The organism is Paenibacillus amylolyticus (assembly GCF_003719335.1).
Lineage (GTDB): Bacteria > Bacillota > Bacilli > Paenibacillales > Paenibacillaceae > Paenibacillus > Paenibacillus amylolyticus_D.
This window is the reverse complement of the sequence record NZ_RIAS01000008.1, coordinates 57,672-288,357: the sequence shown is the minus strand read 5'-3', so window position 1 is coordinate 288,357 and position 230,686 is coordinate 57,672. Positions and strand designations below refer to the sequence as shown.

At 45.9% G+C, this 230,686-nt stretch carries 235 protein-coding genes, 2 tRNA genes, 2 pseudogenes and 1 riboswitch (2 of these 240 only partly in view); of the genes and pseudogenes, 200 read left to right on the top strand and 39 right to left on the bottom strand.

Translation table 11 applies throughout. The features are described from left to right. The 4 genes from EC604_RS16585 to EC604_RS16570 all read left to right on the top strand — a co-directional run. A protein-coding gene (locus EC604_RS16585; protein WP_123065218.1) for a lipase family protein crosses the window boundary here: on the top strand, nucleotides 1–85 show its end. 1,364 nt of this gene lie to the left of the window's left edge; 85 of the gene's 1,449 nt are visible here — the last part of the coding sequence; the start codon falls outside the window, past its left edge; its stop codon occupies nucleotides 83–85. A gap of 33 nt (nucleotides 86–118) precedes the next feature. After that, nucleotides 119–394: a WXG100 family type VII secretion target gene (locus EC604_RS16580; RefSeq protein ID WP_123065217.1), complete on the top strand. Its 276-nt coding sequence runs from the start codon at nucleotides 119–121 to the stop codon at nucleotides 392–394. A gap of 669 nt (nucleotides 395–1,063) precedes the next feature. After that, nucleotides 1,064–1,669, top strand: a complete 606-nt coding sequence (locus tag EC604_RS16575; RefSeq protein ID WP_123065216.1) for a matrixin family metalloprotease — start codon at nucleotides 1,064–1,066, stop codon at nucleotides 1,667–1,669. A 17-nt stretch (nucleotides 1,670–1,686) separates the two neighbouring features. Continuing rightward, on the top strand, nucleotides 1,687–2,271 hold the full coding sequence (locus EC604_RS16570) for a hypothetical protein (protein WP_123065215.1): 585 nt from the start codon (nucleotides 1,687–1,689) through the stop codon (nucleotides 2,269–2,271). 119 nt (nucleotides 2,272–2,390) lie between these two features. On the opposite strand, the gene EC604_RS16565 is transcribed toward EC604_RS16570, so the two are convergent. Beyond that, nucleotides 2,391–4,070: an ABC transporter substrate-binding protein gene (locus tag EC604_RS16565; RefSeq protein WP_123065214.1), complete on the bottom strand. Its 1,680-nt coding sequence runs from the start codon at nucleotides 4,068–4,070 to the stop codon at nucleotides 2,391–2,393. A 308-nt stretch (nucleotides 4,071–4,378) separates the two neighbouring features. After that, on the bottom strand, nucleotides 4,379–5,986 hold the full coding sequence (locus EC604_RS16560) for a response regulator transcription factor (protein ID WP_123065213.1): 1,608 nt from the start codon (nucleotides 5,984–5,986) through the stop codon (nucleotides 4,379–4,381). A gap of 362 nt (nucleotides 5,987–6,348) precedes the next feature. Between EC604_RS16560 and EC604_RS16555 the strand changes: the two genes are divergently transcribed. Beyond that, nucleotides 6,349–7,287 (top strand): alpha/beta hydrolase, encoded by a 939-nt coding sequence (locus tag EC604_RS16555; protein ID WP_123065212.1) that lies wholly within the window; start codon nucleotides 6,349–6,351, stop codon nucleotides 7,285–7,287. Nucleotides 7,288–7,431: 144 nt separating this feature from the next. Here the strand turns inward: EC604_RS16555 and EC604_RS16550 are convergent, their stop codons facing one another. Further along, entirely contained in the window at nucleotides 7,432–9,243 is a 1,812-nt protein-coding gene (locus EC604_RS16550) for a sensor histidine kinase (protein ID WP_123065211.1), read from the bottom strand. Between the two features lie 496 nt (nucleotides 9,244–9,739). Here EC604_RS16550 and EC604_RS16545 point away from each other — a divergent pair, with 496 nt between their 5' ends. The 5 genes from EC604_RS16545 to EC604_RS16520 all read left to right on the top strand — a co-directional run bounded on the left by EC604_RS16545 (nucleotide 9,740) and on the right by EC604_RS16520 (nucleotide 13,796). Next, entirely contained in the window at nucleotides 9,740–10,597 is an 858-nt protein-coding gene (locus EC604_RS16545; protein ID WP_186812220.1) for an ABC transporter permease, read from the top strand. Nucleotides 10,598–10,616: 19 nt separating this feature from the next. After that, a complete protein-coding gene (locus EC604_RS16540) occupies nucleotides 10,617–11,489 on the top strand; it encodes a carbohydrate ABC transporter permease (protein WP_123065210.1) in 873 nt (290 codons plus the stop codon). Nucleotides 11,490–12,287: 798 nt separating this feature from the next. Then, nucleotides 12,288–12,935 carry a hypothetical protein gene (locus EC604_RS16530; protein WP_123065208.1) on the top strand — a complete coding sequence of 216 codons (648 nt, stop codon included), beginning with the start codon at nucleotides 12,288–12,290 and terminating at the stop codon, nucleotides 12,933–12,935. 68 nt (nucleotides 12,936–13,003) lie between these two features. Beyond that, nucleotides 13,004–13,471: a GNAT family N-acetyltransferase gene (locus EC604_RS16525; protein WP_123065207.1), complete on the top strand. Its 468-nt coding sequence runs from the start codon at nucleotides 13,004–13,006 to the stop codon at nucleotides 13,469–13,471. Between the two features lie 19 nt (nucleotides 13,472–13,490). Continuing rightward, a complete protein-coding gene (locus tag EC604_RS16520) occupies nucleotides 13,491–13,796 on the top strand; it encodes a hypothetical protein (RefSeq protein WP_123065206.1) in 306 nt (101 codons plus the stop codon). Nucleotides 13,797–14,120: 324 nt separating this feature from the next. On the opposite strand, the gene EC604_RS16515 is transcribed toward EC604_RS16520, so the two are convergent. Beyond that, a complete protein-coding gene (locus tag EC604_RS16515) occupies nucleotides 14,121–15,422 on the bottom strand; it encodes a DNA recombination protein RmuC (RefSeq protein WP_123065205.1) in 1,302 nt (433 codons plus the stop codon). Between the two features lie 421 nt (nucleotides 15,423–15,843). On the opposite strand from EC604_RS16515, the gene EC604_RS16510 reads away from it, so the two are divergent. Beyond that, complete coding sequence (locus EC604_RS16510) at nucleotides 15,844–16,485, top strand: FusB/FusC family EF-G-binding protein (protein ID WP_123065204.1); 642 nt, start codon at nucleotides 15,844–15,846, stop codon at nucleotides 16,483–16,485. A 253-nt stretch (nucleotides 16,486–16,738) separates the two neighbouring features. Here EC604_RS16510 and EC604_RS16505 read toward each other — a convergent pair whose 3' ends face one another. Continuing rightward, nucleotides 16,739–17,335, bottom strand: a complete 597-nt coding sequence (locus EC604_RS16505) for an NAD(P)H oxidoreductase (RefSeq protein WP_123065203.1) — start codon at nucleotides 17,333–17,335, stop codon at nucleotides 16,739–16,741. Between the two features lie 246 nt (nucleotides 17,336–17,581). Between EC604_RS16505 and EC604_RS16500 the strand changes: the two genes are divergently transcribed. The 12 genes and pseudogenes from EC604_RS16500 (at nucleotide 17,582) to EC604_RS16445 (ending at nucleotide 24,999) form a co-directional block, all read left to right on the top strand. Further along, nucleotides 17,582–17,971 carry a winged helix-turn-helix transcriptional regulator gene (locus tag EC604_RS16500; protein WP_123065202.1) on the top strand — a complete coding sequence of 130 codons (390 nt, stop codon included), beginning with the start codon at nucleotides 17,582–17,584 and terminating at the stop codon, nucleotides 17,969–17,971. A 20-nt stretch (nucleotides 17,972–17,991) separates the two neighbouring features. Then, nucleotides 17,992–18,618 carry an NUDIX hydrolase gene (locus EC604_RS30560; RefSeq protein WP_240036939.1) on the top strand — a complete coding sequence of 209 codons (627 nt, stop codon included), beginning with the start codon at nucleotides 17,992–17,994 and terminating at the stop codon, nucleotides 18,616–18,618. Nucleotides 18,619–18,739: 121 nt separating this feature from the next. Then, complete coding sequence (locus tag EC604_RS16490; RefSeq protein WP_161556962.1) at nucleotides 18,740–19,072, top strand: hypothetical protein; 333 nt, start codon at nucleotides 18,740–18,742, stop codon at nucleotides 19,070–19,072. Between the two features lie 57 nt (nucleotides 19,073–19,129). After that, nucleotides 19,130–19,993, top strand: coding sequence for a DUF4085 family protein (locus EC604_RS16485; protein ID WP_123065200.1), 864 nt, complete (start codon nucleotides 19,130–19,132; stop codon nucleotides 19,991–19,993). Between the two features lie 13 nt (nucleotides 19,994–20,006). Then, complete coding sequence (locus tag EC604_RS16480; RefSeq protein ID WP_123065199.1) at nucleotides 20,007–20,537, top strand: hypothetical protein; 531 nt, start codon at nucleotides 20,007–20,009, stop codon at nucleotides 20,535–20,537. A 109-nt stretch (nucleotides 20,538–20,646) separates the two neighbouring features. Beyond that, on the top strand, nucleotides 20,647–20,859 hold the full coding sequence (locus EC604_RS16475; RefSeq protein WP_123065198.1) for a hypothetical protein: 213 nt from the start codon (nucleotides 20,647–20,649) through the stop codon (nucleotides 20,857–20,859). 74 nt (nucleotides 20,860–20,933) lie between these two features. Further along, nucleotides 20,934–21,473 carry an HAD-IIIA family hydrolase gene (locus EC604_RS16470; protein ID WP_123065197.1) on the top strand — a complete coding sequence of 180 codons (540 nt, stop codon included), beginning with the start codon at nucleotides 20,934–20,936 and terminating at the stop codon, nucleotides 21,471–21,473. A gap of 26 nt (nucleotides 21,474–21,499) precedes the next feature. After that, the gene (locus tag EC604_RS16465) at nucleotides 21,500–21,820 is read left to right on the top strand and encodes a hypothetical protein (protein ID WP_123065196.1); all 321 of its coding nucleotides are present in this window, start codon (nucleotides 21,500–21,502) and stop codon (nucleotides 21,818–21,820) included. 24 nt (nucleotides 21,821–21,844) lie between these two features. Next, nucleotides 21,845–21,922 (top strand): annotated as a pseudogene (locus tag EC604_RS31055) (hypothetical protein); the annotation flags it as partial. Between the two features lie 19 nt (nucleotides 21,923–21,941). Continuing rightward, nucleotides 21,942–22,808 (top strand): phosphotransferase, encoded by an 867-nt coding sequence (locus tag EC604_RS16455; RefSeq protein WP_123065195.1) that lies wholly within the window; start codon nucleotides 21,942–21,944, stop codon nucleotides 22,806–22,808. 577 nt (nucleotides 22,809–23,385) lie between these two features. Continuing rightward, a complete protein-coding gene (locus EC604_RS16450) occupies nucleotides 23,386–24,237 on the top strand; it encodes a hypothetical protein (RefSeq protein ID WP_123065194.1) in 852 nt (283 codons plus the stop codon). Nucleotides 24,238–24,618: 381 nt separating this feature from the next. Further along, complete coding sequence (locus EC604_RS16445; protein WP_123065193.1) at nucleotides 24,619–24,999, top strand: VOC family protein; 381 nt, start codon at nucleotides 24,619–24,621, stop codon at nucleotides 24,997–24,999. A gap of 240 nt (nucleotides 25,000–25,239) precedes the next feature. Here the strand turns inward: EC604_RS16445 and EC604_RS16440 are convergent, their stop codons facing one another. After that, the gene (locus EC604_RS16440) at nucleotides 25,240–26,223 is read right to left on the bottom strand and encodes a cation diffusion facilitator family transporter (protein WP_123065192.1); all 984 of its coding nucleotides are present in this window, start codon (nucleotides 26,221–26,223) and stop codon (nucleotides 25,240–25,242) included. 306 nt (nucleotides 26,224–26,529) lie between these two features. Between EC604_RS16440 and EC604_RS16435 the strand changes: the two genes are divergently transcribed. The 7 genes from EC604_RS16435 to EC604_RS16405 all read left to right on the top strand — a co-directional run bounded on the left by EC604_RS16435 (nucleotide 26,530) and on the right by EC604_RS16405 (nucleotide 31,910). Continuing rightward, nucleotides 26,530–27,207, top strand: coding sequence for a response regulator transcription factor (locus EC604_RS16435; RefSeq protein WP_123065191.1), 678 nt, complete (start codon nucleotides 26,530–26,532; stop codon nucleotides 27,205–27,207). Next, complete coding sequence (locus EC604_RS16430; RefSeq protein ID WP_123065190.1) at nucleotides 27,204–28,592, top strand: sensor histidine kinase; 1,389 nt, start codon at nucleotides 27,204–27,206, stop codon at nucleotides 28,590–28,592. Before EC604_RS16435 ends, EC604_RS16430 begins: the two co-directional genes overlap by 4 nt. Before the next feature lie 66 nt (nucleotides 28,593–28,658). Then, nucleotides 28,659–29,771 (top strand): ABC transporter permease, encoded by a 1,113-nt coding sequence (locus tag EC604_RS16425; RefSeq protein WP_123065189.1) that lies wholly within the window; start codon nucleotides 28,659–28,661, stop codon nucleotides 29,769–29,771. Next, nucleotides 29,768–30,445 (top strand): ABC transporter ATP-binding protein, encoded by a 678-nt coding sequence (locus tag EC604_RS16420; RefSeq protein WP_123065188.1) that lies wholly within the window; start codon nucleotides 29,768–29,770, stop codon nucleotides 30,443–30,445. The genes EC604_RS16425 and EC604_RS16420 overlap by 4 nt, the downstream gene beginning before the upstream one ends. 209 nt (nucleotides 30,446–30,654) lie before the next feature. After that, nucleotides 30,655–31,194, top strand: a complete 540-nt coding sequence (locus tag EC604_RS16415; protein ID WP_123065187.1) for an NUDIX hydrolase — start codon at nucleotides 30,655–30,657, stop codon at nucleotides 31,192–31,194. Beyond that, on the top strand, nucleotides 31,091–31,306 hold the full coding sequence (locus EC604_RS30555; protein WP_240036951.1) for a DUF4275 family protein: 216 nt from the start codon (nucleotides 31,091–31,093) through the stop codon (nucleotides 31,304–31,306). The genes EC604_RS16415 and EC604_RS30555 overlap by 104 nt, the downstream gene beginning before the upstream one ends. 16 nt (nucleotides 31,307–31,322) lie before the next feature. After that, nucleotides 31,323–31,910, top strand: coding sequence for a DUF4304 domain-containing protein (locus EC604_RS16405; protein ID WP_240036938.1), 588 nt, complete (start codon nucleotides 31,323–31,325; stop codon nucleotides 31,908–31,910). A gap of 14 nt (nucleotides 31,911–31,924) precedes the next feature. Here the strand turns inward: EC604_RS16405 and EC604_RS16400 are convergent, their stop codons facing one another. Next, nucleotides 31,925–32,752 carry a DUF2785 domain-containing protein gene (locus EC604_RS16400; protein ID WP_123065185.1) on the bottom strand — a complete coding sequence of 276 codons (828 nt, stop codon included), beginning with the start codon at nucleotides 32,750–32,752 and terminating at the stop codon, nucleotides 31,925–31,927. 85 nt (nucleotides 32,753–32,837) lie between these two features. Between EC604_RS16400 and EC604_RS16395 the strand changes: the two genes are divergently transcribed. Beyond that, nucleotides 32,838–33,131: an RNA polymerase alpha subunit C-terminal domain-containing protein gene (locus tag EC604_RS16395; protein WP_123065184.1), complete on the top strand. Its 294-nt coding sequence runs from the start codon at nucleotides 32,838–32,840 to the stop codon at nucleotides 33,129–33,131. Between the two features lie 48 nt (nucleotides 33,132–33,179). On the opposite strand, the gene EC604_RS16390 is transcribed toward EC604_RS16395, so the two are convergent. After that, nucleotides 33,180–34,124, bottom strand: coding sequence for a hypothetical protein (locus EC604_RS16390; RefSeq protein ID WP_123065183.1), 945 nt, complete (start codon nucleotides 34,122–34,124; stop codon nucleotides 33,180–33,182). A 307-nt stretch (nucleotides 34,125–34,431) separates the two neighbouring features. On the opposite strand from EC604_RS16390, the gene EC604_RS16385 reads away from it, so the two are divergent. The 38 genes and pseudogenes from EC604_RS16385 to EC604_RS16210 all read left to right on the top strand — a co-directional run bounded on the left by EC604_RS16385 (nucleotide 34,432) and on the right by EC604_RS16210 (nucleotide 58,628). After that, nucleotides 34,432–34,953, top strand: a complete 522-nt coding sequence (locus EC604_RS16385) for a DUF2569 domain-containing protein (RefSeq protein ID WP_123065182.1) — start codon at nucleotides 34,432–34,434, stop codon at nucleotides 34,951–34,953. A 31-nt stretch (nucleotides 34,954–34,984) separates the two neighbouring features. Beyond that, nucleotides 34,985–35,602, top strand: coding sequence for a histidine phosphatase family protein (locus EC604_RS16380; protein WP_123065181.1), 618 nt, complete (start codon nucleotides 34,985–34,987; stop codon nucleotides 35,600–35,602). Nucleotides 35,603–35,645: 43 nt separating this feature from the next. Beyond that, nucleotides 35,646–36,305, top strand: coding sequence for a pyridoxine/pyridoxamine 5'-phosphate oxidase (locus EC604_RS16375; protein WP_240036937.1), 660 nt, complete (start codon nucleotides 35,646–35,648; stop codon nucleotides 36,303–36,305). A 163-nt stretch (nucleotides 36,306–36,468) separates the two neighbouring features. Next, complete coding sequence (locus EC604_RS16370; RefSeq protein ID WP_123065179.1) at nucleotides 36,469–37,419, top strand: radical SAM protein; 951 nt, start codon at nucleotides 36,469–36,471, stop codon at nucleotides 37,417–37,419. Nucleotides 37,420–37,586: 167 nt separating this feature from the next. Continuing rightward, nucleotides 37,587–38,609, top strand: coding sequence for a phosphodiester glycosidase family protein (locus tag EC604_RS16365; protein WP_123065178.1), 1,023 nt, complete (start codon nucleotides 37,587–37,589; stop codon nucleotides 38,607–38,609). Nucleotide 38,610: 1 nt separating this feature from the next. Next, nucleotides 38,611–39,624 carry a bifunctional glycosyltransferase family 2/GtrA family protein gene (locus EC604_RS16360; RefSeq protein ID WP_123065177.1) on the top strand — a complete coding sequence of 338 codons (1,014 nt, stop codon included), beginning with the start codon at nucleotides 38,611–38,613 and terminating at the stop codon, nucleotides 39,622–39,624. A 206-nt stretch (nucleotides 39,625–39,830) separates the two neighbouring features. Beyond that, nucleotides 39,831–40,544, top strand: a complete 714-nt coding sequence (locus EC604_RS16355) for an AAA family ATPase (RefSeq protein ID WP_123065176.1) — start codon at nucleotides 39,831–39,833, stop codon at nucleotides 40,542–40,544. A 63-nt stretch (nucleotides 40,545–40,607) separates the two neighbouring features. Beyond that, complete coding sequence (locus tag EC604_RS16350) at nucleotides 40,608–41,096, top strand: cysteine hydrolase family protein (RefSeq protein WP_123065175.1); 489 nt, start codon at nucleotides 40,608–40,610, stop codon at nucleotides 41,094–41,096. A 69-nt stretch (nucleotides 41,097–41,165) separates the two neighbouring features. Continuing rightward, the gene (locus EC604_RS16345) at nucleotides 41,166–41,396 is read left to right on the top strand and encodes a hypothetical protein (RefSeq protein ID WP_123065174.1); all 231 of its coding nucleotides are present in this window, start codon (nucleotides 41,166–41,168) and stop codon (nucleotides 41,394–41,396) included. A 66-nt stretch (nucleotides 41,397–41,462) separates the two neighbouring features. Further along, nucleotides 41,463–42,092, top strand: a complete 630-nt coding sequence (locus tag EC604_RS16340; protein WP_123065173.1) for a hypothetical protein — start codon at nucleotides 41,463–41,465, stop codon at nucleotides 42,090–42,092. Between the two features lie 24 nt (nucleotides 42,093–42,116). Beyond that, the gene (locus EC604_RS16335) at nucleotides 42,117–42,599 is read left to right on the top strand and encodes a GNAT family N-acetyltransferase (protein ID WP_123065172.1); all 483 of its coding nucleotides are present in this window, start codon (nucleotides 42,117–42,119) and stop codon (nucleotides 42,597–42,599) included. A 75-nt stretch (nucleotides 42,600–42,674) separates the two neighbouring features. Further along, nucleotides 42,675–43,184, top strand: a complete 510-nt coding sequence (locus EC604_RS16330) for a hypothetical protein (RefSeq protein WP_123065171.1) — start codon at nucleotides 42,675–42,677, stop codon at nucleotides 43,182–43,184. 192 nt (nucleotides 43,185–43,376) lie between these two features. Continuing rightward, the gene (locus EC604_RS16325) at nucleotides 43,377–43,781 is read left to right on the top strand and encodes a hypothetical protein (protein ID WP_192895120.1); all 405 of its coding nucleotides are present in this window, start codon (nucleotides 43,377–43,379) and stop codon (nucleotides 43,779–43,781) included. A gap of 20 nt (nucleotides 43,782–43,801) precedes the next feature. Next, a complete protein-coding gene (locus tag EC604_RS16320) occupies nucleotides 43,802–44,152 on the top strand; it encodes an immunity protein Imm33 domain-containing protein (protein WP_123065170.1) in 351 nt (116 codons plus the stop codon). A 63-nt stretch (nucleotides 44,153–44,215) separates the two neighbouring features. Beyond that, the gene (locus EC604_RS29945; RefSeq protein WP_161556960.1) at nucleotides 44,216–44,383 is read left to right on the top strand and encodes a hypothetical protein; all 168 of its coding nucleotides are present in this window, start codon (nucleotides 44,216–44,218) and stop codon (nucleotides 44,381–44,383) included. Between the two features lie 234 nt (nucleotides 44,384–44,617). Continuing rightward, the gene (locus tag EC604_RS16315) at nucleotides 44,618–45,127 is read left to right on the top strand and encodes a hypothetical protein (RefSeq protein WP_123065169.1); all 510 of its coding nucleotides are present in this window, start codon (nucleotides 44,618–44,620) and stop codon (nucleotides 45,125–45,127) included. A 29-nt stretch (nucleotides 45,128–45,156) separates the two neighbouring features. Next, the gene (locus tag EC604_RS16310) at nucleotides 45,157–45,411 is read left to right on the top strand and encodes a DUF7660 family protein (protein WP_123065168.1); all 255 of its coding nucleotides are present in this window, start codon (nucleotides 45,157–45,159) and stop codon (nucleotides 45,409–45,411) included. Between the two features lie 45 nt (nucleotides 45,412–45,456). Further along, nucleotides 45,457–45,960 carry an NUDIX hydrolase gene (locus tag EC604_RS30550; RefSeq protein WP_240036936.1) on the top strand — a complete coding sequence of 168 codons (504 nt, stop codon included), beginning with the start codon at nucleotides 45,457–45,459 and terminating at the stop codon, nucleotides 45,958–45,960. 48 nt (nucleotides 45,961–46,008) lie between these two features. Then, nucleotides 46,009–46,281: a GNAT family N-acetyltransferase gene (locus tag EC604_RS30545; RefSeq protein ID WP_240036935.1), complete on the top strand. Its 273-nt coding sequence runs from the start codon at nucleotides 46,009–46,011 to the stop codon at nucleotides 46,279–46,281. Nucleotides 46,282–46,462: 181 nt separating this feature from the next. Next, nucleotides 46,463–46,855 carry a helix-turn-helix domain-containing protein gene (locus EC604_RS16300; RefSeq protein WP_123065167.1) on the top strand — a complete coding sequence of 131 codons (393 nt, stop codon included), beginning with the start codon at nucleotides 46,463–46,465 and terminating at the stop codon, nucleotides 46,853–46,855. 81 nt (nucleotides 46,856–46,936) lie between these two features. Next, nucleotides 46,937–47,494, top strand: coding sequence for a GNAT family N-acetyltransferase (locus EC604_RS16295; protein ID WP_123065166.1), 558 nt, complete (start codon nucleotides 46,937–46,939; stop codon nucleotides 47,492–47,494). Between the two features lie 40 nt (nucleotides 47,495–47,534). Then, nucleotides 47,535–48,179 carry a Type 1 glutamine amidotransferase-like domain-containing protein gene (locus EC604_RS16290; protein WP_161556959.1) on the top strand — a complete coding sequence of 215 codons (645 nt, stop codon included), beginning with the start codon at nucleotides 47,535–47,537 and terminating at the stop codon, nucleotides 48,177–48,179. An 18-nt stretch (nucleotides 48,180–48,197) separates the two neighbouring features. Beyond that, on the top strand, nucleotides 48,198–49,091 hold the full coding sequence (locus EC604_RS16285) for a PhzF family phenazine biosynthesis isomerase (protein ID WP_123065164.1): 894 nt from the start codon (nucleotides 48,198–48,200) through the stop codon (nucleotides 49,089–49,091). 26 nt (nucleotides 49,092–49,117) lie between these two features. Beyond that, complete coding sequence (locus EC604_RS16280) at nucleotides 49,118–49,669, top strand: nucleotidyltransferase domain-containing protein (protein ID WP_123065163.1); 552 nt, start codon at nucleotides 49,118–49,120, stop codon at nucleotides 49,667–49,669. Between the two features lie 31 nt (nucleotides 49,670–49,700). Further along, a complete protein-coding gene (locus tag EC604_RS16275) occupies nucleotides 49,701–49,973 on the top strand; it encodes a hypothetical protein (RefSeq protein ID WP_123065162.1) in 273 nt (90 codons plus the stop codon). A 21-nt stretch (nucleotides 49,974–49,994) separates the two neighbouring features. After that, nucleotides 49,995–50,306: pseudogene (locus EC604_RS31050) on the top strand (GNAT family N-acetyltransferase); the annotation flags it as partial. Between the two features lie 32 nt (nucleotides 50,307–50,338). Continuing rightward, nucleotides 50,339–50,935 carry an HD domain-containing protein gene (locus EC604_RS16265; RefSeq protein WP_123065160.1) on the top strand — a complete coding sequence of 199 codons (597 nt, stop codon included), beginning with the start codon at nucleotides 50,339–50,341 and terminating at the stop codon, nucleotides 50,933–50,935. 45 nt (nucleotides 50,936–50,980) lie between these two features. Next, nucleotides 50,981–51,433: an NUDIX hydrolase gene (locus EC604_RS16260; RefSeq protein WP_123065159.1), complete on the top strand. Its 453-nt coding sequence runs from the start codon at nucleotides 50,981–50,983 to the stop codon at nucleotides 51,431–51,433. A 98-nt stretch (nucleotides 51,434–51,531) separates the two neighbouring features. Next, on the top strand, nucleotides 51,532–52,320 hold the full coding sequence (locus EC604_RS16255; RefSeq protein WP_123065158.1) for a hypothetical protein: 789 nt from the start codon (nucleotides 51,532–51,534) through the stop codon (nucleotides 52,318–52,320). A 51-nt stretch (nucleotides 52,321–52,371) separates the two neighbouring features. After that, nucleotides 52,372–53,040, top strand: coding sequence for a zinc dependent phospholipase C family protein (locus EC604_RS16250; RefSeq protein ID WP_161556958.1), 669 nt, complete (start codon nucleotides 52,372–52,374; stop codon nucleotides 53,038–53,040). Continuing rightward, nucleotides 53,037–53,486 carry a hypothetical protein gene (locus tag EC604_RS16245; RefSeq protein ID WP_123065156.1) on the top strand — a complete coding sequence of 150 codons (450 nt, stop codon included), beginning with the start codon at nucleotides 53,037–53,039 and terminating at the stop codon, nucleotides 53,484–53,486. The genes EC604_RS16250 and EC604_RS16245 overlap by 4 nt, the downstream gene beginning before the upstream one ends. Before the next feature lie 61 nt (nucleotides 53,487–53,547). After that, the gene (locus tag EC604_RS16240; protein ID WP_240036934.1) at nucleotides 53,548–54,108 is read left to right on the top strand and encodes a GNAT family N-acetyltransferase; all 561 of its coding nucleotides are present in this window, start codon (nucleotides 53,548–53,550) and stop codon (nucleotides 54,106–54,108) included. A gap of 142 nt (nucleotides 54,109–54,250) precedes the next feature. Next, nucleotides 54,251–54,790: a PH domain-containing protein gene (locus tag EC604_RS16235; protein ID WP_123065154.1), complete on the top strand. Its 540-nt coding sequence runs from the start codon at nucleotides 54,251–54,253 to the stop codon at nucleotides 54,788–54,790. Continuing rightward, entirely contained in the window at nucleotides 54,787–56,442 is a 1,656-nt protein-coding gene (locus tag EC604_RS16230) for a PH domain-containing protein (protein WP_240036933.1), read from the top strand. Before EC604_RS16235 ends, EC604_RS16230 begins: the two co-directional genes overlap by 4 nt. A gap of 22 nt (nucleotides 56,443–56,464) precedes the next feature. Next, nucleotides 56,465–56,827, top strand: coding sequence for a DUF3139 domain-containing protein (locus tag EC604_RS16225; RefSeq protein ID WP_123065153.1), 363 nt, complete (start codon nucleotides 56,465–56,467; stop codon nucleotides 56,825–56,827). Between the two features lie 21 nt (nucleotides 56,828–56,848). Beyond that, nucleotides 56,849–57,634, top strand: a complete 786-nt coding sequence (locus EC604_RS16220; RefSeq protein ID WP_123065152.1) for a Cof-type HAD-IIB family hydrolase — start codon at nucleotides 56,849–56,851, stop codon at nucleotides 57,632–57,634. Nucleotides 57,635–57,749: 115 nt separating this feature from the next. Next, on the top strand, nucleotides 57,750–57,920 hold the full coding sequence (locus EC604_RS16215; RefSeq protein WP_123065151.1) for a YHYH domain-containing protein: 171 nt from the start codon (nucleotides 57,750–57,752) through the stop codon (nucleotides 57,918–57,920). Between the two features lie 45 nt (nucleotides 57,921–57,965). Continuing rightward, nucleotides 57,966–58,628 carry an HAD family hydrolase gene (locus EC604_RS16210; protein ID WP_123065150.1) on the top strand — a complete coding sequence of 221 codons (663 nt, stop codon included), beginning with the start codon at nucleotides 57,966–57,968 and terminating at the stop codon, nucleotides 58,626–58,628. Between the two features lie 6 nt (nucleotides 58,629–58,634). On the opposite strand, the gene EC604_RS16205 is transcribed toward EC604_RS16210, so the two are convergent. After that, nucleotides 58,635–59,792, bottom strand: a complete 1,158-nt coding sequence (locus EC604_RS16205) for a glycosyltransferase family 4 protein (RefSeq protein WP_123065149.1) — start codon at nucleotides 59,790–59,792, stop codon at nucleotides 58,635–58,637. 179 nt (nucleotides 59,793–59,971) lie between these two features. Here EC604_RS16205 and EC604_RS16200 point away from each other — a divergent pair, with 179 nt between their 5' ends. Both EC604_RS16200 and EC604_RS16195 read left to right on the top strand, forming a co-directional pair. Further along, a complete protein-coding gene (locus tag EC604_RS16200) occupies nucleotides 59,972–60,541 on the top strand; it encodes a DMP19 family protein (protein WP_123065148.1) in 570 nt (189 codons plus the stop codon). A 19-nt stretch (nucleotides 60,542–60,560) separates the two neighbouring features. Continuing rightward, on the top strand, nucleotides 60,561–60,842 hold the full coding sequence (locus EC604_RS16195) for a hypothetical protein (RefSeq protein WP_123065147.1): 282 nt from the start codon (nucleotides 60,561–60,563) through the stop codon (nucleotides 60,840–60,842). Nucleotides 60,843–60,915: 73 nt separating this feature from the next. Here the strand turns inward: EC604_RS16195 and EC604_RS16190 are convergent, their stop codons facing one another. Then, the gene (locus tag EC604_RS16190; RefSeq protein WP_123065146.1) at nucleotides 60,916–61,689 is read right to left on the bottom strand and encodes a sporulation protein; all 774 of its coding nucleotides are present in this window, start codon (nucleotides 61,687–61,689) and stop codon (nucleotides 60,916–60,918) included. Nucleotides 61,690–61,879: 190 nt separating this feature from the next. On the opposite strand from EC604_RS16190, the gene EC604_RS16185 reads away from it, so the two are divergent. From EC604_RS16185 to EC604_RS16130, 12 genes are all read left to right on the top strand, one after another. Beyond that, nucleotides 61,880–62,422: a GNAT family N-acetyltransferase gene (locus EC604_RS16185; protein ID WP_123065145.1), complete on the top strand. Its 543-nt coding sequence runs from the start codon at nucleotides 61,880–61,882 to the stop codon at nucleotides 62,420–62,422. A 69-nt stretch (nucleotides 62,423–62,491) separates the two neighbouring features. Beyond that, entirely contained in the window at nucleotides 62,492–63,016 is a 525-nt protein-coding gene (locus EC604_RS16180; protein WP_123065144.1) for a YfiT family bacillithiol transferase, read from the top strand. Between the two features lie 72 nt (nucleotides 63,017–63,088). Further along, nucleotides 63,089–63,598: a GNAT family N-acetyltransferase gene (locus EC604_RS16175; protein ID WP_123065143.1), complete on the top strand. Its 510-nt coding sequence runs from the start codon at nucleotides 63,089–63,091 to the stop codon at nucleotides 63,596–63,598. 168 nt (nucleotides 63,599–63,766) lie between these two features. Then, entirely contained in the window at nucleotides 63,767–64,150 is a 384-nt protein-coding gene (locus tag EC604_RS16170) for a VOC family protein (protein WP_123065142.1), read from the top strand. Nucleotides 64,151–64,414: 264 nt separating this feature from the next. Continuing rightward, entirely contained in the window at nucleotides 64,415–65,140 is a 726-nt protein-coding gene (locus EC604_RS16165; RefSeq protein ID WP_123065141.1) for a class I SAM-dependent methyltransferase, read from the top strand. A 75-nt stretch (nucleotides 65,141–65,215) separates the two neighbouring features. Next, the gene (locus tag EC604_RS16160) at nucleotides 65,216–65,929 is read left to right on the top strand and encodes an SDR family NAD(P)-dependent oxidoreductase (RefSeq protein ID WP_123065140.1); all 714 of its coding nucleotides are present in this window, start codon (nucleotides 65,216–65,218) and stop codon (nucleotides 65,927–65,929) included. A 267-nt stretch (nucleotides 65,930–66,196) separates the two neighbouring features. After that, a complete protein-coding gene (locus EC604_RS16155) occupies nucleotides 66,197–68,866 on the top strand; it encodes a LuxR C-terminal-related transcriptional regulator (RefSeq protein ID WP_161556957.1) in 2,670 nt (889 codons plus the stop codon). Between the two features lie 133 nt (nucleotides 68,867–68,999). Further along, nucleotides 69,000–71,090: an S-layer homology domain-containing protein gene (locus EC604_RS16150; protein WP_123065138.1), complete on the top strand. Its 2,091-nt coding sequence runs from the start codon at nucleotides 69,000–69,002 to the stop codon at nucleotides 71,088–71,090. Between the two features lie 184 nt (nucleotides 71,091–71,274). After that, a complete protein-coding gene (locus EC604_RS16145) occupies nucleotides 71,275–71,727 on the top strand; it encodes a GNAT family N-acetyltransferase (protein ID WP_123065137.1) in 453 nt (150 codons plus the stop codon). Beyond that, nucleotides 71,724–72,173, top strand: a complete 450-nt coding sequence (locus tag EC604_RS16140) for a GNAT family N-acetyltransferase (protein ID WP_123065136.1) — start codon at nucleotides 71,724–71,726, stop codon at nucleotides 72,171–72,173. The genes EC604_RS16145 and EC604_RS16140 overlap by 4 nt, the downstream gene beginning before the upstream one ends. Before the next feature lie 200 nt (nucleotides 72,174–72,373). After that, on the top strand, nucleotides 72,374–73,594 hold the full coding sequence (locus tag EC604_RS16135) for an RtcB family protein (RefSeq protein WP_123065135.1): 1,221 nt from the start codon (nucleotides 72,374–72,376) through the stop codon (nucleotides 73,592–73,594). Nucleotides 73,595–73,671: 77 nt separating this feature from the next. After that, the gene (locus EC604_RS16130; protein ID WP_123065134.1) at nucleotides 73,672–74,850 is read left to right on the top strand and encodes a DUF4272 domain-containing protein; all 1,179 of its coding nucleotides are present in this window, start codon (nucleotides 73,672–73,674) and stop codon (nucleotides 74,848–74,850) included. Between the two features lie 70 nt (nucleotides 74,851–74,920). Here the strand turns inward: EC604_RS16130 and EC604_RS16125 are convergent, their stop codons facing one another. Beyond that, nucleotides 74,921–75,196, bottom strand: coding sequence for a hypothetical protein (locus tag EC604_RS16125; RefSeq protein WP_123065133.1), 276 nt, complete (start codon nucleotides 75,194–75,196; stop codon nucleotides 74,921–74,923). Between the two features lie 374 nt (nucleotides 75,197–75,570). Here EC604_RS16125 and EC604_RS16120 point away from each other — a divergent pair, with 374 nt between their 5' ends. Next, nucleotides 75,571–75,930: a hypothetical protein gene (locus tag EC604_RS16120; protein ID WP_240036932.1), complete on the top strand. Its 360-nt coding sequence runs from the start codon at nucleotides 75,571–75,573 to the stop codon at nucleotides 75,928–75,930. A gap of 264 nt (nucleotides 75,931–76,194) precedes the next feature. Here the strand turns inward: EC604_RS16120 and EC604_RS16115 are convergent, their stop codons facing one another. The 3 genes from EC604_RS16115 to EC604_RS16105 form a co-directional block, all read right to left on the bottom strand. Next, the gene (locus EC604_RS16115; RefSeq protein WP_123065131.1) at nucleotides 76,195–77,307 is read right to left on the bottom strand and encodes an MFS transporter; all 1,113 of its coding nucleotides are present in this window, start codon (nucleotides 77,305–77,307) and stop codon (nucleotides 76,195–76,197) included. An 89-nt stretch (nucleotides 77,308–77,396) separates the two neighbouring features. Beyond that, nucleotides 77,397–77,933, bottom strand: a complete 537-nt coding sequence (locus EC604_RS16110) for a TetR/AcrR family transcriptional regulator (RefSeq protein WP_240036930.1) — start codon at nucleotides 77,931–77,933, stop codon at nucleotides 77,397–77,399. A gap of 81 nt (nucleotides 77,934–78,014) precedes the next feature. Next, entirely contained in the window at nucleotides 78,015–78,785 is a 771-nt protein-coding gene (locus tag EC604_RS16105; protein WP_123065130.1) for a DeoR/GlpR family DNA-binding transcription regulator, read from the bottom strand. 398 nt (nucleotides 78,786–79,183) lie between these two features. Between EC604_RS16105 and EC604_RS16100 the strand changes: the two genes are divergently transcribed. From EC604_RS16100 to EC604_RS16080, 5 genes are all read left to right on the top strand, one after another. Then, nucleotides 79,184–80,143: a metallophosphoesterase family protein gene (locus EC604_RS16100; RefSeq protein WP_123065129.1), complete on the top strand. Its 960-nt coding sequence runs from the start codon at nucleotides 79,184–79,186 to the stop codon at nucleotides 80,141–80,143. A gap of 77 nt (nucleotides 80,144–80,220) precedes the next feature. Then, a complete protein-coding gene (locus EC604_RS16095; protein ID WP_123065128.1) occupies nucleotides 80,221–81,078 on the top strand; it encodes an EamA family transporter in 858 nt (285 codons plus the stop codon). Nucleotides 81,079–81,227: 149 nt separating this feature from the next. Next, nucleotides 81,228–82,073, top strand: a complete 846-nt coding sequence (locus tag EC604_RS16090) for an AraC family transcriptional regulator (protein WP_123065127.1) — start codon at nucleotides 81,228–81,230, stop codon at nucleotides 82,071–82,073. A 308-nt stretch (nucleotides 82,074–82,381) separates the two neighbouring features. Continuing rightward, nucleotides 82,382–82,933, top strand: a complete 552-nt coding sequence (locus EC604_RS16085) for a nucleotidyltransferase family protein (protein WP_240036928.1) — start codon at nucleotides 82,382–82,384, stop codon at nucleotides 82,931–82,933. A 24-nt stretch (nucleotides 82,934–82,957) separates the two neighbouring features. Further along, nucleotides 82,958–83,713: a YdcF family protein gene (locus EC604_RS16080; RefSeq protein WP_205127935.1), complete on the top strand. Its 756-nt coding sequence runs from the start codon at nucleotides 82,958–82,960 to the stop codon at nucleotides 83,711–83,713. 102 nt (nucleotides 83,714–83,815) lie between these two features. On the opposite strand, the gene EC604_RS16075 is transcribed toward EC604_RS16080, so the two are convergent. Both EC604_RS16075 and EC604_RS16070 read right to left on the bottom strand, forming a co-directional pair. Beyond that, the gene (locus EC604_RS16075; protein WP_123065126.1) at nucleotides 83,816–85,006 is read right to left on the bottom strand and encodes a M56 family metallopeptidase; all 1,191 of its coding nucleotides are present in this window, start codon (nucleotides 85,004–85,006) and stop codon (nucleotides 83,816–83,818) included. Between the two features lie 9 nt (nucleotides 85,007–85,015). After that, nucleotides 85,016–85,390 (bottom strand): BlaI/MecI/CopY family transcriptional regulator, encoded by a 375-nt coding sequence (locus EC604_RS16070; RefSeq protein ID WP_123065125.1) that lies wholly within the window; start codon nucleotides 85,388–85,390, stop codon nucleotides 85,016–85,018. A gap of 227 nt (nucleotides 85,391–85,617) precedes the next feature. Between EC604_RS16070 and EC604_RS16065 the strand changes: the two genes are divergently transcribed. From EC604_RS16065 to EC604_RS15995, 17 genes are all read left to right on the top strand, one after another. After that, nucleotides 85,618–86,148, top strand: coding sequence for a hypothetical protein (locus tag EC604_RS16065; protein ID WP_123065124.1), 531 nt, complete (start codon nucleotides 85,618–85,620; stop codon nucleotides 86,146–86,148). Between the two features lie 161 nt (nucleotides 86,149–86,309). Then, on the top strand, nucleotides 86,310–87,203 hold the full coding sequence (locus tag EC604_RS16060) for a TIGR01777 family oxidoreductase (RefSeq protein ID WP_123065123.1): 894 nt from the start codon (nucleotides 86,310–86,312) through the stop codon (nucleotides 87,201–87,203). 243 nt (nucleotides 87,204–87,446) lie between these two features. Continuing rightward, the gene (locus EC604_RS16055) at nucleotides 87,447–88,448 is read left to right on the top strand and encodes a beta-ketoacyl-ACP synthase III (RefSeq protein WP_123065122.1); all 1,002 of its coding nucleotides are present in this window, start codon (nucleotides 87,447–87,449) and stop codon (nucleotides 88,446–88,448) included. Further along, a complete protein-coding gene (locus EC604_RS16050) occupies nucleotides 88,438–89,784 on the top strand; it encodes an ATP-grasp domain-containing protein (protein ID WP_240036926.1) in 1,347 nt (448 codons plus the stop codon). The genes EC604_RS16055 and EC604_RS16050 overlap by 11 nt, the downstream gene beginning before the upstream one ends. Then, nucleotides 89,781–90,776: an NAD-dependent epimerase/dehydratase family protein gene (locus tag EC604_RS16045; RefSeq protein WP_123065121.1), complete on the top strand. Its 996-nt coding sequence runs from the start codon at nucleotides 89,781–89,783 to the stop codon at nucleotides 90,774–90,776. Before EC604_RS16050 ends, EC604_RS16045 begins: the two co-directional genes overlap by 4 nt. Continuing rightward, entirely contained in the window at nucleotides 90,770–91,654 is an 885-nt protein-coding gene (locus EC604_RS16040; RefSeq protein ID WP_123065120.1) for an MBL fold metallo-hydrolase, read from the top strand. Before EC604_RS16045 ends, EC604_RS16040 begins: the two co-directional genes overlap by 7 nt. Further along, on the top strand, nucleotides 91,651–92,970 hold the full coding sequence (locus EC604_RS16035) for a F390 synthetase-related protein (protein ID WP_123065119.1): 1,320 nt from the start codon (nucleotides 91,651–91,653) through the stop codon (nucleotides 92,968–92,970). Before EC604_RS16040 ends, EC604_RS16035 begins: the two co-directional genes overlap by 4 nt. A 42-nt stretch (nucleotides 92,971–93,012) precedes the next feature. Then, a complete protein-coding gene (locus EC604_RS16030; RefSeq protein WP_123065118.1) occupies nucleotides 93,013–94,002 on the top strand; it encodes an SDR family oxidoreductase in 990 nt (329 codons plus the stop codon). Between the two features lie 77 nt (nucleotides 94,003–94,079). Continuing rightward, the gene (locus EC604_RS30180) at nucleotides 94,080–94,232 is read left to right on the top strand and encodes a hypothetical protein (protein ID WP_192895119.1); all 153 of its coding nucleotides are present in this window, start codon (nucleotides 94,080–94,082) and stop codon (nucleotides 94,230–94,232) included. A 103-nt stretch (nucleotides 94,233–94,335) separates the two neighbouring features. Further along, complete coding sequence (locus EC604_RS16025; protein WP_123065117.1) at nucleotides 94,336–94,890, top strand: GNAT family N-acetyltransferase; 555 nt, start codon at nucleotides 94,336–94,338, stop codon at nucleotides 94,888–94,890. A gap of 24 nt (nucleotides 94,891–94,914) precedes the next feature. Beyond that, nucleotides 94,915–95,793, top strand: coding sequence for a serine/threonine protein kinase (locus tag EC604_RS30175; RefSeq protein ID WP_192895118.1), 879 nt, complete (start codon nucleotides 94,915–94,917; stop codon nucleotides 95,791–95,793). A 70-nt stretch (nucleotides 95,794–95,863) separates the two neighbouring features. After that, entirely contained in the window at nucleotides 95,864–96,232 is a 369-nt protein-coding gene (locus tag EC604_RS16015) for a hypothetical protein (RefSeq protein ID WP_123065116.1), read from the top strand. Nucleotides 96,233–96,245: 13 nt separating this feature from the next. Further along, nucleotides 96,246–96,401: a hypothetical protein gene (locus EC604_RS29940; RefSeq protein WP_161556956.1), complete on the top strand. Its 156-nt coding sequence runs from the start codon at nucleotides 96,246–96,248 to the stop codon at nucleotides 96,399–96,401. Continuing rightward, entirely contained in the window at nucleotides 96,398–96,850 is a 453-nt protein-coding gene (locus tag EC604_RS16010; protein ID WP_123065115.1) for a hypothetical protein, read from the top strand. The genes EC604_RS29940 and EC604_RS16010 overlap by 4 nt, the downstream gene beginning before the upstream one ends. Before the next feature lie 11 nt (nucleotides 96,851–96,861). Then, on the top strand, nucleotides 96,862–97,260 hold the full coding sequence (locus EC604_RS16005; protein WP_123065114.1) for a hypothetical protein: 399 nt from the start codon (nucleotides 96,862–96,864) through the stop codon (nucleotides 97,258–97,260). A gap of 82 nt (nucleotides 97,261–97,342) precedes the next feature. Next, nucleotides 97,343–98,140, top strand: coding sequence for a glutamate racemase (murI, locus tag EC604_RS16000; protein WP_123065113.1), 798 nt, complete (start codon nucleotides 97,343–97,345; stop codon nucleotides 98,138–98,140). Between the two features lie 24 nt (nucleotides 98,141–98,164). Beyond that, nucleotides 98,165–98,740, top strand: a complete 576-nt coding sequence (locus tag EC604_RS15995) for a histidine phosphatase family protein (protein ID WP_123065112.1) — start codon at nucleotides 98,165–98,167, stop codon at nucleotides 98,738–98,740. A 71-nt stretch (nucleotides 98,741–98,811) separates the two neighbouring features. On the opposite strand, the gene EC604_RS15990 is transcribed toward EC604_RS15995, so the two are convergent. Together EC604_RS15990 and coaA are read right to left on the bottom strand one after the other, a co-directional pair. Beyond that, nucleotides 98,812–99,174 (bottom strand): DUF423 domain-containing protein, encoded by a 363-nt coding sequence (locus EC604_RS15990; RefSeq protein ID WP_123065111.1) that lies wholly within the window; start codon nucleotides 99,172–99,174, stop codon nucleotides 98,812–98,814. Nucleotides 99,175–99,271: 97 nt separating this feature from the next. Then, entirely contained in the window at nucleotides 99,272–100,201 is a 930-nt protein-coding gene (gene coaA / locus EC604_RS15985) for a type I pantothenate kinase (RefSeq protein WP_123065110.1), read from the bottom strand. A gap of 226 nt (nucleotides 100,202–100,427) precedes the next feature. On the opposite strand from coaA, the gene EC604_RS15980 reads away from it, so the two are divergent. From EC604_RS15980 to odhB, 8 genes are all read left to right on the top strand, one after another. Continuing rightward, a complete protein-coding gene (locus EC604_RS15980) occupies nucleotides 100,428–101,216 on the top strand; it encodes a DUF3891 family protein (RefSeq protein ID WP_123065109.1) in 789 nt (262 codons plus the stop codon). A 163-nt stretch (nucleotides 101,217–101,379) separates the two neighbouring features. Further along, on the top strand, nucleotides 101,380–101,868 hold the full coding sequence (locus tag EC604_RS15975; protein WP_123065108.1) for an 8-oxo-dGTP diphosphatase: 489 nt from the start codon (nucleotides 101,380–101,382) through the stop codon (nucleotides 101,866–101,868). A gap of 61 nt (nucleotides 101,869–101,929) precedes the next feature. Further along, the gene (locus EC604_RS15970) at nucleotides 101,930–102,298 is read left to right on the top strand and encodes a YybH family protein (RefSeq protein ID WP_123065107.1); all 369 of its coding nucleotides are present in this window, start codon (nucleotides 101,930–101,932) and stop codon (nucleotides 102,296–102,298) included. 86 nt (nucleotides 102,299–102,384) lie between these two features. Further along, the gene (locus EC604_RS15965; RefSeq protein WP_123065106.1) at nucleotides 102,385–102,819 is read left to right on the top strand and encodes a GNAT family N-acetyltransferase; all 435 of its coding nucleotides are present in this window, start codon (nucleotides 102,385–102,387) and stop codon (nucleotides 102,817–102,819) included. A 153-nt stretch (nucleotides 102,820–102,972) separates the two neighbouring features. Beyond that, entirely contained in the window at nucleotides 102,973–103,458 is a 486-nt protein-coding gene (locus EC604_RS15960) for a GNAT family N-acetyltransferase (RefSeq protein ID WP_123065105.1), read from the top strand. A 60-nt stretch (nucleotides 103,459–103,518) separates the two neighbouring features. Beyond that, nucleotides 103,519–103,959, top strand: coding sequence for an NUDIX domain-containing protein (locus tag EC604_RS15955; protein ID WP_123065104.1), 441 nt, complete (start codon nucleotides 103,519–103,521; stop codon nucleotides 103,957–103,959). Nucleotides 103,960–104,587: 628 nt separating this feature from the next. Beyond that, complete coding sequence (locus tag EC604_RS15950) at nucleotides 104,588–107,461, top strand: 2-oxoglutarate dehydrogenase E1 component (RefSeq protein WP_123065103.1); 2,874 nt, start codon at nucleotides 104,588–104,590, stop codon at nucleotides 107,459–107,461. Between the two features lie 5 nt (nucleotides 107,462–107,466). After that, nucleotides 107,467–108,744, top strand: a complete 1,278-nt coding sequence (gene odhB / locus EC604_RS15945; RefSeq protein WP_123065102.1) for a 2-oxoglutarate dehydrogenase complex dihydrolipoyllysine-residue succinyltransferase — start codon at nucleotides 107,467–107,469, stop codon at nucleotides 108,742–108,744. 153 nt (nucleotides 108,745–108,897) lie between these two features. Here odhB and EC604_RS15940 read toward each other — a convergent pair whose 3' ends face one another. The 4 genes from EC604_RS15940 to EC604_RS15925 form a co-directional block, all read right to left on the bottom strand. Next, a complete protein-coding gene (locus EC604_RS15940) occupies nucleotides 108,898–109,917 on the bottom strand; it encodes an alpha/beta fold hydrolase (protein WP_123065101.1) in 1,020 nt (339 codons plus the stop codon). 41 nt (nucleotides 109,918–109,958) lie between these two features. Next, complete coding sequence (locus EC604_RS15935; protein WP_123065100.1) at nucleotides 109,959–110,939, bottom strand: type I phosphomannose isomerase catalytic subunit; 981 nt, start codon at nucleotides 110,937–110,939, stop codon at nucleotides 109,959–109,961. 205 nt (nucleotides 110,940–111,144) lie between these two features. Beyond that, nucleotides 111,145–111,729 carry a class I SAM-dependent methyltransferase gene (locus tag EC604_RS15930; protein WP_123065099.1) on the bottom strand — a complete coding sequence of 195 codons (585 nt, stop codon included), beginning with the start codon at nucleotides 111,727–111,729 and terminating at the stop codon, nucleotides 111,145–111,147. Further along, complete coding sequence (locus EC604_RS15925) at nucleotides 111,730–112,683, bottom strand: TIGR01212 family radical SAM protein (RefSeq protein ID WP_123065098.1); 954 nt, start codon at nucleotides 112,681–112,683, stop codon at nucleotides 111,730–111,732. A 314-nt stretch (nucleotides 112,684–112,997) separates the two neighbouring features. Between EC604_RS15925 and EC604_RS15920 the strand changes: the two genes are divergently transcribed. Both EC604_RS15920 and trmB read left to right on the top strand, forming a co-directional pair. Beyond that, a complete protein-coding gene (locus EC604_RS15920) occupies nucleotides 112,998–113,198 on the top strand; it encodes a hypothetical protein (RefSeq protein ID WP_090922175.1) in 201 nt (66 codons plus the stop codon). A 151-nt stretch (nucleotides 113,199–113,349) separates the two neighbouring features. Next, on the top strand, nucleotides 113,350–114,105 hold the full coding sequence (trmB, locus tag EC604_RS15915; protein WP_123065097.1) for a tRNA (guanosine(46)-N7)-methyltransferase TrmB: 756 nt from the start codon (nucleotides 113,350–113,352) through the stop codon (nucleotides 114,103–114,105). A 71-nt stretch (nucleotides 114,106–114,176) separates the two neighbouring features. Here the strand turns inward: trmB and EC604_RS15910 are convergent, their stop codons facing one another. After that, the gene (locus tag EC604_RS15910; protein WP_123065096.1) at nucleotides 114,177–116,435 is read right to left on the bottom strand and encodes an AraC family transcriptional regulator; all 2,259 of its coding nucleotides are present in this window, start codon (nucleotides 116,433–116,435) and stop codon (nucleotides 114,177–114,179) included. A 481-nt stretch (nucleotides 116,436–116,916) separates the two neighbouring features. Between EC604_RS15910 and EC604_RS15905 the strand changes: the two genes are divergently transcribed. The 3 genes from EC604_RS15905 (at nucleotide 116,917) to EC604_RS15895 (ending at nucleotide 120,446) form a co-directional block, all read left to right on the top strand. Further along, on the top strand, nucleotides 116,917–117,822 hold the full coding sequence (locus EC604_RS15905; RefSeq protein WP_090922181.1) for an ABC transporter permease: 906 nt from the start codon (nucleotides 116,917–116,919) through the stop codon (nucleotides 117,820–117,822). A 36-nt stretch (nucleotides 117,823–117,858) separates the two neighbouring features. After that, a complete protein-coding gene (locus EC604_RS15900; protein ID WP_240036924.1) occupies nucleotides 117,859–118,794 on the top strand; it encodes a carbohydrate ABC transporter permease in 936 nt (311 codons plus the stop codon). A 98-nt stretch (nucleotides 118,795–118,892) separates the two neighbouring features. Continuing rightward, nucleotides 118,893–120,446, top strand: a complete 1,554-nt coding sequence (locus EC604_RS15895; RefSeq protein ID WP_429351248.1) for an ABC transporter substrate-binding protein — start codon at nucleotides 118,893–118,895, stop codon at nucleotides 120,444–120,446. 111 nt (nucleotides 120,447–120,557) lie between these two features. Here EC604_RS15895 and EC604_RS15890 read toward each other — a convergent pair whose 3' ends face one another. Beyond that, nucleotides 120,558–121,709, bottom strand: a complete 1,152-nt coding sequence (locus EC604_RS15890; RefSeq protein ID WP_123065094.1) for an MGDG synthase family glycosyltransferase — start codon at nucleotides 121,707–121,709, stop codon at nucleotides 120,558–120,560. A gap of 50 nt (nucleotides 121,710–121,759) precedes the next feature. Then, the gene (locus EC604_RS15885) at nucleotides 121,760–122,287 is read right to left on the bottom strand and encodes a phosphatase PAP2 family protein (RefSeq protein WP_123065093.1); all 528 of its coding nucleotides are present in this window, start codon (nucleotides 122,285–122,287) and stop codon (nucleotides 121,760–121,762) included. Nucleotides 122,288–122,995: 708 nt separating this feature from the next. Here EC604_RS15885 and EC604_RS15880 point away from each other — a divergent pair. The 9 genes from EC604_RS15880 (at nucleotide 122,996) to EC604_RS15840 (ending at nucleotide 131,704) form a co-directional block, all read left to right on the top strand. Next, entirely contained in the window at nucleotides 122,996–124,234 is a 1,239-nt protein-coding gene (locus EC604_RS15880) for a glycosyltransferase family 2 protein (RefSeq protein ID WP_123065092.1), read from the top strand. A gap of 347 nt (nucleotides 124,235–124,581) precedes the next feature. Then, on the top strand, nucleotides 124,582–125,076 hold the full coding sequence (infC, locus tag EC604_RS15875; protein WP_123065091.1) for a translation initiation factor IF-3: 495 nt from the start codon (nucleotides 124,582–124,584) through the stop codon (nucleotides 125,074–125,076). 24 nt (nucleotides 125,077–125,100) lie between these two features. Next, nucleotides 125,101–125,304: a 50S ribosomal protein L35 gene (gene rpmI, locus EC604_RS15870; RefSeq protein ID WP_017689665.1), complete on the top strand. Its 204-nt coding sequence runs from the start codon at nucleotides 125,101–125,103 to the stop codon at nucleotides 125,302–125,304. An 88-nt stretch (nucleotides 125,305–125,392) separates the two neighbouring features. After that, a complete protein-coding gene (gene rplT, locus EC604_RS15865; RefSeq protein WP_123065090.1) occupies nucleotides 125,393–125,752 on the top strand; it encodes a 50S ribosomal protein L20 in 360 nt (119 codons plus the stop codon). Between the two features lie 574 nt (nucleotides 125,753–126,326). Then, nucleotides 126,327–127,367, top strand: a complete 1,041-nt coding sequence (locus tag EC604_RS15860) for a BMP family lipoprotein (RefSeq protein ID WP_123065089.1) — start codon at nucleotides 126,327–126,329, stop codon at nucleotides 127,365–127,367. Nucleotides 127,368–127,566: 199 nt separating this feature from the next. Beyond that, nucleotides 127,567–129,105, top strand: a complete 1,539-nt coding sequence (locus EC604_RS15855) for an ABC transporter ATP-binding protein (protein WP_123065088.1) — start codon at nucleotides 127,567–127,569, stop codon at nucleotides 129,103–129,105. Continuing rightward, on the top strand, nucleotides 129,098–130,177 hold the full coding sequence (locus tag EC604_RS15850; protein WP_123065087.1) for an ABC transporter permease: 1,080 nt from the start codon (nucleotides 129,098–129,100) through the stop codon (nucleotides 130,175–130,177). Before EC604_RS15855 ends, EC604_RS15850 begins: the two co-directional genes overlap by 8 nt. After that, entirely contained in the window at nucleotides 130,178–131,140 is a 963-nt protein-coding gene (locus tag EC604_RS15845; RefSeq protein ID WP_123065086.1) for an ABC transporter permease, read from the top strand. A 189-nt stretch (nucleotides 131,141–131,329) separates the two neighbouring features. After that, complete coding sequence (locus tag EC604_RS15840; protein ID WP_123065085.1) at nucleotides 131,330–131,704, top strand: hypothetical protein; 375 nt, start codon at nucleotides 131,330–131,332, stop codon at nucleotides 131,702–131,704. A gap of 6 nt (nucleotides 131,705–131,710) precedes the next feature. Here EC604_RS15840 and EC604_RS15835 read toward each other — a convergent pair whose 3' ends face one another. Further along, nucleotides 131,711–132,154 carry a GNAT family N-acetyltransferase gene (locus EC604_RS15835; protein WP_429351331.1) on the bottom strand — a complete coding sequence of 148 codons (444 nt, stop codon included), beginning with the start codon at nucleotides 132,152–132,154 and terminating at the stop codon, nucleotides 131,711–131,713. Between the two features lie 600 nt (nucleotides 132,155–132,754). Here EC604_RS15835 and ilvB point away from each other — a divergent pair. From ilvB to EC604_RS15815, 4 genes are all read left to right on the top strand, one after another. Next, complete coding sequence (gene ilvB, locus EC604_RS15830) at nucleotides 132,755–134,506, top strand: biosynthetic-type acetolactate synthase large subunit (protein ID WP_090922207.1); 1,752 nt, start codon at nucleotides 132,755–132,757, stop codon at nucleotides 134,504–134,506. Continuing rightward, nucleotides 134,503–134,985: an acetolactate synthase small subunit gene (ilvN, locus tag EC604_RS15825; RefSeq protein WP_123065083.1), complete on the top strand. Its 483-nt coding sequence runs from the start codon at nucleotides 134,503–134,505 to the stop codon at nucleotides 134,983–134,985. Before ilvB ends, ilvN begins: the two co-directional genes overlap by 4 nt. A gap of 327 nt (nucleotides 134,986–135,312) precedes the next feature. Continuing rightward, nucleotides 135,313–136,305, top strand: a complete 993-nt coding sequence (ilvC, locus tag EC604_RS15820; RefSeq protein ID WP_090922211.1) for a ketol-acid reductoisomerase — start codon at nucleotides 135,313–135,315, stop codon at nucleotides 136,303–136,305. Between the two features lie 140 nt (nucleotides 136,306–136,445). Then, nucleotides 136,446–137,987: a 2-isopropylmalate synthase gene (locus EC604_RS15815; RefSeq protein ID WP_123065082.1), complete on the top strand. Its 1,542-nt coding sequence runs from the start codon at nucleotides 136,446–136,448 to the stop codon at nucleotides 137,985–137,987. A 210-nt stretch (nucleotides 137,988–138,197) separates the two neighbouring features. Here EC604_RS15815 and EC604_RS15810 read toward each other — a convergent pair whose 3' ends face one another. Continuing rightward, nucleotides 138,198–139,178: an aldo/keto reductase gene (locus EC604_RS15810; protein ID WP_123065081.1), complete on the bottom strand. Its 981-nt coding sequence runs from the start codon at nucleotides 139,176–139,178 to the stop codon at nucleotides 138,198–138,200. Between the two features lie 251 nt (nucleotides 139,179–139,429). Here EC604_RS15810 and leuB point away from each other — a divergent pair, with 251 nt between their 5' ends. The 15 genes from leuB to EC604_RS15735 all read left to right on the top strand — a co-directional run bounded on the left by leuB (nucleotide 139,430) and on the right by EC604_RS15735 (nucleotide 160,344). Continuing rightward, nucleotides 139,430–140,515, top strand: a complete 1,086-nt coding sequence (leuB, locus tag EC604_RS15805) for a 3-isopropylmalate dehydrogenase (protein WP_123065080.1) — start codon at nucleotides 139,430–139,432, stop codon at nucleotides 140,513–140,515. 367 nt (nucleotides 140,516–140,882) lie between these two features. After that, nucleotides 140,883–141,422: a peroxiredoxin gene (locus tag EC604_RS15800; RefSeq protein WP_062320195.1), complete on the top strand. Its 540-nt coding sequence runs from the start codon at nucleotides 140,883–140,885 to the stop codon at nucleotides 141,420–141,422. A 356-nt stretch (nucleotides 141,423–141,778) separates the two neighbouring features. Continuing rightward, nucleotides 141,779–142,195 carry a hypothetical protein gene (locus EC604_RS15795; RefSeq protein WP_090922221.1) on the top strand — a complete coding sequence of 139 codons (417 nt, stop codon included), beginning with the start codon at nucleotides 141,779–141,781 and terminating at the stop codon, nucleotides 142,193–142,195. Between the two features lie 464 nt (nucleotides 142,196–142,659). Further along, nucleotides 142,660–143,766: an ATP-binding protein gene (locus tag EC604_RS15790; RefSeq protein WP_123065079.1), complete on the top strand. Its 1,107-nt coding sequence runs from the start codon at nucleotides 142,660–142,662 to the stop codon at nucleotides 143,764–143,766. 119 nt (nucleotides 143,767–143,885) lie between these two features. Next, on the top strand, nucleotides 143,886–144,851 hold the full coding sequence (locus EC604_RS15785) for an AAA family ATPase (protein WP_123065232.1): 966 nt from the start codon (nucleotides 143,886–143,888) through the stop codon (nucleotides 144,849–144,851). Nucleotides 144,852–144,855: 4 nt separating this feature from the next. Further along, nucleotides 144,856–145,971: a DUF58 domain-containing protein gene (locus EC604_RS15780; protein ID WP_123065078.1), complete on the top strand. Its 1,116-nt coding sequence runs from the start codon at nucleotides 144,856–144,858 to the stop codon at nucleotides 145,969–145,971. Then, complete coding sequence (locus tag EC604_RS15775; RefSeq protein WP_123065077.1) at nucleotides 145,968–147,287, top strand: hypothetical protein; 1,320 nt, start codon at nucleotides 145,968–145,970, stop codon at nucleotides 147,285–147,287. The genes EC604_RS15780 and EC604_RS15775 overlap by 4 nt, the downstream gene beginning before the upstream one ends. Nucleotides 147,288–147,370: 83 nt before the next feature. Then, complete coding sequence (locus EC604_RS15770) at nucleotides 147,371–148,327, top strand: aldolase catalytic domain-containing protein (protein ID WP_123065076.1); 957 nt, start codon at nucleotides 147,371–147,373, stop codon at nucleotides 148,325–148,327. A gap of 310 nt (nucleotides 148,328–148,637) precedes the next feature. Then, nucleotides 148,638–150,764 (top strand): bifunctional diguanylate cyclase/phosphodiesterase, encoded by a 2,127-nt coding sequence (locus EC604_RS15765; RefSeq protein ID WP_240036921.1) that lies wholly within the window; start codon nucleotides 148,638–148,640, stop codon nucleotides 150,762–150,764. A gap of 142 nt (nucleotides 150,765–150,906) precedes the next feature. Further along, a tRNA-Pro gene (locus tag EC604_RS15760) sits at nucleotides 150,907–150,980 on the top strand. Between the two features lie 11 nt (nucleotides 150,981–150,991). Further along, nucleotides 150,992–151,062, top strand: a tRNA-Gly gene (locus tag EC604_RS15755). Between the two features lie 450 nt (nucleotides 151,063–151,512). Continuing rightward, nucleotides 151,513–153,414 (top strand): ribosomal protection-like ABC-F family protein, encoded by a 1,902-nt coding sequence (gene abc-f, locus EC604_RS15750; RefSeq protein ID WP_123065075.1) that lies wholly within the window; start codon nucleotides 151,513–151,515, stop codon nucleotides 153,412–153,414. Nucleotides 153,415–153,833: 419 nt separating this feature from the next. Further along, a complete protein-coding gene (gene pheS / locus EC604_RS15745; RefSeq protein WP_123065074.1) occupies nucleotides 153,834–154,868 on the top strand; it encodes a phenylalanine--tRNA ligase subunit alpha in 1,035 nt (344 codons plus the stop codon). A 58-nt stretch (nucleotides 154,869–154,926) separates the two neighbouring features. Further along, nucleotides 154,927–157,380, top strand: a complete 2,454-nt coding sequence (gene pheT / locus EC604_RS15740) for a phenylalanine--tRNA ligase subunit beta (protein WP_123065073.1) — start codon at nucleotides 154,927–154,929, stop codon at nucleotides 157,378–157,380. 138 nt (nucleotides 157,381–157,518) lie between these two features. Then, complete coding sequence (locus EC604_RS15735) at nucleotides 157,519–160,344, top strand: hypothetical protein (RefSeq protein WP_123065072.1); 2,826 nt, start codon at nucleotides 157,519–157,521, stop codon at nucleotides 160,342–160,344. Nucleotides 160,345–160,449: 105 nt separating this feature from the next. On the opposite strand, the gene EC604_RS15730 is transcribed toward EC604_RS15735, so the two are convergent. Together EC604_RS15730 and EC604_RS15725 are read right to left on the bottom strand one after the other, a co-directional pair. Beyond that, nucleotides 160,450–160,821, bottom strand: a complete 372-nt coding sequence (locus tag EC604_RS15730) for a cytochrome C oxidase subunit II (RefSeq protein WP_123065071.1) — start codon at nucleotides 160,819–160,821, stop codon at nucleotides 160,450–160,452. A 222-nt stretch (nucleotides 160,822–161,043) separates the two neighbouring features. Then, the gene (locus EC604_RS15725) at nucleotides 161,044–161,403 is read right to left on the bottom strand and encodes a phage holin family protein (RefSeq protein WP_123065070.1); all 360 of its coding nucleotides are present in this window, start codon (nucleotides 161,401–161,403) and stop codon (nucleotides 161,044–161,046) included. A gap of 194 nt (nucleotides 161,404–161,597) precedes the next feature. Between EC604_RS15725 and EC604_RS15720 the strand changes: the two genes are divergently transcribed. The 4 genes from EC604_RS15720 to EC604_RS15705 all read left to right on the top strand — a co-directional run bounded on the left by EC604_RS15720 (nucleotide 161,598) and on the right by EC604_RS15705 (nucleotide 166,486). After that, the gene (locus EC604_RS15720; RefSeq protein WP_123065069.1) at nucleotides 161,598–163,964 is read left to right on the top strand and encodes an endonuclease MutS2; all 2,367 of its coding nucleotides are present in this window, start codon (nucleotides 161,598–161,600) and stop codon (nucleotides 163,962–163,964) included. A gap of 112 nt (nucleotides 163,965–164,076) precedes the next feature. Beyond that, entirely contained in the window at nucleotides 164,077–164,454 is a 378-nt protein-coding gene (locus tag EC604_RS15715; protein ID WP_123065230.1) for a DUF350 domain-containing protein, read from the top strand. A 125-nt stretch (nucleotides 164,455–164,579) separates the two neighbouring features. Next, nucleotides 164,580–165,146 (top strand): hypothetical protein, encoded by a 567-nt coding sequence (locus EC604_RS15710; RefSeq protein WP_123065229.1) that lies wholly within the window; start codon nucleotides 164,580–164,582, stop codon nucleotides 165,144–165,146. 131 nt (nucleotides 165,147–165,277) lie between these two features. Continuing rightward, entirely contained in the window at nucleotides 165,278–166,486 is a 1,209-nt protein-coding gene (locus EC604_RS15705) for an MFS transporter (protein WP_123065068.1), read from the top strand. A 115-nt stretch (nucleotides 166,487–166,601) separates the two neighbouring features. Here EC604_RS15705 and EC604_RS15700 read toward each other — a convergent pair whose 3' ends face one another. Further along, nucleotides 166,602–167,822, bottom strand: coding sequence for an NAD(P)/FAD-dependent oxidoreductase (locus EC604_RS15700; protein ID WP_123065067.1), 1,221 nt, complete (start codon nucleotides 167,820–167,822; stop codon nucleotides 166,602–166,604). A 95-nt stretch (nucleotides 167,823–167,917) separates the two neighbouring features. Here EC604_RS15700 and EC604_RS15695 point away from each other — a divergent pair, with 95 nt between their 5' ends. The 15 genes from EC604_RS15695 to EC604_RS15625 all read left to right on the top strand — a co-directional run bounded on the left by EC604_RS15695 (nucleotide 167,918) and on the right by EC604_RS15625 (nucleotide 179,884). Next, entirely contained in the window at nucleotides 167,918–168,151 is a 234-nt protein-coding gene (locus EC604_RS15695) for a hypothetical protein (RefSeq protein ID WP_123065066.1), read from the top strand. A gap of 54 nt (nucleotides 168,152–168,205) precedes the next feature. Then, nucleotides 168,206–168,589 carry a spore coat protein gene (locus EC604_RS15690; protein WP_123065065.1) on the top strand — a complete coding sequence of 128 codons (384 nt, stop codon included), beginning with the start codon at nucleotides 168,206–168,208 and terminating at the stop codon, nucleotides 168,587–168,589. A gap of 156 nt (nucleotides 168,590–168,745) precedes the next feature. Next, nucleotides 168,746–169,246: an Lrp/AsnC family transcriptional regulator gene (locus EC604_RS15685; protein ID WP_123065064.1), complete on the top strand. Its 501-nt coding sequence runs from the start codon at nucleotides 168,746–168,748 to the stop codon at nucleotides 169,244–169,246. Nucleotides 169,247–169,259: 13 nt separating this feature from the next. Then, nucleotides 169,260–170,468: an aminotransferase class I/II-fold pyridoxal phosphate-dependent enzyme gene (locus EC604_RS15680; protein ID WP_123065063.1), complete on the top strand. Its 1,209-nt coding sequence runs from the start codon at nucleotides 169,260–169,262 to the stop codon at nucleotides 170,466–170,468. Nucleotides 170,469–170,562: 94 nt separating this feature from the next. Beyond that, a complete protein-coding gene (locus EC604_RS15675) occupies nucleotides 170,563–170,877 on the top strand; it encodes an aspartyl-phosphate phosphatase Spo0E family protein (protein ID WP_192895117.1) in 315 nt (104 codons plus the stop codon). Between the two features lie 187 nt (nucleotides 170,878–171,064). After that, nucleotides 171,065–171,616: a hypothetical protein gene (locus EC604_RS15670; protein WP_123065061.1), complete on the top strand. Its 552-nt coding sequence runs from the start codon at nucleotides 171,065–171,067 to the stop codon at nucleotides 171,614–171,616. A 36-nt stretch (nucleotides 171,617–171,652) separates the two neighbouring features. Further along, nucleotides 171,653–172,189: a bifunctional adenosylcobinamide kinase/adenosylcobinamide-phosphate guanylyltransferase gene (locus tag EC604_RS15665; RefSeq protein WP_161556954.1), complete on the top strand. Its 537-nt coding sequence runs from the start codon at nucleotides 171,653–171,655 to the stop codon at nucleotides 172,187–172,189. Nucleotides 172,190–172,267: 78 nt separating this feature from the next. Then, the gene (locus tag EC604_RS15660; protein ID WP_123065059.1) at nucleotides 172,268–172,843 is read left to right on the top strand and encodes a cob(I)yrinic acid a,c-diamide adenosyltransferase; all 576 of its coding nucleotides are present in this window, start codon (nucleotides 172,268–172,270) and stop codon (nucleotides 172,841–172,843) included. Beyond that, nucleotides 172,840–173,826, top strand: coding sequence for an RluA family pseudouridine synthase (locus EC604_RS15655; protein WP_123065058.1), 987 nt, complete (start codon nucleotides 172,840–172,842; stop codon nucleotides 173,824–173,826). The genes EC604_RS15660 and EC604_RS15655 overlap by 4 nt, the downstream gene beginning before the upstream one ends. A gap of 618 nt (nucleotides 173,827–174,444) precedes the next feature. Beyond that, nucleotides 174,445–174,810, top strand: a complete 366-nt coding sequence (locus EC604_RS15650; RefSeq protein ID WP_123065057.1) for an arsenate reductase family protein — start codon at nucleotides 174,445–174,447, stop codon at nucleotides 174,808–174,810. Between the two features lie 204 nt (nucleotides 174,811–175,014). Then, nucleotides 175,015–175,908 carry a 5'-3' exonuclease gene (locus EC604_RS15645; RefSeq protein ID WP_123065056.1) on the top strand — a complete coding sequence of 298 codons (894 nt, stop codon included), beginning with the start codon at nucleotides 175,015–175,017 and terminating at the stop codon, nucleotides 175,906–175,908. Nucleotides 175,909–175,919: 11 nt separating this feature from the next. After that, nucleotides 175,920–177,020, top strand: a complete 1,101-nt coding sequence (locus tag EC604_RS15640) for a phosphodiester glycosidase family protein (RefSeq protein WP_240036917.1) — start codon at nucleotides 175,920–175,922, stop codon at nucleotides 177,018–177,020. 27 nt (nucleotides 177,021–177,047) lie between these two features. Then, entirely contained in the window at nucleotides 177,048–177,734 is a 687-nt protein-coding gene (locus tag EC604_RS15635) for an MOSC domain-containing protein (protein ID WP_123065054.1), read from the top strand. 77 nt (nucleotides 177,735–177,811) lie between these two features. Next, nucleotides 177,812–178,690 (top strand): ROK family protein, encoded by an 879-nt coding sequence (locus tag EC604_RS15630; protein WP_123065053.1) that lies wholly within the window; start codon nucleotides 177,812–177,814, stop codon nucleotides 178,688–178,690. A 192-nt stretch (nucleotides 178,691–178,882) separates the two neighbouring features. Beyond that, entirely contained in the window at nucleotides 178,883–179,884 is a 1,002-nt protein-coding gene (locus tag EC604_RS15625; RefSeq protein ID WP_123065052.1) for an HRDC domain-containing protein, read from the top strand. A 107-nt stretch (nucleotides 179,885–179,991) separates the two neighbouring features. Here the strand turns inward: EC604_RS15625 and corA are convergent, their stop codons facing one another. Further along, on the bottom strand, nucleotides 179,992–180,927 hold the full coding sequence (gene corA / locus EC604_RS15620; RefSeq protein WP_123065051.1) for a magnesium/cobalt transporter CorA: 936 nt from the start codon (nucleotides 180,925–180,927) through the stop codon (nucleotides 179,992–179,994). A gap of 457 nt (nucleotides 180,928–181,384) precedes the next feature. Beyond that, nucleotides 181,385–181,509: riboswitch (SAM riboswitch) on the top strand. A 126-nt stretch (nucleotides 181,510–181,635) separates the two neighbouring features. Here corA and metA point away from each other — a divergent pair. From metA to EC604_RS15590, 6 genes are all read left to right on the top strand, one after another. Continuing rightward, nucleotides 181,636–182,553, top strand: coding sequence for a homoserine O-acetyltransferase MetA (metA, locus tag EC604_RS15615; protein ID WP_123065050.1), 918 nt, complete (start codon nucleotides 181,636–181,638; stop codon nucleotides 182,551–182,553). 24 nt (nucleotides 182,554–182,577) lie between these two features. Continuing rightward, nucleotides 182,578–183,762, top strand: a complete 1,185-nt coding sequence (locus EC604_RS15610) for a PLP-dependent transferase (RefSeq protein ID WP_123065049.1) — start codon at nucleotides 182,578–182,580, stop codon at nucleotides 183,760–183,762. Continuing rightward, a complete protein-coding gene (locus EC604_RS15605; protein WP_123065048.1) occupies nucleotides 183,759–184,940 on the top strand; it encodes a trans-sulfuration enzyme family protein in 1,182 nt (393 codons plus the stop codon). Before EC604_RS15610 ends, EC604_RS15605 begins: the two co-directional genes overlap by 4 nt. Before the next feature lie 241 nt (nucleotides 184,941–185,181). Next, nucleotides 185,182–186,318, top strand: coding sequence for a cyclic dehypoxanthinyl futalosine synthase (gene mqnC / locus EC604_RS15600; RefSeq protein WP_123065047.1), 1,137 nt, complete (start codon nucleotides 185,182–185,184; stop codon nucleotides 186,316–186,318). 306 nt (nucleotides 186,319–186,624) lie between these two features. Then, on the top strand, nucleotides 186,625–187,557 hold the full coding sequence (locus tag EC604_RS15595; RefSeq protein WP_123065046.1) for an aldo/keto reductase: 933 nt from the start codon (nucleotides 186,625–186,627) through the stop codon (nucleotides 187,555–187,557). Between the two features lie 38 nt (nucleotides 187,558–187,595). Beyond that, entirely contained in the window at nucleotides 187,596–188,609 is a 1,014-nt protein-coding gene (locus EC604_RS15590) for a zinc-binding alcohol dehydrogenase family protein (RefSeq protein ID WP_123065045.1), read from the top strand. Nucleotides 188,610–188,732: 123 nt separating this feature from the next. Here EC604_RS15590 and EC604_RS15585 read toward each other — a convergent pair whose 3' ends face one another. From EC604_RS15585 to EC604_RS15570, 4 genes are all read right to left on the bottom strand, one after another. Beyond that, entirely contained in the window at nucleotides 188,733–189,638 is a 906-nt protein-coding gene (locus EC604_RS15585; RefSeq protein WP_161556953.1) for a YitT family protein, read from the bottom strand. Nucleotides 189,639–189,759: 121 nt separating this feature from the next. Next, on the bottom strand, nucleotides 189,760–190,998 hold the full coding sequence (locus EC604_RS15580; RefSeq protein WP_123065043.1) for a cation:proton antiporter: 1,239 nt from the start codon (nucleotides 190,996–190,998) through the stop codon (nucleotides 189,760–189,762). A 4-nt stretch (nucleotides 190,999–191,002) separates the two neighbouring features. Further along, complete coding sequence (locus EC604_RS15575) at nucleotides 191,003–191,497, bottom strand: cation:proton antiporter regulatory subunit (RefSeq protein WP_090919862.1); 495 nt, start codon at nucleotides 191,495–191,497, stop codon at nucleotides 191,003–191,005. Between the two features lie 337 nt (nucleotides 191,498–191,834). After that, nucleotides 191,835–192,236 (bottom strand): hypothetical protein, encoded by a 402-nt coding sequence (locus EC604_RS15570; RefSeq protein WP_151458082.1) that lies wholly within the window; start codon nucleotides 192,234–192,236, stop codon nucleotides 191,835–191,837. Between the two features lie 233 nt (nucleotides 192,237–192,469). On the opposite strand from EC604_RS15570, the gene EC604_RS15565 reads away from it, so the two are divergent. The 16 genes from EC604_RS15565 to EC604_RS15490 all read left to right on the top strand — a co-directional run bounded on the left by EC604_RS15565 (nucleotide 192,470) and on the right by EC604_RS15490 (nucleotide 210,764). Further along, nucleotides 192,470–193,414, top strand: coding sequence for a putative sporulation protein YtxC (locus EC604_RS15565; protein ID WP_123065041.1), 945 nt, complete (start codon nucleotides 192,470–192,472; stop codon nucleotides 193,412–193,414). A gap of 407 nt (nucleotides 193,415–193,821) precedes the next feature. Next, nucleotides 193,822–195,759, top strand: coding sequence for a threonine--tRNA ligase (thrS, locus tag EC604_RS15560; protein ID WP_123065040.1), 1,938 nt, complete (start codon nucleotides 193,822–193,824; stop codon nucleotides 195,757–195,759). Nucleotides 195,760–196,225: 466 nt separating this feature from the next. Then, entirely contained in the window at nucleotides 196,226–196,729 is a 504-nt protein-coding gene (locus EC604_RS31045; protein ID WP_429351332.1) for a 3D domain-containing protein, read from the top strand. 112 nt (nucleotides 196,730–196,841) lie between these two features. Then, the gene (locus tag EC604_RS15550; RefSeq protein ID WP_090919874.1) at nucleotides 196,842–197,051 is read left to right on the top strand and encodes a hypothetical protein; all 210 of its coding nucleotides are present in this window, start codon (nucleotides 196,842–196,844) and stop codon (nucleotides 197,049–197,051) included. Between the two features lie 259 nt (nucleotides 197,052–197,310). Beyond that, nucleotides 197,311–198,360, top strand: a complete 1,050-nt coding sequence (liaF, locus tag EC604_RS15545; RefSeq protein ID WP_123065039.1) for a cell wall-active antibiotics response protein LiaF — start codon at nucleotides 197,311–197,313, stop codon at nucleotides 198,358–198,360. Nucleotides 198,361–198,363: 3 nt separating this feature from the next. After that, nucleotides 198,364–199,401 (top strand): sensor histidine kinase, encoded by a 1,038-nt coding sequence (locus tag EC604_RS15540; protein WP_123065038.1) that lies wholly within the window; start codon nucleotides 198,364–198,366, stop codon nucleotides 199,399–199,401. Then, nucleotides 199,398–200,054 (top strand): response regulator, encoded by a 657-nt coding sequence (locus tag EC604_RS15535; protein ID WP_123065037.1) that lies wholly within the window; start codon nucleotides 199,398–199,400, stop codon nucleotides 200,052–200,054. The genes EC604_RS15540 and EC604_RS15535 overlap by 4 nt, the downstream gene beginning before the upstream one ends. Nucleotides 200,055–200,209: 155 nt before the next feature. Further along, nucleotides 200,210–201,856, top strand: coding sequence for a S1C family serine protease (locus EC604_RS15530; RefSeq protein ID WP_123065036.1), 1,647 nt, complete (start codon nucleotides 200,210–200,212; stop codon nucleotides 201,854–201,856). Between the two features lie 172 nt (nucleotides 201,857–202,028). Then, nucleotides 202,029–202,718, top strand: a complete 690-nt coding sequence (locus tag EC604_RS15525; protein WP_123065035.1) for a response regulator transcription factor — start codon at nucleotides 202,029–202,031, stop codon at nucleotides 202,716–202,718. Between the two features lies 1 nt (nucleotide 202,719). Further along, nucleotides 202,720–204,180, top strand: a complete 1,461-nt coding sequence (locus EC604_RS15520; RefSeq protein ID WP_123065034.1) for a sensor histidine kinase — start codon at nucleotides 202,720–202,722, stop codon at nucleotides 204,178–204,180. Between the two features lie 68 nt (nucleotides 204,181–204,248). Then, nucleotides 204,249–205,202 (top strand): 4-hydroxy-3-methylbut-2-enyl diphosphate reductase, encoded by a 954-nt coding sequence (locus EC604_RS15515; RefSeq protein WP_123065227.1) that lies wholly within the window; start codon nucleotides 204,249–204,251, stop codon nucleotides 205,200–205,202. A gap of 291 nt (nucleotides 205,203–205,493) precedes the next feature. Further along, on the top strand, nucleotides 205,494–206,558 hold the full coding sequence (gene aroF, locus EC604_RS15510; RefSeq protein ID WP_123065033.1) for a 3-deoxy-7-phosphoheptulonate synthase: 1,065 nt from the start codon (nucleotides 205,494–205,496) through the stop codon (nucleotides 206,556–206,558). Between the two features lie 413 nt (nucleotides 206,559–206,971). Then, complete coding sequence (glnA, locus tag EC604_RS15505) at nucleotides 206,972–208,396, top strand: type I glutamate--ammonia ligase (protein WP_090919896.1); 1,425 nt, start codon at nucleotides 206,972–206,974, stop codon at nucleotides 208,394–208,396. Between the two features lie 237 nt (nucleotides 208,397–208,633). Next, nucleotides 208,634–209,722, top strand: coding sequence for a 3-phosphoserine/phosphohydroxythreonine transaminase (serC, locus tag EC604_RS15500; RefSeq protein WP_123065032.1), 1,089 nt, complete (start codon nucleotides 208,634–208,636; stop codon nucleotides 209,720–209,722). Nucleotides 209,723–209,884: 162 nt separating this feature from the next. Next, nucleotides 209,885–210,349, top strand: coding sequence for a tRNA (uridine(34)/cytosine(34)/5-carboxymethylaminomethyluridine(34)-2'-O)-methyltransferase TrmL (gene trmL, locus EC604_RS15495; protein ID WP_123065031.1), 465 nt, complete (start codon nucleotides 209,885–209,887; stop codon nucleotides 210,347–210,349). Nucleotides 210,350–210,518: 169 nt separating this feature from the next. Further along, nucleotides 210,519–210,764 (top strand): AbrB/MazE/SpoVT family DNA-binding domain-containing protein, encoded by a 246-nt coding sequence (locus EC604_RS15490; RefSeq protein WP_090919903.1) that lies wholly within the window; start codon nucleotides 210,519–210,521, stop codon nucleotides 210,762–210,764. 134 nt (nucleotides 210,765–210,898) lie between these two features. Here the strand turns inward: EC604_RS15490 and EC604_RS15485 are convergent, their stop codons facing one another. Then, entirely contained in the window at nucleotides 210,899–211,819 is a 921-nt protein-coding gene (locus EC604_RS15485) for a serine hydrolase domain-containing protein (protein ID WP_123065030.1), read from the bottom strand. Between the two features lie 484 nt (nucleotides 211,820–212,303). Here EC604_RS15485 and EC604_RS15480 point away from each other — a divergent pair, with 484 nt between their 5' ends. The 6 genes from EC604_RS15480 to EC604_RS15455 all read left to right on the top strand — a co-directional run bounded on the left by EC604_RS15480 (nucleotide 212,304) and on the right by EC604_RS15455 (nucleotide 220,037). Then, nucleotides 212,304–213,068: an alpha/beta hydrolase gene (locus tag EC604_RS15480; protein ID WP_123065029.1), complete on the top strand. Its 765-nt coding sequence runs from the start codon at nucleotides 212,304–212,306 to the stop codon at nucleotides 213,066–213,068. An 11-nt stretch (nucleotides 213,069–213,079) separates the two neighbouring features. After that, nucleotides 213,080–214,039, top strand: coding sequence for an ABC transporter permease (locus tag EC604_RS15475; protein WP_123065028.1), 960 nt, complete (start codon nucleotides 213,080–213,082; stop codon nucleotides 214,037–214,039). Between the two features lie 18 nt (nucleotides 214,040–214,057). After that, on the top strand, nucleotides 214,058–214,957 hold the full coding sequence (locus EC604_RS15470) for a carbohydrate ABC transporter permease (protein ID WP_123065027.1): 900 nt from the start codon (nucleotides 214,058–214,060) through the stop codon (nucleotides 214,955–214,957). 57 nt (nucleotides 214,958–215,014) lie between these two features. Then, a complete protein-coding gene (locus EC604_RS15465; RefSeq protein ID WP_123065026.1) occupies nucleotides 215,015–216,616 on the top strand; it encodes an extracellular solute-binding protein in 1,602 nt (533 codons plus the stop codon). Nucleotides 216,617–216,750: 134 nt separating this feature from the next. Next, nucleotides 216,751–218,916, top strand: a complete 2,166-nt coding sequence (bglX, locus tag EC604_RS15460) for a beta-glucosidase BglX (RefSeq protein ID WP_123065025.1) — start codon at nucleotides 216,751–216,753, stop codon at nucleotides 218,914–218,916. Between the two features lie 98 nt (nucleotides 218,917–219,014). After that, the gene (locus EC604_RS15455; protein ID WP_123065024.1) at nucleotides 219,015–220,037 is read left to right on the top strand and encodes a LacI family DNA-binding transcriptional regulator; all 1,023 of its coding nucleotides are present in this window, start codon (nucleotides 219,015–219,017) and stop codon (nucleotides 220,035–220,037) included. A 339-nt stretch (nucleotides 220,038–220,376) separates the two neighbouring features. Here EC604_RS15455 and EC604_RS15450 read toward each other — a convergent pair whose 3' ends face one another. Then, a complete protein-coding gene (locus EC604_RS15450; RefSeq protein ID WP_123065023.1) occupies nucleotides 220,377–221,441 on the bottom strand; it encodes a phosphodiester glycosidase family protein in 1,065 nt (354 codons plus the stop codon). Continuing rightward, nucleotides 221,438–221,848, bottom strand: coding sequence for a hypothetical protein (locus EC604_RS15445; RefSeq protein ID WP_123065022.1), 411 nt, complete (start codon nucleotides 221,846–221,848; stop codon nucleotides 221,438–221,440). Before EC604_RS15445 ends, EC604_RS15450 begins: the two co-directional genes overlap by 4 nt. 442 nt (nucleotides 221,849–222,290) lie before the next feature. Between EC604_RS15445 and EC604_RS15440 the strand changes: the two genes are divergently transcribed. The 3 genes from EC604_RS15440 (at nucleotide 222,291) to EC604_RS15430 (ending at nucleotide 225,165) form a co-directional block, all read left to right on the top strand. Beyond that, the gene (locus tag EC604_RS15440; RefSeq protein ID WP_123065021.1) at nucleotides 222,291–222,947 is read left to right on the top strand and encodes a response regulator transcription factor; all 657 of its coding nucleotides are present in this window, start codon (nucleotides 222,291–222,293) and stop codon (nucleotides 222,945–222,947) included. Nucleotides 222,948–223,126: 179 nt separating this feature from the next. After that, nucleotides 223,127–224,350 carry a PLP-dependent aminotransferase family protein gene (locus EC604_RS15435; RefSeq protein WP_123065020.1) on the top strand — a complete coding sequence of 408 codons (1,224 nt, stop codon included), beginning with the start codon at nucleotides 223,127–223,129 and terminating at the stop codon, nucleotides 224,348–224,350. Between the two features lie 122 nt (nucleotides 224,351–224,472). Then, nucleotides 224,473–225,165: an FMN-dependent NADH-azoreductase gene (locus EC604_RS15430; RefSeq protein WP_429351263.1), complete on the top strand. Its 693-nt coding sequence runs from the start codon at nucleotides 224,473–224,475 to the stop codon at nucleotides 225,163–225,165. 165 nt (nucleotides 225,166–225,330) lie between these two features. Here EC604_RS15430 and EC604_RS15425 read toward each other — a convergent pair whose 3' ends face one another. Continuing rightward, nucleotides 225,331–226,206 (bottom strand): DUF2161 domain-containing phosphodiesterase, encoded by an 876-nt coding sequence (locus EC604_RS15425; protein ID WP_123065019.1) that lies wholly within the window; start codon nucleotides 226,204–226,206, stop codon nucleotides 225,331–225,333. Nucleotides 226,207–226,567: 361 nt separating this feature from the next. On the opposite strand from EC604_RS15425, the gene EC604_RS15420 reads away from it, so the two are divergent. The 3 genes from EC604_RS15420 to EC604_RS15410 form a co-directional block, all read left to right on the top strand. Beyond that, the gene (locus EC604_RS15420; RefSeq protein WP_123065018.1) at nucleotides 226,568–228,463 is read left to right on the top strand and encodes a PrkA family serine protein kinase; all 1,896 of its coding nucleotides are present in this window, start codon (nucleotides 226,568–226,570) and stop codon (nucleotides 228,461–228,463) included. A 240-nt stretch (nucleotides 228,464–228,703) separates the two neighbouring features. Beyond that, nucleotides 228,704–229,699 carry a globin-coupled sensor protein gene (locus EC604_RS15415; RefSeq protein ID WP_123065017.1) on the top strand — a complete coding sequence of 332 codons (996 nt, stop codon included), beginning with the start codon at nucleotides 228,704–228,706 and terminating at the stop codon, nucleotides 229,697–229,699. Between the two features lie 140 nt (nucleotides 229,700–229,839). After that, nucleotides 229,840–230,686, top strand: partial view of a LacI family DNA-binding transcriptional regulator gene (locus tag EC604_RS15410; protein ID WP_123065016.1) — the 5' portion only. The gene runs 185 nt beyond the window's last position; only the first 847 of its 1,032 coding nucleotides appear in the window; its start codon is at nucleotides 229,840–229,842; its stop codon lies beyond the right edge, outside the window.

Here is a 230,686-nt window from a genome sequence, read left to right as displayed (position 1 = left end):
TCGGTGGTACCAAGAATCTATTACAGACATCGCAGATTATATTGAGCAGAAAAGACAGGATTTTGTTCTCGCAGATCAATCATAGTGTATCTTTAGCGAACGTGTAGGAGGTGTACATATGGGAAGAATATCTGTTTCTTTGTCAGACTTGAGAAGAGCAGTTCAAAAGTGTGAACAGTTGCAGCAGCACTTGATTCGGCAAGAGCAGCAGATGCAAAATATATATAGAAAGTTGGAAGAATGGAAGGGAGAATCCGCAGTAAAGATGTCTGAAAAAATGTCGAGATTCTTTGAAGGGAGTACATCTAAATTAGCAGAGCTAGAAGCACACCAAGAAAGATTAAAACAGTATATCAGGAAAATGGAAGAGGCCGACTATGGATATCAACGGTAAGTCTAATCCCCATAGTATAGCGAACCCATAAGTCATGGGGAAGCGCCCCCGGTCTACACTTAAAAACCCGAGCCGAAGCGTAAATAACTCGCTTCGGCTCGGGTTTTTAATGCTTTACTTTTTCCAAAAACAAAATCTTACTTCCCACTTACCGACTTGAACCAATCATTTGCTTCTTGGGAGATCTGGTCGCCGCCGTTGGATTTCCAGTTGACCGGTTGGCCATGGATGGATTGAACGCATCGCTTGGCAGCTTGACGTATACGATTTTGTCGAAGGTTTCAGGTTAAGACTAAAGGAGTGGGGAATTTTAGACACAAAATAGACATAAATAAAAGCAAACATTTTCCATATATGTTACGTTTATACAGTTAGAGGGATCAACATTTAATTATCGCGATAAAGATGATTGTATTCGTTAAATGACAGTGCAGATTTAAATTGTAATCAGAGGGATTTGCATGCTCTCTTTTACAATACATATGCTTGCTAAATTTTTAGAGTGAAGGTGGATTCAATACAGCTCGAAAGTTCTATTTTTATAGAGATAGAACCTTTGAGACTCGTTCCTTACAAGGGGGAATAGCGTAGTTTATTTCATAAATAAACTGTAGTGTTTTATGTATTTCAAACAAATGCTGAACAAATTTTTGCGGAGAGGTGATCATTTTGAAAAAACGTTGGATGGCAATGTTAACATGTGTAATGGCAGCATTCCTTATTACAGCATCTGTAAAGGCAGCAAGCTCAGATTATTATAGTGGATCATGGGATACAAGTACAACCAGTTTAGGTATAGCAGTGGGATCGAGCATGTCCACACACTTAAGTTCGTTTCAAAGCTGGTATACCGGATGGAATGGTGTGTCCTCCAAAGTAGGCTTGGCAAAGCCTTATGAACAATCAAGTCTAGATCAAACACCACACTATGCAAGAATCAATATTATCGGAAAGAATCTTGGTGCTACAGGTAACTGGGCTCAAGCTTGCAATTATAAATATAGTGTTATATGGGGTTACTCGTGTGATTGGAGCGGATCTTGGAAAGACTCCATTATTGAATTCAATACCAACTCGGATTCAAAAACGAAAGTAGGCTATTCGTTTCATAGTGCTAATTTAAAGAAAAAAATATTCCTGCATGAACTGGGACACTCATTAGGACTTAAGCATCCAGATACTACTTCTAGCGCCATTATGAAACAAGGGGATAATGGATACTATGTTGTACAGACCTATGATAAGTCCAATATAAAAGAGAAATATGGAAATTAAACTTTGGAGGTGTTGACATGAAAAAGTGGATAATGGCAGGAGCTATAGCTGTAATGGGGGTTAGTATTTTCTTTGGATACAAGCATCTAAATGCACAAGAACTACGTCCAGATGCAGATTATCACAATTACTCTCTTTCTGAGATCGAATCATTAGCTACTGTCATTGTTGAGGCGGACTGGGAAGAGGAGACGAATTCAATCGTTAAATTAGATCAAAAGGATAAATATCCATTAGAGACACGTACATTTTCAAATATAAAAGTGAAGAAAGTATATAAAGGTGAAGTGAAGGAGGGGCAGGAACTAAACGTAGTTGAGTACTATGCCAAATGGAGAGATGTGGCAGGCGCATATGTAAAATATCCGAATGAATTGTATCAACCTCTAAAGTCGGATAAAAACTACCTCCTGTTCTTATATCAAAGTCCAGAGGAACCTTCAGGTTCTTATGAGATCATCGGCAACCATCAGGGTAAATATGTTTACCCGGAAACTCAAAGTAACATGAGTATTCAATCCACAAGTGATCTGGATATTGCTGAAAAAGATGAACATTATTCTGCCTTGTATAACGAGGTTAGTGAAAAGTATTTTAAGTAGCTATTTGAATTACAGAAAGGAGCGATCCCGATATCTACACTTAAAACCCCGAGCCGAAGCGTGAATAACTCGCTTTGGCTCGGGGTTTAAGGCTTTACTTTTCCCAAAACAAAATCTTCTTACTTCCCACTTACCGACTTGAACCAATCATTTACCTCTTGGGTGATCTGGTCGCCGCCGTTGGATTTCCAGTTGGTTACGAATTGATCGAATGCATCGATCGGCAGTTTGCCGTAGATAATTTTGTTGAAGGTTTCGAGCTCGGACTGACGGAGCAGGTTCCACTTGGATACCATGGTTGGTGTGGCTGCGCCCGTGAAATAGTTTTGTTTGCGGATGTCGATCTGGGACATCACGACTTTACCGGCGTACCAGTTTTCCGGTTTACGGAATTCAGCCATTTGTTTCTCGTAAGGTGTCTCAGCTTTCTCGCCGTTAGCGAGTTTCACGAGTGTTTTCATGTACAGATCCGGAATACGCGCCGGGCCGGTCAGGAACGGGAATTCGTTGGAGAAGTCTTTGATCTTCTCTTTGTCACTGGTCGGTTTACCGTCTACGATATCCCAATCGTACCCTTTCGCAAAGCCGTACTCATACGGGCTGCCTGCTTTCGGGTTCGCGAGGTTTTCCAGCAGATAGTTGTAGTACAGGAAGATCGCTTCAGGGTGCTTCGCGTCTTTGTTGATCATGATACTTGCGTTGACACCAGAGTTCTGCCATTTCGTACCGATCTTGCCGTCTGGACCAGCCGGAACAGGGTAGGCTTTGTATTTCGCGCCAGGTACGTTCTTCAGCAGGTCTGGAGCAGGCCAGTCCGGTACCCAGTTTGCGCCGGGCAGAATGCCGGCTTTGCCAGCCGTCCAGCTTTCGGCGGATTTACCTTCGTCCCATAGTGCGGAGTCGGCGTGGATATAACCCTTTTCCATCCATTCAGCCAACTTGGCAAGGGCTTGTTTTGCACCCGGGTTCACGGAGCCGTACTCCAGGTTGCCGTTAGCGTCTTTGTTCCATTGTTCTTCAATCGTGCCGTATGCACCGAACAACCAGTCGAGTCCACCCATCCAGGTGTTGGTGTTATTTTTGAGCGAGATCGCCAGCGGGAATACTTTGTCTGGAGACAGACCGTCGGGGTTCTCGTTTTTGAATTTGTCCATGATGTTCTCAAGGTCTGCGATGGTTTTTGGCGCTTCCAGGTTCAGCTTCTCCATCCAGTCTTCGCGGAGCCAGAGCAGGGTATCGTCGTTATCCGTGTACTCCATGATTGGCATGTTGTACTTTTTGCCGTCCTTGGTGAACGGATACCACAGCTCAGGATGCGCTGCTGCGTGCTCTTTCAGAATCGGGCTTGCATACTTCTCGAACAGCTCGTCAATGGCGATGAATTGACCGGAGTCGATCAGTTGATTCGTTAATACCGCGTTCGTTGGCACGGTTACGAAATCAGGCAGCTTCTCGCCGGACGCAATTGCCAGCTGCAGCTTTTGTCTGTATTGATCGTCAGTGGCCGGATACCACGTATCTTTGTGCTTCATGCCCAGCGTTTCGAGCATCCAACGGTCATGTACGTTGTTCTCTTTGGTATCGCCATGAGCGTATTTTTTCGGCATCAGCACGGAGCTGAATTCGATGGGCGGGTCGTATTTTCCTTTGGCAAACGCTGCTTCCGCTTCCGCAGAGCCGACAGCCTCTTGTGTATCATTCGTGCCTTTCTCACTGGCTGACCCGCCACTGCCGCATGCAGTGATGGTGATGAGTGCGATGACCATGAGCAAGGACCACCATGTTTTGAATTTGATCATTGTTCAATCCCCCTACGATGTATGATCTTTACAAATGCGTGTTCAAAAAGGCCGGTTTTCAGTACCGAGAAGATGGGATGAAGCTAGAAATGGAGTAGCGGAGCGTAGATAGAGCTACGTGAGCAACGGACATTTCGGCTGAATCCCATATTCGATGTTGATGATGCCGTGAGGCATTCTTCGTAATCAAAAGCGGACTTTTTGAACAACCTCTACAAGTGTAACTGTACCAAGTAGAGCGGGAGCGCATCTATATGAGTTTGTTAGTTTCGATAGGACTCTCTTAGTGAAAGTGTAAAAACTTTGGTTTAATGCTGATCGCGGTACTCTTGCGGTGTCACGCCGAATTGACGTTTGAACACTTTGATAAAATACGCCGGGTCCATATAGCCGATCTCCAGGCTGATCTCATATACTTTCTTCGTGGTCGTGACCAGCTTGTGGCAGGCCCGATCCATTCGCAGGCGGGCGATATATTCACTGATGCCTTCGCCGGTCTCGATTTTATAAATTTTGGACAGATGCGTGGGATGCAGGTTCACATGATCTGCAAGCACACGTAAAGACACGTCTAGATGCAGGTTTTTATCCGTAAACTCCTGTATCTTCTTCACGTATTCCGACCGGGTATCCTTGACCTCGTTGGATGTGCCTTCCTTGAGCTTGGCGAGTACGCCGAGCGACCATTTACGCAGTTTGCCGATGGTGGAGAAGACTTCGCCGCTTTGCAGCTGATCGATCTCACTGCCCATGAGACCTGCCAGGGTGAGCTTGTTCCGATGAGCGAGGTTCGTGAAAGCAGCGGTGATGAGAAATCCGGCCTCCATACAGTGTTCCCATGATTCCGACCATTTCTCGTCCAGTTCGGCGCAGACGGCATGTATTTTGTCTTCGGCGGCATCCCATTGGCCGCTTTCCAGCAGCTGAATGAAGGTGGGCGGTGTGTACAGCACGTCCAGCGGACCTTGTGCCGCTGGTGCTTCGACATCGGTCACCCGCATGACGAATTCACGCTCGTCCCCGACGATCTGGCGGAAGTAGGCGGAAGCCTGACGGAAGCGATCGTAGATCTGTTCCGGGAAGGTGAACCACTCGGTCATGACAATGGAGAGGGAGCCTTTCAGAAACTGTTTGACTTTGGATTGAAGCTGGATCGAAAGCTTCTCCAGAATGGTTTCTTTTCCAATATCGCCGCTTCGTTCCTTCAATTGCAGTAAAAATACGACATACCCGTGCTCTTCCTTCACACCCCACACGTGCATAAACTCACCCATAATCTCCTCCGCCATGTTGATGATGGCATATTCGATCAGGGTCTGATCATGACTGTCGTAGTGGCCGAACTCATTATCCATGCGTACCAGCATCAGCGCGGCATCTCCGGTGTGGAAGGGCAGGTCATAGTTGTCCAGTTTACGTTCCCATTCGCTGGCGGAGAACCGATGTCCCTGTAAGGCTTCCAAAAGAAGGCGTCCACGCAAATGCGGCAAATTCTCGCGCAAAGTAAACTGCGTCCGTGATAGGGAGCTGACAAGCGCCCATTCATTGTTTAGTTGGTCGATGGCTTTCTGCACGGCGCCGATCAGTTCGTCATCTGTTGGCGGTTTGAGCAGGTAGTCCACGGCTTCGTATTGGATGGCTTTCTTGGCATAATCAAATTCGGAGTAACCGGATAAGAGGATGCATTTTATTTTTTTGTCCCGGATGCGGATGCGTTCTATGAGTTCTATGCCTGTCATTTCCGGCATCTGGATGTCCGAGATCACGATATCAATCGGATGGGTTTCAATGAGTTGCAGGGCTTCGCGAGCGGAGTATGCCCGGTGAACCTGTTCGATCCCGAGCGTATGCCAAGGTTTGGTCATGGACAGGTTATCGACCCAGTGTGCTTCGTCGTCTACGATGATCATTTGCATGTTGCTTTGTCTCCTTGCTTGAGGGTTTACACGCTTCTAAGCTGACATGTGTTGCAAGCAGTATATCACACCACCATCCGCTTCTCTATGGAAACAGTTCCGTGCACATATGCCTTTGAAAAAAAGGAATGAATAATCAATATTTAAGAATAGTAATCCGATATATAGGGTGAAACTGCAATTGCTAAACTCCTCCTTAGAGAAGTAGGATGAATATGTAGGCTGGTCACCCACCTATGGAAACCGTGCAGCAAATGAGGAACTACAGAAATACATAAAGAAAAAGATGACAACGACGACGAAGAAGAAAAAGAAAAAGAAAATGAAAAAGAAGAGAAAACGTATCATTACGGGGGGATTTTGTGAGTACGGCAAATCATTTTAAGTTTAAATCGGACGAAGGAACTCGTATCCATGTGTATAACTGGCTACCTGCGAGTGATACTCAGGTCAAAGGCGTTGTACAGATCTGTCACGGGATGGCGGAGACGGCTGCCCGGTATGAGCGATTCGCAACTGCACTTAACCAAAATGGATATATCGTCTACATTCACGACCAGCGGGGGCATGGCAAGACGGCAGAGGTTCTGGAGAACGTAGGGTATTTGGCAGACAGCGACGGATTCGAGTGGATGGTGCATGATCTGTATAAACTGACTGGCATCATTAAGAAGAAGTATCCTGAACTCCCTCTATTTCTGATGGGTCATAGCATGGGTTCTTTCGTAACGCAGCGTTATCTAATGCTCTATGGCGAAGAGCTGGAGGGGGTTATCTTGTCGGGTTCTACGCTGCATGTGCGCTTTATTCTTCATGCGGCTGCGCTGTTAACCAAAGAAGAGATTCGGCGCCGTGGCAGACGTGTACCGAGCCACCGGATGAACAAGCTGTCCTTCGGCAGTTACAACGATGCGTTCAAGCCCGTCCGCACCGAGTTTGACTGGCTTAGCCGTGATGCGGAAGAGGTGGATAAATATATACGTGATCCGTTCTGCGGAACGGTGTTTACGACAGGATTTTTCGCAGACTTTTTCAGCGGACTCAAGAAGCTTGGGATCAAAAACAATCTGAACTTGGTGCGCAAAGACCTGCCAATTCATATCTTCGCTGGAGACAAGGACCCGGTAGGAAGCTTTGGCAAAGGCATTCTCCGACTGTACAACGCCTATAAACAGCAGGGCATCGACAACGTGACCTACAAGCTGTATCCGGGTGGGCGGCATGAGATGCTGAACGAAACCAACCGGGACGAGGTCACCGCTGATATTGTGACTTGGTTGGATAAGCAGATGAATAGATGAGCAAAAAGGTTTAGAAGTAGTCGCAGATAGAAAACGAAAGCAAAAAGATAGCAAAAACGCCTTTACCATCGCCATAATGAGCGGTTGGAAGGCGTTTTTTTGATCCACTCCTGAAGTATTTACGCTAGGTTAATCTATCTTTATCTATCCGCCTGAGTCGTTCCCACGTTCCTTGCTAACTTCTTCGCTCGGGATTTCCCAGACAATTTCGGTGCGGAAGCCGCCGAGTGGAGATGGGCCGAACAGGAGATAGGAATGACTGCCAAAAGTATGGATCATACGTTGATACGTATTCCATAGGCCGCAGCCGACCTCATCTTGCAGTGGCTCCAGCATCTCCTGATTCAACGCTTCATACTGCTCCGGCGTAAGGCCGGGGCCGTCGTCATCGATATAGATTTTGCCAAAGCCATTCGCACTTTCCCCGGTAATTCGAATCTCCCCCGATGTATAAGACTTTCCAATCCCATGGATCACCGAGTTTTCAACCATCGGCTGCAGCATTAGTCTTGGTACCGACTGGGCAAGCATATGCTCCGGAATATCAATGTGATATTCGATGCGGCCGTTGCGAAGCTTCTGGATATCCAGATAGTTGATCAGCAGCTGTATTTCTTCCTGCAGCGAAGAGGTTTCCCGTTCCATCCGGGTGGTGTAGCGATAGTATGCACTCAGGTTATGCGCCATGGATACGACGGCTTGCTCGTCCTTCATCTGTGCCATGTTGATAATGTAACCTAGACAGTTATATAGAAAATGCGGGTTAATCTGTGCCTGGAGCTGTTTCAGCGTAGCTTCTCTAGCTCGTATTTTTTCCTGAAAGACATTTTCAATCAGATCCTGAATCTGGTGAGACATGTCGTTGAAACGGTGGAACAAGAATGAAAACTCATTCTGGTTATTGCTGTGCAAACGCACGGAGTAATCACCTTGCTGCACGCGGCGCAAACCTTTGATCAGTTTCTGGATGGGGTACTGCACATTGCGATACAGAAGGATGGACGCCGATATACCCACAACAAGCAGCAAAATCATGCAGACATAAAACAGATTTTGACTCAGCGAGATCGGCTGCAAAATCTGATACAGGGGCACGACATCGACCAGATGCCAGTCCAAATATGTGGATTTGACGGTGCTGACGAGATAGTTTTTGCCACCCAGTTCAACCACATCCTGTGTTGTATCTTCGAGCGAGTGAGTTTCCAGATAACGGATTAGTTCGCCTGATAACTGCTTGTCAGCGGTGCGGTTCAGGATCGGGGCGTTGCCTTTGTGGTACAAGATCGGATCGCCCTGGCCGCCTGCTTTGTATGTGTCGAGCATATTCTGAATGTTCTCGTAGCTGAAGCTGGCTTCAATGACCAGATTACTGCCTGTGAGCATACCTGGTTGTGCTAATGAATCCGTATAGAACCAGTAAAAGGATTGCATGGCGTCTTTCGCGTCAGTGGAATGATCCCCGTAGGTCCATTGTCCGCTCATGTTTTTTTTCAAATACGCCTCATCATAACCTGTATCGCGGGTGTAGTTCGCTATAACCTCTTTGTTCTGCTGGGAGTACACCGCATAGCGGGTAGGCCAGAGATCGGTTACGCCGGTCTGGAGTGTCATTTTCTCCTGAATGATATACCTCGTCTGCATCTGGTCATACTTATCCTGCCACAGATTCAGACCGTTGAAGGCACGCACGTTCGGATCACGCGAGAGAATCAGGCTGAAATCCATCATCTGATTGATGCGCGAATCGATCTGACTGGACAGGAACGTGAGCTGCTTGGTGTTCGATACCTGCAGTTCTTTGCTTACGACGTCATATGTGACGTTGTTCGAGTAGGTGTACATGATCAGAATCGGGATGAACAGAATGATGATTAACAGATTGATTTTGGCGAAAAGGCTGAAGCGGGATCGGATTCCTTTTTGAAAAACGTTAAAGCGCTCCCATGTATACATAAAAAGTCTCCTCTATATTCACATACTGACTATATTGCTAAGCTTTTTTCTCACACGTTAACAGAGAGGGCAGAAAAAACCGGAAAAGCAACGCGGTCGCTTACAAGCTTTCTGCAAGAAAGCTGCATCGGAAGCATACGCTTATCAACGGATTTTCCCTATGAAGAAGGGAATCAAAAAAATCTGGGATAACAGCTACCCTCAAGGTTATTCTGTCCTCGGAGTGGCTCGTGTAAATAATACTTTTAGTTCACCACTATAGATCAAACTAACAAAACACTATCGACCCTAACAATGTTATATAGTCAGACCTCGGAATGGCTTGATACTATTTATATCAGAGAAGCCCAAGACACACAAAAACTTTTTTTGGGAACAGGAGAAGGTTCATATGGAGGCTAAAATGGAGGGTCAACGGCTCCCGCAGACGAATGCGGGAAACAAGCTGGAACAGAAGAGAAAAAAACGCTACAAACAGCCGTGGGTGCTGCACTTCATGGTGCTGCCAGCGGCCATTATGGTCTTTATTTTTTCATATATTCCGATGTCGGGTATTCTAATGGCCTTTCAGGATTACAAGCCCGCGTTGGGCTTCAGTGGTTCGGAGTGGGTGGGGTTGAAGCATTTCGAGTATATGTGGACCAATGATTATTTTCTGCAAATTACGTGGAACACACTATTCTTTGCCTGCTCGAAGATCATCATGAACTTGATTATTCCGTTTATCTTTGCGCTATTGCTCAATGAGGTACGGAAGATGGCATTGAAACGTACGATCCAAACATTAGTGTATCTGCCACACTTCTTGTCCTGGGTAACGCTGTCCGGTATTCTGATCGACATTCTGGCACAGACGGGCATATTAAATCAGTTTCTGGTGTCCGTGTTTGGCATCAAACCGATTTTCTTCCTCGGGGATGGCAACTGGTTCCGGTTCACCGTCATTATCAGTGATGTATGGAAAGAGTTTGGTTTTAACACGATCATCTTCCTTGCAGCACTGGCGGGCATCAACCCGGCCCTGTATGAAGCGGCTGAAGTGGATGGGGCGGGGCGCTGGAAACAGACGATGTATATCACTATTCCGGCACTCATTCCAATCGGGATCGTTATTGCCACGCTGGCGCTGGGCAACGTGCTGAACGCAAACTTTGACCAAATCTTCAACTTGTACAGTCCATTGATCTATCAGCAAGCGGATATCATCGATACGTTTGTGTATCGCGAAGGTCTGCTGAGCGGACAGTTCAGCTTTGCAACTGCGGTCAATCTGTTCAAATCGGTCATCAGTCTGATCCTCATCGTGATCTCGTACCGACTGGCGTACCGTTTTGCCGGATACCGAATTTTCTGAGAAAGGATGATGATGAACCATGTATCATAAAACGTTACCTTATCGCATTTTCAGCATCTTCAACAATGTGTTTCTGACCATCCTTTCGGTGCTCTGCTTGCTGCCTCTGTATCACTTGCTGATGGTATCCCTCAGCTCGTCCGCCCCTGCAAATGCAGGGCTCGTGACATTCTGGCCGATCGGGTTTACGTTCGAAGCGTACGCCAAGACGTTTGATAACTCCAACTTCTTGTCCTCGCTCTGGGTTTCGGTGGAGCGGACGGTGCTGGGCACCGGGCTTGCACTCATCGTCAATACGCTTGCGGCGTATGCTCTGTCGAAGGAGACGCGTGTGTTCCGCGCTCGGAATATTTATCTGTGGTATTTTGTCATCACGATGCTGTTCAGTGGGGGGCTTATTCCGGGGTATATCCTCATTCTGAAACTGGGCCTGATGAACACGCTGTGGGCACTGATCCTGCCAGGGCTGGTGGCGGTGTTCAACATCATTCTGCTGCTGAATTTCTTCCGCACGGTTCCGAAAGATCTGGAGGAGGCCGCATTTATCGATGGCGCAGGTCATTTCCAGTCGTTTATCAAAATTTATCTGCCCGTGTCCGTGCCGGTTATCGCTACCGTGTCCTTGTTCATGATGGTGGGGCACTGGAATGCATATTTTGACGGGATTATCTACATCCGTGATTCGGAAAAGCTACCCTTGGCGACATTTATGCAGACAATCATCGTACAGGGCGACATGACCAAGATGGACCCGCAAGCGATTGCGAACCTGTCCCAGCGGACCATCCGGGCGTCGCAAATTTTTATCAGCGCACTGCCGATCTTGCTCGTGTATCCGTTCCTGCAACGTTACTTTGTAAGCGGAATTGTGGTAGGGGCTGTGAAGGAGTAGGACGTATGATCGGAGTGTCGATGGATTGCCTGGTGTAAATCTTTTTAGTTCAATCTGTATACCATTGTGAAAAGAAAGCTGCCAAACTGGGGAAGGCCAGGGAGGCGGCTTCTTTTTTTTTGTAGTTTTTTACATATAAGCGTTAAGCTCCAGTTGTGAGTAATCACAGAGAAGCGTACGATTTTCTAGAACTTTGATGTTTGTTACGATTCAAAAGAAATTCCCTTATGAAAATGTAAATGATCACTAGGATGTTCAACAATAACAGACCTAAGTATCCATCCGTAAATTGAGTTCTCTCAATCCATTTGTTCACCAGTTCTCCAGAAAGAGCTTGCTTCGCTAAATAGTTATTAATATCGTTCGAATGAATTTCATCGATGTAAATGAGTGGGAACTCCATGCTATTGGGGGAGAAGGCTAGTGGTGGATAGAATTCAACCCATTTCTGACCTGTCCATCGATCATACTTATACTTGAAATCTGCGCTGGGTTCAGATTCAAGATTGTCCCATCTCATAAAGCCGAATGCGAGTAGAATACACAGTGTAAAAATGCTGATGATTATCTTTTTATTTTTCAAATGATCACATCCTTTTTGGCGCGAACTATATGTACTTCAACTATTGAAACCCAATCGATGCTAACGGCACTGTACCCGTTTTTTATTTTACCATTCCTTCCAGTTCTCTGGAAGGACATTCTCTCATTGTTAACTAAATCTCTCTAGTTACCTTAATTTGAATAAAATGGTACGATGGGAAAATAAAAATGAATATGAGAGGAGGAAAGCTCATTATGATGACGGATTCGAATTCCTGGTCTGTATGTATATCAAGCGATGTTAAGTTGAACTTTCTGGTCTATGTCGCCAGAGCGTATGGCATTTGCAATACGTATTTCCATGAGCACGGTACATGGCCTGACAGACAGGTTATTTTAGCAGATGAGTTACATCAGGAGTTTGAGACACAATGGCAAGATTTCTGGAAGGGCAGCATTCAACAAAAAGCGGAAGCAAAGATCCGGCAAACAGCTGTATCCAATTTTCGATCACAGGCCCAAGTGAAGTTTGCACACCTTAACCATAACTATGTATCTCCTTTTGTGCTTAGTCCGCCCCATTTTGAAGCCATCGAACATCAGGGACTGAGGGATGCTTTGATCGCACAATGGCCATGCTTCATCCAGTGGTGGAACATGCCCGCAGGCGGACAAGCTGCCATGCATTACTGGGAAGGTAAACCGGATGTTATACGATATGTTCGGGAGTTTGAGATGGAAGCGGGCAGGCGAATTCAACCGTTTCATTTAAATGTGGATTTAATCTATAACGGTCCAACTAAGCCTATTGAGGTTACGGATGAATACGTTATTATGCCGATCAGAACGGATTATTTAATGAAGAAGGACTGGTGGATCGAGCGATTTAGAGAGAAGTACTGAGTTGAGCATATATAAGCGCATGTATGGGGTAGCATCTACAATTCACTCTACGAGCAGGGAGAAAAGAAATGGAATTCAGAAAAATCACTTGGGATAATTTTATTGAATGTATTGAACTCAAGGTTTCTCCGGATCAGCAGCAATTCATCTCTTCGAATCAGCATGCACTTGCAGAAGCGTACATCGCCTCGGATGAAGGGCAGATCATTATTACCTTTGCAGTATACAAGCAAGAACGAATGGTTGGTTTTATTTCAATGTATTATGACGATGGGGATGGAAATTTCGAATATAGCAGCTATGGCATTTTCAAAATGATGATTGACCATCGTTACCAAGGGCAGGGATACGGTAGAGAAATGGTAGAGCAAGCGATTGCGTATGCACGTTCAGCCCCGCGTGGGGAAGCCAAAGTGGTAGAGCTAACGTATAAACCAGAAAATGTGCCTGCTAAGAGAATCTATGACTCGCTTGGTTTTCAACTTACCGGTGAAGAGTTGTCCTGCGGTGAGGTGCAGGCAGTGTTAACGCTGTAGTGGATGGAGAGAGACCGATATGAGAGAACTTGCACCTGACGAGTATTCAACTATATTGCCTTTGCTGGAGACGATTCGAAATAAAGCCGTATTTGCCCTTTCGGTGATCGACGGTATACAGCAGGGAAGCGTATATGTAAATGAAGGAAACCGAATCACCTCGGCATTTATTACAAGTAGTGGTGGTTTCTACAGTGTGGCTGGGGATGAAACGAACGATGCTTTTGCTCAAGATGTCATTCAGTATATGAATGATGAATCGAATCATCCTGATTTTTTTTGCATTGGGTGTCTATACCCAGGCTTGGGAGAAAAAGATAAATGACTATCGTATTCAGCATTCCCAGAAAATCTCGCGTTCATATTATCGTTTTAATCAAGACCGTTTTATAAAGTCGTATGGGGAATTTGATAAAAAGCTGGAAAAGCTCTTTGAGTATTACCCGTTAGACCTCGATATCGCTACAAAATACAGAGAACATTTTTACCCATACTATAAGCTCGTATGGCCATCAGCCGAGAAGTTCTGTGCCCATGGAATCGGGAACATTCGATGTATTGGTATCATGCATGATAGGTTTAATTAAAAAAGAGGCGATGTTATCCCATATGTTCTGAGAGACATCGCCGATTTTCATATTCACGTTGTTTATTCTATGATAGCTTCTAAAAGGTTTTGAGATGACCCCGCACTAGGAAGTTCTTGAACGTTCCTTAACTTGCGCTCAATAGCGCGGGTTCGAACTGAAGCTTGATCAATATGGTTACTAGCCTCTTGTAATTTTTTCTGCGTTTTATCCAGAATATCTCCAAACTTTCCGAACTCTGTCTTAACCCCACTAAGTACCTGCCAGACTTCACTAGAACTTTTTTGGATTGCAAGCGTTTGAAAGCCCAACTGCAGACTGTTCAAAACAGCAGTCAACGTAGTAGGACCTGCGATAACGACTCGGTATTCTCTCTGAATGCTATCCCATAGTCCAGGCTTGCGCAGAACTTCGGCAAAGAGTCCCTCAATAGGCAGAAACATAATGGCAAAATCCGTTGTGTTCGGTGGATCGATGTATTTATCTCTAATAGTTTTAGCTTCATTTTTAATTTTGGTATCCAGAAATTTGGTGTTTTCGCTGATGGCTTGGCTGTTACCTTCCTCATAAGCATCCAGAAGTCGATGATAATCTTCAACAGGGAACTTGGAATCAATAGGTAGGTGTATAAATTGATTTTTATTATTCTTGTCAGGAATCTTAACTGCAAACTCTACACGATCGTTGCTTCCTTTTTTAGTAATTACATTTTTATCGTACTGCTCTACCGTTAGGGTCTGATCTAATAAATTTTCTAATTGTAGCTCGCCTAGTGTACCTCTTGTTTTGACATTGGTCAAAACTTTCTTTAAGTCTCCCACACCATTAGCGAGAGTCTGCATCTCTCCAAGGCCTTTATGTACAAGTTCTAATCGTTCACTAACCAGTTTAAAAGAGTCGCCCAGTCTTTGTTCCAAAGTCGCATGTAGTTTTTCATCGACCGTTGCTCTCATTTGTTCAAGTTTTTGGTTATTATCCTGCTGTAAGTGTATTAATTTCTCTTCAACGGTTCCACGAATACGTTCCAGCTTTGATTCGTTCATTGCGGTCATGTCTGACAGATTTTTAGAAAAACTATCCAGTAGGTTCTTTTGCTGGGATGCAACCTCACCAATACTGTTAATTAGAGCTTGATTCATGCTTAGTATTGAACTGGAAAGTTCTTCACGATTCATTTTAGCTGTCGCATTTGCTTCCTGACGATTCTGCGTTGCCTGTTCCATCAACAACCTTCGTATATCTTCTTTTGTTTTATCTAACTCCATTCTAAGTTCATTTTGCTCGTTTCCGTGCTGTTTTCTCAGGTAAAGAGCGACAATTCCTAACAAGATGATTACGTTTAAAGCTACAATGGCAACTTGCATACAATTCTCCTTCTTTCTTTCGTTTTGACTTGATTAGACGTCCTAATTCCCTCTATCTTTTTCGTCATTTTATGCACAAATCCTTTTTTGTTAAAATGAATTCGAGAGTAACTCATTCTTGGATAAATCATAATCATTTGTGCATTTGTGAGTAAACGATGACTCTTATTGTAGTCAGCCGCCTGTCCTGCTATAATTCCCGTATATCGACTGTATTGGGGGTTATGACGTGGCAATATGGACTGTGCCGGATTGCTCGTTCGCTAGAAAGCCTTACGCAAAGCCTGAATAGGGGCGGACTTTGTGTAGGGCGCGACAAGAGTGAGATTGATCGCCCCCTGAGCGTATATCAACATGATGGTTCAACCCGCAGGCTTTGCACCTTATTTGCTTAACTACACTAAATAAGGGGCTGAAGGCCATGCAAACACCATTTATTCATAATCATCAATATAACTACATTTATAAACAAGCCGAATTTCTATTAAAAACGCTGCGCTCGGTCGTGGACCCCAAAGTATTGGATACGGTCCGCTACACCGTCAGTACGAATGCCGTTGGCATCTTCGAGAATCTGACGCTGGAACAAAAGCAGCTCCTGGAGCAGCTATCCACGTATAATACGCCACATGACGTGCAGCAATATTTGAATCAGCTTGAGGCATATCTGATTCCATACCCAGAGGTCACAGCCAAGCAGATTCAGAAGCTGTTTCCAAAGGCAAAGAAGCTCAAGCTGCCTGATCTGGAATCCATTGATTACGCACACACCACGTACCTGAGATGGATCGATATTGCGACAAGCCGATTGTTCGTTGTGTACCCGCACGAGGGGAAGTTCCTCGGGATTGAGGGACGCATTACACCCACGAACAAGAAGGGATACTGCATGTTTTGTCATCGCCATCAGGAGCTTGGATTTTACAACGTGAAGACCAAGGCACAATCGGCGGACAATTTTGCATCCGTTGCTCAGTATGTGTGTATGGATGACAAAGCTTGCAACGAGAGCATTACGGATATTAGCATGCTGGAGAAATTCTTGCTTGTGGCTACCAAATAACGCTGGAGAGTCGGGTGCGATATAGCGAAACCAAAGCAGTATCGTAAAGCAGGACAAAACACAGGTTGTAAAATAGCATAAAACACAGGAAAGGTCGCTCGGTTGAGCGGCCTTTTTGATGTGTAATGACGGAGTTTTACTTACCATAACCGCTCATGGAATGCGGAAGCGGGTGATTTATTTTTCCAAAGGCGGAGCGGCAGGTGAGGTGTTTATTTTTTCAATCGTGAATAGCACGGAAGCACTTAAGCATTTATGTTGTTACTTGCTCGGCAGACGTGCTGGCATAGTTAACGCCCAACTCATACGCCTGATTCAGCAGTTCCTCATAGTGCTCCGGCGGTGCTTCTACTGTATTGTACAGAAACTCCACCTTTGAATTAGTCACGCCACAGTAATCGGCAATACCGACATTAAGCAGGTTTTGGATCGAATCACCGTAGCTCCTTTTGTTCATCTGTTCTTCGGTTACACCAGCCAGGGCGATCCACAAAATTTGCTGATGATGCAGTTTGTTCGAACCATAGGCAAAACTGTTGTTCATGACACGGTCGATGTAGCCTTTCAGCATCGCTGGCAGATGCCACCACCACAGAGGGAAAACAAAAGCAATTGCATCGTGTTTCTTGAGCCGTGTAATTTCCGTTTCAATCTGAGGGGAGAATCGCTGATTATCTTGTGTATAATCTGGTTCATCTCCTGCTCGCAGGATCGGATCAAAACCAATCTCGTGCAAATCCACGATTTCAGCTTGATGGCCTGCTTCTGTCAGACCTTGAACGAAACGATCGGTGACCTGAAAGGTCAGAGAATCTTTGCGCGAATGAGATACCACCACTAAGACGTTCATTATCAATCACAACCTTTCTGGAGCTTGGTTTGGTAGCCATAGCTCCTCTGCTGATGCTATTATAAACAGAGTTGAAAACTTCTGGAAGTACGCACTTTGATGTTCTATAGGGAGATGAAAGTACCCTAGGAACATGAAATTTGAAGGAAAAACTTAAATGCACCTTAATGGAAATGTCGTGGTATAAGAATCATGATATAAAGACCGTGATATGAGGCTCAGAGAGATAACGGAGGGGAGATCGAGATGGAACAAGGCAAGACGAATGGTGAAGTACTCAAAAAATATAGAGTTGGCGTGGAAGCCGCGCTGGAAGTGATGGGTGGCAAGTGGAAGCCGCTCATTATTTATCACTTGTTTACGGGTCGCAAACGCAGTTCGGAACTGCGGCGTCTGATCCCCGACATTACGCAGAAAATGCTGACAACACAGCTGAGAGGGCTGGAAAAGGATGAGATCGTGCAGCGTCATGTGTACTCTGAAGTTCCTCCCCGTGTGGAGTATGAGTTGACGGCGTATGGATATGGACTTAAGCCTGCTTTGGATCTTCTGTGTTATTGGGGGGAAGATCATCTGGATAAGGTTTACGGCGATAAGTCAAAGGTGCTGGAAAAATTTAAATCCATAGAGACCTGAAGGACAGGAGGGAGCAGCAGGTGGGACATACGCGACACGCTGGAGGTATAACCCGAACGAATCAAGCCGATCAATTAAGCCATTCTGACCAAAACTCGCAAGCCATCAAGGATACACTAGTTAATCATTCCACTAAGGATACTCCGGCAAACTCAACTGATCTAACCAATCCACTCAAACAGACCGTGCCGATCCGCTGTGAAGGGGTTGCTGTGGTACTTCTGAAAAAATATTTAGATGAATACCATGTCCTGATGTTGAAGCGGGCTGGTCGTATGTTACATGAGGAATGGTGTTATATCGGAGGCGGGATTGAACAAGGGGAAAAGGCATGGGAAGCCGCTCTTCGAGAGGTTCGTGAAGAAACAGGCATCATAGATGTGTGTTTATATACGTCTAATCAGTTTGAACAGTTCTATTCACAGGCAGAGGATTATATCTATATGGCCCCCGTATTTGTAGGTTATGTGCACGAGGATCAGTCTGTCCAGTTGAATCATGAGCGTAGCGATTACCGATGGATGACGTTTGACGAAGCCAAACAAAACGCAGCATTGCCCGGAATAGATGATATTCTGGATTTTGTAGAAAAGCATTTTGCCAGAAAAGTTCCTTCTAGGTGGATGCGAGTTACTGAAGATAGATAGATTAGGAGGGATAACGATCACATTCAAGACGATTTATCCAAGAGCTGTATTGAACCTCGTATGTATGTTGATCATTGAGATGTTGTTTTTTAGAAATGCTTTTTACGGTGAAAATGGAGTTATGAAATACATCGCCATCTTTATTTTCGTGTTTATCCTCGGTTTTATCATTTTTTTAATCCGGCGTATATTCTTCACCAAACCGAGTATTACGCTGGAAAGCGATCATGTGATCTCTACCAAACTACAGAAATACGACGCCTCTCAGATTGAGTGTATCTATATGAATTACAGACGAATCGGGTTTAAACGCTATGGCAAACGAATTGTGCCGATGGATTTATGCTTTTATTTCAAGAGGGATCAAGAAACCGCAGGCGTAGAAGCTGTCCGTGAATGGGCTGCGCGCAACAACAAAGAGATAAAACACAAGTTTTTTCAAACCTTGGCGTAAACGAGTACGTCTGTAATATAAGAGCACGTCGAGATTGGAGAATCTGGAGGAGTAGCTATGAAATATTTAACAAAAGAGTGGTACGAGACATGCCAGCAGACAGGGCTTCATTTTGGTCTGCGAGTACATAAAGAAGCGGCATCGTTAGACGAGGGCCTTTTCCAGAGGCTGTACAAACGGAAGGAAAACGAACATGTTAAGCAGGAGCGTGAGATTTATGATACCGATCCTCGATTCATGCTGGAGCACGATGGTCAGGTGCTGACCCGTGCAGACAAGGCTTTTAGCGGGGAAGAAGTCACAGAGGACGATCAGATCGTGTACCACATGCCGCCGGAAGAGCGAGCGCATATCGAGAAGCTGATTGCCGAATATGATGTCCGTCCTGCTTTTGATGTGAAGCGATGTAAAGAAAAGTATAAAGAAGCGATGGAGTGGAACTCCCAATATCATGCGGAGAAATTACCACCTGACATCGTGAACCAGATTGCAGACATCCGTGTGTTTGCACTGGGGTATTGCACGAGACAAGTCTTGCGGCAGCTTAAGAAAAAGAGTGCAGAGAGTACCCAAGAGATGGAACGTATTGGACAAGCTTATAGGGAAGCGATGTTGAACCAGAATATTGCGGATGAAATTAAAAGGCGGGTGCAGTTTCATGATTGTGAGGTGACGGAGCTGTTGGCCGCGGACGATCTTGTTATTCGTTTGGATAACCGTGGCGGCTTCACTGAAATGAATAAACTCACGTTGATTGCGCCTGAAATTCTTAAGCAAGAAGGTGAGATTGTGGGTAGTCACTGGTTGTACCAAGAGCTGTATCGGATCGATCAGGGGTACGAGTTACATGTTCTTTTGGATGGAGAACCTATGCCTGAATTGATTGTACGTTGTTCTGATATCATCGCCGAGATCGAGTGAGGGGGAAGAGGTTATGAATGAGATATCTTTGCCGTCATCAGCAGAACATCCCATCGAACCTCTGCGAATGACCAATACTGCTGCCTCGGTTTTTATTGAAATACTGGTTCTTAGTGGTTCTCATCTTGCCGAGACAAACCGGGAAAAAGAGTTTGTGATTTGGCTAGCACAGAGGGATCAGAATATAGTAGGACGGGGAACGGTAGGATTTGAACTAAACGAGATGCCATGGCTAGAGAAGGATGCAGCCCTGATGAAACAGTTTATGGTGAATGTGATTCATGGGGCGGTGAACAAAAGCGGGTGGCATATCTTGGATTATGAACCCGGTGAGGAGTGGTGCCATAACACACTTCAACTTTTCCTAACGATGATTCAGGCGTTCAAAGCAGAGGATATCGATGAACAGTCATATCTGGATTGGATTTCTTCAGATGATGAGGATGAATACGAACCAACTGTTCCTGTAGGCCATCCAAAATGTAATCAGCATGGCGTTTACCTTTCTTGCCTCGGCTGTATTATTTGTAACTCTAGCATGTAAACAAGAGAGCATCCCTGTTCACACGAAGGTATAGCAATAACTTGGAGCGAGTAGATCATGCTTTTGTCAGGCACATAAGTTTATAGACAGCAAGGAGATGTACATTGCTATGGAGTTGTTTACAGCGTTAATCGCCGTTTTTATATGTATCATTATCGTGCTTATCGTTGCAGCGGTTGTACGTTATGCTGTGGATTCGTCCAAAACATCAAGAAAACTTGATCTGCTGATGAAGGAAGTACACGACCTGAGAACAGAAGTCAGAAGGCTACAACACACGAAACAGCAGGACAGCAAACATATCATTGATGAAAAAGTGTAGAAGCGGCAAAATCCTGTATGTAAAAGAACATCGGGCTTAACCAAAATAATTCTGATCGGGAGTGGACAAAACTCATGACTTCAAATCAAAACGTTCAGGCTGTTTTTATCGATAGAGATGGCACGATCGGAGGTACGGGGCATTTTATTCATCCGAGAGATTTTGAGTTATATCCAACTGCACAGGAAGCGATTATGCTCTTAAAGCAAAACGGAATGAAGGTATTCGCATTCACGAATCAACACAGAATTGCGCGCGGACAAGCTACGGTTCAGGAATTTGAGGCGCAATTTCAGGAGTATGGTTTCGATCAGGCCTATATTTGCTCTCATGAGGAAGAATGCGGCTGTCGAAAACCCAAACCAGGGATGTTGCATGAGGCCGCAGCGCAGCATGGTTTGGATCTAACGAGGTGCATCGTTGTTGGCGATGTAGGCGAGACGGATATGCTGGCTGCTCATGCTGTAGGAGCGACCAAAATTATCGTAAGAACAGGGTGGGGCGAATCCTCGTTAACGAAATTCAGAGATAAGTGGGCAGAGACAGAACCGGATTATATTGCCGCAGATATTTTGGAGGCAGTACATTGGATTATTGGCAATACGGATGAGTAGAAGTTCAGTGTATAAGGAGTGATGGGATGATTGCAAGAACATGGCATGGAGCAGTACCACTGGAGAATAAGGAAGCTTTTCTGGAATATGAGTACGAAACAGGTGTGAAAGATACACTTGCCGTTAATGGGAACCGAGGAGCATATCTTAAAGTTGTCGATCAGGGAGCATACGCACATTTTTTCCTGTGTACCATGTGGGAGGATATGGAGTCCATGATGGCATTTGCGGGGCCTGAGCCTACCATTGCTGTGACATATCCGAAGGATGAGGAGCTTGGTTTGATCTCTGATCCAATCGTGATTATACAGGAAGTGACGAGCGCAGGTAGTCCGTTCGAAAATTAAAAGAGAACTACATTACATTTAGGGGAGTTAAAGGAAAAAAATATTATTTCGGAGTATGAATTCGACCAAAAGAAAGAGAAGTTGCTTGCAAAAATCAGATGAAATACAGGAGAAAGATATGATGAACATCAAACCAAGCATTGAGGAGATCAACGAGCTCTTTCAAAAATATAGCATTAACGAACAGATCATGGAAGTAAAGCAGTTGTCGGGAACGACAGCAGGACGGGTGTTCAGGCTTCGTGCGAGTTCGGGCCAGCAATATATTTTAAAATGGGATGATCCGGAGCAGATTCAGATTACATGTGAGTTTTTGGAGGCTTACAGTGATGTGAGACTGCTGCCAAAGGTTCTTTTTATCGATTCGGACAATACCTATTTTGCATACAGCTATTTGGAAGGCGAGACTCACTACAATCGGGGATCTAAGAGAGTTTGGTTAACCTTCATGGTAAAAGAGTTGTTTAATACATATGTGCATATAGCAGATGCTGAGTTCTGGGGAAGAACGGAGTATGCACGTGAGACATGGAAGGAATTCAATCAGATTAGTATCGATGAGGCGAGAGAAAATCTGGGTGACGTGCTTGGATTGGAAGATTACCATTTGGTTCAATCTACCGTGAATCGTCTGTTTCAGAAGGATGAGGCTGCGAGGTTTCTTTTGCATGGGGATGCGGGTGTTCATAATGTTGTGTTCAAGGAAAAAGAACTGATCGGGGTGATCGATCCGTCTCCGATGGTGGGTCCGGTTCTCTATGACTTTCTCTATGCTTTTTGTTCCTCACCCGATGACCTCGACCCGGCATTGTTATGGGAGATATTCGAGCATCTTGAACAGGTGGATATGGATAAGTCCAGATTGATGGAAGAAGCAATGGTTCATCTATACTGCCGGATTGGGCTAAGCAACAAACATCATCCGCAGGACTTGCCTGAGTATCTCGAAGCGTGGGATTTGTGGAAACGACTGTGTGAGAAACACTAGTAACGAAGTTAAGATGAAATTATGATATCATGAAACATTTGTATCAAGATTTCAGTTGTACAAGAACAGGGACGTGCTTCTATGGTGGATGAGTTGTTTTTCCTGAAAGCACTGGTTACTGATCGGATTGTTGCGGCTAGAGTGCTGGCGGAATAAATGGGGTCGTGGAAATGTTTCGATGAATATAATAAGAGAGCTCTGGCTTAAAGTCGGGGCTCTTGTCATTTTTCAGTATTCAACAAAAGAATCTATATGCACGTATACCGTTTGTCGCCGGACTTAAGCAGTACTCCAATTCTAACGATCCCCACGAAGCTTATTTGCCCTGAAATAAGGGGGTCCGAATTCTAACGATCCCCAGGAAGCTTATTTCATCCAAAAACCTGAAAAATACACTGGATTAGAGCAAAATCAGCTAAATAGCGTCTCTGTGGATCGTTAGAAAATAAAAAGCAGCGAGACAGGCCAAATAAGGCTTCTGCTGATCGTTAGCGTTTTAGTTGAGTAAGGAAACTAGGAACATCGTTCCATTCAACAATCCAAACAGTCAATGATGTATTACGGAGGAGGAAGTGTAATGACGAGCACTTATAAGATTCCTGAATTGTTGCAATATATGATGGATTGGGAGCAGGAGATTAAGCACGAAGTACCTTATCTGGAGACACCCACGGGTTATTTTCTACAATTCGATCCTTATGATCACGGGGGTTATTTGTGTTCTCCCGCTGATGCGATCGTGTTTGCCAATACAGGCATGGATGGCATTCATTATTCATTTTTGACGGACTTTGGATATGCTTCTGATCTAAGTTTAGCGCCTGTAATTCGTGTAGACCCCATGAATTCTGGTAATTATGCGAAGATTGTGGCCAGCAATATACGGGAATTTTTTGCGCTGGTTTTCTCAGGTCATGAGGGACTGCTTCTGAATGAGTTTGCATCAAAACAAGAATACTTGAACTACATTAGAGAGCAAGAAGATAGAGCAAGTGAAGGTCACAGTGAATACTTCGATAGGAAACGCTGGGATCTTGAAAAAAACAAGGTTCGGGACTTGGCTATGCAGCGATTTGATCTTCAGCCCATCCCGGACGGATACTCTTATATTCAGGAATCACGGCAGATCAGACGCGGTGAAGTCATTATCGATACACTAGATGGCCTTGGAGTTGTGCTGGGGAAAGATTTAGTGAGTGATCATAAGAGAGCGGAGCCTCATCCGTGGCATGAGAAAGAAATTCCATACGATCAGGAGCAGCAGTTAAAGTCCTATATATCGAGCGCAGATCAGGTGGGGCTGTTTAGTTTAATCCGGGACAGTCAGGCCCAAGGGTTCGATGATCCTGATGTATACCGAGCGATGAAAGATCGGCTCGTTTCATTCGGTCTGACGATGGAAGCGCAAAAGCTGATGCACTACAGGTGAATTACGTTGGAAACCAAGGAGGAAAGGAAATGCGTGAAACTTGGTTTACACCTTATCTAAGCTACATGGGATTTGGGCTTGTTGCTTTGACGGTCATGGGGACGTGAAGCAATTGATCCAGAAGAATATATGAAACAGATTAGAAATCTAAAGAGAAGTATGATCATTAACATCTCTTATCTCCTTATCTTGCTGTGTCAACTAGGCTATGTGATTTTATATTGGGATGAGATTGATATTTAGGCGGTTATAGTTAACTGGATACATAGCAATGTGATCTACGGCAAAACAGACTAGACTTAATGATATTATATCTATAAAATGGAAGTGTAAAACGAAACCTAGTTTCATCAAATGAAACTTAGTGGGGGGATGAATAACATGAACTTTCAATTCAATGGCATTGATCATGTACAGCTGGCTGCTCCTGAAGGTTGCGAGAAGGAAGCCAGACATTTCTTCAATCAAATCCTGGGCTGGACAGAAATCCCAAAGCCTGCACTGTTGCAGAAACGCGGCGGTGTGTGGTTTCAATGCGGTGATCATCAGGTTCATATCGGTGTGCAGCATGATTTTGTACCTGCTTCCAAAGCTCATCCCGCCTTTCATGTACAGAACCTGGAGCAGTTGCGTGAACACTTGCATTTGAATCGTATCCAAGTCTTAGATGATGAAGCAAGAGCAGATGAGGGAGTACGGCGCTTTTATCTGAATGATCCTTTTGGGAATCGGTTGGAGTTTCTCGAATTCATTGCAGTATAAACAGCAGCATAAACCGAACGGCACAGAGCAGGCTTTAGTGCCAATGCCGATGTTAATGATAGTTCCAGTGCTAGTGCCAAAGTGATCACTAATACCAACGCTATGCTGATACTGTGCCAATGCTGCTCCAACGTATCGCTGATGCTAACGTTGCAACAGCAAAAAAACAGGGCGTCCCTTAACGGGAATCGTCCTGTTTTGTCTTATCCCTATAAACGGAGTGTCCGCACCTGCAATAAATTAATGATGGTGATTCGCATGAGCATCGGGTGCGTCACCTTTTACGGTGCAAAGCACCGAGGTGTCGTGAAGATGCTTTTCCGACTCGACCTGCAAAGTGACATGTTTGATTTCTTTGTGCTCCAGCAGATGTTCGATCTTCTGTACAAGCACCTCGGATGCATATACATCCATCGTTCCATCCACCACGATATGGGCGGTCAGTGCATTCAGGTTGCTGGTGATTGACCAGACGTGCACATCGTGAACACCTTTGACGCCATCGACTTGCTGGATCGTCTGCACCAGATCGTTCACATCGACGTTGGCGGGTGTGCCTTCCATCAAAATGTGCAAAGAAGATTTGGTAACATAAAATCCACTGCGCAGTACCAGTACGGCCACGATGACACTTGCTAACGGATCAGCCCAGCCCCAGCCGAAGAACATCATTAGCAAAGCGGCGGCAATTGCACCGATTGAACCAAGCATGTCACTGATTACGTGAAGATAAGCACCGCGCATGTTCAGGTTGCCCTCCGTATCACTGCCGCGCATCATAATCCAGGCGACCAGAATGTTCACGAGTAATCCGATTGTACTGATGATCAGCATGCCCATCGTTGCCACTTCAGGCGGGTTGATAAAGCGGCCAATGGCCTCGTAAAAAATGTAAAGCGCAATAGCAATTAACGTGACACCGTTTAGTGTGGCCGCTAAAATCTCGAAACGTCTGTACCCGTAGGTTTTACCCGTATTGACCGCTTTTTCCCCGAAAGTGAATGCCAGTAAGGCAATCCCAAGGGCAATGGAGTCCGAGAGCATGTGACCCGCGTCGGAGATAAGTGCCAGACTGTTCGTAATGAATCCCCCGAAGGCTTCTACGATCATGTAGAAGGTAATGATAATGAAGGAAAAGAGCAGTACTTTTTTGTTATTCGTGCCGTGCGCGTGATTGTGTCCATGGTCGTGGGTATGATTGTGCCCATTTTGTTGTCCTGACATTGTAATCCTCTCCTTTGGAACGATCCTCTGTTATGTATGTTGCAAGATCATATCGCGTTACGTGTTGCATGTGGTTATGTTGCTGAACAAGTCAGTAATCCGCTATATTTCCTTAATATGAACATATGAGCAATTACTCATATGTTGTAAACTTATTATAATTCGACCTCATAGTAGTGTCAACCAGATTTGCGAAAATATAAACATAGATCGACACAAACAGCTATACTGGCAACTGCACTGGCTAATGGCTTTGTTTTTGTGCTACCATCGGGGCAGGATCACTATAGAAGGGCGGACAAGGAGATGAAACATCTGCTGCTGGCAGACGATGATGCTAATATTCGTGCGCTGTTGCGCCATGTCATGACGAAGGAGGGATACCGAGTACATGAAGCACAGGATGGTGTGGAGGCGGTAAAAATGATACAGGGGACCCCCATCGATCTCGCGATCCTGGATGTTATGATGCCGGGCATGGACGGACTTGAACTGTGTGATTACATACGTCAGCATTACGACATTCCTATTATATTGCTGACCGCAAGGGATCAGCTGGCAGACAAGAAAGAAGGATATTTGCGTGGCACGGATGAGTATGTGACCAAACCATTCGAACCTGAGGAACTGGTGTACCGGGTCAAAGCGTTGTTTCGACGATATCACCGAACTTCCAGCGATATGATTCGCATGAACCGGATCGTGATTGACCGTAACAATGTGGAAGTGAGCGATGGACAATCGATTCTTTTTTTACCAATGAAGGAGTTTGAACTCCTCTCACAACTTGCGCAGTTTCCGGGGCGTCTGTTCTCGCGGGATGAACTCATTCGGCTCGTCTGGGGGGCGGATTATGAAGGGGATGACCGAACGGTCGACGTACATATCAAGAGATTGCGTGACCGCTTTGCGGACTATACAGATGATTTTGTAATTCAGACGGTGCGTGGCATTGGATACAAGATCGAGGTGAAAGTGCATTGAGATCGTTATACGTTCGGATATTTCTCATTACGGTGGCGGTGATTATCGTCAGCAGTGTGCTCGGATTCTTTTTCTCAAATATCTACTACCATGCGAAGCTTAAAGACTTTAACGATGAGAAGCTGGTCGGTATCGCCATGGACATGAAAAAGTTTGCCGAAGAGCAGCCTGATCCGGGTACGGTACAGCAATATCTTCACAATGCAGCGGCATTAGGATACGAGATTTATGTCACCGATGGTCAAGGCGATGATCAATTTTACGGCCGTGAATTTCGCGAAAAAGAGTTGGACAGGCAGGCTGTTCGCCTAGTGCTGGGCGGAGATGTGTATCATGGCGTGGCCGAGTTTCCGAGTCAACCATTTATTACCGGATTTTTCGATAATCAATTAAGCAATACGGTGGGGGTTCCGCTGCAGGTGGGGGATACTCGCCATGCCATGTTCATGCGTCCCGATGTTATTTTGCAATTTGGAGAACTGCGGATTTTCTTTGCGCTCATTGGGGCATTGACGGTTGGTATCAGTGTCCTGATCTTCTTGTTTAGCACGCGTTATCTGGTGAATCCGATTGAACGGCTGTCCGAAGCGACAAAACGCATTGCCCAAGGCAATTATAACCTGAAATTAAATACAGCAAGGCGTGACGAGATCGGGCAACTGGCCCAGCATTTTATGACGATGAGTCGAGAATTGGAACGGGTGGATCAGGCGAGGCAACAGTTTGTGTCGAACGTGTCCCATGAGATCCAGTCACCGTTAACCTCCATTCAAGGATTTGCCCAATTGGTGGCGGATCGGGAATTACCAGAGCAAGAACGAGCGCATTATGCATCCATCATTGAAAAAGAGAGCCGGCATCTCTCGTTGCTCAGTAAACAATTGTTACTCTTGTCATCCTTGGAACAGGGTCATGAAGATATGACCGAAACCCAAACTACCTTCTCGCTGAGAGGCCAATTCCGTCAGGCGGTTCAAGTGTTGCAATGGCAATTGGAGGAGAAAGAGTTATCTCTGCGCATGTCTGTACCGGAATCCATAAAGATTACAGGCAATGAAGTGTTGCTGATGCAGGTTTGGATGAACTTGCTTGGTAATGCGGTGCAGCATCTGCCGAAAGGTCGGAGCATTGAGATTCGAGCAGAGCAAATGGATAAAGCGTGTGTCGTGTATATTCAGGATACTGGAGACGGAATTGCAGCCGAGCATCTGCCGTTTCTGTTTGACCGTTTCTATCGGGCGGATCATGCACGAGAACGTTCTTCCGGTGGGACTGGCCTTGGACTGGCCATTGTACAGAAGATTATCCGCATTCATCACGGCGCGATAGAGGTATCCAGCTCAGCGGAAGGTACGCTCTTTACCGTAACGCTTCCGCAGATGTAATCTGTTATTCATTTTCCGTTCATTTTCACCTCCTATACTTGGGTTATCAAGAGGAGGTCAGAGCATATGTACTTGGCTATACGGGAAATGAGGTTTGCAAAAGGACGATACGCCTTGATTGCCACCATCATGGTGCTGGTATCGTTTCTGGTGCTGTTTGTAACCGGACTTGCACAGGGGCTGTCATATGATAATGCGGCTTCAATTAAAAATATGGCAGCAACCCATTTTGTACTCGAACAGGACTCTAATCATCGTTTTACGCGTTCACAGGTAGGCCAGCAGGAGCTGGACGAGGCACGTGCTGTTGTCGGACAGGACAATGCCGAGCCGCTAGGTGTTCGAATGACTACGGTCAGTCCAGCGGAGGATACCCAAAAGATCGATGTCACTTTATTCATGGTAAACCCGGGCAGCTGGCTGGCGTCAACCGTTACTGACGGCAAAGCGATCACTGCTCAGTCCGCAGGACAGGTTGTAGTGGATCAGAAGCTGGCGAAATCCGGTGTCACGATCGGCACTGTGCTGGTGGATCAAGCCTCAGGAACAGAGTGGACAGTGAGTGGTTTTGTACAAAATGAATCGTTCAGCCACGCCCCGGTGGTGTTTCTGAACGAGCAGGAATGGCTTGCGTTGCAAGCTGGGTCACGTGCTGGAGCGGTTAGCACACCAGAATACAACGCTATTGCTGTCAAAGGTGCGGATGATCAGGTGAGCAGCTTAAGTGCTGCTTTGCCCAAGACCGAGATTATTACCAAATCAGATGCCGTATCTGCCATCCCTGGTTACAAGGAGGAACAGGGCTCATTATTGATGATGATAGCTTTCCTGTACGTCATCTCGGCATTTGTACTGGCGGTATTTTTCTACGTCATTACGATTCAGAAGACCAGTCAATTTGGCATTTTAAAAGCGATTGGCACACGAAACGGTTATCTGGCAGGCAGTGTGTCGCTGCAAGTATTGCTATTGTCCGTGGGTAGTCTGGTGATTAGCGTGTTGCTTGTCCGGCTGTTTGAATCTGTTCTTCCAGCATCCATGCCATTTCAATTAGGAGCATCCACGCTAGCTTTAACTTGTGCGTTATTTATCCTGATGTCAATGGCGGGTTCGTTATTCTCGGTGTGGAAAGTCACTAAAATTGATGCGCTTGATGCGATTGGGAGGACGGCAGCATGAGAAACCGACTGGAGTTACAAGGTGTCACACGGACATTTGATGACGGCGGCAGTCCGCGCACCATTCTGGATGAGCTTGATCTGCAGGTGGCAGAAGGGGAGCTGGTCGCGGTGATGGGCCCATCGGGTTCGGGGAAAAGCACGTTCCTGTCGATTGCAGGTGCACTGCTTGAACCCACGGACGGGGAAGTATTGCTGGACGGAACTTCCATTATGGGCAAAAATAAAACGGACATCTCGGATGTACGGCTGCGCCAGCTTGGATTTATTTTTCAAAGTGCGAATCTGATTCCGTACCTGAAGGTGGAGGAGCAGTTATTCGTGGTTGCGAAGCTTGCAGGCATGGACAAAAGCAAAGCCGAGCGCCGTACAGGGGAACTGCTGGAGACGGTGGGCCTGTCTCACCGGCGCAAAGCTTACACCGACAAGCTGTCCGGCGGGGAACGCCAGCGCGTTGCCATTGCGCGAGCGTTAATGAATGATCCGGCTGTGCTGCTGGCGGATGAACCGACGGCCAGCCTGGATGCGGAGCGCGGGCTGGATATTGTAAGCACAATTGCACGGCTCGTGAAGGAGCAGGGCAAGAGTGCGGTGATGGTTACGCATGATGAGCGGATTTTGCCGCTCTGTAGCCGGGTTCTTTTTTTGGAAAAAGGGAAGCTGGTCCAGCACTAAGAGACGTTTGGGTAAATGATTTGAAGAGATAGATGGCTAAATTAATACTATTGGATGCGTGAAAGGAAGGTCATATGTTCCCGATGGGAGGTGGCCTTCTTTTTGCGGTTTCGATTATAATTGGAAGCGTATGGAGCGTATGCACTTGATAAGGATCATTACATAACATCAGGACATCAGGAAATGGAATTGGAGAGGATTGGGTAGTGATGAGCAGCATAAATACAGAACAATTTCCGGCACTAAGCGCGCCGATCCACTGGGGAATTGTAGAGGCTGAGTTCCGGCTTGGCGAGCAAATAGACAAGACACTGGTAAGTAATGTGAGCATTATTCCGTTTGTCGGAGAACAGTGTGTTGTGTTTCAATTGGATAACGGACTGTGGGAGTTGCCTGGAGGAACGTTGGAAGCAGGCGAGCATTATATGCGGGGATTAAAACGTGAACTGATGGAAGAACTAGGCGCAGAGCTGCGGAGCTACCAAGTTTTTGGGCAGTTTCATTGCACTTCTCGTGCTCTGGAACCGTATCGACCTTACATTCCGCATCCACATTTCGTTAGAGTCATTGGATACGGTGATGTGGAATTGGTTGGTGAACCGCTTAATCCCGAAGATGGGGAGCAGGTGGTGTCGGTTGAGGTGGTTGGTATCGCTGAAGCGGTACGGCGTTTCCGGGAACAGAACCGGCAGGATATTGCCGAGATGTACGCACTGGCTTATTTGCTGCGAAAAGCAGATAAAGGCTGATTTTGATGAGCAACAGGATATCTATATCTTTGACAAGGCATTCACATGGACGTATGTGCATACGCATGAATCGATGTGCGGGCCGTATTTTTATAAAATCGATCAGGCATAGAGGGGAGGGAGTTTCGTTGCAGGAGCTGTTTAAAGAGATGATCAAAAATGAAGTAAAACCTTTGTTTTCCCGTCACGGTTATACCAAAAAAGGTCTGAATTTTCGAAGAGTCGAAGGTGGTCTTATTTACGGATTCAACATTCAAAAGTCCCAAGGCAATACAGCCAATCACGTTCGCTTCTATATTAACTGCATGATTCATTCCAAGGAGCTGGCGGAGCTGCAGTCTATGGTATCAGGCGGTAAAACGATGGAGGAGCAGGCTCATCTCATCTGCAGGATTGAAGAGATTGTCCCATCTGCTCCAGACCGCTACTCGTTGACACCTGACACCGACCTGGTCACCTTTTCAAAAGAACTGCTCTCCCATCTGGAAGAAGCCATGGAATATATGCGGAACATAACCAGCGCCAGGGATATTGTGGAGTATTATATGAAAAGAACCGCACTGCATTTAAGCGAAGAAACCTTCCATTTCCTGCTGCAAAATGGTGATACGACGACTGCTCAGATATATCTACAACAACTGCACGCTGAATATGGAGTCGAAAATCGCTGGGCGATCTTTGAGAAGAAGTATGCAGCTATTTTTGCAGCGTATTGACTTTAACACATCCTTCAGGATGAATAGTAGACCGGTTCTACTTTATATAACGTTTCCTCAATCGTTGGACATAAGTCAGCATCATACACTCCATGAAATTTGATTCTGAAATAAAGACTTTTCAGAAAGTTTTTAATGTTATTTTTTTGCCTGAAGGCAGGCAAAAATTCGGATTCATTCTCCACGGTACCAAAACGTTGAATCCATTGTTGAATGTATGTCTGAGTAAGGAGGTTTCTATCCAGAATACACATGACTGGTTTCACCATTCGTTCGTCTTCGCCATCAGAGTAGACCCGTTCGCTGATCGTCATTTTCTCGTACACCAGATCCAGCATCGTTGATAAATCAGCCTCATCTAATTCATTGTATTGAGCCAAATCTTCCAAAACATCAGCAGCATGAGCAACAGCGTGTGCCCACCCTTTGGTCTCATCATATCCGCGGTAATCCTTTTCTTCTCGTACATTGTGAAAGACCATGTCCTTAATCTGATGAATACGCTCACTTGACAGAAAAGGCGATGCTGCGTGTCTCGTGAAAAGAAGAGGGATAACCAGCATCGAAAAAGAACGTGTGAATACGGAATCGGTATGGGCTTCACCCAATTGATAAAGCAGATGGTTATGATCTAAAACGGTGGTTAAAATGTGTTCTAATTCGTATGTAGTCAGAGGAAGGCTAGGAATCCAGTGAGATAAGGTGGTATAGATCAATTCATCACGCAATTGTGCGTCTACCGTACCGATATTATGTAACATTTCTTGTATCAAGTCGAAGGCATCTGCGGGTGCTTGATATTGATTTTCTTGTATGTACATCAGTTTATCTTTAAAATTCATTTAAACACACTCCTGCGAATCAGATTTCATTCTTGTAAACTTATGTATCAAAGGTATTATACAATCTTTAAGGGGGAAAACCCATATGACAACTGCTAAAGGAACACGGCGAACATGTGAGAAGGGACATACTTTTGTTAAAAAAAGTGATTGTCCGACTTGCCCCAAGTGTGAGGCGGAACGGAAACCAACAGAGGGATTTATGAGTCTGCTGTCTGCTCCGGTAAGACGTGCACTTGAAACAGAAGGAATAACGACTTTACCGAAACTTGCCGAGTATACGGAGAAGGAGATTCTAAAGCTGCATGGGATCGGGCCTTCATCTATGCCCATATTGCGTAAATCGCTGGAGGAAGAGGGATTGTCTTTTAAGGCATGATCTTAAGCTTTTTTTGATCGTTTTCCTCATTCCTCAGCTCATGTGAAGCTACTCTATAACAGATAACAGTTCTTCCATCTTTACTTGGTAGAGCAAGTTCCCCTCGCTCAGCAGCAGGTGATCTTGGCGAAAATCCTGTCGTGCCTGTTGAAAAGGGCGTTTTTTTTCGTTCAGTAATTTGAACTTCGTTCCCTTGGTAAGGCTACCAGGCTTCTGCATTTTCTTGAAAATAAATGTTCCATGCTTCCCGTACCCGGCATCAAAGAGGAAGTGATATCCATCCGTACAGAAACCGGAGGAACCTGATATATTCGGATTCAGGAAGTTCACTTGAGTAGATTCAGGTTTGAATCCTCCCGAAATACAGCCAAGTGTAAATTCAGTATAATAGTAGAACCATACTTCTTCTTCGTTCACCACATTGAGCGCATAACAGTCGGCAATATCGGCGCTGTTATTTTTATAGAGTACATTCCCGTATGCGTCCCAAGCTAGCAATCCACTCTCTCCAACGGGCTGATCCCAGCCATAGTTGCCAAAAATACCTTCATCGAAGTAACTGGTCCAGATCGTTCCACGCTCCGTCACCTGTACACTCTGAATCCCGTCTCCGAGCAAAAATTCACGAATCGTTGTGCCTTCCATGTCACACACTTTGGCATTCAGATCATATTGATTGTTTCCGTAATAGGTGCAGCGCGCACCAACGAGCAGCAGATGTTCTTGTAAGGGCTGTACGTAATGATAGTGATATTGTTGTCCACCGATGACGACTTCCTGAACATATTCATCCGATACAATCAGCACTTTGTACGTGTATGACTCCTTTAGTTTGGTTTGCACAAACATACCTTGTTTTCGTTCAGGGATTTGATTAATAAGTAGTATATATGCAAGGCCATCGTGTCCCCACTGCACGGAGACGATTTCGAAACCCTCGGTATAACTGGAAATATCGGCAAAAGGCAGTAACGTTAATTTTGGATCAGGCATGGCTAAATCCTCCTTCAATAATATAAACAATCATAAGCATCATCTTCGACTGCTGTTGTTATGTTGAATTATGACATGTACAGACTGGACGGAACATGGTGAAAGTATAACGATTCCGAAAAAGGAGCTGAGAAAATCATAGGTATGCCTCTTTTCTCTCATGTAGTACAATAAGGAAGCTATGTCAATTTTTATAGGGAGATAGATAGCTTTCAAGCGTGAAATAGGAAGGAAACCTATAGAGTATTTATACATATGGAATCGGATAGCGGCGGTTAAAACAATATGAGAGAAGGACGTGTCAGAAATGCAGCAAGAACCTCTACAAGAACCATTTCAAGAATCAATGAGAGAACACCGCCCACTTGGTGTGTCTGGGCTCGGAGGCTGGCTGATCCTTATCCAGATTGGGTTGTGGTTCACACTAATTATGCTCCTGGTACAGATCAACCAATCTATGTTAACCATATTCAACACAGAGACATGGGAGGTTTTAACTGCTAAGGATTCAGGCTTGTATCACCCGCTTTGGGCTCCAGTAATTATTTTTGAAACTGTTTTCAACCTAATGTTTCTGGTATTTACAGTGTACGTCATTGTTGCTTTCTATCGGAAAAAAGCAATCCTTCCACGTCTGATGATTATTTTTTACAGTCTCAGCCTCGGAGTTGGAATTGTGGATTATCTGCTGCTTTATCAGATTCCGATAGCAAGAGAACTCGAAGACGGAAGTTCAGTACGGGACATTGCAAGATCCGCCATTGCTTGTGCGATCTGGATCCCGTATTTTATCAAGTCTGAACGTGTTCAGAATACATTTGTTCGTTAAATGATGAGACATTGAAAGGTGACGGTACACATTGAAGATTTTTCTGGTTCGACATGGTGCAGATGAAGAAGGCTACCGCGGCGGTTGGAGCCAAAGGGGACTCACCGAAGCAGGTATTATTCAGTCCAGAGCTTTAGGAACGTATCTGTATGAACATGCAGAGCAATATGACATTCAAACGCTTATCAGTAGTGATCTTCCCCGAGCGATGCAAACCAGCAACTCGATTGAAGAGTCATTGGGTATTCGAGGTATATACACACCCGATTGGCGTGAGATGAATAATGGTGATATGGCGGGTATGCTCCATGCGGAAGCAGAGGAAAAGTACCCCGGGATCTATTTTAATACGCTCAAGATGGACACTGTTTTTCCGGGTGGAGAAAGTCCGACACAATTTTATGCAAGGATACGAAATGCATTCGAGAATCTTTGTATTCAACTCGAAGAAAAGCGAATCCAATCGAATGTTTTGCTGGTGACCCACGGTGGGGTGATTAATATCCTTTATTATGTGCTCGCTAACAGGGAATGGAGTAATACGTCCAGTTTTTATCCCATCGACAACACGAGTATTCACACGATTCAGAACATGGAGAAAGGCTGGAGCATATTGGACACGAACAGGATTCCTCATTTAAGATCGTAAAGTAACAGAACTTCAAGGCACAAGGATGAGAAGGAGGTAGGGAATGATGAGCGGACAAGCGGGAGAGCTACTGCATCAATTAAAGTCTTTATCTGGACCATTTCCGCCCTGGAATTTAGAACAATTGCCTAGCCAGCCGGGAAAGTTGTTTTTGGAATGGCTGAAAATCGCGGTGGAAAGCAACGTAAAGGAACCTCATGCCATGACCCTTTCTACAGTAGATCAACAGGGTTATCCAGATGCGAGAGTGTTAATTTTAAAAAACATCATCGAGGACACGTTCTATTTTGCTTCCAGTTCGAAAAGTCGAAAAGGCCAGCAGTTGAAAGATAACCCTAAGGCGGCACTTACCTTGTACTGGCCTTCATTGGGCAGACAGATTCGGATTAAGGGGATTGCACAGGATGAGGGAGACGAGGCAGGAGCTAATGACTTCCGTAAACGTAAACCTGGAGCAAGAGCGGTAGCCATGACGGAGCGTCAGAGTCAGCTGTTGGTTGAGGAGGATGCGTTAAATCGTTCCATTGAAGTTCAGAAGAAACGCCTTCAGGAGGACCCTGATTTTGTTGCGCCTCATTGGCGGTTATACGCTGTGAATGCACAAGAAGTGGAGTTTTGGCAGGGGGATACAGATCGGAAACATATTCGTGTTCAGTATACATGGCAAGACGAACAGTGGCACAAGAACAGATTATGGCCTTGAATTTAAGGCTTATTGGAAGAATTGTTAAGGCTTTCTGGATTTTGCACGGTCTTTACCACCGGAACGTATACAATGTCATAGCGCCCTTGGAATATCTTTCGCTATAATCTTCAGGTTATCAGGACGTGGAGCTTAAACTGAAAGGTAATCAGGGGGAGGGCATATGACGATCAAAAACAAATACAAAGCACTTGAACTGGAAACTCCTGGCGTCTATGAGCTGGAGGGGCTAGAGGTAGGGGTAACTTCCAATTGCAATTATAAATGCGACTACTGCTGCGCCTACAATCGAGACGATGGGGAGTGCATTAGTAGCGCAGAGGTCATCCGCATTATTGGGGAGCTTCCTCATCTCAAGCGGGTACGTTTGTCAGGTGGTGAAGTCACCCTCAAGTACCAGGACTGTCTGGAGATTGTCACGTACTGTGCTGCACAGGGCATCGATACACAACTGAACACCAATGCCAGTCTGCTTACAGAGGAAAGAATCATGGCGTTACGGGATGCCGGGTTGTCGAACATCCATATCTCTTTTAATTATACGGATGCAGAGTCTTATGCTGCTTACTACCGTGTGCATCCACGCATGTATGAGAGACTTGAGCATAACATTCGTTTGTGCACGGAGCTGGGAATGGAGACGGTACTTGAAACGCTGCTGTTCAAAGGCAATCAGGACCACATGCAGGCAATTAGCAATAAAGTCTACGATTTGGGTGTGCGCATTCACGAGATTCAGAATAGTATCAAGATGCCACACACCGACTGGAGCCAGATTGTATCGAAAGAGTCGTTGGTTCGATCGGTCACGGCGTTAATCGAAAATAAAAAGCCGGATACCACGCTCTATTTTACGTGTATGGATCGATTCGCCGAACAATTGAATCTGCGTGAACAGCCAGGTGTATATTTCTCGAACTGTGTGGATGGCACGAAACAATTACACTTGCATGGTAACGGGGACATTCTGATCTGTGAACTGTGTCATCCGGTGGTGATTGGTAACATTTATAGTGGCACGTCGCTGAAAGACATCTATAAGCAGCAGCCCGCTGCACTAACGGACTTTCTGGAAAAGCGCCCTTGCCCGGCATATGATGCTTTATTTGCATAGCTCAATTCTACTTTGAGGTCTTCTGATTTCCTTTAACGGAAACGGAAGGCCTTTTTGTATTTTTAATATAAACGATGTTCACCTTGTCTCTTCGTTTCAGATTCATTTAAGTTACCGGCCCTAATATGGCACTATAACGATAATGAATCTGGAGAGGTGAACGATACATGATCCAACTCTTTCAAAAAACAAACCGGAAAGATCAACATAGCATGTCCGTTTCCCGCAAAAAACGCAGGTGGCTTACGATTACCCTGGTGGCTGTAATTGTGATAGGCAGCATCCTGTACAGCCTGGCTGACCGATATTTGATTCGGCATGTACAGGTGGTTGTGGCTGATGATAACACGGCAGCTACTCATACAACGCCGAATGCTGTATCCGAGGGAACCGCAGGTACAAATTCTACTACGACTGCAACGGATGTACATGCAACGTCAGATGACTGGAATTACAGCAGTGATGATCTAAAGATTCAGATCCAGAAAATGCAGACAGGCTCCGGCTCGGATCAAATTACGTATTATGTGGCTGATGTACAGGCGAAGGACGCGAGCAGTTTACGAACTGCACTGGCGGACAATAGCTTTGGTACCAATATCACAGAGGACACATCAGAGATTGCCGAAGCAAACAATGCGATTTTTGCGATAAACGGTGACTATTACGGATTCCGTGATGATGGTGTCATTATTCGTAATGGCGTTTTGTATCGGGACAGCCCGACAAGGGATGCGCTAGCCCTGTTTAATGACGGGACGATCCGAACGTACAATGAAAATGATATTTCTTCTGCTGAACTGCTGGCAGAAGGGGTAACCAATACGTTATCCTTTGGCCCGATTCTGGTGCAGAAAGGTGAAATTACCAGTGATTTCAGCCGTGTGAAAATCGACAATAACTTTGGCAACCGCTCCATTCAGGATGCGAATCCTCGAACGGCTATCGGCATGATTGCGCCGAACCACTATGTGTTCGTTGTGGTCGATGGCAGACAGGATGACAGCCGGGGCATGACGCTGGCTGAACTTGCCCAGACGATGAAAGACCTGGGTGCAACCGAAGCGTATAACCTGGACGGCGGTGGTTCATCCACCATGTATTTCATGGGCAGAGTGGTGAACAATCCGTTGGGACGTAATCGGGAGCGTGGCGTAAGTGACATTCTGTATTTGACGGAGGGACAATAATATGACCATCCTTATTCCATCCTATGAACCTGACGTTCGTTTATTGAATCTGGTTATGCAATTGCAGACGTTTAAGCTTGGGCCAATTGTCATCGTGGATGATGGCAGCGGGGATGCATACCGCGGAATTTTCAAGACAGCTGAGGCATATGGCTGTACAGTGCTCACTCACGAAGTCAATCTGGGTAAAGGGAGGGCGCTGAAAACGGGCTTTCAGTATATTAGAGAGCATGGCCCGCAAGGCGGAGTTGTATGTGCAGACAGTGACGGGCAACATCTGCCACATGATATTCGCAGCATCGTTGAGACACTGCTTGCTCAGACAAACCCTGGCATTGTGTTAGGTAGCCGTCGCTTTACAGGAAAGGTGCCAGCCCGCAGCCGTTTCGGTAACCGTGTTACCCGTGCTGTATTTTCGCTGACAACAGGCATTAAGGTGTATGACACGCAGACGGGACTTCGTGGTTTTCCATATGCGATGCTGGACTGGCTGTGCCAAATTCCGGGTGAACGGTTTGAGTATGAGATGAATATGCTGCTAACCGCACATAAGGAAGGGTATGCAATTACAGAAGAATTCATTGATACGGTCTATCTGGACCACAATGAGTCATCCCATTTCCGTCCTTTAGCAGACTCGTTTCGCATATATATGCCCATTCTGATGTTCAGTACTTCGTCTGTCATATCTGCCCTGATTGATTTTGGATTATTATTTATCGTACAGTATTTTACACACAATCTGTTCCTGTCCGTGGTAGCAGCAAGGCTCTGTAGCTCTATGTTCAACTACACCATCAATCGCAAATATGTATTCTCCGCAGGTCGGAGCGCCAAGATCCGGCAGTCGTTACCGAAATATTTCTCGCTTGTAATGCTCGTGTTGCTGCTAAACTATGGATTGTTATATTTCTATAATGAACAACTAATCATCCCGCTGTTGGCGGCTAAAATTCTAACGGAAATTTCAATCTTTGTGTTTAGCTATTGGGCACAGCGCAGGTTTGTTTATTAATCCGTCTGAGGATCATGCGCTTCCGTTTAGCTCTCAACTGTGGTGCCCTGCTCGATAACAAGTGTGGCCAGCCACATGGATAAGCAATATAAAGAGTGAGCCAACGGGCTCGCTCTTTTTCAGTTGAAGCGGTTTCCAAAATATTGGAGTATAGGGTACGATGGAAATAGAGGTTAAGTGAATGAACCTAATGCAGGAGGTGGATCATGTATCTTCGAAGTGTTGAATTAATGTCAGACAAGATTGAGCAGCCTGGGGAATATCCCTTTAATATCCCATCGATTCGTTCCTTGGAGCGGCTGACGTTAAGCAATAACGTTACGTTTTTTGTTGGTGAAAATGGATCTGGAAAATCAACATTGCTGGAAGGCATCGCTCATCAATGTGAATTCAACACCGCTGGGGGCGGGCGGAATAATGTATTTGAAACACATGCATCAGAGTCCTCCCTAGGAGATTATCTAAGACTCGCCTGGTTGCCTAAGATGGCAAACGGTTTTTTCTTGCGATCTGAATCCTTCTATCAGTTTGCATCACATGTCGATGAGATGCCGGAATCGCTACGATATTATGGTGGGCGTTCGCTGCATGAGCAATCCCATGGGGAGTCTTTTCTTAACTTGTTCATTAACCGTTTCAGTTCAAAGGGGATTTATCTGCTTGATGAGCCAGAGGCTGCGTTGTCTCCAGCCCGGCAGCTTTCGTTGCTGAGAATTCTTCATGACTTGTCGAGTACTTCGCAATTTATCATTGCTACACATTCGCCCATTTTGCTCGGGTACCCCGGGGCGGAAATTTTAAGTTTTGACGAAGGACATATTCACGAGATTAGGTATGAGGATACAGATCATTATCAGATCACTCGCAGCTTTCTGGAGAACCGGGATCGAATGCTGAATGAATTGTTTAGGGATGATTAGCCTGATCCATTGACAGGACGGGATAGTAAATATAAAACGTTAGACATTAAAGGGAGAGATTAGATGAAAACAGGATTGATTATTGTGGATATGCAAGAGAGCATTGTGCGTCAAAAGATGGATCAGAAGGCCATAGACCATGCCTGCGAATATATTAATCACGTCGCGAACGTGCTTCGCTCCAATGACCATGTGGTCGTCCATGTTCAGGATGTGGAAGGCATGGAGGGAGCAGAACCCGAACAGTATCAGGTCATTCCCGAGATTGATGTGGATGGGGAAGATATTATCGTAACAAAAGAGAGTTCCAATGCATTCTGGCAGACCAATCTCGAGCAGACGCTCAAGGATTTAGGCGTTGGACTGCTCATTGTATCCGGCTTTGCCGCAGAAGAATGTGTCCTGTTCACATACAATGGTGCCATGGAGCGTGGCTTTAGACCTGTATTGCTACAGAATGGCATTCTCAGCACATTTCCGGATGCCGTAACCTCAGCCTATAGGGATCGTAACGTGATTTCGTACCCGGTGGTCGATTATTTGATCCGATAACGGATGTCGTAAGCAAAGCTTACTTTTCGTCTAGGAGAAGATTTAGTATTTTTAAAGGGGGCGAAGAGGATGGACCAGTACGACAATGTTTTCCTGTTACTTCTCTCTTTCATCGGTCTGATCTGGACGGTAAAGGGCATAAAGAAAAAGTTGCGGCTGATGGTGTTTTTCGGAGTCATTCTGATGTTGGCACCTGTGCTTGTGATTACGGGCAGGATGGTTTGGTTACCGCTTGTAAGCTCGGTTGCTCTTGTTTCTTCTTTGATTGTGCGGAAAGACGTGAACAGGACAAAACTTTGAAAGAGGGGGAGCCGTGCTGCTTCGTCATTGAAATCATAACATCTCAGGATAAAAGGAGGGCTTCGCTTGCCTTGGCCAATGGTTCATTTTGCAATTGCAGCCGAAATCAGTTCGGCCCCATCTCCGTCTCTATTGCTGGGGAGTTTAGCACCGGATTCCATTCATGTGAGAACGAACATACGCAGTGAAAAGGCAAAAACTCACCTGATGGTTGTAGAACATGAATTTCCTACAGATGCCGATTATCAGCAGGTGATTGAATCTAACAGACATGGGATGAAGAAAGACCCTCAATTTTCGCAATACTTATGCGGTTACATTGCTCATATATACACTGATCGTGAGTGGACTTATCAGATTTATCCATCATACGAAGCTGACCCGAATGGACGAATCGTGTACACCCATGATGTGAAAAAGCTAGAGTTCAGAATCCTCCGAGAATATGCTGATGCTTCCCGATGGTTAGATCAGCTGAACACAGCAAAGGCATATGAATTTGGTGGTCTGACAGCACAGGAGGTGTACGAATATAGGGAAGAAAAGCTGGATTTTTTTATGAATAGGGACAACGAGCCTGTAGATGATTTAATTATAGTAACGATGGACTCTATATCCTCATTTATTCAGAAAACCGCTTCCGATTTAAGTACGCTGTTCCAAGAATGGCATGTATACGAACATTTGCAATCATAGTGAGACAGGAAGTGGGGCAACAGGATGGGACAAGGTATTCATTTGGCACAATATGAAGAACGATATTATCAGGATTTAACCGGGTTTACGCTAAAAAATGAACAAGTTCACTTCACGGCGTTGCCTGCCGAGGTGATCGAAGAGGCTATGATGAATCCGGACAAAGATCCGGTTGTTATTTTACATCAGGCTGTGCCTGTAGGGTTCTTTGTTTTACATAAAGGGTCAGAATACGTGGAGCCTGCGGAATCGGATCACAAAATACTCATTCGTGCGCTGTCGATCTCGGAGCAATATCAAGGGAAAGGTTATGCACTGGATGCCATGAAGCAACTGCCTGATTGGGTACGTAAGTTTCACCCAGAAGTTGACGAAATCATTCTCGCTGTGAATGAGGCAAATAAGGCTGCATATCAGTTGTATGTAAAATCTGGTTTTCTCGACCTTGGGTTGATCCGAATGGGCAGCCGCGGTATTCAGCATATTTTGCACTACACCATGAGGTAGGGAGGCAACATAAATGGACATCAACATGAAGCTCGAACCACATACAAGTAAACAGTGAATAGAGAGGAGCTTGTAATGAAGGCTGAGATCAGAAAAGAAGATTTAAATTCCCAAAAACTAAGCTGGCTGTGTATTGAACCGATGCTGCTTTCCGTCCGCGGACAGAGTATGGAAGCCAAAAAAGAGGTATACCTGCGGCTAATCGAAGGGCAACAAGCGCTATACCTGTTTTACTCCTATCACAATCACACCAAAAGTCTGGCAGAGTTTTATTGGTTCTCGGCGTATAACATCATTGATTTGCGTAGCTGGAGCGGGATCAGGAAAGGCATGCAATTTTTTGATTTGAATGAGATGGTGGATGTACTGGATGATATTGAAGCACTTATAACGGATGCCAAAAAATCCGAAGAAACGTGGCACGAAGTATCGCCAACCGATTTGGAGCATAATCCTCATTTGCTTCAGCAGACGGAGCTGTTATACGCAGCATATCAGCAAGCTTCGCAACAAGCGATCATGACAATGAATGAGTGGGTTCGGCAGCATCAAGACTTGGTTTTAGAGGTTAAGGAAGAAGATTGAAAAGTTCTAAAAGTGCGTGAAACTACTCGATATGGAACATCGTTATTTCTTCTACAGGTAACGTTGCCGGAGGCATGGGCATCATTTGGTTGTTTTTCAAAGAGATGTTGGAGTTGATTACACCTTGGTTCCCGGGATTGCAAAAAAGCGGAAGAATTAAACGACATTCTGAAGTAAGTCAGGTGAACAGAGATGAATGAAGATGAATTGTTGCAATTATACGGAGTGGAGCCTGGCAAGAATCAGCGGGAATCCATTCGTAAGCTGCTTCAACAAGAGATGGAGAACCAGGAAACAGAGGATCATGAGGTGTTGAAACTGATGTGTGTTATGTTGTTTGCTCTCGGTAGCGTAGAGGACACAGAGCTGATCTGGGAGGCCAAACGAAAAAATCAGGACACGGGTAGTTATATTGATGTGCAGCTGCTTTGTGGTGCAGGCTTTGAAGAAACCATAGCTTATTTGGAAAAAAAGGGCGGCAAACAAGCGCATGAACAGCTGCTATATCTTAGGCAGTGCGAGCCTTATAATTTTGTGGATTTTTCCATAGATCAATGGTTATCTGGATACAAAGCGTATTACGGCAACGGCATTTGAAACCAAGGGGGAGAGCGATTGTGAAACAGGAGAACGCTATACACGTGCAGGAGCAACTTTGTGAGAAATACCATGCAGACTATGTTCCGAGCGAACCCCACCTGAAAGTAGGGATTTCCTGGAACGTGAAGGAGAAACGTGAACCCATTCACGGGATGCGAATTCAGCCAGAAGGCGATACGACAGGCTGGTACATCTGGGCCGAGGAATACTCGTCAGCCGATGACTTCTTCGTCCCTCTGCACGTTACACATATCGATGAATGGGATTCGAAAATTAGTCGATATCTCGGACTTGCTCCGGGATGGAGGTTCCTGATTGCCGAAGATTATGAGGATGTATGGTATGATGAAGGGTTGCTTAACAGATAAGAAAGAGGTATTAGATTTGAGTTTAACACGATGTGAAGATTTTACGAAATGAGGCCAGCAAAGATGGTAATTCAGCATAGAAAAACTAGAACTAGAAGCAGAAGATTACAGATTAGCGTTGCTTTGGTGGCTCTGGTGGTTGGAATTTTGGCACTAACGAATCCAAATGAAAAAGATTTTGAGGCATGGCTTGAAAGTGAGTATGGAGGATGGGAAGGAGCTCCGAGTTAAGGGTACAGGGATATTCAATAGGTTTGTAAATAAATAATGGAGCTAGCGCGCTTGCATCTGGCATGGATAGATCCATGCAGGCAGCGTGTTTTTTTATGATGGAGGGATGTGGCCTTGAAGTTGACTTATTTCGTTCGTTCGCAAATCCCACATTATGGGTTATGATGTACCTGGGAGAAGATTTTTACAGCGACAGGAATTCATGGGTTGAAAACGAACTGGGAGTGAAGTGGAATGATCCGAAAGTTTGCCTTGATCCTCGGTGTTATGTTGTTGCTTGTAACGGCTTGTCAGAGTAAAACAGAGCCTGAGGATACACAGCAACCAGATGTCTCGGTAAGTACGAATGACGAATTATCCGTGGATGAAGATGAATCAGCAGTCTCTACGCCACAAGATGAAGTTGCCCCGCCCGAATATGTGGATGAGAGCAAGTATTCCGGTGATGAGCTGGAAATTGTCAAACTAATGAATACGCGTATGCGTTACTTATATGAACAAGATGAAAAGGGATATATGAGCCTCTTTGCGCCGGAATCTCCGATCTCTGGCATGCCGAATTATACGTTTCGCAAAATCATTTCCATGGGTGGCATTACGATTACGGAACAAAAAAAGCTCTATCAAGGTGTTGTAATCATTACGGAATTGGAAGACGACATCGAGTCCAGCTCCACCATGGTGTTTTGGAAATGGAAAGCAGATGGTGAGCATGCGAAATGGATCATTGCGGACATCGATTAACAAGTACAACATGAAAGAAGGTACAGAACGTGGTGCAGAAGACTTTATTTGAACTTGTGAATGAGGTGCAGGATGAAGCAAGTTTTATTGCTTTCCTAAGTGCTCTAAGTAAGGATCGACAAACCTGTCCCGGTGAATGGCAGCATGATTCGATAGAATCATTTTTGGAAGCGTCAGCCGATTGGGGGCAGGAATCCATTCACGGATTAACGCATTATGTGAAGCCTGATAACTCTTGGAAGCGATGTGCTCAGATCATGTATATGGGCAAAATTTATGAGTAATAGTTTCGTGTTTGTAAGCGGATTTCAAAATGGGTTTGCTGAAGGATGGGCGGTTCGATGACTGATGCGGTGAACAGAAACATTTCGTATATGCAGGACAACAGTCGATTTAACTTTCGAGTAGCCGGTATCGTACTGGATGCGGACAGAGTTCTTTTACACCAGGCGAAGCAGGATGATTTCTGGAACTTGCCTGGCGGGCGAGTGGAGATGAATGAATCAACGGAGGATGCGATTCGACGCGAGATGATGGAGGAGCTTAGCGTGTCTATTCAGGTAGAGAAGCTGGCATTTGTGTGCGAAGACTTTTATGAGTACGATGGCAAGGAGATGCATGAGATCGGATTCTATTATGTGATTTCTTTGCCCGAAGGCCATTCCTTTTATGATGAACCCGAGTTCAATGGTTTGGAGCGCGATGGCGAATTAACGTTCCGCTGGTTTCCGATCCAAGAGACAGAGCAGATGGAGATTTACCCTGTTTTTTTGCGAAAAGAACTTGTTAATCTTCGTGATGCGAGCAGCATTAGACACTTTATTCAGAGATAGAGGGGTAGCGAGTGGATATTACATTTATTCGTCATGGTCACGCGGTTCATGGATATTGAGCCTTGCCGTAATGTGGAGGAAGCCGAGGAGATGATCCAGTTTCATATCGGTGACTCGGGCTGCAGATATGGAGTTTTTAATAAAATAACCCATCAATTGATCGGCACAGCAGGTTATCACTGTTGGAATCCGAACGTACCATCCAGCGCAGAGATCGGGTTTGATCTAGCCCCTTCTTATTGGGGACAGGGGCTGATGCGAGAAGCATTAACGGCCTTGATTCCTATGGGATGGAACATCATGAAACTGGGATTGGATTGAAGCAACTGTGGAGCAAAAAAATATTCAATCACAGCGGCTACTCGGGAAATTAAACTTTATCAAGTCGGATGAACTGAAGGACGGCCTTTTTTATTACACGTTACATAGGGAATCTATCACATTTGACTAAGCTAGTCTGATGCACTTAAAAGGCTCGACTGACATCGAGTAGGAGGTTTGCATGAAGTCTATTTCTCTTTCATTTTCGATACTTTTAGCCAGTTTTATTTTAGGAGTGTCATTTATTGTTGGCTCTGTACTGCTCATGAATCAGGACAAAGATCAAAGTAATGGAACTCTGAATCAGACAGCGGAACAGCAGACGCTCTTGCCTGACAAGGTTTTGTTAACATTGAACGAAACCGCTGCCTATCTAGGAATGAACGAAGATCAGGTGATGAGTATTATTAAAACAGAGCAGAGCAGTCTGAATGCATTTCACCACTTTGAGGGGAAGATGTTTCCCTTTATCAAAGTCCAGGATCAATTTTACGTAAGTCGGGCTGAGCTGGATTTGTGGATACAGGATGCATCAAGCAACCATCGTAGATACATTAATGGGGAATTACAATAGTTATGTCATGTAGCGTTATTCATATCTTCTGATCATCTGCGTATATATCGTTATTTTTAGAGAGGAGATATAAACACTAACATGGAAATCATAGGACAACAGATTCGGATTACTAGTTTAACCGAGCAGGATATGGATTTTATGAGCAAACTGGAATGTGATGCGAGCTTATGGACTTTTGAAGAAACCGTTGAAACGAAGGTAGGGGACGCAAAGGAGAAGTACCGCAGTCATTTCCCGGTGGAAGGCGAGACGCCGTACGCATATGATTTTGTCATCCGCCGCTTGAACGATCCTCATGAGACACCAGTGGGTATGGTTCAGATGTGGAGTTACGTTGATTTTCGCAAAAGCTGGGAGATCGGTTTCGCGGTGTTGCCTGAATATTCAGGAAAAGGATACGGAAGCGAGTCGATCCGCTTATTACTGCAATTTGCATTTAACGAGTTACAAGCACACAAAGTCGTAGGTATGTGTAATGCCGAAAATGTAAGATCAGCGGCTTTGATGCAGCATGTAGGCATGACAAGAGAAGCCGTTTTCAAGGAAGAGTTATGGTGGCAGGGTAAGTGGACAGATCAGTGTTTTTTCTCCATTTTGGATAGAGAGTTTAAGCATGAAATGGACGTAAGGCGGTAGTAAACTAAGACAAGCCTAAATACCAGAGGGGGTTAATCTAGTGGCAAGGCGTAAACTGGTTTTGCTCAGCGATTTGTATTTTGAATCCAATGATGAACTGAATGAGAGAATTCGAAGCTTGTTCCTGCACCAAAAGCCTTCAATCGGTTACATCCCTTCCTGTTCTGATCCACAGCGAATTTATGTCGAGCATACTCGGCGTTTTTATCGTCAGTTTGGGATTGAAGATGTGCAGTATTATGATCTCGATACCGAGTATGAGGAAAGCATGCTGGACTCCCTTTTCGAATGTGATGCGATTCATTTATCTGGCGGAAATACGTTTTATTTTTTAAGTTTGCTACAGCAACGAAATATGCTTGAACAGCTACGTTCCTATATCAGTGACGGTGGTATTTTGATTGGGGTTAGCGCGGGCAGTATCCTGATGACACCTACGATTCAAATAGCTGGATACGGTGAGGATGCAGACGAGAATCATACCGGTTTGACAGATTTAGAAGCCCTTGCTCTTGTAGATTTCGAGTTTGCACCCCATTGGGATCGTTCGGAAGAAATGATGCAACCGTTCAGAGAATATGCTCAAAACCATCAAACCAAGGTATATGCGTGTCCGGATGGTGGGGCTGTTGTTGTTGAAAATGAATCACTTGAATTATACGGCGGGGCAACTCCTGCTTTGTAAAGAGAGGATGAAGAGTTGATGCGTGCTATCCAAGTGCACCACTATGAAGCTTTTTCAAGCATTCCAGGCAAAGGCAACCCGGCGGGCGTTGTTTTTGAAGCAGATCATCTGAGCGAAATTGCAATGCAACAGATTGCTCATGCCGTTGGTTTTAATGAGACGGTATTTGTATTGAAGTCTAGAGCGGCCGATGTTCGGTTGCGTTATTTCACTCCGGGCCACGAGATTAATCTGTGTGGTCATGCGACCATGGCGGCGATGTATGGGCTTAAGGCACGTGATGTATTAAAAGGAAAAGATTCCATTACGATTGAAACAAACGTAGGTGTATTGCCAATTCAGTTTGAGCAACAAGGTGACACCTGGTTGATGGAGATGAAGCAGGACCAGCCACGGTTTGTTCCCTTTCAAGGGAATGTTGAGAAACTGGCTAAGGCAATTCATCTGACAACGGATGATCTGGACATGACCATGCCTATCGTATACGGAAGTACAGGTGCGTGGACGTTATTAATCCCGATTCGTCGTTTAGATGTATTTGTTAAAATGAAACCGTATTCTTCTCAGTTCCCGGACATTTTGTCTGAAAATCCCAAGTCATCCTTACATCCCTTCTGCTTCGAAACCCGCGATGCAGATGCTCTGATGCATGCAAGGCATTTCTCTTCGCCATACTCAGGCACAACGGAAGACCCTGTCACAGGCACCGCATCAGGGGTGATGGGTGCCTATTATTTGACGTATGTGAATCAGGAGATTCACGAAGTTGATTTTATCGTAGAACAGGGGCATGAGATTAATAGAGATGGCAAGGTTCAGGTGAACGTACGCCGGGAGCAAGAGGGAATGGATGTCCGAATCAAGGGGACGGCTGTTTACGTTCGGGAGATGAAAGTGGACATAGACAGTTGAAGTGATGACAGAAGGAGAGAGTCGCTATGGACGAAAAGTCCGTATTGAGCAGAGTCATCGATATATTAAAGGAAGAGTTAACCGACGCGTTAACAGGAGTGTATTTGCATGGCTCCATGGCGATGGGATGTTTTCATCCGCTACAGAGTGATATCGATATTTTAGTTGTATGCAGAGAGAAACGCTCTTCTGAGACTTATCGCGGAATCGCCGACCAACTGATACGAATAGAAGATGAAATGCATCTTTCGAAAGGGTTTGAGATTAGTTTTGTACTAGAGTCAGCTATAACAGAAGGTCGATACCCTACGCCATTTGAGTTTCATTATTCTGCTTATCACCGGGAGAAGTACAGAAATAATCCTGATTATCTCTGTGGTGGTGATGATGACCCGAATGTTGTTGCACATATGGCGGTTATCTATGAAAGAGGTATCGTGCTGTATGGCAAGCCGATCAAGAAATTGTTCCAACCGGCGAACCGCGAGCATGTCATTCATTCTATCGCCTCCGATGCAAATTCAGCGTTGGAGGAGATTGCGGAGAATCCGGTCTATTATGCTCAAACAAATTCATGAAGCTATGCAGGCTTAAAGGAGAACATGACATATGAAAGAGTCACAACGAATCAAATGGGAGAAACAATTAAAGCAAGGAAAAAGACATCATATTCTCGTGCGCGGCGTTCTCGGCTGGGGTCTGCCTTTGGCTTTTCTGTATACCTTGGTGATGACGTCATGGAGTGGACAAAGTTTAACCCTGAATGGCGAGTTTTATGTAAACTTACTGACTGCACTTGTTCTGTTTCCCGCCGCTGGCATCTGGTATGGTGCCTGGACGTGGAAAATCTTGAAAATGAAAGTCGAGCAAGGCAGAAGGTAAAGTGATGTCAAGTATTTCTGGACAAACGTCGATGCTTTTCTGCAGCATGGTGTTGGCTATGTTGTTACTCGCGAGGAAGAGATTGTGTGCATATGTCTTTCTGCTTTTGTCGAGGGGAACACACATGCCATTGACATTGAAACACTAGAAGGTCATCGTAAGCGAAATTATGCTGCCTTGGCGGCTCAAGCGTATATGAACGAATGTAACGATAGAGGCCTCCGTTCCTATTGGGATTGCTCTCCGGATAACATAGGTTCGATCCGTTTAGCACATGGTGCAGGTTTATCTCTGGATTTTAACTATCCGGTCTATTGGTACAGCATTTCATAGTGTATGCGTCAGTAATTGAAGGGGGTAAGAGCGTGGATGAGACACTAGAGTCACAGATCCAGTTTCTGATTGAAATAGACAAGCTGAAAACCATTGAACGAAGAACAAGAATTATCCATGGCGAACGGCTCGAAAATGATGCAGAACATTCTTGGCATCTAGCAATGATGGCATTCATATTGCATGGTCATTCTAACAAGGAAATCGACATGCTTAAAGTGATCAAGATGTTACTTGTGCATGACCTTGTTGAAATTGATGCGGGTGATACCTTTGCATATGATACCCAAGGAAATACAGATAAACATGAACGAGAGCTTAAGGCCGCACATCGATTATTTGGTATGTTGCCAGAAGACCAAGCCGAAGAACTGTTAAGTCTGTGGATGGAGTTTGAGACCAAAGAGACACCGGAGGCCAGGTTTGCTTCTTCCATGGATCGGTTGCAGCCGATCATTCATAATCATCAGAATGAAGGTGATACATGGCAGAAATATAACATTACGAGTGATCAGGTATTAAATCGTAATGCTGAAATTGCGAATGGGTCGGCAACGCTGTGGAAGTATGCACAACAAATCGTACAACATTCGGTAGATCAGGGGATATTGAAACAATCCAAATCCTAATGAAGCTACCGATATTTTAACTACGTTTGGACTTAGGAGGATAACATGGGATACATCACGGATTTGCGAAAATTGGTAGGCACACGTCCTTTGATCATGGCAGGTTCATGTGTATTGGTATTTAATGAGCAAGGCCACCTGCTACTTCAGAGAAGGACAGACAGTTTGGATTGGGGCACCATTGGCGGTTCGCTTGAACCGGGTGAATCGTTAGAAGAGACTGCTGCGCGTGAACTATATGAAGAAGCAGGTCTACGGGCGGAGGCGTATAAGCTGATTACCATATTTTCGGGTCAGGATATGTATTACCGTTATCCGCATGGAGATGAGGTCTACAATGTCATGGCGATCTATGAAGCAGGAGGTATTACAGGCAGTCCGACGGTTATGGATGATGAAGGGTTAGAGCTCAGGTACTTCGACTTGACGCAGCCGATCCCCGATATCAATCCTTTCACCAAATATGTGCTGTCCAAAGCGGGATATATCCAAGGTTAGTAGGCGTTTCGCACAATATTATCATTTTTCTCTCAGTGATTTACGGATACTGATCTAGTATGATAAGAGTATCATTTTGCAAAGAGAGAGGGTTAGACATGGATACATTTTTGCAGCAAATTAACGAGTTAAATGAGCTTCAGATCGAGCTGGTCAGCCTGCATCCTTTTTTTGCAGAACACCATCCGGTTGTTGTAGCACACGAATCGTTGTTATATATCTATGATTATTCATCTGAAACCGGGCAATACGAATGGGTCAAAACCGTACCGGACGATCTGTACATCCCCGATGACTGTCTCGGTGCAATGCCCGTACATCATATAAACAATCGAATGTGCGCGATTGTGACGGCTTCTGTTTTCAAAGATTTAGAGCAGAAGGTTTTTCTGTTCCATGAATATGTTCATTGCTCTGTCTATGGAAAATACGGGGAGCGCATCGTTGACCGTCTGCAGATTAAACATAGAATGACCCAGCTAAAGCGTGTAACCTGGGAGATCGATTATGAATTTCCGTACGAAGATGAGACTGTTGCGGGGCGGATTGAATCTCTTCTATCTGCGTTGAAAAGTGAGGATTTACAGCAAATTCAGGTGGCACGCACCGCATTGTTTCAATCTCTTTCAGAAGAGCAAGCGGAATACTGGAGCTGGCTGGAGTGGAATGAAGGTTTTGCGCGGTATGTTGAGAATTTGATTCGAGCCAAGTATGAATTGGAACCTAATCATTTTGGCGATGCAGCTCCTTTTAACCGTCTCGTTTTTTACGAGTGTGGGTCGGAATATATCCGTTTGCTGGTAAAGGAGCAGACTGCGTATCATACGGATCTGGAGAAGTTGTTTGACCGGATGCAGGACGAGAGAGTGGCAGGTTTGGTGAGCTAACGAGAGATTAAATATATAACCATTCCTTCAATGGAAAAAGGAGATATGTCTATGCCTCTGCCTATGGTACATCTAAGTGTAGCCCATCAATTGGCTGATACGTTGCCTGAACCGCTGGACCTGGGAGCATTTTATCTCGGAAATATTGCGCCGGATGCCATTCATATACGTGAGGGCACGACAAGGGACGACAAACAGCACACTCATTTTTATCCTAAGCAAGAAGACAATTATACTGGACGTCTCCAGAAATTTTATGGTGATTACATCAACGAGCGCACGAGTGAAGGCTGGACTTCCTTTGTTCTCGGTTATTTCATGCACGTGATGACGGATTATTACTGGTTTCGAAGTGTTTATCCCGCATTCGAGGAACAGGTTCGTGAGCATGACCAGTGTGAGGGAGTCGTGAGAACCAAGGAAGACCTGGCCCGTTTATATTACAAGGAGACGGATCAGATTGATTTTAATCTGTATCGCACCATGAATTGGAGCGAAGAAGTATGGTCGGCATTAAATAACTCGTCAGGGTATGAGATGACAGATCGTTTAACGGTAGATGAGATTCTACGCTGGCGTGAGCGTACGTATTCTTTTCTGCAGGGAAAAGCGCCGGGCATTATTCCGTATTACATTACCGAAGAGGTTGTACAAGCTTTTGTTCAAAAAACAGTCCCGCGCTTAATCGACTTATTAGCTGAATGGGAGGCCTTGAGGTGAGATATATCGGAAGGTTGCTTCTATTCTTCAGCGTCATCTTCATTGCAGCGTGCGGTGGCAACAATTCGAGTGAGATAGGCTCCATAGAGGCTGAGAGACTAGAACAGAGTCAGGGAATTCCTACGTTAATCACGTTATCGTGTAATCAAGCTCACTTCTCTAAAACATGCCGCGATGTAGAATTCGACCGCGCTGACGAGATACGCATCGTAACCGAAGCCATATTCAATGCTGAGCGTATGCAAGGGGCCCTTGATTATGTTGCTGAGTACAATATGAACATCACGTATGCAGATGGCTCCGTCACTCGGTACGATCTGTCACTGGGTGCAGATCCAAAGACGCAAGGTTTGCTTGTAAACCAGGAGGATACGATGACTGGATATACGATCCCTCTAGAGAACGCGAATCGACTCAGACAAATCATTCAGCGGCGTATTGACTAGAAGGAGCGGAAAGACAAACAACATGAATACAGGTATATAGATGAATGGAGATGCAGGCAAGTTGATAACAATCGGAACACTGACGACAGCAGATGTGGATGGAGCATATCATATTTTTGAGACAACGATTCCAGAAGCGTACCGTCAGGAAGGAATCGGATTCCTTCTGGATGAAATTCAGGAAGAGATTGAACATAAAAAGGCTGTTGTACAATCTGTTTTGCAACATGAATCTGATCTTGAACCAACGACGACGAGTCCCTTTTTCCTTGTTGCCCGAAAAGAAGGTAAGGTCGTAGGGACGATCTCATATGGGCCTTGCGGGAAAGTCGTTCAGGAATGCACCAACCATGGTCTGGATCACGTTGGAACGCTGGGCTCCCTGTATGTTTTACCTGAATTGCAGGGTCAAGGGATTGCTTCTGCACTTATTACAGCCCTGGTCACCGAACTACAGAAGCGGGGTGTCGCCCAATTTTGTCTAGACAGTGGTTATCGAATTGCACAGCAGAAGTGGCGGCAGAAGTTTGGAGAGCCGTATGTTGTGACGAAGGACTACTGGGGCGAAGGCAGTGAAAATATGGTATGGTTGTGTGAAGTAAAGGATTTTACTGGAAAATAAACAAAAACAAAAGATGACCCCCTGCACGTGAACAGGAGTCATCTTTTTTTACTTCTTTTACTTAGAGCGCATCGCTACATACGCATCATCGTAAAGTATACAGACAGAAGACAAAAAGAGAAGAGAGGAGAGGGACTGCAACATGACAGAAACAACAGATGCACCAGATAAAACAGGAACAACAGGAACAGAGGAATGGAGCCCGCCGCAACAGAAACTTTCCCCTCATGCCATAAGTTTGTGGAGAGTTAGCGCGATCCTCTACAACGTCATAGGCTTTGTGGTATTGGCAGCGCTGCTTATACTGGACTCTGTGTATGATTGGAGACCGTGGATCGGCTGGATTCTATGGGGAGTCACGGTTATATCCGCAGGTTATGCCGTATGGGATATCTTTTTGCAGCCAGTTTGGTTGTATCGATATTGGTTTTATGGCGTTAACGCAGAGTTTGTGCAACTGAAGCATGGGGCATTGAACAAGGTGCACCAGGTCATTCCGATGGCCAAGGTGCAATCCGTATCAACCAATCAGGGGCCATTGATGAGAAAATACGGACTGTACTCGGTGTCCATCGGAACGATGGGTTCATCTCATCATATACCGGCTTTGCCGGAAGATGTGGCATTTGCGCTGCGTAACCAGATTGCGGACTATGCCCGGATTAACGAGGTGGATGAATGACGGAGTTGAAAAGGCACCATGGACTTAGTTTGTTGTGGAGTCTGGGTAATCTGATCAAAAGCACATTTGCCTTCATTCTGTTTTTATTCGTATTCCGTGCAGGGTCAGATTCGACATGGGTTTTCTATGCAAGGATGATTTTTTACATTGGTATTTCAATCGCACTGATCTCTATCATCTGGAAATGGTCTACCACTCGTTATTCAGACGATGAGAAAGCTTTCCATATCTACACGGGGGCATTCAGTCGAACCCGTAGAACGATCCCGTATACGAAAGTACAAAATGTGAGCCGACATACGAGCTTTTTTCATCGATTGTTCGGTGTAACCTCTATACGCTTCGAAACAGGTATCAAGGGTGATGATGCGACGTTTCAGCTACAGGTCGTTTCGGTTTCTGAAGCAGAACGGTTAGAAAAGCAGGTAGCCCGTCATTTATCCGAGGTCCAAGCTACGGTTGAGGAAATTATGGATGATGAGCGGAACGCACAGGATGAGAAAAGCCAACGTACAGAGCAGTATATCGAAACTGGAGAACAAGCAGGTAGTGACGTAAGCGCAAATGCCAAAGACAGTGACAATGGAATTAAAGCTTCAGGTAATGTGATCCGTACAGGTGACCATGAAGAAACAAGCGGCTTCTCTATACCTGCTGACAAAGCCTCACTCGAACGCGTCGTTCACTATCGTTCTGCGCGCAAAGATGTGTTTAAAGCATCGTTTACCTCACTTAGTTTTCTGGTGTTGATCCCGATCTTGGGTTCCTTGTACTCAACCGTAAAGGATTTCTTCCCAGACGAAACCGTAACCGAAAGCCTTGTATTATCCTGGCTTGAATCATGGTGGGTAACGAGCCTGATCATTCTGCTATTGATCCTTATATCCGTCGGGCTTGGAATTGTTCGCACCTTTGTGAAATATGGAGATTTCCAGATCACGTCCGATGACAAGCGAATTTATATTACGAAGGGCATGCTGGAAAAGACGTCGTTCTCGATCCAGAAAGACCGTGTACAGGCCGTCAAGATTACACAGTCCCTGATGAAAAGAATGCTGGGTCTTGCTGAGGTAGAACTTACAACCGCAGGTAGTTTGGGTGAAGCTAGCCAGGAGATTAACACATTATATCCCTTTTTACCTGTGAAAGAGGCCTATCGCATCATAGAAGAAATCTTGCCTTCCTACCATGTGACGGAGGAGATGCAGAGGTTGCCTCAGAAAGCGCTGTGGCTGCGATTACTTACTCCAAGCTGGTTGTGGATCATCGTCACAGGTGTGCTGGCATACTTCAAACCGGTTTTGTTCGGCGTTGAACAGGCTTGGTGGATGATGTCGTTACTGCTGCTCGGTTTGATTCTAACAGGCAGGGTGGTTAATTTTTATCATACGCGGTACGCACTGAACGATCAGTTCATTCAATTTCGCTCAGGTGCGCTGACTTCGACACAGTTTCTGTCCAAACGGGAAAAGGTCATTGAAATCAAGATTACACGTCATCCCTTGCAGCGCAAGTTAGGGCTGGCTTCCATCCATACCGTAAATCGCGCCAAGCCTGTCATGCATCATCATGTTCACGATATACCGGGTGACGTGGCAAACGCGTTCCAGATGTGGTACATGAGGCGCTCCAACGAGGTGCAGATCCGGTAGACAAAGGCAAGGGGGCGTTAAAATGAATAAAACGAAAAAGATTGTATCATGGACGATTGGCATTACGCTGATTTTATTGATTCTCACGCCGTTTATCTATGTAAAAGCTAACAAAATGATCTATGCACATCGTGTCACGACATATTTAACGGAGCAGAAACATTATTCTCCTAATGAGATTGAATCCGTAGAAGGCGTCTGGAGTGTGAAATTGCCACCCTTCCTTGCTGTAGTGAAGTTTAAGGATGAACCGGATGTGGAGTATATATATTTTGCACATAATGATGTGATTCAGTTCAGCCACCGCATTTCGGAGGAGGCGAAGAAGAGCGGCAAAACGAAATCCGACCTGAAGCATTTCGCGCCAATGGACGACCAGCAGTAGAGGAAAAGAGGACGAGGGTTAATGAAAAAAGTAATAAAAGCTGTATTTTTGGATGTGGACGGTACGTTGCTCAGTGAAAAAGATCGTAGCCTTTCCAAGGATACCGAAGAGTCCATCCGCAGGTTAATCCAAAAAGGAATTCATATCATCCTTGTGACCGGCAGACCACATCATCTGTGTGAAGAGTTCAAACATCTTGGCATAGATACGGTTATTTCAGCTAACGGAGCTTTGGTTACTTGCCGTGGTGAAATTATTCATAAATCCATTCTTTCTTCAACCATGGTTAGGGAATTCAGTCATTTTGCTGCGTCTCAGGGACATACGCTTTCCTACTTCACTGAGTCTTTAGGCATGAACGGAACCTGCCGGACGGATCATCGTGTGACAGATGCTCTTCGAGAGACACTTGGATTGATGGAATATCCGGATCAGATCATGACGCTGGATGAGGAGATATACTGTATGTGTTTATACGCAAATGAGGAGGAAACCAACCAATATAAAGAACGGTTTTCCTCTTTGCGATTTGTACGATTCCATCCATACGTTTGCAATGTGCTTGAAGCAGGTGAAGTCAGTAAATCTGTAGCAGCTCAGATCGTTCTAACTCACCTAAATATACCCAGAGAGGAAACGATGGCTTTTGGCGATGGAGAGAACGATATAGATCTACTAACTTATGTGGGCGTAAGTGTTGCTATGGGAAATGGTGGAGAGCGTGTTAAGCAAAGTGCCGATTATGTCACACTGAAAGCGAGTGAGAATGGAATAACCCATGCGTTAAGGCACTACAAGCTTATATAAAAGGACTTTAGTTGGAATAAGGGATATCCATATTGTGGATTTTTATGTAAAATGAGATGAAGTGAAATGAGAAAGCCCTAAAGCATAGGGTGTGAAAAGAAAGGTGAAATTTGATATGAAAAAAGGCTTTATTATCATGTTATCGCTGGTTATGCTTATCGGTGTATCCTCTTCAGCGTATGCACATCCGGGTCGATTGGACAAAAACGGTGGACACAAGTGCTCTGCAAAATCGATTAAAAAAGGTCTGTGCACAGGCTACCATTATCATAAAAAGAAAAAGTAGTTTCCATTTCTCAATTATCTAAAGGAGAACGGAGGAACAAACTTCATGGATCGTATTAAAGCTGTCATTTTTGACTTGGACAACACGATTCTAAACCGGACAAGAACGTTTGAGGGCTTCACACGAAGTTTGATCAACACGTATTTTGGACACATGGAATCGACCGAACATATAAAGCAGCGGATCATCGAGCTCGACGAAGATGGTTATAAGGAGAAACCTCGGCTGTTCGACGAATTATTAGAAGAATTACCTTGGGCCGAACATCCTCCGCACGAAGAACTAATGGCATTCTACGGCCGGGAGTATGTGCGAAATTCGGTGCTAATGGATGAGGCAAGAGAAGTGGTACAGCATTTGAAAGGTCGTTATTTAATCGGTTTAATCACCAATGGTCAAACACAGATTCAATATGGAAAGATTGATCAACTTGGCATTCGTGAGGATTATGATCACATCATTGTATCGGAAGAAGCAGGTGTGAAAAAGCCCGATCCGCATATATTCCGATTAGCCCTTGATCATTTTGGTATAGAACCTGAGCAATGCCTCTACATCGGGGATCATCCGCTGAATGATATACAAGGGGCGGCCAAAGCAGGCATGAATACAATCTGGATGAAGGTAAACCAGCCTTGGCCGGAGGAAGTGGAGACAACACCGCTACATACAATCCATCAGCTTCGAGAATTGAAAACCTTACTTTAGCAAAATTTATGCCGTGTAGATTCGACCTATCTTCCGTCTATGACGTTGCTCAATGGCCTCTTCGTAATCTGCAATCAAAGTGTCGAAAATCTGTTCCCAGGAACGCTGTTCAGCGAATTTTCTACCTTCACGTCCCATTGTGCTTAGCCGTTCCGAAGAATGAACTCGTAAGCTTATCTCTCTTATAAACGCATTCACGTTACCCGGCTCAACAAGTATGCCGCTGCGTTGATGCACAATGAGGTCTTTGACTCCGCCGGCGTTAGCAGCTAACACGGGAAGACCCGAGGCCATCGCTTCCAGCACAACATTGCCGAAGGTTTCCGTACAGGAAGGAAAGACAAACAGATCCGCTGAAGCATACATCGACGCAAGCTCATCACCATGCAGATACCCTGTGAACGTAACATTCGCAGGAGCTTGCTGCTGCATCTTGGGAAGGGCAGGGCCATTACCGACAATGATCCAGTGAACATGGGCTTGTATTTCTGCGGGCAATTGCTGCATCGTGGCTGTCAGGGTGGCTATATCTTTTTCCGGGGAGATGCGTCCAACGTAGAGCAAGATGAAAGGTGCGGTGATCTGATACTGTTCGCGAATGTTGATGGTTCGTTTGCATGGAGCATAGAGGTTACAATCAATGCCGCGGGACCAGAGCTTAAGCCGTTGAATCCCCTGAGCCTGTAGGGTGTACATCGTGTCTTGGGACGGGACGAATGTAGTATTACAGGTGCGATGAAACCACTTGATGTACTTCCAGTATAGTGGAATGACACTTCGAAGCTTGTAATAATCGAGATAACGATCAAAGTGGGTGTGGTAAGAGATGACGTGTGGAAGGTGGAACTTGAGTGCGTGCCTCAGGCCAAGCAGTCCCATGTTAAACGGTGTAGCGACATGAAGCAGATCGGGTTGAAATTCCTGTAGCTGTTTGTAGGCAGTTACTCTGCTGGGAAAAGCAATTCGGCATTCGGGATACAGAAAAAAGGGGATATTGAATACTGAGCTTACGGGAGCTTCAACGTTTCCTTCCATGATGGATTGGGATGTAAACAGCAGATGTTCTATACTTCTGCGATTCAGATGGTTGCTTAGACGATGGAGTGTACCTGCGACACCATTGGTTTCTGGAAGATAAGTATCTGTGAACAAGGCTAGACGCATCCTTACCCCTCCCTAAACTTGTGATGCCAAGATCATAACAGCGAATTATTTTCCATAAGTCAAATGCATGTTAACTTGGCGCGATTTCTTTTCTATACAGCATATTCTGGTATGATGGAAAGACGTGGCGGCGCAGAGCATGACTACGCTATATAGAGAGATACAGGAGGACAAGTGAGATGAACAAGTTACAGGAAGAACTGGCGGAGTTAATGCCGCCAGCAGGCATCGAAGAGATGTCAGGTGAAGAAATCGTGGGCAGCATTGCAATGGACATGTACCGTGCTGAATTTGCTACGATTCGGGAGCGGGTTTCAGAGCTGCCTGTTGTGTTGCGGGACATCATGTTGATTATTGATCTGGATACCGAACTAACCATGAATGGATTGACCGGTTATTTGGAGAATGCCAGCGGAAAGCATCTGAGAGAGGTCATCGAAGCGTTAATCCGAAGTGGCAATGAGACAGATGCGATGATTTTGCAAAAGGTGGAACAACTCTTGAAGGAACAAGGAATCACGCCAGAACAACTCAGAGAAAACGTGGAACGTCTGTCCGAACACGACATCTCAACAAGTTTGCAGACACATGGGACACAGATCCATGAGTTATTACAGCGGGTAGAGCAAGAAGTTCAACAATTAAGCTTTCAAGCGGATAATGAAGAAGTTTTCGATTTGCTGTACCAGTATGTAGACGAGCATAAAGATAAATTAAAGCAGCAACTGGAGCAGTTTCTCGTTCTATAAGAATAAGGGGGAGAAATGAATGCGTCTGAACAAACGTGTGGGGATTGAAACCATTATCGTTAGCTTTGTTTTCATACTTTTGTTGGTGGTTTGGAAAGTAGTCCAAGGCATGGTTTTAACATTACAGAATGTTCCGCAAGGTACGCCATTGCAAACGTCTGGTGCGGCATCGCAAGTTGACTTTGGACATGTGGCAAGTGGAAGCGGTTTGATGATAGCCCTAAGTGTTGGGGGGATATTCCTTTTTGCTATGGCATATTATGTTGTTCGTTCTTATGTTGTGGGTAAAAGCAAGAGATAAAGAGAGCAGCCCTTGGCATCAGATGGATACATAGCCAGGGGCTGCTCTCTTGATGTTTTTGCATGTTCGCAGTCTATAGGTGCTCTGAAATAATCTCTTCCAAGCCTTGTGCGACGGAACGTGCACCACGCTCCAGATGTCTCTCGTGCAGTTGCAGACGCACATAGGTCTCATCCGTGCCCATGGCTTCGGATAGCATTCCGCTAAGTCCACGTGCACGACGGTCGATCTGTATCAACAGTTCCAAGGAATTCCCCATCGGATAGAAGAGAACTTCAAGTTCATCCAGATATCCGCGGAACTTGGTGGTCGGCACAAACTCAAACTCTTGTACAAACGGCAGATTGCCACCGAGCCTTGGAGCATAATCATTAGTTACTTCACGAAGCCTGAATCCCAGCATATCTATGGCATCCAGTACGATTTCCATCTCCCTGGAAGGCACAACATGTATAAGGTCTCGATCTGATGGGTCTACTGCGCTAGAGATGTCCAGCCCCGTTTCGACCCATACTTCCGCACGGTGTAGTGTAATCGGTAGATTTTCCGGTAGCTCGAATTGAAAGCTCTTCTCCAGTTTTGCACCGGGCTGCAGGGTAAACCCCTCGGTGAGCAGATATTTGGCCACTACAGCCGTTTCCTTCACTTTGCGATCATTGCTTTCCCGAATGTAGTGCGTTTTGATTAAAAGATAAATTCGATCGACCTGTTGCTGCACATCCCCGCCTTCAATGTATACAATTCCTGAAAGCGTTCCACCGGGCATGACTTCTGTCGTATGTAATTCCGTATTCACTTTTGCTGCACCTACACCAACGCTGGCCAACATCTTCTTGAAAAATGACATGCAACTAACCTCCAGATTCAATGGATTATGATGGGGAAAAGATGACTTCGAGCATAATACGACGTTTGCAATAGAGGAGTTTCAATTTTTACAACAGGGGGAATCTGCATGGTTTCGTCGAATGTTACTTTAGGATCAAGAATTCGGTAGATCGGTTAACAAAGATTAGAGGTTCGTGGAGGGGGCTGAAATGAATATCGTATATCAAGTGGGAAAATTGACAGTTCGCCTGCTACAGACAGAGGATGAGCAATTGCTGGTCAAATGGTTGTCTGACCCGGAGGTTCTGCAGTACTACGAAGGTCGGGATCAGCCGCATGATCTGGAGCTTGTGAGAGCACATTTTTACAATCAGGATGATGAAGCTGCACGTTGTATTGTGCAATATGACGGTCGGCCAATCGGATACATTCAGTTCTATGAACTGGAGACAGAGGAACGTGCGGAATATGGTTATGCTGACAATGGTGAAATCATCTATGGGACGGATCAATTCATCGGGGAAACGGATTGCTGGAATATAGGTATTGGCACACGATTGGTGAAGTCCATGACAGCGTATTTAATTGGGGAGAAACATGCCCGGAAAATCGTGATGGACCCGCAAGCGTGGAACGAACGTGCGTTATCTTGTTACGAAAAGTGTGGTTTCAAAAAGGTTAAACAGCTGCCACAGCATGAACTGCATGAAGGACAGATGAGAGATTGTTGGCTGATGGAGTATACTCCATAAAATAGCCCGATGAGTCGTGTCGTGTTCATATGCCGTAAACAAATCCACAGGGATTATGGGGGAAATGAGATGGACTATAGATATCCGATTGGGCAGTTCACACACGAAGGAGAGGTAACGCTGGCTCAAAGGCAGCAATGGATTCAAGATATTGCAGACTTGCCTGAACGTGCGAGAGAAGCGGTAGAAGGACTGGACGAAGAACAGCTAAGTCTGCCATATCGGGACGGCGGCTGGATGCTGAAACAGGTTATTCACCACATGGCAGATAGCCATATGAACAGTGTGATTCGCTTCAAGCTCGCTTTGACAGAGGATACGCCCGCGATTCGCCCGTATTTTGAGGAGCGCTGGGCCGAATTGAGTGATTCCAAGGATCTGGAAATCGAGTTTTCCCTCCAGCTTCTGGATGCACTGCATCGCCGCTGGGTAGCATTGTTAAGCTCCTTCTCGAATGATGACTATGCTAAAAAGTTCTATAGCCCTTCGTCCAATAAGACGATGAGACTCGATCATTGTTTGGGACTGTATGCATGGCATGGCAAACATCATGTTGCCCAGATCACTTCGCTTCGAGATCGACTGGGAATTTAAAAAGTACACTAAAACTTTCGTCATATTAGAAGTGTTATTTTATACGAAGGCTGTAATGGAGAGGAGAACTTCATGAGCAATGTACATATTCGACTTTTAACCAAGCAGGACGCGCAAGTCATCTCAGAATCATTTCAGGAACAGGGGTGGCACAAACCGCCTGAATTGTATGAACGATATTGGGAAGAACAAGAGAAGGGGAAGCGCGTAACCCTGATTGCCGAATTGAACGGGCAATTTGCTGGTTATGTCAACGTGATCTGGACATCGCAGTATCCTTCTTTTCAGGAACAGGGCATTCCCGAGATCAATGATTTCAACGTTCTGATGAAGTTTCAGCGGCAAGGGATCGGTTCCAAGCTGATGGATCACGCTGAGAAAGTGGTGAAGGAACGTTCTGAAGTAGCAGGCATTGGGGTAGGCGTGTATGCAGATTATGGCAAAGCCCAAGTACTCTACGCACATCGGGGCTATATTCCAGACGGCCGGGGTCTTCACAGAGATGATCATTATCTTCAACCTGGTGAAGAGACGATTATCGATGATGAGGTTGTCCTTTATTTGACCAAAAAACTGCTGTGATCTTAAAACAACAGAGGTTAACAATGGTAAGGGACATGAAACGTCAATTTGGCTTCTCTAAAATGTTTATCTTAAAATAGGACATACATGTTATACTCAATTGGAATCTGAGGCAATCTAAGTGTGAAGGAATACCGAGATAACTTGATTAGAGGAGTGGTTTGGTACATGTTTAGCAAATTAGGCCAAGTTATGCTATACGTCAATAACCAGGACGAATCCCTGGCTTTCTGGACGGAAGTAGCCGGATTCCATATCGTGGATGAGGTTATTCTTGATGGAGGTATGCGATGGATTGAGATTGCGCCTGCGAAAGATTCACAGACAAGTATCATTTTGCATGATAAAGAGGTCGTGGCACGTATGTCAGCAGGGGTAAATCTGGGCACACCTTCGTTGATGTTTTTCACAGATGACCTTGATCGGTTATATGCCGATTTGTCTGCTAAACATGTAACGGTTGGAGAAGTTGTAGAGATGCCGACAGGGCGTGTCTTCAATTTTGCAGATAATGAGAAGAATTACTTTGCTGTGATGGAACGCAAGGGATAAAACGAACTGTATTTATAGCTGTACAGTTGTAATCTTATAGCTGGAATTTCAAGCGGACGACATGTGATGTTGTTCGCTTTTTGTATGGAGAAAATAATGCATATTCTACTAAATTTACACATGAAAAATAGAGAATGAATGGTTAAAAATGTTATAATAAAGTGTAGTGAATTGAGTTGGATTTCATGCAAAAATGCTAGTGAGACAGTAGGGTGAACGTAGTGGGAAACCTATTTTAAGCGATGAAACAGGAGGAATTCAGACTTGGAAAAAACAATCAAAAGTGTGCAGGATCTCTATGACATGCTCGATGCGGATTTCAGATCGGCCAAGCAATTTTGGGAGCCGTTCTATGAGAATCGGGACAGACCCATTCCGTTTTTTCCAAACAAGCCAGACGAGAATCTGGTTGCTGATGTAGAAGCTGGAAGATTAAAAGGGGGCAGAGCATTGGAGCTGGGATGTGGCCCCGGGCGGAATGCATTGTATCTAGCAGGGCACGGTTATCAGGTTGACGCCTATGATCTGTCAGAGACTGCGATTGCTTGGGCCAAGGAACGGGCCGCGGAAGAACAACTGGATGTACATTTTGAATGTCGTTCTGTGTTCGAACTGGCGCCAGAGCAGGAATATGATATAGTCTACGATTCGGGCTGTCTGCACCATCTGCTACCGCATCAGCGTATTCCTTACATTGAGATGATTCATCGTGCGTTGAAGCCGGGAGGTCTGTTTGGTATGACTTGTTTTGCACCGGGATTTGGCGGTCAGGGTGGGCCAGAACATGTGATGAACGATTGGGAAGTCTACCGTGAGAAGACGATGCGGGGCGGACTTGCTTTTACGGAGGAGAAACTTCGATATTTACTAGAGGAACCATTTGAGTGTGTGGAGTTGCGTCCAATGAAGGCAATGGGGCAGGAAGATCCGTATTTTGGTTTGCCTATTTTGTGGGTGACGTTGTGGAGAAAACCGGAAGAGCGTGACTGACATGTTTCGGGATGAAATACATATCAATGATGCGGCATTGAGCAGATATATGAGAATTGAAGGGTGGAGAGCATATTGGGAAACAGAACCTTTATTATCACAGGTACATCCAAAGGCATTGGCAGACAAGTTGCGGAACTTTGTTTGGAAAAAGGTGACTCTGTCTACGGCATAGCGCGCGGAGCATCAGACTTGGGCAATACGTATGAACGGTACACTCATGTCCAGTTCAATCTTGAAGACATTCATGGCATCGACGATGTAATCTCGCGCATATTGGAGCAGATTCCGCTTCTTTCTGTGGAATGCATCGGACTTATTAATAATGCGGCCATGCTTGAACCGTTGAAACCCATAGATCAGTGTCTTGCGGATGAGATTAGCATTCATCTGAATATTAGCCTGGCTGCGCCGATGATTCTTACGTCATCTTTTATTCACCATACCAACCATATGACGGCACGCCGAAAAATTATTAATGTGAGTTCTGCTTCGGGCAGTTATCCCGCTCCTTCGATGGCTACTTATTGTACATCAAAGGCAGGAATCAACATGTTCACACAATGTGTAGCGATGGAACAAGCTTCACAGTCTAATCCGGCAGAGATCATCGTCTTTGATCCGGGCATGGTGGATACGGAATTGCAGGCCGTGGCGAGAGGAAAGAGTGCAGAGGAATTTGCGCTGTCCGGAGCATTTCGAGACGCTTACGAGTTAGGTCAACTGAAATCTCCACGTGATGTGGCATTGGAAATCCTGAAGTTACTGGAGGGGGCGAAGGAGCAGTGAATCTGGCGAACCGGATCACTCTGGCAAGAATCGCATTAATTCCGCTGTTTTCCGGTTTGAATTATATCATCGTGAATTTGAAGTCATTGAGATAAAAAGATAAAAAATCGTTTTGTTTGCCCTGTACTTTCTGTGCAGGGCTGTTTGGCTTTGTTTTGTGTAAAATGGTGTGCGGTATTGATGTTGTTCCCTGTATACTTAGAATATCTAAATGTACATACAACGATTTCTATAATGTGCACCTCAGTGCGGGTTCAGGAGGATTACATGCAACAAGAACAAACAGCTGGTTTCCATGGCGATTGGCTTCAATTTATGATTCTGACGAACAAACTAGAATTGCCCCCTCTACCAACGGATACCATGGATCGTCCAAGGCTCAGCTCGCAGTACAATGAAGTTATGAATTCCAAGGTGACGTTGTTGACTGCTCCCGCCGGTTCGGGAAAATCAACACTGCTTGGGAATTGGCTGAGAAGTGCGGCAGGTTATGCGGCTTGCGTCTGTTTGGATGAAAAGGATCAAGATCCACTTCAATTTTGGCTTTACATTATTCATGCGCTGGACCGCGTGAGACAGGGGTTATGTCGAGAGGTCTTGCCTCAGTTCTTGCAACGATATGCAATTGAGCCAAGAACAGCATTAATTTTATTGCTGAATCGTGTTGCCCGGAGTGATCAGCATACCATGCTTATTTTGGATGATTACCATGCTATAACTCGGCCGGAAATTCATTTGCAGATGCAGGATTTTATTGAAAACCTTCCTTCGTCTATTCATCTGGTCATATCGGGTCGGACGTATCCTCCGTTTAAGCTGGAGAAGCTGCGCCTGAGAGGGGAGTTGAAGCAACTTACTCTTCAGGAACTTGCGTTTACAACGGAAGAAGGCATCGACTTCTGTCAGAACGTTATGCGTATGGAGCATGCCAGCAGGGATGCCCTGGGCTGGGTGCAGCAGACGGAGGGTTGGGCAGCCGGGTTAAAGCTGCTTGCTTTATCTCACACATTAGGGGCAGACTCGGCGAAAAGTTCAATGCCAATCATGTCTTCATTCCCACATCGTGCAAAGGATGCAGAAGCAGGAAACAGAAACATCTCGGATTATTTGCTAGAAGAGGTATTCCAACGTCAGTCACCAGAAATGCAGCGCTTTTTGCTTCGAACTGCGATAACAAGAAGGATGAACAGCCGTTTAGGTCAGGTGTTAAGTGGTTTGGAGGAAGCTCCGCAGTTGTTAAGGCAGCTGGAGAAAGAACATCTTTTTCTTATCCCTCTGGATCGGGAAGGGGAGTGGTATCGTTATCATCATTTGTTTTCGGCGTTCCTGAAGCGCGAGCTAGCACATAACCACTCAGAGTTGGGCAATGAATTACATGGTTTTGCCGCGCTTTGGTATGAACAGCATGGATATCCATCCGAAGCGCTGGATCATTATATTCTTGGGCTGCATATGGAGGATGCTGCAAGATTGCTGGAAGAATTGTTTGCCCATTTCATTATGGGAGAGTGGTGGACACTCCGTAAATATTTTGATGTTTTGCCGCTGGAAATGGTGAAGGCTCGTCCCAAGTTGTATATGTCTTATTTGTTTCTTGTAGCGCGTGAAATGCCTTACGGGGAGATGGGGAAGCAGCTGGATGAGTTGGAGCATGTCATCCGCATGCATCTTCAAGGACAGGTTGCACCAGCTATTATTAAATATTTGCTACAAGTGACCTGTGTCATGAGAGCCTATATGGCGTATCTTAACCGTGATTTAGAAGGACTCTCTTCTTATTTGATGTCTTATATGGATCAGGGCTATCCTGATGATATCGCATTTCAGTATATGGACTACGATCGAAGAGAGAGCATGCGTGTGCGAAGTTTTCATGGCGTTCATGGTTACTTGAGGAGAGCCGAAGTTTGTTTTGGAGCCATTACGAAGCGCTGGTATGATGAACCTGCCTATGTAACGTCCTACTATGGATCAGGATATGGTGAGGTTTTGATGGAACAGGACCAGTTATTTGAAGCAGTGAAGTATGCGGATCGAGCTCTTGAAGTGGCTTTGCAGATCAAAGTTGCGGCACTACTCGTTCCTGCATATGTATTGAAAGCCAGGCTTGAATTACATTCCGGTAGACCCGAGGAAGGTATAAAGCTGTTGCAGCAGGCTGAGAGTCTGCTGTCCGAGAAGGATGCGGAGTACTGGAAAACTGTATTGGTGGCACATCGTAATCGAATATGGCTTGAGTATCATCCTGTGGAGACGGCTACGCACATTCTCGCTGATCCGGTAGACGAACAACAAATGCCAGTTGAAATGAGTTGTGACCAACTATTTCAGTGGATGGTTCGAATACGTGCGGCCGTGACTCTTGAACAGTATGATTACGCTCAAGAGGAACTGAAACGAGTTCGAGAACAAGCTGAAAAACGCGATCTGTTGACAGAGCAGATTGAATGTGCCTTGTTAGAGTCCGTGATGCTGCAACAACAAGGATATTCAGATGCTGGTGTTGTGGCCTTATCACGTGCTCTTATTCTGGGAGAACCAGAAGGATATATCCGTTCATTTGTTGCCGAAGGGGAGCCGGTAAAACGGCTACTTCAACAGTATTTGGTGCTTCGCCGTGCGAAGGCTGTCTCGGATGATGGAGTGAAAACAACTTATGTGAAGCAACTACTTTCTGCTTTTGCCCAAAACAAAAAGGTGCGGGGCCGTTCAGCACCAGATGAAGCGAAGCATGAACAGAAGGAAGTGGGACTCAGCCCCATGGAGCAGAAAATATTTGGTCATATTGCAGAAGGCTTGACCAGCAAGCAGATTGCAGCCGAATTTGGGATATCACCTGGCACAGTAAATACACATATACGCCGTGTGTTTGCCAAGCTTGGAGCAAGCAGTCGTGCGCACGCGGTACAAATTGCCGAACAGCGGGGCTTATTATAAGCTGTGAAACAATGTCTACTTTTTTGTAGACTGTCTGGATGATGTCGTCTCTTCTACAATGAATCTAACGAAATAACGCTGTGAATTTTCGGTGTCATTAGCGATAAGATTCTGTAGGAGGTTATGTTAATAAATGTCTATTCGTAGTTCCAATTCCAAAGGTTACTCTGATCAGCGTCGGAATAAAGTTGCGACGTATATAGCCGCTGTGTTGTCGCTTACTCTCGTTGGTGCTCCGGGAACAGTAAGTGCCGCGGAGGATGCGACAAGTACTCAGGACTTGCATCAGGCTGCCCCTTGGGCCCAGCAAGCTATTGAAAAGGTTACCCAGCAACGATGGATTCTTCCAGACGGAACAGGTCGTTTTAATCCAGGTGCACCCATGACAAGAGGGGAACTTGCACATATGCTGTCTCAACTCCTAGAGATAGATGCCTCGCCTTCAGATCAACGACCGAACCAACTATTCAAAGATCTGGAGCGTACAACTTCAAACGAAACTTATATCTATGCTCTTAATTCAACTGGAATCATGAAGGGATATCCCGATGGTACGTTCCGGGCGAATGGTGTAGTGACTAGGGAAGAGCTCGCTGTTACGATGATTCGGGCTCTTAAGGTGAAAGGGTATGATGGATCATCAAATGGGCAGCGATCCTTATCATTCAAGGATAAGACGGACATTAGCGCCTGGGCTTTGTCCAGTGTGCAACAGGCCGTTGAATTAGGTCTTCTCAAGGGAGAGAATGGGTATTTTGCACCCAAACGCTCTACATCCAGACAAGAAATGGCTGTCATTGCGTTGCGAGCAACAGATACAATTCAAGTATTGGAGGCAGCAAGTTCAGAGCAAGAAGGTTCCAATTCGCAGGGGCCAAACGATACTCCAGGCAAGGTAACGGAGACACAAGGTACGATTACAGGAACAGCAGGCACAGGGAATGGTACGGTGAACAACAACAGTAATACTGGAACGACGCCGGGCGGAACAACAGGTGGAGAAAGCGGAGGATCAGTTAATCCAGGTAATCCGTCTGTCCCTTCAAACCCAACGAAACCAACGAACCCGTCTAATCCAGGAATCGGCAATCGTGCTCCAATCGTTGCTCCGGGAGGTTTGCCTGCTCAGGAATTAACGTTGGATCATGCTTCGAAGGACTTGCAGGCCTCTTCCTATTTCAGTGATCCAGAGGGCAGACCATTGAAGTTCGTTGTCTTGTCGGGAGATGAGAACATGGTATCCTCTACTGTGACGGACTCAGTAATTCGACTTGCACCACGGGCTGCTGGTCAGACGATGCTGACCATTCAAGCTACAGATGAACAAGGCGCCAGTGTAACGGCACAACTCCAGGTTACCGTACAAGTGAATACGATTAGCCGTCAATTCCCTGATACGCATTTGGCTGGAGCTATAGCATTTTGGCTACAAAAGGATTTAGATGCTCCGCTGACCAAAGAGGAATTAGCTGAGGCTCTTATCCAGACAGATGGAGGATTGTATGCAAGAGATGCTGGCATTTCCGATTTGACGGGGGTCGATATATTTAAAGGATTAAATGTCGTAGAAATTGATCTATCTGGCAATGAAATAAGCAAAGCGGATGCCTCCGGGTTCGAACAATTAGAGTGGCTCAATCTGTCGGGGAATCGTCTGAGTGAAATCAATGTCACAGGACTTGAGCATCTGGAGTATTTGGATCTGGAAAATAATCGCCTTGCTTCGTTGGACGTGACGGGACTGAATTCCCTGCAAGCATTGTATATGAGTAATAATCAGCTGACTCATCTGCCTAGTGGCCTGGTTGACTTGCCCAATCTGCAGTCCATAGGTGTAAACGACAATCCAATTCCGCTCAGAGAAGAACCGGATTTCACATTGCACCATGCACTACTAAAAAAGCAAATCAGATATACCTTTGATGGTGCAGGGCCTGAATTAATTGAGGCACCGGCAGGAAATACGGCTTATGTAGGTGGAGATGAAATTGAGATAGACTTGTCCTACATGTTTAGAGATGAGGATGATGACAGATCGACACTTGTCATAGAAGCGGAGTCTTCTGATGAACAATTAGCAACAGTCCGAATGGTTGGACAGAAATTATACGTGACAGCACTAGAGGGAAGTAATACGCCTATTCAAATTTGGGTAATGGCTACAGATCCGTTGGGCATGACGGGCTGGGGTTATGTAGAGGTTTATCTGAGAGAAGCCCAGTAGATCTTAGTTTAATCAGGTTTAGATGCAACGGTAACAGACGCACTTTCCTATGAGGAAGGTGCGTCGTTTCCATTTAGTGTAATTTAGTATAAGATGAGTGAGGCAGGGTTCAGCGATAATATACGGTACATAGATAGTAGATTGCAAATTTTGATTGATTTAGAACCGAGAAGGGAGTGCAGGTATGCCACATACCAACATTACACCAAGTACCAAATCAGATTCCGAATATGTCCGTCAACAATTAGTCGCCTACAATGCGGCACATGTGAGTGAGGCTTTGAGGAACAGATACGAGGAACTCCATTTTCATATTCGAAACGAGGCAGGTCAGATTGTAGCAGGGGTACTGAGCACATTATGCTGGAACTGGGTCGAGCTAGATATTTTGTGGGTTGATGCCAAAGAGAGACACAAAGGGTATGGAACGAAACTGCTACAGGAGATAGAGCGTTTGGCCCGGGAGAAGGGGTGTGATTTCATTATGCTGAATACGTTCTCCTACCAGGCCCCCGAATTTTACCAAAAACACGGGTACGAGCTGATGACGATGATCGAGAATGCACCTACAGGACACCAACATTACTATTTCAAGAAAGATCTCATCAGGTCAGAAGGAGAAGAGGCGTTACGATGATTACGATTAAACAAATTGAACCGCAGGATTTAACTGCGTTAAACCAGCTGTATCATGAATTGATGGGCACACCTCTCAATGAACAGCAGATGAATGCACAGCAAATGCAAAAGACGTTTCAACAAATGAAGAAACAGGGTCACTACTATGTGCTTGGAGCCTATGATCAGGATAAACTTGTTGGATCGGTTATGGGGGTTGAATGCATGGATCTGATGGGTTCTTGCGAGCCATTTATGGTCGTTGAAAATGTCATTGTCTCCGAACGGATTCGCAGGCAGGGCGTTGGACAGAAGCTCATGCTTAAGATCGAACATATTGCCAAAGATCTAGGATGTGCGTACATCATTCTGGTGTCTGGGGATCAACGCAAGGAAGCCCATCGATTTTATGAGAAACTGGGCTTTAAAGACGAGAAGGTTCAAGGCTACCGAAAACATTTATAAACGGCAGTATGTTTTCGATGACACGGTAAAGAGGGAGTGAGCCCTTAGCGGACGCTCTCTTTTTCTATGTGAGCGAACGGAAGAGTGAAAGCACTGTACAGCAATATGGCATATCCCGATACCTATACAATTGTAGCGTTTCGAGCGGGGTGGATCTTTGTTAAACTTAGGAAAAAAGAATACATAGGAGGTTACGGAATATGCGTATCGTGGATAACATCAAAGTCTGGGGGGAGCCGCTGGAGAATGCCGTCAGTCAAGCAGTGACTTGTTCGAAATATGGAGACGTGCTGGGTGTGGCCTTAATGGCCGATCATCACAAGGGATATTCGCAGCCGATTGGCGGAGTGGTTGCTTATCGCAACACGATCAGTCCCTCAGGAGTGGGGTACGATATTGCCTGCGGCAACAAAGCTGTGCGCACCAACCTGATATGGAATGATATACGTGACCGGATTGCGGTCATTATGGATGATATCAATGCAACAATCTCATTCGGCGTAGGCCGGAACAATAAAGCTCCAGTGGAACATGAACTGTTTGACGATCCGAACTGGAACCTCTTTGATGCCATTGAAGGCGGATTGCAACAAAAGTTGAAGACATTGGCGCGGAATCAACTCGGAACCGTTGGCAGCGGCAATCATTTTGTCGATATTTTTGTGGAAGAGCAAACGGGCAAGGTATGGATTGCCAATCATTTTGGCAGCCGTGGTTTTGGGCATAAGGTGGCGAGTGGATTCCTTAATCTGGCGGCTGGACGAGAGTTCAGTGGCAAAGCACCGGGTGAATCAATGGATCAGCCGCCAACCCTGTTTGACCTGAACAGTGAAATGGGTGATATGTATTGGGCAGGTATGACACTGGCGGGTCGTTATGCCTATGCTGGGCGGGATTACGTGATAGAGCAGGTGCTGGGTATCCTTGGAGCGAGTGCTGAATATGCCGTACATAATCATCATAACTTTGCGTGGAAAGAGCAGCATAGGGGCGAGGAAGTCGTCGTTGTTCGTAAAGGAGCCACACCGCTGGCACCGGGACAGCTTGGCTTTGTTGGCGGAAGTATGGGGGATATTTCGGTCATTGTAGAAGGCATCCATAGTGAGGAGAATACCGAGTCCTTCCGCAGTACGGTTCACGGGGCAGGACGAATCATGAGTCGTACACAGGCGGCAGGTAAGATGAATTACAAACTTCGCACGCGTATGGGCGGCGAAATTAGTGAAGAGCAGATGCAAGCCGCGATTCGTGCTTATGGTGTGGAGCTCCGTGGAGCTGGCACGGATGAGAGCCCATTTGTCTACAAAAAATTGCAAGACGTGTTACATGCACATGCGAATACGCTGAAAATCAATCATGTCCTACGCCCGGTAGGCGTAGCGATGGCTGGTGGAAATGAGTTTGATCCCTACAAGGATTAATCAAGGGTCAGTCCGGGGATACCCCATCATTTTTAAAGATTAAAATTTCAGAAGTAAGAAGGAGGCCAAACACCATCATGAGAAACTGCGCGATATATAGCTCCCAGTTTGACCTGGATCAGTTATATGAAATTATTCGATCCATCTATCCTGGTGCCGCCATCCAGCGGAGAGAAAACCATACCCACATACAGGTGATTCAGAAGAAATGGTTTAGCAAGAAAACAAAGGGCTTCAACATCATGACCAGCCAGACGCATCCCGAGGAGTTCGGCACGATGATTCAAGGTATGCTTGGTTTTCTGAGTCAGATCGAAGGGCGTAATGCTGCGCTTCAGGAAAAGGTACTGATTAAATGCTCCACCCTGAACATGGTGATTGGCATCGAGACAGAGGAAGATATCTCGGAAGAGTTCTTTAACGAGTTATTACAACTGGCTGAAGCACTGGATGCCGTCATTTTCTGGGGAGGTGGCTCCCTGCTGAATGCTCAGGGTCAGCTGCTTCTGGATGTAAACGGAGAATCCGAAGTAGAGGATTACACGGTAACTGCACACACCAGTTATCTGGATGACACTCGTCCGCCCTCAGCGGATGCTGTGGAGCGCAAGGCACGTTCCGAACAGCGATTAGCGGCACAAGGGGTTCCGTATAATGCCAATCTGCCAGCAAGAGCAGGTGAGCAGGACACGACGATTCGAACGAAGGAAGAGGTTGCGAAGCGTGCTGTAGCTCTCTGTATAGCCGCCCTAAAAGGTGAGTGCCTTGGAGCAGGTGAAAGTGACGATGACACCGCGGCGCTTGTGCAGGAAGTCATCGACAAGTATGATGCGTCCGCCTTCTTTTCTCCGGATGAAAAGTCTTTTCTGGATCAGCAGGGAGCACAGCAGCAAGAGGTCATTCGTTTCTCTTGGGGATATGAGGCATACCACGTCATGCTGTGGGCGCTAGGGTACGCGGAGGAATTGAATCCACCTACAGAGCTGTGCAACGTAAGTAAGGATGTTGGTTATTTACAGCAAAAGGACAGCTTTGCGGCGTTTTTATCGGATGCCACTATTCGCAGCAAAGGTGAAATTTTGGACGAGGCCGACTTGATCTATCGGTACAACTGGGTCTGTGTAAACAGTAGAATTAAAGAGGAATTGCCGCCTGCAGGTTTAAATCCCGGTGTAGCTTATGAGCGGCATCGTGCCCTTAACTGGCTTATCTGTTATCTCGATCAAGCATGGGACGAGGTACGTACGGATACGTAAATAAGATTAAATGGAAAAGAGCCACCGACTAGATTTTTTAATCTGATCGGTGGCTCTTAGCTATGTTCTATTAGATAGATGAGGTTGCTGAGGGAGAAACCATTGCTTGAATTGCAGGAAACATGTTTTCGCTGCTCGTAAACAAAATGTATGATTGATTCGTGGTACGGATTAGAATCCTCTCGGTTGAACGTGCATAACCGATCCGGACAGCTGAAGGCTCACTTCCTCCATAGGTGTTATCTAAAGTTACAGATGTGATTTGTGAAATGGGGATTTCAATCCTGGAAAACTGCCAGCGTATGAGCAGTTGATCATCTATTTGTTTTACGCTTACATCAAACATTGGATGACCTCCTTCTTTTGTACAAATCAAATGATTGGACTAACAGGGTGGGGAAATATTCTTACGTATACGGTAGTTCCATTTTATCATTTTTGGCTAAAAGTTCCTAATTAATAAAGATGAACACGACTAAAAATCTCAACATAAGGTATGATGTTGAGTAGAATCAATTCAATGTTTTGTAAGGAGATGAGTTGCATAAAAAACTTAATGGATACCATTATTTTGAGAAAAATGTAGGCCCGTTCCGTAATCTCTCAAGCCTGTCTCAGAGAGAGGCTGAAGCAGTTTCACAACAGATTCGGCAGGAAGGCCGAGTTTTTGCCGCTAAGCGGTCATCCGACTACATAACAATAAGGAGACGCCTTGAGCATATGGCATATGAGAAATTCATAGCTAAGGGAGGAAAGCCGGCACAAGACTATCCCCATTATCTAACGCTCGGTGTATGTCCCTGGCTAGAATCATGGTATCAGGAGCCGGATCACATCATCGTTCCATGGGAGGAATTACCCGCAGAAGTTGTAAGCTTCACCTACGGTGATCTCTTCCCAACGATGCGTTATGAAGACGATAAATCTTATCGCAAGCAGGTTTATACCAAAGACGAAATAGATGAACTGATTCAGACCTATGGTTTGCCACAGGATTGGAATCGGACCGGCAAACAGGGTCCCGAACGATATATTGAGGTTCAGGTCTGGGACAATGAGGTCATAAGGGCATATCGGTAGATCTACTCATTGCGAATCCTCATTTGCGGTTGGTCAGGGCAGGGCGTAGCTTCCCTTTGAATTAGTCAAAGGTGGAGAGCGATGGAAGCTAGCTCGTTATTTTGGTGCGGCCAGTTCCGAAGAGATTTAAGCCTATTGTAGCCTAATCTCCGCTCGGAACAGGAACCAAAGTTACATTAAACGGTGTAAGTCTGCAACCATGCTTCTACGGAAATATGTTGCAAGTATAATGATGCGCTGTCTTCCGACAGCTTTGGAGACGGCTCAGGCCGGTTTCACGCGAAGGAATAGTCCCAGCAAACCGAGTATAGCAAACGCCATAAAAGCTGTCGTGCTGGAAAATACCTCGATAGTATATCCCGCCATAAATGATCCTAAGAATTGGCCCACGCCCAGGGCGAGAAATGCAAGACTAATGCCGATGGAGACATTTGGTTGGAACAGTCTCGTTGCCCATACAATGAAAACACTTGTGAGAAAAATGTACGTGCTGCCGAACAGGACGGCTGAAACCATACTTGATGTCATCGAAGGCAGGACAATAACGCCAAGCGAGATCGATAACAACAGAATGCCTATACGATAGGACCAACCTAACTCAATCCGTTCTATGATCCGACCTGCACTTCCGCCAAGTATGCCTGTCACGCCCATAACAATCCAGAACAAGACGGCTTCCGAATCGGAGGCCCCTTTCTCGTCCGTTAGAAAGTTTCGGGCGAAAGTCCAATAGATCGCAGAGCTTGCGCCTGTTAACATACAAGCCATAAGCAAAGCCGATCCTGGTCTGGTGGGTCTCATGCAAGACCAGATGGACTTCGTACAAGGGAGTGCTTTGGAAGCGGGAATCGCATGTCGGTTCCATAGCAATACGGTTATTCCGATGAGGGCGAACAGAATATAACTTAAACGCCAGTAATCGGTGAATAGCAAGTAGAGTGGACCGGAGACGATAATGCCAAAGCTGGTGCCTGTATTGATCCAGCTGTTCCCTCTGGCGTGCAGGTTTGGTGCGAGTTCTGCACTTACTGCATTCCCGAGGGCTGGAGACGCCCATCCTGTGCTGAGTCCGGCAAGAAAAACACCGGCCGCAAGTAGCCAAGTATCGTGTGCCAGTCCGATGCCTATCAAGCCAAGAATAGCGCTGATTCCAGCAAGTTGAATGACATAATGGTGCCCTTTGTGATTAATGATAAGCGGCGCAGTCAGAAGGGCAAGACAATAAGCAATATAGGTTGCCGAGTTAATGGTCCCGGATGCCGATTCGGATAATTGTAAAGCCTCGGAGATTTCTGGCATAAACAGTCCGTAACTGAAACGCCCAAAAGCATAACATACTGCGATCAGGGCAACGCCAGGAAGGACTATCTTTTTCATTCAATTTCACCGCCTTTTTTAGATAGAACGATCATTATATTTCTTGTGAAAATAAAAAAGTGAGTTGAAATATGAACTCACCCTTTGTGTTATGATTTGAAACTATTTTGAGTCATGTGAATCAGTTCCCGGCAGACCTCTTTTACATTTTGCGTTTCCGCCAGAGCCGTCGAACCCTCTAACAACAGCATAAATTGCATGATGCTCCGATCATTTGCTTCGGGATCACTTTTTTTTATCAGGGTTATGAGGTGTTTTTTGTGCCCATTAACGGTTTGTACAATAATATGGTTTGGATCAGCCCCGAATTCTTCCTTCGCTCGTAAAAAAAGACATCCCCTGGCTTCATGCTCCATCAGCCACTTGGCATGACCCTCAGCCAGATTGAGGAAGACGGACTGTGCCTTGTTATCTGCATACAAACGCAGTTGCTCCAGATAGCGCTGTTCGCGGCGCAGAAGCACCTCGACAATCAGGTCTTCCTTGGACGCAAAGTGATTGTATAACGTCATGATGGCCACGTCAGCATCGGTAATGATCCGTTTTAAGCCAATGGCATGAAAGCCATGCAGATAGAACAGGTGCTCGGACACGTTCAGAAGCATTTCCTTTTTGCTGCTCATCATCGCTAGGCCACTCCTTTCACCCATTTTTTAGTAAAAATAGAATGAGCATTATATCCAAAATATAGAACATGCATATCCATGTCAATCCGAAACGACCGTTTCAATCTCCAGCCGCCCAAAGTTTTCAATCCATTCGGCAGGGCAGCTAGAGTCCGTAATCACCATGGATATGTGCTCGGTAGGTGCAATTCTGGCAAACGTGGAGCGTCCAAACTTGGTATGATCCGCCACCAGGATGGCTTCCTCGGCTCGTTCCATCATTTTACGCGAGATCAGGGCTTCCTCCAGTACATAATCCGTAATTCCATCGGTGAAGGAAACACCTCCAGCCGAAATGAACGCTTTATTCACTTTGAACTGGTCAAGTATCTCATGTGCTCCAGGCCCAGTGGCGGCTTGAACAGCAGTGTGGATCTCACCTCCGGCAAAAATGATTTTACCTGCAAAAGATTCGAGGGCAACAGTCAGGATCGGGACCGAATTCGTAATCACCGTTACGTGGGAGCGATGCTTCAATTGACGCATAATTTCGAGTGTCGTTGTGCCGTTGTCCAGCATGATGGTTTCGCCGTCTTCAATCAAGGAAGCTGCCGCGGCAGCAATAGCCTGCTTTTCTTGAACTTGCAGCTGTGAGCGCTTTTGGAAGGGCGCTTCAATCATACCTGAGCGGACACGTACAGCGCCCCCGTACACTTTACGCAACTCACCTTCCTTCTCCAGCCGATCCAGATCCCGCCTTATGGTTTCTGTGGACACCTGAAATAGCTGAGCCAACGTTTGTACCTGAACTTTGCCCTGTGTGGCAAGCTGGGCAAGGATCGTATGTTTACGCTCTTCATATGTTAATGACATTCCAATTCCGCCTCCGTATGTTCTATATATAGAAGTTTGGTCTTTGTGTGGATTGTTGTTGTTTTTAATAGTTTAAGTTGGTGAAAACCACTTGTCAATTTCATTTGGTAAATATGAATATTTAGATATCAAGGAAGTGTTGACAGACGATAGATGTGGCGATATCATCATATGAAACAACTAAAAACCACAACAAACCACATCTAAAATAGAAGTGAACTCAACTTGCCGAGCTATGACGGGTTTTACTGGTGCAGACAGATTCGGACGATGTTTCAATAGTTATTCCAAGCACTAATCAGCAATACATATAACCAATAGACCAAACTGCATGAATGAAATGATGCGTATTGCTCGCTTTCAACGCGTATTCATGTGGTATTCGGGAGGACAACACAGTGAAACGACCGCTTGCTTTTCGCGAAAATGGAACCTTTACCATCGTACAATTTACCGATTTACACTGGAAAGACGGGCGGCCTGAAGATCTGCGAAGCCGGCGGATGATGCAATCTATCATCGAACTGGAACAGCCGGATCTGGTTATTTTCACAGGAGATGTGATCTACACCGGGCCTGTCGATTCGGGAAATCAAGCGTGTGAGCATCCGGAGCAGGCTTTTCGTGATGCTGTCTCGGCAGTGGAGATGTGTGGGATTCCATGGGCTTTTGTGTTTGGCAATCATGATGCCGAGCAACGAATTACTCCAGCAGAGCTTATGCACGTTGTTCAGAAGCATGCGCATAGTGTGACGGAAGCGGGGCCGCGTGATATTGCAGGGTTGGGCAATTACACGCTGGAAATTGCCGGAGCGAATGGACTTCCGGCAGCGGTGTTGTATCTGCTCGATTCCGGGAGTTATTCGACCGTGGAATCGATCCCCGGTTATGGCTGGATTCAGCAGAGTCAGCTCCGGTGGCTGATGGACGAATCCACACGCGTTAATCCCGGCCGCAGTCGCGGGGATAAGCTGCCAGCCTTGGCGTTTTTCCATATCCCGATTCCGGAATATCAACTGATGTGGGACAGTCAAATTTGCTATGGCAACAAATATGAACCTGTCTGCTGTGCACAAATCAATTCGGGGTTGTTTGCTGCGCTGCTGGAGATGGGGGATGTAATGGGGACGTTCTGCGGACACGATCATGTGAATGATTTTCACGGCCAGTACCAAGGGATACGTCTTTGTTACGGGCGTTCGAGTGGCCACAGTACCTATGGAAGGGAAGGGATGTTGCGCGGAGGACGTGTCATTCAGATGTGTGAAGGTGAACGGGAGTTTGATACCTGGCTTCGTCTGGAAGATGGATCGGTGGTGAGGGAACAGCCGGAGCACCAACCGGAGATTGTGACGTAAGGTATTCTAGAGTGTGCTAGAGTGTGGCAAAGAAACAGAAAGCATAAGCAAGGAAAACAGAGAGGAACGTATACAGGATGATTTTACCGTTAATTCTGGTGCTTGCTTCAGGAATGGCACATGCCGTCTGGAGTATGTTTACGAAACGAAGTTTGAACAAAAGTGTTTTTCTATGGTCGATTATGATGATTCCCACCGTATTGCTGCTGCCTGTGCTGGTGGTAGAATTGTCTCGTGATTCGTTACCCGTGTCAGCTTATGCACTGTTGATCGTGTCGATGGCACTGCAGGCGTTATATTCCTGGCTGTTGTCTCAGACGTATGAGCTTGGCGACCTGTCTCAGATCTATCCGATTATGCGGGGTACAAGCACGTTGCTGGTGCCGTTGATCGGGGTTGCTTTTCTTGGAGAAAGGTTGTCGGGATTCGGATGGATAGGCATTGCCTGTATGATTGTTGGTTTCGTCGTTCTTAGCGGTGTGGGGAGCAGGAAGGGACAAGCAGGCTCTGGAGTGAAGGGGGCGAAACCGGTTTGGATGGCCTTGTGTGTGGGATTATGTACGACGAGTTATGTATTTGTGGACAAATTAAATTTGCAGCATATTTCGCCCGTGGCGTTGCTTGAGGTTACGAATATTGGTTTTGTGGCTGGATTAACGCCAGCGCTACTTGCTTCAGGCGGTTTGCGTCGGGAGTGGAAGGTCAATCGTTTGACGATTTTGCTTGGAGCTTTGCTGAATCCGGGATCATATCTGCTCTTTCTATTTGCACTGGAACAGGCTCCGATGGCCAGATTGGGCCCGCTTCGGGAAGTGGGAACGGTATTCGCGGCTTTTCTGGGGATATGGTTATTAAAAGAACAGCAGGGCATGAAACGTATTCTCTGTTCCATCGTTATATTTGGCGGCATCTTGCTGATTGGTATGTGGGGATAGGGTAGAATTCGGAAGCTAGAGTTGGAGCGCGTGAAACGGAGATTGGACAACAGACAATCGGCAAAAAGACATCGGTCATAAGAAAGCACAAAATGACAGGCTTCTATACCCTTCTTCGTGTATCATGATGAGCAAGGAGTGATTAGCACATGAAATGGATTGAAGCGATCCAGAAGTCAATACAATATATAGAAGAACATTTGTTAGATCCGATGACTGTGGAACAGATTGCAGCGCACGCGCATATGTCGGCATTTCATTTTCAACGTATCTTTGGTTTGATGACCGACGTTACCGTGGCGGAGTACATCCGGCGCAGAAGATTAACCTTGGCGGCACATGAACTGTTGCAAGGAGAACGTAAAATCATGGATTTGGCAATGAAGTATGGATATGATACACCTGAATCATTTTCGAAAGCATTCCGAAGACAACATGGTGTAACGCCAAGTGAAACTCGAAAGTCAGGTGCTTCAGTTCAGTCGTATAATCGCCTCGTTATTCAAGTCAGTTTACAAGGAGCGGAGCCAATGAAGCATCATATTGTCGAGAAAGAGCCATTTTCCATTACAGGTATCAGTCAACGATTTTCATATGTGGATGGGCAACATTTGCAGGGGATCGGTAACATGTGGGAGGAAGCCTACAGCAGCGGTACAGAGGATCGGATAGCTGCATTGAATAATGGGGTTATTCCAGGTTTGCTAGGCGTGTGTGTGGATCAGGGAGAGTTAGAGGACAAACAGATGGAGTACTGGATTGCAACAACGTATGATGGGGAGCAGCCAGAAGGATTATCAATGTTAACGTTCCCGGCCAGCAAATGGGTTGTGTTTGAGGTGGAGGAACCCATGCCTCAGGGAATGCAAAAGCTGTGGAAACGGATTGTAGGTGAATGGTTCCCTTCAAATGCATACGAACATGCTTGGCTACCCGAACTTGAGGTCTATCGAGGGACGGGACACTCGCCTCAAATTTGGATACCGATTAAATAGCTGGATAGCAAGCATCAAATATTTGGATAGTAAGTATTAAATATCTTCACCAAGGAATATCGATCACATGACATCACAACTCCGCTCAGGAACCGTGATTTTCAGGGGTGCATTTATTTCGAATGTACTTGAAAATGACGACTTGAGGGGAGTTGTTTATTTTATTCCAGGGTTCGAAACATGTTATATTGAAAGATAGTAGTCTCTTTTTATTACTCAGAACCCAACGACCTATATAAGTTGAACTGTTTTTTACACTTTAAAGGGAACGAAGATATCGGTTTTGAATAGGCCAAGGAGGAGTTGCTGTGCAATACGAAGAACAGCTTGTTAGAGCCCTACGAGAACATGAGCAGATCATGCAGGATCTGCGGCTTGTGCGTTCGCTAGAGTTGCCTGATTGTTACATCGGTGCGGGTTATATTCGCAATTACATATGGGATGATCTTCATGGATTTACCAGACGGGAGCTGCATAGCGATATTGATGTTGTCTATTTTGATGCTGCCGATCTTCGAGAGGAACGGGATTACGAACTTGAGCAGGAGCTATGTACTGCAACAGGTAACACGAAATGGTCGGTTAAAAATCAGGCCAGGATGCACCTGCGCAACGGAGACATGCCGTATCACTCGACTGAAGATGCATTGCGCGTTTGGCCTGAGCAAGTAACTGCCATCGGTGTACAATTACATGAGGGCGATCAAATGAAGATATGTGCCCCTTACGGGCTGGAGGATCTGTATGCATTAGTTGTGCGCAAAAGCCCGGCGTTTCTGGATGCGGCCTACTATAACGAGCGTGTGTGCAAAAAGAATTGGCAACAGCACTGGCCCAAGCTCACGATTGTAAGGGCATAATATAACAAGTGTGGATGTCTATGTATGGGAAGGAGTGTTGCTGTACTGATACAGAAATTTTTACGGGATAAAGGATATATTTTGGATCTGATCCTGCTAGCGTGTTTGGTTTTCTTTCTGATCTTTTGGGGCTGGAACTTTGCCGTGAAATTTTTTACTCTCCTCGCGGCTACCTTTATCATATTAAGACGGATTGATTATGAGAAACACATCTGGCTGAAACGTGTGTTGTTGATCGTTTTCGGTATTGGTGCCGTTTCCTTTATCATTATTGAAGCCCTGGTATTTACCCAGCTTGGTTCGAAGGAGGAGGAGCGAGCGGACTATGTCATCATACTTGGGTCGGGCATCAAGGGAACCGAATTGTCACTAACCTTGAAACAAAGGTTGGATGCCAGTCTGGATTATATTCGCAGTCACCCACTGACGCCAGTCATTGTATCTGGTGGACAGGGGCCAGGTGAATCCATTCCTGAGGCGCTGGCGATGAAAAATTATTTGGTGGATCAGGGTATTGCCCCCGCTCAGATCATCATGGAAGATCGCTCGACAAGTACGCAGGAAAATTTGGCTTTTTCTAAAAAAATCATTCTGGCTTCCGGGCTGGAACATCCCAAAATTATGATTGTCACGAGTGACTACCATATGTTCAGAGCGAAATATATTGCGGCCAAAAACGGCTACGCTGCAGAATACGGCATATCCGCTCCTTCACCAGGGTATTTAAAGCCGATTAATATGATTCGTGAATATTTTGGCACTGTGAAGGCATTTTTATAGTTAAACGAGAAAACGAGAAACAGGACGAAGCGGAATGAAACTGCTTTGTCCTGTTTTTTGCTTTTTATGGTGAGCACTACATTAAATATGGGTGGACAAGACTCATTTTTCTGCAGTATCGCTAGAAGCTCTAAGCTCAGTTGCTCTGGACTCGGCCGCTGGAACGGTAGCCGCCCTGGAGTTGTCAGGTACAGTTACGGCTCCAGAGACTTCCTCTCGAGGTGTAGAAGCACTAGGTTCAGTGGCTCGACTGGCAGTCTCTCTGGAGTAGTCAGGTACAATTATGGCTTCAGTGGCCCCTCGCTCTACTTTGGGCATATGGCTCGATGCCCATACAGCTGTAGACGTACTTGCTACAGCAATTAAACATACGGATGCGATCGTTATGATCCAATGTTTCTTTTTCATTTTTTTGACATCAAACACCATCGTAAGTCTCCTTTTTAATTGTTTTCCCTCCCCTGAAAGGGATGAGCAAAATTGCACAGGCAAGCTTCGCGCTCCTGCGGTGACGTTTAAAATGGTTTCACCATAACGCTTGCGATCTTCAATGGACATATCCTGGACAACCTTTTCATCACAAGAAAATTCACTCCATGTGTGAATCTCTTGGCGAAGGAGGTGAACAAGAGGATTGAACCAGTGCAAAGCGCTGACCGCTAGAGTGAGTGCCTTGATCCACAGGTCTTTATGTTTAAGGTGAGTTAATTCATGATGATAGACGAGACTCATATTCAAGTAAGTTGTACCCGCTTGAGGTAAATAAATCGTAGGTTTAGTTAAACCGACCAGTACGGGACTTCGTAACATTGGACTATATGCCAGGTTGACATGCTGGTGAATACCTAGCTTTTCTTTCATGATGGGGAGCAGTAAGGCGGCCTCACTATTTTCTTTTACCTCGGTTTGTGTACGTTTCAACGCATGCGTGAATTTGCAGTAACAATAGATCTGCCACGTTGAATATACGAGAACACCCGAACCCCAAGCACTGAGCAAAATATAGGCCGACGCAGAAGATATCGTCCATTCTGGGGTAAGCACTCCTCCAAGCATGCCATGCAAGAAGTCAGATTGTTCAAGGTTTTGGTTTGAAGCTTGAAACAGGCTGGAGAACCATGTCATTCCGAACGATAGGGGCAGTACATAAAAAACGAAAGCCATTTTACTCAGCCCGTAACGCCAGGAAGCGGGGAAAAGATGGACAGACAAAAAGCGCAAGGCAAGAATGCAAGCTGCAGCAATGCTTCCGGCCACCGTCAACGTTACTAGCAGATCAATAAAAAGATTCATGTGCGCCACCTACTTTTCCGACAGCCATTGTTTTAGTTCGGCAATGTCTTCTTCTGAAAGCTTATCCCCGTCATACATAGCTGAAACGAGATTTTTAACCGAGCCTTGATAGAGGCCGTCGAGTACTGTTTTGGTTTTCTGAAGTTTGTAGTCTTCTGGCAGTAAAAGAGGCTCATAGTAGTTGGTTCGGCCCTGTCTTGTAACAGTGAGCGCTCCTTTATCCACGAGTCTGGATAGGAACGTCGAAATGGTCTGTGCCTTCCACGCTTTTCCCTTTTCCTTAAACATGTCTAACAGTTCGGAAGAAGTGACCGGAGGAGTACAAGACCAGATCGCCTCCATCAGTTCCAACTCGGTTTCGGACCATTTTTGAGTTTGGTGCACCAAAGAAGCACTCCTTTACAACGTTATGCGTCCATAACGACATTTTTATTACTACACTACGTAGTACATATAAACTACTACAACGTGTAGTAGTTAGTCAAGCGCCGTGTGTGAGAACCTCGATTCTTCCTTTGTATCTTCAGAGGATTCTTCTTCTGAATGCCAAATTCAACGAAGAAAAGCGTGTTATACTATAGGTCAACAATAGATGACCGAAACAGGAGTGAATGATCATTACAGCTTATCAATTACCTGCTCTAGAGGAGCAAAATATCATCTCATCAAATGAGTTGCAAGACATTATTCGCATGCTCGCCCATGCGCCTTTACTGTATGATGATGGTCAGCATATTCAGGTTCAGGATTACCTTGAAGGGCTGGAAGTGGAGCTGACACATGATATCCGTCGTGCTGCAATCGAATTGTACGAACTGGGCATCATGGCTTGCCGCCAATTCACGGATGTACTCGCATATGAGCAACTGCAGGATGTGCTTGGTCTGCAGGCTGAGTTGTGGCAGGAAGGTGTACTTACACTGCAAGACTGGATGAATTGGCTAAAAGAAATTGGCGAAGGGCGGCGAACTTTGCCTGAGTATGATTTTGCATCCATATTGGGTGAACTCCCCGAAGGGTATATGATTCATGATTTTCATGATGAACTACAGGTTCGACTAGAGCAGGATGCATCGAATGCTTGGGCGAACGAAGAGCGAAGTAGGTTATATACAGCGATTGGCGTGCAAGAAGCAGTCTGAGCGGACGGTTCGAATGGAAGTGGAGCTTTTTAAGCTCCGATGGGCGTCTCTCCACATTCAAATGGAATCAATATCAAACGAAACGGTCTTCCATGTTGTTTAGTCTGATATGAATGCACTGCATAGATGGCATGATCCATCTGCGGAAATGAGGGGATACCGTGAAAAAGGTTGTACTTGCTGGTGGAACGGGATTTGTCGGTCAGGATTTTACAGTCCGGTTTAAAAAGCTGGGATACGATGTGCTGGTCATCTCACGCCAGTCTGGACACATCTCTTGGGAAGATCGTGCAGCCATCATTGAAGCACTTGAAGGCGCGGAGATGCTGATAAATCTGGCTGGTAAATCGGTGAATTGCCGTTATACAGATGAGAATCGTAAAATCATTTTGGATTCCAGAACTGAAACCACACACATTCTCGGTGAAGCAGTATTATCATGTGTGCATCCGCCCGAATTGTGGATTAACTCCAGTACGGCAACCATCTATAGACATGCGGAAGATCGTCCAATGACGGAACAAGATGGAGAGGTTGGCTCGGGTTTCTCTGTGGAGGTCGCCAAGGCATGGGAGAAGGCATTCTTCGGAGTTGAGTTGCCATCTACACGTCAAATTGCATTACGCATTGCGATTGTGCTTGGGGAAGGCGGGGTGATGGAACCGCTGACGAATCTGGTTCGATTTGGCCTGGGTGGAGCCCAGGGAGCAGGAACCCAAAAATTTAGCTGGATTCATATGGAGGACTTGTTCCGCATGGTGATGTTTGTACAGGAGCATTCGGAGCTGGAAGGTGTCTATAATGCTTCATCTCCTCATCCAGTGACTAATCGTGAGCTGATGGCAAGCCTTAGGAAGCAGATGGGGGCACGTATTGGACTTCCGTCCCCGCGCTGGATGCTTGAGCTTGGAGCTATATTTATCCGCACGGAAACGGAACTGGTACTCAAGAGCCGCTGGGTTATTCCCGACAGAATCGAAAAGGCAGGTTTTACGTTCACTTATGCTTCGTTGGATGCGGCACTCGCTGATCTCCTCAAGCCCAGTAACGGGTAGCAGGTAGCAGACATAGATGTCCACCTATCCAGACTGTGAACAGCATGTGCAGGAATAGATAATATGTGAATGGGAGGGCAGAGCAATCTGCCCTTCTGTTCATTTAGATGATAATACAAGTTCATCATGAGGTTACTTCAAATATGTTTTGAATAGGGTGTATTATTCAGTTGCAGCTATATTCGTTTAATGGGTAATATCACGTAATTTACATAACACGCATGAAAGAGAAGAGGTTGGCATATGCAGCTTAGAAGAGTAAGAATCGCAGGTACAGGGAAATACCTGCCTCAGATGAAAGTGACGGATGAAGAGTTGGATGAGCGATTAAATGTACCCGCAGGCTGGGTCAGCAAAGCGACGGGCGTCGGCTACCGTTATTATGCTTCGGACGAGGAGACTTCTTCCTATATGGGTGCAAGAGCGGCAGAAGCAGCTCTTGCCGATGCGGGGCTGTCTTTTGATGAGATCGATTGTTTGGTATGCACCAGCGGTACGAAAGAACAGCCATTGCCAAGTACAGCCGTCTTTATCCAGCAGGCCATGGGACAGGAAGAATCAGGTGTACCTGCTTTTGATATGGATGCGACCTGTCTCAGTTTCCTGAACGGACTAGACGTCATCTCTTATATGGTGGACGCTGGACGTTACCAGCGTGTATTACTCGTAGCCACCGAGATCGCTTCAGCCGGATTGAACTGGAAAGATCCTGAGAGTGCTGCCTTGTTTGGTGATGGCGCGGCAGCAGTCATCATTGAGCGAGCATCTGTGGAATCCGGGTCACAGATCGTTCATGCATCTCTGCGAACCTATAGCCGCGGTGCACGGTTTTCGGAGATTGCAGGCGGAGGCACACGGCAGCATGCGGCCCGGTATGATGTGGCACATCCAGATCCATTCCTTTTTCATATGGATGGACAGGCGATTTTTCGCATGGCGTCCAAGCTGTTACCCGGTTTTATGGATGAGATGCTTCAAGCTTCCGGTAATCAAATGGAGGATTTCTCCCTGGTCATTCCTCATCAGGGCAGTGCAATGGCGATGCGCCTGATTCGCAAGAAGCTGGGGATTCCCGCAGAACGGTTCATGGATATTACACGAGGTCATGGTAATACGATTGCGGCCTCCATTCCGATGGGATTGCATGAGGCGATTCGTCAGCAACGAATAGAGCGTGGTGATCGGGTATTGATGATCGGAACGGCGGCTGGTCTGTCTTTGGGAGGACTCATCTTTGACTACTGAATTTGCACGACGTGACCAACGTGTGCTTCAAGGACAAGCAGGTCAGACGTACAGGGTACTCCTTACCGGAGGAAGGGCTCCGGTTACGCTGGATTTGGCGCGTATGTTGCATCGGTCAGGTCACCTTGTATTTATTGCGGAGAGTATGGAACGCCATCTGTGCAGAACGTCTAGTGCGGTGGAGCAATGCGTACTTGTTCCATCGCCGCGTCATCATACGCAGGAGTACCTGTCAGCACTGGAACATTGGGTTAAGATATGGCAGATCGATGTGTTGATCCCGATGTGTGAAGAAGTGTTTTATGTGGCTGCTGGGGCTGAACGCTTGCGACAGCATTGTCGTGTTCTTGTTTCCAGTTTGGAGCAGCTGCATGTCCTGCATCATAAGTATGATTTTAATATGCTTGCCAAGTCTATGGGGCTTTCGGTTCCAGATACACATCTGATTCAAACTCCGCAGGAGTGGCTGGAGAAGCAACATGTTTTAAAGGGAGATTGGGTCTGGAAACCAGTCTATTCCCGATTTGCTGCCAAGGTGCGTATGCCAAGACTCGAAGGGTCCAACATCGTCATCAATAAGGATGAGAATAAGAATGTCAATCGGAGGACGGAAGAACTACATCGGCCGCAGATTTCCGCTCCCGAGAAGCTTAACTCTCTGCACCACGATCCACCGGGCGAAGACACGTTATCTCTTGCCTCGCCTTGGGTGGCACAGCAGTACATCCATGGACGAGGACTGTGCACCTACAGTGTAGTACATGAAGGCCATATAGTCGCGCATGCCGCCTACGACAGCCGATATCGTACGGGCAACGTAGGCGCGAGTGTTTTTTTTGAACAGGTGCAGCATGAAGGCACACGCGCATGGGTAGAACACTTTGTGTGGGCGGCGGGTTTCAGCGGACAGATTGGATTTGATTTTATCGAAGATGTGACGGGTCAGGTGTATGCGATTGAGTGTAACCCGAGGGCAACCAGTGGCATTCATCTGTTTCATCCTGGTAATGGCTTGGTGCGAGCATTGCTTGAACCTGAAGTGATGCTAGGCGAAGGAATCGAAGTGACACCGCAGTCAGGTGACGATAAAGCGATGTTAGCACTGCCCATGCTGGGAAGTGGTATCCGGCAGATTCAAAGCAGCAGAGGTAGCCTGCGAGCTTGGAGGACGGCTTGGCAGGGTGCCAGGGATGTGGTGTATGTGCGGCAGGATCGACGGCCTTTTTTTGAACAATTTGCGGTCGTACTTGCAGCCTGGCGTCTTGCATGTTCACAGCAGATTACGTTGACGGAAGCATTGACTCATGACATAGAATGGAACGGTGAACAACGATGAAGAGAGCATTAGTGACCGGGGCTACAGGCTGCCTGGGCAGACACCTGGGGATAAGGCTTGCAGCAGAAGGCTGGGAAGTGACGGGTATGGGGCGACAGCATGAGATAGGCAGCCTGCTTGAAGCGGGTGGAGTTTGCTTTATCAAGGGTGATATTCGGGATGTCCAGATTGTAGATGCAGCATGTGCAAATCAGGATGTTGTGTTCCACTGCGCAGCCTTATCCTCACCCTGGGGGAAATATCAGGATTTCTACAGCAGTAATGTGCAGGGAACACAAAATCTGATTGATTGTTCTCTACGCCATCAGGTGCAGCGGTTCGTGCATGTTTCCACGCCGAGTATTTATTTTAACTACATACCGCGTTATGAAGTCCATGAACATGACCTGCTGCCGGCTAAACCGGCCAATCATTATGCGGCTACCAAACGTATTGCTGAAGACATTGTGATGGAGGCACATCGTAACGGATTGCCATCGATTATGATTCGCCCGCGTGCCATTTTTGGTCCGTATGACCAAACGCTTTTCCCGCGGATTGTTGCAGCGAATGCCAAACGGGGAGTACCGATGATTGAAGGTGGACAGGCACTGATTGATCTGACGTGCGTAGATAATGTGGTGGATGCGCTGTTATTGTGCAGTGATGCTTCTGATGATGCACTTGGGAGAGCCTACAATATTTCGAACGCAGACCCAAGGCCGTTTGCAGAGCTGGTAGGGACTCTTTTTGACATGTTAGACATGCCCTTGCGGCGTTTGAATATTCCTTATAAAACAGCCTATGGAGTGGCCAGTGTGCTGGAAGGTGTGCATCGATTCATCCCTGCTCTGGGAGAACCGTTACTGACCAGATACACCGTTGGATCTTTGGGTGTGCCGCAAACGTTGGACATTACCGATGCCAAGGCGCAGCTAGGATATGTACCGCGGGTGTCCATTGAAGCGGGTCTGCAGCAATTTACAGATTGGTGGAGGAGTGAAAAATGTTAACAACGAAGCCAGTAAAATTATATTTAGGTGCAGCAGGTTTCTGTACTCATCCGGAGTTCCTTACGTTACGGGGAGGAAGCTTCCGTCCGGTTCATTTTCCGGCAGGCTTCGCTTGTATTCTCCATCCCGATCATGGCCCGATCCTACTGGACACGGGGTACAGTTCCCGTTTTTTTGAAGAGACCGCTCGACTGCCAAATGCATTATATCGCCATATCACGCCCGTTGTATTTCGGGAAGAAGACAGTGCCGTTTATTTTCTGAAGCGGAACGGGCTGGTGCCATCAGATGTCCGTTATGTTATTCTTTCGCATTTTCACGGGGATCACATTGCAGGTGCCAAGGACTTCCCGGAGGCTCGGTTTATTTATTTGCCGAGAGCCTATGATGCGGTTCGCTCTCTTGGTTCGATTGCGGCGGTGAAGGCTGGTTTTCTGGCTGGGCTGCTACCTGATGACTTTATCCAGCGGTCACTGCCCGTGAACGACCCTGCCAAGCGATGGACGGACATGAGGAAGACTACAGGGATTGAAGCCCCAGCAGGGTTTCCTTGGGAAGAGGTATACGATCTTTTTGGAGATGGCAGCTTGCTTGGCGTAGATGTATCGGGTCATGCAGAAGGCATGATGGGATTGTTGCTGCGGACAGAGCAGCATGAATATTTTTTATGTGCAGATGCAGTATGGTCGAGCCGTGCTTTCCGTGAACAGCGCAGACCTCATGCACTGGCAGGCATCATTATGTCAGATCGGCAGGAGTACAGACAGAACTTTGACAAGCTGGTTCACCTGCATCAACAGTTCCCTGCGCTTCGCATCGTGCCGAGTCATTGCCAAGAGGCGCTGAACGCATGGGGCACAGGGGGAACGGAACGATGAGCAATCCGGTTCGTATTGTTACTCATTATGCACTTGCACGTGGTTTGCGCAGATGGCGTACGAGGGCACAGCTGGAACAGTGGCAGGAACGCCGAATCATTCGGCATGTGGAGCGGATTCGGGCACGGTCTCCATTTTATCAAAAGTGGTGGGGAGGCTTGAACGCAACCGAGTGGAGACAGTTCCCGCAGATCGATAAAACGGTGATGATGCAGCATTTCGACACGTTGAACACGGTAGGTATTACGAAGGAAGAGGCGCTGGTCCTCGCTGGCGAAAGTGAGGATACCCGTAATTTCAAACAGTCTTCCATTCAAGGTGTCACGGTAGGACTATCTTCCGGCACATCGGGTAACCGTGGCATTTTTCTGGTGAGTAATCGGGAGCAGGATGCGTGGACGGGCACAGTGCTGGCGAAACTGTTACCAGGCGGGCTATGGAAACCCGCGAAGATCGCGTTCTTCTTAAGAGCGAATAGCAATCTGTATGAATCGGTGAAACGCGGCAAACTGCAATTTCAGTATTTTGACCTGCTGGAGCATGTGGATGTCCTCGTTGAGCGCATGGAAGAATACCAACCCACGGTATGGGTCGCTCCGCCCTCCATGCTTCGTATGCTGGCTGATGCTTATATAATGGGACGTTTAACCCATGTGCCAGACAAAATTATTGCTGTAGCCGAGGTGCTTGATCCGCTGGATCGTAACGTGCTGGAGCGTGTTTTCGGACAGACCGTTCATCAGGTGTACCAGTGTACAGAAGGTTTCTTGGGGGCGACTTGCGAGCACGGGACGATACATCTGAATGAAGATATTGTGTATATTGAAAAAGAATACCTTGATCCTGCCACCCGGAGGTTCGTGCCTGTGATTACAGACTTCTCCCGAACGTCACAGCCGATCATCCGGTATCGGCTGAATGATATATTAACCGAAGCGGCAGAGCGGTGCGCGTGTGGTTCATTGTTTACCGCCATTGAGCGGATTGAAGGCCGCTGTGATGATACGCTTTATTTTTCGCATAAATATGAGGGTGAGGCTGTTTCGGTCTTTCCGGATTTCATCAGTCGTGCGGTCATCGCGGCTTCGCCAGCTATTGAGCATTATCGCGTCGTGCAGCGTGGCAGTGGAATACTGGAGGTGTCAATGCAGGTCAGTGAGGATACCGATCAGGAGCGGGCGCAGGCCGCTGTGTTGCAAGAGTTGGGGAAATTGGCAGGTCGACTGCAATGTGTGCTGCCCGAGGTTCAATTTGTGCCGTATACGTTTGAAGCAGGGATAACGAAGATGAGGCGGGTGGAGAGACGGTTGGATTAATTGAGGTTCAATGCAGAGTTTGCATGTACTGGTTAAAAGATCATGAAAGTAGGTGATAAAGTGACCGTGTGGGCTTATAAAATAGGAGAGGATTCGCCAAACCCTGTGGATGGCAGGACTACATCAGGAGCGGAAAAAACAACGGAAGCACTTCAAACAGCTCATGCAAATGTAACCAGATCAGGCAAGCCGAGTGAACAATCTCCTGTAGCTCTGATTACAGGTACCTCCAGCGGTTTTGGTATGCTGACTGCCATCACTCTTGCCAAGGAAGGGTATCGTGTTATGGCCACAATGCGAGATCTAAATCGCAAGGGAGAACTTGCGAACCGAGCCGAGGAAGCAGGAGTGACCGAGCGGATTGATTATGTACAGCTTGATGTGACAGATTCGGATTCTGTTCAAACCGCTGTGGATACGGTGTTACAGCAATATGGACAAATCGATGTGCTGGTGAACAATGCGGGTTTTGCTGTAGGTGGATTTATTGAGGAAGTGTCAATGGAGGACTGGAGACGCCAGATGGAAACGAACCTGTTCGGGCTTATCGCGGTGACACGAGCAATTCTGCCTGTCATGCGTGGACAGAAACGCGGGCTGATTGTTAATCTTTCGAGCGTAAGCGGCCTATCCGGTTTTCCGGGATATGCCCCATACGCTGCCTCGAAATTTGCCGTGGAAGGCTTCTCGGAAAGTCTGCGCCATGAGATGTCTTCATTTGGCATACGGGTGGTGCTCGTGGAGCCTGGAGCGTATCGCACGCCCATCTGGAACAAAGGTCTGGGCGAGATTCACCGGAATGAGGATTCGGCTTATAAACATAAGCTGGATGCAGTTCTACGGTATTCAAAACACGCCAGTGAGACTGCACCTGACCCGCAGGAGGTCGCTGATCTGATCGGGCGCATTGCACGAATGCGTGCACCAAGGCTGCGCTATGCACTGGGCAAAGGTTCACGGATGCTCATTATTGGAAAAGCGCTGTTGCCATGGAAATGGCTGGAATGGCTGATTGCCCGCGGTCTTCGATAGTCAGGAGTACGTGATCATGTGATCATACACGAGGCAGAATCATCATCTTTTCCAAGTGGAAATGGAGGTCTGATCTAATGTTTGAGGTGATTGTCGTTGCGCTGCTCATTATCATTACAGGGCTACTCCTGCATATCAACAGCAAACTCCCGGCCCGTGACCGGGTCCAGGAAGCGATGGAGCGTGACCGTGATCGGCGCCACAGTCAGAACCAGAGCCGAGATCGGTAGGCGAAGCAGAACGGATAAACTGAAATAAGGGCGTTCAGAGGAAGAAAGTGTTTGTACTGTGGATGACCTGATATTTCTTGACATAGAAAGGAGTGGATGAGGGATGAGTTCAGATGCTTTCAAAGAGAGGTATATGCTGCGTAATATTCAACGGGACGAATCGGATCTATATTGGCCTCTGCGGCTTGAAGCACTACGGACGCATCCCGAAGCCTTTGGCGCTTCCTACGAGTTGTCCAGCCAGTTGTCCGTTAGTGAGGTAAAAGAGCGAATACATAATGAGCCTGATGATTATATTCTTGGGGCGTTCACGCCTGATGGCATGCTTGCGGGCATGATGGGTTTCAAAAGAGAATACGGTCTAAAGCTCAGGCACAAAGGATTCATCTGGGGTGTCTATGTATCACCAGCTCATCGGGGGAATGGACTAGCTTCCCGGTTGTTATCCGAGGTTCTAGAACGGGGGAAACATCTGGAGAATATCAAGCAGATTAATCTGAGTGTAGTGACGACAAATGTTTCAGCAAAACGGTTGTATGAGCGGTATGGATTTGAAACCTACGGCATCGAACGCAATGCACTGGAAGTGAACGGCCAAGGATATGATGAGGCGCATATGACGTATTTTTACAACAAAAGTGTAGATGAAAATATCTAATTTAAAGGCAAGAGGAGGAGTTCTATGACCGATCAGGTTGTTCATGAAGTAGATGGTGTTTCGTTTATATTAAAAGAAAAACATGCCTTCGACTGGTTAACTCCGCTAGGGACTGTCTTCCGTGTATTTGATCAACAGGACTCTGGCAATATTTCATTCGGCTTGGTACGGAAGGACGGTCAAAAGCAATTTGTGAAGTATGCGGGAGCACGTACTCTTCAGGCCAATGATATGATAAGCACGGCGGAAGCGATACGTCATTTGCAGTCTTCTGTCTTGATCTATGAAGAGCTGGCGCATGACCGATTAATTCGATTAATAGACCATTTTGCCACAGACGACGGTTACGCTTGTGTGTTCGATTGGGTGGAGGGAGAGTGTTTGCATTCGCACTGGTCTTTCCCGCCTCCAGCCAAGTACGAAGATCCGCGATCACCTTATGTCCAGTTCAGACAACTTCAGGTACAGACGCGAATCCAAGCCATGGAGCGCATTCTGGACTTTCATATTGAAGCGGAGCGCAAAGGGTATGTGGCTGTAGACTTCTACGACGGCAGTTTGATTTATGATTTTGGAGCGGAAGAGATTCACATCTGTGATATTGATCTATACCGTGCAGGTGCATTCACGAATACGATGGGACGAATGTGGGGTTCATCCCGTTTTATGTCTCCGGAGGAATTTGAGCTTGGTGCATCGATTGATGCGGTCACGAATGTTTTTAACATGGGCGCTATGGCCTTTGCCCTGCTTGGCGGAGAACTCGATCGTTCCCGTGAACGTTGGGATGCTGGAGAGGCATTATATGAAATCGCCCTTCGTGCAGTAAATCCGGATCGTTTCCAGCGGTTCACTTCTGTGGCGGATTTGGGCTTGGCTTGGAAAGAGGCCATGTGCCAGTGATGGTAAAAGTAGATTCGTAACCGTGTATAAAAACCCGTATAATGGAAAATGACAAGGAGGCTTGATGAAGATGTGCCGATATGCCATATCTGGACCGTATAAAGAAATATATGCATGCTTTAACTGCCGTAAGTCTTACAAACAAGTATCACCGTATGATTTAAGCAAGGAAACCGCAGCACGACTTGAACATAAATGTCCGCAATGTGCAGAGGTCATGGTGAATATGGGGCATGATTTTCAAGCACCCAAGCAAACGGATATCAAACAGTGGACCAAAGTCATGACGTTATATCAGCATGGTATTACCTATCATAATTGTGGGTGCGGAGCTGGATATCGTCCAACTGAACTACGAGAAGTTCCCGAATTTCTGGAGCAACAGGCTGCTGGCCGGAGAAGTGAAGGGGAAAAGCTGCTTCATCGTTGGATGGCATAGGAGAGCAAACCGCATGATTCGTTCATTCTTACAAAAAGACTTTCAATATGTCATGGAAGCGCATATCCGTATTGATCGGGACGAGTATAATTATGATGACAGCTCTGCGGCATGTATTACCGATGAGGCGAAGCAGGGAAAGAATTTGCGCCAGGAGATAGAGCGATGAAAACAGAACCTGTCTATGCTGAGAATACCATTGTTGGCGTTTGGTTTCAGGGCGTGTGGCGCTGGTACGTCACCGAACGGGAGTATTGGTTTTTAAATATAGAGATGGAAGAACGGTTTGGCATTCAGGTGTTGAATGAGGAGACGGCATCTGCTTTTTTACAGGCGATTCAGGAGGAGCAGGTAACCGCAATTGAACTGAGGAGCGAGCTTCATCATTTTCGGGAAACCGATCCTACGGGTGACGAATGGTTTAAGTATGTGCCGTCCTTTCTTGTCGATTTTGACAAGCGGCTATTCTTCTCGATGTTCCCGGAGCCTGCCTCCTTTGAGCATTACATGCCGGATGGCTGGATCGGGAGTTACAAGGACTTTTTGGATATGGTTCCTGAGAAGGAACGATACTGGATGGTACAAGGAAAGTCTTTATTTGAAGGGAACCTTTTTTAGAGGGGGCTGTAATGAAACGTAAATGGCTTATGACGAGCTTACTTTCCTTATGCACAGCTTTAGCCTTATCTGCATGTACAGTTACAGCGGATAACCGTTCCGCAGCGGAAACGATTGAACAAAGTTTGAATACGATGGTCAACGAACCTGTTCTGGCTGCCAGCAGCAACCCGAATGATTATATTGCAGGCCATCGGGACGTATATGAAGCTATTCTACAAACGGGATCAGAAGGTCTGAATTTCTTGTTAGATCAGCTGGAATCCAGCGGCGACAATGGGCTGAAAGAGTGGATCATGGCTCGGGCCAGTGCTGAACTGTTGGGAGAAGACAATCCAGTGCAAGACTGGGACAGTGGTAAAGACTGGCTGAGGCAATATAACATGATCGCAGTAGATCAATCCGATTAACATAACCTTCACCTCCAGTCAGCATGAGAAGTAAAAGGACGGTTCCTCAGAACCGAAAGAATACGTTATAGAGGTGACAGCTTTGACGAAGAAGATTGCTTTTTTTGATTCAGGTATCGGTGGATTAACGGTACTGCATACCGCTTTGCAACAGTTTCCAGAAGAATCCTATATATATTACGCAGATACACTACATGTCCCTTATGGAACCAAGCCGGCGGACGAGGTTCGTCGTTATATTTTCGCTTGCGTGGAGGCGATTGTACGGGAACAAGTAGATGCAATTGTGATTGCGTGTAATACGGCAACCAGCTTGGCAGTGAATGATCTGCGTTCCATGTATGACATTCCTATTATCGGTATGGAACCGGCAGTCAAACCAGCCGTCGAGATGAATAGGGACAACGGCAAGCGGGTGCTTGTGTTTGCTACGGCTTTGACACTGAGTCAAGCGAAGTATAACGAATTGGTCTCTCGCGTTGATGATGAGCATCGTGTCGATTCCCTTGCGCTGCCTGAACTGGTAGAGTGGTGTGAGCAACTGGAGTTTGATCCGGTCAAAATAACAGCATACTTCCGCTCCAAGCTAGCCGGCCTGGATCTGGAACAGTACGGTACGATAGTTATGGGCTGTACGCATTACCCGTTCTATACAACTATTCTGCGCAGGTTGTTACCAGATCATATCCGGATTGTAGATGGTAGCGCAGGTACGGTAAATCATTTGAGTCAGCGACTTGAGCTTGGCACACAGCAACAAGCTGGGAACACGGGGCAGGTGCAGGCAGGGAACGTATCCTTTTCCAGTTCATCGGGTCGAATGGAAGATCATAATAAGATGCGTGCTGCACTTCAATATCTAAGCGAAAACGTACTGTAGACTGGACTATCGGAGGTGTCGGTAATGGAGTCGATTTACCTGATTCGTCACGCAAAAGCCGAAGGACAGGAGCCACACGCAAGTCTGACGGATGAGGGATGCAGACAGGCTGAAAAATTGGCAGATGTATTGTCCGGTCAAGGAATTTCTTATATCGTATCCAGTCCATGGAAAAGAGCCTTACAGACTGCAATGCCTTTGGGTGCAGCGATAGAGCAGCACATTCATACCGATGAGCGCTTGCAGGAAAGAGTGCTGAGTACAAGGGATCTGCCAGACTGGATGGATGTGCTGAAACGTACATATGAGGATGAAGATTGGGCAGCAGAGGGCGGAGAATCTTCCAGAGTCGCAGTTGCCAGAGCTTTGGCGCTGCTGAATGAATGTTGGCTCAGACCGGAGCGTCATGGAGCCGTTGTGACGCATGGCAACCTGTTGTCCTTAATTATTCGTTATTATGATCCCTCTTTTGGTTACTCGGAGTGGGCCAAGCTTTCCAATCCTGATGTATATGTTCTAAAACGGGAGCAGGAGTCTACAAGTGAAGAGGTATATGAGGAGGGGAAGCAGCCCGCTATTTCCAGACTGTGGCTGGATTAAATAAAAAAGAGCGTCCCGGCACTGTTCTTGCAACCAGGACACTCCATATTTTTGTTACGCGTTTCCTTTTCTTAAAGAGCTGCGAACAGCAATGTAATCCAGCCGGCAAGGAAGGCTACACCACCTATGGGTGTGACGGCTCCCCACTTGCGCACACCTGTAACACTCAGTGTATAGAGGCTTCCTGAGAACAGGATGATCCCGGCAAACAAGAGCCATCCCGAGGTCATGACAAGGGATGATGAGGTTAACCTGTCTGCGAACAGTCCAAGCAGGATGATGCCGAGTCCGTGAGCGATATGATACTGGACACCGGTCTCATAGATTTTGATCATGTCAGCGGATAACTTGCGTTTGAGCGCATGTGCCCCGAAGGCACCCAGTGCAACGGCCAGAAACATCATAATGCTGCCGAGAACCACGAGGGTTTGCATATCATTTTCTCTCCTTTAATAGGGTAATAACAGTGCATCTGACGGGTAATAAGCAGTATATCTATCCCATGGCTAAAAAGGTTGCCGTGGTTATGGGTTACAACTTGCGCAATTGAATCTGCTGAATGGAGTGATCGGCTTCTTTTTTCAGAATTAACCGTGCACGTCCTTTGGTCGGCAAAATGTTTTCATGCAGATTTTTCGCGTTAATGTCTTGCCAAATCTGATTGGCTGTCTCAATGGTTTCCTCTTCGTTAATATTGGCAAACCGCTGATGGAAGAAGGAATCCTTACTCTGAAAAGCGGTCTGACGGAGCAACTTGAAACGTTCGACGTACCAGTGACGAATATGTTCTTCCTCTGCATCGATGTAGATGGAAAAGTCAAAGAAATCACTTACAAGTAATGGAGTCTCCCGTTTCACTTGCAATACGTTGATGCCTTCAATTATCAGAATATCCGGCTGGCAGATCGTTTTCTCTTCACCCTGGATTACGTCATAGGCCAGATGTGAATAGACCGGTGCTTGTACCTCAGGCTTGCCTGATTTCACATCGCCCATGAACTTAATGAGTGATTTAATATCATAACTTTCAGGAAAACCTTTGCGGTTCATGATCCCTTTTTCTTGCAGCACCGCATTGGGATATAAAAAGCCGTCCGTGGTGACCAGATCGACCTTGGGTTTGTTTTTGCCTCTGGCAAGCAACGCCTGGAGCAAGCGTGCAGCTGTGCTTTTCCCCACGGCAACACTGCCCCCAATCCCGATAATATAGGGGGAGTGAAGAGTTTCTTTTTTCATAAAAGAGGCCGTTAGGCGATCAAGCTCTCTCGATGCTCTTGCATATAGGTCAATGAAGTGGGTTAGTGGTAAATAAACATCCTCAACTTCCTGAATGGATACTTCTTCGTTCAAGCCCTTTAATTGTTCCAATTCAGCTTCTGTCAGCGTAAGAGTGACCTGATGTTCTTTGAGTCCGGCCCATTCTTTGCGGTTAAACTCGATGTAAGGTGAGTATAAATTCATGAGATCCCGCTTTCTGTATGTAATGTAATCAAGACACAATCATTAGTGTACCAAATTTCAGCGAACTGACAACACCTTTACATGCTCGTTTAATCCGAAATGTTATAAATACGGGGATAAGGTAGCTAAACTGTAGGGTGGAAGGCAGCTTATAAGAAAGTGTAACCCAAATTATGTTAAAGTCAACGTAAATGTAAACGTAAACCATGCGGAAGGGTGACAGCAAATGATCGTATATGAGAGAGAGCATGATTTTGTTTTGACCGCACAGCACGAGCATGGAATGGTTGCTGGAGATATGGCTGCACATTGGAAGAGGGAGTGGCTTCCCCAAGGCTCGCATCGGGATGACCTGATTCTCGCGGCGAAGGAGCATGACCGGGGCTGGATTGATCTGGATGCTGCTCCTTTATGGAACGATTATAGTCAAATTCCTTACTCCTTTCGTGATTTCCCGCTGAGACCGCGATTTGTGTTTTACCGCAAGGGAATCGAAGAAGTAAGGCAGCAGAATCCTTATGCGGGTTTACTGTGTAGCCTGATGTATACAGAGTTGTTTCAAAAAACACTGGGGGCAAATCCTGAGGATGATGATGACATCAGGCAGTATTTGCAAGAAGAGCAGCTACAGCAGGAGAGCTGGAAGAAAGAATTAGGCGTTAATGCTTCAGAACTGGAAGAGCGGCTGAAAAACGATGTAGAGATCATGTTGTTCTGTGACCAGCTTAGTCTCTTTTTATGTATGGAAGAGCCAGGTACACCTACAGCACGTTATGATTTTTTTTCAGAAGGGCTCGGCTGTGGCTTCGACACCTGTCCAAGTTCCAATATCCAAGTCGAGTGGGTATCAGGTGAGAAGGTTGCGTTATCCTTTTTTCCATTTGATGAGGAGTTTGAAGTGACGATGTCTTACAAAGTGTTACCCAAGGCCAGCATCCGCAAATTCGGAATGTTACAGGCATATCGCCGGGCAAACTGGAAGAAACGCCGAATATGGATTACAGCTGTATCCTAAGTTAAGCGTACCCCTAATTAACGAAAAACCACATATTTATGTAATTCAAGGCGGGCATCTGGTATTACGGGCGTCCGTCTTTGATGTGGAACAAAGTCTAGCAGGAATAAACGCATAATCTCCAGAAATGTAGTAAAACGTGAGAAAAGCGTAGCAGGGGAGGATGAACATGAATTATCAGGTTGAGATTTACACGATGAGTATGGTGTGGAACCCGGTTAGCGATCAGGTTTTGCTGATGAATCGACCGAATCATAAAGGATTCCCGGGGTACATTGCTCCTGGCGGAAAAGTGGAGTTCCCCGAAAGTATCGTGGACGGGGCCATCCGTGAAGTCCGTGAAGAGACAGGACTTTGGGCGAGGCAAATTAAGTACAAAGGGCTGGATGAGTTTTGTGATCCTGAGCAAGGGTTAAGATACATGGTGTTTAACTATCTGATAACTTCATATGAAGGAGAACTTCTTACCGACCCGCCCGAGGGGGAGTTGGTATGGGTGCCCTTGAGACAGGCATTGGAATTGCCGATGCAAGACTGGTTTGCAGAGCGGTTCCCGCGTTTTTTTAACTCAGGTACATTTGAACGAAGTGTGGTCTGGGAGAAGTCGAGCGGACGAACCCTGCAGGAGACGTTCAAGACATATAGTGATTAGACCGTGACCATGAGAGAAGAGAACACGGATACATAATACAGAAGGAATGAGGATGAGGGCTATGGGACACGAGGAAACGCTGAGAGCGTACATAGAAGCAACGAACACGCATCAGTTTGACGAAGTGAGCAAGTTGCTTGCGCCGAATGCAATCTATTGGTTTACAGGTACTTCTTGTACAACCTTGGATGAGATTCAGAATTACTTCGAACATGCCTGGGATACGGTGAAGGAAGAGGTCTATCGTGCAGAGGATGTGCATTGGATTGCCGTAGATGAGCGACAGGCGGTATGCACTTATACCTATCACTGGGAAGGATACGTTCGTGGGCATTTGGCTTCAGGGCAAGGAAGAGCTACAAATGTATTTGTAAAAGGCCAGGAAGGAGCTTGGAAATTGATTCATGAGCATTTGAGCCTGAGTGAATAGGAATGATCACATCGTATCCATATCTATATATTTAGTTCCAAATATTATGATATAATGGAATTTACTTTGTTTTGGAGGTGCAAGCGATGGGAATCGTATTTCGAGATAAGCTGACTGGAATGGATAGTGAGCAACTAAGTGGAGGGTTCTTTGACGGTTGGCCGAACCCGCCATCACCTTCAACATTTCTGAAATTGCTAGAGCAGTCGTATGCGATTGAACTTGCTATCGATGAGCGAACAGGGAACGTTGTCGGTTTTATTCAAGCTATCTCGGATGGAGTGCTTAGTGCATATATTCCTTTGCTGGAAGTACTGCCGGAGTATAAGGGTCGAGGGATCGGAAGTGAACTCACACAGCGCATGCTTCAGCGTCTACAGGGGCTATATATGATCGATCTCTTGTGTGATCCGGATGTCCAGACATTTTATGAAAAACAAGGAATGCAGAGGTCAACGGGGATGTCCATTCGCCATTACTCCAATCAAGCAGGACACATAGACAACAAACAGAACGACTAACATAGATTTCAGGACAGCAGAAACAGTAGCAACATCAGGTACTTCAGAGGGACCTTAGAACTTCATAACGAGTAATTTGTAGATTTGCCATACATAGGGCTTCTGCAAAAGACATGGAAAGAATAATTTGGATGCGAAGAGGTGGGGATTGGCATGAACTTGTCGTTCCGAATATTGGACTGGGATGAAGAAAAACCGTATGAACTTTTACTGATGGCGGATCCTTCAAAAACGATTGTAGACGAATATCTCAGCAGAGGTGTTTGTTTTATAGCGGAGTATGAAGGAGAGATGGTAGGAGAGTTTGTATTACTCAAGACTCGTCCGGAGACAGCAGAGATTGTGAACATCGCGGTGCAGGAGGAACTGCAAGGACAGGGTGTTGGCAAACACATGATTAAGGAAGCTATGGAGGCCGCAAGAAGGCTAGGTTGTCGTATATTGGAGATCGGAACGGGCAATTCCAGCTTTCATCAATTGAAGTTGTACCAGCGCTGTGGATTTCGGATAACCGGCGTGGACCGTGATTTTTTTGTGAGACATTATGAGGAAGAGATCATTGAGGACGGCATTCGCTGTGTGGATATGATTCGTCTGGCCGTTGACCTGAATGACATAGCAGATGAGGAGAAGAAGTAGAACTAGAACATAAGTGAACAAGCTGAAATTATCGAAGTAAGGGAAGGGTAGGGCGTAAATGTGAACACGCATACGCATGTTGGTGTATATGGGCTGGCTGTGTGGGAACAATTCTATCTGCTGATCCAGAAAGCTCGTGGGCCATACTACGGAAAATGGGATCTGCCTGGCGGAAGAATGGAATTCGGGGAGCCGCCGGAAACTGCATTGAAACGAGAGTTCGAAGAGGAGACAGGGATCATTCCTTTGCAATGGTCCATTCGTTCTTCACAATCCGTTGTTGTGAATTGGGAGTACCGAGGTGAACCCGAGCAAGTACATCATATCGGTATTCTATACGATGTTATTATCGGACAGAGCAATCCGTTGGAACTCATCAAAATAAATCCTGATGGTGAAGACTCGCTGGGAGCAGCATGGTTTACATTAAAGCAAGTGAAGGATTTGCAATTAACGCCCTTTGCAAATTATATGATGAATCTTTCCCAGAAGGAAAGATAGGACAGACAGGACAAGCAGGACAGTCAGTCAGGAAGCCGCCGGGATTTGCATTCGAGCGGCTTTATTCTATGTTGTATATTGTCAGGCTCCATTCTGGAAAATCCAATTTCTTGTTGAATGACATTTGAATTGGTTAATGTTTAAATGGACGGTTTGTTTTTGGACAGAATGGACCACAATTCTTATTAAGGAGGTATATACGGACATCAGATCTGGATTTGGCCGAATCCAGCGTTCCTGGCTTGCCCTGAATTGCACCGATTATTCGATTCATCTAATTTATGCATCAATTGAGCTAAAAATAGGAAATGCTCCTGAGCGTAAAAGTTTATAGAATAGAGATTAGAACACGAACTTCTTTGGAAACGGGGAAGAACGTATAACCTTCGAACGGATCAGGACATTATTCGACATCTGTGCGACGGTAGAACTAATCATTGTATTACTTTGGTTTTGAAAACGCAGACAAACCTTTGACGGGAGCGTCGGAACAACGTTATTACCACGAACAGCACGATGATTGGACTTCATGAAAAATTTCGCTTAAAATGTTGAACGAACGCGAATTACAGCTTATTCAATGATTTCCGTCAAACCCTATGACAAAATCAAGACGGAGGGAACGTCGATGACGATCGAGAAAGGCAACATGAAACCCTGGGAGAGTTACTATGGTCCCAATATGGGATACGTACAAGAACAGTATGAATTATTCACCCAAGATCCGGGTGCAGTGACACCGGCCTATCGTGAATTGTTCGAGCAATGGGGAGCACCGCCGATGTCTGGCAAGGGTGCAGAGACTCTTTCGAATAGCGGGAATGGTCAAGCTGCTTCTGGAAATGTAGATATTCAACTATTGCAGAAAGCGGTTACAGCAGGCAAACTTGTATGGAACATCCGTACGTATGGCCATCTGGCTGCAGATATTGATCCACTTGGAATCAGTGAAGCAACAGATACGTCTTTGCTGGAACCGAAGCATTTTCAATTAAATGAGGAAGATTTGAAAGCACTGCCTGCTTCCCTGATCTGGGAAGGTGCAGACGGTCAGACAACGACTGGCTGGGATGCAATTCAACGTCTTCGTCAAATCTATACAGGTCCGATCGCTTACGAATTCAGCCATGTGCATGAAGTACAAGAACGCGAGTGGCTGAATCGTCGCGCGGAATCCCGCACATCCCCGGCCCCGCTTACGCAACAAGAACGTACAGCATTGCTGGAACGTTTGGTTGAAGCTGAACAATTTGAAGATTTCCTGCACAAAACGTTTGTTGGACAGAAACGTTTCTCGATTGAGGGGAACGATGTTCTTGTTCCTATGCTGGATGAAGCGGTCCGCCTTATGACGGAAGCAGGCTCCAGTCATATTCTGATGGGGATGGCTCACCGCGGACGTCTGAACGTGCTCGCTCATGTCCTGGGCAAACCTTATAGCAAAATTTTCTCTGAATTCCATCATGCCCCGAACAAAGACTTGGTTCCATCAGAAGGTTCAACTGGGATCAATTATGGTTGGACGGGGGATGTCAAATACCATATGGGCGCGAACCGTTTTGTGAAAGACGGGGAGACTGTACAGGCTCGCCTGACACTCGCCAACAACCCTAGCCATCTAGAGTACGTCAATCCGGTTGTGCAAGGTTTTGCACGTGCAGCTCAGGATGATCGCCGTGAACCAGGTTATCCGAAGCAGGATGTAACGAAGGCAGCGACCATTCTTATGCACGGGGATGCGGCATTCCCGGGAGAAGGTATTGTGGCCGAAACGCTTAATTTCAAAGCATTGCCAGGATACCAAAATGGCGGAACGATTCACATCATCGTGAACAACCGTCTTGGTTTCACTACGGACAGCAGTGACTCGCGTTCAACTTATTATGCAAGTGACCTTGCCAAAGGTTATGAAATTCCGATTGTACATGTCAACGCAGATAACCCTGAGGCTTGTATTGCGGCGATCCGCATGGCAGCGGAGTATCGCAACCGTTTCAAGAAGGATTTCCTGATTGACCTTATCGGATATCGTCGTTACGGTCATAACGAAACGGATGATCCTGAAACGACACAGCCGCTCGTGTATGACAAAGTGAAGAATCACCCAACAGTTAGTCATCTGTATCAGGATATGCTCAAGAAAGAGTCCGTCATTGATGATGCCTTCATCGCGAGTGTACGTAATGCCGTAGCGGATCGCTTAAAAGAAGCCTATGATCAGATGAAGAAAAATGAAGTGCATGAATACTACCAGCGCAACATCAGCGAGTCTGAGGCAGTCACAATTACGCCAACAGCGGTGCCTTTGGAGCAACTGCGCAGCATTAATGCTGATCTTCTGAAATGGCCAGAGACGTTCAATGTATATCCAAAATTGCAACGGATTTTGCAACGCCGGAGTACAGCTCTGAATGAAGGGGAAAAAGTAGACTGGAGCCTTGCCGAAACACTGGCATTTGCAACGATATTGGCAGACGGCAAGCCGATCCGTATCAGTGGTCAAGATGCGGAGCGTGCAACCTTTGCTCATCGTAACCTTGTACTGCATGATGCTACGAATGGAGATAAATTCTGTCCGTTGCACCATCTGCCACAAGCAAAAGCATCGTTTGCAATCTATAACAGCCCACTGTCAGAAGAGTCTGTCGTTGGATTTGAATATGGGTACAATGTGTACTCACCAGATACACTCGTAATCTGGGAAGCACAATTCGGTGATTTTGCAAACTGTGCACAGGTCATTTTTGACCAGTTCGTATCAGCAGGGCGTGCAAAATGGTCTCAAAAATCGAGTCTGGTTATGTTACTCCCACACGCTAACGAAGGCCAAGGGCCAGAACATACTAGCGCACGCCTGGAACGTTTCCTGCAATTGTGTGCGGAAGACAATATGACAGTGGTTAATCTGTCGAGTGCTTCACAGTACTTCCACCTGTTGCGTCGTCAAGCTTCCTTAACCGAGACAGAAGATGCACGACCACTTGTGATGATGTCACCAAAAAGCTTGATTCGTAATCCGCGTGTTGCGTCACCAGCCGTGGAGTTTAGTGAAGGTAAATTCGAACTTGTGCTGGAGCAACCAGGTTTAGGTACAAAACCGGATCGGGTGGAACGCATTATTTTGTGCAGTGGTAAAGTTGCTATTGATCTGGAAGATGCGATTGAGAAGGAGAAGGGCGATTATTCCTGGCTTCACATTATTCGTGTCGAGCAACTCTATCCGTTCCCAGCGGAAGAGATCAAACGTGTACTCGTACGTTTCAGCCAATTAAAAGAGCTGGTATGGGTGCAGGAAGAGAACAAAAACATGGGTGCATGGACATATATGGAGCCTCGTCTTCGTGAGATCGCGCCTGAAGGCACTACCGTGAGATATGAAGGCCGTCCGGAGCATGCAAGTCCTTCTAGCGGTTACCAGCTTGTGCATAGCATGGAGCAGCAATTGATTATTACAGCAGCGTTGAAACAAATGGCGAAGAATAATATTCCACTGGGGAGGTAACAGCTGTGAGTGAAATTAAAGTACCTGCAATGGGTGAGTCAATAACTGAGGGAACGGTATCCAGATGGATGGTAAAAGAAGGAGACACCGTTAATCAAGGTGATGTTCTGCTTGAACTGGAGACAGACAAGGTCAACATCGAGATCAGTGCTGAGGAGAGCGGTGTGCTCGAGAAGATCATTCGTCAGGAAGGTGAGACCGTTGAGATTGGTGAAACGATCGGTACGCTTTCAGCTGGGGCAGGGGGAGGAAGCACTCCAGCTGCTTCCGAACCAGCAACGTCCGAATCTAAATCGGCCTCCGCACCTGCTCCTGGGGCTCCAGTAGCTCCGGCAACGGCTGTTGCTGCACCGCCTGAGCCATCGGATAGCATTAAAACGGCTTCTCCTTCTGCACGCAAGCTTGCTCGTGAGCGTGGGATTGAACTGGATCAGGTGCAGAGCAAAGATCCGATTGGCCGTGTGTATCAGGATGATGTGAAAAGCCATGGAAGTCAGCCGTCCACTCCAGCGGCACCGCCAGCAGCCAAAGCTCCTGCTTCCGCGCCTAGCGCTCCAGCAGCGAGCGGCACAACTTTTTCCAAGCCTGTAGAGCGTCAGCGTATGTCCCGTCGCCGGGCAACTATCGCGAAACGTTTGGTTGAAGCACAGCAGACCGCAGCGATGTTGACTACCTTCAATGAGGTTGACATGACAGCGATCATGGACGTTCGTAAACGTCGCAAGGACAAGTTCAAAGAGAAGCATGATATCAACCTGGGCTTCATGTCTTTCTTTACCAAAGCAGTTGTAGGTGCACTTAAAAAATTCCCAACGATTAACGCAGAGATCGATGGCGAAGACGTTGTATTGAAAAAATTCTACGATATCGGTATTGCGGTATCTGCCAAAGAAGGTTTGGTTGTTCCGGTTGTACGTGATGCTGACCGTCTGGGCTTTGCCGAAATCGAAAGAAGCATTGCAGACCTGGCGTCCAAAGCACGTTCCAACACGCTCGCATTGTCTGACCTGCAAGGTGGTACATTTACGATTACCAATGGCGGAACATTCGGTTCCCTACTGTCTACGCCAATCCTGAATACTCCGCAGGTAGGTATTCTCGGGATGCACAAAATTCAGCTTCGCCCAGTGGCGATTGATGCTGAACGGATGGAAAACCGTCCAATGATGTACATCGCCTTGTCCTACGATCACCGGATTATTGATGGAAGCGAAGCTGTACGATTCCTGGTGACTGTAAAAGAATTGCTTGAAGATCCAGAATCATTGTTGATTGAAGGTTAATAGTTCTGAGATTTGCGCTCTACTTTATTTCTCATCCTATGAAATCTGAGATACTTCAATAGAATAAAACCCCCTGAACGAGCACAATATGTAATGTGCTCGTTCAGGGGGTTTTTGCTCGCATTTGAATCGGTATTGAATCAGAAAAAGATCTTACATCAAAGCTGTCTGATTCGATTGAATCTCCAAAGACGGATCTTTATCGAAATCTTGTTGACTACTATTTTGTGTAGGTTGTTGCTCGATCGTTGGCATATGACGTTGTAACCAATTCAGGACATCTTGAGCTACTTCGTTACGATTGGTCTCATGGAGCATCTCATGTCGTCCGCCTGGATAAAGACGGTATTCTACATCTTGAAGTCCAAGCTTCTTATAGTGGGAGTATAGGTTTAACACACCTTTACCCCGAAGACCGACAGGATCCAGTTCACCAGAGAACAGGAGAACCGGCTTGGATTTGGGGATACGTTCCATGTGCTGCGGAAGATGGATTTCAAGGAGCAGTTTAAAAAAATCACGGAAAAAGCCAGCGGTACATATCGCTCCACACATCGGGTCGTCGATGAATCGCTGCACTTCCTGCTGGTCACGAGATAACCAGTCAAAAGGCGTTGCAGCTGGACGGAACGCACGGTTAAATCCGCCAAATACAATGGCATTCAGCAACAGGCTTCGATGATTGTCACCTTGGATGCCGCACTGGAGTAGGGCCAGCTTTTCTCCAAACCGAAGTAATCCTCGTTTGCCGTTTGTGCCGGACAGCACAAACGCGTGGTATCTCTCGTGCGCTGCATACATCAGGTGCTGTACCAAAAAGGAACCCATACTGTGCCCCATAAGGAACAGGGGGACACCGGAGTGTTCTTTGGCAACTAGCTCGCCCAGATTGACCATATCTTTAGCCATCCAGCGAAATGCGTCCACACCTGCATCACCCAGTGATTCGGTGCTCTCCACCGTTTTTCCATGACCCCGATGGTCATTAGCATACACAGCAAAGCCGTGCTTGGTGAGATAACCCGCAAATTCGGCATAACGCGCTGCGGTTTCACCCATTCCATGCGCGATTTGTACAACGCCTTGAATGTGTTCGTCCGGATCGGGAAGCCAGCGGTACACATGAACACGGGTACCTTCATTGCCCATCAGCGTAAAGGTAGATTCCTGCATCTCGTGTAATTCCTCCTTCACAGGTTATCGGTAACTAAAACTTAAGGAAGATAGGATCGAAGAACGGTTGTATTGCCACTTAGTGTATAGTTACCCAGATTAGCCGGCAGAAGATAACATTGGCCTGCTTTCAATGTCAACTGCTCGCCTTCTTCAGAACCACTCCATTCAAGCGTACCCTCACCTTCACACACAACAAGAATGGTAAAGCTGTCCGGTGTCGTAGATAACGCCCAGCGTTCATTTACCACGCCTTTCTCTACTACAAAGTAAGGACAAGAAGCAAGCTGGAGCCATTCACCAGGTACTGCATTGCTCGTTTTCATTGTTGTTGCTCCGGCACCTTCATAGGCGGTGACATTCAAGGAATCCTCCACATGCAGTTCACGTGGCTTGCCGTCCAGTCCAGGACGGTTGTAATCATAGATCCGGTACGTTGTGTCTGAATTTTGCTGTATTTCTGCTACAACAACACCGGCGCAGAGAGCGTGCACTGTTCCAGCAGGGATGAAGAATGTATCTCCGGCTTCCACGGGGACTTGACGAAGAGTATCCATAACGGTACCATTCTCCAGCGCCTGTCTCAATCCTTCGCGATCTACACCTTCATTAAGGCCGTAGATAATATGAGCGCCGGGTTTGGCGTCGAGCACGTACCACATTTCGGTTTTACCCAGTTCACCTGGAGGAAGAGCCTTGTAATCATCCGTAGGATGAACCTGAACGGAGAGGTCGTCGTTACAATCAAGCAGTTTGATTAGCAGAGGGAAACGTCCGCCTTTTTCAGAAACGCCTTTGGAACCCAGCCAGGCTGTTCCGAGTTGTTCACGAACCTCATCAAGTCCTTTGCCAGCGAGTGGGCCATTTATTACCTTGGTCGTACCGTTGGCGTGATCTGCAATCATCCAGCCTTCCCCAATATGTCCTTCAGGGGGGGTAAGACCAAATTGCTCGAGCGCTCGGCCTCCCCATACACGTTCTTTGAATTCAGGTTGGAATTGTAGCGGGTATGGCGTAGACATGGATATCTCTCCTCTAGTATATGAATTGGTGAATCGCTTTAACCAGTTCTGGGCCCTCTAACGACCCGGCACATGCAGATGAAGAAGAACAAGTGAATGCGATTGCATACGTGCAGGTGAACACGGCGACATGGATGAAAAAGCAAAGGCTGGTCCAGTCAATGTGTTCAGTGTATTTCATTTGGTGAACAAAGGAAATTATTTTTTATTTTTTTTCAATACCGATTAAATAAGGTGAAGTTTGACGCTGCAACTGGCGGTACATCACAACCTGAGCCTGTTCGACAGGTAAAGCAGCTGCCCATGTGGATACAGCCTTAGCTTCCTGAGCGCCACCGTCATGACCCGGATATAAGACGACAGTAATTATACCGCGTGGACGCAATAACATCGTAGCAGCATCAAGTGCTGTGATTGTGCTGGTTGTTTCGGTAATGATAGAAGCATCTGCTCCTTCAGCAGGTAAGTAACCCAGATTAAACATAATAGCTCCTACTTTACCAATCCAGCCGTCTGGGACGGCTTCGGCCATTCGTGCATGGCTTAATTCCATCAAGGAAATAGAGCCGAGTTTGCTGCTTTCAGCATGCTTTCGAATCCTGGCCTGGGCTAGCGTTAGCGCTTCGTTTTGAATATCAAATCCGATGACCTGACCACGCTGGCCTACCTGCTTTGCGAGAAACAAGGTATCAGCACCTGTACCCACCGTGGCATCAATTGCGAAATCTCCTGGCTGAAGCCGAGAAGCGATCCATTGATGCGCACAGCTTAGAACCGACAGAAAGCCCATCTATGCCTCCCTCCAATACTTACCCTGCCATGTATCACGTTCACGCAGTTCTCGGTCAATGGAATTTAGAACTTCCCATTTGTTCAAAGACCACATGGGTCCAATAAGCAGGTTACGAGGAGCATCTCCTGTAAGGCGATGTACGATCATTTCGGGCGGGAGCATCTCGAGCGTATCTACGATCAGCTTAATATATTCATCCTGCTCAAGAAACCGAAGCAGACCGGCTTCATACTGTTTGACCATTGGCGTTTTACGCATGAGATGAAGCAGATGAATCTTAATGCCCTGCACATCCATATTTGCCACCGCGCGACCGGTGTCCAGCATCATTTCGTGGGTTTCTTGCGGCAAGCCATAGATAATGTGTGTGCAGACTCGAATATTGTGTTTACGCAGCTTTTCTACCGCTTCTTCATAACACGCCGTATCATGTGCACGGTTGATCAAAGTCGAAGTGGAATCGTGGATCGTCTGCAATCCCATCTCTACCCATAAATAGGTGCGCTGATTAAGCTCTGCCAAATACTCCACAACGTCGTCTGGTAAACAGTCTGGACGAGTAGCTATAGATAAACCGACAACGCCCGGCTGTTGTAAAATCTCTTCAAAGTATTCGCGCAGCTCTTCGACTGGTGCATAGGTATTGGTGTAGGCCTGAAAGTAACCGATATAGTGAGCTGAAGGCCATTTCAGATGCTGTCTGTCGCGAATCGTATTGAACTGGCTAACGAGATCTTCACGTCTGCTACCTGCAAAATCGCCTGATCCACGTGCACTGCAGAAGGTACAGCCCCCTTTGGCAATGGAGCCATCCCGATTCGGGCAGGTGAACCCGGCATCCAGCATCACTTTAAATACTTTGTTATTAAACTGATCGCGCATTTCATAATTCCAGGTGTGGAACCGTTTATCCCCCCACATTAGTGGCGATTGTGTTGCTGGTGCATTCATTTTCAAGGTACTCCTTTGAGGTCTATGGCTTAAAATATAATCCTTTTTTTGATTTATTTCTTATTCTGTAATATCAAACCTGAGCAAGGTATGCAGATGCTGTGCGGTTTTCGTCATTTATTGTATCAAAAATCCGAAAAAAAGGGGAATGTAAACGAAAAAAAGGCCGCCAAATCAAGGGTTTTTACTTGATGTAGTTTACACCTTGTGTTATATTTAAATCAGCGTCAGACACCATCCAGTGAGTAGTTTTCATCGTGGCATTTGAATGAATGTTGACGTCATGGATCATACTATACCGTGAGGTGATATGAATGAATTCCCAAGTTAAAAATAATGAATTCCAGCATGTATCTGTTGAGCTGACGGCAGAAGAGGCACTGGCTTTGACAGGCGTTCGTTTTAATGGAAATCCGAAAGTGAAAGCGGCTGCAAGACAAAAAGTTCGCGATGCTTTCGAAAAGACATTTGATTTTTCACACCAAGATAAGGTAGACTATGAACTACTAAAGTAGTTGGACCCCAATTCCAAATAAATCGAAAAGGGAATCTTTGAGATTTGCCCAACGTGGCAGGTCCGGAGATTCCTTTTTCATTGCTCTTTACAATTTGCCGGTTCTTGGGCAAAATGAGTCTAGGACAAGTATGGACAAACGGAGGAATAACATGCGTTTACGTGGTAGAAAAGGGATTAGAGAAAATCTGGAACAACAAGAGGATCTGGTTGTCCTGGAGCCAAAGCAACACAAAGGCAAGTGGGCTGAGCTGTTTGGCAATGATCATCCGATCTTTGTCGAGTTTGGCATGGGTAAAGGTCAATTTATCAGCCAAATGAGTTATAAATATCCGCAATATAATTTTATCGGTATCGATATGTATGATGAGCTCGTCCGCCGTGCTAGTGAAAAAGCTCGTAACGCTTGGAGTCAGGCTGAGGTAGAGACACCTCCGAACCTAAAGCTGGCGCTCGCGAACATCGAACAGATTGAAGAAGTGTTTGAACCTAAGGAACTGGAACGCATTTATTTGAATTTTAGTGATCCGTGGCCAAAAGCGAAACATGCACGCCGTCGGTTGACACACCCACGCTTCTTGAAAAAGTATATTGAACTGCTGAATCCAAAAGGGCAGATTCATTTTAAAACGGATTCAGAAACCTTGTTTGAATTCTCCCTGAACTCGATCGCAGATTTTGGCTTGCAGATGACGAATTTGTCTCTGAATCTGCACCGTGACGGTTTGAATGAAGAGCACGTTATGACCGAATATGAACAAAAATTCATGGGTAAAGGCATGAACATTCACCGTGTCGAAGTGATTGTAGGGGAAGAGGCTTTGCGAGAGTACAATGAAATGCGTCTGGATAAGTACAAAGTGCGTGAAGCTACAGACGAGTCTGGTGAAGATCAGGACGAAGCATAAAAAAAGGGGCGGTATCTAAGGGCAAATGCATTGCTCTAAGGTACCGCTCTTTTTCTTTTTATAAATGGACATTAGAGATGTTCAGAATGAAGCTCTTTACGGCGATAATCGTTAGGAGTCACGCCATTCAATTTTTTGAACATCCGATAAAAATAAGAGCTGTTGGTAAAACCGGTTCGCTCTGCGATATCCGCAACGGAATTTTCGGTCTGCACAAGCATATGCTGTGCTTTAGCAATGCGTGTCTCATTAATGACATCCGTGAGTCCTTTTAATGTGAGCTGTTTATATAACCTGCTGACGTAGATTGGCGACATGCCTAGTTCCTCTGCAATGGAGGTTAAGCACAGATTCGGGTCAGCATAATCGCGTTCAACTATATCGTTGATTCTCCGAATGAGTTCCTCATGCTTAAGTGTGCGTTTTTCCTCTACCTTGGAGCCGAGTTCATCAAACATCCGATAAAAATGTTCATGCACCTCGCTGAGATCCTCAGCATTTTTCACTGGAAGCATCAAACTGCCTGAAACGGAATCCAGTGTAAGTTGATTGTTCTTCTTGAGAGTGTTGCGAACGTGATTAAGGGTCATCGTCAGATGGGACAGCGCAAGCTGAAAGACGGTAAACGGATAGGCGGCTGTCTCACTAACGATATCTGCGTAGATTAGCTTGGCTTCCTCAGTCTTGCCCGTCATCAAGCATTCCACAAGCTGTCTTTCTTTGCCTGCAGGAAAAGTATACTCTTTGCTCTGATACGCCATGATGCCTGCGGTATGAATCAAGCAACCTGGCCCCTTGAACAGGCGATGCAGCGATGCCTCAGCGGAACGAGCGTAACCTTCAATGCATTCCTCTAGTGAATTTTCTTCTGGCCCCAGCGTACAAGAGATAGAGCATTTGAGATGAGTCATGACTGCAGCCTGCATCATACGTAGCAATTCTTCAATTTGATGTGAATCCTCATGCTCTGACAAAGAATTATTTTCCGATTTTTCATTAAACAGCAGTGTAATCTGGTCACCGCCCATATCCACAGCTTCCACGTAATAGTGAGTATCTGCCGTCTCGGTGCAAATGTTCATCATCGCGTATTTTACAAGTTGGGTATCTTCCCGGTAAGTTTCGCAAAATTCTGTATAATGGTCGATGCGCAAAAGCACGAGTCTTGACGATTGATGTACATCAACGGGAGAACCGTAGAATCTCATCCGATCCTCAAGCATATTACAGGTTGCCGTTTCACGCCCTTGAAGAGCACCCCTTAGAAAGTCTTGCCTTAGCAGTTGCAGACTGCCCCGGCGTTCGGCTTCCATTACACGCATGCGGACAAGCACGTTATTAATCGGATGATACAACTTCCGGGAGACAAGATAAGAAAGAATCAAGCCCGCAGCCAGCAATCCGAGGCAGAATAACAGGGTATGCGTGCGCATGCCGCGAATATCAGCTGTAATCACATCATAGGGAGTGATGCGTACATAACGCCATCCTAGACTGTCTGGGGAGGTGTAGGTGATGAGTGATTTCTCCCCATCCACTTGCTCGGTAAAATAAGCAGAATGCTCGGTATCTTGCATGATTGGACGCATGAATGTTTCGCTTGCGAGATTGTTAAGCAGTGGGCGGTCTCCAAAATCGGACAACAACTCGCCTTGTTCATTCACAATGAAGGTTTTGCCCGGCTGGTCTGCTGCATTCATATTGGGACTAAGCCAGTCATCTTTAATGTTCACGATAACGGCGTAATTGAGTTTGGCGTTGTCATTAATGGTGTCGTAGCACAGGTAAGTGTAACTGTTCACCTCACTGGCCTCGGTTGAGCCGACCTTATACGTGCGCGGGATAGGCACAAAGGGTTTATAGTCATGGAAACGATCCAGAATATGTTTGATTCCTTGGTCATCAATCTCGGATATAGACTGTTGTCCATTGCGAACTCCGTCGGAACTGATAAAAAATTCATTGCTTTTCGAGTTATATACATAGATGGATTCAATAAAAGGAAGAGACATGCGGTAGTTATCGAGTTGCTCCATGGCCGAAGTGATCTGATAGATACTGGGCTTGGAGTAGAGCATCAGGGAAGAAATCGTGTAGTCCTGATAAATCTGGTAGGAGAGAGACTTGGCACTTTCCGTCATTTTGGCCACTTCACGGCTCGTCTGGGTGAGGCTATTCACATCGGTACGATAGACCTGGCGGAGAGCAATACGATTGTAGTTAACGTATAAAATGGTTGATGCCACAAGTAGAGTTGCGGCAGTGCTGATAATAATACCGATCAGAATCCGCGTGAATACTTTCTGACTGTCCTCTGAACGTTTGCGCATTCTTTTTCCCCCTCGAACCTCCTGATATGAGTGAACTTATGTATTTTTCATAAGAAGTACTGAATTTCATATGTAGCAAAACAGAAGAGCAAGGTAACTTAAATTATATAATATGTATGCGTTTACATCAATGCTGGACAAGCCTTTTAGTTCCTTTTCCCTAGATAAAGTTCAACTTTCGCGGGATTGTTCATTAGGCTGAAGCTATGCACGATATCAACTTTTGTGAACGTACATGCGTTCATTTCATACTTAGTACATATTGTTCACTTCTCATTTCGCAGCATCGTTCACGAATGGGAGGAAGCTTCAGTATTCAGAAACGAAGGGGTCAGTCTACAATAAATTCAGAGCTTCACTGGTGCAGGCATCATACGCACATCAACATTCGCCTCCATATTCACCAGCAACAAACATGATCATCATGCACCAACAACATTCTTTATTACGTATCACCGTTACATTTGGGAGGGATCGAGTCATGCTCAAAGAATTGAACAAAAACAAAATCATGTTTCTGATGCTGCTGCCCACGCTGATCTTTTTTCTCATTAACTCGTATTTTCCGATGGTCGGTATTTACTACGCATTCACCAGTTATGATTTTGCAGGAGGATTATTCGGAAGTCCGTTTGTCGGGTTAGACAACTTTAAGTTTCTCTGGCAATCAGGAATGCTGCTGAAACTTACGACAAATACCGTAGGGTATAACCTGGCTTTCATTATACTGGGGAACGGTCTAGCGATCTTTTGTGCGATCATGCTAAGTGAAATTCGGGGGAAGTTGTTCAAAAAAATAACCCAGTCCGTCATGTTTCTGCCTTACTTTATCTCTTTTGTTCTATTAAGTGTAATCGCTTACAACATGTTTAACTATGAATCTGGGTTTGTGAATACCGTGCTCAAACGTTTTGAGGCAGGGCCGGTTGATATCTACAACACACCATGGATCTGGGTGTTTCTGATCATTATCTTTTATTTATGGAAAAACCTCGGGTACAGCATGGTCATCTATCTAGCCGCAATAACGGGAATAAGTGACGAGTATTATGAAGCGGCCCGCATTGACGGGGCGAATATCTTTCAACGGATATGGTACATTACAGTGCCGATGCTCAAACCAACGTTTGTCATTCTCTTGTTATTCTCACTTGGCAGCATCATGAAAGGGCAGTTCGACCTGTTCTATCAATTGATCGGGAACAACGGCGTGCTCTACAACGCTACGGATATCATTGATACGTATGTCTATCGTTCATTGAAAGTAACCTTTGATATTGGTATGGCAACCGCAGCTGGTTTGTACCAATCCTTATTCGGTTTCATCCTCATCATGACGGTCAACTACATTATCCGCAAAATCAACGAAGATTACGCTTTGTTCTAGAATAAGCTCGCCCTCAGGGCAGAAGGGAGAATAACCATGAGCACACAAACACATACCCAAAGACGGATACGAACCCAGACTCGTGCCAAAGATTCGGAATTCAACTTGGCTTTTCAGCTCATTGCCTATGGTATCATCATTGTTTTGTCGCTGATGTGCCTGTTGCCATTCCTGCTCATTTTGTCAGGTTCATTCAGCAGCAACGAATCGATTGTGCGGGATGGGTATCATCTTTTTCCGACACACTTCTCTCTGGAAGGTTACAAAATGGTATTCAAATTCCCGACACAGGTACTCAAAGCGTATGGGGTAACGGTGTTCACAACGGTTGTCGGCACAACACTGGGCTTGTTTTTTATCACGATGGCGGGATTTGTACTCCAGCGTAAAGATTTCAAGTACCGGAATACGTTCTCCTTTTTCATTTACTTCACAACGCTGTTTGGCGGAGGTCTTGTGCCTTGGTACATTATGCTGGCGAACTACTTCAACCTGACGGATACGTATACTGTGCTGATATTCCCCGGGCTGATGACTCCGTTTCTGATCATTCTCATGAAAAACTTTATTCGCTCCGCGGTGCCGGATGAACTAATCGAATCGGCGAAGATTGACGGTGCCAACGATTTCAGGATCTACTTCAGTATTGTGTTAAAACTGGCGATGCCGGGCATTGCAACCGTTGGACTATTTCTTGCCCTGGGCTATTGGAATGACTGGTTCACATCTTCCTTGTTTATCAACAACCCGGATATGTACCAGCTCCAATTTTACTTGTACAACACGATGAATACGATTACCTTCATTGACCAGATGGCGATTGGCACGGGGGTAACGCTTAGTCAAGACGTTCCAACAGAGTCGACCAAGATGGCGATGGCGATTATCGTAACTGGCCCGATTTTGTTCCTGTATCCGTTTGTTCAACGTTATTTTGTCAAAGGACTCACGATTGGAGCCGTCAAAGGTTAGAACGTACACACGTTGGGGACGTCAGGCTGCCGGGGAAATGGATGGTCTGATGCATAGCGGGTCTGCGCTAACATATAGGTTTAACACAAAAAGGGAGGATGCATATGCGTAATAAAATGATTCGGCACCTGTCTATGGTACTTGTTCTGATGTTATTTGCTGGCGTGCTGGCCGCGTGCAACGGCGGCGGTTCGGGAGGGAATGCGCAAGGTAATGCTCAGGGAGGCTCATCGGATAATAAAGGCGAAAAAGTAACCCTGCAATTTTACATGCTTGGAGATGCTCCGAAAGATCTGCCTGTGATTGAGTCGGAAATTAACAAGCTTGCTGAGGCCGATCTGAATGTGAATGTAAAATTCAACTTCACGTCATGGACGGACTGGGATCAAAAATATAAATTGCTGCTGTCTTCCGGACAGCCAATTGACTTAATCTTTACAGCAGACTGGACGAATTACCAGTCTTATGCGAAGAAAGGTGCTTTCCTGCCGCTGGATGAACTGTTGGCAAAAACACCAAAGCTCAAATCTCATGTCCCGGATGATATGTGGAATGCGGTTAAGATTAACGACAAAATCTACACGGTTCCATCGACATGGATTGAATATGTAACCGAGGGTATAGCGTACCGTGAAGACCTGCGTGAGAAGTATAATCTGCCGAAGCCAGAATCGATGGAAACGCTCGAAGCATACCTGGACGGCATCAAGGCGAATGAACCCAACATGATTCCAATTGCAGACAGCAATGCAAATCATACGCATGGTGTTCGCCAATTAACTTCCAAGTTGGTAAATACGGCTGGTCAGCTTCCATATGGACTGGATATTATGTATGATACACCTTCTACAGTGACGTCCTATTGGGGCTCACCACAGCATTTACAAGACCTGAAAACATACAAACGCTGGATGGATAAAGGTTTCTTCCCGAAAAACGTACTGAACGTGAAGGATACATCCAATTCTCTGCTCCAAAATGGTAAAGCAGCTGTCATTTTGGCTGGGGAGAACCCGAACAAATTCAATTCTGATGTAATTAAGGTTCAGTCCACTCACCCGGACTGGAAGCTTGGATATTTCCCATATCCGAATGCGAAAGGGTTTGCACAGCCGGTGCATCCGATTCATAACGGTTTTGCTATTCCGCGTAGCAGTAAAAACCCGGAAAGAGCATTGGAATTTTACGAGAAGCTTGTGACCGACAAACGTTACAACTGGTTGACCGAGTATGGTGTGGAAGGCAAAAACTTTGAAGTAAAAGACGGATACTACCATATGATTGGCGATGCACAGAGCAATGGCTTCCCGCGTGAAGGTATGAATGGCTGGGCATGGCGTAATCCAGAGTTTATGCTGTACGACAAGAGCTTTGATGATGTACTGGCTATGTTTAAAGACCTTGATAAGATCAAAAAACCGGATATCTTCACTGGTTTTGCCGAGGATTGGACACCTTATCAAGCGGAGAAAGCGGCTTTGGAGCAAGTTGAGAAGCAGTATCTGTATCCGCTTAACGTAGGCCTTGTTGCGGATGTAGAGGGTGGTTTGAATACGTTTATGGAAAAAGCAAAACAAGCCGGTCTGGATAAAATTCAGTCGGAGTATACAAAACAATGGCAGGAGTACCTGAAATCTGCCGGTATACAATAAGCAGTATGGTTAATTTGCAAACGTAAGAAGAAAAGGTGCCTTCGGTTTCGAAGGCACCTTTTCTCTTCGTTATAAGAGATAAGAAGGACGAGCTTATTCAAACTACAAAGGTTATAAACGGGTCGACTCTGATGATGAAGGCTGCATATCCTGTAACAAATCCATGATAGACTGCGCGCTTTCCATCGGATGTACTTTGGCAATCTCCGCCAGATGGCGTTTTCGCTTCTGCACCACATCTGGATAATGATGAAGCAATTTGTTCATCCATTGTACAACCACGTCAAGGGAGGTAATTCGTTCACCTAATCCTCTGGTTGTAAAATAATGTACATTCTCTTCTTCCTGACCCGGGATCGGGTTATGAAACAGCATCGGAATGCCCTTTGCCAAACCTTCACTGCAAGTCATTCCGCCTGGTTTTGTAATCAGTAGATCAGAGACTTCCATTAATTTATCGATTTCCGTTGTATATCCGATAATGTGGATATTCTCTTGCTGGAACAGTGGGTCCTGCTCCATGCTAATCCGTATTTTGTCATTACGTCCAAGACAGAAAATAATCTGGATATCTTCATGCCAGCGTGCTAGTAACTGGTGAACAACCTTGTCACTGAGCATCCCCCAGCCACCGCCCATGACAAGCACGGTTGGCATTTTTTTTAGATTAAATCTGGAGCGGATTTCATCATGTCCGGGATGCTCCCAGAAGTTTGGGTGTACAGGAATACCGGTTACCTTGATTTTATCTACGGACACCCCTCGACGTATCAACTTGGATTTTACTTCGTCCGAGGAAACGAGATATAAATCCACCTCAGGACTAATCCATGTGCCGTGTGCGTCATAATCGGTTAAAACATTACATAAGGGAACCTTTGTACCTAACCGCTTTAACCTGGATATAACTGCACTTGGAATCGGGTGGGTGCAGACAATGGCATTTGGATGCAACTGACGAACGACACTGCGGGTATGGGTGTAAAACACTTTGTGCAGTGCAAGAGTTGTTAGCCGATTCAATGGTTTTTTATATTGTTGTCTGTACATGTATCCAACGAGTTTGGGTTGATTGGTCACCGTTCTTTTGTACGCATTAAGGATAAGTGGTGCTACTTTCGGGTTAAGAAAGCTTCCGAGTTCAAGCACTTTGGTTTGGATATTCGGCGACAGCTTTCGTAAATGGCTGGACAATGCATAAGCAGCCTGCGTATGACCTGCGCCAAAGCCCTCAGATAATAGTAAAATTCTTTTTTTCTCCACGCTTGCTTCACCTGTTCCTGCTAGGTTTTCCTGAGTCTAACATATCGGCTTTAAGCCCAGAATGCAACTGTAGCAAGTGCGACTAAAGTACCGATTGTGGCTCCTGCCAAAACATCGGACGGATAGTGTAGACCCAGATAAATTCGAGAGAATCCGACAATAAGAGCCACAGGAAGCAAAGTCAGTAATAGAAACGGCTCAGCGGCCATAAAGGGCACTGTGACCGAAAAAATAGCGGTTGTATGCCCCGATGGAAACGAATGATCCGTTAGTGGGTTGCGAAACGTTATTGTATCAGGCAAGGCCAGGTAAGGTCGAATGCGAGGATACAATTTCTTGGCAATGGCTACAGGGATATGACTTACCGCTAAGGCGATGCAGGCTTGAAGTCCAGTCGTACTCCAGGGAGCCGGGGCAAGCAGCCAGATTAACAAAGATACCGCAATGGAAGAAGTTGCTCCGCCAAGATGGGTGAGATAGTACAGCCAGAAATTCATAAAACGATTATGAAGCCGGCCGTTAATCCACATAAACACATTACGATCGTACTCTTGAAACTTTAAGAAAAAACGGCTCATATTGGCCTCCTGCCAGTCAGGCCGCCCCGAGGACGGCAGTATTTCCGGGATGAAACCCGTGTAGGTTTGCACCTGTTTAGTATATAACCGTTTTTGAAGGTCTTGAGGTTATTTCAGGCGTATGTTTATCATATTTTTAAATGTTGTCCTTTTCAAGAAGAAGACATGTAAAGAACGTAAAATTCATGTAAAAGAGTGGATGAAAAACCAATGGTCTTTTTTGACTTCATTCCTCGAAAAAAGATACAATGATTCAACATGGCTGAAATGAGGTAAAAAAATGTGAGTTTTAGATTAAACTTTTTGGTGGCCATTTACGTTATTTGATGTAGAGACACTGTTCAGCTACAGTAAGCCACATCAAAAAGAAGGGACTTTAGAAATAAAAATCAAGAAAACAGCTGAAAATAAGATATATCAGGCATGAATGCGAGGTTGTGGTATCACTGAGTGGCTATTCAGCGTTTAAAGTTCACATTTCTGCTTCAGGAAGTGGAATTGAGGTTTTGACAAATTGCTGAAAAGAATACAGAATCGATAAAGCAGCCAACTGGCCGCAGCCATCATTTGAAACATTGCCTGTATGATTGACGTAGTACACAAAAGCACAGGGTCATATTCTGCAATTACAAAAAAATAAAATGCAGAATCAGGAAGAGAAAATGCTAAGTAATCTGGGTTTTATCTAAAAGGGGGTAACAGAGAACGATGTTGGACGCTATATTCGTCACGCTGCAGGTCATTTTGGCACTGCTGGCCGTGTACCAATTCACGTTTTCGCTGTTCGGTCTGTATAAGAAAAAGAAAAAGAAAAATTATCCTGCAACAAAATCATTTGCTGTGCTGGTTGCTGCACACAATGAGGAACAAGTTATCGGTGCGTTGATGGAAAACCTGAAGGAACTGGATTATCCGAGAGATCTGTACGATGTATTTGTCATCTGTGACAACTGTACAGACAGCACGGCAGAAATTGTTCGTCAGCATGGCTGGAATGCATGTGTACGTACGAATCCAGACTTGAGAGGTAAAGGGCATGCCATCGAGTGGATGCTTAAATACCTGTGGGATTTGCCACGTCAGTATGATGCGGTAGTTATGCTTGATGCTGACAATCTGGTTGAGCAAAACTTCTTGCGTGAAATGAACAATGATTTGTGCAATGGAGCACGAGTTATTCAGGGATACATTGATACTAAAAATCCTGAGGATTCATGGATCACTGCGGCATATGGTGTATCGTACTGGTATATCAACCGTCTGTGGCAGTTGTCTCGTCACAACCTGAACATGGCGAATTTCCTCGGCGGTACGGGCATGTGCTTCGAGACCGATCTGCTGAAAGAAATTGGATGGGGAGCTACAAGCCTTGTAGAAGACCTGGAGTTCACGATGCGAAGTGTGCAGCGTAATGTGTACCCGGTGTTTAACTATGACGCCAAAGTGTTCGATGAGAAGCCATTGACTTTTAAAGCTTCCGCTAGACAGCGTTTGCGCTGGATGCAAGGGCACTTTACGGTAGCGAGAAGATATTTCTTCCCACTGCTATGGCAGTCCATTAAAGAAAGAAGTATCGTGAAGTTTGACCTCGCTGTATATGGTGCCAATGTGTATGTGGTGTTGCTTACTTTCCTGTTGACGGCTGTAATGTCAATCGATATTTACGTATTGGACGGCCCACATATCGCTAACATTTATGGATATTTCCCATTGTGGGTTGGATTCATAGCGATCGGCATGAACGTGTTAACGTTCCTGTTGTCCATGGCGCTGGAAAAAGTTAAGTTTGCTAAAGTGTATCTGTATCTGATTCTTTTCCCGATTTATTTGTTGTCCTGGTATCCAATTACGTTTTACGCGTTCTTTACGCAAAACAACAAACAGTGGAGCCACACGCAACATACACGGGTTGTTCGTCTGGACGAAGTACAGAGCAAACAGGGGTAACTTACGGATAAATATATTGGTGAACCTCTGCGCAGCTATGAGATTTACACACAGCACACTGTTTTGAAAAAAAAAGTGTTTTGAGTGTTGACAATGTTTGTTGGTAGATGTTATAGTGTTCAAGTGCGTTAAACAAATAGCAAAATGGAATCACAAGCAGAAGTCCGACTTCTCACCTGACCAACATACGTTGGCTGGTCAACGATCCCAATAATTTATGAAGTGTATACTCATGAAGAATTGTGTTGATTACAGGGATGTCGGTAGCTTGACCGGCATCCCTTTTATTTTTGTGTAACTGGATATTCAAAATGACCTGGAGGTGGACGGTTATTAGTAAAGATCACATGATTAATGACGAGATTCGGGCGAAGGAAGTACGCCTTGTCGGAGCTGAAGGAGAACAAATCGGGATCACTCCCATTCGTGAAGCACTTCAAATGGCAATTGACCTGAACTTGGACCTGGTTAATGTGGCCCCACAGGCTAAACCGCCGGTGTGCCGCATCATGGACTATGGCAAATTCCGCTATGAGCAGCAAAAGAAAGACAAAGAAGCCCGTAAGAACCAGAAAATTGTTGACATTAAAGAAGTATGGTTCCGTTCCAATATTGAGGAGCACGATTATCAAACGAAGCTTCGTAATGTAGTTAAGTTTTTGAAAGAAGGCGACAAAGTGAAATGTTCCGTTCGTTATCGCGGACGTGAAATTGCGCATGCCGCTATTGGTCAACGGATTTTGGAACGTGTCAAAACGGAAGTTGCAGAGCTCTGCACCGTAGAACGTCAACCCAAACTGGAAGGCCGCAGTATGATCATGATTCTGGCTCCTAAAGCCTGATAACATTGGAGGAGGAAACACAATATGCCTAAAATGAAAACACACAGCAGTTTGAAAGGACGCTTCAAAATTACCGGTTCCGGTAAAGTCCTTCGTTACAAAGCTCACAAAAACCACTTGCTTTCTCACAAATCCAAACGTGCGAAGCGCGTTCTGAACGGTAACCCGGTTATGGCTGCAGGTGACGTGAGACGTTTGAAACAAGGTTTGGCTAACCTGAAAGGTTAATTCAAAATACTAGATTCCGTACGGGGGATAGGCTTCGGCCATACACATACCACGGATACATTTATATTTATTTGGGAGGTTCTTTAATATGGCAAGAGTAAAAGGCGGTTTTGTAGTACGTCGTCGTCATAAAAAGGTTTTGAAACTGGCAAGAGGTTATTTCGGTTCCAAACACCGTATCTTTAAAACAGCTAATGAGCAAGTAATGAAATCCCTGGTATACGCATACCGTGACCGTCGCAACACAAAACGTAACTTCCGCAGACTGTGGATCGTTCGTATCAATGCTGCAGCACGTATGAACGGTTTGTCTTACAACAAATTGATCCACGGATTGAAACTTGCTGGTGTAGACATGAACCGCAAAATGCTGGCTGATCTGGCCGTTAATGACATCAACGCGTTCAACTCTTTGGCTGCTGTAGCTAAAGGTAAAATCAACGCTTAAATCTGTATGAAGTAAGCCGCCGTACCTATGGCGGCTTTTTTTACGGAATTGGGAATAAGAATGGCGTAGGAAGAACAACCTAAACATAATCACAAAGTTGCAATTAAAAGCGAAGTGCGAACACCGTTGGTGAATAACACAGCTTGGTATTACATAAAACACGAACGGTACAATAATGCAAATGAATTAGAGTGTTTTCGCGAAGGTTTTGAAGTTGGTGTAACTTTTTTGTTATGTAACATCACATCGTTGTAACGTTAGTGTGTTAAAACGTTAAATTATTAAGCGCTTTCAATAAAAAAAGTACAAAAATAAGTGGTTTTTGGTGATTATACATCTGGATTTTAACACTGGTTGATTGTATAATCACCTCTAGTAGGCCAGTCCTAAAATTTTCTTTTCGGGTCATAATGTTCGGTTTTTCGACAGATGGACAGATGTATCGCCCATAAGAATGCGCTTTTAGTGAGCCATTGGCGAAACATTCCGCTTCTAAGCTGTTCTTTATATCTGTTGATCCGTGCAATACAGACGAGATTTGAAAGGGACATATTATTAAGGGGGAAAAAGAGAAATGAAAAAAATGCTCAGCCTGTCTCTGGTGATGTTGCTGGCAGTATCGGTTATGCTCGCAGGATGTGGAAGCAAACCCAAAGAAGAAACAAATGCCGGAGGAGATAAGAGTGGAACTTCCACTGAAGCCAAATCCGATGTTCAAATCGGTATGGTTACTGACGTAGGCGGCGTAAACGACAAATCCTTTAACCAATCGGCTTGGGAAGCACTGCAAGCAACCGAAACTGAAACAGGTGCAAAAGTAAAATACCTGCAAAGTAAATCCGATGAAGAATATATTCCTAACTTGAACGAATTTGTTAAAAACGGATATGATCTGACTTGGGGTATCGGTTTCCAACTGGCTGATGCGATCAAAACAGTAGCTGAGCAAAACCCTGATGCTAAACTGGCAATCATCGACAGCGTAGTGGATGCACCTAACGTGAAATCTGTAACTTTCGCTGAAGAAGAAGGATCTTTCCTGGTTGGTGTTGTTGCTGGTTTGACAACAAAAACAAACAAAGTTGGTTTCGTAGGTGGTATGAACAGCCCGCTGATCAAAAAGTTTGAAGCTGGTTTCAGAGAAGGGGTTAAAGCAGTAAACCCTAAAGCTGAATTCATTCCGAACTACACAGGTGCTTTTGATAAACCGGACCTGGGTAAAGCGGCTGCAGCTACTCTGTACAACCAGGGCGTAGACATCATCTTCCACGCTTCGGGTGCAACGGGTAACGGTGTGTTTAACGAAGCAAGTGCACGTAAGAAGCAAGGTCAAGATGTATGGGTAATCGGTGTGGATAAAGACCAGTCTTTGGAGTTTGGTGATGAAATTACACTGACTTCCATGATCAAAAAAGTAGACGAAGCGGTTAAACGCGTTAATAAAGAAATTGTTGACGGTACATTCGCTGGTGGTTCCGAGAATCTGACGCTGAAAGAAAACGGCGTAGGTATTGCGGATACTTCCAGTAAAAATGTAACACCAGAAGTTCTGGCAAAAGTTGACGAGTACAAAGAAAAAATCATTAGCGGCGAAATCAAAGTACCTACTGAGTAATAAGAATTCGTAGTCATTTTGATAGCTGCTGTAATATAATCATCCGGGCCGGTCTTGACCGGCCTTGTGATTGTAAAGTCAGGAACATTTGATCAAGGCATTATAACATTTGTACAATCTAACTATTGCAATAGTGCTCCGAATAGGAGCTTTTCTTTCGTTTGCGGAACCACACTATATCAGTTATAAGGGTGATTACATGGGTGCAGCAACCCCCGTCGTTGAGTTGAAACAAATAACGAAGCGTTTCCCAGGCATTGTTGCCAACGACGCCATCAGCCTTCAGCTTCAGAAAGGCGAGATCCATGCTCTACTGGGTGAAAACGGCGCTGGTAAGTCAACATTGATGAACATTGTTTTTGGTCTCTATCAGCCGGATGAAGGTTCCATTGAAGTGAATGGCAAACCTGTCATCATCGACAGTCCAAACCGGGCAATCGATCTTGGCATCGGTATGGTGCATCAGCATTTTAAGCTGGTACAGCCGTTCACGGTAACAGAGAACATTATTTTGGGATCTGAACCAACAAAAGGTCTCAATATTAACTATAAAAAGGCTGCGGCAGAAGTACAGCGCTTGTCCGAGCAATATGGGCTTAAGGTAAATCCTCACGCCAAAATTCATGATATTTCTGTCGGCATGCAGCAACGTGTTGAGATTGTCAAAACGTTGTATCGTGGTGCAGACATTCTGATCTTTGATGAACCAACAGCGGTACTTACGCCGCAAGAAATCAAAGAACTTATGGTCATCATGAAAAAACTTGTCGCTGAAGGCAAGTCAATTATCCTGATTACGCACAAACTGAAAGAAATTATGGAAATTTCGGATACAGTTACGATTATTCGACGTGGTAAAGTCATTGATTCGGTCAAAACTTCGGAAACCAACCCGAATGAATTGGCAGAGAAAATGGTTGGCCGTAACGTTACGTTTAAAGTGGACAAAAAGCCTGCCACACCTGGTGCTAACGTACTTGAGGTGAGCAAGCTGACAGCCAAAAACAAAGAGGGTATTGCGGTTCTGAACGATTTGAACTTGAATGTACGTGCTGGAGAAATTGTGGGTATTGCAGGGGTTGACGGTAACGGACAGAGTGAATTGATCGAAGCCCTCACAGGTCTGCGCAAAGTGGATAGCGGATCGATCCGTTTGGAAGGAAAAGAGCTTTCCAATCATTCTCCTCGTCACATCTCGGAGGCGGGCGTTGCTCATATTCCGGAAGATCGACATAAACATGGGCTTGTTCTGGATTTTTCGGTGAGCGAAAATATCGTTCTGGAATCGTATTACAAAAAGCCCTATACGCGCAAAGGTTTTCTGAACTTTGAGGCAATCAAAAAGCAGGCGAAGCGGCTTGTTGAAGCATTTGACGTGCGTACACCGAGCATCGAGACGAAAGCACGTTCCTTGTCAGGAGGAAACCAGCAGAAAGCCATCATCGCTCGTGAAGTGGATAAAAACCCTGAATTGCTGATTGCTGCCCAGCCAACCCGTGGTCTGGATGTGGGAGCTATCGAGTTTGTGCAGAAGCAATTGATTGCTCAGCGCGATCAGGGAAAGGCTGTTTTGCTAATTTCATTCGAACTCGACGAGATCATGAACGTATCGGACCGCATTGCGGTTATCTATGAAGGACAGATCGTTGGCGAGGTGCTGCCGGAAGAAACCAATGACAGGGAGCTTGGCTTGATGATGGCGGGCAGCACCCAAAAGAGAGGTACTGCGCATGAATAAAGTGTTAAAATGGTTTACCCGGGATTCGTTTATTTTGCCTGTTGTAGCAATTGTGATGGGACTTATTCTCGGTGGAATTGTTATGCTAATTGGTGGATATAATCCGTTTGAAGCATACGGTGCTTTGTTCAAAAAGGTGTTTGGTGATATGTACAACTTCGGGGAAGCTGTGCGGGAAATGACACCGCTCATCATGACGGGACTTGCGTTTGCTTTTGCGGCTCGTGCCGGGTTGTTCAATATCGGAGGCGAAGGACAGTTTCTCGTAGGGATGACAGCTGCTACCTTCGTTGGTGTAAAGTTCGCAGGTCTGCCTATATATATTCACGCGCCGCTTGCTTTGATTGCGGGTGGGGTATTTGGTGGGCTTTGGGCAGCAATTGCTGGTTACCTGAAAGCTGCACGTGGGGTTAACGAGGTAATCAGCAGTATTATGCTGAATTGGATTGGATTGTATTTAGCCAATCTGATCGTGCGTCAATTTCTGCTACTGCAAGGAGAGAACCGCTCTGTTGACATTAGTGAGTCGGCTTCCATAAGTCTGACCTGGCTTTCTGAATTGATGGGTAATTCACGTGTGCATATGGGAACGTTGATTGCTCTTGTTATGGCTGTGCTATTTTATATTTACATGTGGAAAACAAAGCAGGGTTATGAAATTCGTGCCGTCGGTTATAACCCGAATGCAGCAGAATATGCAGGTATGCATGTTAACCGGAATATCGTGAAAGCGATGTTTATCAGTGGTATGCTCGCAGGGCTTGGCGGAGCGTTCCAGGTTCTTGGGGTGTTCCAGTATCAGACCGTAATGTCAGGCTCGCCAGGTACTGGGTTTGACGGGATCGCGGTTGCTTTGATTGGTCTAAACCATCCGTTTGGAGTGCTACTTGGTGCGTTGCTCTTTGGTACGCTTACTTACGGTTCTGCAGGAATGAGCTTTGCTGCGGATGTACCACCTGAGATTATTCGGATTGTCATCGGTTCGATTATCTTCTTCATTGCCGCACAAGGCATCGTGCGCTGGGTACTTAAACCATTCTATTCCAAGCGTAAGAAAGAGAAGGTGTTGTAGATGGACTTGTTGACAATCGGGCAAATTATCAATACGACGCTTGTCTTTGCTACGGCATTGATTTTTGCTTCCCTTGGCGGAATTTTCTCGGAAAAATCCGGGGTAACAAATCTCGGACTTGAAGGTTTTATGGTGTTTGGTGCGTTTGCAGCCGGTATTGGTGCTCACTATGCTCAAGAAGCAGGTATGGGTGGAACAACGTCGGCTTGGATGGGGATACTGCTTGCCATCGTGCTTGGTGTGCTAGTTTCACTTATTCACGCTGTAGCATCAATTACGTTTAAAGCTGATCAGATTATCAGCGGTATCGTCATTAACTTTTTGGCGGCAGGAAGTACGTTGTATTTGGTAAAACTGCTGTTTGAAGGTTCAGGTGATTCACCTCTGGTACAAGGTTTTAGCAAATTCAATGTGCCGTTTCTCGAAAATATTCCTTTGCTTGGAGAAGCATTTTTCAAAAATGTATATCCAACGACTTACCTAGCGATTCTGTTTGTATTCCTGACATACTACATTATGTTCAAAACACCGTTTGGACTTCGTCTGCGTTCTGTAGGTGAACATCCAAGTGCGGCGGATACTGTTGGGGTTAAAGTTCGTCGTTACCGTTATGTTGCTGTTATGATCAGTGGTGCGCTTGCGGCGATTGGTGGAGCAGCTATTACATTGACAACAACAGGTACGTTTTCGCATAATACCGTTTCCGGTCAAGGTTACATTGCGATTGCAGCGATGATCTTTGGTAAGTGGAATCCAATCGGTGCTTTCGGCGCGGCTGTATTTTTTGGATTTTCTCAAGCGATTCGTAACTATGTGCAATTGTTTGAATGGTCACAGAGTATTCCCCAGGAAATTATTTTCATGTTGCCTTACTTGCTCACGATCATCGTTCTGGTGGCTGCGGTTGGACGTTCTTCGGCTCCATCTGCTCTGGGCGAACCGTATGATCCTGGTAAAAGGTAACTCTAGCAAAGGAAACAGGATATCATTTGGTATCCCGAATAGTTGTTCAAGAAAAGATTCGCGATCAAGCGAGTCTTTTTTTTGTGCGCTTCATTGTAGTACCCAACTTTTTCGGTAGGGACAAAGAAACAGGCGAATTCGGTCATGGACGAATACACTGTTTTGAATGATCCGAGGAGGAGGGATAGTATGAGAAAACAGGTTACGCGTACTGAAGCGATGAAACTTATAGGCAAAAATATAGTTGCAGTCAAAAAAGACGGTACTCGGGTTACGGGGAAACTGTTAAAAGTATCAGGTGACAAACTCGTTCTCAAGCGTTTAGGTGGAAAAAAAGTACGTACCAAAGCCATCTTGCCTTTGGTATTATTTGATCTGCTGGCTATTGCGACATTGCCTTACGCTTATGGCTCGGGTCCAGGATTTGGCCCAGGGTATGGTCCGGGTCCGAAACCTGAATGTTGCCCAGGGTATGGCCCTGGTTATGGTTCCGGACCGGGTTACGGCCCAGGCCCAGGATATGGTCCTTACGGTCCCGGACCGAGACCACCTGGATTTTTCTAAAAGCGGCTAGAGTCTTTTTTCCATTTCGTAACAGCGACTGATCAGGATATATCTCAGGTTTTGATATCCATTTTTTTGATAGAATTGATTTCCCTTGGTATTTCCTTCATCTACCATGACTTTGGATTTTTTGCAACCACGGGATGCTGCAAAGTTCTCAGCTTCATGCAGTAACGTCTGTCCGTAGCGTTTACGTTGCTCTTTTAAACTAACGGCCATCATATCTACGTAAAGTAGTTCTCCATGCATGAGAAAATGAATGAATGCCACAGCAGGTTTATTTGGCTCCGGCGAGATTACAAAAGTCATGCCCCTGTTCATTCGCAGGGGTATTTCTTTGCGTATTTTATGGATTTCCTTCTCGCTCATATGGGATAAAGGAACAAGCTGTGTGTCAATCAGCTTCATAATTGCGCCGTCATCCAGTTTGGATGAACGCTGACGAATGATCATGCGGGGCCTCCTTTCAAGGCCTGTCGTGCGGCCTGTATATCTTATGCCTGGGGCGGGATAAAAGGTGACTGCATGAAGGCCAGACATTGGGGCAAACATAGAGTGAAGAGCGTATATGGATCAGGTGAGCACATTTTTATCAAAAACAGGTATTGACTTATCGGTTAGAGGAATCATATAATGTTCCTAACATTTAACGAGAATATTTCATCGGCTATGAAGAGGACGAAGTTTTAAGGGCTCTTTTGCTCAGAGAGTGGATGGATTTGCTGAAACCACCACCATTACCCCTTATATACGAGCTCACCTCGGAGCTGTTTTCCTGAAAAGCATTGGAACGTCAAATCCAACGCGTATTAGGGGGAATCGTAAGTCTGCGTTACAGACAACAGGTATGGGAGACGACTTTGTTCGTTTGAACATCGTTTTGTTATACCTGGTAAGGTCCGTTATTGCGAAATTTCGGACAAAGTTGGGTGGTACCACGGAAGCGATAACCTTTCGTCCCTCGCAAGCATGAACTTGTTTGCAGGGATGGAAGGTTTTTTTGTACCTTTTTATGTCAGAATGGTGTAAATTTCGAGAGGAGGATGACTAATGGGAGCTCAAATTCCAGAAGTACGATCGACAGATGAATTACGTGAAAGATGGATGAAGCCGGAGGTCATTAGCGGTTCCGAGATTTTGCTAAGAAGTTTGCTGCTTGAAGGTGTGGATTGTGTCTTTGGTTATCCGGGCGGTGCAGTATTGTACATTTACGATGCAATGTATGGCTTTGAAGATTTCAAACATGTCCTGACTCGTCACGAGCAAGGTGCCATTCACGCGGCAGACGGTTATGCACGAGCCAGTGGAAAAGTAGGCGTATGTATTGCGACCTCGGGTCCAGGTGCAACGAATCTCGTGACAGGAATTGCAACGGCATATATGGATTCCGTACCACTGGTTGTCATTACGGGGAATGTCAATTCCAGCTTGATCGGCTCGGATGCTTTCCAGGAAGCGGATATCACCGGGATCACAATGCCGATCACCAAACACAGTTATCTGGTAAAGGATGTAAAAGACCTCGCGGGCATCATTCATGAGGCATTCCATATCGCTAATACCGGACGTAAAGGACCTGTACTGATCGATATTCCAAAAGATGTATCGGCGAACAAAACGTTGTTTGAACCGAGCACGGAACCTGTTATATTGAGAGGGTACAATCCACGCACGGTACCGAATAAACTGCAGGTAGATCGTTTGGCACAGGCCATTCAGGAAGCAGAGCGGCCAATGATCATTGCGGGTGGCGGTGTCGTTTACTCTGGCGGACATGAAGCACTTTTCGAGTTTGTTGAGAAGACGGGTATCCCGATCACAACAACACTTCTTGGACTTGGTGCTTTCCCAAGCGGGCATGAGCTTTGGACTGGAATGCCGGGAATGCACGGAACCTACACATCGAACATGGCAATTCAGCAATCGGATTTGCTCATCAACATCGGTGCCCGATTTGATGATCGGGTAACGGGTAAGCTGGACGGATTCGCACCACATGCGAAAATTGTTCATATCGACATTGATCCTGCAGAGATCGGCAAAAACATTGCGACAGATATTCCGATTGTAGGCGATGTGAAAACGGTGCTGGAGATTGCAAACAAAGAAGTTGGACGTGCCGAACGTGCAGATGCCTGGAGAGATCAGATCAAACAGTGGAAACAGGAAAAGCCGTATAGCTACACGGATTCGGATGAAGTGTTAAAACCGCAATGGGTTGTTGAACTGTTGAACGACACCACAAAAGGCGAAGCAATTGTGACAACGGACGTTGGACAACATCAGATGTGGGCAGCTCAATACTACAAATTTAATCAACCGCGCTCCTGGGTTACCTCAGGTGGACTTGGAACAATGGGATTTGGATTCCCTTCTGCGATTGGTGCACAAATGGCTAATCCGGATCGACTGGTTATCTCCATTAACGGAGATGGCGGGATGCAAATGTGTTCTCAGGAACTGGCAATCTGTGCGATCAACAACATTCCAGTTAAAATTGTAATTATTAACAACGAAGTACTAGGTATGGTTCGTCAGTGGCAGGAACTGATTTATGAAAATCGCTACAGTCATATCGATTTGGCAGGAAGCCCTGATTTTGTGAAGTTGGCTGAAGCTTACGGAGTAAAAGGATTGCGGGCAACGAACAAGGAAGAAGCCGAGCGTGCATGGCAAGAAGCTTTGGATACGCCAGGACCAGTCGTTGTAGAATTTGTTGTACGCAAGGATGAAAATGTATATCCAATGGTTCCGCAAGGAGCAACAATCGATCAAATGCTGATGGGAGATGCTGAAGAATGATAAGACATACGATTTCGATATTGGTTAATGACCAGCCAGGTGTCCTTCAGCGTGTATCCGGATTGTTTGGTCGACGCGGGTATAACATCGAAAGTATTACAGTAGGTCAATCTGAAGAACCAGGACTTTCCCGGATGGTCATTGTGACGATTGGTGACGACAAAACAATTGAGCAGATTGAGAAACAGCTGTATAAAATTATTGATGTTATCAAAGTGGTTGACTTCAGCTTGAAACCGATGGTTGCTCGTGAACTCGCGCTGATCAAGGTGAAGGCAGAGCCTTCCGAGCGTCCGGAAATTTTGGGTGTGGTGGAAACATTCCGCGCATCGGTTGTCGATGTAGGCCCAGCAAGTCTCATGGTACAGGCCGTTGGTGATACGGACAAAATTGATGCTATGATCGAACTGCTCAAGCCATATGGCATTCGTGAATTGTCCCGTACAGGCGTAACGGCATTGGTACGAGGCAACGTCTAGAGGTATAATGAAATCAAGATGGGCTGATCCATACATGAACACAATGATTTACTTGTGAAAATGTACAGTTAGCGTAAAATAAATGCTATCTGACCCGAATGTGTCAGTCCAGCAACTGCTGTAAAGTAACAATTTAGTGATGTAACGCTTGAAAAGAGAGCCACACCCCCGCATTAACGAGCGGGTGTCTGAACGGATCGGATCATATGCAGCGGTTAATCAGCATCGATCAGGCAGTTTTTTTACCAAGATGTGAAGTGTATCGGTCCATTGAGACACCCGCTCATTAATGAAGGGTTCTTTACAATACAAAGGAGGACTTATAACATGCCAGTAACTACTTATTATGAACAGGATGCAGAGCTTAGCGTATTGAAAGGAAAAACGATCGCGGTGATCGGATATGGTAGCCAAGGTCATGCACAGGCACAAAACCTGCGTGACAGCGGATTGAACGTAGTCATCGGACTTCGTGAAGGTAAATCTTTTGACGCTGCTAAAAATGATGGATTTGAAGTGTTGTCTCCGGCTGAAGCAACTAGCCGTGCAGATGTGGTTCAAATCTTGCTGCCAGATGAAACACAAGCTTCTGTATACAAAAACGAAATCGAACCAAACCTGAAAAAAGGCGCAGCATTGCTCTTCTCTCACGGTTTTAACGTTCACTTCGGCCAAATCGTTGCTCCAAAAGACAGCGATGTATTGCTGGTAGCTCCTAAGTCCCCTGGCCACATGGTACGTCGTACCTATGTAGAAGGATTCGGTGTTCCTGGTCTGATCGCGATCGAAAAAGATGCAACAGGTAAAGCGAAAGACATCGGTCTCGCTTATGCTAAAGGAATCGGCTGCACACGTGCAGGCGTTATCGAAACTTCCTTCCGTGAAGAAACAGAAACAGACTTGTTCGGTGAGCAAGCGGTTCTGTGTGGCGGTGTAAGTGCCCTCGTTAAAGCTGGATTCGAAACGTTGACAGAAGCTGGATATGCTCCAGAAATGGCATACTTCGAGTGTCTGCACGAATTGAAACTGATCGTTGACATGATGTATGAAGGTGGACTTGCAAGCATGCGTGATTCCATCAGTAACACTGCGGAATATGGTGATTATGTAACTGGACCTCGCGTCGTTACTGAAGATACGAAGAAAGCAATGAAAGAAGTGCTTTCTGATATCCAACAAGGTAAATTCGCACGTGACTTCATTCTGGAAAACCAATCCGGTCGTGCATTCTTGACAGCAACACGTCGTAACGAAGCTGAACACCCAATCGAAGTGGTTGGCGGACAATTGCGTGAAATGATGCACTGGATCAAAAAGTAAGCAACAATTTCGTTCACTTTTTGAACAAGCATCTTAGGGGATCCAAGCAACTTACAGCGTGAACTGGAAATAGCGGCCGTGCTTATGCGTGAGCCGCTATTCTGGTTTACAGAAATGAATAATAAGCAGGGGGTGCGAAGGTGCGTAAAATCTATGTATTTGACACAACGCTGCGTGATGGAGAACAATCTCCAGGAGTCAATCTGAACACTCGCGAAAAGGTGGAGATTGCCCATCAACTGGAGCGTCTTGGCATTGACCGGATGGAAGCAGGTTTCCCAGCAGCATCTCCGGGTGACTTGGCCGCGGTTAACGCCGTAGCGAAAGCGGTAAAAAATATTACAGTGATCGGCTTGTCCCGCTCCAGAGAGCAGGATATTGATGCGGTGAAGGAAGCACTTAAAGGTGCAGAAGACCCGTGCATTCACGTATTTTTGGCCACGTCGCCAATCCATCGCCAGCATAAGTTGCGCATGGATAAAGGACAGGTTCTGGACACGGCTCGCTCTGCGATTCGTTATGCAAAGAAGACATTTTCCAAGATTGAATTTTCTTTGGAGGATGCAGGACGTACCGAGTATGATTTTCTCGTAGAAATGGTGAATATGGCAGTTGAAGAGGGTGCTTCTGTCGTTAATATTCCGGATACGGTCGGTTACCTGAGCCCATATGAATACGGGAATATTTTTAAACATCTGAAAGAAAATGTTCACAACATCGATAAAGTTCAGCTGAGTGCACACTGTCACAACGATCTGGGGATGGCAACAGCGAATACGCTTGCCGCCATTTTGAACGGCGCTGATCAGATTGAAGGCACGATCAACGGCATCGGAGAGCGTGCAGGCAACACGGCGATTGAAGAAATTGCAATGGCGCTGGAAACACGTCAGGAGTTTTTCCAGGCGAAAACTACACTGCAGTTGTCCGAGATCGCACGTACCAGTCGTTTGGTTAGCCGTTTGACCGGTATGGTTGTACCTGGCAACAAAGCAATCGTGGGGGCAAATGCCTTTGCTCATGAGTCCGGCATTCACCAGGATGGCATGTTGAAGGAAAAAACAACCTATGAGATCATGACACCCGAAACGATCGGTCTCAAAGAAAGCAAGCTGGTGCTTGGTAAGCATTCCGGACGTCACGCGTTCCGTGAACGCTTGATTGACCTCGGGTACGAACTGGATGATGAGGCGTTGAACCGAGCTTTTGCACAATTCAAAGATCTGGCAGACAAGAAAAAAGAAGTTACCGATGAAGACCTGCTTGCCGTAATTGAAGAAAAATTACAGGATGCACCTGAGGTGTACAAACTGGAATCCATCTTTGTTACGTACGGCGATGAATCCGTACCTACAGCTAAAGTGCGTATTGCTACGCTGAACGGTGACACGGTGGAGAAACAGGCGGAAGGTAATGGTTCGGTGGATGCGATCTATAACGCTATTGATCAGGTGAGCGGAGAAGAAGTAACGCTATCGGACTATTCCATCAAATCAGTAACACACGGTAAAGACGCACTTGGTGAAGTACACGTTGTGCTGACTCAGAATCAAGTTTCTGTTCAAGGACGCGGCGTGAGCACAGATATTCTCGGTGCTAGTGCGCGTGCGTATGTAGACGGGTTGAACCAACTCATTGAAAAACGTAAAACATACACCAACCGTGTTAACGTCAATTTGTAGAAGAGTACTGTACTGTGTGCTTAAAGTACAAATTTACAAACCTGCTAACTAGGCCGGTATAGTAAAGCCATAGTCTGTATAGTAAAGCTAAAGACGAACATATTAAAAAGTCTGACCCTTCTGGAGTCGACTGTGCCTGTTAGTGTAGACGTTATGAAGTCTATCTATGAGTACAGTCCAGCGAGGGTCAGACTTTTTTATAATATCAATTTACCACGCGTATGCGTTAGGGGCGTGTCCACCAGGACCAGGGAAGATTTCATCCAAACGGTTGAGTGTGGATTCATCCAGTGTCAGGTCAAGACATTTCAAGGCGGTTTCGAATTGCTCCAGTGTGCGCGGACCAATAATTGGCGCAGTAACAGCCGGATTGGCAGCTACCCAGGCAAGTGCAACGGTATCTTGCGGTTCACCAAGATCACGGCAAAGTGCAGCGAAATCTTCAAGCTGCGTCTGATGTTGTTCAATTCGTTCTGAAATGCCTCCGCTGCGAGTTCCTTCAAGTTTCTGTAAGGCATTACGTCCGAGCAGACCGCCATCCAGCGGGCTCCATGGAATGACGCCAAGCCCGAGCGCTTTAGCGGCTGGTAATACCTCTAGCTCAGGCAGACGGCAATTCAAGCTATATTTATGTTGCTCAGATACAAGGCCGAGGAAGTGACGGTTTTTCGCTTCACTCTGAGCAAGGGCGATCTGCCACGCGGCAAAATTACTTGAACCGACATATCCGATTTTGCCCTGATATACTGCATGCTCGAATGCACCCCACAATTCGTCCCACGTAATGACCGGGTCAACATGGTGCATCTGGTATAATTCAATATGATCGGTTTGCAGACGTTGAAGAGAGCCTTCAAGGTGACGTCTGATTTTATATGCGGAGAGACCGGCTTCGTTGTTAGGGCCATCTGTTTCATCATGCATGGAACCGTAGACTTTGGTGGCAAGCACGACCTTTTCACGTCTGCCTCCGCCTTGTTTGAACCAACGTCCGATGATTTCTTCGGTGAGACCGGAATTTTCACCCCAACCATAAATGTTAGCGGTATCAAAAAAGTTAACGCCGGCATCCAGAGCTGCATCCATAATGCGGAAAGCTTCTTTCTCGTCCGTGGCTGGTCCAAAATTCATCGTACCAAGACAGATACGGCTGACCTTAAGGCCTGATTTACCCAAATACGAATATTGCATGTTAAACATCCCTCCAGCATCCCTGATTTGATTTCAGCTATATTTTACCTTACCCTGAACTGGCGAACAACATCGAAGCTTGTCATGATCCTTCTTATAGGTAAAAACTATTAAAGTCATAGATTGTATATCTTGGTCAAATGACCGTAGAATATGATACAAAGAAGAGAGTTATTTATGAGACGATGTTTACACAGAAACGCTAACATGAGCGAATGAGTGATGAATGAAGATGAGGGAGTGGACAACCTATGGCAGACGTGAAAAAAATTGCAGTAATCGCAGGTGACGGAATTGGTCCTGAAGTTGTGGCTGAGGCGGAAAAAGTTCTGAAACGTACGGAGGAAGTGTTCGGTTATCGTTTTGAAACAGAGCACGCGCTGTTTGGTGGTATTGCCATTGACGAGAAAGGCACACCGCTTCCAGAAGAAACATTGACTGTATGTAAAAATGCAGATGCAGTGTTGCTCGGAGCTGTAGGTGGACCAAAATGGGATAATAACAGTAAGGAGTTGCGTCCTGAAACAGGACTGCTGGGTATTCGTAAAGCGCTTGGACTGTTCTCCAATCTGCGTCCGGCCGTTGTGTTTGACTGTTTGAAAGACGCATCCACGCTGAAACCGGAAGTACTTGAAGGGACAGACCTGATGGTTGTTCGTGAACTGACCGGCGGAATTTATTTTGGCGAGAAGTTCAGACGTGAGAGTGCCCAAGGTGAAGAGGCCGTGGACACTTGTGCTTACAATGTTGCGGAAGTAGAGCGCATCGTTCGTCAAGCATTTGAGATCGCTCAAGGTCGCCGCAAAAAACTGGCTTCTGTCGACAAGGCTAACGTGCTGGAAACATCCCGCCTCTGGCGTGAAGTGGTTAACCGTGTAGCTCCAGATTATCCGGATGTTGAACTGGAGCATGTGCTTGTAGACAATTGCGCAATGCAGTTGTTGCGTCGTCCGGCAAGCTTTGACGTCATCGTAACAGAGAATATGTTTGGTGACATCCTGAGTGATGAAGCAGCTATGCTGACAGGTTCCATCGGTATGCTCGCTTCGGCATCGCTGGGTGAAGGAAGCTTCGGTCTGTATGAACCGGTACACGGCTCTGCGCCGGATATTGCGGGTCAAGGCTTGGCTAACCCGATTGCTACCATCTTGTCACTCGCGTTGATGTTCCGTACAACGTTTGGCTATGCAGAAGGTGCAGATGCGATTGAAGAAGCGGTAGCGAACGTACTGAATGCGGGCCACCGTACAAGTGACATTGCTGTTGATAAGAGCAAATCGATCAGTACGACCGAAATGGGCGATCTGATTGTTGCAGCTATTCAAAAAAAGGCTTAAGTTTCATTCCAGCCTTGTCCACTTATTGAGACATTAACAGATCTCAGGATACAGTCCTGCAGTTCGTATAAGAAACAGCCCTTTGATGCCCTAGTAGACCGTCTTTTGGTTTCTAATAGTGGAGAATGCAAAGGGCTGTTCCTTTCTCATTTTCACCATAAATTCGGCACGAAAATTTCTTATTTATAATTATTATAAAAAAATAACGTTTATAATCTTGACTTTGAGAAGTACGGATGATAACATTTTATTTGTACTTGAGAACAAGTATCAACAAATTTAATGACAGGACAAGCGCTTGCGTGTATCCTGATGATGAGCAATCCATATGGATGCTTACATAATCTCAAAGGAGGAATTTTTAGTTATGGCAGAACGTTTGGTTGGTAGACCAGCACCAGATTTCGCAATGGAAACAGTATCAGGAGACGGACAAGATTTTGGTTCCGTTAAACTGTCCGATTACCGTGGCAAATGGCTTGTATTCTTCTTTTATCCTTTGGACTTCACATTTGTGTGCCCAACTGAAATTACAGCTTTGAGCGATGCTTCGGAGCAATTCAAAGCTTTGGATACAGAAATTCTTGGCGTGAGCGTAGACTCCGTGCACAGCCACAAAGCATGGATCAACACACCTAAAGACAGCAATGGTCTTGGTCAGTTGAACTTCCCGCTCGCTTCCGATATCACGAAGCAAGTAGCTAAAGATTACGGCGTTCTGATCGAAGAAGAAGGCGTAGCATTGCGCGGTCTGTTCATCATCGATCCAGAAGGCGAACTGAAATATCAAGTCGTTAACCACAACGATGTAGGCCGCAGTGTTGAAGAAACACTTCGCGTACTGCAAGCACTTCAATCCGGTGGATTGTGTGCAATGAACTGGAAACCAGGCGACAGCAACCTGTAAGCCGGGTTTACTTGAACGATTGATGTTCAAGCCCTCATCCCACTCGGGATTGAGGGCTTTTTGCAACCTTTTTCAAAAGTATAACGTTAACTTAATGAAGGTGTTTGAACAAGCTGTCAGACGTGTTAATAATGTAATAGAAGAAGATCTTCTTTTTTATAAGAGAAAGAGGAATTGAAGGCTTGTAAGGCGAATAGGGTATGGAAACCCGGTATTTTAAGTGATTCCGGTAATCCGCATTTATAATTTGCATATGAATGTGATACACTGTTTGAACGATTCCCTTTCGGAAGTTTTCAAGTGCACGGGGGTATATTCATTAAATTCCCGGCACCTAATAAGGAGGGTGAACAAAAATGAGTTACTGTTGTGGGGCAAGTATGGTAGGAACGAAGGGCACGCTGAAGCATTACCGCACCCAGGTTCATAATGTTCCCCTGCTGTTTTGTCCGGTATGTCACCGGGTTGAGGTGCATTACAAGGTTGAGAATGAATATGAAATTCTTGCTGAGTATGCGCATGGCGACGGGGCTTCTGAAATTGATTTTCAAGACTATGTGACCGAAGACGAGGATGCCATCTTCGAAAATTGTGTAAACCGTGAAAGCGAAGATGCGATGGTGATCGTTCAGCGTCAGATTGATATGTCACTGGATCTGCTGCGGCTCGCCAAGGAAATGAAGGATGAGAAATGGGAAAGCGAATTGAAACGCCGCCTTGCCGTCATGAGTCAACGAAAACTTAAAATTCAGCATAACAAGACCGGGCTATAGATTGCAGTGAGATGTGACATGGATAGACAAATATCCGAATTACACAATATTGAACGAAGCTGATTTCCCAATAGGGCGATACGGCTTCGTTTTTTGTATTTTTTAGATAAACCTTTGTTGTTTTTGCAAAATAATTTCCATTCGACACTTTCTCCGATTGACTCTATTCCCTAAACTTGTCTATGATAAAAGCAGACTTGGAAAAGAGGCGGAGCAATTGAAGGGTATTCGTTTGGGAATTGGAGAAGGTTAGAAAGGAACAAAACGTATATGATTTTTCCGGGCTTTTTGTAATGAACCGGATTAGACCAGCTTACGTTCCGGATATGCCATCCATATTTTCGGCTCAGCCCCCTGATGAAAGGGACCCGGTAATCAACAAAAAATCGGCCCTTCCTGTTTCTGTGATGATATGATGTCCGAACGGCAAAGTTTATCATTTACGTGAAAAGGAGGAACCTGAAGTGATTCGTGAATTTCAGGATATAGCGCCTCAACCAACGGATGTGCTTCCTCAAGTACATCTGGATAACAATAAGTATGAAAATGTGCTAGAACACATGGATAGCGGTATTATGTTATTTGATCATCATGGGGTGTTGACGTTTATTAACGTACAGATGGCTAAATTGCTGGAGTTGCCGAGGGATCTGTTAAGCGGATGCACGTTAATGCAGATGTTGCGTTTGCCCCAAATGAGTCGATTCAAGAAAAAGAAAATTTTACGAATTTATCGGGAAACGATCTTTCATCGTAAGCGTTATCATGAGCTGACGGATGAGTATGGAAGGCACTGGCTCGTGACCGTGACCTATGGCGATCAGATGGATGGCGATTTTCTTTTTAGTGTCAAGGATGTTTCGGATTACAAGCAGATCGAGCAGACAGCCTATCAAAACGATAAACTGGCTATGCTTGGCCGCATCTCCGCATCGATTGCTCATGAGATTCGTAACCCGTTAACAGCCATTCGCGGATTCATCCAGTTGCTTCGGCCCCATCTGTTGCAGCTGGGTAAAGACGAATATGCCAGAATCATACTCACCGAGATCGACAGGGCAAATGACATTATCTATGAATTTCTGAATTCCTCGAAACCTTCGGCTCCGCAGAAAACGGTCATGACCGTAGAATCTTTGCTGAAAGAGGTCGTTCTATTGACCGAGAGTGAAGGGTTGATGAAAGGATGCGAAATTCTGCTTGAGGTGGATGACACCCCGCTTAATGTATCCATTGATGTAAAGCAGATCAAACAGGTCATTCTGAATATGGTCAAAAATGCAATGGACGCGATTGAAGAAGTCGGTGAAGAATATACAGGCTTGATCCGAATCACGACAGCCACGGACAATAATTTTGTGCAAATTACGATCACGGATAACGGAAGAGGTATGGATCATAACACGCTGGTACGGTTGTTCGATCCTTTCTTTACGACAAAAGAAAGTGGGACGGGTCTCGGACTTTCCGTAAGCTATCGTATTATTAAAAATCATGGAGGCACCATCTCTGTTGATAGTCAAAAAGGCGAAGGCACCAGCTTTATGATCAAACTTCCATTAGTGAATTGACACAGACGATATCAGAAGGGATCGGTATTTGCCGATTCCTTTGTTTTTTGTTCGTGCGATTAGGGTTATAGTTAGAAATGAATGCGAATACATATGCATCACGGAAGGAAGGGATCGTTTTGAATATTCAGGATATGGAGCTTATGAACGGGCAACTCATCGAACATGTAGGCAAAGTAATTGTGGGAAAGACACATACAGTGGAACTGATTCTGACAGCGATCATTGCATCAGGTCATGTGCTTCTGGAAGATGTCCCGGGTACAGGTAAAACAATGATTGCCAAATCGATGGCGTCGTCACTAGACTGCACTTTTCAACGGATCCAGTTTACACCTGACTTGCTGCCATCCGATTTGACGGGTATTCATTTCTATAATCAAAAATCAGGAGATTTCGAATTCAGGCCCGGTCCGCTGTTTGCGAATCTTGTGCTGGCAGATGAGATCAATCGGGCAACTCCACGCACACAGTCCAGCTTGCTCGAATGTATGGAAGAGCGCCAGATCAGTATTGATGGCTCAACAAGGCAGCTCGAGCGGCCGTTTATCGTGATCGCCACTCAGAATCCTATTGATAATCAAGGAACATTTCCGTTACCTGAAGCACAGATGGATCGATTTATGATGAAGATTCGTATGGGGTATCCGTCCGGGGAAGAAAGTGTAGAGATTCTGAGAAGAACGGTTGCTAGCCGCTCTGTAGATGATCTGTCTTCCATTATATCTCGCGAGCAACTTCTGAAAGCACAAGAAACGTATAAAACGGTTAACGTAAACGAGGACCTCCTGCGTTATATTGTACAGCTCACTGAAGCAACGAGAAAACATCCTGAACTGTCTCTGGGCGTTAGTCCACGGGGGGCGCAGGCGCTTCTTAAGGCAAGTCAGGCATGGGCTGCGCTTCACGGCAGAGACTATGTTGTACCTGATGACATTAAATTACTGGCAGAGCCTGTGCTGGCTCACCGTCTGGTGTTTCGTAATCGAATCAGACAGCAAGAAGGACTTGCGGAACACATCATTCAACAGATTCTGACCGAAATCGAGGTACCAACCGAGACACTTACTACAGGCGGACGTTAGGCTTATGGCACTTCTATGGCTTGTCGTTGTTGGAAGTTTAGTGATTGTGCTGCATGGCATATGGTTTGGACGGCCTGTGTTGCGAAATCTCAAATACAGCAGGCAGTTCAGCAAAACACGGTGTTACGCTGGTGATGAACTGCAGATGATCGAAACGATATCCAATGAAAAACGAATTTCTGTACCGTGGCTTAGACTTGAAGCAATGATGCCGGCTTCATTTGTATTTCATTCAGGTTCAGGTATGGATATTAGTCAGGGTAATATTTATCAGAACCATAAAAGTATTTTTACATTAAAACCATATAATCGGATTACCCGCAAGCATCCGTTTGTTTGCTCCAAACGTGGAGTGTTTACGATGGATACAGCTACCATGACTGGTGGAGATTTATTTGGAGTATGGCGTTCCTCAAAGCCGATTCCTGTGCAGATGACGATGATTGTATATCCTTCATTGGTTAACACTGAAGATATGCCAGCCATCTATCAGGTATGGCAAGGAGAGGTGGAGGTTTCTCGCTGGATTGTGGAAGACCCGTTTCTAATTCTGGGGGTGCGGCCTTACGGGGCTGGTGATCCAATGAATCGTATTCACTGGAAAGCAAGTGCACGTACAGGCGAACTTCAGGTGTACAAGCAAGGCTGGACCGCAGATCCCCAGTCATGGATTATAGTGAATATACAGGACTCTGCTGAGATGTGGAGTGTGGTGACTAGGCCTGAGCTGATTGAGCAGTCACTCCGCTACGCAGCCACTGCAGCAGTAGAGGCCATTGGCAAAGGTTTGCCTGCTGGCTTTGCACATAACGGCTACCGTGTAGGTGGGGGACGCGATGTGCTTCGTATTGAACCAGATTACGGTACACCTCATCTGGAGATGTTGCTGGAAGCTATGGCTGAAACTGAGTTGAAGTGTTTGGTACCCATGGAGCAGTTTTTGCAAGATGAAGTACGATTGAATGAAGAAGGGCAGCAGATTCGCAGTTATTTGTTGATTACATCATATGTTTCGGCTGCCATGGAACATGAAATCGGACGTCTGCATGATCAGGGTCATCGGGTAACGATTTTGCCTGTAGAACAGTTGAAGCGTGATGCAGGGGCGGTGGGCGCATGAATGAAAATGATGCAATGAAGCGAGCACATATTATATCCATGTTGCCTGTTTTTTCGATAGGAATATATCTGTTTCCAATCTTTACGATCACATCGTTGTATACCAGTGGCTATTTTCCATATCTGTTGTTTGGTTTATATGTTATGGCAGGCCTGCTCGGCCTATGGATTCAGCATCGATTTACGAGTGTTATAGAGAAGAGTGCTTTCGTTCGAGGTCTAATGGAAGTTGTTATCTGTATTTTGTTCGCATGGGTTTCGGGGATGTTGCTCACGCTTTCACTTCCAGAAATCATTACGCTTGGAGTAGGTTTATTTATTGCGGCATACACAGGGTTGCATTTTGATCCTGTTTTTCATTCCAACAGGCTGTGGCGCCTGCAACTCGTGGGTGTAATCAGTGCCATTGTGTCCACAATCGCGGCAACGCAGATCGAATTCATGTTACCTGTTATGATGTACACGGGTTACATCTATGCTGCTGGAGTCATCAGTTTTGGATGTTGGATTGTGGGACAATACAGGGCACAACTGGATCGTGCGGTTCTTAATGATGGCAAGCGCAGATTGGTACTGCGGGAATTCACACGGGCAAACCACCTTCGAATCATATGGATGTTAATCATTATTGCAGGTATAGGTGCTTTTCCCGGTCTTGCTGCATGGCTTGCGCCATTGCAGGATCGTCTCCTTGCGTGGATCAGAGGACTGTTCGGGACTTCTTCACCTCAGGAACCGCCACTTACACCGGAGATGCCAAATGAGCCGATGAACCTGCCGGATGAATTAAGAGGCCTGCCTTCGGAACCTTCCGTATTCTGGGAAATCCTCGGATGGATCGTTTTTGGGGCAGCGGCGGCTGTAATTTTATGGCTTTTGGTCAAACTGGGCAGGACGATCATGGATAAACTGGCGGAGCGTTTCAAAGGATTGTTACAGCCTGTGCAGAAAAGGCAGGAACCGAAAACAGAGTATGTGGATATCAGCGAAACACTGGAAGTGCCCGCGAAGGTTCGTAAACGATGGTTCCGCAAAAAGGAACCTGTTCCCATTCAGGCTGGAGAGCGTATTCGATACTATTATCGGGTATGGGTAAGCAATGCGATGGATCGCGGAGTACAGGTTGAGAAGTCGTATACGCCGCTGGAGACAGCGGAAAGCATTAAAGAGAGTTATCCTAAGAGTAAAGAGGGTACAGAGGAAGAGTTGGCAACGCGGCTTCCTGAAGTCTACAATGCTGTGCGCTACGGGAAGAAAGATGATGAGAACCCTGATATGATTGATATGGACCGAATCTGGAAATCTTACCGTAAATAAGCCCGGAATCCCTTTACTTTTCTTGTCACGTTCAAGTATCATGAGAGGAATACACAAGTTGGTCAGAAAAGGAGCAGACATTAATGAAGACAAATCATAGTAAAATTGTAGATTGTACCATTCGTGATGGTGGATTGGTGAATAATTGGGACTTTAGCGTCGACTTTGTTCAAAAGCTGTATGCAGGGTTGAATGAAGCTGGCGTTGATTATATGGAAATTGGCTACAAAAATTCGCCGAAGTTGCTTAAAGGATCCGAAGATGCCGGACCTTGGCGCTTCCTGAATGATGATTTTCTTCGTAAAGTCATTCCGCAAAAAGGCAACACCAAACTGTCTGCACTTGTGGATGTAGGACGTGTAGATGAGAACGATATTTTGCCACGCAGTGAGAGTATGCTGGATCTGATTCGTGTCGCTTGTTACAGTAAAGATGTGGACAAGGCGCTTGCACTGGTACAAACATTCCATGATCGTGGTTATGAAACGACACTGAATATTATGGCACTCTCGAATGTTATGGAGAATGAATTGCTGGAAGCTTTTGAATTGATCAAGGAGAGCTCGGTTGATGTCGTATATATCGTAGACTCTTACGGCAGCCTGGATCATAACGATGTGAAATATTTGGTGGAGAAGTTCAAGACGCATCTTCCAAATAAACGTCTTGGCGTTCACACGCATAACAACATGCAGCTTGCGTTCTCTAACACGCTCGTAGCCGCTGAACTTGGAGTTGAATTGCTCGATGCTTCTGTATACGGTATGGGCCGCGCAGCTGGAAACTGCCCAACAGAACTGCTGGTAGCTCATTTGAAAGGAACCAAGTATAATCTACGTCCAGTGCTTGAGGTATTGGAACAACTTATGGTTCCACTGAGAGAAAAAGAAGAATGGGGTTATATCCTGCCTTACATGATTACAGGGACGCTGGACGAGCACCCACGGTCGGCTATGGCACTTCGTTCATCGGAGAACAAAGACAAAGTCGTTGACTTCTACGATAAGCTAACAACGCCTGAAGTAAACTTCGATAAATAAAAATAGTCTTAAATACAGTTGTAAATTCGAAAAAAACATGGTCTCTAACCTGAGGTCCATGTTTTTTTAGTTCTTTATGCCTTGTTTTCACTCATTTTTATGAATAGATATTCCTACTTATAACTATTTTTTAGTTCACGAATAGGGATTTAAATGTTATTATGTACCAGATAGAAAATATGGAAGATTAAATTAAACAGTGGTCAATATATGTTTTTGTCGAAATGTGTAATATACTTGGTGAATCAGATCAACAGAATTCAGTTGTACACGTATTTCAGGATAGTGATCCCGGGAAGGAAAACATGGCATGAAGTTTAAAATGCAAGGTCAGAGTCACATAGGTTGGGTCGCCATCGGCGGCTTATTGTTTTTCCTCGTAAGTCAATGGTTTCGTTCTTCTTCAGGCTCTGATCTGGTTTTTTCGGGTTACCCGGTGATAACGCTTCTAGGTGGATTCGCTGCAACGGCTGCCTGTATTGGCATTTATAATCAAAGCTGGCTATTTCAAACTCAAAAATTGACGCTGCGCAGAGTGTTACTGACAACACTCTTTTTAATGATAGGTCTTTTTGAACTGGTGCACATCGTTTCATTTGCAGAAGACGTTCCTAACAGAGCGATGATGGAATCCGATTTTTCATTAATGATGTCAACGATGGGATCACTGGTTTGTTCAGTGGGACTGTTATTTATATACACCGTGCACGAGAAGCAAGTTGCATTACCGCGCAAATTTCTTCTGTTCAGCGCTACCCTAGGAGTCTTTCTGATTTTGTACATCTGTTCTATTCAAGAGTGGAGTTTACTGCCCGAGATGCTTGATGGTCATTTGCTTGGTAAAGCATTCACTCGCCTGCATTGGATTGCAGGACTGCTGTATATTACTGGGGCTGTTGTTCTGTATGTGCAGTGGAAAAAGACAAAAAACGCCGATCTACCACCTATCCTTAATGGCATGTTCTGTTTTTTGCTAGGTCAGGCGTATTTCGTGACTGCAAGTGTAGTGGACGATCTCAATCTGCTGCTTGGTATGCTCAGCAATTGTTTGGGATACTTTTTCATTCAAAAGGGGCTCTATGCATCTGTAGTTGACACCCCATTCCTGCAACAACAGGCCGCTGAGGCCAAAATGAATTACATTGCCCACCATGATGATGTCACGGGCCTTCCGAATCGCCGCCGCCTAAGCCAGCGCCTTCAACTCATGCTGGATGATGCGGTTGTGGAGGAAAAACTCGTCGGTGTACTTGTGCTCAACATTAATCGTTTCAAAACCATAAATGACTCCCTTGGGCAACAAGCGGCTAACCGGGTTCTGCGTCAGGTTGGACAGCGATTGAATCATTCATCTCTCCCGGGAGAAGAGGTGTTTGGTCTAGGGAGAGACGAATTTGCGCTAACCATGACGGACTTCTACAGTACAGATACAGCGTTACGCCGGACACGGTCGATTCTGCAGCTCTTTGAAAAACCGGTTATGGTGGATGGGAACGAATATCATCTTACGCTGGGCATAGGCATGGCCATCTTTCCTTATGATGGAGAGTCTCCACAAGAGATTATTCAGAACGCCGACACGGCTCTGCATAGTGCGAAGGAACAGGGAATTGAACTTAACCGCTATGCACATGCCATGCAGATGAAAGCTCAGGAACGATTGCAACTTGAAAATGATTTGCGCAAAGCACTGGCTCGGGGGCAGTTTTATCTGGTATACCAGCCCCAGGTGAATCTGCAAAGCGGACTGATCGTAGGCATGGAAGCTCTTGTGAGATGGCAACATCCGCAGCGCGGTTCAGTGTCACCCGCAGAGTTTATTCCGCTGGCCGAGGAGAGTGGACTGATTGTTCCGCTCGGAGAATGGGTGCTCCGACAGGCTTGTGCACAGAACAAGCTATGGCAGGAAGCGGGATATCGCAAACTGTGTGTATCCGTTAACCTATCGATGAGACAGTTCAGACATTCCCATCTGCTTGAGAGTATCAACAGTATTCTGAGGGAAACGGGACTTGAGCCGGTATGGCTTGAACTGGAGATTACGGAGAGCATGACGTTTGACAAAGATCGGGCCTTTGAACAGCTTCATAAAATTAAGGAGATTGGTGTACATATTAGTATTGATGACTTTGGCACGGGATACAGCTCACTCCATTATCTCAAGGATTTGCCGATTGACCGGCTCAAGATTGACCGATCATTTGTGAATGAAATCATGGAAGACAGCAATAACGCTGCTATTGTATCAACGATTACTTCGATGGCACACCATTTACAACTCAAGGTTACAGCAGAAGGTGTTGAGAACGAGGAACAGATGATGTTTCTCCGAAATCAGCATTGTCATGAGGCACAAGGGTATTTTTTCGGTAAGCCGATTGAAGCGGCGGACTTTGAGCAAAGGTTCTTAAGAGATATTGACAAGCCGGCAGGATAAGAAGTAGCAGGGTCGCGAGAGCGTTCCTGCCTTTCTCGTATCCAGTTTTAGGAAGAAAACTGCTGATTCACCTTGCACGTTAGTGCGGATCGTGGTATATTAAGTTTTGTAAAATCACTGTTAACTTCCATTCGGAATTTAACGGGACGTAGCTCAGCTTGGTAGAGCACCTGGTTTGGGACCAGGGGGTCGCATGTTCAAATCGTGTCGTCCCGATTGTTCATCTTGCGGGTGTAGTTCAATGGTAGAACTTTAGCCTTCCAAGCTAATAGCGTGGGTTCGATTCCCATCACCCGCTTAACAGTAGTACCCGGAAAACCCTTGGTTATCAAGGGTTTTTTCTTTTTTTTGAAATTTAGATACAGACAATGACATGCTGACCTTTGCTTTTTTCCAATGATCTGGTACAATAACGGAGAATTGATACTACACATGAATGAGAGGTAACCATACGTCCCATGAAGTAAGACACATGAAGTGAACCCCAGTTAACTGCAGATTGTTGTATGACGCAGTCAGCCGAGCGGCTGAGCAATGAGGGGATTCGTGTGTCCAAATTCAGCTATGGGAAAAGTATGAAACCAGCAGGCAATTTAGCTTGCGTATACCCTTATTAGGGTGTATTTGTTCATGCTATATTTGACCTCATATCTGCATTTTGAATGCTTGATTCCATAACGAATTGTTAAACCGCCGGCTGATGCCAGCGGTTTTTTTGATTTTTTTGTTCAAGAAAGGATGAGGACTCATGACGACATTGGTGCGCTTGCATGAAGTATCAAAAGAATGGAACGGTAATGAATTGTTTGCGGGATTGAACCTTGAAATTAACGAAGGCGAACGGCTCGCCATTTTAGGACGCAATGGATGCGGCAAAACGACACTTTTACGGATTATACTCGGTGAAGAGCAAGGGGATGGACGGATTGATCGTCATCTTCCACTCCCGGAATGGGGCTTCATGCGTCAACGTTCGGAGGTCCCGAGTGGAATAAACGTATTGAATGCAGTAAGGCGGGAGAGTGGGAGGATTGACGAGGTCAAGCGAAAACTTGAAGAACTGGAGCGGCGATTGAGTGACGCTGATGCTGCCGAAGATACCGCTTTGCTGGACGAATATGCCCGTTTTTTGGAGGAATATGAGCAACTGAACGGCTACATGTGGGAAACAGAGGTGGAGAAAGTGTTAACACGCCTCGGGTTAAGCACGGAACACTGGAGCAGGCCTTATCAATCACTTAGCGGTGGTCAGAAAACAAAAGCGCGCCTCGCTGGACTGCTGGTTAGCAAGCCCAAGTTTTTAATTTTGGATGAACCGACCAATCATCTGGATGAAGAGAGCATGCGTTGGCTCGAAGCCTGGTTATCTGCATACGAGGGTACGGTGCTGTTTGTATCCCATGACCGGACATTTATTGACCGGGTAGCAACCAGTGTAATTGAATTTAGCGCAGACAAACTGACGAAATATAGAGGTGGTTATACCGATTACAAGGGGCATAAAGAGCGGGAGTTGAAGGAACAGGAGACGATATATCGCAAACAGCAACTGGAACGAAAAGCGCTGGAGGAAACGATTCGTAATTATCAACAGTGGTTTCACAAGGCTCATAATGAGGCAGGCGGCCAAGAGGTGAAGATTACCCAGAGTTTCTACAAGGCGAGAGCGAACAAAAATATTTCGCGTTACCACGCCAAACAGAAGCAGCTAGAGCGGCTTGAGAATGAGCGGGTGGATAAACCGCGTGAAGCCGCCAAACTGAACATGGAGCTACAGATGAGCTCAATCGGGGCTCGTCAACTTCTGGCGCTGGAGGAAGTAAACTTTTCGTACGATCCTAAGCACTCGTTTCTTCACGATTTGCGGATTGCCGTTGAGCGTGGGGACCGGCTTGCCGTGCGTGGAGCAAATGGTACAGGCAAGAGCACACTGTTGAAATTAATGATTGGAGAGCTTCAACCTTCGCAGGGAAAAGTGAGCCGTCATCCCCAGCTTCGGATCGGTTATTTCTCACAAGAGCTGGAGGGCTTGCCTGAGAATGCAACACTGCTGGACAGCTTACTTGCCCTCCCTTCGATGACGCAGAGTGGTGCTCGTACCATCCTGGGATGTTTTTTATTTTCACGAGAAGATGTATTTAAACGGATTGGGGATTTAAGCATGGGGGAGAAATGCCGGGTGGCATTTCTACGATTGTATTTCGGCGGCGCCAATCTGCTGGTGCTCGATGAGCCAACGAATTATCTGGACATTGACACGCAGGAAGTGATGGAAAATGTGCTAAAAGAAGCCTCCGGTGCACTGGTTATTGTATCTCATGACCGGATGTTAGTCCGAACGCTGGCGAATCGTCTATGTGACTTGAAGCCCGATGGAACGATATCACTTTTTGAGGGAGGCGTGGCGGATTGGGAGCAAACGGTGCAACTACGGGAATCTGCACTGGACACACGTGATTCGGATGATGAGCGTCTGCGGCTGGAGATGAGACTGTCTGAGTTGCTTTCTCCCGTAAGCCCTGCAGGAACAGAACGAGAACGCCTTTCGCTCACGGAGCCTGCGGCAGAGATGGAGGGAGAATCAGCCGAGATTCGTGTCATTCAGCAACGATTGAAGGAGCTGAGAAATCAAGGTGCATCTGCAAATTAGCAACGGGGCATGCTTGCTATTTCACCGTATTTTGCATATAATAATGAACGATCATCGATCATTGGTATCGATAAAGGTTAGTTTAATTTGAACAAACGTATTGATGGAGACAAGTAAGCAGTGCCTCTGGACAGGGAGGAAGCGCCGTAGATTGAGAGCGTTTCTGTAGAACCAGGCTGCCGAAATTCACTCCGGAGCGGTTCCCTGAACCTGATGATGTGTGCAGACACAGAGACGACAGTAGGGGTAAACGGTTAACGGTCGTTATTCCGTACAAAGTGAGACAGAACGTGTTGCAGAGCTTGTTGCAATGTGACAACGGGAGTCTAACAAGGGTGGTACCACGGTCTTTTCGTCCCTTTTGGGGAGAAAAGGCCTTTTTTTGTTGCAATAACAGCATTTAAAGGAGGCAATTACACATGAAAGAACGTTTGGAAGCATTGAAGATCGAAGCGCTGGAACAGCTGTCTGGCGTTAACGATCCGCAGACGCTGGCTGATCTGCGTGTAAAGTATTTGGGCAAAAAAGGGGCATTGACTGAGATTCTGCGCGGCATGGGTGCACTTAGTGCGGAAGAGCGTCCAGTCATTGGACAAGTGGGTAACGAGGTTCGTGGAGCGATTGAAGAGGTGATCAACAGCAAGCAGGAGCAATTCCAGAAGGAAGAGACTGCGAAGCGACTTCAATCCGAGAAAATTGATGTAACCTTGCCGGGGCGCCGTGGACGTCAAGGCGGACTGCATCCGCTGACCAAAGTAGTGCAGGAGATCGAAGATATTTTCATCGGTATGGGATACCGCGTAGCAGAAGGTCCTGAGGTGGAGATGGACTATTACAACTTCGAAGCCCTGAATCTGCCAAAGAACCACCCGGCGCGCGATATGCAGGATTCCTTCTATGTTACTGAGGATCTGTTGATGCGTACGCATACTTCTCCGGTACAGGTTCGTACGATGCAAAGCATGAAAGGTGAGGTGCCTGTCAAAGTCATCTGCCCGGGTAAAGTATATCGCCGCGATGACGACGATGCCACACACTCCTTCCAGTTCCATCAAGTCGAAGGCCTTGTAATCAGTGAAAACATTCGTATGAGTGATTTGAAAGGAACGTTGCTGCAATTTGTGCGTGAAATGTTCGGCGCTCACACGGAAATTCGTCTGCGTCCAAGCTTCTTCCCGTTCACCGAGCCAAGTGCGGAAGTCGATGTCACTTGTGTACAATGCGGTGGTAGCGGATGCCGTGTCTGCAAACAAACAGGCTGGCTCGAAATTTTGGGCGGCGGTATGGTTCACCCGAAAGTGCTGGAGATGGGCGGATATGACCCGGAGAAATACAGTGGCTTTGCCTTTGGTATGGGTGTAGAGCGAATCGCAATGCTGAAGTATGGCATAGATGATATTCGTCATTTCTATAACAGTGATCAGACGTTCCTGAAACAATTCGGACGGCTGTAATGATATTGAACGTCAATGAACGTCAAAACTAATACAAAGATTAAGGAAGTGAACGTGCATGAGAGTATCGACAGATTGGCTGTCTGATTATATTGCCCTTGAAGGTGTAACACCACAGGAGCTGGCAGAGAAAATCACCCGTGCAGGGATCGAGATTGATGTTGTGGAGAACCGCAACCAAGGGGTAAACAAGGTTGTTGTTGGTTACGTGAAGAGTAAGGAGAAACACCCGGACGCGGACAAGCTGAATGTCTGTGTAATTGATGCAGGGCAAGAGGAAGAGCTGCAGATCGTATGTGGCGCGAAAAATGTGGATGCGGGTCAAAAGGTAGCGGTAGCCCTTGTTGGTGCAAAGCTTCCAGGCGGGCTGGATATTAAAAAAGCGAAGCTGCGCGGCGTGGTATCGCTTGGTATGATTTGTTCTGCCAAAGAGCTTGGCATGAACGACAAATTGCTGCCTAAAGAGCAACAGGAAGGTATTCTTGTTCTGCCGGAAAACACAGAGGTTGGCACGCCAATTAGCCAGGTGCTTGGCTTGGATGATCATGTGCTGGAACTGGATTTGACGCCGAACCGCTCCGACGCCTTGAGTATGCGGGGGGCAGCATACGAAGTGGGTGCGATCCTGGGACGCGAAGTGACGTTGCCGAATCCGAAAGATCAGCTGGTCGAAGCTGGTGATGAAGCGGCTAATCATATTTCTGTAGAGATCAAAGCTCAGGAGCAATGCATCCATTATGCAGCTCGTTATGTGACTGGCATCAAACTGGGTGCTTCCCCGCTGTGGATGCAAAACCGTCTCATGGCAGCTGGTGTTCGTCCAATCAACAATATCGTGGACATTACGAATTATGTCATGCTGGAATATGGTCAGCCGCTGCACGCATTTGATGCAGATAAGCTGGAGAACGGACGTATTGAAGTGCGTATGGCACATGAAGGCGAAACGATTGTGACGTTGGATGGACAGGAGCGTAAGCTGGAACCGCATATGCTGCTGATTACCGACGGCGTGAAGCCTGTTGCCATCGCTGGAGTTATGGGTGGTGAAAATTCCGAGGTATCGGAAAGCACCGTGAATCTGCTCTTGGAGTCCGCCAAGTTCGATGGCGGAACGGTTCGGAAGACATCGCGCCAACTGGGGCTGCGTTCCGAAGCAAGCTTGCGTTTTGAAAAAGAAGTAGACCCGGGTGCGGTGATTACGGCTTTGGATCGTGCGGCTGAACTCATTCAGCGTTATGCATCAGGCCAAGTGCATCAAGGGATTGTTCAAGCGGGCGCTGAATCTTCCGAGAAGCGTGTCATTCAAATGTCTCTGAACAGACTTAACCGTTACTTGGGCACGGATCTATCTCTGCTTGAGGTGAAAACAATCTTTGCCCGGTTGCACTTTGCATGTGGTGATGCGGAGCAGGGGGTTCTCGATGTGGAAGTGCCTACTCGTAGAGGGGATATCACGATGGATGTGGATCTGTTCGAAGAGGTAGCCCGTCTATACGGGTACGACAACATTCCAACAACGTGGATCGAAGGCCCGACTACACCAGGAGCATATACCCGTCCTCAAGCCATTCGTCGTACCATCCGTGGGTTGATGTCTGGAAGCGGCTGGCAGGAAATGATCAGTTATTCCTTTGTTCATCCAGACAAAGCAGTGCTGTTCCCTGCTCTTACACAAGGAAGCAAAGCGGTTAAGCTGGCTATGCCGATGAGTGAAGATCGTAGTGTGTTGCGTACGAGCATTTTGCCGCAGATGCTGGATGCTGCTGTATACAACATGAACCGGAAGCAGGATTCGCTTGCTGTGTTTGAAGTGGGCAGTGTTTTCTTCACGGAGGAAGAGAAGCTGACGAAGCAGCCTCATGAAATACCGGTACTCTCCATGTTGCTTACGGGTAATCGTGTAGCGCAACAATGGAATGTCGGAGCAGAGAAAGTGGATTTCTTTGACATCAAAGGTGCACTTGAGAACTTGTTTGCTTATTTGGGGCTGGAACAGCGGATTCTTTACGTAGCGAACAGTCCGGAAGGATTTCATCCAGGGCGTTCTGCCTCTATCTATTTGGATGGCAAAGACGGCGGTGAAGGCACATTGATCGGTACTCTCGGTCAATTGCATCCAGAATTACAGCAACAATATGATCTAAATGATGTTTATGTTGCTGAAATTGTTCTTGAAGCGATATATCAGGAAGCGGATGCGGATATTCGTTATCGTGAACTTCCGCGTTTCCCGGCAGTGGAGCGTGATATTGCTGTGGTGGTAAGCAAAGATATTGAAGCCGGTGACATGCTTCGTGCAATTCGTGAATCCGCTGGGGAGCTGTTGCAGACGGTACAGGTATTCGATGTATTTACAGGTAGCAAGCTGGGGGAAGACAAGAAAAGTGTGGCGATGGCGCTGGTATACCGGAACCGTGAGCGCACGCTAACCGACGAAGAGATTACTGAAGTTCATGCGCGTGTCGTAACACATCTGGAAGAGCAATTCAACGCAGAACTGCGCAAATAGGACAGAAGTCAATTTTTTGAACAAAGATTAGCAGGAATTGCTTGAAGTCACATCGAATCCTTAGCATTAGAGGATCGATGTGACTTTTTTGTCATTACAGCTTAGAATCAACATACAGACTTGAAGGAGGGCACAACTGTGACTACACCTGATCGTACACGCGTCACCGTAGAGATCTACGGGACTTCCTATAAACTGGTCGGCAGCAGTGCCGATTATATGAAACAAGTAGCTAATCTGGTAGATGAGCGTATGAGCGCTATCTCCAAAAGTCATTCCCGTTTGGACACGCCGCGTATTGCTGTACTTGCGGCCGTACATATGGCTGAGCAGTCTCTTCAGACGCAGGAGATCCGAAATGAGCTCAAGATGCTGACGGGAGAACGAACAGAACTTCGAAATGAATTGAACCGATTAAACGCCATTCAGAGTGAACACCAAAAGGAATTGCAGCAACGAGATCAATCTCTCGCTGAAGTGCGCCAGCAGAAGATTGAAGCGGAGCAGGCTTTGCAAAAGCTCACGGCAGACAAACAGGCTGAAATCACCAAACTGAATGCGATGTTGGAGCAAGAGCGCAGCCAAATGAAGGATCAGATCCAGAAGCTGCAGGCACAAGCCGCGGCACAACTCAAAGAGGCAGAAGCGAAAGGCAATTCACGTGTAAAGGAAACAGAGGAAAAAGCAGCAAACCAACTCAAACAAGTACAGGCTCAATCTGCTTCGCAGCTTAAAGAAGCACAGAACCGTGCTGCAGCTGAGTTGCAGCAGGTGCGGGCCAAAGCCTCGGCCGAGTACAAGGAGTTGCAGGACAGAACTGCGGCACAATTGAAGGAAGCCGAAAGCAAGGCTGTAGCAGAGCGCCAAAAACTGCAGGTTCAGGCAGCAGAACAGGTAAAAGCGGCCAAAGAAGAGGCAGAAGCAGCGATCCTCTTGGAACTGGAGCAGGCTGAACTCAAATTGAAGCAGGTGCAGGAAGAGGCGGCCCTTCAATATAGCGAACTTGAAAATCAAATGAAGCAACGTCTGGAGCAAGCTGAACAGAATGCACGGAAGCAGGCAGATGCGCTCGAAGCGCAAGCGAAACAGGAACATGAAGCATGGCTTGCTGACGCTGAGCAGAAGCACCAGGCTGCCTTGGAGCAGTTGCGGGCTGAGTTTAAGGCTCTCTCTGAGCAATCCGAACTGGAATGGATGGAGAAAGAGGCATTCTATGAAGAACAATTGAAAGAAGAGCAAGAAGCAGCGGCCACCCGTACAGCTGAGGCAACGGCTGCGGCTGAGGAAATGCTCCAGCAAGAGCAGCGTAAACTGGCTCGTCAGTTGGAGGAAGAACGCGCTCAGGCAAATGCTCGAATAACGGAGATCAATGAACAACTGGGCGAGGTTCGGAGTCAGCTTCAACATGCGCAGGAAGTGGTTTCTGAGCAAGAACAGTTGCTTCAAGCGGAACGTACCCAAGTGGAGTCGTTGCGACAGGAGCACGAGATCCGTATTCAGGAACAGGAGACCCAGACACGTCGAATTGCGGAGCTCCAGCAACAATTAGAGCAGTTGAGAGGAGACAGCAATGATCTGCAAAACAAACTTCGTGAAACGGAGCAGTCGTTGAAACAGACACAGGAGTCTCAGCAACAGTGGCAAGATCAGTATAATGAAGCAGTGGATCGTGAAACAGCGCTCACAGCTCAACTGCGCAAACTCCAGGAGCAGCATACGCAGCTTGAACAGGATGCGCAGCATTTGCTTGAAGCAGAAGCGAAATCAGAAGAAGAACAGCGCAGACTACACAAGGTGCTTGAGCAAGCGCATGCAGCTGTCCGTACATTACAAAATGAGATCACAACATTGACGGAAAGTGAACAATCTTGGAAAAAAGTTGCTGAACAGAGGCTCGCTGATATTGGCGATCTGGAGAATCAGATTCTCGAGGCGGCTGATCAGAATGAGACGCTGGAGGCTGGTGTGCAGTCCTTGCATGATGAACTTTCTGTCGTGAAGGAAGAAGCACGTCTTTACAATGAAGAAGCCGTTCGTTATGAGAAAGAAAACGAGCACCTGGAAGAGAAACTCAAACAATTGAATGAGGAACTTCAGGGCACTCGTAGTGAGCTGAGTGAACATCTTAAGGAGTTAGATGACCAGCATAAGGAATTAAATGATACTCGCGATGAATTGCATGGTGCCCAAGAGGAATTGAGTCGTCTGCAGGAGCAATATAAGCAGATCCGTAACGATTACAGCGATGCTCTTCAACGAGAAGAGAATGCTGGTTCGCTGATGAGTGAACTCGAAGCGGAGAAGAATGCGCTGGAGCAATCGCTGAACGAAGCAAGACAGTCCGCTGAACAGCTTGCCAAGCGTTATACAGAGCAAGCGAATCAACTCGCGCAGACGGAAGAGGAAGCTCTCGAATGGCAAATTAAATATGAGGATCTAGCCGCCAATCAGGCGGAACTGTCTTCTCGAATTCAACAACTGGTGACACGTGAAGAAGAGCTTCGCTCTCAGTTGGAACAGGCAACTCAGTCGGCAGAGCAGAACGAACAGGTATGGAAGGTACGTGCTGACGAATGGGCGGAGCAGGAGCAGGCATGGCAGGATCGCTGGACAGCGCTCGAGAGTGAATTGACAGCGTGGCAGCGTGAGAGTGCAGCAAGTTCCGAGAAGCTCGAAGAACTGGTACAAGAACGAGACCAGTTGCTCAGGGAGCGTTTGAAGCGGGAACAGCAACAAGTGGAGGCTGATGAAGAGAAGCAGATCATGGAAAATGAACTACGCGAAATAGGTGAACGTTATGAACTGGCAGCCAACCAGCTTCGATTGCTGCAGGTTGAACGGGAGATGGAACAAGAAAAGGCAGAGCAGTTGAATACGGAGTATCGTCAGCTGCACGATGAATATACGAAGTTACAGACGGAATATAACGAATGGATTGAATTGATTGAGCAGGATCAGACGTAGCGGATAGACTCTTTCGTCCCTCGATGGTTGATCAGCGAACTCTTGCATAATTTGTTATAATACAAAAAGAGCTCCCGTCGCTGCGGGGGCTCTTGTCTTGAGGTGTTATTCTTCTACTATAATTTTGGAGATCATGCTGCTGTGTCCAGAACCACAAAAAACGGAACATGACATTTCGAACTCTCCGACTTTATCTGGGATAATGACTTTGGAACTTTTTTGGGTGTCCAACCGAAGATTGAACTCAGGCACGAGCAAACCGTGATTTCCGTTGACGTTTTCATAAACAATCTTCACAGGCACGCCTTTTTTTAGTCGATATTCGGGTTGATCAAATTCGTAGTTGCTTGCCTTGATCACGAGTTGCTCACTGGCTGTAACCTCTGGCTCGGATGCTTCTGAATCTTTGGGGCTACCGCATGCAGCAAGAACAAGGATTAACATTAAGGCAGCAAGCCATGTTACACCTTTTTTCATCATGTACCTCCTTCAACGTGTGAGATGGATCAAATTTGAATGATTTCTCAAGTCATCATACCGCAATCTGCCGATGCATGGGCATGTGGGGTATGTCGTTTTATTGAAATTTATCGAGTTGCTGCTGGTTACTAATGTTCAAAAAGAAAAACCTCTTCAGGCCAACGGCCTTCCGAGGTTTAGATGTCTTGTTAGAGCGTTTGCCAGTATGACAGGCAGTTTTTAGCTTTTTGAGTTTCGTCCGGCATCAAACGGTGTGGATACCGGAATGAAGAGATCGATAATCCCGATGACCAATGCGGCGAGAATGGCACCGAGAAGACTGACCTCAACGTGATCAACCACATATTGACCTAGCCAAATGACCAGTGCGCTTACGATAAAGCCGACGATTCCCCGGCCAAAAGGATTCACTCTTTTGCCAAAGATGCCTTCAACGATCCAGCCCAGTAATGCGATGACCAATGCAAGCATCAGGGCGCTCCAGAAACCACCAACGGCGAAACCGGGAACGATCCAGCTTACAACCATTAAGACGATAGCTGCGATAATAAATCGTACGACATGGCCCAGAAAATTCATGGGGGTTTACCTCCTTTGTTCAGATTGGATTGGGCATAAACATGGGAACTCTAAGGGAGTAAAATGAATAGCACAATCCTGACACATGTAGTTTGTGGCGTCTTCCCTCAAGTTATGTGTGGAAGGATTCGTTAAATAGCGCAACAACGTTTCTTTCGTTATAATACAGGTATAGTTTGGAAGGAGTTGTACACTTGGATACGAAAATATTACACACACTAGAATATCGCAAAATTCTAAATACATTGACCGGCTTCGCTCAAACATCAACGGGCAAGAAAAAAGCAGAGCAGCTTGAGCCGAATAGTGACCTGGAAGAAGTAAAACGTTTGCTTCAACAAACGGATGAAGCTTTCACCTTTGAGCGTCTGAAAGGTTCCCCGTCCTTTGGCGGAATTGTAGATATCACGGCTTCTGTAAAACGAGCCGAGATTGGGGGCACACTCAACCCGCATGAACTGCTGGGCATTTCCACGACGACACATGCAGCCAGACGGTTGAAACGTCAGATTGCAACGCTGCATGAGGACGAGCCGATCGCATCGCTCTTTTATATCAGTGACCAGTTGTCGGAACAGAAGGAGCTTGAAGACGCGATCCGTATCTGCATTGATGATAATGCGGAGGTTGCAGATAGTGCGAGTGTAACGCTGGCACAGATTCGCCGTGAACTGCGGGGGGGAGAAGCACGAATTCGGGAAAAGCTGGATTCAATGATTCGTTCTTCCACCGTATCCAAAATGCTGCAAGATCAGCTCATTACGATTCGTGGAGATCGATTTGTGATTCCGGTCAAAGCAGAATACCGCTCTTATTTTGGCGGCATTGTTCATGATCAGTCAGGTTCAGGAGCGACTCTATTCATTGAGCCGGAATCCATCGTGGCTATGAACAATAAATTACGCGAAACCCGGATTCGGGAAGAGCGCGAAATTGAGATCATTTTGCAAAAATTGACGGCCCTTGTCAGTGAGCAGGGGGAGTGGCTGTTATATGATGTCGATTTGCTGTCATCACTTGATTTTATTTTTGCCAAAGCACGTTTAGCCCGTGAACTGAAAGCAACATTGCCTCGAATGAATGATCGGGGCTTCCTCAAGCTGAAAAAAGGACGTCATCCACTGATTCCGATTGAACATGTTGTTCCGATTGATGTAGAGCTTGGTAACGACTACACCTCTATAATCGTGACTGGACCAAATACGGGCGGTAAAACAGTAACGTTGAAAACGATTGGTCTATTAAGTTTGATGGCCATGTCAGGATTGTTTGTGCCAGCCGAAGATGGGAGTCAACTGTGTGTATTCGATGCAATATATGCCGACATTGGTGACGAACAGAGTATCGAGCAGAATCTGAGTACGTTCTCTAGCCATATGACCAACATCATTCGTATTTTGAAAAATATGACGCCCAAAAGTCTCATCCTTCTAGACGAACTCGGAGCGGGAACAGACCCGGCGGAAGGTTCTGCGCTGGCGATCTCTATGTTAGAGCATATGCACCAGACAGGTTGCCGCATGGTGGCAACGACTCACTATAGTGAGCTGAAGGCTTATGCGTATGAGCGTAAAGGTGTTATTAATGCCAGCATGGAATTTGATATCAATACACTGAGTCCGACATACCGTCTGCTGGTTGGTGTACCGGGACGCAGTAACGCTTTTGCGATTGCAGAGAGACTGGGACTTCCAGCGTACATTCTGGATTACGCTCGCGGTGAAGTGAAAGAAGAAGACCAGCGGATTGAACACATGATCGCTTCCCTCGAAGAGAACCGTCTTACAGCTGAACAAGAGCGTCTAAAAGCGGAAATGCTTCGCCAAGATATGGAAAAACTGCGCAGCCGCCATCAAGCCGAACTCGAAAAGCTGGAACAACAGCGTGATCGCCGGATTGAGAAAGCGGAGGAAGATGCGCGTAGCATTGTAGATAAGGCTCGTGCAGAAGCGGAGAAAATTATTGCTGATCTTCGTCAGCTGGCCCTGGAAGAGGGTGCTTCTGTCAAGGAGCATAAATTGATCGCTGCTCGCAAGCAACTGGATGAAGCAGAGCCGGAAAAACGTAAAAAAACGGTGAATAAAACAGCCGCTCCAAAAGCACGTGCAATTGGCCCAGGTGATGAAGTTCTGGTTTACAGTCTGAATCAGAAGGGGCATGTCGTGGAGATGGCAGGAAACAAGGATGCTGTTGTGCAGCTCGGGATTATGAAAATGAAGGTGTCGCTGGATGATTTGGAGTTGCAACAAACTGCGCCGGCAGCAAAACAGCCAAAGCAAAAACCAGTCACAGGCATGAAGCGCACTCGAGATGGTAACGTGAAGAGTGAGCTGGATCTACGGGGAGCGAATTTGGAAGAAGCACTGATGGAAGCAGATCGTTTTATCGATGAAGCATTCCTCGCCAACTTGGGTCAAGTGTATATTATCCATGGTAAAGGTACAGGAATTTTGCGTACGGGTATTCAGGATTACCTACGGAAGCATAAACATATTAAAAGTTATCGTCTAGGCAATTACGGAGAGGGAGGCAACGGTGTAACCGTCGCTGAACTGGAATAGCCTGAACATGAATGAAAAAAAATCTGCTGTCCAGTGAAGTCGGACAGCAGATTCGGAAGGAGAATGGGGAGTGAAAGAAGCGATTGACGGACTGCTGTCTCATCCGCTGGGGATGGTCCTCGGTTTCTTCTCGGTTGCCATTATGGAGCTGCTTGTTTTTCTCGCTTGCTTCGAACTGGTGACCAAATATAAATGCTGGACGGAGATCAAAAAAGGCAATGTGGCTGTGGCTATGGCTACAGGCGGGAAAATCTTCGGAATTTGCAACGTACTCCGTTTTTGTATTCAGGCCAAATCTTCTGTATATGAAGCAATGACATGGTCTATTGTCGGGTTTATTTTGCTGCTCATTGCTTATTTTTTGTTCGAGTTCCTGACGCCGGTGTTTTCAATTGACCGGGAGATTGAAGCAGATAACCGTGCAGTTGGATTGATATCCATGATCATTTCTGTCTCACTGTCCTTTGTTATTGGCGCAAGCATTATCTAGGGGGATCGATGATGAAAATATTGATACGGATTTTGTTTGCGGCATCGATTGTATTTTTTGCCATCGGTGTGATCTATGTGTTAAATACGTAATTATGTGAAATGAAAGAGAAAGGTTGATACATGATGGAAACAACGATATGCCCTTGGTGCCAAACCGAGATTGTTTGGGATGAGGAACTGGGTCCGGAAGAAGAGTGTCCGTATTGTCACAATGAATTGAAGGGTTACCGTACACTGAACATTAACATCGGCGACGAAGAGAATGATGACAGTGAAGAAGAGTTCGACATGGAAAATATTTCAAATGACAAAGAGCAAATTTCAGACCTGACTTCGCTTTGGGGCGATGAAGTGGAGCTGAAGTTGCCAGAACTTCGTACTTTGAACAAATATGCAGATGAGGGCAACGATCTGATTCAATATGAACAAGGTGTAGAAAAGCAACTGGATCAGCAAGAGGAAGTACCCGAGTGTCCGAACTGCCGTGAATTTATGATTCTAGCTGGAACGCAGACAGCGAGTCAGGATACCTTCACACCAATGGCTAATGCAGCTTCTGGAAAAGGCGTTGTCTTGTCATCTCCATTTACGGTGCTGACTTACGTGTGCTCTGGTTGTTTCCAGGTTCAATACAGTTTGTCTGAGGATGACCGTTTGCGTTTGATTCAGAACCTGAGTGCACACGAATAGATTACATTGGTTTGAAAACTAATTTTATACAACACCAAAGATTCATCATGTTTTCCTCCGGCTTGGGGTACGTTAACCCTTAAGAGCCGCCTGTCCACGTAAGCTGGCATCAGGTGATGGAGGAGGGGCAGATGAAGATTACTTTGGGAAGACAATCCATTCTGCTTTTAGGCGTGAATGGATTGTTTGCGTTAGCCGGAGCATTGTCCGGTACGTTTTTGAACGTGTTTCTATGGAAAAGCCGTCCAGATTACGCGATGCTCGGCTGGTTTACCATCAGTCAGCAACTGGCTATTGGCATCACGTTTTGGCTCGCGGGGAAGTGGGTCAAGGAACATAATAAAATGAGTGCTTTGAGGCTTGGGACAGCATTATCTGGTGTTTTCTATATGCTTGTGCTTTGGACGGGAAAGAGCGCGGTGGATTGGATCTGGCCGCTGGGGTTGCTCCTAGGTTGTGCATTGGGGTTGTTCTGGATTGCCTTTAATGTCGTTTATTTCGAAGTGACGGATCGAGAAAATAGGGACTTGTTTAATGGCTGGGTTGGCTTGCTGGGCTCCATGACAGGCATTGTTGGGCCGTGGTTTTCGGGGCTCATTATTTCACGTATGGCAGATAATACAGGATATCAGCTTATATTCACCGTATCTCTTGTCATTTATATCATCGCAGTGATCTTCAGTTTTTTTCTGAAAAAACGAAAAGTTAGTGGAACATACTGCTGGTCAGAGCCCATTCGGCAATTATCCACACCAAAGAGTCCTTGGCGTCCGCTCTCCATGGGGCTGTTTGCCCAAGGCGTTCGGGAAGGGGTATTTGCCTTTTTGATTGCACTGCTTGTTTATCTGGCGACAACCCAGGAGTATAAACTTGGACAATTTTCTCTTATTACTTCAGCTGTGGCATTAGTCAGTTACTGGGCTGCAGGAAAATGGTTTAAACCTCATTACCGATCTAAAGGGATGTTAACAGGTTCCGTACTGCTGCTTTTGGTGTTGTTACCTCTGCTTTGGAAAGTGACTTATGGAACACTTCTCTTTATGGGAATCGGAAGTGCTATAGCCATGCCGCTATATATTTTGCCGATGATCTCCGCAGGTTTCGACATGATGGGCACGAGCGGCGAAAATGTGGAGAAAAGGGTTGAACTTGTCGTATTAAGGGAACTCAGTCTGATGTGCGGGCGGCTTTTTGGCTTGACCGTATTTATGATTACGGTGCTAAACTCCCCATCTACTAAAGTGTTAATCTGGCTCATTATCATCCTGGGGGCTTTTCCGCTCTTTGGCTGGATGTTTATGAGGAAACTTTTGATCAAGACGACAGCACGTGATTCATAAAAGTTAATAAAAAAAATAAAAGGATGCAGCAAGAGGGGGGAGTTTTCCCCTTAGCTGTACCCTTTTTGTCATTTTACACGATGAAGCTGTGTTTCATCCTATTCGTTTTTGCGTTTTAAATTGGAGATGGTTTGTTCGTTCTTGTCAGAGAAAACAGCTTCATATCTTCATTCTGGACGCCGCTAATGGCATCGGTTATTAGGGAGGCCGCAATCATGCTGTACACCGTTCCGTTCCCTCCGTACCCTTCGACAAAGTATGAGTGCGGGTGATCTGGATGCGTACCAATGAGGGGAAGGCCATCATGTGTATTACCAAACACAGCACCCCAAGCATAATCCACCTCAAGCGCGTCAAGCGGGAAATACGATTTGACCTCTTCTAACAAAACATCACTTTGGTTCTTTGCACGAAGCTCGCGCTGATCCTTGTTTGGTATTTCTTCATCGAGTCCTCCGGCAATAATTCGATTATCCGGCGTGGTGCGCATGTACAAATAAGGACGTGCTGTTTCCCAGATCATCGCTTGTTCATGCCAGAGGCTCAGATCGGGGAGAGGTTTAGTGGTAATCGCATACGTTGCTTTCAGATAGGCTCCGTTGTCTTTTTTAATCTCCTGAGTTTCATATCCGGCAGCATAGACAACCTGTTTAGCTCGGATTTTGCCATGGGGCGTATAACACCATACCCCCTCATCATCATAGTCACAGTGAATCATTTCGGTTTGTTCGTAGATTCGTGCCCCATGCTTAGTAGCTGATTCAAACAAGCCTTGCACAAAGCGAAACGGATTTACTTCCGCATCTCCCTTTGTATAAAGAGCCGCTGGTTTTGTGAATGAAAAATGACTTTGAATTTGATCTGGGTTCCATAGCTCTGCATCAAATCCATACTTTTGCAACGTTCGATATTCTTCCTCCAAGATAGCAACATCTTCTTCAGAGCTGGCAAAACAAAAACTGGTTCGCGGAATAAACCAGGGATCGGTTTGCAAACTTCCAGCAATTTCGGTAAGCTGCTGCATGGCTTCACGGCACAATTGATAAAAGCGAACCCCTTTTTCTTCTCCAAATGTGTTGATACATGATGTCAACGTTTTGTCATTGGTATATTGTAGCAGGCCTGTATTGGCTGAACTGCTTCCATGCGCGATTTTTCGCTTATCAATGACCACAGTATCGATTCCACGCTGCGCAAGCAACCTGGAGGTCAGGGCGCCTCCCATACCGCCGCCAATAATCAGGCAGTCACAAGAGGTATCGCTGTTTAACGTGGGATAATCCACATCCGATTTATAAGTTGAAGGCCAGTAAGGTGTGCCATATACGAGATCCATCTGAAACAACTCCTTTGTCATCACATTGGTATAGTTTTGTCATTCAAGGTAACAATAAACTCGCATAAACTTTAGATCTAGGAGGTACGACGTACATGCAACATTCACAAATGCAAGCCCTGAGCCCAAAGGAATTAAACTACATTGCCGATTCCATCTCGAACGAGGAGATGCTGATCAAGCAATGTGCAGCTACAGCTTCTATATCCACACATCCGGCTATTCAACAGGCATTGAATCAATATGTTCGCTCTCATGAGCAACATATGAACACATTGATTCAAACGTTGCATCAGCATCAATCTTTTGCACCGTCCCAATCCCAATAGCTTCACATCTAAAGACAGCCTGCAGCGATAAATAAGCACATAGGAGGAAAACACATGTATAATCAAAGCGGTAATTTCATGCAAGAACAGGATTTGTTAAAAACGATTCTTGCTGATCTGAGACGAACTTCGCGCGAATACACAACAGCTACAACAGAATCTTCATGCCCTATGGTTCGCAGTATGTTCAATGATTTGACGAATGATACACTCCGACTGCAAGGTGAACTGTTTAACCTGATGCAGCAGAACAATATGTATTCGGCTTCCGCCAAAGCACCTCGTCAGGACGTGGATAAACAGATTCAGTCAGCACACCAGGCACAGCAGAAGTGTCAGCAATTTGTGCAAGAGAAAAATGCACAAAATAATTCTTACAGCCAGATACCGAATGTGTCTCCGCGTCAACCGAATTACGGCAACCCTTATTACATGTAACCTGTAGATAAGGGTTTTGAAGCATGACGCTATAGACCATACCACCGCTTGCCTGAATTGAGGGCAGGCGGTCTTTTGTCTATGCACCAACGTTGAATTCATGTAATATAAGTATTAATTCATTTTAGGAACCTGGATGACGCTGGAGGGAAAACGATGAAAGAGTTGAACGATCTGCAACTCAAAGTTCTGGATCTGTTGAAGGAAGACGCGAGAAGGACTCCCGCACTGCTGTCAACGCTGCTGGGGGAGTCGGAAGATAAAATCAAAGCTGCTGTAGCACAGCTTGAAGAAGAACACGTCATCGTCAAATATGCAACGGTAGTGAACTGGAGCAAAATCGATGATGAGAAAGTGACGGCCCTGATCGAAGTTCAGATTACACCCGAGCGTGGGCGTGGCTTTGAAGGGATTGCTGAACGGATCTATCTTTATCCGCAAGTGAAGTCCGTGTACCTCATGTCAGGAGCTTATGATCTACTTGTTGAAGTAGAGGGCGGCAATCTGCGTGAAGTGGCTAACTTTGTATCGGAGAAGCTGTCTCCGATTGATTCAGTACTGTCAACCAAGACGAATTTTATTCTTAAAAAATATAAGCAGGACGGGATTATTTTTGAAGACCATCAGGAAGACAACCGTCTCATGATCTCGCCGTAAAGGAAGATGTGTCATGATAGTGAATGAACAGACAACCGGGAATAACAAAACAATGTCCTCATATTTGGCTCCGCTTGTGAAGCAGATCCCGCCATCCGGCATCCGCAAGTTTTTTGATCTGGTGGGCGACAATAAAGATATCATCACGCTTGGTGTAGGCGAGCCGGATTTTGTAACACCGTGGCATATGCGTGAAGCTTGTGTATACTCTCTTGAAAGAGGCATGACTAGTTATACATCAAATGCAGGTATGCCGAAGCTGCGTGAAGCACTTAGCGATTATTTGGATACACAGTTTGATACCAAGTACGATCCAAAAGACGAGATTATTGTCACCGTAGGTGGAAGTGAAGCGATTGACCTTGCTTTGCGTGCATTGATCGTGCCCGGTGACGAGATTCTAATCCCGGAGCCATCTTATGTAGCTTACTCCCCTATTGCATCCATCGGTGGAGGTATTCCTGTTGGGGTAGAGACATATGCAAAAGATCAGTTCAAGGTAACGGCTGAAGCGCTGGAAGCTAGCATTACACCGAAATCCAAGGTCGTTATTTTATGTTATCCGAGCAATCCTACAGGGGCAATTATGACTTATGAAGACTGGCTACCGATCGCAGAAGTCGTCAAAAAACATGATCTGATCGTCATTGCTGACGAAATTTATGCCGAATTGACGTATAATCAAAAACATGTCAGCTTCGCTTCAATTCCTGGTATGAAAGATCGCACGATTTTGGTGAGCGGTTTTTCCAAGGCGTTTGCGATGACAGGCTGGCGGATCGGATATATGTGTGGACATCCCGAACTTATTGCAGCAATGCTCAAAATTCACCAGTACACGGTGATGTGTGCACCAGCAATGGGGCAGGTAGCTGCACTTGAAGCATTGACGAATGGACTGGGTGAGAAAGACCGAATGGTTGAATCCTATAATCAGCGCAGACGTTTGATTGTACAGGGGTTCCGTGATATCGGACTGGATTGTCATGAACCTCAGGGAGCGTTCTATGCTTTTCCGAGTATTCAGAAGACAGGCCTGAGCTCCGATCTGTTTGCTGAACGATTGTTAACCGAGAACAAGGTGGCTGCTGTGCCAGGTAACGTTTTTGGCCCGCAAGGGGAAGGATTTTTACGTTGCTCATATGCGACCTCCGTATCGCAGTTAAACGAAGCTTTGGAACGTATCGGGAATTTTGTTTACAAAGTTCAAAAAGAGGGTTAATACAAACAAGAGGTACAGTATAAATAAGGCATTTGGAACTTTTCCAAAAAAATACTTTCTTTTACAAAATATTATGATATAATTTCAATTTGAAATGAGATTTCATATATTTGGAAAATTATTTTCCGAGGAGGGGTTAGCTTTGTTTTGTGTTGAATATGATTTACCGACGAATCGTGGACACGTTCTGGCAGAAAGCGATCATGGCGACCGATGGTTGGTGAACCCTGATGACGCATCCTTGCATAACATTTCCTTGGAAGATGAGATCCGCATGCTTCGCAGCAAAATGGAACAGATTTTCCTGGAAGAGAAATCATTTACGTCCGATATTGTGATTGAGATCAGCAGTTTGCTGGACTTAAAGATTAACGAATACATGAAGGCTAATCCTGTCAAACCGAAGTAAATATCGGGTTGATGGATATACGCTGGGAACATGTAGAATGATATAATTTGTAACACGGTAGAGAAGGAGGTCCGAAAGGGTCTCCTTTTTGCTATTTACTTTAATATAATTGTTGAATAGACGGGTTATTTTTTTGCGTGGAACAATTGTGATATATTGGAGTTAGGAGACTAAAGGGGGAGCTGGAATGAAAAGATTTTGGGGACTTGCCGCAATAATTTCATTAATCTTTATATTAGCCGGATGCGGCGGTAAAGATGGATTTACGGTGTTTATTATTGATAACCAGGGTAATCCATCGGGTATTTCGGAGCAATTGCAAACAAAGCTGCAGCAAAAGCTTGGTGAAGAGCCAAAAGTAGAAATCATTACAAGTGCGATGTACGATGTCCAAAAAATATTGGTTGAATATGCCGCTGGCAGCCACGATATCTTTATTTTGCCTGAAAATGATATGAAACAGTATGGTCAGAATGGCTCGAATGTCCCGCTGGACGATACATTTGATCCCAAGAAATATGAACGCGGTGTATTTGAGGGATCTGTATTGGTTGAAAAAGGGAAGGGCGACGATGGATCTGATATGAAAAAGGAAACCCACCTGTATGGCATTCCGCTTGAGGACATGCAGATGTTCAAGGATGTGAACTATGCTCCAAGCAATCTGTTCGCTACCATTCCATTGTCAGCGGCTAACATTGAAGAGTCGAAAAAAGTGCTCAAAGCGCTGACAGAGTAACATCTATATAGAACAGGTATGGGAGGAGGGAACGGATTGCTGATTACGGTCACAGGCGGTATAGGCAGCGGAAAAACGCGCTTTGCGCTGCAATATGCGGCTCAAATGAGCCGGGAAGGTGTATATTTATCCACTGGTGATCATGATTCCGTTATTCCCGAATTGCCATCCGCTCATTATCGTGCCATTCAGGCGGGGAACGGTCCAAAGCTTGCTGAAGTGGTGAACCAGATTAATCGGGAATCCAATCTTTTTCTGGCCGATCAACGCATGTTGATTGTGGATAGCCTGACATCCTGGATGGCAGCGAGTTTCAGAGAAGCAACTGACTTGGATCAGCAACGTGTTGAAACACAACGGTTACTAGAGACACTGCTATCCTACCAGGGGAAAATACTTATTATTACAAATGAGATGCATGGCAGTTTACATCCGTCAGAAGAGGAACGAATTTTTGCAGCGAGAATGGCTTCGGTGAACCGGATTTTGCAGTCCAATGCAAAACAGATGTTTATGTTGGTGTCTGGCCTTGCGATTGATCTGAAAGCTCTGCATTTGCGTTATGAAGATTAAGAATAGACGAGCTTTAGGTAATCGGATAAGATATTTCAGCGGTTGATAAATGATTGATGCCTAATTGGAGGGATGATGATGGGGATATATACACGAACCGGTGATGAAGGCCAAACTTCAGTCATTGGAGGCCGAGTTATCAAAGATGATGATCGGGTAGAGGCTTATGGTACGATTGATGAATTAAATTGCTTTGTGGGTCAAGCGATCAGTCTTATTGACTCTGCTAATGGAGAATTTGAGGATCTGCGCGAACATCTGCTGGAAGTGCAACAGGAGCTTTTTGACTGCGGATCAGATTTGGCTTTTGTACGCATAAGTGAGACAAAGTACAAAGTACGGGATGAGATGGTCACACGTTTGGAACAGTGGATCGATCAATATGATGCTGAGAATCCTAAAGTGGAACGTTTTATTATTCCAGGCGGAAGTCCACTTTCATCTTCACTACATGTGTGCCGTACGGTATGTCGCCGGGCAGAGCGCCGTACCGTTACGCTGGGACAGCATACGGATATTAATCCGTCGGTGCGCAGGTATCTGAATCGTCTATCGGATTATTTCTTTGTTGTTGCACGGACAGCCAATGCTAGACAACAAGTTGCGGATATTGAATATGTGCGGAGCAAAAAAGTATTCCGCCGCAAAGAATGAGCCAATATTATGCGCCGATTGCCTACAGGGTGACCGAAGTAGAGGACGGCTGGCTGTTAAAGACCGTGCTTCAAAAACGGCTGCAGGTTTCGCGTAAGCTTTTATCCAAAATCAAACTCACCGAGCAAGGTGTTATGCTGAATGGTGAACGAGTATACATTAGTGTCAAAGTAAGTGCGGGTGATCTGGTGGAGGTTCGGATGGAGCAAGAGGAATCCGATGATATTCTGCCAGAGGAAATTCCATTCACCGTATTGTATGAAGACGAACATCTGCTGATCGTGAATAAAGATGCCGGAATTATCGTGCATCCAACCCATGGGCATTACACAGGCACTTTGGCTAATGGTGTGGTGCATTATTGGCAACAAAAAGGCGAGAAATTCCGCTTCCGTCCTATCCATCGATTGGATCAAGAAACATCCGGTGTGCTGGCGATTGCCAAAAACCCGTATGTGCACCAGCATGTATCAGAGCAGATGATCGCCGGTACTGTGGATAAAAAATATATCGCACTGGTGCATGGCAGCCCTGTTCCCGAACATGGAGCAGTCGACGGACCTATTGATCGCGATCCCGAGGAACCGCATCGCCGTATCGTTACACCAGACGGATATGCAGCCAGAACGCTCTACACAACGTTGTCACGCTGGGATGATGGAAGTGCCAGTGCTGTAAGTTTGAAGCTGGAGAGTGGACGAACCCATCAGATCCGGGTACATATGACGTCTATCGGTTGCCCGTTGATCGGTGATCAGATGTATAAGACGTTGCCAGTGCATAACGTGGATGAGCAGACAATGGCTGTTCGGGAGGAACGGGATACGTGGATTGAACGCCAAGCGCTGCATGCGTGTGAACTGACGTTTGAACATCCAATCCTTCGTGAACGTATGACATTCCAGGCACCACTGCCGCCAGATATGGCCGCATTGGAGAAACGTTTGGATACCGAGGCGGCCCCGAGAGAAACGGTGCAATAGCCAAGCTAAACACCCTAGTGGATGAGTAACCATAGATCCAGGGGAGCGAATGAGTGATCGTAAGTGAAGATACCCCACGGTTTGGCGGCAAAGCAACCAAACCACACGCCGAAGGCTAAAGGCATTTTGAGCCTTAAGGTTTTGAAGCTTTAGAGTTTGGTGAGCGAAGCGCCAAACCACACGCCGAAGGCTAAAGGGGTTTTGAGCCTTAAGGTTTTGAAGCTTTAGAGTTTGGTGAGCGAAGCGCCAAACCACACGCCGAAGGCTAAAGGCATTTTGAGCCTTAAGGTTTTGAAGCTTTAGAGTTCGGTGAGCAAAGCATCCGAACCACACGCCGAAGGCTAAAGAGACTTTTAGAGTTTAAATTTCTTACGGCTTTAAGCTAGTTAAAGCCGGAGAGCCCATAAATCTCTAAGCTCACAGAGTATGGATTCCCCCAACATTTCTCTCTAAAGATGTTGGAATACATGTTGAAAAATCAAGGTGTAATGAGGGGCGATATGCCCCCGTTCACCAACAGAAAAATTGCTGAGCGAGGGTATTGGGATGGAGCGACTTTTGGATTTGCGGAGCAAACCAAGGGAAGCGAGAGACCAAAACCCGAGCGGAAGGGATCCCATGACAAAATTGAAAGTATACCAATATGCGAAATGTGGTACGTGCCGTAAGGCTGTGAAATGGCTAGAAGCGAAAGGGCATGAGCTGGAGCTAATCCCTATTTTCGATACACCACCATCGAAAGATGAATTGACAGAGCTTGTTCAAAAAAGCGGACTTGAAGTGAAAAAGTTTTTTAACACCAGTGGAGAAGTCTATAAAGAGCAACAGCTCAAAGACAAACTGCCAGGTATGTCCGAGGAAGAGCAGATTGCGTTACTGGCTTCCAATGGTCGTCTGATCAAACGTCCGATCGTAACTGATGGAGAAAAAGTCACCGTAGGTTTCAAAGAAGATACGTATGAGCAGGAATGGAACAACGCCTGAAAATTCGCCAGAGCTAAGCCTTGAATTGTTCACAATTCAGGGCTTTTTTTGGTGGAACGGAGGAGTGGCATAATTATGCTCTAATGAGGGTTGGCGTAACTATGTTATAATGATAGAATGAGTTTCGACATTTAATATACTATTGAAGTTGATAGCGAAGTTTGTCTATCCAGCTTTCATAGATCAAGGAGAGAACAAAATCAAGTGAATCAACGTAATGAACCTACTTTGTTACTGGTAGACGGTATGGCAGTGTTGTTCCGGGCATTCTATGCAACATCTGCGAGCGGATATATCAGACGTACAAAGGCAGGGCTTCCGACCAATGCAGTCTATGGGTTTATCCGTTATTTTTGGGATGCGGTTCAGACGTTTGGACCAAGCCATGTCATCTGCTGTTGGGATATGGGAGGCAAGACGTTTCGCGGTCAGGAGTATGCAGCGTACAAAGGTAATCGTGCTGAAGCACCAGATGACCTTATTCCCCAGTTTGCTCTGATTCGTGAAGTGATGGATAGTTTGAACATTCCGAATATTGGTGCAGAAGGGTATGAGGCTGACGATTGTATCGGGACACTCGCCAAGTATTACACCGAAGAAACCGATATGAATGTGATGGTACTGACGGGAGACCATGATATGTTACAGCTGATTAATGACCGCACAAGTATCATTATTATGAAAAAAGGTCACGGCAACTACATGGTATACAATCCCGAAACGTTGATGGCCGAGAAACAATTGACACCGCGTCAGGTTATTGACATGAAGGGCTTGATGGGAGATGCCAGCGACAATTATCCCGGGGTACGTGGAATTGGCGAGAAAACGGCTTTGAAGCTTGTGCAAGAGTATGGATCGATTGAAGGGATCTTAAGCAATCTGGATCAACTCACTCCTTCGGTACGTAAAAAAATTGAGAGTGATCTCGATATGCTGCATCTGTCTCGCAGACTGGCAGAGATTCACTGTGCAGTTCCGGTGGCTTGTACCCTGGAAGGCTGTGAATTGCGTCTGGACCCGGATACGGTGATGGACAAGTTTGAACAACTTGAGATGAAGAGCCTTGGCTCTTGGATGGGAGTGGCGATAGGGTGAGCAACATGATGATGAAAAAAAAGAGTAAAAAGTGGTGGACTGGGGCGATGGCCCTCGTCCTCGCACTTCCGGTAGTACTGTCGGGGGCGGTAAGTGCACCACAGACAGCGGAAGCCAAAGCAGCCATTAGCACGAAAGTACAGAAAGTGAAAGCAGCAGGACGTAGTTTTAGCGTACAGACCGTTTCCATTCCAAAAGGGACACCAGTAACCGTCGGACTTGCTAAGAAACAGGTTGGCCAAACCGCAACATTGCCGTCTATTGTAAAAGCGTATGGCGCACAAGCAGCAATTAACGGAGCTTTTTTTGAAGCATATCACGGAGCACCAGATCCTTACGGGATGTTAATAGCAAATGGGAAAGTTATACATATAGGAAGGTATGGCACATCTATTGGTTTTAAAGCGGATGGGTCAGCGATTATGGATTCACTTCAAGTGAGCTTAACGGGCACGGTCACAGATACGAACGGAAAATCACGCAGCTGGTATGCGACCTTTATTAATCGGACACCTTCAGCAGATGCAAGCATCTCGATGCTATACACTCCAGAACGCGGAGCCAATGTTGGTTTCAAGGGTGGGACAGCAGTGATTATGGAAAAGGGTGTTGTGACCAAAAAAGTACCGAACACAAACGTAGCGATTCCCAAAAATGGTTCTGTTCTTGTCTTCACAGGCCGGGAGAAGTCCACAGCAGACCGGTTTACGGTAGGTTCCACCGTAGAGATGAATTACAGATATACTAATGCAGCCGGTCAGGAAATTCCTTGGCAGGATGTAGTCACAGCTGTCGGTGCTGGCCCGCGTCTGGTGAAAGACGGCAAGATATCGGTCAATCCGGCAAGTGAGGGGTTCAGAGATCCGAAGATTTTGAATTCGTCTGGAGCGAGAAGCGGAATTGCCATTATGCCCGACGGTTCGGTGATGCTTGCCACCGTTTCTGGTGCTACAATGAAAGAATGGGCAGCTGTGATGCAAAAGCTGGGAGCCAAACAGGCGATGAACTTGGATGGCGGTGCATCCTCCGGAATGTATGCAGGTGGCAAGATGCTGACTTCTCCAGGGCGGCTGTTAAGTAATACATTAGTATTTGGTGGTTCTGTTCGATAAAAAGTAATCATGGAGGTATGATGTGGCATGACACCTATACCCGATTCGATAACAGAAGAGGAAAGCACGGCAGTTCTGGCGATTAATATAGGGAAGCCTAAGCCACTGCCCGGTCAGAAGCATGAAGTGTTGAGCGGTATTGTGAAACACCCTGTCTCCGCCCCGGTTTTCCTGTCATTCACTGGAATGACAGGGGATGCCCAAGCGGATCTGGTGCACCACGGTGGTCCAGATAAAGCGGTCTGTGTATACGATCATAGTCGCTATTCGGCGATTGAGCGCCTGATGGACCGTAAGCTGGAGTGGGGGGCATTTGGAGAGAATCTGACCGTTACAGGATGCGCCGAGGAAGAGGTTCGCATTGGTGATGTATTTGAACTCGGTGATGCGCAGGTGCAAGTCAGTCAGCCAAGACAACCATGCTTCAAGTTGGGTGTAAGATATGATTACAAGGAGTTACCTGTTTATTTTCAGGAAAGCGGGCATACCGGCTTTTATTTTCGGGTATTGGAAGAGGGAGAAGTTAGCCCTGCATCACGTTTTAGAAGAGTTCGCACAGATGCTTCATACATGACGATTCTTGAAGCTAACCGGATCATGCATCAGGGGAAGCAGGACGTGGAAGGGATGAAGGCACTATTGGCTATTCCTGTGCTCTCGGATAGCTGGAAACAGACATTGCTTAAACGCTTGAACAAGATTGAGTGTAACTAAGCCCTGCTGTGTATCTGAACGATGATATGGATGCAGCAGAGTTTCCTATCTCAAACCAACGTGGGAGTGAAACCAACATGACAGTTTTAGGTGCAATCGAAGCAGGCGGAACCAAATTTGTATGTGGTATTGGGACGGAACATGGAGAGGTTTTGGAACGAGTAAGCTTCCCGACGACCACGCCGGAAGAGACGATGGCTCATGTTATCTCTTTCTTTGAAGGTAAAGGCATTGAAGCGCTGGGCGTAGGTTCATTCGGTCCGATTGATCCCATTGAAGGAAGCCCAACCTATGGTTACATTACGACAACACCAAAGCCGCATTGGGGACAGTACAACATGATTGGCAAACTCAAAGAACACTTTGACGTGCCTATGACGTTTGACACCGATGTGAACGGAGCTGCTTTGGGTGAAGCGACTTGGGGAGCTGCGCAGGGACTGGATAGCTGTCTGTATATTACGGTAGGCACAGGTATCGGTGCAGGGGCTGTCGTTGGTGGAAAAATGGTACACGGGCTGTCTCATCCCGAGATGGGTCATATTATCGTACGGAGACATCCCGAAGATTCATACGCAGGAACCTGCCCATATCATGGAGACTGTCTGGAAGGTCTTGCGGCGGGGCCGGCCCTGAACAAACGCTGGGAACAACCTGCTTATGAATTGCCAGCAGATCACAAAGCCTGGGAGATTGAAGCGCATTATCTTGCACATGCTTTGATGAATTATGTGCTGATTCTTTCGCCACAGAAAATTGTGATGGGTGGGGGCGTGATGAAACAGGAGCACCTATTCCCGATGGTTCGCAGCAAGCTACAGGAATTGCTGGCAGGTTATGTGCAGCATCCGTCACTTCATGTTGGAATGGATGCGTATGTTGTGCCACCAGGTTTGGGAGACAATGCAGGGTTGTGTGGTTCCCTGGCGCTGGCAAAATTAGCTTTATCCAAATAAACATATTTAGGGATTGACGAAATTTACCAGTATGGTATGATATGTGCAACAGTATAGTACGGTTAATGAGGAAGCACCTCTCTTGCAGCGATTTTGCAGGAGAGGTGCTTTTTTTTGTGCTGTCTGTATAGAGAGACAGAGAGTGCCATCGTTAATCGAACAGGCTGTATTGTCTAAAGGAGGGAACAAGCAATGGAAGTCATTTTTATGAACAAATTATCCAGAGTGTCTGAGCATCATGAGGAGATTGCCCAATTATGGATTGGTGAGGAGGAGAATAGCTGGCACTTGGGATGGAGTTGTTATGAAGCAGGTGATCGGGAAGATACGATCTGGTATGAAGGGAATTCGTGGGAAGAACTGATGCACATTTATCGTCATCAACTTGCCATGCAGATGAGCGAAGGGTATCGTCCATTGATGCATGGGTTATACAACGAAAATGAGGATATGAAGCCACGTAGTTATGCAGGCCAGCGTCTGCATTGTTTTAGTGAACTGTACGGAAATGAGCAATTGTATGAGGATTTATGTACATGGCGCAGGCAGAAAGCGGCTTCGGATCGGAAGGCTCCTTATTTTGTAGCAACGAATCGTTTGCTGCGGCTGATCAGTGCTTTTGTTCCACATACGATGGATGAACTGATGCAACTGCCAGGTGTTGGCGAGAGCAAAGCGGCGGAATACGGACTGGAATGGCTTGAACTGATGAGTGGATTCGAGCAATCGAGACCTTTCCCGTTAGACTGGGTATATATCGTATTGAAAGAAGAAGAGTACGAAAGCTGGTTATATAAGCAAAAAGAGCAGAAGTACAAGCAGGAACTGGATAAATTCATTACGCGCAAGCACGTGCTGGAAGGCATGAAAGAAGGTCAAACCTTAGAAGCGATCGTGAATCGATCTGGATTATCCCGGCGGGAATTAATCGAACTGTTGGAAATACTCGATCTGGAAGGCTATGACACGGATTCTTTGCTTGATGTAGAACTGGCCGTTATGCCTGAGACTGAACAAGAGGCGGTATGGAATGCATATGAGGAGCTAGGAGATACATTTCTGAAGCCTGTGTTACTTAAAGTTTACGGAGGAGATCGCCCTGAAGGAGGCAGCTTGGAGCAAGTGTATGAACGGTTACGGATGATTCGCATCCGTTTTCGGAGACATACTGAAACCGAGCGTAATGTTGGTTAGCTAAGAAACGCCGAGAAGCAGTGATATTAAAAAGACGAAGTCGTCCTGTGAAGGAGCGCTTCGTCTTATTCTTTGAATGGTATGATATAGCGGATACACCGGTCGTTTCAGATCCAGTCTTTTTTACGGAAAATAAAGAACATTGTCAAGCCGAGTGTTATCATCAGGCCGATAACGGCATAATACCCGTATTTCCAGTGTAATTCAGGCATGTTATCAAAGTTCATCCCATAAATCCCGGTTATAACGGTCAAAGGCATGAACACTGTGGTGATGGCGGTAAACACACGCATGATCTCATTCGCGCGGTTAGCGATACTGGACTGATAGGCTTCTCGCAAGTTGCCCATCAGATCGCGGTACGTTTCGAAGGTTTCTGATATTTTTACGGCGTTCTCGTAAATGTCGCTGAAATATTTTTGCAGCTGATCATCAATGAGACGCAGATCTTTTTTGTTGAGTGTATTAATGACCTCTTTTTGAGGTCCCAGTACTTTTTTCAGCCACAAAATCTCGCTTCGCAGACCGATAATCTCATTCAGATGTGACTTTTTGGTATGCATCAGAATGTCTTCCTCAAGTTTCTCAATTCGTGCTTCAATTCGATCACCAACGGTGAAGTAATTGTCTACGATCAAGTCAACGAGCAGGTAGAGAAGACGGTCGGGACTGCTGATTTCCTGTTCCCAGAGGATTGGCTTCAAGGTGCGCAATTCGCTGACCTTCTGTTTCGTTACACTGATGATAAAGTGTCTACCGAGAAAAAGGTTGACTGCGCGCAGGAAAATCTCTTCATCATCAAAACGAATGCTGTTGATCACGATAAAATAATGGTTTTCATAAATCTCAATCTTCGGACGCTGCTCTTCATCACTCAAGCAATCTTCTACAGCCAGATCATGCATGGAGAACAGTGGCTGAAGGACAGCCAAATCGTCCACGTCCGCGTCAATCCAGTAGAATCCTTCTGCTGGTGGAGTCAGCGCTTGCTGAATGTCATCCACCGGGATAAATACACCGTTGTTAACCAACCGGATTTTCATGTTATCTACTCCTTCTGCACCCGCCATCATGGCGGATTTCATCATTAATATGGGCGCAAAAGAACAGATCAGCCGGTCGGCAGCGGAGCCTGTTATGAGGACTTTACTGCGTCATCAATCTATAATCAAACGGAAGAAACGTCCCGCTGCCGACATGCTGATGTCAATTCTCTATGCAGTTGTTCGGAATTCGACTGCCAGTTGGGCCTCGGGTCGCCATCCATTTAATATGTCACCTCTCACATAAGGGCTTATAAACACTTGTCTAGTATACCGCTGGTCCATGGTGCTTTCAAGCGCAAAAATGTGTCTATTTCAAGCTCTGAGGCAGTGTATGAGGACGGATGATGAAGGGTTCCAAGTTTACTCCTAAAACGAACAACTGGTTCTTGACGTGAGGGCAGTAATGTTTTAAAGTAAAAGTTAATAAATTTGAATTATAATTGAATACAGCGAAATCTTATCAAGAGTAGGTGGAGGGACCAGCCCGATGAAACCCGGCAACCGGCGATAATATGCACGGTGCTAATTCTTGCAGCGACCAAGCATCCTTGTGATGCTGTTGTAACTGAGAGATGAGAGAGGCGCATATCTGTTTACATATGACCTTTCTCGGAATCCGAGAGAGGTCTTTGTCATATGCAGAGCTTCTCAGAGCGTGATTTTCGTACCAGATGCGACCCATGAAAAAGGAGGAGTCAACCCACTATGCCAATTAAAATTCCCGACACATTACCAGCCAAAGAAGTACTTGAAAGCGAGAATATTTTCGTCATGGACGAATCATCCGCGTACAAGCAGGATATTCGCCCGCTCCGTATCGCCATACTGAATCTGATGCCTACGAAGGAAACGACGGAAACGCAATTGCTTCGTCTGGTGGGTAACACACCGATTCAAGTGGATGTTGTGCTGGTGCACCCCAAGTCTCACACATCGAAGAACACATCTCAAGAATACCTGGATCTGTTTTATAAAACATTTGATGAGATCCAGCACCGCCGTTTTGACGGAATGATCATTACCGGTGCACCGGTAGAGCAAATGGATTTTGAAGACGTGAATTATTGGGAAGAGATTCAGGAAATCTTTGAATGGACCAAAACAAATGTAACTTCGACGATGCACATATGTTGGGCTTCTCAGGCAGGTCTATACCACCATTTTGATGTACCCAAAGTTCCGCTGGATGAAAAGTGTTTTGGCGTATTCCCACATACGATCAACAAACCTCATGTTCCGTTGCTCCGTGGATTTGATGAAGTCTTCAACGTTCCACACTCCCGTCACACCGAGATAAGACGCGAGGATATTGAGAAAAACGATAAACTCGAAATTTTGGCTGAGTCCGAAGAAGCAGGAGTATTCCTGGTTGCGACCAAGGACGGGAAGCAAATTTTTGCCACAGGACATGCCGAGTATGATCCGTTTTCATTGAAATGGGAATATGACCGTGATGTTGCCAAGGGATTGGATATCGCACTGCCGAAGTATTACTATCCAAAGGACGATCCTTCTCGGGTACCTCCAGCTACATGGCGTGCTCATGCTAACTTATTATTCTCTAACTGGCTCAATTACTATGTGTATCAGGAAACCCCTTACGATATTGGCCCACAAATCTAATCAAGATTACAGGAGGATGCAGTAATGGAAGATAACAAGTTGAAAATTGAAAGCCGTTTAGCTCAAATTGGGTCCATTAATGAACCCGTAACAGGTGCAGTTAACTTTCCGATCTATCAATCCACTGCGTTTCGTCACCCGAAGCTGGGACAGAGCACGGGGTTTGATTACATCCGTACAACAAACCCAACGCGCAAAGTGTTAGAGGAAGCAGCAGCCGCTCTGGAGTCTGGTGATGCAGGTTTTGCCTGTAGCTCGGGGATGGCAGCACTGCAAACGATCTTTGCGATGTTCAGCCAAGGAGATCATTTGATTGTTTCTCTTGACCTGTATGGCGGTACGTATCGCCTGTTGGAACGCATTTTGTCCCGGTTCGGTGTAACCGCAAGTTATGTAGATACGAACGATCTGGAAGTATTGGAGAATATCCGTCAGCCGAATACGAAGGCCGTATTCATCGAGACGCCAACTAACCCACTCATGATGATTACGGACATTCAGGCTGTTGCTTCCTGGGCCAAAACGCACAACCTCCTGACCATTGTAGATAATACACTACTGACTCCATTCTTCCAGCGTCCGATTGAACTTGGCGCCGATATTATTATCCATAGTGCGACTAAATATTTGGGTGGACACAATGATGTGCTCGCCGGATTAATCATCACCAAAGGCGAAGCCTTGTCTGCAGAGATGGCGTTTCTTCATAACTCTATTGGAGCCGTGTTATCACCAAGTGATTCATATCAACTGATGAAAGGCATGAAAACACTTGCTCTTCGCATGGAGCGCCATGAATATAACGCACTCACCATCGCGAAATTTCTGCTGGAGCATCCGGCTGTTGCCGAGGTATTCCACCCCGGTTTGTCCGATCACCCCGGATATGAGATTCAGCGGAAGCAGTCTTCCGGCAATACAGGCATTTTTTCGTTCAAAGTGAAGGATGCACGTTATGTGGAGCCATTGCTGCGTCATATCCAATTAATTGCGTTTGCAGAAAGCCTCGGTGGCGTAGAATCACTCATGACGTATCCTGCAGTGCAAACCCATGCGGATATTCCGCTTGAAATTCGTGACGCAGTAGGAGTGGATGATCGTCTGCTTCGGTTCTCGGTAGGCATTGAACATGCGGAAGATCTGATCGCGGATCTGAATGCTGCATTGCTGGCAGCACAGCAGGAAGTTGAAGGAGGGGTAATCTCATGAGTGAATCAAGCAACCATAAGCCGAGTACGTCGGAGCTGAAGTTTGATACCAAGCTGCTTCATTTTGGAGATGAAATTGATAAAACAACAGGTGCCTCCAGTGTACCGATCTATCAGGCTTCTACGTTCCATCACTTTGATATCTTTAATCCGCCGCAACATGATTACAGCCGTTCAGGTAACCCAACCCGTCAGGCTTTGGAAGATTATATTGCGTTGCTTGAAGGAGGGGTGCGGGGATTTGCATACTCGTCAGGAATGTCTGCAATCTCCAGTGTGTTCATGATGTTCTCCGCAGGCGATCATATCATCGTAACGGAAGATGTATACGGCGGCACATATCGCCTGCTCACAACGATACTAAGCCGGATGCAGATTGAGACTACTTTTGTTGACATGACGGACATTGAACAAGTCAAAGCAGCAATCAAGCCTAACACCAAGGCCGTATACATGGAGACACCTTCCAATCCGACCTTGAAGATTACGGATATTGCGGCGGTAACGTCATGGTCGAAAGAGCATAATCTGATTACCATTTTGGATAACACGTTCATGACACCGTACTATCAACGTCCCATTGAGCTTGGCGTAGATATCGTTGTACATAGTGCTACGAAATTTCTCGGTGGTCACAGTGATGTGCTGGCTGGTCTGGCTGTTGCACGAACAGATGAACTAGGCAGACAACTGAAACAGCTGCAAAACGGACTCGGTACCGTTCTCGGAGCTCAGGAGTCCTGGCTTCTGATGCGCGGGATGAAGACCCTCGGTGCACGTATGGCTCATAGTGAACAGAGCACTGCCAAGCTGGCCGCATGGCTCAAAGGTCGTCAAGATATAACAGCTGTGTATTACCCTGGACTTGAGGATCATCCGGGCCGTGAAGCGCATGAGCGTCAGTCAACTGGTTACGGAGCGGTAGTATCATTTGACGTCGGTTCAGGTGATCGTGCAAAAGCTGTCCTGAATCAGGTGAAACTGCCCATTGTCGCTGTAAGTCTGGGAGCAGTCGAGAGCATTCTTTCGTACCCAACGATGATGTCTCATGCGGCTATGCCTGCAGAAGTTCGACATGAGCGTGGAATTACCGATGGTTTGCTGCGTTTCTCTGTAGGGCTTGAGGATATTGATGATCTGATTGCTGATCTTGAGCAAGCGTTGCATGCCACACTATAAGTTGAACTATTAAATATGTCCACGGTTACTCTGATCTAGCTACATCTGAAACGTATTTCATATGTCAAAATTTTAACTCATTTTTTAAGCACCTTTTCGTAAGGTGCTTTTTTTCACATGTAACCTGTGTTACGATATGTGGAGTACAGAAATGCGATGTTACAGCCACGACTTGCTTTTTGCTAACAAGCCGGGAGGGATCGTCGTATTATTTTCTCTTTACGAGGGAGGCTTTTTTACGATGAGTACGGTAGACCGTATCTTAGATAAAGCCCTTCGGGGCGAACGTTTAGACTTGGAAGACACGATTCAGTTATTTGAGTCTGACGAAGTAGACAAAATCGGGGCAGCTGCCAATGTGATCATGAAACGTATGCACCCTGAACCATACAGAACATTTGTTATTGGGCGTAACGTCAATTACACGAATGTGTGCGACGTATACTGCCGTTTTTGTGCTTTTTACCGCAGACCTGGTTCTGAGGAAGGCTATGTGCTGCCGGATGAAGTGATTTTCCAGAAAATCAAGGAAACCGAAGATGTCAACGGAACCGAGATTCTGATGCAAGGCGGAACGAATCCAAATCTGCCTTTCAGCTATTATACGGACTTGTTGAAAGCGATCAAGGAACGTTTCCCAAATATTACGATGCACTCCTTCTCACCAGCTGAGATTATGAAAATGGTTGAAGTATCCGATGGACTTACGCTCGAAGAGGTGGTACGTGCCATTCATGAGGCTGGACTGGACTCCTTGCCAGGCGGCGGAGCCGAGATTCTCGATGACCGTACACGCCGCAAAATCAGCCGTCTGAAAGGTTCATGGCGCGACTGGATGGATGTAATGCAGACTGCTCACCGAATCGGTATGAATACAACCGCTACAATGGTTATTGGTCTGGGTGAATCCATGGAAGAGCGCGCGCTGCATCTGATGCGTGTACGTGAAGCGCAGGATGAGTGTATTGCGAATAAGTATGATTCTGAAGGCTTCCTCGCTTTTATTCCGTGGACATTCCAGCCGGACAATACAAACCTTAAGCTGGAGCGTCAAACACCAGAGGAATACCTTAAAACGGTAGCGATCAGCCGTCTAGTTCTAGATAACATTAAGAATATCCAATCTTCCTGGGTTACAATGGGACCTGAGATCGGTAAGAAATCGCTCGAATTCGGCTGTAATGACTTCGGCAGCACGATGATTGAAGAGAATGTTGTATCCTCGGCCGGCGCGACGTACAAAGTGAACATTGAATCCATTCTTCGTCTGATTCGGGAGTCAGGTTATATTCCGGCACAGCGCAACACGCGTTATGAAATTTTGCGCATGTTTGATGAAGAGAGCATGGTACCTAAAGATTTCGTAATGCAGAACTAATATCTACATTCATAGCAATAGGTTTTTTAATTTGTGTAACATCATATGAATTGAATATGAGCTCGTTCCGTGTAAAAGGGCCAAAGCAGTTAAACTTGCTTTGGCCCTTTTCGCTACGCGTACCTGATTTAGGTGCGGTTCTCCTTTTCTGGTGTCTACCGAAGTTAACGTGGTTGGTATCCTTTTACCAGGAATCGAGATCATTAAACAGTACATATTACGCATTTGAAGATATGTTATATAGATTTTTAACTGATACAATGGAGGGACAGTTGTGTAGTCAAACCTGCTGGGAGGAACGAAACGATGAAAACAAGAAAACTGGGAAAAACAGCATTAGACGTACCTGTATTAAGCTTCGGCGCATCATCACTGGGCTCTGTATTTCGTGATATTGACCGGGATGAAGGTATTCGCACCGTTCATGCAGCGATGGATGCAGGCATGAATTATATAGACGTGTCGCCGTACTACGGTTTAACCAAGGCGGAGACGGTACTCGGTGAAGCAATCCGTAGTTTGCCGCGTAGCTCTTATACGTTATCGACCAAAGCTGGACGGTATGGTGAAAACGAGTTTGATTTTTCTCGGAAGCGTATTTTGGATAGTGTACAAGAAAGTCTGGCAAGGTTGCATACGGACTATCTTGATATTTTATTTTTGCATGATATCGAGTTTGTGGCTCCTGAGATTATCATTGAAGAAGCATTTCCAACATTGTTAGATCTGAAAGAGCGGGGCGTGATTCGTTACGCTGGAATCTGCGGTTTGCCGTTGCCTTTATTCGAAAAAATGTTGCCTCAGCTTGATGCGGATGCCATTATCTCCTATTGTCATTATGCTCTGAATGATACGTCATTGTTATCGCTCCTGCCGTTACTCAATGAAAAAGGGGTTGGACTTGTAAACGCTTCCCCACTCTCAATGGGATTGCTTAGTACGCGTGGAACACCGGCTTGGCATCCAGCGGGTGAACGGGTAAAAGAACTTTGTTTGAAAGCTGCCCGGTTCTGCGAGGAACAAGGCAGTAATATCGCCAAGGTGGCAGTACAATTTTCCACGGCAAATGAACAAATCCCAACAACGCTCGTAAGTAGTGCAAGTCAGCAAAACATTGTCAACAACGCGGCCTGGGTTGAAGAGCCTATAGATGAGCAGCTTCTAGAAGAGGTGCTACGTATTCTGGCTCCATTAAATAATGAAACTTGGCCGAGTGGTCGTGCTGAATATAACGTCTAGATGAGTACAACGTCGAATGGATCTGAGGGGGAACAGTGATGAGAGCTATCGTATGTGAAGAGATTGATCGTTTGGTGCTGAAGGAATTGCCACAGCCCGTAAGAGCAGAGGGAGAAGCGCTAGTCGCTATTCAGCGAATTGGTATCTGTGGTACAGATTTGCATGCGTACAAAGGCAATCAGCCGTTTTTTACGTATCCTCGTATACTTGGTCATGAACTTGCAGGTGTCATCGAAGAGATTGGCCCGAATGATGCAGGGTTACAGCCCGGGGATCAGGTAAGCATCATTCCGTATCTGCATTGCGGACATTGTATTGCTTGTCGTTCAGGCAAAACAAACTGTTGTGCTTCCATGCAAGTGATGGGCGTACATGTAGACGGTGGGATGAGAGAACGGATTACAGTGCCTGTCTCCCATCTGCTGAAAGCAGAGGGGTTAACATTAGATGAGACAGCTATGGTTGAACCGCTTAGTATTGGGGCTCATGCTGTGCGCAGAGCAGCACTTCAACCAGGAGAGCGTGTCGTTGTTATTGGAGCTGGACCTATTGGGCTGGGAGTAATGGCCTTTGCCAAACAAGCAGGTGCATATGTCATTGCAGTGGATCGAAATCTGGACAGGCTGGAATTGAGCCGAAGCTGGGCCGGAGTGGATGAGATCGTGCAGGCGGATGAAAAGGCTCTGCAGCGAGTATCCGAGATTACTGGCGGTGATTATGCGACAGCTGTATTTGATGCGACAGGTAACGTACATTCGATGAATGGGGCCATACCTTATGTTGCTCACGGTGGACAGTTAATTTTTGTTGGGCTGGTGAAAGCCGATATTACGTTCCATGACCCGGAATTCCACAAACGTGAGATGAGCATGTTGGGTAGCCGGAATGCAACACGTGAGGATTTTGAACAAGTATTATCGACGTTGCGTGACAGAAAATTAACGATGGATGGGTACATCACACATCGAGCGCCATTTGATGAGTTGCCAACTGCAATGGACACTTGGCTGTTACCCGAAACACAAGTGGTTAAAGCCATTGTAGAATTATAATTTTCACAGTTTGAAGGGTTTTGTACGAAGAAACGCCCTCTTCCCGGTTGATGAGCAATGGAGAACGATCCATCGGTTCATGGGAAGAGAGCGTTTTTTTATATCACATTTAAATAAATACTTTTATTTCTCTGGATTCGAGATAATACCTGCGTGAGGGTCAATGTGCCGAACGATGGTTTTTAGCCAGATCATTTCCAGAAAATGGACTTCGTAATAAAGTGTTCCTGGAATCTGTTTGATCCAGGTCTCCGTGCCAGCGATCGGGGAAGACTCGGGTGTTACATCGAGCCTTCCTGGTTCCCTGCGCAGGCGGTTTCGTACAGCTTTTTCAACTTGAGCACTTTGTGTGGTCAGGATGCATATTTTGCGTTTGGGGGAGAATCCCCGGAATGCAAGGTACACCATTTCATAGGCAATCAGATAAGCGATGATAGAATACATGGCCTGATCCCAGCCAAAAACAACACCAGCAGCTGTCAGTATGATCAAGTTAAGCAGCATGATTATTTTTTCGATAAGCATCCGTTTCCCGCTAAACACACGTTCAGGCGGCCGAGAGGACGGATCACCGATTTCCAGCGTATCCAGTGTCCCACCATACCGAACAACCAGCCCGATTCCGAGCCCCAGGCATAACCCGCCAAACATGGCGGCAGCCAGGGGATGCTCGACGAGCGGCGGCATGGGATGTAGTACAATGGCACCGATCGAAAAGACAACCAAACCCAGAACAGTCACGAGTACAAACTTTTTCTTCACGATCCTGTAGGATAGAAATATAAACGGAACATTGAATAAAAATAGGAACAAGCCAATTCGAAGCTCTGTCCAGTGTGCAAACAGGGAAGAGATCCCGGTTATGCCGCCAATAATAATTTTATTGGGGTGTAGAAACAACTCAAGTCCCACGGAGGCCAGTATTCCGCCAATGATCACCAGAAACAGATTCAACCAGCGGCGGGAAGGCGATATGCTACTTTTAGCAGTGCGTGGCACCGGATTAGCCGATATCAGAGGTGTTTTCACATGTCCATCCTCCTTCAGTGCGGCTTCGAGCCATTCTCCCTGGGTTCTTCACAGAAAGGTCGGCATGCAGCCGCTCAGTAGCTTAATACAAACATAGATCTGCTCTGCACAGACATGTTACTTAGCCTTCTTTCTGCAGAACTTTAGGTTCTTCTTTTTTCTTGCGAGGATCTTTGAACTTGAATATTTTATCCAAAATACGGAATACGTGTTTGGACTCTTTAGTTAACAACGGCCCAAGAATAGCGAGAATCAATACATACAGCGCGGCAAAGGGTTGAAGCAATGGTAACAGTCCACCGGCTTTACCCATATTGGCCATAATAATGGAGAACTCACCACGAGACACAATGGTTAATCCGATATTAGCAGATGCTTTTGGTGAAAGCCCTGCACTGCGTCCAGCCAGCATACCTGCGAGGAAGTTACCAAACAGTGTAATCACTACAGCAATCAAAGCGAGCCAAACGGCTTCACCGCCAAGGGACAACGGATCAATAGATAGTCCGAAGCTGAAGAAAAAGATAGCTCCAAAGAAATCACGGAACGGCAGAATCAGATGTTCAATCCGTTTGGCATGTTCCGTTTCCGCAAGCACAAGACCGACGAGCAAAGCACCAATGGCTTCAGCGACATGGATTGTTTCGGAGAAACCAGCGACAAGGAACAATGCCCCGAAAACAACAAGTGAGAATAATTCGTTGGAACGAATCTTGAGCAATTTATTCAGTAAAGGTGTGGCTTTACGTCCAAGAATGATGACTATAAGCATGAAGCCGAGAGCAATCAGTGCGGACATGATTACGCCTCCGATGGAGGATGAATCACTCAGTACGAGTCCAGACAAGATGGAAATATATACAGCGAGGAATACGTCCTCAAACATAATAATACCCAGAATCATCTCGGTCTCGGGATTGGCTGTTCGTTTCAAATCAACGAGCACCTTGGCTACAATAGCACTAGACGAGATAGTTGTTATACCTGCAATGATGAGTGCCTCAGCTGCCGGGAAACCGGAGGCAAAACCGAATACTAATCCGAGTGTGAAGTTAATCCCGATATAGATCGAGCCGCCAACAACGATGGAGCGACCCGATTTGACTAAACGACCTACAGAGAACTCCAGTCCCAGATAGAACAAAAGGAACAAAATACCGATCCGACCCATAAAGTCGATGAACGGCTGGCTTTCAATAAATCGGAAGTCCAGATGCCAGATTTGCATGGCATGTGGTCCCACGGCCATCCCGATCAAAATATAGAACGGAACAACCGAAAATCTCAGTTTTGCGGATAAAAGGCCGGCTGCCGCAATGAGCACCAGTGCCAGACCCACTTCAAAAATCAAATGATCCATCGAGTTACCCCCTTCCCGTCAGGAGGAGGGACTTGAAAAGCTTCTGCTGGTTGCGTTCGCCAACGGCGACTACCGTAGATTCTGCGCTAATCACAACCTCCGGACCTGGGCTGATATGTTTTTTATGATTTTTCTCCACAACGGCAATGACCGTTGCACCAGAGTTTTGACGTACATTCAATTCACCAATGGATTTGCCAATGCATCCAAATGACGCTTCGATTTTGTACCATTCGATAATCAGATCGTCAAAGGTGACTTCAATATTTTCAAGTTGTTTCGGTTTGTACGTTAATCCGCCAACGATGGCGGCAATCTGTCTTGCCTCATTATCGTCAAGTGTGATCATAGAGATGCTTTGATCCGGGTCATCATATTCAAAATGATACATTTCACGGCGTCCATCATCGTGAATAATAATGACGATTTTATCACCGCTGCTCGTTTCAATTTGAAATTTTTTGCCGATTCCCGGCAAATCTGTTTCGCGTACATCCATGGATAGTATGCCTCCTTAGTAATTGAGGCTGGCCATAGAAGGAAGGCTTTTCTTCCCGTATCAGTTCATCTGCTGCTCAGGTGGAACATCAAATGGTGCGGGGAAACAGAGCCAGTAATTCCTGACACAGCCGAATATATGATGTGAAATCAAGATTTGTTTGTAAAATAAAAGTCAACAAATAAAACGACCACAAATAAAAGTTCCAAACCAGGTGTTTCAAAACTAACGTTTACATCATGGGTTATAAGTTATGCATGAGAACACCGTCTATAGCGAAGAGGTGGCTCCATGCGCTGGCAACCTGACGAATACGGCAAACGGGCTCTTAACGAGCTCAGGCGTATCTCGGTGCCATTGGGGAGAGGGATAAATACATACTGGTGTATTTAATTGGCAGCAGAAATAATCTGCGTTTGAACAGACAATACCACGGTTTAAAAGACAGACCTGCTGTAGGAATTCGCAGCACGATTAACAATGCGAGGACAAGAAATACAGGCTTGGTTTGCTTCACTGCAGCCAGCTTAGACATCACTTGCGTATTTTTGCGAATGACAGGTTTCTGCTGAGACTCGGGTATTTGAGACAGTACTTCAAGCCCTTCTTTATTCGAAGTGGCATCGACGGACACACCAACGGCAGATTCTGTCTGCATTGGAACCGGGAAGCAAAGCGCCTGAAAGACGCATAAAATGATGATAATCATGTGATGGAGCAGTCTAGGATGTTGTCTCATTTTCGGCTTCCCCCCTTCCGTGAAGATACTGTTATAAAAATAATAACACATTTTTGCGTGATCTCCAAACCATTCATTCATAGTTCACGAAACCTTCCATTATTCTTTTTTACCAAAATACTTTGGCTCGCGTTTTATGCTGAGAAATCATGACACCCTTTCCATCAAACCGCTTCGTATATCCCTTTGGGCCTTGCCATATACTTTGAAGAGAAAGGAAAGGAGTGATTCTTATGGAACTGTTTGCAGTATGGACCGATGTGTCTGGGCAAGAGGAGGCAGCTCTTTTTCAACAATGCATTAAGGAAAAAATCAAAGGTTTACATATAAGTAAAAGAGGATTCCGGCTCACCTTCAAACATAAGGATGGCAGAGCAGTCTGGACGTGCAGAGGCAATGAGAATCACGAAGATTTCCAGCAGTGGCTGCCACGCATCAGCGATTTGCTTTCCCTGGGTATCGCGGATTATATAATGGAAACGCAGGAACGGAGCATGGTTGAGAATATTATTGCCAAATCATGCTCGGTCATGGATGAACACGAAGTCGAGAAGGTTCACCGCATCTGCATGCCGCTGCTCGTGAATAGTGACTTGGATCAACCGGGTTTGCGGGAGCGCCGCCGTGCAACATTAGCGAGAGGTTTGAGGCAGGATTTGGAGGACATCCATTTTTTCCATCTGGAGGGCATCCTGAATTTCCGTATACGTGCCTATAAGCAGGAATTGCAGGAGCTCGTGGAATATGCACTCGATGAGTTCTGGATGGACCGTCAATATGAAGAGTTCATGGGGCTGTTAAAGTATTTTGTGTTTTTTCAGGAGGCTAAAGTTCCTTTAATCCATCTGATCCACAAAGGCAAACATGAATTTCAGGTGCTTGATGCGGGACTTAATCTGTTGCCTGTGCAGAAAGATGAACAAGTGGTTGTGGAGATGCCTGGGCTGGAACTGGAGATGGATATTGAAGACATGATCGTGAGTACACTTATTTCCATATCACCGGAAAAAGTCGTGTTGCACACCAGCACACCCGAGTTACCCATCATCTCAACGATATGCCAGATATTCGAAGATAAGGTGCAGATATGCCATCAATGTCCCGAATGCGAAGTGCTTCGTTCTGGATTGCTGACAAGTCTTGACGCAGGCGATCTGGGCAATTATAATAACTGTTGATACAAAAGCGTTGACAAAGACAAGAGCCACACGTTTGATCGGTGCAGAGAGAGGAACCTGGGCTGAAATTTCCTCCGGATATCACGTATGGTTTACCCCTTTGGAGCTGCAATTTTGAAAATAAAACCGGTTAATCAACCATTTTTAAGAATGGCGGTTTTGTGAGTAAGGATTTGCCGGGTCATGCCCGTTACCGACATGCCAATGAGGGCTGTTTTCCTGCAAACAGGAACAACCAGCTGAATTAGGGTGGAACCACGAGTTATAACACTCGTCCCTTGACCGGGACGGGTGTTTTTTGCGTTATTTTTCGTTGATCCGAGGGCTAACTGGAAACACGCAATAGATGACCAGTCCATTGCAAGACAAAGTAAATGGATGTTTATTTTACAGGAGGAATGAGACAAATGGCAGTAAACATTAAACTACCGGATGGTTCCGTACGTGAGTACGCAGACGGAAGCAGTATTGAGGATGTAGCCGCTTCGATTAGCAGCGGACTTCGCAAAAATGCCGCAGCTGGCAAACTGGATGGCATCGTGGTGGATCTATCCACTCCAATTCATGAAGGGGCTTTGGTGGAGATCGTAACGCTGGATTCTCCTGAAGGTCTCGAAGTCATGCGTCACAGTACAGCTCACTTGCTGGCTCAGGCGGTAAAACGTCTGTACGGTAACAAGGAAGTTCATCTGGGCGTAGGGCCAGTCATTGAGGATGGCTTCTACTATGACATGGATCTGGAACATCCGCTTAACCCGGAAGATTTACAAAAGATTGAAAAAGAAATGGAACGCATCGTCAATGAAAATCTGCCTATCGTGCGCAAAGAAGTTAGCCGTGCGGAAGCTATCAACATTTTTAATGAAGTCGGCGACCCATACAAACTGGAGTTAATCAATGCTTTACCGGAAGATAGCGTAATTACGATCTATGAGCAAGGCGAATTTTTCGACTTGTGCCGTGGGCCACACGTTCCATCTACAAGCAAAATTAAAGTGTTCAAGCTGATGAACGTAGCGGGTGCATACTGGCGCGGGGACAGCAAGAACAAAATGTTGCAACGTGTATACGGTACTGCTTTTGTAAAAAAAGCACAGTTGGATGAGCACTTGCACTTCCTTGAAGAAGCGCGCAAGCGTGACCACCGTAAACTCGGTAAAGAACTGGAAATGTTCACATTCTCGCAACTTGTGGGTCAAGGTCTGCCGATCTGGTTGCCTAACGGTGCGAAGTTGCGTCGTACACTGGAGCGTTACATCGTTGATCTGGAAGAAAGCCTGGGTTACCAGCACGTTTACACTCCTGTATTGGGGAACGTAGAGCTGTATAAAACTTCAGGTCACTGGGAGCACTACCAGGAAGACATGTTCCCGAAAATGGTTATGGATAACGAGGAACTGGTTCTTCGTCCGATGAACTGTCCTCACCATATGATGGTATACAAATCCAATATGCACAGCTACCGTGATCTTCCGATCCGTATTGCCGAACTCGGTATGATGCATCGTTATGAAATGTCAGGCGCATTGACAGGTCTACACCGTGTACGTGCGATGACACTGAATGACTCTCACATCTTTGCACGTCCGGATCAGATCAAAGAAGAGTTTGCTCGTGTTATCGAATTGATCCAAACGGTATATAAAGACTTTGGCATTCACGAATATCGTTTCCGTCTGTCCTACCGTGATCCGCAAGACACCGAGAAATATTTCCAGAACGATGAGATGTGGGAAATGTCCCAACGCATGCTGCGTGAAGTTGTGGAAGAACTCGATCTTCCGTTCTATGAAGCTGAAGGCGAAGCAGCATTCTACGGTCCGAAGCTGGATGTACAGATCAAAACTGCACTGGGCAAAGAAGAAACGCTCTCTACTGTTCAACTGGACTTCTTGCTCCCTGAGCGCTTTGAGCTTGAATATGTTGGTGATGATGGACAGAAGCATCGTCCGGTTGTTATCCACCGGGGCGTAATTAGTACAATGGAGCGCTTCACTGCATTTTTGCTGGAGAACTTTGCAGGTGCGTTCCCGCTTTGGTTGTCTCCGGTACAAGCCAAAGTCATTCCGGTATCCGGAAATTACGACGAGTATGCGCGTGAAGTAGAAGCGAAGCTGAAACGTGCAGGAATCGCGGCAGAAGCAGATCTTCGCAATGAGAAACTGGGTTACAAAATCCGTGAAGCACAGCTGGAGAAAATGCCTTACATGTTCGTTGTGGGGGAGAATGAGAAAAATGCTGCATCCGTATCCGTACGTAAACGCGGAGAGGGCGATCTGGGCATGAAGCTGGTGGATGAGATTGTCGCTCAGTTGAAAGAAGAAATTGCTTCAAGACAAGTCTAATCCCAAATAAATTAGACTCTGTCACAACGAAATAAATCTAAAGAAACCGTCTGAGAACATGGCTGAATCCATCGTTTTCAGACGGTTTTTTGCGCTTGTTTTTATAACTATAGTCTGAGAAAAGGTATAGGATCGATTCTTTTTGGTAACCCTTTGCAAGTGAGGGGGAGGTTATACCATGAAAAAGCATTTTTTAAAATTCAATGAAAACCACAAGTTCATCATCATGTGTTGCTTCATATTTGCCGGGATTTTGATGAGTTTCAATGAGGCCAAGGCCTATATATTTGAAGAGGAAAGCACGGACATGCATGTTCAGGAAATGAACAATAATGACAAGCACGATGTGATTCGTGACTTAAAAGCCGAGCGTACAGTCGGGGCAAAACAACACGAACCTTTATACACGGACGAAACTCAATTGACCACACTCGTATACATGGCTTTTATGTGGTCTCCACAGCCGATGGTACTGCCAAAACCTGAATTACCAGCCAAACGAGTGGTTGATCCCGCTATGCCAGTGCTGGCTCCGCGTTCAGAACAAATTTTGGAAACCCAAAAGGTGACGGCAACAGGATATACAGCTGGAGTCGAATCCACGGGTAAAACGCCAAAACATCCGCAATACGGTATTACGTATTCCGGGGTAAAAGTTCGTCGGGACAAAGAAACCGTATCTACCATTGCAGCAGATCCGAAGTTATTTCCGATGGGTTCCATATTGTATATACCTGGTTACGGTTACGGTATCGTTGCTGATACAGGTTCGGCTATTAAAGGCAACAAGATCGATCTGTATTTTCCGACGACCAAGCAAGTGTACAAAGAATGGGGTAAAAAGGATGTTGAAGTACAGGTCATCAAGCAGGGGGCGGGGAAATGTACCGAGCAGATGCTGGCGGAGTTGTCCAAAGCGATTGATGTCTATAAAACTGTACCGGATTCCTGGCTCGACAAAGCCATCTGAGGATGGAATGTTATGCCTGAATAACAAAAAGGCTCTCTTCACATAATATTGACTGGGGACGAACCCCGCACTGCAACAAGCAGTGTAAATATGAAGAGAGAGGTGATTCGTTGTGGCAAAGAAATCCCAAGGTTATCAAACGCCAAACGAGAAGTATGATGCTGAGTTTGGTCAGGAGAATGGAAGCGCTGCGTCCAAAGTGAAGCAATCAGCTCAAAACAAAGTACAAGATAATTTCCAAACACCTGATGAAAAATATAATGCCGAGTTCGGTGTAGAAAACACAGGTCAAACTGGCCGTGCAGGAAAAATGAAAAAGTAATTTCCAAGATTAAAGCATTACGCCATGTAAGATGAATAAAGAATCAATGGTGATAACTACACCCCGGAGCGATTGCTCCGGGGTGTTTTCATTTTCATGTTCCCTATGGTTATGTTCTCTTTTCTAAATAAATAAAATTTACATAATTCTCCTCAAGCCTCAGTCTCGAGACTGAGACAATTTCCACCTGTCGGCGCTGTTAACCTCAGCATGTCTAAGGTACACTGGATATAGAATAAAGACAAAGGAGACATGTGTGATGAAACGATCTACATTAGACCGTTGGTGGGTGGGCGTACCCCTTATCGCTATAGGTGCACTGATCTTGCTCAGACAATTGGGATATGACATTGATATAGGATATATATTCAGAACATACTGGCCGGTGTTTTTGATCTGGTGGGGAGTGAAAGGTTTGACGGAAATTCGCCGTAACGGGGGATATGCTGTTATCGGGCCCGTGGTTGTGCTTTCCATAGGTGGATTCTTCCTTGCACGTAACTTGGGCGTGATTGGTTACTCCCTAGGAGAATTTATTCGTTATCTCGTTCCAATTCTGCTGATCGGCGGAGGGTTATATGTATTAATTGGACCAGGTCATCGGGATCGGAAACCTCACGGAAATGAAAGCAAAACACCGCCTCCACCGCCTGAGAAGCCATATAAGCCGTTGTCCCCTCAAGATTTGGAGATGCCCTCTTCATTCGATGAAGAGTTCGAGAAGACATTTGGCAAACCAAAGCAAGAGCAACCCTCGAGTAAGCATCAATCCTTTCAATCCGAAGAGGGACCGAATCTGAAAAAAGACAGTGAAAAGTTCGGACAGTCTCATCAGAAGTACCATTCACATTCGGATGATCAGAAATTTGGAGGCTTCGGCCACGCTAATTCTCATAACTATAAGTATGGATATGAAGAAGGCTATGGCAAAACATTTAATAAATCCACTTTCATTGGTGACTTTCATATGGGCAAAGAAGTGTTTACGCTGAAACCAATGAACATCTCTTCATTTATTGGTGACACCGTTATTGATTTGACCAAGGCGCAGATTCCGTATGGTGAAACCAAAATTGTCATTTCGCATTTTATTGGTGATGTTAAGATTTTTGTCCCAGAAGACATGGATCTGGGCATTTCATTGACATCCAGCTCTTTTCTGGGAGATATGAAGCTTCTGGGTACGAAACGTGGAGGGTTTATAGGAAATGCGCAGGAGGAAACTCCGCATTATCATGAAGCCGGCAAGAAACTCCGAATTATTGTCAGTGTTTTTATTGGCGATGTCAAAGTAAACAAGGTGGATTAACCTATGATTCGAACGATTCTTAAAGCAAACAAGTGGGAACTGATGACGTATTTCGTGTTAACCGGATTGATTACACTGGGCGGATTCTATCTGTTATATGGGGATGTACTTACAGGGGAGAATCGCAATCGGGCATGGACGTATATCGGAGTTGTCGTTGTAGGAACTGTGGTCACCGGATATATCGCCGCATTGCGGCTTCAGCGCAAAATTGATCTGCTTGATCTCAATATGTTGAAAGTATCTAAAGGAAATCTTGCTGTTCGGATGCCTGATGCGGAAGATGCTTCCTTTGGACGGGTCTATCAGGAATTTAATGTAATGATGGAGTCCATTGAGAAAAAAATGAGGTTACTCCAGCGGCTTGGTGAGCAAGAGGTTATTGAAAAGGAACAAGCATCCGAGCGTGCCGTTATCGAAGAACGTAAACGTATGGCAAGGGATCTGCATGACACGGTGAGTCAGCAACTATTCGCCATGCATATGTCTGCTTCATCCCTTCCACGTCTACTAGAGATGAATCCGGAGCATGGTCGGAATGTGCTCGACCAGTTAATTCAGATGTCTCATATTGCACAGCGCCAGGTGCGTGGATTGATCGCGCAACTTAGGCCGATTGAATTGGAAGGGCGCGACCTCGCTGCAGCACTCGACAGCTGGTTCCCTGACTATTGTCGGCAAAATGGTTTAAAAGGCGTGAAAGAGCTGGAGTTGGATGGCGGAGTCTCGGATGCCATTGAGCACCAGCTGTTTCTCATTATTCAGGAGGCGGTAGCCAATGTTGTTAAACATGCTGAAGCCGGACTTGTTAGTCTGGCCATCCGAGAATCCGAGCATCAGATCAGCATGAGTATCAGTGATGACGGGCAAGGTTTCTTACAACAGACGGAGCGACCAGGTTCATATGGGTTGTCCACGATGCGAGAACGTGCTGAGAAGCTGGGCGGTCAAGTCCAGATTATATCCAAGCCTGGAGCGGGTACAACGGTACGAGTGCTCATCCCGAAATTTGATAACGTGTCCGAGGAGGAAACAGAATGAATGGCAAAGTAAACGTAATGATTGTGGATGACCACGACATGGTACGAATGGGCTTGAAGACTTATCTCATGCTGGAGCCTACGTTCCATGTGATGGCAGAAGCGGGAAACGGGCAACATGCACTGGATCAGCTACGAGAGATGAAGGATTCGGAAATGCCAGACCTGATTCTGATGGATCTGATGATGCCGGTGATGAACGGAGCTGAGGCTACGCAAGCCATTATGTCTGAATTTCCGGGTATGAAGATTGTCATGCTTACCAGTTTTCTTGAAGATGATCTTGTTGTTCAAGCGATTGAGGCGGGAGCAGTTAGTTATGTGCTGAAAACGGTATCTGCCGAAGAACTGATCTATGCTCTTCAAGGTGCTAACAGAGGCATGCCCGTGATGACGGGGGATGTGTCACAGGCGTTAACGCGAGGAATTCGGCAGCGGACGGCGAGGGAAAGTGAATCCGGACTTACGGATCGGGAGAAGGAAGTGCTACTACTTATTGCTGAAGGGAAAACCAACAAAGATATCGGAGAAGAATTACATATCAGTATTAAAACCGTTAAAACACATGTGAGTAACCTGCTGATGAAATGTGAGATGGATGATCGGACGCAGCTCGCTATTTATGCTCATCGACAGGGCTGGGTGAAGAAATAGGGCTGAAAATGTTGCTATGACGGGAAAAAACAGCAATTATTGCATGCTTTTATCTCCTTTTTAATTGTTTTTAAGGTACGATTAAGGTTCAAAGTACAAAATAAGGACAGTTAAAGAATATCTCTTGCAAATAAGAGATTGGGAGGTAGAGAGGCATGGACGAACGTAATTATAGATCAAATCGACAAGATGAGGAAAAGGAAACAAATCAAACTGAAAACCGCAATCCTGCCGGAAATGATGACTCCTCGTATTATTATTCTTACGGTCCTTTCCAGTCCGTAAGTCAGGAAGATACAGCTAGTGGCAATGGTTCAAGGCAAGAAGGAAATGTGGAGATTACAAGACCAGATCCAGTAAAACCTGTACCTTCTTTCCATAGTCATGATGCCTCTGGTCAAACGGGCAGAATCTCTGGTGGCGACGGTTCAGGTCATGGCGGAGGCCAAGGGAATGGAAATAACAACAATGGTAACTGGAACTATAACAGCCGCAGACCTCGGTCTTCTGTGAGATCCCTTCTGTTCTCCTTTATCGCCGGTATGCTAGTGATTACTGTGCTGATGTATACAGCGGATAGAACGAACATGTTTACACCACAGGCCGCATTGACGAATTCTGGAACAGAATCTGCTCAGGAAACACCAAGCAATACAGGTGGAGTCAACAATGTGACAGCATCTTTGTTGCCAACAGGTAAAGAGGATGTATCCTCTGTGGTGAAACAGGCAAGCCCGGCTGTCGTGAAAATTGAAACGCTGGCGAAACAGTCCACACGTGGTTCTGGACAAGGTGGAGCGAATACAAACGATCCTTTGTATCAATATTTCTTCGGTGGCGGACTTGGTGGACCTAGTGGGAATCAACAACAAGAACAAGGTCAACAACAGCCTCAAGCTAACAATCAGCTCGTACCCATGGGGATCGGTTCCGGATTTATTTTTGACAAAGAAGGTTATATACTGACGAACCAGCACGTTGTTCAAGGTGCAGATGTCATTCAGGTAACACTTGAGAACAATAGCAAGCCATATGAAGCTAAATTGCTCGGAAGCAGTTTTGATCTTGACCTTGCCGTGTTGAAAATTGAGAAAAATAGCGGAGATAAAGATTTCCCTGTAGCACCGCTCGGCAACTCGGGTAGCACACAAGTTGGTGAATGGCTTGTAGCCATCGGTAACCCGGAAGGTTTTGAACATACCGTAACTGCAGGTGTTCTTAGTGCCAAAGAACGTACAATCAGCATTCCGGATCAAGAAACAGGTAAAACACGGGAATACAGCCACTTGTTGCAAACAGATGCTTCGATTAACCCGGGTAACTCGGGTGGTCCGTTGCTGAATCTGAATGGAGAAGTTATCGGTATGAACGTTGCTGTAAGTGCGGATGCTCAAGGTATTGGTTTTGCAATCCCATCCAGTGTCATCTCGGAAGCGGTGAAATATCTGAAAGAGAACAAAGATGTTCCGAAAGAACCTGTACCGTTTATCGGTGCTTCTCTGATGAACCTCACTCCAGAAGTGGCTAAACAAATGGGAACAAATATTACAGAAGGTTCGGTTGTTGCAAGCACGGTATATCAATCGCCAGCTTACCAGTCTGATCTGAGACCGTATGATATCATCACTGGCGTAAATGGTACTCCAAAAGCAACAAGCCAGGATCTGATCGACTTTATCAAGACTCAGAAAGTCGGCGGAGAGATTACGTTGAATGTTGTGCGTGACGGCAAGAAGATTGATGTGAAAGTAAAGATTGGCAACAAGTATGATTACGATACAACACAAACACAGCAACAATAACTACAGCAAAGAGATGAAGAATAGGAACGGAAGGGTGTAGCCCCTTCCGTTTTTTTTGCACGAAGCTTCTATTCTTTATTATGCTGCACGGCTTCTCTAATATGGAGAAGATGCGAATCGGGCTTTGGCCTGTTACAATGAGTATACAACGATAGGGTAAAGGAGAAAGACCATGCGCTCAACGATCTTGATTGTAGATGACGACGAGAAAATTGTGTCTATGCTGCGCCGAGGCCTAGCATTTGAAGGATATGAGGTACAGACGGCTTCCAACGGAGCAGAGGGACTCAGTAAGTTGATGGATAAAGAGCCTGACATCGTGGTGCTTGATGTCATGATGCCACAGATTGACGGTTTTGAGGTATGCCGCAGACTTAGAGAAGCGGGGAGTAAAGTGCCTGTTCTGATGCTGACCGCAAAAGATGAGGTTCAAAGCAGGGTGACTGGACTGGATACCGGTGCTGACGATTATTTGGTGAAGCCGTTTGCACTGGAGGAATTGCTTGCTCGTGTCCGGGCTTTGTTGCGCCGTAAAGCGGATATCTCCAGCGTGGTGGATAATCGCCTGGTGTATGAAGATATTATTCTGGATAATGATTCACGTGAAGTGCTCCGAGATGGCAAACGGCTGGAATTGACTGCAAAAGAGTTTGAATTGTTAAACCTATTCATGCAGAATCCGAGACGTGTGCTTTCCCGTGATCTGATTATGGACAAAATCTGGGGTTATGACTACAGCGGAGAGTCTAATGTGCTGGAGGTTTATATTGCGATGCTCAGGCAGAAAACGGAAGAGCATGGGGGCAAACGTCTGATTCAAACCATCCGGGGAGCCGGCTACATCTTAAGAGGTGACTCGTAACATGTCCATTCGGTTGAGACTAACCGCATGGTACTCGGGTATACTGGCAGCCGTGCTGATCTTTTGGGGTGTGGTCATTTATGCGTTTGTCTATTTCAATACGTACAACGAAGTAGAACAGCAGTTAAGAGAAAAGAGCTTGAGAATCACGCAGCAGATTGGAGTTAATCCGCTATCACAGACGCTGGACCTGGAGCCTTTTGCAGAGAGTCAACTTCAAGAAGCTCAAATTTATATTCAGTTGGTCGATTATCAGAGTGGATCTTATAAGCGTTCGGACAATTTAGTTAAATCCGGAATTTCTTTTCCTATTGCCAAGATTCACAATATACGTGAAGAAATAGGGATAACTAAAATGGTCGTGGAGGGCATTCCTTTTCTTGTGAATCAACAAGCCCTGTCACTTCAGGGAACCAATGACATCAGGGGGCTACTTCAGGTCGGTGCTAATGTCAGTTCACAGGAGCGTTTGCTGGAGGCATTGCGGAATATCCTTGTGTTTGGGTGGCTTGTAGCTATGGCGCTTGCCATTACATCCGGTTTGATTCTGGCCCGTAAGTCCATGCGGCCGCTGGTTAATGTGATTGATGCCGCTAATCAAATTCAGTCTGGAGACGATCTTAGTGTGCGTATTCAGTATTCGGGGCCGAAGGATGAGATCGGTCGTCTGATTGAAACGGTAAATAACATGCTGGAGCGAACGGAGCTGTCTTTCCGTGGGCTCGAAGAGACGAATGCAGCGCAACGACGTTTCGTATCTGATGCTTCCCATGAGCTGCGGACACCGCTGACGACGATTCGAGGGAATGTTGATTTCCTGAAAAAGCTGTGGGATCAAGAGGGAAATGACCGTCCGAATCTGGATGAAGAAACGATCAAGCAGATGTCTATTGAAGCGATTGAGGATATGGCTGATGAAGGCAAACGTATGAGCCGTCTAATCAGTGATATGTTATCCCTTGCCAGAGCGGATACAGGTCAGAAAATCGAGCTTAATCCTATTCCGCTGCAGATTCTAGTGCAGGAAGTGGCACGCCGGGCCCAATTCCTGGATCGTCAGGCCGACTGGCTCCCAGGGGATTTGTCGATTCTGAACGGCATTTATGTGAACGGAAGCAAAGATTATCTGCAACAAGTCTTGTTTATTTTTATCGAAAATGCCTTTAAATACACCCCAGAGGGTTCGGTTACGCTGGATGCTCTGTTATACAAAGGGCAGGTCGGACTGCGGATCAGTGATACGGGAATCGGCATGGAACGGGATCAGGTACCGTTTATCTTTGACCGTTTCTACCGGGCAGATGAATCTCGCGGTGCGACGCCGGGCATCGGACTTGGATTATCCATTGCCAAATGGATCATTGAGGAGCATAACGGCTCGGTTGAAGTGGTAACGAGACGAGGAGAAGGAACCACTTTTATCATCTGGTTGCCTGTAGTCTTTGCCCCGCCTATCGAATAAAGGTATAATAGATGAAGACTGCAATTACATCGGCCGTTACAGCCGAAAAGAAAGCGGGTGGCAACCAAGTGGAAGTACTGCGAATTTCGCCGCGGGGATACTGTTACGGTGTTGTAGATGCCATGGTGCTTGCACGTCAGGCGGCACGCAACCTGGATTTACCACGGCCTATTTATATATTAGGTATGATTGTGCATAACAAACATGTGACAGATTCTTTTGAAGATGAGGGCATTATTACACTGGACGGTCCGAATCGGATGGAGATTCTGAATCAGGTGGAGAGTGGCACGATCATTTTCACGGCTCACGGTGTCTCACCGGAGGTGCGCAAGCTGGCTAGGGAGAAAGGACTTACCACAGTGGATGCAACATGTCCGGATGTGACGAAGACTCATGATCTGATCCGGGAAAAGACGGCTGAAGGTTATGATATTATCTACATTGGTAAGAAGAATCACCCGGAGCCGGAAGGTGCGATTGGTGTTGCACCAGACCGTGTTCATCTGATTGAGAAGGAAGAAGAGATTGAAGGTCTGAGTGTGCCTGCCGGGAAAATTTTGATTACCAATCAGACGACAATGAGTCAATGGGACATCAAACACATTATGAGCCGGTTGCTGGAGAAATTCCCAGGAGCTGAAATTCATAATGAAATCTGTCTCGCTACACAGGTACGTCAAGAAGCGGTAGCAGAGCAAGCTGGGCAGGCCGACCTTGTTATTGTTGTAGGTGATCCACGCAGCAACAACTCCAATCGTTTGGCACAAGTGTCCGAGGAGATTGCGGGCGTGACGGCATACCGTGTATCAGACGTATCTGAAATTCAACAAGACTGGTTGAAAGGTGTGCAGAAAGTGGCTGTGACATCAGGAGCTTCAACTCCAACACCAATCACCAAGGAAGTTATTCAATATCTGGAGCAGTATGAGCATGATCAGCCGGAGACGTGGGACATCAAACGTACCGTTAATATGAGCAAGTTGCTGCCTCCAGTTCGAGAGAAGACACGTACCACATAGTTTCGAAAGTGAATAGGAAACATCCTGCTGTGCAGATCCTCGTTTTATTTGGAGGTGGTATAGCAGGATGTTTTTTTGTCTATACATTTTATGTTTTACCTATAGAGAGTGCCGGACATAACGATTACTTCTTGACGATAGGAAGAAACTGTGTTACATTTACTTTAGTGATTAAAAGCTTAAAAGCGAACAAGCGTTTAAGTGCGACAGGATTTTTGGGATACGAACCACAAGACAATCAGACGCACGAAATAAACGAGTGCTCTTATACAAGGAAGGATGGGACAATTTATGATCGTAATTGCAGGCAAAGCTACCTCGGAGGACCAGATTCAAGATATCGTTAGTGTGATTGAAAAGGAAGGGCTGCAGGCACATGTATCCCGCGGAGAGGACCGCACCATCATTGGATTAATTGGTAAAGTGGAACCTAAAATGCAAGAACACCTGCGCCAAATGAAGGGCGTAGAGAACGTGGTGAAGATTTCGAAATCTTACAAATTAGCAAGTCGTGACTTCCATCCGGAAGATACCGTAATTTCGATCAAAGGTGTAGATATCGGCGGAAAAGAGCTTGTCGTTATGGGCGGGCCTTGTGCGGTTGAATCTGCAGCACAAATTGATGAAATTGCTGGCCTTGTGAAAGCGGCGGGTGGTCAGGTTCTTCGTGGAGGTGCCTTCAAACCACGTACGGGACCGTATAGCTTCCAAGGAACGGGTGTAGAAGGTTTGATCATGATGGCGGAAGCGGGCCAGAAGCATAATCTATTGACGATTACGGAAGTCATGACGCCTGAATACGTAGATATTTGCGCAGAGTATGCGGATATTCTGCAGGTGGGTACACGTAACATGCAGAACTTCGACTTGTTACGTAAGCTGGGTGAGTGCGGCAAACCGGTATTGTTGAAGCGCGGATTCAGTGCGACATACGATGAATTGCTTAATGCAGCGGAGTACATTCTTGCTGGTGGCAATCCGAATGTGATGTTATGTGAACGTGGTATCCGTACGTTCGAATCCTATACACGGAATACACTAGATCTTTCAGCGATCCCTGTATTGCAGTCTCTGAGCCATCTGCCAGTCATTTCTGACCCGAGCCATGGTACAGGACGCCGTGAATTGGTAGAACCAATGACCAAAGCCTCGGTAGCCGCAGGAGCTAACGGCTTGATTATTGAGATGCACACAGATCCCGATAACTCTATGACTGGCGATGGTGTGCAGTCTCTGTTCCCTGACCAGTTTGCGAACCTGCTACAAGATCTGGAGAAACTAGCTCCTATTGTGGGCAAAACATTTAACACAGCTAAACAGCCTGCTGCATTTTTTCCGGCACGTGTAGGTGTATAATTAACACGGATATCCAGATTTGAAGAGTCAAAACCGGACATCTATCCAGATTTGTTCCTTGTGAACAATTTGGGTAGATGTCCGGTTTTTCGTCTATTTTGCATAGATGAACATATTTATTAATCAAAGGTGATAAGAAACATTTATGATGTCATGTTTTTCCATGATTTAGGCTATTTTCAGGGTTGCTTCACCGCATTAAATCGGTCAAATATAAATAATTAACGTTGTTATATGTATTTTTAAATATTATAGAGTGTAAGTATACCTTACATGCTCGCAAAAAATACCTCACATAAGTATTGACGATGTTATGTTTCAGAATTTATAATGACGACAGAAAAAAATTCGAATATATAGACATTTTCTTCGTGGGGTTGTTTAATGTTCGGAATATTTGGGAGGACGAATACATGTCGGTTGAAAACGTATTGAAATCAATTCAAGAGAACAACATCGAGTGGGTAGATTTTCGTTTTGTAGATTTGGCTGGTCGTGCGCATCACATCTCTTTGCCAGCTTCGGCTGTTGATGCAGACACGTTCGTAAATGGAGTAGCGTTTGATGGTTCTTCTATCCAAGGTTTCCGTGGTATTGAAGAGTCCGATATGGTTATGATGCCTGACCCTGAAGCGACTTATGTCGATCCGTTCACTGCACACCCTACATTGAATGTTATGTGTGACATTTTCACACCGGATGGCGAGCGTTATGAGCGTGATCCCCGCAGCATCGCAGTGAAAGCTGAAGCTTTCCTGAAAGAGAGCGGCGTAGGTACTGCAGCGTTCTTCGCACCAGAGTCCGAGTTCTTCATCTTTGACGATGTTCGTTATGAGAGCGGAACGAACAGCTCTTCTTATTTCGTAGATTCCGAAGAAGCATCATGGAACACAAACCGCAAAGAAGAAGGCGGTAACCTGGGCTTTAAAGTTCGTACTAAAGGTGGATATGTTCCAGTAGCTCCAGTGGATACTCAACAAGATATCCGCAGCGAAATGTGTCGTTTGTTGGAAGAAGCCGGTTTGTCCATCGAGCGTCATCACCATGAAGTAGCAACTGCCGGTCAAGCTGAAATCAACTTCCGTTTTGATACGTTGAAGAAAACAGCAGATAACCTGCTTGTATACAAATACATCGTGCACAATACGGCACGTCAATATGGCAAAGTAGCAACATTCATGCCAAAACCGTTGTTTGGTGATAACGGAAGCGGAATGCACGTTCACCAATCCATCTTCGATGGCGATTCCCCATTGTTCTATGACAAAGGTGGTTATGCTAACCTGAGCGAAATGGCTCTGCACTACATCGGAGGTATCTTGTACCACGCTCCAGCACTGATCGCTTTGACGAACCCAAGCACGAACTCGTTCAAACGTCTGGTTCCTGGTTATGAAGCACCGGTTAATTTGGTTTACTCCAAAGGTAACCGTTCCGCAGCTGTGCGTATCCCGGTAGCGGCTGTAACTCCTAAAGGCTGCCGTATCGAGTTCCGTACACCAGACTCCACAGCTAACCCTTACTTGGCATTCTCTGCAATGTTGATGGCTGGTCTGGATGGAATCAAACGCAAAATCAATCCAACTGAGCTTGGATACGGTCCACTGGACAAAAACATTTATGACCTGTCTGATGCAGACAAAGAAAACATCCGCAGTGTACCGGCTTCCCTCGAAGAAGCACTTGATGCACTTGCAGCTGACAATGAGTTCTTGACTGAAGGCGGCGTATTCACCAAAGAATTCATCGATAACTATATCAATCTCAAACGTGATGAAGCTAAAGCTGTTGCAATCCGCATTCATCCGCATGAGTACAGCCTCTACTTCGACTGCTAATCGGTCGGAATCGGAACCGAAGGGATTCCAGCTCAAAGCCTCCGGGAGTTGCTCTCGGAGGCTTTTCCTTGAAGCAAACAGTGCAGTGCTTTAACTTTTTAGGGTGATAAAGTAATTTGATAGCCTAGAATGTAGTTTTCAGTGCATATTCCCCTTGAAGCAGTGAGGGAATACTGATATCATAGCGATAATATTTACTTCATATGTCAGTTAAGGATGGAAAGGGCGGGGGATTTTTTGACAAAGAGAGCGTATAACTTTAATGCAGGACCAGCGGCGCTGCCACTAGAAGTATTGGAGCGTGCTCAGGCAGAATTTGTAGATTTTCGTAATACAGGCATGTCGATTATGGAGATGTCACACCGTGGGGCGGTGTACGAGTCTGTACATAATGAAGCTCAGGAGCGCTTGTTGTCACTGTTAGGCAATCCAAAAGGCTATAAAGTTCTTTTCTTGCAAGGCGGTGCAAGCACACAATTTGCGATGTTGCCGATGAATCTGCTTGGGGCGGGTCAGACAGCTGGTTACATTATGACAGGAAGCTGGGCCAAAAAGGCTCTGTCTGAAGCGAAATTGATTGGAGAGACGCAGATCGTTGCTTCTTCGGAATCCGATAAGTTCATGAAATTACCGGATGTTTCGAATTTGAGTTTGCCTGAACGTACGGCTTATGTGCATGTAACTTCAAATGAAACTATCGAAGGCACACAATTCAAAGCGTTCCCTGATACTGGATCGGTACCGCTCATTGCAGATATGTCCAGTGATATTTTCTGTAAACCGTTTGATCTGAATCAGTTTGGTATGATCTATGCAGGTGCACAAAAAAACCTCGGTCCTTCGGGAATTACCGTTGTTATTGCACGTGAGGAGCTGGTGAGTGAGTCTCCTAAGACGATTCCGACCATGTTCCGTTACAGCACGCATGTAGATAACAACTCTCTGTATAATACACCGCCATCCTTCTCGGTATATATGGTGAATGAAGTGTTGAAATGGATTGAGGAACAAGGCGGTCTGGCTGGTGTGGAGCAAAAGAATATCAAAAAAGCGGAATTGCTGTACAATACAATTGATTCCTCAGGGGATTTCTATCGCGGCTGTGTCGCATCAGAAGACCGCTCTTTGATGAATGTGACGTTCAGGCTCGGTTCCGAGGAACTGGAGAAGAAATTCATTAAAGCCTCTGAGCAGGAAGGTTTTGTAGGTCTGAAGGGGCATCGTAGTGTAGGAGGACTTCGTGCTTCAATCTATAACGCGGCTCCTTATGAGAGTGTTAAGGCACTTACCGACTTTATGAACCACTTCCAACAGGCAAACAGTTAACCCTAAGAAAAGAATGCATGACCAAATAGGGCGGTAGTGAAGCTTCGATGAGCTGTCCTCCTGCTGTGGCAAAGCCTTCCACATTGACGTGTGGAGGGCTTTTCTTTAAAATTAGAGGATTGTTGTATACATGAACATGAAATAAAAGGAGACCAAACACATATGGCATTACACATCGTTCTGGTTGAACCAGAGATTCCGGCTAACACGGGCAATATCTCGCGGACTTGTGCAGCGACTGGCACCCATTTACATCTCGTGCGTCCTTTAGGGTTCCGGACAGATGATGCAACTTTAAAGCGTGCTGGACTGGACTACTGGCATGCCGTTCATATCGAATATCATGATTCTTTTGACGAGGTTCGGCAGAAGTATCCGGACGGACGTTTTTTCTACGCAACAACGAAAGCGAAAAACCGGTATTCCGATTTCGAATTTCAGGATGGCGATTTTCTTGTGTTTGGGAAAGAAACGAAAGGGCTCCCACCTGAATTAATTGCTGCTAATCCAGAAACTTGCATGAAGATGCCTATGAGCGGTGATGTTCGTTCATTAAACCTTTCCAATTCAGCAGCAATTATTGTATATGAAGCACTGCGTCAGCTAAATTTTCCAGGGCTGGATTAATGAATTACATTCGAAAAGACGGATAGAATTCGTTAAAAAAACATTTTTCAAAAAAAAGGACAAAAAATGTTTATTTCCAGCAGGATTCGACAAAATTTTGGCGAATCTATAGATATAGTACTAATGTACCTAGAAATTTAGAGTAAGATAGGAGAGGTGTGCCGTAGCTATGAAGCCAGCAGGAGTAGTTCGCAAAGTTGACCAATTGGGTAGGATCGTATTGCCTAAATCTTTGCGCAAAAGGTATCAAATGAATGAAGGAGATCCTGTAGAAATTTTAGTTCAAGGGGATCACATTATCTTGGAAAGATACCGTCCGAAATGTATTTTCTGCGGATCAATGGAAGATGTCAATGACTTTAAAGAGCGTTACATATGCGCACAATGCTTAGAAGAAATGACTCAGCTTTCATAAAAACAAGCAAAAAAACACTATGGAGCATATAAACTCCATGGTGTTTTTTTGCTTGTTTAACGTTGTATAAGGTAACACTGCGACTTGAAAGGCTATTCTATCTTCGAGTGACTATGTAAACTAATAAATCATCTTTAGTTCAACTGATTTAGCACAGGCAAAATCTGATTCCATACAGCGTTCAAGATGCCTTGCATATTCTCCTCTTCACTGTTGATACTGATGACAGCCTCTTTGGAAGGCAGAACAATGCAGAATTGGCCATAAGCTCCATCTGCCCGATAAGCATCATGCGAACACATCCAGAACTGATAACCATAGCCTTTTCCCCAATCTCCATCTCCTGTTGTCTCAATCTGCTTACGTGTAACGGCTCTGATCCAATCTACTGGAACGAGCTGTTTACCGTTCCAGCGACCTTCCTGAAGCAGAAACTGTCCAAATCGGCTTAGTTCTTCATTACTCAGCCAAAGACCCGCACATCCGAGGGTAATGCCGAGCGGAGAAGTCTCCCAATGGATATCAACCATGCCTAGTGGTTCAAAAAGACGTGGAATGAGGTAATCCTTTACTGTCAGACCAATAGTCTCTTGCAACATGGCTGAGATCATAAACGTATCACCACTACTGTAAGTAAAATGTTCTCCTGGCATTCGATCCAATGATAAAGACATGTAGTGTTTGACCCAGTCCTTTTCCTCTAAAGAAGCGCGTTCGTCAGCCCAGAGAGGCGGGGCATCGTGACCTGATGACATGCGAAGCAGATCCCGCAATGTCAGCTCTCGTGGAGAGGGCAGTCGTGAGGAATTTCGCTGTGCTTGGTCATAAGGGAAGTAATCGCCCAAGGTGTCATCCAGTTGAATAAGTCCTTCTTCAACGGCAAGTCCAACCGCCATACAGGTAAAGGATTTGCTTACAGAATGTTGCACACGCCTGCGATCTCCGTCCGAATGCCATTCATCCAGAAGTCGACCGTTTTGCAGTACACGTACAGAGTGCACATGAAGCTTCTCTTTGGTTATTTTGTCAACAAATCCTTTAAGTTGTTCGGCCATGAGTATCCTCCAGTTCCAAGCGTTTACCTGAATGAATCCAGTCTGGTGAAACGTTTCCGTAATCGGATTGCAAAATTAGAACTCATGTTAGTATATTCTTGGTTTGATGTCAATTCTGGTGTAATAATGAATGATCAAATCTGAAAATACTCGTTATATAAGTGCCTTTTGGATCAAAATTGGAACAAACAGGTCACTTTTTTCATAAAAAAACGCGAAAATTGTAAAAAGGTTATTGACAGGGTTTACTCAACGGGATTATGATTTATTCGAAACGATTCGAAGAAATCGCTTCCAAGTAAAATGTGGATGTTTAAACTTCAAGTAAATCAATGTTGAGTGTTTTTGAAACGATTCGAGAGAATCGTTTCGATAACCAAAGCCAGTTAAGGGGAGCGTGTTGGGGGAAGAAGTAACGGCACGCAATGACAGAGAAAAAGCAAACTGCAGTTAAAAGCAACAAAGATGAAAGGGGTTACGATCAATGGCGCATATTACGATCGAAACCGGATCGCCCACATTATGCATGAATACAAGCATACACGTGGTATCCAGTGACTCTGGAGAGACTTCAGGCGGTACACTATATCTGCTTCACGGGGCAGGAGACAATGCGAGTACATGGCAACGTCTGACCACCATTGAGATGTATGCAGCCCAGTATGGTTGCACCGTCATCATGCCTGAAGCAAATCGCAGTTATTACACGGATATGGAATACGGCCTGAATTACTTCCACTACATCACGAAGGAATTACCCGAACTATGTGAAAGGCTGCTGAAACTGAATTCTGACCCAGACAAAACATATGTTGCCGGTTTGTCTATGGGCGGATATGGAGCATTGAAATGTGGGTTGACCTATCCTGAACAGTACAGCAAAGTGGTGTCTTTATCTGGTGTAACGAATATTCAGGCGCGCCTTCGTGATCCTCATATGCCAGAAGGCATGATCAAGGAAATGAAAGCGGTTTTTGGGGAACGGTTACAGGTAAAGGCTGATCAGGATATTTACGCATTGTCAGCGAGACTGCTGGAGCAGGGAGGAGCCTTGCCGAAGATACTGAGTTGTTGCGGGGACCATGATCCTTTCGTGGACATGAATCGGGACTACGCCGAATATATGCAGGGAACTGCATTTGATTTTCGGTATGTAGAAACACCTGGCACGCATGAATGGCGATTTTGGGAACAGCATCTGAAAACGATGTTTGATTTTCTTTACAACGACAACACCATAGTAGAGTGAGGAGATGCAAATTGAAACCTGCAGCCGAAGGACCTAACAAAAAGCTGAAGGCAAACATGAGAGGCAAGTCGCTTTGGACTGAAATCTGGAAACACCGAATGACATACACCCTGCTTATTCCGGGAATGGTCTGGTTGATCCTGTTTGCCTACATGCCGATGGGCGGCCTGTCACTGGCGTTCAAAGATTACAAGGCTAACCTTGGAATCTGGGGAAGTCCATGGAGCGGATTTGAAAACTTCAAATACGTTTTCCGTGATCCGACCTTTATTGATGCCGTATGGCGGACGCTTTACATTAACATTTTGAAACTGATTATTCAGTTCCCATTCCCGATTATTCTGGCACTGCTGTTGAATGAGCTGCGGATGCGTAGAGGGAAAAAGTGGTTCCAGACCATTCTGACGTTTCCACATTTCCTGTCCTGGATCATTGTATCCGGTGTAGTCATCAACGTACTAGCCTATGATGGACTCGTAAACAGTGCGCTTGGATTACTTGGATTGCCAACAATTAACTTCTTGGGTTCTGAATCAAACTTTGTTCCCATGTTGCTGCTGACCGACATCTGGAAATCGAGCGGCTGGGGCGCAATTATCTTCCTGGCAGCGATCTCCGGTATCGATCAGGATCAATATGAATCTGCACAGATCGATGGTGCATCCCGGATGCAGCAGATGTTCCGTATTACGCTGCCAAACATTATGCCAACGATTACAGTGATGTTTATTTTGTCGGTGGGTGGATTGATGTCCTCCGGTTTCGACCAGATCTTCAACTTGGCGAACGCCGCAACGAAAAATGTATCTGAAGTACTCGATGTATATATCTATCGGATTACGTTCCAATCATCAACCGACTTTTCATTCTCGACAGCGGTCAGCTTGTTCCGTTCCCTGGTGAATATGGTACTGCTGCTTCTGGCCGACAGATTTGCCAAGTGGCTTGGCGGAGACGGTTTGTTCCGATAAGAGAGGAGGAGAAGTGAGATGAGCAAAGCTGGAAGAAAGCCTAAGATTGGCACCGAACGAATGACTTTTCTAGATTACATGATATTTGCCGTTTTACTGGTGCTTGCGCTGATGATTCTGATTCCGTTCTGGAATGTCATTATGATCTCGTTTGCAACCCAAAAAGAGTATGCTGAAAATCCGTTCCTGATGTTCCCGAAAGAGTTCACGCTTGATTCGTATAAAGCACTGTTCGCTGACGGAAGTATCCTGTCGGGTTACAAAAATACATTGATTTTGCTGGTTATTGGTTTACCGCTCAGCTTGTTCCTAACCACAAGCATGGCTTATGGCCTGAGCCGCGGCAATTTCCCATTTAAAAAGTTTCTCTTTTTCCTGGTATTGTTCACCATGATCTTTAACGGAGGTATCGTTCCACTGTACCTCATTATGAAATCTTTACATCTTACAGGTACGTTATGGTCTGTTATTCTGGCAGGAAGTTTCAGTGCCTTTAACATGATTTTGATGATGAACTACTTCTATACCTTGCCTGAATCGTTGATGGAATCCGCGAGACTTGATGGTGCAGGGGAGTGGAAAATTCTCTTCTCCGTGGTGCTTCCGCTGGCCACGCCTATTATGGCAACCATCACACTCTTCTACGGTGTAGCTTACTGGAACAGCTGGTATGATGCGATGATCTTCCTGCGAAAAGCGGACCAGTTACCACTGCAGAACGTGTTAAGGAACATCATTGTAACTTCCACAACGAATGCATCCAATGCATCCAGTGTGGATGCGGTAAAACTGAGCAGCTTCTCTATGGGTATGAAAATGGCTGCGGTATTTGTCACGATGGTACCAATTATGTGTTTCTTCCCAATGCTGCAAAAGCACTTTGCCAAAGGGGTATTAACAGGGGCTATCAAGACCTGATATACACATAGGATTTCAATACACAAGAAATTCGACTAAAAACATGGGGGTAAAAGCATGAAAACGGGTAAAAAGCTGTCAGTCAAATCGTTATTTGCGATCACACTCTGTCTCTTGATGTTGGTAGTATCCGCTTGTTCCAACAGCAGCAGTTCCGGGGGTGGAAACGAGAAAGATGCGGAAGGGAATTACAAAGATAACCTGACCATTTCTGTAGCGAATCTGACCGAAGTGAAAAACGGGAATATGGACAATGAGTTCCATAAATTCTGGGAAGACAAGTTTAACATCAAATGGGATTACAACTATATTGACTGGGATTCATGGGGTGAGAAACTTCGCCTGTGGATTAACTCTGGTGACCTGCCGGATGTGGCAGTATGGAACTATGTACACGGCGATGCCATCAACAATATCGACCAAGGCTTGTTCTACAAGTTCCCGGATGATTGGAAAGAAAGATGGCCTAACGTTGCTGCGGCTTACAAGCTGACAGGACTGGGCGACAAGCTGGAAGAATTGACAGGTGGAACTTACCTGCTGCCTAGACCTATTTATTTTGAAAATAAACCAGCTGACCCGCTGACCAACCAAATCGGTGTTATTGCTCTTCGTAAAGACTGGGCAAAAGCGGTTGGGTTCGAACTGAAAGATGCCTACACAACTTCTGAATTGAATCAGTTTGCTGAACTGGTAAAAGAAAAAGATCCAGGTAAAGTAGGCAATAAACTGGTGCCATTGTCTTACAATGCTGCTGATGCAATGACCAACATCATCATGCCTAACAGTGTGCATGCGATGACAGATGTACCTTTCTACAAAGGTGAAGATGGTCAGTTTCATTGGGGCCCTGCAGATCCAGAAACGCTGACAGGTCTGAAATTGATGCAAAAAGCGTACAAAGATGGACTGCTTAACCCAGAGTTCTACACTTGGAAAAACAATGAAGGACAAAACAACTTTAAAGTAACAGGTACAGCGGCTGTAACCAGTCTTGGTGGACTTGCTTCTTACAGACAAGGTCTGGATTCTGATATGAAAAAGAACCTTGGCGTCAACAGTGATGATCTCGTTCACACAGCGATCGTTCTTGGTGATGACGGTAAATACCGTAACATGGAGCAAGCGAACTTCTGGTCTGCTCTGATCTTTAACCCGAACATCAGTGATGAGAAATTCGAACGCATCATGGACTTGATCGATTACTCCGCAACCAAAGAAGGACAATTGCTGATCAACATGGGCTTCGAAGGCAAGGACTGGAAATATGATGACAATAAAGAACTGGTAAATCTGTTGCCTGAAGGAACAACGCTGGAAGATAAGTATCCTGCACGTTTCGAAGGACTGTACCTTCTGGGCGATGACTTCAGTGTCGTAAACCCTGCAATCAAAAAAGATTATCGTGACAGAGCAGTAGAATTGTTCAAGGAAAAAGCTAAACTGGGTACTGAAAGTAAATCACTGGCACCATACGATTGGGATGTTAACCTGTACGATTCCAAAGCGAAGAGTCAAGCTTCTTTCGATTATCAAAACGAATATGCCAACTTGATCCTCAAAGGCGGAGACTTGGAAGCCAACTGGAAAGAATGGGTTAACAGCAAAATGTCACTGGTTCAGCCTTATCTGGACGAACTGAACGAAAAGTTCAAGTAAACGTAATGAAATGAAGAACAACATGGGGATGGCAGGAGCGTTCTGTCTCTCCGTGCGATTGAACCCGGTGCGCGGTCTCTCCCCGAACGCAACCGGGTTCTTTCTTTCAATTAAAGGTAGTGGAGGATGGTTACGTGAATAATCAGCAGTTGATGGATTTGATGAATCAGATGACGCTGGAGGAGAAAGTGGCACAGCTGTTGCAGCTGACTGCCAATTTCTATGAAGGAACAGATACGCAAGGTCAGATTACAGGACCGATGGAAGAGATGGGCATTACAGAGCAATCCGTGAGAGCGAGCGGCTCCATTCTTGGTTTATCCGGTGCCCAAGCGATTATGGATGTGCAACAGGCTTATTTGAAAAAAAGCCGTCTCGGCATCCCGCTATTATTCATGGCAGACGTGGTGCATGGTTTTAAAACGATCTTTCCGATCCCGCTGGCCATCGGCTGTTCATGGGATCTGGAGCTGGCAGAGAAAAGTGCCGAGATTGCGGCGCGTGAATCCGCAGTATCGGGTTTACATGTCACCTTTTCACCGATGGTCGATCTGGTTCGTGATCCGCGCTGGGGGCGTGTGATGGAAACAACGGGTGAAGACCCGTATCTAAACAGTTTATTTGCTGCTGCTTTTGTTCGTGGTTACCAGGGAGATAACCTGACGGGTGAGCTGGATCGTCTTGCAGCCTGTGTAAAACACTTTGCCGCGTATGGTGCAGCGGAGGGTGGACGTGATTACAATACGGTAGATATGTCAGAGCGTCAGCTCCGTGAATATTATCTGCCAGCATATAAGGCGGCACTGGATGCTGGTGTGGAAATGGTAATGACTTCATTCAATACCGTTGATGGTATTCCAGCCAGCGGGAATGAGAAGTTAATGCGTAATATTTTGCGTGAGGAATGGGGCTTTGATGGCGTGCTGATCTCGGACTGGGCTTCCATTCGTGAGATGATTGCCCATGGTGCGGCCGAGGATGACCGGGAGGCGGCATATCGTGCGATTCGTGCGGGTGTGGATATGGAGATGATGACGCCATGTTACGTCAACCATTTGCCTGAACTGATTCAAAAGGGTGAAGTGGAAGAGCACCTTGTTGATGAAGCGGTTTTGCGTATTTTGCAGCTCAAAGACAAGCTGGGTCTGTTCGAAAACCCGTTCCGAGCCGCTGATCCGGAGCGTGAGCGCGAGATTGTTTTTTCCAAGGAACATCGCGAGGTATCACGGGAACTTGCTGCGAAGTCTGCGGTACTACTTAAAAATGGCGGACAAGCCCTTCCGCTGCAACCTGATGCGAGAGTTGCATTGATTGGACCTTTCGCTCAAAGCGAAGACATCCTCGGTTGGTGGTCTTGTGAAGGTGTCAAAGCGGATGCGGTGAAACTGGGAACAGCGTTACAGGAGCGCCTCCCACAAGGTAAGGTTCTCGTAGCTAAGGGCAGTGATGTGCATACCATCACAGATGAGCAGATTGCCGCAGCACTGGAAGCAGCAAGTCAGTCTGATATCATCGTGCTTGCACTGGGCGAAGATTCCGAGATGAGTGGAGAAGGCGGCTCGCGGACAGATATTCGTTTGCCAGCAGCGCAATTGCAATTGGTACAGGCGCTCAAGGCGGCAGGCAAACCGATCGCCAGTGTTATTTTCAATGGACGTCCACTTGATCTGAATGGGGTTATTGGCGAATCAGATGCTGTACTCGAAGCCTGGTTCCCCGGAAGTGAAGGGGGAGCAGCGATTGCGGATATTCTCACAGGAGCAGTGAATCCGTCCGCGCGACTTACGATGTCCTTCCCGCAATCGGTTGGGCAAGTCCCGGTGTATTACAACCATTTCAATACAGGTCGCCCAATCAACCCGGATAATACCGAGAATCGTTATGTTTCCCAATATATTGACAGTCCGAATGAACCGTTGTTCCCGTTTGGATACGGTCTTTCCTATACGTCATTTGCTTATGGAGAGGTTCAAGTGTCGGGACAGGAGATGACTGCAAATGATTCTCTGACGGTTCAGGTGCGTGTAACCAATACAGGGGATCGTGCTGGTGTAGAGACTGTGCAATTATACGTTCGGGATGTAAGCGGCGAAGTGGTTCGTCCGATGCGTGAGTTGAAAGATTATGTGAAGCTATCCCTTGCGCCGGGGGAAACGGGTACGGCTACGTTTACATTACATGAAGAACAACTGCGTTATCATCATGCTGATCTCAGCTATCGCAGTGATCGTGGGGAGTTTCGTGTGATGGTTGGACCAAACAGCAGAGATACACAGAGCCAAACATTCAGACTTGTCTGAATCGTTTTATGCTGTAACGAGACGTCTGTTACTTCTTATTTTAAGTTCAGGTCTTTCATTAAGAAAGGCCTGATCAACATAACAGAGGAGCGAAGAATATGGTCAGTATCAAGGATATCGCCAAAAAGGCGGGAGTTTCCATCTCGACCGTATCGTACGCGCTGAATGGAAGCAATAAAGTGACCGATGAGACCCGTTCTAAAATTTTGGTCATCGCCAAAGAGCTGAACTACGTTCCCAACGCGGCTGCCAGAACATTGAAAAAGAGAGAGTCACGAATTCTAGGTGTATTTCTCACGGATTTCAGCGGTGATGTATACGGAGACTTGTTAACGGGTATGAAAGCGATATGTAATGCCCAAGGATATGATCTTATTGTATGCAGCGGCAAACAGTCTCATCGGATGCTGCCGGAGCGAATGATTGACGGGGCGATTATTCTCGATCATACGTTTTCAAGTGAAGAACTCATGCAGTACGCCGATCGAGGACATAAAATTGTAGTGCTTGACCGTGAGTTGAAACACCCTAATATTAATCAGGTACTGCTCGATAACAAGGCAGGGGCCACACTGGCGATGGAATATTTGATTGAACACGGTCACAAAAAGATCTATGTAGTTACGGGTCCAGAAGGTTCGTTTGACTCTGTACAACGGTTGAAGGCTGTAAGACAGGTTGCGGAGCGTCAGGCGGATGTGGAATGGATTGAAATCGTGGGAGATTTCGAGAAAAGTGGTGGGGAACGAGCCGCAGATCACATTATACAGACGTATGACGGACCGGCAGCTGTCTTTTGTCTTAATGATGAGATGGCTATCGGTTTATGTGATCGTTTTGCAGATAGTGAACTCGAGATTGGCAAACAGATTGATGTCATTGGCTTCGATCATATTGAGCTTACCAACTACGTGCAGCCCAAGCTGGCGAGCATCGATTATTCGAAACGAAAGTGGGGGGCGCTTGCAGCTGAACAATTAATTAAAATTATAGCTGGAGAACCTGTTGATCACGAGCGCATATATGTCACGTTGGTGGAAGGGGAGTCCGTAACCGGACCGAATTCGGCCCAAGTCAGGTTGACCATGCCAAATGCAAACGAACGTGCAGTCAGCTACTAAACAAGCTTTTTGTGTCACCGCCGAGAGCTTGTTAGCCAAAATCTATTGTTATAGCAAGAGACAAGCTTTGGAGGGAGGGAACATCCTTTTAGAACTTGTTTTTTGCTGTATGCAGAAACATGAAAAAAGCCTCTCCGAGGAGAGGCTTGGCCTTACCGTTACAGGCCTTTTGTTTTGTCGTGGTTGTAGGATGAAGTGAGGATGCCTGTGATAAATAGCGTCAATACAACTGCAATAATCCAGAATGTCAGTGAAAACGACATACACTTCGCACCTCCTGCACAAACTCATTTACTTCTATTATAACCATATTTGTTAGAAAAGGAATGCCCCGTCCCATCATTTGTAAAATAAAAAGTGGGTAGGCACAGGTCTCAGACTGCCATCCGAAGGGTTATTAATGACTCGGTTATTCAGAATTAGCGATGAGGAACCACCGCCATCCAGATTATAAGCGTCCACTACGCCAAGTTTAAGCAATCGGCCTTGCATCTCTTCGAGGGTGGCACCTGAGCTTCCGCTCTCGTTATAACCATCGACAACCATAATCAGTAATTGATCATCTTTGTAATTGCCAATGACGGTTCGAGGAGCCCGTTTCGGTGACACCTTCCATTTGTCTGGAATAATCGTTTTCTGTCCATTTTTCATAAGGACGGGTACAAATGTTGCTCCAAATTGCGGGCGTAGACGATCCAGGGAGCTTTTATCGAAAAACTTGCCTCCCACCAGTTTACCAGCATCGTTTAACCCGACAAAGAACAGGTCTTTGAAGCTAGCCTGAAAACCGTTGATGTACTTCCCATCCATGACGGTAGTGCTGAGAGGGTAACGCTTGCCACCACTGTCAGCAAATCCGCCAGCATTAATCCCGGCAATCGCTCCGCTCCGTTTGACGGCTTGCATTGTCGTTTCTGATCGCCCTAACTCACTATTTAAGGCCATCTTCATCGCATTGTGATCTTTCAGCTTGATCTTCATGGCATATCCCTTATAGGTGCCTGGGTTTACCCGATACAGCTCGATGGTGATCCGATCACTGTCTACCCGATCCAAAGGAACGCCAAGTTTGGACGTAATGCGCTTGTTGTAGATTGTTTCCGGGCGAGCAGCTTGAACTGTAGCCTTTTGTACAATGGTAGACATCGTACTGGTCGTTTTATTGTAAAGCAGGGTTGTTCTTTTAATAGAAGAAGAAGTTTGAACAGCAGCCTCTTTTGCTCCCGCAAGTTCCTTGCTGATTGTTTGGGTCTGAGAGGTTACCTCATCCTCTGGCAAGTTTGTGGGAATGATAGCTCCTACTTCTAGTTCAGGACGAAATAGCAACAAACATATGATCAATCCTATAAAAGGAGCGAGTGCAAGCATAAAAAAACGATTAACCTGTTTCACGGGTGTAATCATTTGAGCAAGTCCATCTTTTTCTGGAGAGCTTCCAGTTGTTTCTTCACTTCGCTCAATTGCGTATACAATTTGTTGCTGTTGTCTGTTTTGTTGCTTGCATTGTCCTTGGTGAACGTTAACAGTTCATTGAAGGACTGAACCTGTCCTTGCAATGCCGCAACTTCTGAAGAGATCGTTGTTAGTTGCTTTTCATAATCGTTTTTCAATGCGTCAATCTGATGCTGGGTATGGACCTGAAGCTGATTGATCATCTGTTGCTGGAGGTGGTTACTATAATAGTAGGTTCCAGTGACTCCTAGTGCAATGAGAACGATCCACATGACCAGAAACCACTTAACGGATGATCTGATCTTGCCTTTGGCGCTCCGGGTGTGATGGATGTCAGAAGACGGGTCGGATAGTTTCATAACATCACTCCTGGTTCGGGTATATTAGATTAAAAAAATCCAATCCTCATTCTACCATGCTGCTATGGATTACGCAAAAATGAAATTCTTTAAATAATAGATCAAAAAGAGATTGCATCGGAAGGAAGTCCTAGGATACAATTTCTTATAGATGCAATAAGTAGGAACTTTGGGCGGGTTTTTCGACTTTTTTAGATAGAAATGCAGGAATTTTATACTAGGTTTTGATCATTTCAAGTATGGAATGGGGCCCATCTTGCCTTTTCTACAGCAGAATACAGTCAGAAAACAGAGGTTTTGAGCTTCTGAGTCCTGTATTCTCCTTTTATTCGACATAATCCGACCTTAGCTTCATCTATACTCGGACTGTCGCATAAAATGCCTAAAGGATATAGATGGAAAACAGAAGTCAATTGTCCAATACATAACAGGGGGAACCACAATGAAAAAAGTATGGCAGGTGGTCATCGTAGATATCCACCCCACCAGCATGCTGGGAACAAAATTAATCTTGGAAGAGCAACAGGATCTGACGGTACGTGGTATGACTTCGACCGGAACGGAGGGCCTTGAACTGGTGAGTATGCATAAGCCTGATCTGATTCTCATGGATTATCGTCTTCCAGAAGGGCAGGCAGATCAATACATCGCTCAAATCAAAGGGTTATCGAATGAGACACATATTATTATTCTGACAGATGAAGATAACATAAAGCTATTTCGTTACCTGATGAGCCTCGGTGCAAGTGGCATGTTATCCAAACAGGCTTCGCCAAGCCAACTGATTCATCTGATCTCTGGGCTCAGAGAAGGTTACGTTTCAATACCCATGTCCTGGTTAAACAGTGAGGATTGGGGGCAACCTGCCGATTCACAGGCTGAAGAAGGTATAATTGAACTAACCGAGACAGAAACTTTTATTATGGAAAGAATTGTTCAAGGGGTAACCTATGATAAAATAGCGAGTGAGATCAATGTGAGCCGGCGCTCGATAGACAATTACTTGCGTAAAATCTATGTGAAGCTGGAAGTGAGCAGCAGAGCGCAGGCCATCGAACGATATGCCTTGCATGCAAGGCAATCCAAGACGGTGTCTTGATTATTGCATCGTTTAGTCCTGGCAGGTCCAAATAAAATTGTTCTTATAGGTCAAAGTCAGATGGGTCCACTCATGCGATAATTCAGGTATTCGTTCAGTTATATTTGGTGCCCAGTCGGAATAGGTTGTAGGGCGGCTGCGAGAACAGTTTCGGAATAGGGTTGAAGGAGGATCTATCCATGAAATATTTCTTTGCTTCCCGTACCAACAGGCTTTTGTCTTCACCGTTGAGGGATATACGTGAGATGTCTGGCAAGGAGTATTTCATTTCTCTCGCTGAAGAATTGCCTGCGGAGGAACTGTTTCCTTTTAAATTGTTGGAGGAAGCGGCATTGTCCGTATTTAGTTCAGGCCCTTCTGCATTGCAGTACGGTGAGCCAGGGGGATATGCTCCATTAAGAGAATGGTTGAATGATGATTGGAATAAGCGCAAGGGTATCCGGACTGTCTCCAATCAGATTCTGCTGACTACAGGAACTCAACAGGCAATCGATCTCGTGATGCGTCTGTTACTGGAGCCGGGAGACTCTGTACTTGTTGAACATCCTACTTCTCCTGGTTGTCTTGAAGTACTTGAAATGCAAGGAGCCAAAATTGTACCCGTTTTGGGAGATCAGGATGGCATTTTACCAGATTTATTGGAACAGCACATGCAGCAGGTGAGACCGAAGCTGCTTTTTGCTGCACCCAGCTTTTCGAATCCCACGGGAATTTTGTGGACCATGGAACGACGAGAGGCTGTTCTTGAATTGTGTGCGCGTTACGGTGTGCTTCTTGTTGAGGATGATTCCTATGGTGAGTTGCATTTTGACGGCTTGGAGCCAGCTGCCTTCTATCGCAAGTATCCTTCGCTCTTTGCATTAGATACTGCAGATCAAGGTGGACATGTCCTCTACATCGGGTCCTTCAGCAAAACAGTTGCACCTGCACTCCGCACAGGGTGGGCTGCGGGACATCCGAAACTGATTGAGGCAATGGCCTCCGTCAAACGAATTGCGGATGGACAATCCAGTCCAATGAATCAGCGGCTACTGTACCAATTGCTCGCTCAGTCACCTTTTCGATGGAGCGATCACTTATCCATGCTGAACAGGGAATATAAAACAAGACTTAAATTAATGCTTGAATTGTTGAAGAGACCAGGCTGGAAAGGATGCAGCTATAATATTCCTCAGGGTGGAATGTATCTATGGGTGCAGTTGCCGGAAGGACTGAACAGTGAGGCACTGCTTAAGGCAGCTTTATTGAAGGGCGTATCTTTTCTGCCCGGAACGTTATGCTCCACAGGAACACTTGATCAACAATATATTCGGTTAAACTTCAGCCGCCCCGGCCGGGATGAGTTGTTGCTTGGCATGAATTTAATTAATGAAGCCATCTCAGAATTTACCGCTCGCAGTTAAGAGGAGAACGATTTCAACTCAGAATTTCAATGTAGTTTAAAAATCATTTAGATTACCTTATTGCATCCACTAACATTTTTATATATAATATGAATTAATGAGTGGCTGGTTTCTTTAAAACGATGCAACAACGGTTGCGAGTCCAGGTTACGCACTCATACATTTTAATCATTGGGGGAAATTTTAACATGTCTAACGTTCTTTTTATTAAAGCTAATGACCGTCCTGCGGATCAAGCAGTTAGTGTTCAATTGTACGATGCATTCCTGAGCGCATACAAAGAGTCCCACCCAGGTGATACCATCACTGAGCTGGACCTCTACAATACAGATCTTCCTTACTACGGCAACACTGTAATCACTGGTGGTTACAAAGCAGCTAACGGTATCGAAGCAACTCCAGAAGAGCAAAAAGCAGCAACACTGGCTGCACAATTGCAAGATCAATTCCTGGCAGCTGATAAAGTGGTATTTGCGTTCCCACTGTGGAACTTCACTGTTCCAGCACCACTGGTTAACTACATTTCTTACCTGAGCCAAGCGGGCAAAATGTTTAAATACACTGCTGAAGGCCCAGTAGGTCTTGTAGGCGACAAAAAAGTAGCATTGTTGAACGCACGTGGTAGCGTATATTCCGTAGAGCCTATGGCATCTGCTGAAATGTCCGTTCGTTATGTAACAAACGTACTTGGCTTCTGGGGCATCCAAAACCCTGAGGTTGTCGTTGTAGAAGGTCACAATGCTTCTCCTGATCGTTCCCAAGAGATCGTGGAAGCTGGCTTGAAATTGGCTAAAGAAGTAGCAGCAAGCTTCTAATCCATTTCAATATGGATTTACTGAAAACGCCCGTCGTCTCCAGAAGGAGATGACGGGCGTTTTTTGTGTGTTTTTTGGCGCGCGAGAGCTTCCTAGCTATATATTCACATGGAAGGCAGGTAACTCGAAAACGCCAAAAGAGTCTTTTATCGTTCATCGTATGGTTCAGTTCTTGGTTGGATTCAGGAGATAACGTTCGGTGACTTCGGCAACCTGAACAAGATCTTCCTGCCCCCAAACTTCGGATTCAGTGGAGTTCACATTGAATGTGTTCAATGGATCATAGTCAGTCCATGTATCTGTTTCCACGGCCGTCAGTCCCTGATCTTGCATCATAAGTGCATGTTCGGTTAATGCCTCCACACCTTTAACGGTGAGCATATATTTTCCGCGGGAAATACGTTCAAACCAGCCGTAATAGTTTTTCTGCAAAATAGCTGCCGCTGAGCCTACACCTGTCTGACGGGCAAGTGCCGCCGGTGAAGATTCACCACTAGACCTTAGTGCGGCGGCGACACGTATAGCCTTTTCGCGATAAGCCGTCATCAGCTCGCGGCCTGTACTGCCCCCTGTATTATAATCGCCGCTCCGTTCATCGAATTCCTTCAGCAGGCGCTGGCGGCGTATCCCGCTCTTACGGGCTACCGGGCGGGATCGCACAGTGCCCGATATCGCAGCGGGTTCGCATAATACATCAATCAGAGGTGCTTTGGTTTTGTAAAAGGTGACCGTCAATAGTCCCAGGCCGAGCTGCCTGCACAGTGTTGTTAACTCGCTCCAGCGCTGATTGACCGCTCCGCGTTTACTTCGGTTGCGCTCCACAGCCAGATAAACGAGTGGGCTGATTTTCAGGCGTTGCAAGCCTTGCAATAGCAAAGACAGGTTAAACGTTTTTTTCATCTCGACAATAAGGGGGTCCGTCTGATCTGCCTTGATGCCGACCAGGTCACAGTGCTTAACCTCTGCTTTGATATCGAAGCCGCGCTGTTCAAAAAAAGTTTTGACAGGGGAATACAGCTCCGTTTCATATTGTATAGCCATGCTCTTTACTCCTCTCCCGAAGTGCTCTGCCTGCCTTCCGCCGCATTGTCCGGTTTCCATCATTAGAACCTTCATTATAGCATATTCATGCTTTTTTTTCTGAGGTCACAAGATGTCTGATAGAACAGCATATACGTAAAATTCAGGGTCAAGGTTTGAAAAAAAGAGGTCAACTTATCCAAATTGCCGCATAGGTATGTAATACACTTTTCACATCCATACAAGACCATTGAAACTAAGGTAGCGGGACTAAGCCGGACCGCAGAAGGGTATTCAAGCAGGAGCTGCAACTCTATTGATTTCTTCATACCATTCGGAATGGTTGACAATCACACTAAAGGAGCCATGGGAGGTACCAAGCATGAATATTTTTGAACGCGTTGCGGAATATCAGGCAGAGAGTGACCGTTTGTCATGGAACGGAACATTTGAAGATTATATTGCACTGCTGAGAGAGGACCCGACTCCGGCAATGACGGCTCACGCACGAGTGTATCAGATGATTGAATCGTTTGGGGTAGAAGAGGTGGGGGGACACAAGCGGTACAAATTTTTCGAGCAGGAGATCTTCGGACTGGATCGTTCCATTGAAAAACTGGTGGAGGAATATTTTCATTCGGCAGCGCGCCGCTTGGATGTACGCAAACGGATCTTGCTACTGATGGGACCGGTCAGCGGTGGTAAGTCTACCCTGGTGACGTTGCTGAAGCGGGGGCTGGAGCAGTTTTCACGTACAGAAAAAGGGGCAGTGTATGCTATTGAGGGATGCCCGATGCATGAGGAGCCGCTTCATCTCATTCCACTGGAGCTTCGGCCTGACGTGGAGAAAGAGATCGGTGTACGCATTGAGGGCAATCTCTGCCCATCGTGCCAGATGAGACTTCGCACCGAGTATGGTGGGGACATCAGTAAGGTTCGGGTGGAACGAGTCATCATCTCGGAAGATAATCGGGTGGGGATTGGTACCTTCAGTCCGTCAGACCCGAAATCTCAGGATATTGCTGATCTGACAGGCAGCATCGATTTCTCGACGATTACCGAATTTGGATCGGAATCGGATCCACGGGCGTATCGGTTTGACGGAGAACTGAATAAGGCCAACCGTGGTTTGATGGAGTTCCAGGAGATGCTGAAATGTGACGAAAAATTTCTGTGGAACCTGTTATCCCTGACACAGGAAGGCAATTTTAAAGCAGGCCGGTTCGCACTAATCAGTGCAGATGAAATGATTGTTGCACACACGAACGAATCCGAGTATAAGTCTTTCATTTCTAACAAGAAAAATGAGGCTTTACAGTCGCGGATGATTGTAATGCCGATTCCGTATAACCTGAAGGTGTCGGAAGAAGAGAAAATTTACGCCAAGCTGATTCAGCAAAGTGATATGAAACATGTGCACATTGCTCCGCATGCGCTACGTACAGCGGCGATCTTTTCCATACTTACACGATTGAAGGAAACGAAAAAACAAGGCATGGATCTGGTAAAAAAAATGCGGATGTACGATGGCGAAGAGGTTGAAGGCTATAAAGAAGCCGATCTGCGAGAAATGCAAAATGAATATTTGGACGAGGGCATGTCCGGTATCGATCCACGGTACGTGATTAACCGGATATCCAGCGCTTTGATTAAGCAAAACCTTCAGTGCATTAACGCGCTGGATATCCTGCGTGCGATCAAGGATGGGCTGGATCAACACGCGTCGATTACAAAAGAAGAACGAGAGAGGTACCTAAACTTTATCGCTCTGGCACGTAAAGAGTATGATGAACTTGCGAAGAAGGAAGTGCAGAAAGCTTTTGTATATTCGTTCGAAGAGTCAGCCAAAACGTTGTTTGAAAATTATTTGGATAACATTGAAGCATTCTGCAACTGGTCCAAAATACGTGATCCGTTGACTGATGAAGAGATGGACCCGGATGAGCGGCTGATGCGTTCCATTGAGGAACAGATTGGTATCTCCGAAAATGCGAAGAAAGCGTTCAGGGAAGAAATTCTGATTCGGATCTCGGCATACTCTCGTAAGGAGCGCAAGTTTGAATATAGCAGCCATGATCGTCTGCGGGAAGCCATTGAGAAAAAGCTGTTCGCTGATCTCAAGGATATCGTCAAGATTACAACCTCAACGAAAACACCGGATGCCACACAATTGAAGCGCATGAATGAAGTCATCAAACGTCTTATCGAAGAGCATGGATATACGGCTGCAAGTGCCAATGAATTGTTAAGATACGTGGGAAGTTTGCTTAACCGCTAACCTGCTACACCATTCCGAATTAGGTCCTGAAGATTTGTTGTGAGGCTCCTTCGCAACAGATTCAGGGCCTTTTTATATTAAAATAAGTCATTTATTATAAATATTTTACAATTTAATATAATTAATCCCACATTAAATAGTTCTTAGGGTATATGTGTGTTTAGGTAGTTTAGTCTATAATCAATTAAAATTGTTTTAATTTTGGGTTGAAAAGTGGATAAGGAGTTGATCTGATCGGATATGAGTAGCATTTCGGCAGAAAGGCAAAAACAACTGGATTATGTGGGGTTAACTGCACAAGATTTGAGACTACTTGCTGATCATCGGCCTGTCTTCGAAAAAGTGGTTGAAGATGTGGTGGACCACTTTTACAAACATGTGGGGAAGTACCCGGAATTAACGGAGCTGATCGCCCGATTTTCCAATATTGAACGATTGAAGGAAACACAACGGATGTATTGGTTGTCCATGACAGACGGCATTGTGGATGATGCATATATTGAACAGCGGATCACGATTGGATTAGTTCATTCGCGCATTGGACTGACAACCAACTATTATCTCGGTGCTTACATGGCCTATCTGGACATCGCTACCACCATATTTAAACAGCTTGCCCCGGATTCGTGGCACTACGTCATACATGCACTAAGCAAAATGTTCAATCTGGATTCGCAGCTCGTTCTGGAAGCTTATGAAAAAAAAGAAAAAGAGCAGCTTCACCAGCTCGCTGCAGATCAGGATGATACACTGCAAGCGATCACACAAATTACACAGGAGCTCACCGGTATGATTACGGAATTAAATGAAAATGCATTATCCATCTCCGCTGTAGCGAAGGAAACGGTTGTTTCCCAGGATCAGGCGCATGTGCTTCTGGAAGAGTTAACTGGAGGAATGCAGCAGATTGAAAAAATGGGTGAGCTGATTCGTGAAATTTCGGATCAAAGTCACCTTGTTGGCCTGAACGCTGCAATTGAAGCGGCGCATGCCGGAGAGTTTGGACGTGGATTTGAAGTGGTTGCAAGTGAAGTACGCAAGCTGGCGGCAAGCTCCAGAGATGCGCAAAGCAAAATTCAATTTAATCTGAATCAGATTATGGAAATATTAAAAAGAGTGCAGCAGGAGTCTGAGCGTACTTCGAGCGGGGCGCGAAGTCAGGCCGCACGTTCATCCGAGCTTGCCGTTTTTGCGACAGCGATGGAGAAACTTGCAACGGATTTGAGGAAGCTGTAGCAGTAACGTGAACGCGGATGCACCAGGAACCTTCCATACCGTTTCCGGTTGTAATAAGCTATAATGGGTAGACAAACCTGCTGTTGTTATAGATAATATAGCCGGAGACAGGCGATTTAAGAAGAGGTCGAGGTGATAAGATGGCTTCTATCCATGATGTAGCCAAAGAAGCGGGGGTATCTGTTGCAACCGTTTCCAAAGTATTGAACGACTATCCGGACGTTAGCGAAAAAACACGCAAAAAAGTAAATATAGCTATCGAACTATTAAAATATCAACCCAATGTAGTCGCTCGTGGACTGGTTAAACGCCGTTCATGGACAGTGGGGGTACTGCTTACCGTTCCGTTTACGAATCCGTTTGTATCCGAGTTACTTGAAGGTATCAAAACAGCTTTGGAAAATAGCGGTTATGATCTTGTTCGATTATCAACTCGATTTGATGACCCTACATATTCTTTCATCAAGCACTGCCGTAGCCGAAATGTGGATGGCGTTGTTGTCTTCGGGGAAGGCCGGGAAAACAAAAGCATTCAGGAACTGGTTTCAGCAGAGATTCCAACGATGTTCATTGATACCGATCTGTTTGGCAAACGTGCAGGTTACATTACGACAGACAATGTAAATGGTGTTGCTATGGCAGTGAAGCATCTGCATGAGCTAGGGCATCGCAAGATTGCCTACATATCAGGTACACTGGGACCTGCGGTAGCTAACCTTCGTTTAGATGGATACAAGGAAGGGCTTCGTTTATGCGGCATTCCTTATGCAACGATCTATCTGGAAGTCTGTGACTACTCATTTGATGGCGGTGCCAAGGCAGCTCGGCGTTTGCTGGCTCTTAGGGAACAGCCTACAGGTATCATCTGTGCCTCGGATATGTCTGCTTTTGGCGCAATTCATGAGATTGAGAAACATGGTTTCCGTGTGCCAGAGGATATCTCAGTGGTCGGATTCGACAATACGTATTATGCCGAGGTGTTTAAGC

Bases quoted from the DNA above. Each gene is read 5' to 3' on its own strand.
- EC604_RS16580 (WP_123065217.1), top strand. From the start codon at position 119: ATGGGAAGAATATCTGTTTCTTTGTCAGACTTGAGAAGAGCAGTTCAA.
- EC604_RS16570 (WP_123065215.1), top strand. From the start codon at position 1,687: ATGAAAAAGTGGATAATGGCAGGAGCTATAGCTGTAATGGGGGTTAGT.
- EC604_RS16565 (WP_123065214.1), bottom strand. From the start codon at position 4,070: ATGATCAAATTCAAAACATGGTGGTCCTTGCTCATGGTCATCGCACTC.
- EC604_RS16560 (WP_123065213.1), bottom strand. From the start codon at position 5,986: ATGCAAATGATCATCGTAGACGACGAAGCACACTGGGTCGATAACCTG.
- EC604_RS16550 (WP_123065211.1), bottom strand. From the start codon at position 9,243: ATGTATACATGGGAGCGCTTTAACGTTTTTCAAAAAGGAATCCGATCC.
- EC604_RS16545 (WP_186812220.1), top strand. From the start codon at position 9,740: ATGGTGCTGCCAGCGGCCATTATGGTCTTTATTTTTTCATATATTCCG.
- EC604_RS16540 (WP_123065210.1), top strand. From the start codon at position 10,617: ATGTATCATAAAACGTTACCTTATCGCATTTTCAGCATCTTCAACAAT.
- EC604_RS16530 (WP_123065208.1), top strand. From the start codon at position 12,288: ATGATGACGGATTCGAATTCCTGGTCTGTATGTATATCAAGCGATGTT.
- EC604_RS16525 (WP_123065207.1), top strand. From the start codon at position 13,004: ATGGAATTCAGAAAAATCACTTGGGATAATTTTATTGAATGTATTGAA.
- EC604_RS16520 (WP_123065206.1), top strand. From the start codon at position 13,491: ATGAGAGAACTTGCACCTGACGAGTATTCAACTATATTGCCTTTGCTG.
- EC604_RS16515 (WP_123065205.1), bottom strand. From the start codon at position 15,422: ATGCAAGTTGCCATTGTAGCTTTAAACGTAATCATCTTGTTAGGAATT.
- EC604_RS16510 (WP_123065204.1), top strand. From the start codon at position 15,844: ATGCAAACACCATTTATTCATAATCATCAATATAACTACATTTATAAA.
- EC604_RS16505 (WP_123065203.1), bottom strand. From the start codon at position 17,335: ATGAACGTCTTAGTGGTGGTATCTCATTCGCGCAAAGATTCTCTGACC.
- EC604_RS16500 (WP_123065202.1), top strand. From the start codon at position 17,582: ATGGAACAAGGCAAGACGAATGGTGAAGTACTCAAAAAATATAGAGTT.
- EC604_RS16490 (WP_161556962.1), top strand. From the start codon at position 18,740: ATGAAATACATCGCCATCTTTATTTTCGTGTTTATCCTCGGTTTTATC.
- EC604_RS16485 (WP_123065200.1), top strand. From the start codon at position 19,130: ATGAAATATTTAACAAAAGAGTGGTACGAGACATGCCAGCAGACAGGG.
- EC604_RS16480 (WP_123065199.1), top strand. From the start codon at position 20,007: ATGAATGAGATATCTTTGCCGTCATCAGCAGAACATCCCATCGAACCT.
- EC604_RS16475 (WP_123065198.1), top strand. From the start codon at position 20,647: ATGGAGTTGTTTACAGCGTTAATCGCCGTTTTTATATGTATCATTATC.
- EC604_RS16470 (WP_123065197.1), top strand. From the start codon at position 20,934: ATGACTTCAAATCAAAACGTTCAGGCTGTTTTTATCGATAGAGATGGC.
- EC604_RS16465 (WP_123065196.1), top strand. From the start codon at position 21,500: ATGATTGCAAGAACATGGCATGGAGCAGTACCACTGGAGAATAAGGAA.
- EC604_RS16455 (WP_123065195.1), top strand. From the start codon at position 21,942: ATGAACATCAAACCAAGCATTGAGGAGATCAACGAGCTCTTTCAAAAA.
- EC604_RS16450 (WP_123065194.1), top strand. From the start codon at position 23,386: ATGACGAGCACTTATAAGATTCCTGAATTGTTGCAATATATGATGGAT.
- EC604_RS16445 (WP_123065193.1), top strand. From the start codon at position 24,619: ATGAACTTTCAATTCAATGGCATTGATCATGTACAGCTGGCTGCTCCT.
- EC604_RS16440 (WP_123065192.1), bottom strand. From the start codon at position 26,223: ATGTCAGGACAACAAAATGGGCACAATCATACCCACGACCATGGACAC.
- EC604_RS16435 (WP_123065191.1), top strand. From the start codon at position 26,530: ATGAAACATCTGCTGCTGGCAGACGATGATGCTAATATTCGTGCGCTG.
- EC604_RS16425 (WP_123065189.1), top strand. From the start codon at position 28,659: ATGTACTTGGCTATACGGGAAATGAGGTTTGCAAAAGGACGATACGCC.
- EC604_RS16420 (WP_123065188.1), top strand. From the start codon at position 29,768: ATGAGAAACCGACTGGAGTTACAAGGTGTCACACGGACATTTGATGAC.
- EC604_RS16415 (WP_123065187.1), top strand. From the start codon at position 30,655: ATGAGCAGCATAAATACAGAACAATTTCCGGCACTAAGCGCGCCGATC.
- EC604_RS16400 (WP_123065185.1), bottom strand. From the start codon at position 32,752: ATGAATTTTAAAGATAAACTGATGTACATACAAGAAAATCAATATCAA.
- EC604_RS16395 (WP_123065184.1), top strand. From the start codon at position 32,838: ATGACAACTGCTAAAGGAACACGGCGAACATGTGAGAAGGGACATACT.
- EC604_RS16390 (WP_123065183.1), bottom strand. From the start codon at position 34,124: ATGCCTGATCCAAAATTAACGTTACTGCCTTTTGCCGATATTTCCAGT.
- EC604_RS16385 (WP_123065182.1), top strand. From the start codon at position 34,432: ATGCAGCAAGAACCTCTACAAGAACCATTTCAAGAATCAATGAGAGAA.
- EC604_RS16375 (WP_240036937.1), top strand. From the start codon at position 35,646: ATGATGAGCGGACAAGCGGGAGAGCTACTGCATCAATTAAAGTCTTTA.
- EC604_RS16370 (WP_123065179.1), top strand. From the start codon at position 36,469: ATGACGATCAAAAACAAATACAAAGCACTTGAACTGGAAACTCCTGGC.
- EC604_RS16365 (WP_123065178.1), top strand. From the start codon at position 37,587: ATGATCCAACTCTTTCAAAAAACAAACCGGAAAGATCAACATAGCATG.
- EC604_RS16360 (WP_123065177.1), top strand. From the start codon at position 38,611: ATGACCATCCTTATTCCATCCTATGAACCTGACGTTCGTTTATTGAAT.
- EC604_RS16355 (WP_123065176.1), top strand. From the start codon at position 39,831: ATGTATCTTCGAAGTGTTGAATTAATGTCAGACAAGATTGAGCAGCCT.
- EC604_RS16350 (WP_123065175.1), top strand. From the start codon at position 40,608: ATGAAAACAGGATTGATTATTGTGGATATGCAAGAGAGCATTGTGCGT.
- EC604_RS16345 (WP_123065174.1), top strand. From the start codon at position 41,166: ATGGACCAGTACGACAATGTTTTCCTGTTACTTCTCTCTTTCATCGGT.
- EC604_RS16335 (WP_123065172.1), top strand. From the start codon at position 42,117: ATGGGACAAGGTATTCATTTGGCACAATATGAAGAACGATATTATCAG.
- EC604_RS16330 (WP_123065171.1), top strand. From the start codon at position 42,675: ATGAAGGCTGAGATCAGAAAAGAAGATTTAAATTCCCAAAAACTAAGC.
- EC604_RS16325 (WP_192895120.1), top strand. From the start codon at position 43,377: ATGAATGAAGATGAATTGTTGCAATTATACGGAGTGGAGCCTGGCAAG.
- EC604_RS29945 (WP_161556960.1), top strand. From the start codon at position 44,216: ATGGTAATTCAGCATAGAAAAACTAGAACTAGAAGCAGAAGATTACAG.
- EC604_RS16315 (WP_123065169.1), top strand. From the start codon at position 44,618: ATGATCCGAAAGTTTGCCTTGATCCTCGGTGTTATGTTGTTGCTTGTA.
- EC604_RS30550 (WP_240036936.1), top strand. From the start codon at position 45,457: ATGGGCGGTTCGATGACTGATGCGGTGAACAGAAACATTTCGTATATG.
- EC604_RS30545 (WP_240036935.1), top strand. From the start codon at position 46,009: ATGGATATTGAGCCTTGCCGTAATGTGGAGGAAGCCGAGGAGATGATC.
- EC604_RS16300 (WP_123065167.1), top strand. From the start codon at position 46,463: ATGAAGTCTATTTCTCTTTCATTTTCGATACTTTTAGCCAGTTTTATT.
- EC604_RS16295 (WP_123065166.1), top strand. From the start codon at position 46,937: ATGGAAATCATAGGACAACAGATTCGGATTACTAGTTTAACCGAGCAG.
- EC604_RS16285 (WP_123065164.1), top strand. From the start codon at position 48,198: ATGCGTGCTATCCAAGTGCACCACTATGAAGCTTTTTCAAGCATTCCA.
- EC604_RS16280 (WP_123065163.1), top strand. From the start codon at position 49,118: ATGGACGAAAAGTCCGTATTGAGCAGAGTCATCGATATATTAAAGGAA.
- EC604_RS16275 (WP_123065162.1), top strand. From the start codon at position 49,701: ATGAAAGAGTCACAACGAATCAAATGGGAGAAACAATTAAAGCAAGGA.
- EC604_RS16260 (WP_123065159.1), top strand. From the start codon at position 50,981: ATGGGATACATCACGGATTTGCGAAAATTGGTAGGCACACGTCCTTTG.
- EC604_RS16255 (WP_123065158.1), top strand. From the start codon at position 51,532: ATGGATACATTTTTGCAGCAAATTAACGAGTTAAATGAGCTTCAGATC.
- EC604_RS16250 (WP_161556958.1), top strand. From the start codon at position 52,372: ATGCCTCTGCCTATGGTACATCTAAGTGTAGCCCATCAATTGGCTGAT.
- EC604_RS16235 (WP_123065154.1), top strand. From the start codon at position 54,251: ATGACAGAAACAACAGATGCACCAGATAAAACAGGAACAACAGGAACA.
- EC604_RS16230 (WP_240036933.1), top strand. From the start codon at position 54,787: ATGACGGAGTTGAAAAGGCACCATGGACTTAGTTTGTTGTGGAGTCTG.
- EC604_RS16225 (WP_123065153.1), top strand. From the start codon at position 56,465: ATGAATAAAACGAAAAAGATTGTATCATGGACGATTGGCATTACGCTG.
- EC604_RS16220 (WP_123065152.1), top strand. From the start codon at position 56,849: ATGAAAAAAGTAATAAAAGCTGTATTTTTGGATGTGGACGGTACGTTG.
- EC604_RS16215 (WP_123065151.1), top strand. From the start codon at position 57,750: ATGAAAAAAGGCTTTATTATCATGTTATCGCTGGTTATGCTTATCGGT.
- EC604_RS16210 (WP_123065150.1), top strand. From the start codon at position 57,966: ATGGATCGTATTAAAGCTGTCATTTTTGACTTGGACAACACGATTCTA.
- EC604_RS16205 (WP_123065149.1), bottom strand. From the start codon at position 59,792: ATGCGTCTAGCCTTGTTCACAGATACTTATCTTCCAGAAACCAATGGT.
- EC604_RS16200 (WP_123065148.1), top strand. From the start codon at position 59,972: ATGAACAAGTTACAGGAAGAACTGGCGGAGTTAATGCCGCCAGCAGGC.
- EC604_RS16195 (WP_123065147.1), top strand. From the start codon at position 60,561: ATGCGTCTGAACAAACGTGTGGGGATTGAAACCATTATCGTTAGCTTT.
- EC604_RS16190 (WP_123065146.1), bottom strand. From the start codon at position 61,689: ATGTCATTTTTCAAGAAGATGTTGGCCAGCGTTGGTGTAGGTGCAGCA.
- EC604_RS16185 (WP_123065145.1), top strand. From the start codon at position 61,880: ATGAATATCGTATATCAAGTGGGAAAATTGACAGTTCGCCTGCTACAG.
- EC604_RS16180 (WP_123065144.1), top strand. From the start codon at position 62,492: ATGGACTATAGATATCCGATTGGGCAGTTCACACACGAAGGAGAGGTA.
- EC604_RS16175 (WP_123065143.1), top strand. From the start codon at position 63,089: ATGAGCAATGTACATATTCGACTTTTAACCAAGCAGGACGCGCAAGTC.
- EC604_RS16170 (WP_123065142.1), top strand. From the start codon at position 63,767: ATGTTTAGCAAATTAGGCCAAGTTATGCTATACGTCAATAACCAGGAC.
- EC604_RS16155 (WP_161556957.1), top strand. From the start codon at position 66,197: ATGCAACAAGAACAAACAGCTGGTTTCCATGGCGATTGGCTTCAATTT.
- EC604_RS16150 (WP_123065138.1), top strand. From the start codon at position 69,000: ATGTCTATTCGTAGTTCCAATTCCAAAGGTTACTCTGATCAGCGTCGG.
- EC604_RS16145 (WP_123065137.1), top strand. From the start codon at position 71,275: ATGCCACATACCAACATTACACCAAGTACCAAATCAGATTCCGAATAT.
- EC604_RS16140 (WP_123065136.1), top strand. From the start codon at position 71,724: ATGATTACGATTAAACAAATTGAACCGCAGGATTTAACTGCGTTAAAC.
- EC604_RS16135 (WP_123065135.1), top strand. From the start codon at position 72,374: ATGCGTATCGTGGATAACATCAAAGTCTGGGGGGAGCCGCTGGAGAAT.
- EC604_RS16130 (WP_123065134.1), top strand. From the start codon at position 73,672: ATGAGAAACTGCGCGATATATAGCTCCCAGTTTGACCTGGATCAGTTA.
- EC604_RS16125 (WP_123065133.1), bottom strand. From the start codon at position 75,196: ATGTTTGATGTAAGCGTAAAACAAATAGATGATCAACTGCTCATACGC.
- EC604_RS16120 (WP_240036932.1), top strand. From the start codon at position 75,571: ATGGCATATGAGAAATTCATAGCTAAGGGAGGAAAGCCGGCACAAGAC.
- EC604_RS16115 (WP_123065131.1), bottom strand. From the start codon at position 77,307: ATGAAAAAGATAGTCCTTCCTGGCGTTGCCCTGATCGCAGTATGTTAT.
- EC604_RS16110 (WP_240036930.1), bottom strand. From the start codon at position 77,933: ATGATGAGCAGCAAAAAGGAAATGCTTCTGAACGTGTCCGAGCACCTG.
- EC604_RS16105 (WP_123065130.1), bottom strand. From the start codon at position 78,785: ATGTCATTAACATATGAAGAGCGTAAACATACGATCCTTGCCCAGCTT.
- EC604_RS16095 (WP_123065128.1), top strand. From the start codon at position 80,221: ATGATTTTACCGTTAATTCTGGTGCTTGCTTCAGGAATGGCACATGCC.
- EC604_RS16090 (WP_123065127.1), top strand. From the start codon at position 81,228: ATGAAATGGATTGAAGCGATCCAGAAGTCAATACAATATATAGAAGAA.
- EC604_RS16080 (WP_205127935.1), top strand. From the start codon at position 82,958: ATGGGAAGGAGTGTTGCTGTACTGATACAGAAATTTTTACGGGATAAA.
- EC604_RS16075 (WP_123065126.1), bottom strand. From the start codon at position 85,006: ATGAATCTTTTTATTGATCTGCTAGTAACGTTGACGGTGGCCGGAAGC.
- EC604_RS16065 (WP_123065124.1), top strand. From the start codon at position 85,618: ATGATCATTACAGCTTATCAATTACCTGCTCTAGAGGAGCAAAATATC.
- EC604_RS16055 (WP_123065122.1), top strand. From the start codon at position 87,447: ATGCAGCTTAGAAGAGTAAGAATCGCAGGTACAGGGAAATACCTGCCT.
- EC604_RS16045 (WP_123065121.1), top strand. From the start codon at position 89,781: ATGAAGAGAGCATTAGTGACCGGGGCTACAGGCTGCCTGGGCAGACAC.
- EC604_RS16040 (WP_123065120.1), top strand. From the start codon at position 90,770: ATGTTAACAACGAAGCCAGTAAAATTATATTTAGGTGCAGCAGGTTTC.
- EC604_RS16035 (WP_123065119.1), top strand. From the start codon at position 91,651: ATGAGCAATCCGGTTCGTATTGTTACTCATTATGCACTTGCACGTGGT.
- EC604_RS16030 (WP_123065118.1), top strand. From the start codon at position 93,013: ATGAAAGTAGGTGATAAAGTGACCGTGTGGGCTTATAAAATAGGAGAG.
- EC604_RS30180 (WP_192895119.1), top strand. From the start codon at position 94,080: ATGTTTGAGGTGATTGTCGTTGCGCTGCTCATTATCATTACAGGGCTA.
- EC604_RS16025 (WP_123065117.1), top strand. From the start codon at position 94,336: ATGAGTTCAGATGCTTTCAAAGAGAGGTATATGCTGCGTAATATTCAA.
- EC604_RS30175 (WP_192895118.1), top strand. From the start codon at position 94,915: ATGACCGATCAGGTTGTTCATGAAGTAGATGGTGTTTCGTTTATATTA.
- EC604_RS16015 (WP_123065116.1), top strand. From the start codon at position 95,864: ATGTGCCGATATGCCATATCTGGACCGTATAAAGAAATATATGCATGC.
- EC604_RS29940 (WP_161556956.1), top strand. From the start codon at position 96,246: ATGATTCGTTCATTCTTACAAAAAGACTTTCAATATGTCATGGAAGCG.
- EC604_RS16010 (WP_123065115.1), top strand. From the start codon at position 96,398: ATGAAAACAGAACCTGTCTATGCTGAGAATACCATTGTTGGCGTTTGG.
- EC604_RS16005 (WP_123065114.1), top strand. From the start codon at position 96,862: ATGAAACGTAAATGGCTTATGACGAGCTTACTTTCCTTATGCACAGCT.
- EC604_RS15995 (WP_123065112.1), top strand. From the start codon at position 98,165: ATGGAGTCGATTTACCTGATTCGTCACGCAAAAGCCGAAGGACAGGAG.
- EC604_RS15990 (WP_123065111.1), bottom strand. From the start codon at position 99,174: ATGCAAACCCTCGTGGTTCTCGGCAGCATTATGATGTTTCTGGCCGTT.
- coaA (WP_123065110.1), bottom strand. From the start codon at position 100,201: ATGAATTTATACTCACCTTACATCGAGTTTAACCGCAAAGAATGGGCC.
- EC604_RS15980 (WP_123065109.1), top strand. From the start codon at position 100,428: ATGATCGTATATGAGAGAGAGCATGATTTTGTTTTGACCGCACAGCAC.
- EC604_RS15975 (WP_123065108.1), top strand. From the start codon at position 101,380: ATGAACATGAATTATCAGGTTGAGATTTACACGATGAGTATGGTGTGG.
- EC604_RS15970 (WP_123065107.1), top strand. From the start codon at position 101,930: ATGGGACACGAGGAAACGCTGAGAGCGTACATAGAAGCAACGAACACG.
- EC604_RS15965 (WP_123065106.1), top strand. From the start codon at position 102,385: ATGGGAATCGTATTTCGAGATAAGCTGACTGGAATGGATAGTGAGCAA.
- EC604_RS15960 (WP_123065105.1), top strand. From the start codon at position 102,973: ATGAACTTGTCGTTCCGAATATTGGACTGGGATGAAGAAAAACCGTAT.
- EC604_RS15950 (WP_123065103.1), top strand. From the start codon at position 104,588: ATGACGATCGAGAAAGGCAACATGAAACCCTGGGAGAGTTACTATGGT.
- EC604_RS15940 (WP_123065101.1), bottom strand. From the start codon at position 109,917: ATGCAGGAATCTACCTTTACGCTGATGGGCAATGAAGGTACCCGTGTT.
- EC604_RS15935 (WP_123065100.1), bottom strand. From the start codon at position 110,939: ATGTCTACGCCATACCCGCTACAATTCCAACCTGAATTCAAAGAACGT.
- EC604_RS15930 (WP_123065099.1), bottom strand. From the start codon at position 111,729: ATGGGCTTTCTGTCGGTTCTAAGCTGTGCGCATCAATGGATCGCTTCT.
- EC604_RS15925 (WP_123065098.1), bottom strand. From the start codon at position 112,683: ATGAATGCACCAGCAACACAATCGCCACTAATGTGGGGGGATAAACGG.
- EC604_RS15920 (WP_090922175.1), top strand. From the start codon at position 112,998: ATGAATTCCCAAGTTAAAAATAATGAATTCCAGCATGTATCTGTTGAG.
- trmB (WP_123065097.1), top strand. From the start codon at position 113,350: ATGCGTTTACGTGGTAGAAAAGGGATTAGAGAAAATCTGGAACAACAA.
- EC604_RS15910 (WP_123065096.1), bottom strand. From the start codon at position 116,435: ATGCGCAAACGTTCAGAGGACAGTCAGAAAGTATTCACGCGGATTCTG.
- EC604_RS15905 (WP_090922181.1), top strand. From the start codon at position 116,917: ATGCTCAAAGAATTGAACAAAAACAAAATCATGTTTCTGATGCTGCTG.
- EC604_RS15900 (WP_240036924.1), top strand. From the start codon at position 117,859: ATGAGCACACAAACACATACCCAAAGACGGATACGAACCCAGACTCGT.
- EC604_RS15895 (WP_429351248.1), top strand. From the start codon at position 118,893: ATGCATATGCGTAATAAAATGATTCGGCACCTGTCTATGGTACTTGTT.
- EC604_RS15885 (WP_123065093.1), bottom strand. From the start codon at position 122,287: ATGAGCCGTTTTTTCTTAAAGTTTCAAGAGTACGATCGTAATGTGTTT.
- EC604_RS15880 (WP_123065092.1), top strand. From the start codon at position 122,996: ATGTTGGACGCTATATTCGTCACGCTGCAGGTCATTTTGGCACTGCTG.
- infC (WP_123065091.1), top strand. From the start codon at position 124,582: ATGATTAATGACGAGATTCGGGCGAAGGAAGTACGCCTTGTCGGAGCT.
- rpmI (WP_017689665.1), top strand. From the start codon at position 125,101: ATGCCTAAAATGAAAACACACAGCAGTTTGAAAGGACGCTTCAAAATT.
- rplT (WP_123065090.1), top strand. From the start codon at position 125,393: ATGGCAAGAGTAAAAGGCGGTTTTGTAGTACGTCGTCGTCATAAAAAG.
- EC604_RS15860 (WP_123065089.1), top strand. From the start codon at position 126,327: ATGAAAAAAATGCTCAGCCTGTCTCTGGTGATGTTGCTGGCAGTATCG.
- EC604_RS15855 (WP_123065088.1), top strand. From the start codon at position 127,567: ATGGGTGCAGCAACCCCCGTCGTTGAGTTGAAACAAATAACGAAGCGT.
- EC604_RS15850 (WP_123065087.1), top strand. From the start codon at position 129,098: ATGAATAAAGTGTTAAAATGGTTTACCCGGGATTCGTTTATTTTGCCT.
- EC604_RS15845 (WP_123065086.1), top strand. From the start codon at position 130,178: ATGGACTTGTTGACAATCGGGCAAATTATCAATACGACGCTTGTCTTT.
- EC604_RS15840 (WP_123065085.1), top strand. From the start codon at position 131,330: ATGAGAAAACAGGTTACGCGTACTGAAGCGATGAAACTTATAGGCAAA.
- ilvB (WP_090922207.1), top strand. From the start codon at position 132,755: ATGGGAGCTCAAATTCCAGAAGTACGATCGACAGATGAATTACGTGAA.
- ilvN (WP_123065083.1), top strand. From the start codon at position 134,503: ATGATAAGACATACGATTTCGATATTGGTTAATGACCAGCCAGGTGTC.
- ilvC (WP_090922211.1), top strand. From the start codon at position 135,313: ATGCCAGTAACTACTTATTATGAACAGGATGCAGAGCTTAGCGTATTG.
- EC604_RS15810 (WP_123065081.1), bottom strand. From the start codon at position 139,178: ATGCAATATTCGTATTTGGGTAAATCAGGCCTTAAGGTCAGCCGTATC.
- leuB (WP_123065080.1), top strand. From the start codon at position 139,430: ATGGCAGACGTGAAAAAAATTGCAGTAATCGCAGGTGACGGAATTGGT.
- EC604_RS15800 (WP_062320195.1), top strand. From the start codon at position 140,883: ATGGCAGAACGTTTGGTTGGTAGACCAGCACCAGATTTCGCAATGGAA.
- EC604_RS15795 (WP_090922221.1), top strand. From the start codon at position 141,779: ATGAGTTACTGTTGTGGGGCAAGTATGGTAGGAACGAAGGGCACGCTG.
- EC604_RS15780 (WP_123065078.1), top strand. From the start codon at position 144,856: ATGGCACTTCTATGGCTTGTCGTTGTTGGAAGTTTAGTGATTGTGCTG.
- EC604_RS15775 (WP_123065077.1), top strand. From the start codon at position 145,968: ATGAATGAAAATGATGCAATGAAGCGAGCACATATTATATCCATGTTG.
- EC604_RS15770 (WP_123065076.1), top strand. From the start codon at position 147,371: ATGAAGACAAATCATAGTAAAATTGTAGATTGTACCATTCGTGATGGT.
- EC604_RS15765 (WP_240036921.1), top strand. From the start codon at position 148,638: ATGAAGTTTAAAATGCAAGGTCAGAGTCACATAGGTTGGGTCGCCATC.
- abc-f (WP_123065075.1), top strand. From the start codon at position 151,513: ATGACGACATTGGTGCGCTTGCATGAAGTATCAAAAGAATGGAACGGT.
- pheS (WP_123065074.1), top strand. From the start codon at position 153,834: ATGAAAGAACGTTTGGAAGCATTGAAGATCGAAGCGCTGGAACAGCTG.
- pheT (WP_123065073.1), top strand. From the start codon at position 154,927: ATGAGAGTATCGACAGATTGGCTGTCTGATTATATTGCCCTTGAAGGT.
- EC604_RS15730 (WP_123065071.1), bottom strand. From the start codon at position 160,821: ATGAAAAAAGGTGTAACATGGCTTGCTGCCTTAATGTTAATCCTTGTT.
- EC604_RS15725 (WP_123065070.1), bottom strand. From the start codon at position 161,403: ATGAATTTTCTGGGCCATGTCGTACGATTTATTATCGCAGCTATCGTC.
- EC604_RS15715 (WP_123065230.1), top strand. From the start codon at position 164,077: ATGGTCCTCGGTTTCTTCTCGGTTGCCATTATGGAGCTGCTTGTTTTT.
- EC604_RS15710 (WP_123065229.1), top strand. From the start codon at position 164,580: ATGGAAACAACGATATGCCCTTGGTGCCAAACCGAGATTGTTTGGGAT.
- EC604_RS15705 (WP_123065068.1), top strand. From the start codon at position 165,278: ATGAAGATTACTTTGGGAAGACAATCCATTCTGCTTTTAGGCGTGAAT.
- EC604_RS15700 (WP_123065067.1), bottom strand. From the start codon at position 167,822: ATGGATCTCGTATATGGCACACCTTACTGGCCTTCAACTTATAAATCG.
- EC604_RS15695 (WP_123065066.1), top strand. From the start codon at position 167,918: ATGCAACATTCACAAATGCAAGCCCTGAGCCCAAAGGAATTAAACTAC.
- EC604_RS15690 (WP_123065065.1), top strand. From the start codon at position 168,206: ATGTATAATCAAAGCGGTAATTTCATGCAAGAACAGGATTTGTTAAAA.
- EC604_RS15685 (WP_123065064.1), top strand. From the start codon at position 168,746: ATGAAAGAGTTGAACGATCTGCAACTCAAAGTTCTGGATCTGTTGAAG.
- EC604_RS15680 (WP_123065063.1), top strand. From the start codon at position 169,260: ATGATAGTGAATGAACAGACAACCGGGAATAACAAAACAATGTCCTCA.
- EC604_RS15675 (WP_192895117.1), top strand. From the start codon at position 170,563: ATGAGATTTCATATATTTGGAAAATTATTTTCCGAGGAGGGGTTAGCT.
- EC604_RS15670 (WP_123065061.1), top strand. From the start codon at position 171,065: ATGAAAAGATTTTGGGGACTTGCCGCAATAATTTCATTAATCTTTATA.
- EC604_RS15660 (WP_123065059.1), top strand. From the start codon at position 172,268: ATGGGGATATATACACGAACCGGTGATGAAGGCCAAACTTCAGTCATT.
- EC604_RS15655 (WP_123065058.1), top strand. From the start codon at position 172,840: ATGAGCCAATATTATGCGCCGATTGCCTACAGGGTGACCGAAGTAGAG.
- EC604_RS15650 (WP_123065057.1), top strand. From the start codon at position 174,445: ATGACAAAATTGAAAGTATACCAATATGCGAAATGTGGTACGTGCCGT.
- EC604_RS15640 (WP_240036917.1), top strand. From the start codon at position 175,920: ATGAAAAAAAAGAGTAAAAAGTGGTGGACTGGGGCGATGGCCCTCGTC.
- EC604_RS15635 (WP_123065054.1), top strand. From the start codon at position 177,048: ATGACACCTATACCCGATTCGATAACAGAAGAGGAAAGCACGGCAGTT.
- EC604_RS15630 (WP_123065053.1), top strand. From the start codon at position 177,812: ATGACAGTTTTAGGTGCAATCGAAGCAGGCGGAACCAAATTTGTATGT.
- EC604_RS15625 (WP_123065052.1), top strand. From the start codon at position 178,883: ATGGAAGTCATTTTTATGAACAAATTATCCAGAGTGTCTGAGCATCAT.
- corA (WP_123065051.1), bottom strand. From the start codon at position 180,927: ATGAAAATCCGGTTGGTTAACAACGGTGTATTTATCCCGGTGGATGAC.
- metA (WP_123065050.1), top strand. From the start codon at position 181,636: ATGCCAATTAAAATTCCCGACACATTACCAGCCAAAGAAGTACTTGAA.
- EC604_RS15610 (WP_123065049.1), top strand. From the start codon at position 182,578: ATGGAAGATAACAAGTTGAAAATTGAAAGCCGTTTAGCTCAAATTGGG.
- EC604_RS15605 (WP_123065048.1), top strand. From the start codon at position 183,759: ATGAGTGAATCAAGCAACCATAAGCCGAGTACGTCGGAGCTGAAGTTT.
- mqnC (WP_123065047.1), top strand. From the start codon at position 185,182: ATGAGTACGGTAGACCGTATCTTAGATAAAGCCCTTCGGGGCGAACGT.
- EC604_RS15595 (WP_123065046.1), top strand. From the start codon at position 186,625: ATGAAAACAAGAAAACTGGGAAAAACAGCATTAGACGTACCTGTATTA.
- EC604_RS15590 (WP_123065045.1), top strand. From the start codon at position 187,596: ATGAGAGCTATCGTATGTGAAGAGATTGATCGTTTGGTGCTGAAGGAA.
- EC604_RS15580 (WP_123065043.1), bottom strand. From the start codon at position 190,998: ATGGATCATTTGATTTTTGAAGTGGGTCTGGCACTGGTGCTCATTGCG.
- EC604_RS15575 (WP_090919862.1), bottom strand. From the start codon at position 191,497: ATGGATGTACGCGAAACAGATTTGCCGGGAATCGGCAAAAAATTTCAA.
- EC604_RS15570 (WP_151458082.1), bottom strand. From the start codon at position 192,236: ATGAGACAACATCCTAGACTGCTCCATCACATGATTATCATCATTTTA.
- EC604_RS15565 (WP_123065041.1), top strand. From the start codon at position 192,470: ATGGAACTGTTTGCAGTATGGACCGATGTGTCTGGGCAAGAGGAGGCA.
- thrS (WP_123065040.1), top strand. From the start codon at position 193,822: ATGGCAGTAAACATTAAACTACCGGATGGTTCCGTACGTGAGTACGCA.
- EC604_RS31045 (WP_429351332.1), top strand. From the start codon at position 196,226: ATGGTACTGCCAAAACCTGAATTACCAGCCAAACGAGTGGTTGATCCC.
- liaF (WP_123065039.1), top strand. From the start codon at position 197,311: ATGAAACGATCTACATTAGACCGTTGGTGGGTGGGCGTACCCCTTATC.
- EC604_RS15540 (WP_123065038.1), top strand. From the start codon at position 198,364: ATGATTCGAACGATTCTTAAAGCAAACAAGTGGGAACTGATGACGTAT.
- EC604_RS15535 (WP_123065037.1), top strand. From the start codon at position 199,398: ATGAATGGCAAAGTAAACGTAATGATTGTGGATGACCACGACATGGTA.
- EC604_RS15530 (WP_123065036.1), top strand. From the start codon at position 200,210: ATGGACGAACGTAATTATAGATCAAATCGACAAGATGAGGAAAAGGAA.
- EC604_RS15525 (WP_123065035.1), top strand. From the start codon at position 202,029: ATGCGCTCAACGATCTTGATTGTAGATGACGACGAGAAAATTGTGTCT.
- EC604_RS15520 (WP_123065034.1), top strand. From the start codon at position 202,720: ATGTCCATTCGGTTGAGACTAACCGCATGGTACTCGGGTATACTGGCA.
- aroF (WP_123065033.1), top strand. From the start codon at position 205,494: ATGATCGTAATTGCAGGCAAAGCTACCTCGGAGGACCAGATTCAAGAT.
- glnA (WP_090919896.1), top strand. From the start codon at position 206,972: ATGTCGGTTGAAAACGTATTGAAATCAATTCAAGAGAACAACATCGAG.
- trmL (WP_123065031.1), top strand. From the start codon at position 209,885: ATGGCATTACACATCGTTCTGGTTGAACCAGAGATTCCGGCTAACACG.
- EC604_RS15490 (WP_090919903.1), top strand. From the start codon at position 210,519: ATGAAGCCAGCAGGAGTAGTTCGCAAAGTTGACCAATTGGGTAGGATC.
- EC604_RS15485 (WP_123065030.1), bottom strand. From the start codon at position 211,819: ATGGCCGAACAACTTAAAGGATTTGTTGACAAAATAACCAAAGAGAAG.
- EC604_RS15480 (WP_123065029.1), top strand. From the start codon at position 212,304: ATGGCGCATATTACGATCGAAACCGGATCGCCCACATTATGCATGAAT.
- EC604_RS15470 (WP_123065027.1), top strand. From the start codon at position 214,058: ATGAGCAAAGCTGGAAGAAAGCCTAAGATTGGCACCGAACGAATGACT.
- EC604_RS15465 (WP_123065026.1), top strand. From the start codon at position 215,015: ATGAAAACGGGTAAAAAGCTGTCAGTCAAATCGTTATTTGCGATCACA.
- EC604_RS15455 (WP_123065024.1), top strand. From the start codon at position 219,015: ATGGTCAGTATCAAGGATATCGCCAAAAAGGCGGGAGTTTCCATCTCG.
- EC604_RS15450 (WP_123065023.1), bottom strand. From the start codon at position 221,441: ATGATTACACCCGTGAAACAGGTTAATCGTTTTTTTATGCTTGCACTC.
- EC604_RS15445 (WP_123065022.1), bottom strand. From the start codon at position 221,848: ATGAAACTATCCGACCCGTCTTCTGACATCCATCACACCCGGAGCGCC.
- EC604_RS15440 (WP_123065021.1), top strand. From the start codon at position 222,291: ATGAAAAAAGTATGGCAGGTGGTCATCGTAGATATCCACCCCACCAGC.
- EC604_RS15435 (WP_123065020.1), top strand. From the start codon at position 223,127: ATGAAATATTTCTTTGCTTCCCGTACCAACAGGCTTTTGTCTTCACCG.
- EC604_RS15430 (WP_429351263.1), top strand. From the start codon at position 224,473: ATGCAACAACGGTTGCGAGTCCAGGTTACGCACTCATACATTTTAATC.
- EC604_RS15425 (WP_123065019.1), bottom strand. From the start codon at position 226,206: ATGGCTATACAATATGAAACGGAGCTGTATTCCCCTGTCAAAACTTTT.
- EC604_RS15420 (WP_123065018.1), top strand. From the start codon at position 226,568: ATGAATATTTTTGAACGCGTTGCGGAATATCAGGCAGAGAGTGACCGT.
- EC604_RS15415 (WP_123065017.1), top strand. From the start codon at position 228,704: ATGAGTAGCATTTCGGCAGAAAGGCAAAAACAACTGGATTATGTGGGG.